Origin of the sequence: Pseudomonas sp. TWR3-1-1, from assembly GCF_049896545.1 — a bacterium.
GTDB lineage: Bacteria > Pseudomonadota > Gammaproteobacteria > Pseudomonadales > Pseudomonadaceae > Aquipseudomonas > Aquipseudomonas weihenstephanensis.
On sequence record NZ_JAFCUO010000002.1, the window covers coordinates 18,969 to 249,654 of the forward strand.

Annotated in this window: 214 protein-coding genes, 1 tRNA gene, 3 pseudogenes and 1 riboswitch (1 of these 219 running past the window's edge); of the genes and pseudogenes, 127 read left to right on the top strand and 91 right to left on the bottom strand. The window is 58.9% G+C overall.

Features of this window, described 5'->3' with window-relative positions; translation table 11 throughout:
• Positions 1-548: 548 nt before the first annotated feature.
• Positions 549-1,007: an REP-associated tyrosine transposase gene (locus tag ACP7A4_RS05605; RefSeq protein ID WP_426245928.1), complete on the top strand. Its 459-nt coding sequence runs from the start codon at positions 549-551 to the stop codon at positions 1,005-1,007.
• Here ACP7A4_RS05605 and ACP7A4_RS05610 read toward each other — a convergent pair.
• The 6 genes from ACP7A4_RS05610 to ACP7A4_RS05635 all read right to left on the bottom strand — a co-directional run bounded on the left by ACP7A4_RS05610 (position 1,004) and on the right by ACP7A4_RS05635 (position 8,711).
• Positions 1,004-1,828, bottom strand: coding sequence for an ABC transporter permease (locus ACP7A4_RS05610; RefSeq protein WP_048364247.1), 825 nt, complete (start codon positions 1,826-1,828; stop codon positions 1,004-1,006). The genes ACP7A4_RS05605 and ACP7A4_RS05610 overlap by 4 nt on opposite strands.
• Positions 1,829-1,838: 10 nt before the next feature.
• Positions 1,839-3,086: an ABC transporter permease gene (locus ACP7A4_RS05615; protein WP_203301913.1), complete on the bottom strand. Its 1,248-nt coding sequence runs from the start codon at positions 3,084-3,086 to the stop codon at positions 1,839-1,841.
• Positions 3,087-3,154: 68 nt separating this feature from the next.
• Positions 3,155-4,195 carry an ABC transporter substrate-binding protein gene (locus ACP7A4_RS05620; protein ID WP_203301914.1) on the bottom strand — a complete coding sequence of 347 codons (1,041 nt, stop codon included), beginning with the start codon at positions 4,193-4,195 and terminating at the stop codon, positions 3,155-3,157.
• 34 nt (positions 4,196-4,229) lie between these two features.
• Positions 4,230-5,354, bottom strand: coding sequence for an ABC transporter ATP-binding protein (locus ACP7A4_RS05625; RefSeq protein WP_059765246.1), 1,125 nt, complete (start codon positions 5,352-5,354; stop codon positions 4,230-4,232).
• A gap of 314 nt (positions 5,355-5,668) precedes the next feature.
• Positions 5,669-6,352 (bottom strand): response regulator, encoded by a 684-nt coding sequence (locus tag ACP7A4_RS05630; protein WP_173427009.1) that lies wholly within the window; start codon positions 6,350-6,352, stop codon positions 5,669-5,671.
• Positions 6,318-8,711 (bottom strand): PAS domain-containing sensor histidine kinase, encoded by a 2,394-nt coding sequence (locus ACP7A4_RS05635; RefSeq protein ID WP_426245932.1) that lies wholly within the window; start codon positions 8,709-8,711, stop codon positions 6,318-6,320. Before ACP7A4_RS05635 ends, ACP7A4_RS05630 begins: the two co-directional genes overlap by 35 nt.
• A 74-nt stretch (positions 8,712-8,785) precedes the next feature.
• Here ACP7A4_RS05635 and ACP7A4_RS05640 point away from each other — a divergent pair, with 74 nt between their 5' ends.
• Positions 8,786-9,784 carry an alpha/beta hydrolase family protein gene (locus ACP7A4_RS05640; RefSeq protein ID WP_059765250.1) on the top strand — a complete coding sequence of 333 codons (999 nt, stop codon included), beginning with the start codon at positions 8,786-8,788 and terminating at the stop codon, positions 9,782-9,784.
• Positions 9,785-9,787: 3 nt separating this feature from the next.
• Here the strand turns inward: ACP7A4_RS05640 and ACP7A4_RS05645 are convergent, their stop codons facing one another.
• From ACP7A4_RS05645 to ACP7A4_RS05655, 3 genes are read right to left on the bottom strand one after another with little or no spacing between them, the layout of a single operon-like run.
• Positions 9,788-10,552 carry a TerB family tellurite resistance protein gene (locus ACP7A4_RS05645; RefSeq protein ID WP_059765252.1) on the bottom strand — a complete coding sequence of 255 codons (765 nt, stop codon included), beginning with the start codon at positions 10,550-10,552 and terminating at the stop codon, positions 9,788-9,790.
• A gap of 1 nt (position 10,553) precedes the next feature.
• Positions 10,554-11,225, bottom strand: coding sequence for an N-acetylmuramate alpha-1-phosphate uridylyltransferase MurU (gene murU / locus ACP7A4_RS05650; RefSeq protein WP_203301917.1), 672 nt, complete (start codon positions 11,223-11,225; stop codon positions 10,554-10,556).
• Positions 11,222-12,247, bottom strand: coding sequence for an aminoglycoside phosphotransferase family protein (locus tag ACP7A4_RS05655; RefSeq protein ID WP_059765256.1), 1,026 nt, complete (start codon positions 12,245-12,247; stop codon positions 11,222-11,224). Before ACP7A4_RS05655 ends, murU begins: the two co-directional genes overlap by 4 nt.
• 131 nt (positions 12,248-12,378) lie before the next feature.
• On the opposite strand from ACP7A4_RS05655, the gene ACP7A4_RS05660 reads away from it, so the two are divergent.
• The 11 genes from ACP7A4_RS05660 to ACP7A4_RS05710 all read left to right on the top strand — a co-directional run bounded on the left by ACP7A4_RS05660 (position 12,379) and on the right by ACP7A4_RS05710 (position 26,431).
• On the top strand, positions 12,379-15,129 hold the full coding sequence (locus tag ACP7A4_RS05660; RefSeq protein ID WP_426245936.1) for an LPS-assembly protein LptD: 2,751 nt from the start codon (positions 12,379-12,381) through the stop codon (positions 15,127-15,129).
• On the top strand, positions 15,104-16,444 hold the full coding sequence (gene surA / locus ACP7A4_RS05665) for a peptidylprolyl isomerase SurA (protein WP_203301919.1): 1,341 nt from the start codon (positions 15,104-15,106) through the stop codon (positions 16,442-16,444). The genes ACP7A4_RS05660 and surA overlap by 26 nt, the downstream gene beginning before the upstream one ends.
• The gene (gene pdxA / locus ACP7A4_RS05670) at positions 16,441-17,430 is read left to right on the top strand and encodes a 4-hydroxythreonine-4-phosphate dehydrogenase PdxA (RefSeq protein ID WP_048364235.1); all 990 of its coding nucleotides are present in this window, start codon (positions 16,441-16,443) and stop codon (positions 17,428-17,430) included. The genes surA and pdxA overlap by 4 nt, the downstream gene beginning before the upstream one ends.
• Entirely contained in the window at positions 17,427-18,245 is an 819-nt protein-coding gene (gene rsmA / locus ACP7A4_RS05675) for a 16S rRNA (adenine(1518)-N(6)/adenine(1519)-N(6))-dimethyltransferase RsmA (RefSeq protein WP_048364234.1), read from the top strand. Before pdxA ends, rsmA begins: the two co-directional genes overlap by 4 nt.
• A gap of 115 nt (positions 18,246-18,360) precedes the next feature.
• On the top strand, positions 18,361-18,738 hold the full coding sequence (gene apaG / locus ACP7A4_RS05680) for a Co2+/Mg2+ efflux protein ApaG (protein WP_059765265.1): 378 nt from the start codon (positions 18,361-18,363) through the stop codon (positions 18,736-18,738).
• Positions 18,738-19,622: a symmetrical bis(5'-nucleosyl)-tetraphosphatase gene (locus tag ACP7A4_RS05685; protein ID WP_203301920.1), complete on the top strand. Its 885-nt coding sequence runs from the start codon at positions 18,738-18,740 to the stop codon at positions 19,620-19,622. Before apaG ends, ACP7A4_RS05685 begins: the two co-directional genes overlap by 1 nt.
• 20 nt (positions 19,623-19,642) lie before the next feature.
• A complete protein-coding gene (gene glpE, locus ACP7A4_RS05690) occupies positions 19,643-19,972 on the top strand; it encodes a thiosulfate sulfurtransferase GlpE (protein ID WP_059765269.1) in 330 nt (109 codons plus the stop codon).
• A gap of 299 nt (positions 19,973-20,271) precedes the next feature.
• Positions 20,272-22,194 carry a PrkA family serine protein kinase gene (locus ACP7A4_RS05695; protein ID WP_048364230.1) on the top strand — a complete coding sequence of 641 codons (1,923 nt, stop codon included), beginning with the start codon at positions 20,272-20,274 and terminating at the stop codon, positions 22,192-22,194.
• 113 nt (positions 22,195-22,307) lie between these two features.
• Positions 22,308-23,582: a YeaH/YhbH family protein gene (locus ACP7A4_RS05700; protein ID WP_059765271.1), complete on the top strand. Its 1,275-nt coding sequence runs from the start codon at positions 22,308-22,310 to the stop codon at positions 23,580-23,582.
• On the top strand, positions 23,579-25,141 hold the full coding sequence (locus ACP7A4_RS05705; RefSeq protein ID WP_048364228.1) for a SpoVR family protein: 1,563 nt from the start codon (positions 23,579-23,581) through the stop codon (positions 25,139-25,141). Before ACP7A4_RS05700 ends, ACP7A4_RS05705 begins: the two co-directional genes overlap by 4 nt.
• 60 nt (positions 25,142-25,201) lie before the next feature.
• Entirely contained in the window at positions 25,202-26,431 is a 1,230-nt protein-coding gene (locus ACP7A4_RS05710; protein WP_426245941.1) for a multifunctional CCA addition/repair protein, read from the top strand.
• Positions 26,432-26,542: 111 nt separating this feature from the next.
• On the opposite strand, the gene folK is transcribed toward ACP7A4_RS05710, so the two are convergent.
• Both folK and folB read right to left on the bottom strand, forming a co-directional pair.
• Positions 26,543-27,079: a 2-amino-4-hydroxy-6-hydroxymethyldihydropteridine diphosphokinase gene (folK, locus tag ACP7A4_RS05715; RefSeq protein WP_426245943.1), complete on the bottom strand. Its 537-nt coding sequence runs from the start codon at positions 27,077-27,079 to the stop codon at positions 26,543-26,545.
• Positions 27,070-27,423 (bottom strand): dihydroneopterin aldolase, encoded by a 354-nt coding sequence (folB, locus tag ACP7A4_RS05720; RefSeq protein ID WP_203301924.1) that lies wholly within the window; start codon positions 27,421-27,423, stop codon positions 27,070-27,072. The genes folK and folB overlap by 10 nt, the downstream gene beginning before the upstream one ends.
• Positions 27,424-27,497: 74 nt before the next feature.
• Here folB and plsY point away from each other — a divergent pair, with 74 nt between their 5' ends.
• A complete protein-coding gene (plsY, locus tag ACP7A4_RS05725; RefSeq protein WP_426245946.1) occupies positions 27,498-28,067 on the top strand; it encodes a glycerol-3-phosphate 1-O-acyltransferase PlsY in 570 nt (189 codons plus the stop codon).
• A gap of 52 nt (positions 28,068-28,119) precedes the next feature.
• Here the strand turns inward: plsY and tsaD are convergent, their stop codons facing one another.
• Complete coding sequence (tsaD, locus tag ACP7A4_RS05730; RefSeq protein WP_048364223.1) at positions 28,120-29,145, bottom strand: tRNA (adenosine(37)-N6)-threonylcarbamoyltransferase complex transferase subunit TsaD; 1,026 nt, start codon at positions 29,143-29,145, stop codon at positions 28,120-28,122.
• A gap of 198 nt (positions 29,146-29,343) precedes the next feature.
• On the opposite strand from tsaD, the gene rpsU reads away from it, so the two are divergent.
• The 18 genes and pseudogenes from rpsU (at position 29,344) to ACP7A4_RS05820 (ending at position 50,988) form a co-directional block, all read left to right on the top strand.
• Entirely contained in the window at positions 29,344-29,559 is a 216-nt protein-coding gene (gene rpsU / locus ACP7A4_RS05735; RefSeq protein ID WP_002551877.1) for a 30S ribosomal protein S21, read from the top strand.
• Positions 29,560-30,031: 472 nt separating this feature from the next.
• Complete coding sequence (dnaG, locus tag ACP7A4_RS05740) at positions 30,032-31,981, top strand: DNA primase (protein ID WP_059765279.1); 1,950 nt, start codon at positions 30,032-30,034, stop codon at positions 31,979-31,981.
• A gap of 67 nt (positions 31,982-32,048) precedes the next feature.
• Positions 32,049-33,896: an RNA polymerase sigma factor RpoD gene (gene rpoD / locus ACP7A4_RS05745; protein ID WP_048364221.1), complete on the top strand. Its 1,848-nt coding sequence runs from the start codon at positions 32,049-32,051 to the stop codon at positions 33,894-33,896.
• A gap of 133 nt (positions 33,897-34,029) precedes the next feature.
• Entirely contained in the window at positions 34,030-37,401 is a 3,372-nt protein-coding gene (locus ACP7A4_RS05750) for a bifunctional diguanylate cyclase/phosphodiesterase (RefSeq protein ID WP_426245949.1), read from the top strand.
• A gap of 15 nt (positions 37,402-37,416) precedes the next feature.
• Positions 37,417-37,493, top strand: a tRNA-Ile gene (locus ACP7A4_RS05755).
• 177 nt (positions 37,494-37,670) lie between these two features.
• Positions 37,671-38,586: pseudogene (locus tag ACP7A4_RS05760) on the top strand (hypothetical protein).
• 135 nt (positions 38,587-38,721) lie between these two features.
• Positions 38,722-39,273 (top strand): hypothetical protein, encoded by a 552-nt coding sequence (locus ACP7A4_RS05765; RefSeq protein ID WP_426245951.1) that lies wholly within the window; start codon positions 38,722-38,724, stop codon positions 39,271-39,273.
• Between the two features lie 3 nt (positions 39,274-39,276).
• Positions 39,277-39,717: a type II toxin-antitoxin system YafO family toxin gene (locus tag ACP7A4_RS05770; protein ID WP_059765289.1), complete on the top strand. Its 441-nt coding sequence runs from the start codon at positions 39,277-39,279 to the stop codon at positions 39,715-39,717.
• A gap of 316 nt (positions 39,718-40,033) precedes the next feature.
• Positions 40,034-40,486 carry an Lrp/AsnC family transcriptional regulator gene (locus ACP7A4_RS05775; protein WP_048364213.1) on the top strand — a complete coding sequence of 151 codons (453 nt, stop codon included), beginning with the start codon at positions 40,034-40,036 and terminating at the stop codon, positions 40,484-40,486.
• Positions 40,487-40,657: 171 nt separating this feature from the next.
• Complete coding sequence (locus ACP7A4_RS05780; RefSeq protein WP_426245954.1) at positions 40,658-42,340, top strand: flavin monoamine oxidase family protein; 1,683 nt, start codon at positions 40,658-40,660, stop codon at positions 42,338-42,340.
• A 71-nt stretch (positions 42,341-42,411) separates the two neighbouring features.
• On the top strand, positions 42,412-43,206 hold the full coding sequence (locus tag ACP7A4_RS05785) for a carbon-nitrogen hydrolase family protein (protein ID WP_059765293.1): 795 nt from the start codon (positions 42,412-42,414) through the stop codon (positions 43,204-43,206).
• A 48-nt stretch (positions 43,207-43,254) separates the two neighbouring features.
• On the top strand, positions 43,255-45,699 hold the full coding sequence (pqqF, locus tag ACP7A4_RS05790) for a pyrroloquinoline quinone biosynthesis protein PqqF (RefSeq protein ID WP_426245956.1): 2,445 nt from the start codon (positions 43,255-43,257) through the stop codon (positions 45,697-45,699).
• Between the two features lie 152 nt (positions 45,700-45,851).
• Positions 45,852-45,926: a pyrroloquinoline quinone precursor peptide PqqA gene (gene pqqA / locus ACP7A4_RS05795; protein WP_082149419.1), complete on the top strand. Its 75-nt coding sequence runs from the start codon at positions 45,852-45,854 to the stop codon at positions 45,924-45,926.
• Between the two features lie 86 nt (positions 45,927-46,012).
• The gene (gene pqqB, locus ACP7A4_RS05800; protein ID WP_048364209.1) at positions 46,013-46,924 is read left to right on the top strand and encodes a pyrroloquinoline quinone biosynthesis protein PqqB; all 912 of its coding nucleotides are present in this window, start codon (positions 46,013-46,015) and stop codon (positions 46,922-46,924) included.
• A 103-nt stretch (positions 46,925-47,027) separates the two neighbouring features.
• Positions 47,028-47,780 (top strand): pyrroloquinoline-quinone synthase PqqC, encoded by a 753-nt coding sequence (pqqC, locus tag ACP7A4_RS05805; protein ID WP_236442732.1) that lies wholly within the window; start codon positions 47,028-47,030, stop codon positions 47,778-47,780.
• The gene (gene pqqD / locus ACP7A4_RS05810) at positions 47,777-48,052 is read left to right on the top strand and encodes a pyrroloquinoline quinone biosynthesis peptide chaperone PqqD (protein WP_059765299.1); all 276 of its coding nucleotides are present in this window, start codon (positions 47,777-47,779) and stop codon (positions 48,050-48,052) included. Before pqqC ends, pqqD begins: the two co-directional genes overlap by 4 nt.
• A gap of 7 nt (positions 48,053-48,059) precedes the next feature.
• Entirely contained in the window at positions 48,060-49,190 is a 1,131-nt protein-coding gene (gene pqqE, locus ACP7A4_RS05815; RefSeq protein ID WP_238938233.1) for a pyrroloquinoline quinone biosynthesis protein PqqE, read from the top strand.
• Positions 49,156-50,988, top strand: coding sequence for a prolyl oligopeptidase family serine peptidase (locus tag ACP7A4_RS05820; protein ID WP_426245959.1), 1,833 nt, complete (start codon positions 49,156-49,158; stop codon positions 50,986-50,988). The genes pqqE and ACP7A4_RS05820 overlap by 35 nt, the downstream gene beginning before the upstream one ends.
• Before the next feature lie 64 nt (positions 50,989-51,052).
• On the opposite strand, the gene ACP7A4_RS05825 is transcribed toward ACP7A4_RS05820, so the two are convergent.
• Positions 51,053-51,211, bottom strand: a complete 159-nt coding sequence (locus ACP7A4_RS05825; protein ID WP_048364204.1) for a YqaE/Pmp3 family membrane protein — start codon at positions 51,209-51,211, stop codon at positions 51,053-51,055.
• 177 nt (positions 51,212-51,388) lie between these two features.
• Entirely contained in the window at positions 51,389-52,672 is a 1,284-nt protein-coding gene (locus ACP7A4_RS05830) for an aspartate aminotransferase family protein (RefSeq protein WP_203301934.1), read from the bottom strand.
• A gap of 229 nt (positions 52,673-52,901) precedes the next feature.
• Here ACP7A4_RS05830 and ACP7A4_RS05835 point away from each other — a divergent pair, with 229 nt between their 5' ends.
• Positions 52,902-53,801, top strand: coding sequence for a LysR family transcriptional regulator (locus ACP7A4_RS05835; RefSeq protein ID WP_059765306.1), 900 nt, complete (start codon positions 52,902-52,904; stop codon positions 53,799-53,801).
• Between the two features lie 291 nt (positions 53,802-54,092).
• On the opposite strand, the gene ACP7A4_RS05840 is transcribed toward ACP7A4_RS05835, so the two are convergent.
• The 3 genes from ACP7A4_RS05840 to ACP7A4_RS05850 all read right to left on the bottom strand — a co-directional run bounded on the left by ACP7A4_RS05840 (position 54,093) and on the right by ACP7A4_RS05850 (position 59,456).
• The gene (locus tag ACP7A4_RS05840) at positions 54,093-55,871 is read right to left on the bottom strand and encodes an acyl-CoA dehydrogenase C-terminal domain-containing protein (protein ID WP_426245962.1); all 1,779 of its coding nucleotides are present in this window, start codon (positions 55,869-55,871) and stop codon (positions 54,093-54,095) included.
• A 125-nt stretch (positions 55,872-55,996) separates the two neighbouring features.
• Positions 55,997-57,289 carry a GGDEF domain-containing protein gene (locus ACP7A4_RS05845; protein WP_203301936.1) on the bottom strand — a complete coding sequence of 431 codons (1,293 nt, stop codon included), beginning with the start codon at positions 57,287-57,289 and terminating at the stop codon, positions 55,997-55,999.
• A 361-nt stretch (positions 57,290-57,650) separates the two neighbouring features.
• Positions 57,651-59,456 (bottom strand): phenylacyl-CoA dehydrogenase, encoded by a 1,806-nt coding sequence (locus ACP7A4_RS05850; protein ID WP_048402172.1) that lies wholly within the window; start codon positions 59,454-59,456, stop codon positions 57,651-57,653.
• Between the two features lie 30 nt (positions 59,457-59,486).
• Here ACP7A4_RS05850 and ACP7A4_RS05855 point away from each other — a divergent pair, with 30 nt between their 5' ends.
• A complete protein-coding gene (locus ACP7A4_RS05855; protein WP_426245965.1) occupies positions 59,487-59,693 on the top strand; it encodes a hypothetical protein in 207 nt (68 codons plus the stop codon).
• A 27-nt stretch (positions 59,694-59,720) separates the two neighbouring features.
• Here the strand turns inward: ACP7A4_RS05855 and ACP7A4_RS05860 are convergent, their stop codons facing one another.
• The 6 genes from ACP7A4_RS05860 to bioB form a co-directional block, all read right to left on the bottom strand.
• Positions 59,721-60,017: a hypothetical protein gene (locus tag ACP7A4_RS05860; protein ID WP_048364307.1), complete on the bottom strand. Its 297-nt coding sequence runs from the start codon at positions 60,015-60,017 to the stop codon at positions 59,721-59,723.
• A gap of 120 nt (positions 60,018-60,137) precedes the next feature.
• Positions 60,138-60,818, bottom strand: a complete 681-nt coding sequence (gene bioD, locus ACP7A4_RS05865) for a dethiobiotin synthase (protein ID WP_059765313.1) — start codon at positions 60,816-60,818, stop codon at positions 60,138-60,140.
• A complete protein-coding gene (bioC, locus tag ACP7A4_RS05870) occupies positions 60,815-61,615 on the bottom strand; it encodes a malonyl-ACP O-methyltransferase BioC (RefSeq protein WP_203301937.1) in 801 nt (266 codons plus the stop codon). The genes bioD and bioC overlap by 4 nt, the downstream gene beginning before the upstream one ends.
• Positions 61,608-62,327: an alpha/beta fold hydrolase gene (locus ACP7A4_RS05875; protein ID WP_059765317.1), complete on the bottom strand. Its 720-nt coding sequence runs from the start codon at positions 62,325-62,327 to the stop codon at positions 61,608-61,610. The genes bioC and ACP7A4_RS05875 overlap by 8 nt, the downstream gene beginning before the upstream one ends.
• A complete protein-coding gene (bioF, locus tag ACP7A4_RS05880; RefSeq protein ID WP_426245968.1) occupies positions 62,320-63,492 on the bottom strand; it encodes an 8-amino-7-oxononanoate synthase in 1,173 nt (390 codons plus the stop codon). Before bioF ends, ACP7A4_RS05875 begins: the two co-directional genes overlap by 8 nt.
• 114 nt (positions 63,493-63,606) lie before the next feature.
• Positions 63,607-64,662, bottom strand: a complete 1,056-nt coding sequence (gene bioB, locus ACP7A4_RS05885; protein ID WP_426245970.1) for a biotin synthase BioB — start codon at positions 64,660-64,662, stop codon at positions 63,607-63,609.
• Between the two features lie 87 nt (positions 64,663-64,749).
• On the opposite strand from bioB, the gene ACP7A4_RS05890 reads away from it, so the two are divergent.
• The 9 genes from ACP7A4_RS05890 (at position 64,750) to ACP7A4_RS05930 (ending at position 73,950) form a co-directional block, all read left to right on the top strand.
• Positions 64,750-65,490 (top strand): ComF family protein, encoded by a 741-nt coding sequence (locus tag ACP7A4_RS05890; RefSeq protein WP_426245972.1) that lies wholly within the window; start codon positions 64,750-64,752, stop codon positions 65,488-65,490.
• Positions 65,491-65,547: 57 nt separating this feature from the next.
• Complete coding sequence (locus ACP7A4_RS05895; protein WP_426245974.1) at positions 65,548-66,309, top strand: TOBE domain-containing protein; 762 nt, start codon at positions 65,548-65,550, stop codon at positions 66,307-66,309.
• Between the two features lie 120 nt (positions 66,310-66,429).
• On the top strand, positions 66,430-66,954 hold the full coding sequence (locus tag ACP7A4_RS05900) for an RNA polymerase sigma factor (protein WP_203301940.1): 525 nt from the start codon (positions 66,430-66,432) through the stop codon (positions 66,952-66,954).
• Positions 66,951-67,928 carry a FecR domain-containing protein gene (locus ACP7A4_RS05905; RefSeq protein WP_426245976.1) on the top strand — a complete coding sequence of 326 codons (978 nt, stop codon included), beginning with the start codon at positions 66,951-66,953 and terminating at the stop codon, positions 67,926-67,928. The genes ACP7A4_RS05900 and ACP7A4_RS05905 overlap by 4 nt, the downstream gene beginning before the upstream one ends.
• Before the next feature lie 120 nt (positions 67,929-68,048).
• Positions 68,049-69,044 carry an acyltransferase domain-containing protein gene (locus tag ACP7A4_RS05910; RefSeq protein WP_203301941.1) on the top strand — a complete coding sequence of 332 codons (996 nt, stop codon included), beginning with the start codon at positions 68,049-68,051 and terminating at the stop codon, positions 69,042-69,044.
• 330 nt (positions 69,045-69,374) lie between these two features.
• Positions 69,375-71,789 carry a TonB-dependent receptor gene (locus tag ACP7A4_RS05915; RefSeq protein ID WP_059765329.1) on the top strand — a complete coding sequence of 805 codons (2,415 nt, stop codon included), beginning with the start codon at positions 69,375-69,377 and terminating at the stop codon, positions 71,787-71,789.
• A 173-nt stretch (positions 71,790-71,962) separates the two neighbouring features.
• Positions 71,963-73,075, top strand: a complete 1,113-nt coding sequence (locus tag ACP7A4_RS05920; RefSeq protein WP_426245979.1) for a PepSY-associated TM helix domain-containing protein — start codon at positions 71,963-71,965, stop codon at positions 73,073-73,075.
• Positions 73,072-73,248: a hypothetical protein gene (locus ACP7A4_RS05925; RefSeq protein WP_165599930.1), complete on the top strand. Its 177-nt coding sequence runs from the start codon at positions 73,072-73,074 to the stop codon at positions 73,246-73,248. Before ACP7A4_RS05920 ends, ACP7A4_RS05925 begins: the two co-directional genes overlap by 4 nt.
• Before the next feature lie 75 nt (positions 73,249-73,323).
• Positions 73,324-73,950 (top strand): glutathione S-transferase family protein, encoded by a 627-nt coding sequence (locus tag ACP7A4_RS05930; protein WP_426245981.1) that lies wholly within the window; start codon positions 73,324-73,326, stop codon positions 73,948-73,950.
• Here the strand turns inward: ACP7A4_RS05930 and ACP7A4_RS05935 are convergent.
• Positions 73,947-74,447 (bottom strand): ATP-dependent zinc protease family protein, encoded by a 501-nt coding sequence (locus ACP7A4_RS05935; protein ID WP_059765335.1) that lies wholly within the window; start codon positions 74,445-74,447, stop codon positions 73,947-73,949. The two genes, ACP7A4_RS05930 and ACP7A4_RS05935, sit on opposite strands and share 4 nt — an antisense overlap.
• Before the next feature lie 204 nt (positions 74,448-74,651).
• Here ACP7A4_RS05935 and ACP7A4_RS05940 point away from each other — a divergent pair, with 204 nt between their 5' ends.
• Positions 74,652-75,539: an acyltransferase gene (locus ACP7A4_RS05940; RefSeq protein WP_048364185.1), complete on the top strand. Its 888-nt coding sequence runs from the start codon at positions 74,652-74,654 to the stop codon at positions 75,537-75,539.
• Positions 75,540-75,541: 2 nt separating this feature from the next.
• Here ACP7A4_RS05940 and ACP7A4_RS05945 read toward each other — a convergent pair whose 3' ends face one another.
• Entirely contained in the window at positions 75,542-76,099 is a 558-nt protein-coding gene (locus ACP7A4_RS05945; RefSeq protein WP_426245984.1) for a DUF2780 domain-containing protein, read from the bottom strand.
• A gap of 199 nt (positions 76,100-76,298) precedes the next feature.
• Here ACP7A4_RS05945 and ACP7A4_RS05950 point away from each other — a divergent pair, with 199 nt between their 5' ends.
• From ACP7A4_RS05950 to ACP7A4_RS05960, 3 genes are all read left to right on the top strand, one after another.
• Positions 76,299-76,934, top strand: a complete 636-nt coding sequence (locus tag ACP7A4_RS05950) for a sigma-70 family RNA polymerase sigma factor (protein WP_059766187.1) — start codon at positions 76,299-76,301, stop codon at positions 76,932-76,934.
• Complete coding sequence (locus tag ACP7A4_RS05955; RefSeq protein ID WP_426245986.1) at positions 76,931-77,605, top strand: anti-sigma factor; 675 nt, start codon at positions 76,931-76,933, stop codon at positions 77,603-77,605. Before ACP7A4_RS05950 ends, ACP7A4_RS05955 begins: the two co-directional genes overlap by 4 nt.
• A gap of 94 nt (positions 77,606-77,699) precedes the next feature.
• Complete coding sequence (locus ACP7A4_RS05960; RefSeq protein ID WP_203301945.1) at positions 77,700-78,209, top strand: anti-sigma factor domain-containing protein; 510 nt, start codon at positions 77,700-77,702, stop codon at positions 78,207-78,209.
• 45 nt (positions 78,210-78,254) lie between these two features.
• On the opposite strand, the gene fdhA is transcribed toward ACP7A4_RS05960, so the two are convergent.
• The 6 genes from fdhA to ACP7A4_RS05990 form a co-directional block, all read right to left on the bottom strand.
• A complete protein-coding gene (gene fdhA, locus ACP7A4_RS05965) occupies positions 78,255-79,451 on the bottom strand; it encodes a formaldehyde dehydrogenase, glutathione-independent (RefSeq protein WP_048364180.1) in 1,197 nt (398 codons plus the stop codon).
• Between the two features lie 83 nt (positions 79,452-79,534).
• Positions 79,535-80,392: a formyltetrahydrofolate deformylase gene (gene purU, locus ACP7A4_RS05970; protein WP_048364179.1), complete on the bottom strand. Its 858-nt coding sequence runs from the start codon at positions 80,390-80,392 to the stop codon at positions 79,535-79,537.
• Positions 80,393-80,475: 83 nt separating this feature from the next.
• Entirely contained in the window at positions 80,476-81,108 is a 633-nt protein-coding gene (locus ACP7A4_RS05975; RefSeq protein WP_203301946.1) for a sarcosine oxidase subunit gamma, read from the bottom strand.
• Between the two features lie 53 nt (positions 81,109-81,161).
• Complete coding sequence (locus tag ACP7A4_RS05980; protein ID WP_426245990.1) at positions 81,162-84,179, bottom strand: sarcosine oxidase subunit alpha; 3,018 nt, start codon at positions 84,177-84,179, stop codon at positions 81,162-81,164.
• A complete protein-coding gene (locus tag ACP7A4_RS05985) occupies positions 84,176-84,508 on the bottom strand; it encodes a sarcosine oxidase subunit delta (protein ID WP_059765347.1) in 333 nt (110 codons plus the stop codon). The genes ACP7A4_RS05980 and ACP7A4_RS05985 overlap by 4 nt, the downstream gene beginning before the upstream one ends.
• A gap of 14 nt (positions 84,509-84,522) precedes the next feature.
• Positions 84,523-85,773 carry a sarcosine oxidase subunit beta family protein gene (locus ACP7A4_RS05990; protein WP_059765350.1) on the bottom strand — a complete coding sequence of 417 codons (1,251 nt, stop codon included), beginning with the start codon at positions 85,771-85,773 and terminating at the stop codon, positions 84,523-84,525.
• A gap of 233 nt (positions 85,774-86,006) precedes the next feature.
• Here ACP7A4_RS05990 and ACP7A4_RS05995 point away from each other — a divergent pair, with 233 nt between their 5' ends.
• Positions 86,007-87,047, top strand: a complete 1,041-nt coding sequence (locus ACP7A4_RS05995) for a threonine aldolase family protein (protein WP_059765352.1) — start codon at positions 86,007-86,009, stop codon at positions 87,045-87,047.
• A 53-nt stretch (positions 87,048-87,100) separates the two neighbouring features.
• Here ACP7A4_RS05995 and ACP7A4_RS06000 read toward each other — a convergent pair whose 3' ends face one another.
• Together ACP7A4_RS06000 and ACP7A4_RS06005 are read right to left on the bottom strand one after the other, a co-directional pair.
• Positions 87,101-87,403: a cell division protein ZapA gene (locus ACP7A4_RS06000; RefSeq protein ID WP_048364173.1), complete on the bottom strand. Its 303-nt coding sequence runs from the start codon at positions 87,401-87,403 to the stop codon at positions 87,101-87,103.
• Positions 87,400-87,630, bottom strand: a complete 231-nt coding sequence (locus tag ACP7A4_RS06005) for a hypothetical protein (protein WP_048364172.1) — start codon at positions 87,628-87,630, stop codon at positions 87,400-87,402. Before ACP7A4_RS06005 ends, ACP7A4_RS06000 begins: the two co-directional genes overlap by 4 nt.
• Positions 87,631-87,924: 294 nt before the next feature.
• Between ACP7A4_RS06005 and ACP7A4_RS06010 the strand changes: the two are divergent.
• A pseudogene (locus ACP7A4_RS06010) lies at positions 87,925-88,680 on the top strand (MCP four helix bundle domain-containing protein); the annotation flags it as partial.
• The gene (locus ACP7A4_RS06015) at positions 88,672-89,535 is read left to right on the top strand and encodes a methyl-accepting chemotaxis protein (RefSeq protein ID WP_426246391.1); all 864 of its coding nucleotides are present in this window, start codon (positions 88,672-88,674) and stop codon (positions 89,533-89,535) included. The pseudogene ACP7A4_RS06010 and the gene ACP7A4_RS06015, both read left to right, overlap by 9 nt.
• A gap of 65 nt (positions 89,536-89,600) precedes the next feature.
• Here ACP7A4_RS06015 and gbcB read toward each other — a convergent pair whose 3' ends face one another.
• Positions 89,601-90,701 carry a glycine-betaine demethylase subunit GbcB gene (gbcB, locus tag ACP7A4_RS06020; protein ID WP_059765356.1) on the bottom strand — a complete coding sequence of 367 codons (1,101 nt, stop codon included), beginning with the start codon at positions 90,699-90,701 and terminating at the stop codon, positions 89,601-89,603.
• Between the two features lie 269 nt (positions 90,702-90,970).
• Here gbcB and gbcA point away from each other — a divergent pair, with 269 nt between their 5' ends.
• On the top strand, positions 90,971-92,263 hold the full coding sequence (gbcA, locus tag ACP7A4_RS06025) for a glycine-betaine demethylase subunit GbcA (protein WP_203301949.1): 1,293 nt from the start codon (positions 90,971-90,973) through the stop codon (positions 92,261-92,263).
• Between the two features lie 449 nt (positions 92,264-92,712).
• Here gbcA and ACP7A4_RS06030 read toward each other — a convergent pair whose 3' ends face one another.
• From ACP7A4_RS06030 to ACP7A4_RS06055, 6 genes are all read right to left on the bottom strand, one after another.
• Complete coding sequence (locus ACP7A4_RS06030) at positions 92,713-93,483, bottom strand: electron transfer flavoprotein subunit beta (protein WP_426245994.1); 771 nt, start codon at positions 93,481-93,483, stop codon at positions 92,713-92,715.
• A gap of 73 nt (positions 93,484-93,556) precedes the next feature.
• The gene (locus ACP7A4_RS06035) at positions 93,557-94,768 is read right to left on the bottom strand and encodes an electron transfer flavoprotein subunit alpha/FixB family protein (RefSeq protein WP_426245996.1); all 1,212 of its coding nucleotides are present in this window, start codon (positions 94,766-94,768) and stop codon (positions 93,557-93,559) included.
• Positions 94,765-96,708, bottom strand: coding sequence for a dimethylglycine demethylation protein DgcB (dgcB, locus tag ACP7A4_RS06040; protein ID WP_426245998.1), 1,944 nt, complete (start codon positions 96,706-96,708; stop codon positions 94,765-94,767). Before dgcB ends, ACP7A4_RS06035 begins: the two co-directional genes overlap by 4 nt.
• A 34-nt stretch (positions 96,709-96,742) precedes the next feature.
• Positions 96,743-98,803 carry a dimethylglycine demethylation protein DgcA gene (gene dgcA, locus ACP7A4_RS06045; RefSeq protein ID WP_426246000.1) on the bottom strand — a complete coding sequence of 687 codons (2,061 nt, stop codon included), beginning with the start codon at positions 98,801-98,803 and terminating at the stop codon, positions 96,743-96,745.
• Positions 98,804-98,818: 15 nt separating this feature from the next.
• Positions 98,819-99,349, bottom strand: coding sequence for a DUF5943 domain-containing protein (locus ACP7A4_RS06050; protein WP_203301953.1), 531 nt, complete (start codon positions 99,347-99,349; stop codon positions 98,819-98,821).
• 145 nt (positions 99,350-99,494) lie between these two features.
• Positions 99,495-100,472: a dipeptidase gene (locus ACP7A4_RS06055; protein WP_059765369.1), complete on the bottom strand. Its 978-nt coding sequence runs from the start codon at positions 100,470-100,472 to the stop codon at positions 99,495-99,497.
• Positions 100,473-100,695: 223 nt separating this feature from the next.
• Here ACP7A4_RS06055 and ACP7A4_RS06060 point away from each other — a divergent pair, with 223 nt between their 5' ends.
• On the top strand, positions 100,696-101,097 hold the full coding sequence (locus ACP7A4_RS06060) for a lysozyme inhibitor LprI family protein (RefSeq protein ID WP_048364162.1): 402 nt from the start codon (positions 100,696-100,698) through the stop codon (positions 101,095-101,097).
• Between the two features lie 59 nt (positions 101,098-101,156).
• Complete coding sequence (locus ACP7A4_RS06065) at positions 101,157-101,576, top strand: DUF3010 family protein (protein WP_048402198.1); 420 nt, start codon at positions 101,157-101,159, stop codon at positions 101,574-101,576.
• Here the strand turns inward: ACP7A4_RS06065 and ACP7A4_RS06070 are convergent.
• Positions 101,562-102,569, bottom strand: a complete 1,008-nt coding sequence (locus ACP7A4_RS06070) for a hypothetical protein (RefSeq protein ID WP_426246003.1) — start codon at positions 102,567-102,569, stop codon at positions 101,562-101,564. The two genes, ACP7A4_RS06065 and ACP7A4_RS06070, sit on opposite strands and share 15 nt — an antisense overlap.
• 163 nt (positions 102,570-102,732) lie before the next feature.
• A complete protein-coding gene (locus tag ACP7A4_RS06075; RefSeq protein WP_426246005.1) occupies positions 102,733-103,836 on the bottom strand; it encodes a GlxA family transcriptional regulator in 1,104 nt (367 codons plus the stop codon).
• A 593-nt stretch (positions 103,837-104,429) separates the two neighbouring features.
• Between ACP7A4_RS06075 and ACP7A4_RS06080 the strand changes: the two genes are divergently transcribed.
• The 3 genes from ACP7A4_RS06080 to choV all read left to right on the top strand — a co-directional run bounded on the left by ACP7A4_RS06080 (position 104,430) and on the right by choV (position 107,454).
• Positions 104,430-105,377 (top strand): choline ABC transporter substrate-binding protein, encoded by a 948-nt coding sequence (locus ACP7A4_RS06080; protein WP_426246007.1) that lies wholly within the window; start codon positions 104,430-104,432, stop codon positions 105,375-105,377.
• A gap of 68 nt (positions 105,378-105,445) precedes the next feature.
• A complete protein-coding gene (choW, locus tag ACP7A4_RS06085; RefSeq protein ID WP_048364157.1) occupies positions 105,446-106,291 on the top strand; it encodes a choline ABC transporter permease subunit in 846 nt (281 codons plus the stop codon).
• The gene (choV, locus tag ACP7A4_RS06090) at positions 106,288-107,454 is read left to right on the top strand and encodes a choline ABC transporter ATP-binding protein (RefSeq protein WP_426246009.1); all 1,167 of its coding nucleotides are present in this window, start codon (positions 106,288-106,290) and stop codon (positions 107,452-107,454) included. The genes choW and choV overlap by 4 nt, the downstream gene beginning before the upstream one ends.
• A gap of 151 nt (positions 107,455-107,605) precedes the next feature.
• Here the strand turns inward: choV and ACP7A4_RS06095 are convergent, their stop codons facing one another.
• Positions 107,606-109,561, bottom strand: a complete 1,956-nt coding sequence (locus tag ACP7A4_RS06095; protein ID WP_256209831.1) for a BCCT family transporter — start codon at positions 109,559-109,561, stop codon at positions 107,606-107,608.
• Positions 109,562-110,052: 491 nt separating this feature from the next.
• Here ACP7A4_RS06095 and betI point away from each other — a divergent pair, with 491 nt between their 5' ends.
• The 10 genes from betI (at position 110,053) to yccS (ending at position 124,562) form a co-directional block, all read left to right on the top strand.
• Positions 110,053-110,646, top strand: a complete 594-nt coding sequence (betI, locus tag ACP7A4_RS06100) for a transcriptional regulator BetI (RefSeq protein ID WP_048364154.1) — start codon at positions 110,053-110,055, stop codon at positions 110,644-110,646.
• 109 nt (positions 110,647-110,755) lie between these two features.
• Positions 110,756-112,228: a betaine-aldehyde dehydrogenase gene (gene betB / locus ACP7A4_RS06105; protein ID WP_048402204.1), complete on the top strand. Its 1,473-nt coding sequence runs from the start codon at positions 110,756-110,758 to the stop codon at positions 112,226-112,228.
• A 122-nt stretch (positions 112,229-112,350) separates the two neighbouring features.
• Complete coding sequence (betA, locus tag ACP7A4_RS06110; protein WP_426246012.1) at positions 112,351-114,054, top strand: choline dehydrogenase; 1,704 nt, start codon at positions 112,351-112,353, stop codon at positions 114,052-114,054.
• Positions 114,055-114,297: 243 nt separating this feature from the next.
• On the top strand, positions 114,298-114,993 hold the full coding sequence (locus ACP7A4_RS06115) for an RraA family protein (protein WP_048364151.1): 696 nt from the start codon (positions 114,298-114,300) through the stop codon (positions 114,991-114,993).
• Positions 114,994-115,084: 91 nt separating this feature from the next.
• Entirely contained in the window at positions 115,085-116,527 is a 1,443-nt protein-coding gene (locus ACP7A4_RS06120) for a TldD/PmbA family protein (RefSeq protein ID WP_426246014.1), read from the top strand.
• Positions 116,527-117,864, top strand: a complete 1,338-nt coding sequence (locus tag ACP7A4_RS06125) for a TldD/PmbA family protein (RefSeq protein ID WP_203301957.1) — start codon at positions 116,527-116,529, stop codon at positions 117,862-117,864. The genes ACP7A4_RS06120 and ACP7A4_RS06125 overlap by 1 nt, the downstream gene beginning before the upstream one ends.
• 104 nt (positions 117,865-117,968) lie before the next feature.
• On the top strand, positions 117,969-119,399 hold the full coding sequence (gene mdtD / locus ACP7A4_RS06130; protein ID WP_426246017.1) for a multidrug transporter subunit MdtD: 1,431 nt from the start codon (positions 117,969-117,971) through the stop codon (positions 119,397-119,399).
• A gap of 171 nt (positions 119,400-119,570) precedes the next feature.
• Positions 119,571-120,908 carry an ATP-dependent RNA helicase DbpA gene (gene dbpA / locus ACP7A4_RS06135; RefSeq protein ID WP_238938234.1) on the top strand — a complete coding sequence of 446 codons (1,338 nt, stop codon included), beginning with the start codon at positions 119,571-119,573 and terminating at the stop codon, positions 120,906-120,908.
• Positions 120,909-121,053: 145 nt separating this feature from the next.
• Positions 121,054-122,232: an NAD(P)/FAD-dependent oxidoreductase gene (locus ACP7A4_RS06140; protein WP_059765391.1), complete on the top strand. Its 1,179-nt coding sequence runs from the start codon at positions 121,054-121,056 to the stop codon at positions 122,230-122,232.
• A gap of 155 nt (positions 122,233-122,387) precedes the next feature.
• Entirely contained in the window at positions 122,388-124,562 is a 2,175-nt protein-coding gene (gene yccS / locus ACP7A4_RS06145; protein WP_059765393.1) for a YccS family putative transporter, read from the top strand.
• 113 nt (positions 124,563-124,675) lie between these two features.
• On the opposite strand, the gene ACP7A4_RS06150 is transcribed toward yccS, so the two are convergent.
• Positions 124,676-125,413: a substrate-binding periplasmic protein gene (locus tag ACP7A4_RS06150; RefSeq protein ID WP_059765395.1), complete on the bottom strand. Its 738-nt coding sequence runs from the start codon at positions 125,411-125,413 to the stop codon at positions 124,676-124,678.
• 219 nt (positions 125,414-125,632) lie between these two features.
• On the opposite strand from ACP7A4_RS06150, the gene ACP7A4_RS06155 reads away from it, so the two are divergent.
• Positions 125,633-126,100 (top strand): GNAT family N-acetyltransferase, encoded by a 468-nt coding sequence (locus tag ACP7A4_RS06155; RefSeq protein ID WP_426246020.1) that lies wholly within the window; start codon positions 125,633-125,635, stop codon positions 126,098-126,100.
• Here the strand turns inward: ACP7A4_RS06155 and ACP7A4_RS06160 are convergent.
• The 3 genes and pseudogenes from ACP7A4_RS06160 to ACP7A4_RS06170 all read right to left on the bottom strand — a co-directional run.
• Entirely contained in the window at positions 126,091-126,387 is a 297-nt protein-coding gene (locus tag ACP7A4_RS06160; RefSeq protein WP_426246022.1) for a winged helix-turn-helix domain-containing protein, read from the bottom strand. The two genes, ACP7A4_RS06155 and ACP7A4_RS06160, sit on opposite strands and share 10 nt — an antisense overlap.
• A 64-nt stretch (positions 126,388-126,451) precedes the next feature.
• The gene (locus tag ACP7A4_RS06165; RefSeq protein ID WP_059765401.1) at positions 126,452-126,952 is read right to left on the bottom strand and encodes a YgjP-like metallopeptidase domain-containing protein; all 501 of its coding nucleotides are present in this window, start codon (positions 126,950-126,952) and stop codon (positions 126,452-126,454) included.
• Between the two features lie 87 nt (positions 126,953-127,039).
• A pseudogene (locus tag ACP7A4_RS06170) lies at positions 127,040-128,362 on the bottom strand (diguanylate cyclase domain-containing protein); the annotation flags it as partial.
• A 327-nt stretch (positions 128,363-128,689) separates the two neighbouring features.
• Here ACP7A4_RS06170 and ACP7A4_RS06175 point away from each other — a divergent pair.
• Positions 128,690-129,361 (top strand): polysaccharide lyase family 7 protein, encoded by a 672-nt coding sequence (locus ACP7A4_RS06175; protein WP_059765404.1) that lies wholly within the window; start codon positions 128,690-128,692, stop codon positions 129,359-129,361.
• Between the two features lie 41 nt (positions 129,362-129,402).
• Here ACP7A4_RS06175 and ACP7A4_RS06180 read toward each other — a convergent pair whose 3' ends face one another.
• Entirely contained in the window at positions 129,403-130,398 is a 996-nt protein-coding gene (locus tag ACP7A4_RS06180; RefSeq protein ID WP_305728845.1) for a cytochrome-c peroxidase, read from the bottom strand.
• Positions 130,399-130,638: 240 nt separating this feature from the next.
• On the opposite strand from ACP7A4_RS06180, the gene ACP7A4_RS06185 reads away from it, so the two are divergent.
• On the top strand, positions 130,639-130,983 hold the full coding sequence (locus ACP7A4_RS06185; protein WP_059765406.1) for a hypothetical protein: 345 nt from the start codon (positions 130,639-130,641) through the stop codon (positions 130,981-130,983).
• A gap of 128 nt (positions 130,984-131,111) precedes the next feature.
• On the opposite strand, the gene dsdC is transcribed toward ACP7A4_RS06185, so the two are convergent.
• The 10 genes from dsdC to tkt form a co-directional block, all read right to left on the bottom strand.
• On the bottom strand, positions 131,112-132,056 hold the full coding sequence (gene dsdC, locus ACP7A4_RS06190) for a DNA-binding transcriptional regulator DsdC (RefSeq protein ID WP_059765408.1): 945 nt from the start codon (positions 132,054-132,056) through the stop codon (positions 131,112-131,114).
• 92 nt (positions 132,057-132,148) lie between these two features.
• Complete coding sequence (dsdA, locus tag ACP7A4_RS06195; protein WP_426246026.1) at positions 132,149-133,501, bottom strand: D-serine ammonia-lyase; 1,353 nt, start codon at positions 133,499-133,501, stop codon at positions 132,149-132,151.
• A gap of 215 nt (positions 133,502-133,716) precedes the next feature.
• The gene (locus ACP7A4_RS06200; protein ID WP_203301964.1) at positions 133,717-136,155 is read right to left on the bottom strand and encodes a TonB-dependent siderophore receptor; all 2,439 of its coding nucleotides are present in this window, start codon (positions 136,153-136,155) and stop codon (positions 133,717-133,719) included.
• 112 nt (positions 136,156-136,267) lie between these two features.
• A complete protein-coding gene (locus tag ACP7A4_RS06205) occupies positions 136,268-137,215 on the bottom strand; it encodes a FecR domain-containing protein (RefSeq protein WP_059765414.1) in 948 nt (315 codons plus the stop codon).
• Positions 137,212-137,715: a sigma-70 family RNA polymerase sigma factor gene (locus tag ACP7A4_RS06210; protein ID WP_048402210.1), complete on the bottom strand. Its 504-nt coding sequence runs from the start codon at positions 137,713-137,715 to the stop codon at positions 137,212-137,214. Before ACP7A4_RS06210 ends, ACP7A4_RS06205 begins: the two co-directional genes overlap by 4 nt.
• Before the next feature lie 276 nt (positions 137,716-137,991).
• Complete coding sequence (fba, locus tag ACP7A4_RS06215; protein WP_047278209.1) at positions 137,992-139,056, bottom strand: class II fructose-bisphosphate aldolase; 1,065 nt, start codon at positions 139,054-139,056, stop codon at positions 137,992-137,994.
• 176 nt (positions 139,057-139,232) lie between these two features.
• Positions 139,233-139,451 carry a hypothetical protein gene (locus tag ACP7A4_RS06220; protein WP_059766193.1) on the bottom strand — a complete coding sequence of 73 codons (219 nt, stop codon included), beginning with the start codon at positions 139,449-139,451 and terminating at the stop codon, positions 139,233-139,235.
• Between the two features lie 32 nt (positions 139,452-139,483).
• Positions 139,484-140,647, bottom strand: coding sequence for a phosphoglycerate kinase (locus tag ACP7A4_RS06225; RefSeq protein ID WP_059765417.1), 1,164 nt, complete (start codon positions 140,645-140,647; stop codon positions 139,484-139,486).
• Between the two features lie 26 nt (positions 140,648-140,673).
• Positions 140,674-141,729, bottom strand: a complete 1,056-nt coding sequence (gene epd / locus ACP7A4_RS06230; protein ID WP_426246030.1) for an erythrose-4-phosphate dehydrogenase — start codon at positions 141,727-141,729, stop codon at positions 140,674-140,676.
• 148 nt (positions 141,730-141,877) lie between these two features.
• A complete protein-coding gene (tkt, locus tag ACP7A4_RS06235; protein WP_048402212.1) occupies positions 141,878-143,875 on the bottom strand; it encodes a transketolase in 1,998 nt (665 codons plus the stop codon).
• A gap of 260 nt (positions 143,876-144,135) precedes the next feature.
• Between tkt and ACP7A4_RS06240 the strand changes: the two genes are divergently transcribed.
• The 4 genes from ACP7A4_RS06240 (at position 144,136) to ACP7A4_RS06255 (ending at position 148,679) form a co-directional block, all read left to right on the top strand.
• A complete protein-coding gene (locus ACP7A4_RS06240; protein ID WP_426246032.1) occupies positions 144,136-145,131 on the top strand; it encodes an ArsR/SmtB family transcription factor in 996 nt (331 codons plus the stop codon).
• A 19-nt stretch (positions 145,132-145,150) separates the two neighbouring features.
• The gene (gene metK / locus ACP7A4_RS06245; RefSeq protein WP_048364130.1) at positions 145,151-146,341 is read left to right on the top strand and encodes a methionine adenosyltransferase; all 1,191 of its coding nucleotides are present in this window, start codon (positions 145,151-145,153) and stop codon (positions 146,339-146,341) included.
• 173 nt (positions 146,342-146,514) lie between these two features.
• A complete protein-coding gene (gene ligB / locus ACP7A4_RS06250; RefSeq protein ID WP_426246035.1) occupies positions 146,515-148,197 on the top strand; it encodes an NAD-dependent DNA ligase LigB in 1,683 nt (560 codons plus the stop codon).
• An 86-nt stretch (positions 148,198-148,283) separates the two neighbouring features.
• Positions 148,284-148,679: a DUF1090 domain-containing protein gene (locus tag ACP7A4_RS06255; RefSeq protein ID WP_426246036.1), complete on the top strand. Its 396-nt coding sequence runs from the start codon at positions 148,284-148,286 to the stop codon at positions 148,677-148,679.
• 170 nt (positions 148,680-148,849) lie between these two features.
• Here ACP7A4_RS06255 and ACP7A4_RS06260 read toward each other — a convergent pair whose 3' ends face one another.
• Positions 148,850-149,299 (bottom strand): c-type cytochrome, encoded by a 450-nt coding sequence (locus tag ACP7A4_RS06260; RefSeq protein ID WP_059765426.1) that lies wholly within the window; start codon positions 149,297-149,299, stop codon positions 148,850-148,852.
• Positions 149,300-149,427: 128 nt separating this feature from the next.
• On the opposite strand from ACP7A4_RS06260, the gene mltA reads away from it, so the two are divergent.
• Entirely contained in the window at positions 149,428-150,573 is a 1,146-nt protein-coding gene (gene mltA / locus ACP7A4_RS06265) for a murein transglycosylase A (protein ID WP_048402214.1), read from the top strand.
• 30 nt (positions 150,574-150,603) lie between these two features.
• Here mltA and ACP7A4_RS06270 read toward each other — a convergent pair whose 3' ends face one another.
• Positions 150,604-151,569, bottom strand: coding sequence for a GlxA family transcriptional regulator (locus ACP7A4_RS06270; protein WP_426246039.1), 966 nt, complete (start codon positions 151,567-151,569; stop codon positions 150,604-150,606).
• A gap of 193 nt (positions 151,570-151,762) precedes the next feature.
• On the opposite strand from ACP7A4_RS06270, the gene ACP7A4_RS06275 reads away from it, so the two are divergent.
• Positions 151,763-152,404 (top strand): HD domain-containing protein, encoded by a 642-nt coding sequence (locus ACP7A4_RS06275; protein ID WP_426246041.1) that lies wholly within the window; start codon positions 151,763-151,765, stop codon positions 152,402-152,404.
• A 159-nt stretch (positions 152,405-152,563) separates the two neighbouring features.
• On the opposite strand, the gene ACP7A4_RS06280 is transcribed toward ACP7A4_RS06275, so the two are convergent.
• A complete protein-coding gene (locus ACP7A4_RS06280; RefSeq protein WP_059765430.1) occupies positions 152,564-153,721 on the bottom strand; it encodes an MFS transporter in 1,158 nt (385 codons plus the stop codon).
• A complete protein-coding gene (locus ACP7A4_RS06285; protein ID WP_203301972.1) occupies positions 153,714-154,523 on the bottom strand; it encodes an alpha/beta fold hydrolase in 810 nt (269 codons plus the stop codon). Before ACP7A4_RS06285 ends, ACP7A4_RS06280 begins: the two co-directional genes overlap by 8 nt.
• 120 nt (positions 154,524-154,643) lie before the next feature.
• Here ACP7A4_RS06285 and ACP7A4_RS06290 point away from each other — a divergent pair, with 120 nt between their 5' ends.
• The 7 genes from ACP7A4_RS06290 to ACP7A4_RS06320 all read left to right on the top strand — a co-directional run bounded on the left by ACP7A4_RS06290 (position 154,644) and on the right by ACP7A4_RS06320 (position 160,898).
• The gene (locus ACP7A4_RS06290) at positions 154,644-155,150 is read left to right on the top strand and encodes a MarR family winged helix-turn-helix transcriptional regulator (protein WP_426246044.1); all 507 of its coding nucleotides are present in this window, start codon (positions 154,644-154,646) and stop codon (positions 155,148-155,150) included.
• A gap of 26 nt (positions 155,151-155,176) precedes the next feature.
• Positions 155,177-156,112, top strand: a complete 936-nt coding sequence (locus tag ACP7A4_RS06295) for a LysR family transcriptional regulator (RefSeq protein ID WP_048364122.1) — start codon at positions 155,177-155,179, stop codon at positions 156,110-156,112.
• A 130-nt stretch (positions 156,113-156,242) separates the two neighbouring features.
• On the top strand, positions 156,243-157,175 hold the full coding sequence (locus ACP7A4_RS06300; protein WP_059765436.1) for a TauD/TfdA family dioxygenase: 933 nt from the start codon (positions 156,243-156,245) through the stop codon (positions 157,173-157,175).
• Positions 157,172-158,653: an AMP-binding protein gene (locus ACP7A4_RS06305; protein WP_203301973.1), complete on the top strand. Its 1,482-nt coding sequence runs from the start codon at positions 157,172-157,174 to the stop codon at positions 158,651-158,653. Before ACP7A4_RS06300 ends, ACP7A4_RS06305 begins: the two co-directional genes overlap by 4 nt.
• Before the next feature lie 15 nt (positions 158,654-158,668).
• Positions 158,669-159,268, top strand: a complete 600-nt coding sequence (locus ACP7A4_RS06310) for a thermostable hemolysin (RefSeq protein WP_048364119.1) — start codon at positions 158,669-158,671, stop codon at positions 159,266-159,268.
• Between the two features lie 50 nt (positions 159,269-159,318).
• Complete coding sequence (locus ACP7A4_RS06315) at positions 159,319-160,509, top strand: multidrug effflux MFS transporter (RefSeq protein ID WP_048364118.1); 1,191 nt, start codon at positions 159,319-159,321, stop codon at positions 160,507-160,509.
• Positions 160,506-160,898 (top strand): hypothetical protein, encoded by a 393-nt coding sequence (locus ACP7A4_RS06320; RefSeq protein WP_426246048.1) that lies wholly within the window; start codon positions 160,506-160,508, stop codon positions 160,896-160,898. Before ACP7A4_RS06315 ends, ACP7A4_RS06320 begins: the two co-directional genes overlap by 4 nt.
• Before the next feature lie 97 nt (positions 160,899-160,995).
• On the opposite strand, the gene ACP7A4_RS06325 is transcribed toward ACP7A4_RS06320, so the two are convergent.
• Genes ACP7A4_RS06325 through ACP7A4_RS06335 form a run of 3 tightly spaced genes read right to left on the bottom strand, consistent with a single transcriptional unit; the run spans position 160,996 to position 163,544 of the window.
• Entirely contained in the window at positions 160,996-161,898 is a 903-nt protein-coding gene (locus tag ACP7A4_RS06325) for a transporter substrate-binding domain-containing protein (RefSeq protein WP_059765442.1), read from the bottom strand.
• A 25-nt stretch (positions 161,899-161,923) separates the two neighbouring features.
• The gene (locus ACP7A4_RS06330) at positions 161,924-162,274 is read right to left on the bottom strand and encodes a RidA family protein (protein WP_426246050.1); all 351 of its coding nucleotides are present in this window, start codon (positions 162,272-162,274) and stop codon (positions 161,924-161,926) included.
• Positions 162,275-162,302: 28 nt separating this feature from the next.
• Positions 162,303-163,544 (bottom strand): D-amino acid dehydrogenase, encoded by a 1,242-nt coding sequence (locus ACP7A4_RS06335; protein WP_426246052.1) that lies wholly within the window; start codon positions 163,542-163,544, stop codon positions 162,303-162,305.
• A 109-nt stretch (positions 163,545-163,653) separates the two neighbouring features.
• On the opposite strand from ACP7A4_RS06335, the gene ACP7A4_RS06340 reads away from it, so the two are divergent.
• Positions 163,654-164,562, top strand: a complete 909-nt coding sequence (locus ACP7A4_RS06340) for a LysR family transcriptional regulator (protein ID WP_059765446.1) — start codon at positions 163,654-163,656, stop codon at positions 164,560-164,562.
• 75 nt (positions 164,563-164,637) lie between these two features.
• Here ACP7A4_RS06340 and ACP7A4_RS06345 read toward each other — a convergent pair whose 3' ends face one another.
• The 11 genes from ACP7A4_RS06345 to sctN all read right to left on the bottom strand — a co-directional run bounded on the left by ACP7A4_RS06345 (position 164,638) and on the right by sctN (position 175,280).
• Complete coding sequence (locus tag ACP7A4_RS06345) at positions 164,638-166,626, bottom strand: pyrroloquinoline quinone-dependent dehydrogenase (protein WP_059765448.1); 1,989 nt, start codon at positions 166,624-166,626, stop codon at positions 164,638-164,640.
• Between the two features lies 1 nt (position 166,627).
• Entirely contained in the window at positions 166,628-167,008 is a 381-nt protein-coding gene (locus ACP7A4_RS06350) for a hypothetical protein (RefSeq protein WP_048364111.1), read from the bottom strand.
• A 172-nt stretch (positions 167,009-167,180) separates the two neighbouring features.
• Positions 167,181-168,446 carry a cation:proton antiporter gene (locus ACP7A4_RS06355; protein WP_059765451.1) on the bottom strand — a complete coding sequence of 422 codons (1,266 nt, stop codon included), beginning with the start codon at positions 168,444-168,446 and terminating at the stop codon, positions 167,181-167,183.
• Positions 168,447-168,555: 109 nt separating this feature from the next.
• Positions 168,556-169,605, bottom strand: a complete 1,050-nt coding sequence (sctU, locus tag ACP7A4_RS06360; RefSeq protein WP_059765454.1) for a type III secretion system export apparatus subunit SctU — start codon at positions 169,603-169,605, stop codon at positions 168,556-168,558.
• On the bottom strand, positions 169,602-170,390 hold the full coding sequence (sctT, locus tag ACP7A4_RS06365) for a type III secretion system export apparatus subunit SctT (RefSeq protein WP_048364108.1): 789 nt from the start codon (positions 170,388-170,390) through the stop codon (positions 169,602-169,604). Before sctT ends, sctU begins: the two co-directional genes overlap by 4 nt.
• A complete protein-coding gene (gene sctS, locus ACP7A4_RS06370) occupies positions 170,387-170,653 on the bottom strand; it encodes a type III secretion system export apparatus subunit SctS (RefSeq protein ID WP_048364300.1) in 267 nt (88 codons plus the stop codon). Before sctS ends, sctT begins: the two co-directional genes overlap by 4 nt.
• On the bottom strand, positions 170,650-171,309 hold the full coding sequence (gene sctR, locus ACP7A4_RS06375; RefSeq protein ID WP_048364107.1) for a type III secretion system export apparatus subunit SctR: 660 nt from the start codon (positions 171,307-171,309) through the stop codon (positions 170,650-170,652). The genes sctS and sctR overlap by 4 nt, the downstream gene beginning before the upstream one ends.
• Complete coding sequence (gene sctQ, locus ACP7A4_RS06380) at positions 171,306-172,232, bottom strand: type III secretion system cytoplasmic ring protein SctQ (RefSeq protein ID WP_120752335.1); 927 nt, start codon at positions 172,230-172,232, stop codon at positions 171,306-171,308. Before sctQ ends, sctR begins: the two co-directional genes overlap by 4 nt.
• Positions 172,229-173,497: a type III secretion system needle length determinant gene (locus tag ACP7A4_RS06385; protein WP_426246057.1), complete on the bottom strand. Its 1,269-nt coding sequence runs from the start codon at positions 173,495-173,497 to the stop codon at positions 172,229-172,231. The genes sctQ and ACP7A4_RS06385 overlap by 4 nt, the downstream gene beginning before the upstream one ends.
• Positions 173,494-173,961: a type III secretion system stalk subunit SctO gene (gene sctO / locus ACP7A4_RS06390; protein ID WP_059765458.1), complete on the bottom strand. Its 468-nt coding sequence runs from the start codon at positions 173,959-173,961 to the stop codon at positions 173,494-173,496. Before sctO ends, ACP7A4_RS06385 begins: the two co-directional genes overlap by 4 nt.
• Positions 173,958-175,280 (bottom strand): type III secretion system ATPase SctN, encoded by a 1,323-nt coding sequence (gene sctN / locus ACP7A4_RS06395; protein ID WP_048364298.1) that lies wholly within the window; start codon positions 175,278-175,280, stop codon positions 173,958-173,960. The genes sctO and sctN overlap by 4 nt, the downstream gene beginning before the upstream one ends.
• Positions 175,281-175,617: 337 nt before the next feature.
• Between sctN and sctW the strand changes: the two genes are divergently transcribed.
• The 31 genes from sctW to ACP7A4_RS06550 all read left to right on the top strand — a co-directional run bounded on the left by sctW (position 175,618) and on the right by ACP7A4_RS06550 (position 197,662).
• Positions 175,618-176,493, top strand: a complete 876-nt coding sequence (gene sctW / locus ACP7A4_RS06400) for a type III secretion system gatekeeper subunit SctW (protein ID WP_059765461.1) — start codon at positions 175,618-175,620, stop codon at positions 176,491-176,493.
• Positions 176,474-176,749, top strand: coding sequence for a TyeA family type III secretion system gatekeeper subunit (locus ACP7A4_RS06405; protein WP_426246060.1), 276 nt, complete (start codon positions 176,474-176,476; stop codon positions 176,747-176,749). Before sctW ends, ACP7A4_RS06405 begins: the two co-directional genes overlap by 20 nt.
• Positions 176,750-176,758: 9 nt before the next feature.
• On the top strand, positions 176,759-177,130 hold the full coding sequence (gene sycN / locus ACP7A4_RS06410; RefSeq protein WP_426246062.1) for a type III secretion chaperone SycN: 372 nt from the start codon (positions 176,759-176,761) through the stop codon (positions 177,128-177,130).
• The gene (locus ACP7A4_RS06415; protein WP_426246064.1) at positions 177,127-177,492 is read left to right on the top strand and encodes a YscX family type III secretion protein; all 366 of its coding nucleotides are present in this window, start codon (positions 177,127-177,129) and stop codon (positions 177,490-177,492) included. Before sycN ends, ACP7A4_RS06415 begins: the two co-directional genes overlap by 4 nt.
• Positions 177,493-177,497: 5 nt before the next feature.
• Positions 177,498-177,830, top strand: a complete 333-nt coding sequence (locus ACP7A4_RS06420; protein WP_059765466.1) for a tetratricopeptide repeat protein — start codon at positions 177,498-177,500, stop codon at positions 177,828-177,830.
• The gene (gene sctV / locus ACP7A4_RS06425) at positions 177,823-179,946 is read left to right on the top strand and encodes a type III secretion system export apparatus subunit SctV (RefSeq protein WP_426246066.1); all 2,124 of its coding nucleotides are present in this window, start codon (positions 177,823-177,825) and stop codon (positions 179,944-179,946) included. Before ACP7A4_RS06420 ends, sctV begins: the two co-directional genes overlap by 8 nt.
• Entirely contained in the window at positions 179,943-180,377 is a 435-nt protein-coding gene (locus ACP7A4_RS06430; protein ID WP_203301980.1) for an LcrR family type III secretion system chaperone, read from the top strand. Before sctV ends, ACP7A4_RS06430 begins: the two co-directional genes overlap by 4 nt.
• 36 nt (positions 180,378-180,413) lie before the next feature.
• A complete protein-coding gene (locus tag ACP7A4_RS06435; RefSeq protein WP_236442874.1) occupies positions 180,414-180,698 on the top strand; it encodes an LcrG family type III secretion system chaperone in 285 nt (94 codons plus the stop codon).
• 9 nt (positions 180,699-180,707) lie between these two features.
• A complete protein-coding gene (locus ACP7A4_RS06440; RefSeq protein WP_203301982.1) occupies positions 180,708-181,649 on the top strand; it encodes a virulence-associated V antigen in 942 nt (313 codons plus the stop codon).
• 10 nt (positions 181,650-181,659) lie between these two features.
• Positions 181,660-182,157 (top strand): SycD/LcrH family type III secretion system chaperone, encoded by a 498-nt coding sequence (locus tag ACP7A4_RS06445; RefSeq protein WP_048364095.1) that lies wholly within the window; start codon positions 181,660-181,662, stop codon positions 182,155-182,157.
• Positions 182,138-183,301, top strand: coding sequence for a type III secretion system translocon subunit SctE (sctE, locus tag ACP7A4_RS06450; RefSeq protein WP_059765476.1), 1,164 nt, complete (start codon positions 182,138-182,140; stop codon positions 183,299-183,301). Before ACP7A4_RS06445 ends, sctE begins: the two co-directional genes overlap by 20 nt.
• An 11-nt stretch (positions 183,302-183,312) precedes the next feature.
• Positions 183,313-184,203, top strand: coding sequence for a YopD family type III secretion system translocon subunit (locus ACP7A4_RS06455; RefSeq protein ID WP_203301983.1), 891 nt, complete (start codon positions 183,313-183,315; stop codon positions 184,201-184,203).
• Between the two features lie 123 nt (positions 184,204-184,326).
• Positions 184,327-184,770, top strand: a complete 444-nt coding sequence (locus ACP7A4_RS06460; RefSeq protein WP_059765481.1) for a type III secretion system chaperone — start codon at positions 184,327-184,329, stop codon at positions 184,768-184,770.
• A 7-nt stretch (positions 184,771-184,777) separates the two neighbouring features.
• A complete protein-coding gene (locus tag ACP7A4_RS06465) occupies positions 184,778-185,023 on the top strand; it encodes a T3SS regulon translocated regulator ExsE family protein (RefSeq protein WP_048364092.1) in 246 nt (81 codons plus the stop codon).
• On the top strand, positions 185,020-185,424 hold the full coding sequence (locus tag ACP7A4_RS06470) for a YscW family type III secretion system pilotin (RefSeq protein ID WP_203301985.1): 405 nt from the start codon (positions 185,020-185,022) through the stop codon (positions 185,422-185,424). Before ACP7A4_RS06465 ends, ACP7A4_RS06470 begins: the two co-directional genes overlap by 4 nt.
• 260 nt (positions 185,425-185,684) lie before the next feature.
• Positions 185,685-186,497: a helix-turn-helix transcriptional regulator gene (locus ACP7A4_RS06475; RefSeq protein ID WP_059765484.1), complete on the top strand. Its 813-nt coding sequence runs from the start codon at positions 185,685-185,687 to the stop codon at positions 186,495-186,497.
• Positions 186,498-186,682: 185 nt separating this feature from the next.
• Complete coding sequence (locus ACP7A4_RS06480) at positions 186,683-187,450, top strand: T3SS regulon anti-activator ExsD domain-containing protein (RefSeq protein WP_305728846.1); 768 nt, start codon at positions 186,683-186,685, stop codon at positions 187,448-187,450.
• 22 nt (positions 187,451-187,472) lie between these two features.
• On the top strand, positions 187,473-187,895 hold the full coding sequence (locus ACP7A4_RS06485) for a YscB family type III secretion system chaperone (protein WP_059765487.1): 423 nt from the start codon (positions 187,473-187,475) through the stop codon (positions 187,893-187,895).
• Positions 187,883-189,685: a type III secretion system outer membrane ring subunit SctC gene (sctC, locus tag ACP7A4_RS06490; RefSeq protein ID WP_082706843.1), complete on the top strand. Its 1,803-nt coding sequence runs from the start codon at positions 187,883-187,885 to the stop codon at positions 189,683-189,685. Before ACP7A4_RS06485 ends, sctC begins: the two co-directional genes overlap by 13 nt.
• Before the next feature lies 1 nt (position 189,686).
• The gene (gene sctD / locus ACP7A4_RS06495; protein WP_256209824.1) at positions 189,687-190,955 is read left to right on the top strand and encodes a type III secretion system inner membrane ring subunit SctD; all 1,269 of its coding nucleotides are present in this window, start codon (positions 189,687-189,689) and stop codon (positions 190,953-190,955) included.
• The gene (locus ACP7A4_RS06500) at positions 190,952-191,158 is read left to right on the top strand and encodes an EscE/YscE/SsaE family type III secretion system needle protein co-chaperone (RefSeq protein WP_238938223.1); all 207 of its coding nucleotides are present in this window, start codon (positions 190,952-190,954) and stop codon (positions 191,156-191,158) included. The genes sctD and ACP7A4_RS06500 overlap by 4 nt, the downstream gene beginning before the upstream one ends.
• Entirely contained in the window at positions 191,158-191,412 is a 255-nt protein-coding gene (gene sctF, locus ACP7A4_RS06505; RefSeq protein WP_203301986.1) for a type III secretion system needle filament subunit SctF, read from the top strand. The genes ACP7A4_RS06500 and sctF overlap by 1 nt, the downstream gene beginning before the upstream one ends.
• A gap of 2 nt (positions 191,413-191,414) precedes the next feature.
• Positions 191,415-191,765 carry a YscG family type III secretion system chaperone gene (locus ACP7A4_RS06510; protein WP_059765494.1) on the top strand — a complete coding sequence of 117 codons (351 nt, stop codon included), beginning with the start codon at positions 191,415-191,417 and terminating at the stop codon, positions 191,763-191,765.
• Complete coding sequence (locus ACP7A4_RS06515) at positions 191,762-192,175, top strand: YopR/YscH family type III secretion effector (RefSeq protein WP_203301987.1); 414 nt, start codon at positions 191,762-191,764, stop codon at positions 192,173-192,175. The genes ACP7A4_RS06510 and ACP7A4_RS06515 overlap by 4 nt, the downstream gene beginning before the upstream one ends.
• Positions 192,175-192,513, top strand: coding sequence for a type III secretion system inner rod subunit SctI (sctI, locus tag ACP7A4_RS06520; protein ID WP_426246074.1), 339 nt, complete (start codon positions 192,175-192,177; stop codon positions 192,511-192,513). The genes ACP7A4_RS06515 and sctI overlap by 1 nt, the downstream gene beginning before the upstream one ends.
• Positions 192,513-193,268 (top strand): type III secretion system inner membrane ring lipoprotein SctJ, encoded by a 756-nt coding sequence (gene sctJ, locus ACP7A4_RS06525; RefSeq protein ID WP_120752336.1) that lies wholly within the window; start codon positions 192,513-192,515, stop codon positions 193,266-193,268. Before sctI ends, sctJ begins: the two co-directional genes overlap by 1 nt.
• A complete protein-coding gene (locus ACP7A4_RS06530) occupies positions 193,265-193,891 on the top strand; it encodes a SctK family type III secretion system sorting platform protein (protein WP_426246076.1) in 627 nt (208 codons plus the stop codon). The genes sctJ and ACP7A4_RS06530 overlap by 4 nt, the downstream gene beginning before the upstream one ends.
• On the top strand, positions 193,870-194,481 hold the full coding sequence (locus tag ACP7A4_RS06535; RefSeq protein WP_059765506.1) for an HrpE/YscL family type III secretion apparatus protein: 612 nt from the start codon (positions 193,870-193,872) through the stop codon (positions 194,479-194,481). The genes ACP7A4_RS06530 and ACP7A4_RS06535 overlap by 22 nt, the downstream gene beginning before the upstream one ends.
• Positions 194,482-194,737: 256 nt before the next feature.
• Positions 194,738-196,783 carry a patatin-like phospholipase family protein gene (locus tag ACP7A4_RS06540; protein ID WP_082706844.1) on the top strand — a complete coding sequence of 682 codons (2,046 nt, stop codon included), beginning with the start codon at positions 194,738-194,740 and terminating at the stop codon, positions 196,781-196,783.
• 6 nt (positions 196,784-196,789) lie between these two features.
• A complete protein-coding gene (locus ACP7A4_RS06545; RefSeq protein ID WP_238938224.1) occupies positions 196,790-197,200 on the top strand; it encodes a CesT family type III secretion system chaperone in 411 nt (136 codons plus the stop codon).
• A 75-nt stretch (positions 197,201-197,275) separates the two neighbouring features.
• The gene (locus ACP7A4_RS06550) at positions 197,276-197,662 is read left to right on the top strand and encodes an MAPEG family protein (protein WP_059765509.1); all 387 of its coding nucleotides are present in this window, start codon (positions 197,276-197,278) and stop codon (positions 197,660-197,662) included.
• Between the two features lie 11 nt (positions 197,663-197,673).
• Here ACP7A4_RS06550 and ACP7A4_RS06555 read toward each other — a convergent pair whose 3' ends face one another.
• The 4 genes from ACP7A4_RS06555 to ACP7A4_RS06570 form a co-directional block, all read right to left on the bottom strand.
• Positions 197,674-198,393 carry a 16S rRNA (uracil(1498)-N(3))-methyltransferase gene (locus tag ACP7A4_RS06555; protein ID WP_048402237.1) on the bottom strand — a complete coding sequence of 240 codons (720 nt, stop codon included), beginning with the start codon at positions 198,391-198,393 and terminating at the stop codon, positions 197,674-197,676.
• Between the two features lie 61 nt (positions 198,394-198,454).
• Positions 198,455-199,861 carry an adenosylmethionine--8-amino-7-oxononanoate transaminase gene (locus ACP7A4_RS06560; RefSeq protein ID WP_059765512.1) on the bottom strand — a complete coding sequence of 469 codons (1,407 nt, stop codon included), beginning with the start codon at positions 199,859-199,861 and terminating at the stop codon, positions 198,455-198,457.
• A 134-nt stretch (positions 199,862-199,995) separates the two neighbouring features.
• Positions 199,996-201,207, bottom strand: coding sequence for a pyridoxal phosphate-dependent aminotransferase (locus ACP7A4_RS06565; RefSeq protein ID WP_426246080.1), 1,212 nt, complete (start codon positions 201,205-201,207; stop codon positions 199,996-199,998).
• Positions 201,204-202,892: a pyridoxal-dependent decarboxylase gene (locus ACP7A4_RS06570; protein ID WP_426246082.1), complete on the bottom strand. Its 1,689-nt coding sequence runs from the start codon at positions 202,890-202,892 to the stop codon at positions 201,204-201,206. The genes ACP7A4_RS06565 and ACP7A4_RS06570 overlap by 4 nt, the downstream gene beginning before the upstream one ends.
• Before the next feature lie 411 nt (positions 202,893-203,303).
• On the opposite strand from ACP7A4_RS06570, the gene ACP7A4_RS06575 reads away from it, so the two are divergent.
• A complete protein-coding gene (locus ACP7A4_RS06575; RefSeq protein ID WP_059765520.1) occupies positions 203,304-203,855 on the top strand; it encodes a cytochrome b in 552 nt (183 codons plus the stop codon).
• 32 nt (positions 203,856-203,887) lie between these two features.
• On the top strand, positions 203,888-204,463 hold the full coding sequence (locus ACP7A4_RS06580; protein WP_059765523.1) for a YceI family protein: 576 nt from the start codon (positions 203,888-203,890) through the stop codon (positions 204,461-204,463).
• A gap of 114 nt (positions 204,464-204,577) precedes the next feature.
• Here the strand turns inward: ACP7A4_RS06580 and ACP7A4_RS06585 are convergent, their stop codons facing one another.
• From ACP7A4_RS06585 to ahcY, 3 genes are all read right to left on the bottom strand, one after another.
• Positions 204,578-206,431, bottom strand: coding sequence for a DEAD/DEAH box helicase (locus ACP7A4_RS06585; RefSeq protein WP_048402240.1), 1,854 nt, complete (start codon positions 206,429-206,431; stop codon positions 204,578-204,580).
• A 370-nt stretch (positions 206,432-206,801) separates the two neighbouring features.
• Positions 206,802-207,647 (bottom strand): methylenetetrahydrofolate reductase [NAD(P)H], encoded by an 846-nt coding sequence (gene metF / locus ACP7A4_RS06590; protein ID WP_059765526.1) that lies wholly within the window; start codon positions 207,645-207,647, stop codon positions 206,802-206,804.
• 103 nt (positions 207,648-207,750) lie between these two features.
• Positions 207,751-209,160: an adenosylhomocysteinase gene (gene ahcY, locus ACP7A4_RS06595; RefSeq protein ID WP_048364071.1), complete on the bottom strand. Its 1,410-nt coding sequence runs from the start codon at positions 209,158-209,160 to the stop codon at positions 207,751-207,753.
• A gap of 22 nt (positions 209,161-209,182) precedes the next feature.
• A riboswitch (S-adenosyl-L-homocysteine riboswitch) is annotated at positions 209,183-209,289 on the bottom strand.
• A 196-nt stretch (positions 209,290-209,485) separates the two neighbouring features.
• Here ahcY and ACP7A4_RS06600 point away from each other — a divergent pair.
• The 3 genes from ACP7A4_RS06600 to ACP7A4_RS06610 all read left to right on the top strand — a co-directional run bounded on the left by ACP7A4_RS06600 (position 209,486) and on the right by ACP7A4_RS06610 (position 212,988).
• On the top strand, positions 209,486-209,893 hold the full coding sequence (locus tag ACP7A4_RS06600; RefSeq protein ID WP_059765529.1) for an acyl-CoA thioesterase: 408 nt from the start codon (positions 209,486-209,488) through the stop codon (positions 209,891-209,893).
• A 411-nt stretch (positions 209,894-210,304) separates the two neighbouring features.
• Positions 210,305-212,068, top strand: coding sequence for a patatin-like phospholipase family protein (locus ACP7A4_RS06605; protein ID WP_426246086.1), 1,764 nt, complete (start codon positions 210,305-210,307; stop codon positions 212,066-212,068).
• A gap of 74 nt (positions 212,069-212,142) precedes the next feature.
• Entirely contained in the window at positions 212,143-212,988 is an 846-nt protein-coding gene (locus tag ACP7A4_RS06610) for a formate/nitrite transporter family protein (RefSeq protein ID WP_426246088.1), read from the top strand.
• Positions 212,989-213,073: 85 nt separating this feature from the next.
• On the opposite strand, the gene trhA is transcribed toward ACP7A4_RS06610, so the two are convergent.
• The 7 genes from trhA to pilG all read right to left on the bottom strand — a co-directional run bounded on the left by trhA (position 213,074) and on the right by pilG (position 223,675).
• Positions 213,074-213,691, bottom strand: coding sequence for a PAQR family membrane homeostasis protein TrhA (trhA, locus tag ACP7A4_RS06615; RefSeq protein ID WP_059765539.1), 618 nt, complete (start codon positions 213,689-213,691; stop codon positions 213,074-213,076).
• 71 nt (positions 213,692-213,762) lie between these two features.
• On the bottom strand, positions 213,763-214,245 hold the full coding sequence (locus ACP7A4_RS06620; protein ID WP_059765542.1) for a chemotaxis protein CheW: 483 nt from the start codon (positions 214,243-214,245) through the stop codon (positions 213,763-213,765).
• A complete protein-coding gene (locus tag ACP7A4_RS06625) occupies positions 214,238-220,159 on the bottom strand; it encodes an Hpt domain-containing protein (RefSeq protein WP_426246091.1) in 5,922 nt (1,973 codons plus the stop codon). Before ACP7A4_RS06625 ends, ACP7A4_RS06620 begins: the two co-directional genes overlap by 8 nt.
• Before the next feature lie 27 nt (positions 220,160-220,186).
• Positions 220,187-222,244 (bottom strand): methyl-accepting chemotaxis protein, encoded by a 2,058-nt coding sequence (locus ACP7A4_RS06630; RefSeq protein ID WP_059765550.1) that lies wholly within the window; start codon positions 222,242-222,244, stop codon positions 220,187-220,189.
• 53 nt (positions 222,245-222,297) lie between these two features.
• The gene (locus ACP7A4_RS06635) at positions 222,298-222,837 is read right to left on the bottom strand and encodes a chemotaxis protein CheW (protein WP_203301995.1); all 540 of its coding nucleotides are present in this window, start codon (positions 222,835-222,837) and stop codon (positions 222,298-222,300) included.
• Positions 222,830-223,225, bottom strand: coding sequence for a twitching motility response regulator PilH (pilH, locus tag ACP7A4_RS06640; RefSeq protein ID WP_059765554.1), 396 nt, complete (start codon positions 223,223-223,225; stop codon positions 222,830-222,832). The genes ACP7A4_RS06635 and pilH overlap by 8 nt, the downstream gene beginning before the upstream one ends.
• Positions 223,226-223,267: 42 nt before the next feature.
• A complete protein-coding gene (gene pilG, locus ACP7A4_RS06645; RefSeq protein ID WP_059765556.1) occupies positions 223,268-223,675 on the bottom strand; it encodes a twitching motility response regulator PilG in 408 nt (135 codons plus the stop codon).
• 371 nt (positions 223,676-224,046) lie between these two features.
• On the opposite strand from pilG, the gene gshB reads away from it, so the two are divergent.
• From gshB to ACP7A4_RS06680, 7 genes are all read left to right on the top strand, one after another.
• Positions 224,047-225,000, top strand: coding sequence for a glutathione synthase (gene gshB / locus ACP7A4_RS06650; RefSeq protein ID WP_059765557.1), 954 nt, complete (start codon positions 224,047-224,049; stop codon positions 224,998-225,000).
• A gap of 76 nt (positions 225,001-225,076) precedes the next feature.
• The gene (locus ACP7A4_RS06655; RefSeq protein ID WP_059765559.1) at positions 225,077-225,976 is read left to right on the top strand and encodes an energy transducer TonB; all 900 of its coding nucleotides are present in this window, start codon (positions 225,077-225,079) and stop codon (positions 225,974-225,976) included.
• Between the two features lie 63 nt (positions 225,977-226,039).
• The gene (locus tag ACP7A4_RS06660; RefSeq protein WP_059765561.1) at positions 226,040-226,612 is read left to right on the top strand and encodes a YqgE/AlgH family protein; all 573 of its coding nucleotides are present in this window, start codon (positions 226,040-226,042) and stop codon (positions 226,610-226,612) included.
• A complete protein-coding gene (ruvX, locus tag ACP7A4_RS06665) occupies positions 226,612-227,052 on the top strand; it encodes a Holliday junction resolvase RuvX (RefSeq protein ID WP_059765563.1) in 441 nt (146 codons plus the stop codon). Before ACP7A4_RS06660 ends, ruvX begins: the two co-directional genes overlap by 1 nt.
• Before the next feature lie 82 nt (positions 227,053-227,134).
• The gene (gene pyrR / locus ACP7A4_RS06670) at positions 227,135-227,653 is read left to right on the top strand and encodes a bifunctional pyr operon transcriptional regulator/uracil phosphoribosyltransferase PyrR (RefSeq protein ID WP_059765565.1); all 519 of its coding nucleotides are present in this window, start codon (positions 227,135-227,137) and stop codon (positions 227,651-227,653) included.
• A 12-nt stretch (positions 227,654-227,665) separates the two neighbouring features.
• Positions 227,666-228,670, top strand: coding sequence for an aspartate carbamoyltransferase catalytic subunit (locus tag ACP7A4_RS06675; RefSeq protein WP_048364055.1), 1,005 nt, complete (start codon positions 227,666-227,668; stop codon positions 228,668-228,670).
• Positions 228,667-229,938: a dihydroorotase gene (locus ACP7A4_RS06680; RefSeq protein ID WP_059765567.1), complete on the top strand. Its 1,272-nt coding sequence runs from the start codon at positions 228,667-228,669 to the stop codon at positions 229,936-229,938. The genes ACP7A4_RS06675 and ACP7A4_RS06680 overlap by 4 nt, the downstream gene beginning before the upstream one ends.
• Before the next feature lie 56 nt (positions 229,939-229,994).
• Here ACP7A4_RS06680 and ACP7A4_RS06685 read toward each other — a convergent pair whose 3' ends face one another.
• Positions 229,995-230,411: an NINE protein gene (locus ACP7A4_RS06685; RefSeq protein WP_059765569.1), complete on the bottom strand. Its 417-nt coding sequence runs from the start codon at positions 230,409-230,411 to the stop codon at positions 229,995-229,997.
• A gap of 251 nt (positions 230,412-230,662) precedes the next feature.
• On the opposite strand from ACP7A4_RS06685, the gene ACP7A4_RS06690 reads away from it, so the two are divergent.
• Positions 230,663-230,686, top strand: the start of a protein-coding gene (locus ACP7A4_RS06690) for a C40 family peptidase (protein ID WP_048364052.1). It continues 624 nt past the right edge of the window; 24 of the gene's 648 nt are visible here — the first part of the coding sequence; it begins with the start codon at positions 230,663-230,665; its stop codon lies beyond the right edge, outside the window.

The window sequence follows — 230,686 nt, forward strand, 5'->3', positions numbered from 1 at the left end:
GTATACCGCGCGCCTCGACGCGCACACCGCCTTGCGGCCGCTACGCGACCGATCGCAGCCTTCGGCAGCGACTACATAGGCATACGCGACGCTGTAGTCGCTGCCGAAAATAGCGAAGGGCTGCATGACGCACCTTTTAGTGAGCTAAACACGGTGGCGCGCATGTATACCGCGCGCCTCGACGCGCACACCGCCTTGCGGCCGCTACGCGACCGATCGCAGCCTTCGGCAGCGACTACATAGGCATACGCGACGCTGTAGTCGCTGCCGAAAATAGCGAAGGGCGGCATGACGCACCTTTTAGTGAGCTAAACACGGTCGCGCGCATGTTTACCGCGCGCCCCGACGCGCACACCGCCTTGCGGCCGCTACGCGACCGATCGCAGCCTTCGGCAGCGACTACATAGGCATGCGCGACGCTGTAGTCGCTGCCGAAGGCTGCGATAAGGCCCAACAGCTTCCTGCAATATCTTGCCAATAAAGGCACAAGGCGTTGCCTGATAACCCATCTAACTTTAGAAAACATCTATCTTCACGAAGGCAAAGGAATGCCAAAATCCTACAACAGCAAACAACTACTCAAAGGCCGCTACTCCGAACCCGGCCGCATCTATATGCTCACTACCGTCACCGACCAACGACGCCCCGTATTCAGTGACTTCCATCTGGGCCGCCTGGTGGTCAACCAACTCCGACAAGCTCACGACGAAGGCATCGTCAACTCACTCGCCTGGGTCGTAATGCCTGATCACTGCCATTGGCTCGTAGAGTTACGCACAAAGTCGCTGGGTGAGTTGATGTGCCGAATAAAGTCGCGCAGCAGCGTCGCTGTCAATCTCGCCACCCAATCCACAAGCCGGCTATGGCAAAAGGGCTATCACGACCGCGCCTTACGCCGGGAAGATGACCTCAAGGCCGCCGCCCGCTACCTTATCCAAAACCCGATCCGCGCTCAGTTGACCTCGCGGATCGGCGATTACCCCCTGTGGGACGCCTGCTGGATTTAGACCTGTGCTGTACGCAGCTTCTCACTGCGCCCGCGCAACCACTCCAGCGTCAGTAGCAACACGACAGAGAACGCAATCAGCAGCGTGGCCGCTGCGGCAATAGTGGGGCTGAGGTTTTCACGGATGCCGCTGAACATCTGGCGCGGCAACGTCGCTTGCTCCGGCCCGGCCAGAAACAGCGTCACCACCACTTCATCAAACGAGGTGGCAAAGGCAAAAAGAGCACCTGAGATCACGCCCGGCGCAATCAGCGGTAAAGTCACCCGGCGAAAAGCGGTCAGCGGCGAAGCGCCCAAGCTGGCCGCCGCCCGCACCAGGTTTTGGTTGAACCCCTGCAACGTCGCCGACACGGTAATGATCACAAACGGCACGCCCAGCACCGCATGCACCACGATCAACGAGAAGTAGCTGTTACCCAGCCCCAAGGGCGCGAAAAACAGGTAGCTGGCCACACCAATAATCACCACCGGCACCACCATCGGCGAGATCACCAGCGCCATGACCAGCGCCTTGCCGGGGAAGTCACCACGGGTCAGTCCAATCGCCGCCAACGTGCCAAACACCATTGCCAATACCGTGGCCGCCGGGGCCACGATCACACTGTTTTTCAATGCGCGCATCCACTCGGCCGAGGCGAAGAAGTCCTGATACCAATGCAGCGAAAAGCCCTGCAACGGGTAAACCAGAAAACTTCCGGAGTTAAACGACAACGGGATGATCACCAGCACCGGCAAGATCAAAAACAACAGAATCAGCCCACAAAGGATGCGCAAGCTGTAGAACCACACCCGTTCAACGGGGGACATGTAAGGGCTCAGCATGGCGGCCTCCTTAATTCAGACGCAGGCGGGTGGCGCCCACCAGCCAGTTGTAAATCAGGTACAGCACCACCGTCGCCAGCAGCAGCAAACCGCCCAACGCCGTGGCCATACCCCAGTTGATGCTGGTATTGGTGTAGAACGCCACGAAATAACTGACCATTTGATCGTTAGGGCTGCCCAGCAATGCGGGGGTGATGTAGTAGCCAATTGCGATGATGAACACCAGCAGGCAACCGGCACCGACACCGGCATACGTCTGTGGGAAATAAACGCGCCAGAAGCTGGCAAATGGATGACAGCCCAGTGAGATCGCAGCCCGCATATAGGTCGGCGAAATACCCTTCATCACGCTGTAAATCGGCAAGATCATGAACGGTAATAGGATGTGCACCATCGAGATGTAGACCCCGGTGCGGTTAAACACCAACTCCAACGGTTTGTCGATGACGCCCATGCTCATCAGGGCACTGTTGATCAGCCCCCCAGATTGCAGCAAGACGATCCAGGCCGCGACGCGCACCAGCACCGAGGTCCAGAACGGCAGCAGCACCAGAATCATCAACAAGTTGCTTTGGCGCGCGGGCAAGTTGGCCAGCAGGTACGCCAAGGGGTATGCCAGCACCAGACAGATGCAGGTGATGACCAATCCCATCCAAAAGGTACGGGCAAAGATGTCCAGGTAAATCGCCTGATCCGGTGTGGCCGGAGCCACTTCGCCGAGGTCATCAATACGGTGATCGACCGCTGCCAGCAGGTAAAACGGGGTCACGCTTGAACTATTGCGCTTGATCGCCTGCCAATACGCCGGGTCACCCCAACGCTCGTCGAGGGTTTCCAGTGCGTCTTTGTAAGATGCCGGCACCGCCTTGAACGGCAGCGCTTTGGCAGTTTTCATCAACAGGCTGCGGTAGCCAGCCAACTCCATGTTCAGACGTTTGGACAAATCGCCCAATACTTGATTCTTGCGTGCCTCGGCCAAGTCCTCGCTGAGCGCCAGATACACCGGCTCAGCCGGTAAACCTTTGCCATCCCAGCCGTGCACCGCCACCACCGTGCGAGGCAAGCCTTCGACCACTTCCGGGTTGCCGACACTTTTGTACAACAGCGCAGCAATCGGCACCAAAAACACCAGCAGCAGAAAGATCACCAACGGTGCAATCAACGCCTGCGCCTTCCAGCGATTCACACGCTCAGCATGCGCCAGGCGCTTCTTCAAGCCGGGGCTGGAGACTTCGTTCAAGGGGATGGCGAGGGCCATGGCGAACTCCGCAAATCTTTAAACAAGGGCGACACGCCCTGACCGGGCGCGTCGGGTATCAGCGCGGCTTACTTGGCAGCCCACGCGTTGAAACGTTGCTCCAGTTGCTCGCCGTTATCAGCCCAGAAGCTGACGTCGATCTGCACCTGATCCTTGATGTTTTCAGGCGCAGTCGGCATGTCGGCTTGCACCTCTTTAGGCAGCAGCGGCATGGCCTCTTTATTCGCCGGGCCATACGCGATGTTTTGCGAGTACACACTCTGCTGTTGAGCTTTAAGCGTGAACTGCATGAACTTTTTCGCAGCCTCAGCTTTGGCCGGGCTCAAACCTTTAGGGATGGCCCACGCGTCGAAGTCGTAAATGCCGCCGTTCCACACGATCTTCAGGTTGCTTTCTTTTTGCACCGCAGCGATGCGGCCGTTGTACGCCGAGCTCATCACCACATCACCCGAGGCTAGGTACTGCGGCGGCTGTGCACCGGCTTCCCACCACTGGATGCTCGGTTTCAACTCGTCGAGTTTTTTGAAGGCGCGGTTCTGACCGTCCTTGCTCGCCAGCACCGTGTACACATCTTTGGGCGCAACCCCGTCTGCCATCAGTGCAAATTCCAATGTGTACTTGGCACCTTTGCGCAGCCCGCGTTTGCCGGGAAAGGTTTTGGTGTCCCAGAAATCCGCCCAACTGGTCGGCGCGGTTTTCAGCTTGTCAGCGTTGTAAGCCATGACCGTGGACCATACGAAGAAGCCTGCGCCGCATGACTGAATGGCGCCAGACACGTACTGATCGGGATTACCAAACAGTGCCGGATCCAGTTGCTCAAACATGTCTTCGTCACAACCACGGGACAGTTCGGGCGATTCAACCTCGACCAAATCCCACGAGATGCTTTTGGTGTCGACCATCGCTTTGATCTTGGCCATTTCACCGTTGTACTCACCGGCGATGATTTTGCCGTCGCCGCTGGCCTCCCAGGGCGCGTAAAACGCTTTGACCTGAGCGGCCTTGTTCGCCCCGCCAAACGAGACCACGGTCAGGTCGGTGGCCGCCAGCGCATTGGCGGCGCACAACAGGCCCATACTCAGGACCGATAATTTCAGGGATTTATGCATGGTGTTCTCCACAGGGTTGGTGAAGCCGGGGCGATTAATTCGCCTCTAAGAGAGGGTCCAGCGCACGTACGTGTTCAACCTGCCAACCGAGTGGCACCACGTCCCCGACGGCCAGCGTCGGGTCCAGTTCGGCGATCGGCTGTTTCACAAAAAAATCGTTCTTGCCGCAAACTTCCAGGCGCACCCGCACGTGGTCGCCCAGGTAGATGAACTCTTCAACTCGCCCCGAGAAACGGTTCACGCAGGACTCACTGGCGCCGTTGAGGCTGATGCGCTCCGGGCGGATCGACAGGGTCACCGGATCGCCGGTGCGCCCCACATTCACCGCCAGCGCTTGCACCTTCTCACCGCGGCTCAGTTCGACCACGCAACGCTCGCCGTCCTGACTGTGCAGGCGGCCATTGAGGCGGTTGTTTTCACCAATGAAATTGGCGACGAAGGTGTTTTTCGGCTCTTCGTAGAGGCTTCGCGGCGGGGCAATTTGCTGAATTTCACCTTGATGGAATACCGCCACCCGATCCGACATGGTCAGCGCTTCGCCCTGGTCGTGAGTCACGTAAACCACGGTCACACCGAGGCGCTGGTGCAGATGCTTGATCTCCATCTGCATGTGCTCGCGCAACTGCTTGTCCAGCGCGCCCAACGGCTCGTCCATCAGCACCAGCTGCGGTTCGAACACCAGCGCGCGCGCCAGTGCAACCCGCTGTTGCTGGCCGCCCGAAAGTTGCGCCGGGTAACGTTGGGCAAACGCATCGAGCTGCACCATGCTCAACACACGCTTGACCCGCTCACTGATATCCGTGCGATTGAGGCCGCGCACCGACAGCGGAAAGCCCAGGTTTTCAGCCACGGTCATGTGCGGGAACAGCGCGTAGTTTTGAAACACCATGCCAATGTCGCGCTTGTGCGGCGGCACGTTATTGATCGAGCGGCCCGCCAACAGGATTTCACCCGCGGTGGGCGTTTCAAAGCCTGCGAGCATCATCAGGCTAGTGGTTTTGCCCGACCCTGAAGGCCCGAGCAAGGTCAGAAACTCGCCTTTGCGAATGTCCAGATTGAGGTCTTTGACGATCAGGTTTTCGCCGTCATAGCTTTTTTGCACGCCACGAAAGCTGACCAAAATGTCATTCGACCCAGCGCTTGCACCGACCTCACTCATAGCCACACCTTTTGTTTTGGACTGCTGTAGCCCAAGACTAAAGAAGGCGCCAGCCCGCAGAAATCGGGGCGCAGGAGAGATTCACATGAGGCAGTTGGAAGATTAGGGGTAGGGCGTGCCCTACACAGATGTCGCGTTTAAGACAGTGAGACGCTTATGGCCAAGCACGATGGCAAATCAATGATACAAAACTGTCGTAATCAGACACGCCCCACTCGGTAGTCGCTGCCGAAGGCTGCGATGGGCTACGGCATTTAATGATCGTTCACTCTTATCGCAGCCTGCGCCAGCGACGACCGTTGCGGTTTCGTATTTCACACCAGCTTGTGTTCCATCGCGTACTTCACCAACTCCGCCAGCGAGGTGACGTTGAGTTTTTGCATCAAGCGCGCCTTGTGCGTACTGATGGTCTTGCTGCTCAAGGCCAGTTGCTGCGCGATGTCATTCACGTTTACGCCCTGCGCCAGTCGCTCGAATACTGAAAACTCCCGCTCCGACAACGACGCATGTAACGGCCGCGAATCAGTCAGGCCCACTTCAAACACCATGCGATCCGCCAACTCCGGGTCGATGTAACGCCCCCCTGCCGCCACTTTTCGAATCGCCGTGAGCAGCAACGCCGGATCACTGTCCTTGGTCGCATACCCCGCCGCACCAAATTTCAACGCCCGCGCCGCCATCTGCGCTTCGTCGTGCATCGACAACACCAAAATCGCGGGCGGGTTGTTCAAGGCACGTATCCGCGGGATCGCTTCCAGGCCGTTGACACCGGGCATCGAAATATCCAGCAGCACCACTTCGCACGGCACATGACGCAAGGTTTCCAGCAATTGCTCGCCATTGCTCGCCTCCCCCACGACCAGCAGGTCCTTGGCCAGGCCGATCAATTGCTTGATGCCTTCACGCACGATGGTGTGGTCTTCCGCTACCAGTACACGAATCACAGGTATTTCCTCATCAAGGTCATTTCGACGGCTGAACCAGCGGCACCCGCACATTCAGGGTGGTGCCTTCGCCCGGCACACTGTGCAACGACAGCGTACCCCCCAACATCAATACGCGTTCGCGCATGCCCACCAGCCCGAAAGAGGTTGGCCTGCCGGTGGCGGGAACAAACCCCAGGCCATCATCGCTGATGGTCAGACACAGCGATTGTTGTTCAATGCTTAAGGTCAACTCAACGGTTTGCGCCTGAGCATGGCGCATCACGTTGGTCAGCGCCTCCTGCAAAATCCGGAACAGACCTACTTCCTTGGCAGCACTCAGCGGTGGCAAATGTTCAGGCACCTGCACCAGACACGGAATTTGCGTACGTGCTTCAAAGCGCTGCGCCTGCCATTCGATGGCAGAACTGATGCCCGCGTCCAGAATGGGCGGGCGCAAGGCCGTGGCCACATCACGCACCAACTGAAACAGCTGAGCGATGAGCTTTTTCATACTGTTCAGGCGTTCGCGCAGCCCAGGGTCGAGGTCGGCATACGCCAGCTCACACATGGACGTTTCGAGTTTGAGCACGGTCAACATCTGCCCCAGCTCGTCGTGCACTTCGCGGGCGATACGTGCTTTTTCTTCTTCACGCACACTCTCAAGGTGCGCCGACAGTTCACGCAATTGACCACGCGAACTGTCGAGCTCCAGTTCAATGCGCTTGCTTTCGCTGATATCCCACACAATGCCGTCCCACACCACGGTGCCATCGCCCAGCCGCCGGGTGATGGCCTTGATCTCGGCCCAGCGCTGCTGACCATCGCGCGTAACAATGCGACCTTGCCACGCCCAGTCGCTGTCGCTGTCCAGCGCCAGGTCCTGCACGCGGTGGTAATCCGCCTTGTCGTCGGGATGTACCAGGCTGCGCAAACCGACTTCGCGTTTACGTAACGTCGCGGGCGAGAAGCCGGCCAAACTCTCACTGCCTTCACTGATGTAGGGGAAGTCCAACTCACCCGTGAGCAGTGAGCGCTCCAGACGAAACACCAGCCCCGGCACATTGGCCGCGATGCCTTGCAAGCGCGCATCACTCTCTTGCAGCGCGGCCTGCACGCGACGGCGTTCAGTGATGTCATTGAGGTACACGACCAAGTACTCCGCCGCCTGAAAACGCAGGAAGCTGAGGGTAATGTCCGCCGGAAACGTGCTGCCGTCGGCACGCACACATTGGCTTTCAAAGCGCTGCGCGCCGTCTTCACTGGCCCGTGCGCGCTTCCACAAACCGAGCCAGCGGTCCATCGTCAGCCCCGGTTCAAAATCACTCAAAGGTCGCTCAAGGACCGCACCCTGCGCACACCCGAGCATGTGTTCGGCGGCCTGATTGGCATAGCGCACGTGACTGTCCCAATTGACCCACAGAATGCCGACCGGGCTTTGGTCGATTGAAAACTGGGTCAGGCGCAACGCTTCGGCGCTCGCGACACGCAGCGCGATGTCTTCGCGCGCACTGAGCAGCGCCCGTTCCAGCGCGGTTTGCTGACGCCGCTGCCAGTACACAATCGCCATGCACGCCAACAACACTGCACCGATCAACAGGCTCAGGTTTTGCCAAAAGCCGGGCGAAGGGCCCAGGTGGGGGTATTTGGGCTGCAACCAGCGGGCATGCAGTTGCTCCATGTCGCGTGCCGGTATCGCATGCAGCCCGCGTTCGACGATCCCGGCCAGCTGCGGCCAATCGCGTCGGGTCGCCACGCGTAACAATTGCGGCAAACCGATATCGCCCACCACCGCTAACCCGGCGAACTCCGGCTCAACCGACAAGCGACTGAGTTGCGCTTCATCAATCACGGCATAGGTCGCTTGCTGGCTGAGCAACAATTGCAACGCCTGACGCTCCAGCGGCACGCCTTGCAAATTGAGTCCTGGGTAGCTGCTGCGTAAAAACTCCACCGTCGCACTGGGCATGCGCACCGCCACGCGAGTCTGGCTGTCGAGCCGCTCCAGATCGACCGCTCCGTTGCCGTTGCGCTCGCCTACCACCAACTGCGGCACCCGCATATACGGGTCGGAAAACAGCCACAGGCGCAACCCTGCCGGTGTTTGGGTCAGGCCCGGCACCAGATCAATCTCCCCGGCGCGGGCCGCTGCTTCAAGCTGCGCCAGATCCGGATAATTGCGCCAGCGCAACTCAACGTTCAACGCCTGCGCCAGCCACTTCATCAGCTCCACATTGGCCCCGGAGAGCTGTTGCAAACGCTGATCAAATTTGGCGTAAGGCGCTTGCAGCACCAGGCCGACCCGCAACTCCGGGTGCTGCGCCAGCCATTGTTGTTGCTCAACGCTCAACTGCGCCGCAGGCACGGGCGCTGCATGGCTCATCAAGGGCAGCCAGAACCAGCCGATAACCAACAGATAGCAAAAACGTGTCATCTGAACGCTCACACCCTGACAAATACTGATCAACCCTTTAGGCTGCCGGGATTACTTCTGGCCTGGAAAAACTGATGTCTTCTTACCGTCTGGCGCTGCCAGCCCTGTGCCTGTCGTTACTACTGCCCTTGGCATTACCGGTCTACGCTGCTGAGCCGCAGCCCGCTGCCGAGCCTGCACAACCTCAACCTGTTGAGCGTCAGCCCTTGCTCGAACGCAGCCAGGAAGACGCGACTGCGCTTGAACGACAGCTCCCGCAGCACGAACAGCAACAGCTGCAAGCGGGTGACGACACCTTCCTTGCGCTGTGGAAACCCGCTAACAGCAACGACCCCAGCGGTGCAGTGATTATCGTGCCCGGTGCAGGCGAAACCGCTGACTGGCCGCTGGCTATCAGCCCGCTGCGCAACAAACTGCCGGACGCCAACTGGGCCAGCCTGAGCCTGAGCTTGCCAGACCTGCAAAGCGAAGCCAGTCAGGCGCGCACCGTCGAACCCGAGAAATTACCTACGCCACAAGCGCCAGACAGTAGCAGCAAAGACGCCAGCACCACAGCCAAACCTATCGAACAGGCAGCCAGCGTCGGCACTGAAAACCCGGCGCCGGACGTCACGCCCCTCGCCACGCGTGAAGAGATGAACACCGCCGATGCCGAGCGCATCTTCGCCCGTATCGAGGCAAGCATTGCCTTCGCACAGCAGCAGAATGTGCGCAGCATCGTATTGTTGGGGCACGGCACGGGGGCGTATTGGGCAGCACGCTATGTGGCCGAAAAACAACCCGCAAATGTGTCAAAACTGGTGATGGTGGCCGCGCAGACACCGGCTCAGGCCCAGGCGGACTTGAGCCAAATGACCCCGACGCTCAAAGTCGCCTTGCTGGACGTCTTCTATAAAGACAACGCTTTGGCGCGCAAAGCGGCCCTGCAACGGCTGCAAGCCAGCAAGCGGGTGAATGGCGGAGAGTTTAAACAGGTGGCGTTAGCGGCTATTCCAGGCAACCGCGAGGCCGAGCAAGAACAGTTGTTTCGCCGAATTCGCGGCTGGCTCAGTCCGCAGCCTGTGGATAAGTAACGCTCAAAACCCGCGACGCTGGCGGATCAACGTGTAAGCGTGATGCAGCTCGCGGGTCGTCTCGGTCGCCTCAAGCACTTGAGAGGGGCTTGCACCCGAGCCTGCCACCTTGTCCGGGTGATGACGGCTGAGCAAACGTCGATAGGCGCGCTTGATCTGCGCCGGATCACTCTGGTCGGTGACGCCCAACAGCGTGAGCGACTCTTGATACGTGCCGCCACGCGTTGCCAGCGGTCTTTTTGGGGCCTCGTAATCAGCGCCCAACGCTTGAATCTGTTGCGGGGTCCAGCCCAGCCAACGCCCCCAGCGCACAATCAATTCACGCTCCCGGGTGTCGACCCGGCCATCGGCAATGATCATCCGCCAGCACGCGCGCAAAACACCTTCTGCGGCGTGGGGCTGTGACTTGAGGCGCCGCAAATAACCGCGCAATGATTCATTGCCGGACTTGCCACGATTGAAGGCGCCAATCGCCCGTTTCTGCGCAGGCGCGCTCATGTCGAGCAAACGCATCTCTTGGCGCGCCTGCTCAATGTGTTTATCCACCACTCGCCCACCGCTTTTGGCCAGACGACCGAGCAACACAAACAGCAGTTCGTCATTGCGCAGCACTGCACGTCCGCCCAGGCGTTCGCGCAGATGCGCCCAGCTGTGCAGTTGCAGACGCCGGTCCAGCGCCTGCCCCAGCAATGCACCGAGCATGGCCCCCGGAATACTGGCTATCAAAAAGCCACCTCCGGCTCCGATCAGAGTCCCTGGCCACAGCATATTAGTGAGCGCCCTTGATCAAGGTCTCAACCTCAGCCAAACGCTCATGCGTACCTACATCTACCCAATGCCCTAGCAAACGCTCTCCTGATACACGGCCGGCGGCCATGGCTGTACGTAATAACGGCGCCAACTTGAACGCGCCGCCCGTGCAGCCGCTGAACAACTGGGGGCTGAGTACGGCGATGCCGCTGTAGGTCAGCGTGGGCGCGTTCGGTTGTGCATCTTTGATCTGCGAGTCCATCAGGCAAAAATCACCTGTGGGGTGGTGCGCCGGGTTATCCACCAGCACCAAATGCGCAAGCCCGGCAAGCGGCTGGCGCAGGGCGCTAAAGTCATAGTCGGTCCAGATATCACCGTTCACCACCACAAACGGGTTATCGCCCAACAACGGCAATGCTTTAAAAATCCCGCCGCCGGTTTCCAAGGGTTCGCCTTCAGCGGAGTACTGAATGCTGACACCCAACTGTGAACCATCACCCAAGTGATCTTCTATCTGCTGACCGAGCCAGGCGTGATTGATCACGATCTCGGTAAAACCTGCGGCGGCCAGCGCACGCAGGTGGTACTCGATCAGAGGCACACCGCCCGCACGAATCAGCGGTTTTGGCGTGTGCAGGGTCAAGGGGCGTAAACGCTCGCCTTTGCCCGCAGCCAGAATCATCGCCTTCATAGGGGCGCCTCGGCGGGCTGACGCAGGCTTACAAACAGCTCACCCAATTGCGCCAGTTCAGGACGGCGCGCCAGTACCGCTTCTATATAGGAGAAGAAGCGCGGCACATCCGCCAGGTAACGCGGCTTGCCGTCGCGGTGGCAAATACGCGCGAAGATACCGATCACCTTCAAATGGCGTTGCACGCCCATCAGGTCGCTGGCACGCAAAAAGTCCTGCAAGACCGGCTGCACGGGAATCGCCAAATGACGCGCGCTCTCCCAATAGTTGCTCAGCCACTGCAATACCCGCTCCTCTGGCCAACTGAGGAATGCATCCTTGAACAAGCAGGTGATGTCATAGGTCACCGGGCCATATACCGCGTCCTGGAAATCCAGCACGCCGGGGTTGGGGATGCTCAACATCAGATTGCGCGGCATAAAGTCGCGGTGCACCAGCACTTTGGGCTGTGCCAGGGCGCTGTCGATCAACAGATCGCTGACCTGCTGCCACAGCGCCTGCTGTTGCTCATCCAGCTCAATGCCCAAGTGACGGCGCACGTACCATTCAGGGAACAACTCCAGCTCGCGGCGCAGCAAGGCCACGTCATAGCTGGGCAATGGCTCGGTCATTGGCAACTGCTGAAAGGCCAGCAGCGCTTCAATGGCGTCGTCGAACAGCTCATCGGCGTTATCTTCATTAATAACGTCAAGAAAGGTTTTATTGCCCAGGTCATTGAGCAAAAGAAACCCGCGCTCGAGGTCCTGAGCAAAAATTTTCGGCACATTTATTTCGCTTGTGCGCAGTAATTCGGCGATATCGACGAAAGGTTTGCAGTTTTCCTGGGGGGGCGGAGCGTCCATGACGATAAAACTGCGACCCTCGGCCTCCCAGCGAAAATACCGCCGAAAGCTCGCATCGCTGCTGGCCGCAGTCAACGTGGCCGGGGGGACGAGGCCCCAGCCTTGATTTAAAAACAGGGCAGATAATTGCTCATCGAGCCAAACTTTCAGGTGTTGCAGGCGTACATCTTGGTCAGGCATTGCGTGGGTCTCCGACGGCCCTAGCCGTCAAGCGGGTCATGCTTTATTATCCAGCATCTTTTCCAGACCATCGAGAGGCGTGCGGTCCCCCACCGCGGGCTGATGGCACGCAGGAAGCCCGGACTAATAAGATGGCATTGAAATCCCCCGCGTTTCGTAAAAAATTTCCGTTGCTGGTAACCGGCAGTTTGCTGGCCATGCAACCTTTAGCTGCGCCATTCGCTGTTGCCGAGGAGCAGTATGACTGTTCCGTGTCGGCTTCGGGCGGCTGGGATTGCGCACCGAAAGCGACGACGGCTCAATTGCCGCCGCGCCCGGTTCACAGCGATGCATCGGTCGGCGCCAGTGGCGAGACGATCGAGCAAGTCGCCCAGACCCCGTTGGTGACAGAAGCCAAAGGCCGTGGTCTGAAAGCGCGCAGTGCCGACTACAGTCACCTTGACTGGGTGGAGCGCGACAAGCTGACCCCTGCACAACTGGCCGAAACCGGCCCGTATTGCTCGGGCGCTTACATCGAGCCAATCCGTCCGGGCATGAATGACCCGACCAGCAAAAGCGACTCCCCGACCTTTATCGGCGCCAAGGCTTCCCGCTACCAGCAGGAAGAGCAGATCGCGACGCTGGCCGGTGACGTTGTCATGCGTCAGGGCAGCATGCAGATCGAAGCCGACGAAGCCAGCCTGTATCAGGCTGAAAACCGGGGCGAGCTGAACGGCAAGGTCCGTCTGCGTGACAACGGTGCGTTGATTGTCGGCGATCACGCCGATGTTCAGCTCGACACCGGCGCAGCCAAGGTCGACAACGCTGAATACATCCTGCACAAGTCGCGCATTCGCGGCAGTGCGCTGTACGCCAAGCGCGGCGAAAACGCCATCATCCGCCTCAAGGATGGTACGTACACCACGTGCGAACCGAACAGCAATGCCTGGCAACTCAAGGGCAACAACATCACGTTGAACCCGGCCACCGGTTTCGGTACGGCCACCAACGTGACGTTGCGGGTTAAAGACATTTCGGTCTTCTACACCCCGTACATCTATTTCCCGATCGACGACCGCCGTCAGTCCGGTTTCCTGCCGCCGTCCTTCAGCAGCAGCACCGACACCGGCTTTATGCTCGTGACCCCGTACTACTTCAACCTGGCGCCGAACTACGATGCCACGTTGTACCCGCGCTACATGACCAAACGCGGCTTGTTGATGGAAGGCGAATTCCGCTACCTGACCGAGTCGAGCGAAGGTCAGTTTGGTGCCGCTTATCTGAACGACAAGGATGACAAGCGCAAAGACCAGACCGACTACAAAGACACCCGCTACATGCTCAACTGGCAGCACAAGGGTGGCCTGGATTCGCGCGTACTGACGCAGGTCGACTACACCAAGATCAGCGACCCGTATTACTTCCAGGACCTGCAAAGCGATCAGATCGGGGTTGAAAGCCGCGAATACGTGAACCAGCAAGGTTCGGTGACCTACCGTGGCGACACCTACAACGCCACGCTGAATGCTCAGGCCTATCAAATGGCCACCGTTACCCAGATCACGCCGTACAACAAGTTGCCGCAAATCACCTTCAACGGTGCATTGCCGTACCACCCGGGCGGTCTGGACTTCAAATACGACACCGAGATTGTTCGCTTTGAGCGCAGCTTGGAAAACGGCGACTACACCAACGAAGACGGCACGGTCGCTAGCCGACTGGATACCCGTGTCGCAGGCTTGGCCCGCGCCAACGGTACGCGCCTGAACCTTGCGCCGAGCATGAGCTTGCCGATGACCGCGAGCTACGGCTACGTGACTCCATCGCTCAAGTACATGTACACCCAGTACGATCTTGATCTGGACACCAAAGGCAAACAGACCTTGCTGAAAGGGGAGCAATACAATAGCTCTCAAACCCGTAGCGTCCCGATCGCCAGTATCGACAGCGGCCTGTACTTCGACCGCAACACTCAATGGTTCGGCACAAACTATCGCCAAACCCTTGAGCCTCGTGCGTTCTACCTGTATGTGCCCGAGCGCGATCAAAGCGACATTCCAATCTTCGACACCAGCGAAAGCACGTTCAGCTACTCCTCGCTGTGGCGTGACAACCGCTTCACCGGTTCGGACCGCGTGGGTGACGAGAACAAGCTGTCGCTGGGCCTGACCAGCCGCTGGATCGAAGACAACGGCTTTGAACGCCAACGCGTCAGCGTCGGCCAGGCTTACTACTTCAAGGACCGCAAAGTTCAGTTGCCGGGCATTTCCGACGACCGTAAGGACGCGACCTCCAACGTTTCCCCGTATGCACTGGAATACGCCTATCGCTTCAACCGCGACTGGCGTGCAACCGCTGACTACAACTGGGACCCGGAAACCCGCAGCCCGCGTTCTGGCAGCGCGATGATGCACTACCAGCCTGAAGACAACCCGAACAAGGTGGTCAACGCTGGCTTCCGCTATCGCAACGACCAGGTTCGCTACGACCAGTACACCGGTAAGTGGACCGTTGGCGGAGGCGATTACCTGTCTCCAGGCCAGCCTGGCTACATCAAGGATTACTACAAGATCAAGCAGCACGATTTCTCGGTGATCTGGCCGATCGTGCCGCAGTGGAACGTGATCAGCCGCTGGCAGTACGACTACAACCGCAACCGTACACTGGAAGCCTTCGGTGGTTTCGAGTACGACAACTGCTGCTGGAAACTTCGTCTGATCAACCGTTACTGGGTCTCCAACGACGAATACACCCAAGAAGCCCCTCAAAACGAGAAGGGCGACCATGGTCTCTTCCTTCAAATTGTGCTGAAAGGTCTCGGTGGCGTTGTTGGCACCAAAGTAGAGAGCTTCCTCGACAAAGGCATCCAAGGTTATCGTGAACGTGAAGATCAAGCTTTCTGAGTGTCTGCGCCCGCTAGTGCTGGGCGCGTTGTTCCTGGGTACCGCGGCTCACGCCGCGGTTCAGCCTCTGGATAAAGTTGTGGCCATCGTCGATAACGACGTGATCATGCAGAGCCAACTGGACCAACGCGTTCAGGAAGTTCAGAAGACCATCGCCAAGCGCGGTCAGGGCGTACCGCCTGCCAGCGTTCTGGATCAGCAAGTGCTGGAGCGCCTGATCGTCGAAAACCTGCAATTGCAGATCGGCGAGCGCTCGGGCATTCGCATCACCGATGAAGAGCTGAACCAGGCTGTGGGCACGATTGCCCAGCGCAACAACATGACCATTGACCAGTTCCGTCAGGCGCTGGCTCGTGATGGCCTGTCGTATGAAGATGCCCGTGACCAGATCCGTCGCGAGATGATCATCAGCCGTGTGCGTCAACGCCGTGTGGCCGAGCGCATTCAGGTGACCGATCAGGAAGTGCAAAACTTCCTCAAGTCCGATCTGGGCAAGATGCAAATGTCCGAAGAGTTCCAACTGGCCAACATCCTGATTCCAACGCCTGAAAGCGCGAATTCGGAAGCGATCCAGAACGCCTACAAACAAGCGGTTGATATCTACAACCAGCTGAAAAAAGGCGCTGACTTCGGCCAAATGGCAATCGCACGCTCGGGCAGCGATACCGCGCTGGAAGGTGGCGACATGGGCTGGCGTAAAGCGGCTCAACTGCCACCACCGTTCGACCGACTGTTGAGTGAAATGCCGGTGGGCGACATCACTGAGCCTATTCGCACGCCAGGCGGTTTCATCATCCTCAAACTCAATGCCAAACGTGGCGGTGAGTCTGTGGTGGTGGACGAGGTGCACGTGCGCCACATCCTGCTCAAGCCAACAGAAATCCGCAATGAAGAACAGACCAAAATACTGATCAATAAAATCCACGACCGTATAGAAGCGGGCGAAGATTTTGCGACCTTGGCTAAAACCTACTCCGAAGATCCGGGTTCGGCGCTTAACGGCGGCGATCTGAACTGGGTTAACCCGGATTCGCTGGTGCCTGAGTTCCGCGCAGCCATGGCTGATACCCCGCAAGGCGTGTTGTCCAAGCCGTTTCAGACCCAATACGGCTGGCATGTACTGGAAGTGCTTGGCCGCCGCGCCACTGACAGCACGTCTCAAGCACGCGAACAACAGGCCATGAACGCCCTGCGTAACCGCAAGTACGACGAAGAGCTGCAAACCTGGCTGCGTCAGATCCGCGATGAAGCCTATGTAGAGATCAAACTGCCTGGCGCCACCTCGCAAGAGAACGCCGACCAGGCAACACAGTGAAAAACCCGCGTTTTGCACTGACACCCGGCGAACCGGCAGGCATAGGTCCAGACCTGTGCCTGCTACTCGCCTCGCAACACCAGCCACATCCCCTGATTGCCATCACCAGCTGCGACCTGCTCACTGAGCGGGCCGCGCAGCTCGGTGTGGCTGTCACCCTGCTGCCGGTCAGCCCCGGCCACTGGCCTGAGCATCCGGCGCCAGCAGGCAGTTTGTATGTTTGGGATACGCCTTTGCACGCCCCTGTCACGGCGGGCACTCTGGACCAGGCCAACGCAGCCTTTGTGCTGCACACCCTGACCCGCGCCGCCCAAGGCTGCCTCGATGGCGACTTTGCAGGCATGATCACCGCCCCGGTACACAAAGGCGTGATCAATGAGGCCGGCATTCCCTTCTGCGGCCATACCGAATTCCTCGCCGACCTGACCCGCACTGAACAAGTGGTGATGATGCTGGCCACCCGCGGACTTCGCGTGGCGCTGGTCACAACGCACTTGCCGCTGCGTCAGGTCGCCGATGCAATCACCCCCGAGCGACTGATGCGCGTTACGCGTATTTTGCACGCCGACCTGCAACACAAATTCGGCATCGCCCAACCGCGCATCCTGGTGTGCGGGCTCAACCCCCACGCTGGCGAGGGCGGACATTTGGGCCATGAAGAAATCGACATTATTGAACCCACCCTGGAGCTACTGCGCAGCGAGGGCATGGACCTGCGTGGCCCGCTGCCTGCTGACACTCTGTTTACCCCCAAATATCTGGAACACTGCGACGCAGTGCTGGCGATGTACCACGACCAAGGCCTGCCCGTGCTGAAATACAAAGGGTTTGGCGCCGCCGTCAACATCACCCTGGGCTTGCCGATTATCCGCACCTCCGTAGACCATGGCACTGCCCTGGACCTGGCGGGCAGCGGCAAGATCGACACCGGCAGCCTGCAAGTCGCCCTGGAAACCGCCTACCAGATGGCCGAGACCCGTATATGAACGAGCAATACCAACACAAGGCGCGCAAGCGTTTTGGCCAAAACTTCCTGCATGACGCCGGTGTTATCGACCGCATTCTGCGTGCCATCAATGCCAAGGCCTGCGACCGACTGCTGGAAATCGGCCCGGGCCAAGGCGCATTGACCGAAGGCATCCTCGACAGCGGCGGCCAGCTCGACGTTGTTGAACTCGACAAAGACCTGATCCCGATCCTGAACCAGCAGTTTGCCGGCATGAGCAACTTCACCCTGCACCAGGGTGACGCGCTGAAGTTCGACTTCAAAAGCCTCAACGCCGCACCGCGCACTCTGCGCGTAGTGGGCAACCTGCCGTACAACATCTCCACACCGCTGATTTTTCACCTGCTGAAAAACGCCGAGCTGATTCGCGACATGCACTTCATGCTGCAAAAAGAAGTGGTTGAGCGCATGGCCGCAGGGCCAGGCGGTGGTGACTGGGGTCGCTTGTCGATCATGGTTCAGTACCACTGCCGCGTCGAACATCTGTTCAACGTAGGGCCGGGCGCATTCAACCCGCCGCCTAAAGTTGATTCGGCGATTGTCCGCCTGGTGCCGCACGAAGTCCTTCCGCACCCGGCCAAAGACCATCGCCTGCTGGAACGCGTGGTTCGCGAAGCCTTTAATCAGCGTCGCAAAACCCTGCGCAACACCCTCAAAGCCTTGCTCAGCAACGCTGAAATCGAAGCCGCAGGCGTCGATGGCAGCAAGCGTCCTGAGCAACTCGACCTCGCCGCCTTTGTGCGCCTGGCTGACAAGCTCAGCGAACAACCGGTCGCAGCGCCCGCTGCCGACTGATTGAACGCGCAAAACGGGTACAGGCCACATCTGGCCTAGTACCCGTGTCTTGGCCTAGACTCAGGCATCAGTTTTATCCCAAGCTGTGTCTCCGCATTCAAGTAAGGCCTTCAGAATGTCTGATCCCCGCTATCAGGTCGACGTCAGCGTCGTCACCCGTTACTTGCCAGAACAATCCCAACCCGATCAGGATCGCTATGCCTTCGCCTATACCATCACGGTGAAGAACAACGGCTCTGTGCCTGCAAAATTATTGTCACGTCATTGGGTGATCACCGATGGCGATGGGCACGTCGAAGAAGTGCGTGGTGCAGGGGTCGTGGGCCTTCAACCGTTGATTCAATCCGGTGAGGAGCACACCTACAGCAGCGGTTCGGTCATCACGACCAAGGTCGGCACCATGCAAGGCAGTTACCTGATGCAGGCTGACGACTATGAGTTCAAAGCCACCATCGCGCCCTTCCGCCTCGCTGTACCCGGAGCGTTGCACTGATGACGGTGTATGCCGTTGGCGACCTGCAAGGCTGCCTGCAACCGCTTAAATGCCTGCTGGAGCGGGTTGCGTTCAACCCGACCACAGACACCCTCTGGCTGGTGGGCGACCTGGTCAATCGTGGCCCCGAGTCACTGGAGACCCTGCGCTATCTGTACCGCATGCGCGAATCGCTGGTGTGCGTGCTGGGCAACCATGACCTGCACCTGCTTGCAGTGGGCCACAATATTGAGCGCCTGAAAAAAGGCGACACGCTGCGCGAGATCCTTGACGCCCCGGATTGCGCCGAGCTGCTCAATTGGCTACGCCAACAGCCGCTCCTGCACTACGACCTGGTGCGCAATACCGCACTGGTCCATGCGGGCATTCCACCGCAGTGGAGCCTGAAAAAAGCCCTCAAGTACGCCAGCGAAGTGGAACATGCACTAAGGGATGACAACCTGCTGGGGCCTTTTCTCGACGGCATGTACGGCAACGAACCGGCCAAGTGGGACAACGACCTGACCGGCATCGCACGCCTGCGGGTGATTACCAACTACTTTACGCGCATGCGCTTTTGTACCCGCGACGGCAAACTCGACCTTAAAAGCAAAGAAGGCGTCGGCAGCGCCCCACCCGGTTACGCACCGTGGTTCAGTTACAAAGAACGTAAAACTCAAGACCTGAAGATCATCTTCGGGCATTGGGCCGCACTGGAAGGCCACTGCAAGGAGCCGGGGATTTTCGCCCTCGACACCGGTTGCGTCTGGGGCGGGGCCATGACCCTGCTCAATGTCGACACCGGCCAGCGTTTAAGCTGCGATTGCGACGACCTCCACCTTGCGGCCCCTGTCACGGCTCACCCCCCTTCCCAACCTTTGGGCGCAGCCCCCACGCGCCCGTAGTCAGGCCACAGGAATTTCCCATGACCGAATTCAAACGTATCCCGCCCCAGCAAGCCCAAACACTGCGCGAAAAGGGTGCCGTAGTGGTTGATGTCCGCGACCCGCAAGCCTTTGCCGCCCGACATATCACTGGCGCCAAACACCTGGATAACCATTCGCTGCACGACTTCATTACCAAAGCCGATCTAGACGCGCCACTGATCGTCGCCTGCTACCACGGCAACTCCAGCCAAAGTGCAGCGGCCTATCTGGTTGGCCAAGGCTTTAGCGAGGTGTACAGCCTGGACGGTGGCTTCGAACTATGGCTCACGACTTTTCCGCAAGAAACGTGCGAAGGATCTGCCGAATAATTTTTAATAAACGCCAAGCCCGCGTATTCAGTGGGCTGGCGCCCCGCCAGACCAACGGTCTAACGCAACAAATCACGCATCTCGCCTTGACCTCTCCCATAACCAACTATCCTTTAGCTCAGGCCATCCGAATCTGGGGAGAGCCGGTACACCGGCGTATGGATCATCAGTAGTAACTTCAAAGGGTTAGCCCCTTTGATGGTGTCCTGGGGGGTACACAGCGACTGCAACGTTGCTGCATGCCAGCACTCGAACTGACCGATCAATCGCCGGCTCCACGTATCGAGCGAGGTGACGTCATGAGTATTTTTAGCCACTTCCAACAACGCTTTGAATCCACACGCCAAGAAGAGCTCACGCTCCAGGAATACCTTGAGCTGTGCAAAAACGACAAAAGCGCTTACGCCTCTGCCGCCGAAAGGCTGCTGCTGGCCATCGGTGAACCGGAACTGCTGGACACCTCGACCAACTCTCGCCTGTCGCGAATCTTCTCCAACAAAGTGATTCGCCGCTATCCGGCCTTTGCTGACTTCCATGGAATGGAAGAATGCATTGAACAGATCGTCTCGTATTTCCGCCACGCCGCCCAAGGGCTGGAAGAAAAGAAACAAATCCTCTACCTGCTCGGCCCGGTGGGCGGCGGCAAGTCCTCGCTGGCCGAAAAGCTCAAACAGCTGATCGAGAAGGTGCCGTTCTATGCCATTAAAGGCTCGCCCGTATTCGAGTCGCCACTGGGGCTGTTCAACGCCACAGAAGATGGCGCCATCCTTGAAGAAGACTTCGGGATTTCCAAGCGCTACCTGAGCACCATCATGTCGCCGTGGGCCACCAAACGGCTGGCCGAGTTTGGCGGTGACATCAGCCAGTTTCGCGTGGTCAAGCTCTATCCCTCCATCCTCAACCAGATCGCGGTGGCAAAAACCGAGCCGGGGGATGAGAACAACCAGGACATTTCTGCGCTGGTGGGCAAGGTTGATATCCGCAAACTCGAAGAATTCCCACAGAACGACGCCGATGCTTACAGCTACTCGGGCGCACTGTGCCGGGCCAACCAGGGCCTGATGGAGTTCGTCGAAATGTTTAAAGCGCCGATCAAGGTGCTGCACCCGCTGCTTACCGCCACTCAAGAAGGTAACTACAACAGCACCGAAGGGCTGGGGGCGATTCCGTTTACCGGAGTCTTGCTGGCGCACTCCAACGAGTCGGAGTGGCACACCTTCCGCAACAACAAAAACAACGAAGCGTTTATCGACCGGATTTACATCGTCAAAGTGCCGTACTGCCTGCGCGTCAGCGACGAAGTCAAAATCTACGACAAATTGCTGTTCAACAGCTCGCTGGCCAAAGCCCACTGCGCCCCTGACACCCTGAAGATGCTCGCTCAGTTCACCGTACTGTCACGCCTCAAAGAGCCGGAAAACTCCAATATCTACTCCAAGATGCGCGTGTATGACGGTGAAAACCTCAAAGACACCGATCCGAAAGCCAAATCCATTCAGGAGTACCGCGACACGGCTGGCGTAGACGAAGGCATGAACGGCCTGTCGACCCGCTTTGCCTTCAAGATCCTGTCCAAGGTGTTCAACTTCGACCCGCACGAAATTGCCGCCAACCCGGTGCACCTGCTGTATGTGCTCGAACAGCAGATCGAGCAGGAACAGTTCCAGCCTGAAACCCGCGAACGTTATCTGCGGTTCCTGAAAGAGTACTTGGCACCACGCTATATCGAGTTCATCGGCAAAGAGATCCAGACCGCGTACCTGGAGTCCTACAGCGAATACGGACAGAACATCTTCGACCGCTACGTGCTTTACGCAGACTTCTGGATTCAGGATCAGGAGTACCGCGATCCCGAAACCGGCGAAATCCTCAACCGCGTGGCGCTCAACGAGGAGCTGGAAAAAATCGAAAAACCGGCCGGTATCAGCAACCCGAAAGATTTCCGCAACGAAATCGTCAACTTCGTGTTGCGCGCCCGTGCCAACAACAACGGCAAAAATCCGACCTGGCTCAGCTACGAAAAACTGCGGGTCGTGATCGAGAAGAAAATGTTCTCCAACACTGAAGACCTGCTACCGGTCATCAGCTTCAACGCCAAGGCGAGCAAAGAGGATCAACAGAAACACAACGACTTTGTGACCCGAATGGTCGAACGCGGCTACACCGACAAACAAGTACGACTGCTCTCCGAGTGGTACCTGCGGGTCAGAAAATCGCAGTGATGCAGCGCCAGGCACCCAGCAGCAGGCTGCACGTAAAAAGCGCATAAGCCCCACACCGGGAGCGCTTCAACTTGCAGCTTGCCGCTCACCCCTTGAAGCTGCCCGGAGGGCTTATGAGCTATGTGATCGATCGACGCCTCAACGGCAAGAACAAGAGCACGGTAAACCGCCAGCGTTTCCTGCGCCGCTATCGCGACCACATTAAAAAGGCCGTCGAAGAAGCGGTCGGTCGGCGCTCCATTACGGACATGGAGCATGGCGAACAAATCAGCATTCCAGGCCGCGATATCGACGAGCCTGTGCTCCATCATGGCCGTGGCGGCAAGCAAACCGTCGTCCACCCCGGCAACAAGGAGTTCACCAGCGGCGAACATATCCAGCGCCCGCAAGGCGGCTCAGGCGGTGGCGGCGGGCCTGGCAAGGCGGGCAACTCCGGTGAAGGCATGGATGAGTTCGTGTTCCAGATCACACAGGAAGAGTTCCTCGAATTCATGTTCGAAGACCTCGAACTGCCCAACCTGGTCAAACGCAACCTGACCGGCACTGACACCTTCAAAACCGTACGCGCGGGCATCAGCAATGAGGGTAACCCGTCCCGCATCAACATCATTCGCACCCTGCGCTCAGCCCACGCGCGGCGTATCGCGCTGACGGGCAGCAGCCGTAAAAAGCTTAAAGATGCCAAAGCTGAACTGGAGCGACTTAAGCGCGAAGAGCCTGACAACTTCGGCGATATCAAAGAAATAGAGAGCGAAATCGAGAAACTCAGCGCGCGGATTCATCGCGTGCCGTTCCTCGACACCTTCGACCTCAAGTACAACTTGCTGGTCAAACAACCCAACCCCAGCTCCAAAGCCGTGATGTTCTGCCTGATGGACGTTTCCGGCTCCATGACGCAGGCCACCAAAGACATCGCCAAGCGCTTCTTCATCCTGCTGTACCTGTTTCTGAAACGGAACTACGACAAGATCGACGTGGTGTTTATTCGTCACCACACCAGCGCCCGTGAAGTAGACGAAGAAGAGTTCTTCTATTCCCGGGAAACCGGCGGCACCATTGTGTCCAGCGCACTCAAACTGATGCAGGAGATCATGGCTGAGCGCTACCCCACCAACGAATGGAATATCTACGCCGCCCAAGCGTCCGACGGCGACAACTGGAACGACGATTCCCCCATTTGCCGCGACATTTTGATCAACCAGATCATGCCGTTCGTGCAGTACTACACTTACGTGGAAATTACCCCACGCGAGCATCAGGCACTCTGGTACGAGTACGAACGCATCAGCGAGGCGTTTAGCGACACCTTCGCCCAGCAGCAATTGGTCTCGGCCGGCGATATCTACCCGGTCTTCCGTGAACTCTTCCAGCGCAGGTTAGTGACATGACCGCCAAAGAGAATAAACGCCATCCCATCTCCACTGGCTCAGAGTGGACCTTTGAACTGATTCAGGCCTATGACCGTGAGATCGGACGCCTGGCCGAACGCTATGCGCTGGACACCTACCCCAACCAGATAGAAGTCATCACCGCTGAACAAATGATGGATGCCTACGCCTCCGTAGGCATGCCGCTGGGCTATCACCATTGGTCCTATGGCAAACACTTCTTGAGCACCGAGAAGTCCTACACCCGTGGGCAGATGGGGCTGGCCTACGAAATCGTCATCAACTCAGACCCGTGCATCGCTTATCTGATGGAAGAAAACACCATCTGCATGCAAGCGCTGGTGGTCGCACACGCCTGCTACGGCCACAACAGCTTCTTCAAGGGCAATTACCTGTTTCGCACCTGGACCGACGCCAGCTCGATCATCGACTACCTGGTGTTCGCCAAGCAGTACATCATGCAGTGCGAAGAACGCCACGGCATTGATGCTGTTGAAGACCTGCTCGACTCCTGCCATGCGCTGATGAATTACGGGGTCGATCGCTACAAACGGCCGTATCCGATTTCTGCCGAGGAAGAGCGCCGCCGGCAAAAAGACCGCGAAGAGCACCTGCAAAAACAGATCAACGATCTGTGGCGCACCATTCCCAAAGGCGCAGACAAGTTCAGCGAAAAAGACAACGCTCGCTTCCCCGATGAACCGCAGGAAAACATTCTGTACTTCATCGAAAAACACGCTCCGCTGCTGGAGCCTTGGCAGCGCGAGATCGTACGAATCGTTCGCAAAATCGCTCAGTATTTTTACCCGCAGCGCCAAACCCAAGTCATGAACGAAGGCTGGGCTACCTTCTGGCACTACACGCTGATGAACGACCTCTACGATGAGGGCCTGGTGACCGAAGGCTTCATGATGGAGTTCCTCACGTCCCACACCAGCGTCGTGTTTCAACCCGGCTTCGACAGCCCTTACTACAGCGGTATCAACCCCTACGCGTTAGGTTTTGCAATGTACCGCGACATCCGGCGTATCTGCGAAGCACCCACCGAGGAGGATTATCACTGGTTCCCGGACATGGCCGGCAGCGACTGGCTGTCGAGTATCAAGTTCGCCATGAGCAGCTTTAAGGACGAGAGTTTTATCCTGCAATACTTGTCCCCAAAAGTGATCCGCGACCTCAAGCTGTTCAGCATCATGGACGACGATCAGAAAGACGACTTGCTGGTCCCGGCCATTCATGACGAAAACGGCTACCGCATCATTCGCGAAACCCTGGCCGCTCAGTACAACCTGGGCAATCGCGAACCCAACGTGCAGATCTGGAGCATCGACCGGCGCGGTGACCGCTCGCTCACCCTGCGCCACCAACAACATGACCGCAAACCCCTGGGCGAGTCCACCGACGAAGTCCTCAAACACCTGCATCGTCTGTGGGGCTTTGATATCCACCTCGAAACCCTGCAAGGCGATCAGATCATGAAAGTCCATCATGTGCCGCCCAAAGGCGAGCATGGCGAGATGGACTACGCGCGACTGGATCTAAGCGCCCTCCACCTGTGACACAAGGGCCTCCGTTTGTGCGGCGCAGCGGTTATCCTGTCGCGCTAACGGAGGTTTTTTATGCAGATCTATAAAGTCGGCGGTGCAGTACGTGATCGCTTGTTGGGCAAACCGGTCACCGACATCGACTGGGTGGTGGTAGGCGCCAGTGCCGAGCAGATGCTCGCCAAAGGCTTTCGCCCTGTAGGCTCCGACTTCCCGGTGTTCCTGCACCCCAAGACGGGTGAGGAGTACGCGCTGGCCCGCACCGAGCGCAAAAGTGGTCATGGCTATGGCGGTTTTGTGTTTCATGCCAGCCCCGACGTCACCCTCGAAGAAGACCTGATTCGCCGCGACCTGACCATCAACGCGATGGCTGAAGATGACGCAGGCAATATTACCGACCCGTATCATGGCCAACAGGATCTGGAAGCCCGGTTATTGCGTCACGTTTCACCCGCATTCGCCGAAGATCCGCTGCGAGTGTTGCGCGTTGCACGCTTTGCTGCGCGCTATGCCGGGCTGGGTTTCAAGGTGGCTGCCGAAACCCTGGAACTGATGCGCCAATTGTCTGCCTCAGGCGAACTGCAAGCCCTGACACCCGAGCGCTGCTGGAAAGAAATCTCCCGCGCACTGATGGAAGACCACCCACAGGTATTTATCGAAGTGTTGCGCAGTTGCGGCGCACTGCACGTGCTGTTACCTGAGGTAAACGCACTGTTTGGCGTCCCGCAGCCCCCTGCCCACCACCCCGAAATAGACAGTGGTGTTCACACCCTCAGCGTGCTCGAACAAGCCGCGCGGCATCATCAGCCCCTGACCGTGCGTTGGGCGTGTCTGCTGCATGACGTGGGCAAAGGGCTGACCCGCGAGAGCGAATGGCCGCGGCACATCGCCCACGAGCACAAGGGACAGCGTCTGATTAAAGCCATCAATGAACGCTTTAAAGTGCCTCGGGACTGTCAGGAATTGGCCATGTTGGTCGGCGAATACCACACCCACGGCCATCGCGCGCTTGAACTCAAGGCATCGACCTTACTGGAGTTGTTGCAACGTTTTGACGTGTACCGTCGGCCGCAACGCTTTGAAGAGTTCATTGTGGCGTGCGAGATGGATGCCAAGGGACGGTTGGGGCTGGAAAATCGGCCTTATCCTCAAGCGGACTACCTGCGAGGAGCGGCACAGGCAGCCCTGAGCGTCGCCGTCCAACCCCTGCTTGAACAGGGTTTCAAAGGCCCGGACCTGGGAGAGGCTCTCAAGCGCGAGCGACTCAAGGCACTGCAAGCCTACAAAGACGCCGCCAAAAACTGACGCCGAAACAGGTTGCCACTACCTCGGACGCAAAACCTGTCGCTGACGCGTCATACGAGGCTGCTTGCGGGGGTGATGCTACCCGCGCGCAGCCTCGCGCCTCGACAGCGACTACAACAACGGACAGGGGGGCAGCATGTTTGCCGGCGTCAACGGCACACCGCGCCATTCGAATGCGGCGGGTACGAGCACTTGGTCGATTTGCGCGTCTGCCCACATTTGGCCCAGCGTTTTACCTGTACCCGGATGAACCCTTTCCGTGGCCATTAGCGACAGCGGCCATAGCACGAAGGCATTGGTGAGAACTTCAGCGCGCGGCAAGATCAACCCGTCGAAATTGCCCGTGAGGTCACCGTAAAACAACACGTCGATATCCAGGGGCAAACCTTTGCGATCCTGAGCATATCGTCCGTTATCCGCTTCGATAAGTTTCAAACGTCGACTCAGCTCAGGCAACGAAAGATCCGTTTCAGCCGACACTACAAGGTTGAAAAAGGGTCCGCTTTTGATCCCCACCGGCTGACTTTCAAACACCGGCGAGCACTTCACGCCCCGAAGAAAACCCGCTAGTGCATCAAGACCTGCGCGCAAATGCGTTTCGCGCTCGACATTGCTGCCCAGCCCGAGAAAGACCTGAGTTAGCGACATCCGCGCTCTATCTCCACACCCACCCCAGTGGCCGCCGCAACGGCACCCGGTTTGGTCAATTTGAGATGCAGCCAGGGAATATTAAATTCGTTCATCAACACCTCGGCCAAACGCTCGGCAAAGGTTTCAACCAACTGGAATTGAGCCTGGTCGGCAAATGCCTGAATACGCGCCGACACACTGGCGTAGTCCAATGCCAGTGTCAGGTCATCCCCCGCAGCAGCCGGGCGGTTGTCCCACGCAAAATTCAGATCAAGGCGCAAACACTGACGGATGCCACGCTCCCAGTCATAAGCACCGATTACGGTGTCAACTTCCAGGCCTTCGATAAACACTCTGTCCAAGCACTCTTCTCCGCAGCACGACAAGGGCGCAATGCGCCGTTAGAATCAGGGCGTCCTCGCCCGGAATAGTTAGCATGTTTTGGTTACTGGCGATTATCGCCTACCTGCTTGGCTCGCTGTCCTTCGCCATTTTGCTCAGCCGCCTGACCGGTAACCCCGATCCGCGAATGAGTGGTTCAGGCAATGCGGGCGCGACCAATATGTTGCGCCTGGCCGGTAAAAAACTGGCCATCCTCACGTTGCTCGGCGACCTGTGCAAAGGCTTGCTGCCTGTCTTGCTCGCCAACCAACTCGACCTCGCACTCCAGCAACAAGCCTGGATCGGCGTCTGCGCCGTCATCGGCCACATGTACCCGGCCTTCTTCCGCTTCAGGGGCGGAAAAGGCGTCGCTACGGCTGCTGGCATGCTGCTGGCACTGTACCCGCCCGCTGCCCTGCTGGCCGTAGCTGCGTGGCTACTGACCTTTCAACTCACTCGCACCAGCTCACTCGCCGCCCTGATTGCCACCCCTCTGACCCTGCCATTACTGGCCTGGCAAGAACCCGCCGCCCTGCTGCCCATGTGCGCACTGACCGCACTGATTGTGTGGCGCCACCGCGGCAATTTACGCGACCTGCTGGCCGGGCGCGAACGGCATTTCTGAATGAGCCAAATGAAAAAAGCTCATATTCGGCAACGGCCGGGCCCGCTCAACCTCACAGCGGACTCAGTTGCTCCATTGGCCAGCGCGCCTGCACGCTGATTGCCAGGCTTTCGTGCTGACCGGCCTGCAAACGCTGGCAACCTGCAAACGCAATCATCGCGCCGTTGTCTGTACAGAACTCAGGACGCGCATAGAACACGTTGCCATTCATCTCGCCGAGCATTTTCTCCAGCGAAGCGCGCAACGCCGTATTGGCACTCACGCCACCCGCAATCACCAGACGCTTCATGCCCGCCTGCTTGAGCGCGCGCTTGCACTTGATGGTTAAGGTTTCGACCACGGCCTGCTGGAACGCCAGCGCGATATCGCTGCGCGTTTGCTCACTGTCATCGCCCGCCGTAACGCAGCGCTGCCATGTGTTCAAGGCGAAGGTTTTCAAGCCACTGAAGCTGAATGCAAGGCCCGGACGGTCCGTCATCGGGCGCGGGAACACAAAGCGCCCCGCAACCCCGTGAGCGGCCAGACGTGCGATTTCAGGACCGCCTGGATAGTTGAGCCCCATCATCTTCGCAGTCTTGTCGAACGCCTCGCCTGCGGCGTCGTCGAGCGTCTCGCCGAGCAACTCGTATTGACCGATGCCATCCACGCGCACCAGCTGCGTGTGACCGCCCGAGACCAACAAAGCGACGAACGGGAACTCGGGGGGCTGCTCCTCCAGCATAGGGGCCAGTAAGTGGCCTTCCATGTGGTGCACGCCCAGTGCCGGAATGCCCCAGGCAAAAGCCAGTGCCTGAGCACACGAAGCCCCGACCAGCAAGGCCCCGACCAACCCCGGACCCGCCGTGTAGGCGATAGCGTCAATCTCTGTGGGCACGCAGTCTGCCTCGGCCAGCACCTGACGAATCAAGGGCAGCATGCGTTTGACGTGATCGCGTGACGCCAGCTCCGGCACCACACCGCCATAAGCGCGGTGCAGGTCGATCTGACTGAACAGCGCATCGGCTAAAAGCCCGCGTTCACTGTCGTATAGCGCGACGCCGGTTTCGTCGCAGGAAGTTTCTAATCCCAGTACTAGCATGGGTTTGCGCCTTGTAGAGGCTAAATTCGAAGGCGCGCATAATAGTCGCCACTACCGCCCCCGGCCAGCGGTTTTCGATCAGAGGCTTTGCATTCCGGGCGATGAGGGGTTAACATCCGCAACCCTTAAAAACCGACGTCTTCCAACGCGATTTTGCCTTGAGACGTTGACCCCGGTAATGAATGAAGGTAGCTCTGGATGCCAGCCGTCAAAGTAAAAGAGAACGAACCCTTCGACGTAGCTCTGCGTCGTTTCAAGCGCTCCTGCGAAAAAGCCGGTGTACTGGCTGAAGTTCGCAGCCGCGAATTTTACGAGAAGCCGACTTCTGAGCGTAAGCGTAAGGCAGCAGCTGCTGTTAAGCGTCACGCGAAGAAAGTTCAGCGCGAGCAGCGCCGCGCCGTTCGTCTGTACTAATACACAGACGTTCGTTGCACGCTTCTGCCAAGCCCGGCCTAAAGCCGGGCCGTAGGCAGTTGCAGCAAGTTACACGCACTATCGTCAAGGCCGCAGATGCGACCGCGACAAAAGCTACACACGTCAGACCTGGCCTATAAGCCAGCGGTGCACGTCTTTACTGACGAGCCTTTCAAGGCTACCGACGAGCACACACCTCTGATTTTCCTTAAAGACGATCAGCCCAAGGCATTTCTCCCCTGCCTGCTTATGAGCTATCCGAGACCAGCCATTGGTCAATGCCGGACTCAGAGCGTGACATTTTCGAACCCATTCACTCAGATTTAAACCCGAGTCTACGGAGCTTCGACAGATACACTTCCCGACATGACTGAGCAGACGCCACACGTTCGAGCAGCGCTTTCGCCTGCACGCCCTGATGACCAAGCCCATTTATTCGGCTATTTTTTTGCGCTGAGATGACGAGAACGCTATGGCAGGGTTAATCCCCCAGAGCTTTATTGACGACCTTCTGAACCGCACCGATATCGTCGATGTCGTCAGCTCACGCGTGCAAATGAAGAAAGCAGGCAAAAACTACACCGCCTGCTGCCCCTTCCACAAAGAAAAGACCCCCTCCTTCAGCGTCAGCCCGGATAAACAGTTTTATTACTGCTTTGGCTGCGGCGCAGGGGGTAACGCTCTCGGCTTCATCATGGACCACGACAACCTGGACTTCCCCCAGGCCGTCGAAGAACTGGCCAAAGCCGCAGGCATGGAAATCCCCCGGGAAGAAAGCGGTCGCCCGCACAAACCACGCCAGCCGACCGATTCCCCGCTTTACCCGTTACTGACCGCTGCCGCCGACTTTTACCGTCAAGCCCTGAAAAGCCACCCGGCGCGTAAATCGGCTGTGGAGTACCTCAAAGGTCGCGGCCTGACAGGCGAGATCGCCCGCGACTTCGGACTGGGCTTCGCCCCACCCGGCTGGGACAACCTGTTCAAGCACCTGAGCAATGACACGCTCCAGCAAAAAGCCATGATCGATGCAGGCTTGCTGGTCGAAAACGCAGAGACCGGCAAACGCTACGACCGCTTTCGCGATCGCGTGATGTTTCCGATCCGCGACAGCCGTGGCCGCATCATCGCCTTCGGTGGCCGCGTACTGGGCGACGACAAACCCAAATACCTGAACTCCCCGGAAACCCCGGTCTTTCACAAAGGCCAGGAACTGTACGGGCTGTTCGAAGCGCGAAAATTCAATCGCAGCCTCGATGAAATTATCGTGGTTGAAGGCTATATGGACGTTATTGCACTGGCCCAACAAGGGCTGCGCAATGCCGTTGCAACACTTGGCACCGCGACCAGCGAAGAGCACATGAAACGTCTGTTTCGCGTAGTGCCCAGCGTATTGTTTTGCTTTGACGGCGACCAGGCAGGCCGCAATGCCGCCTGGCGCGCGCTGGAAGCCACGCTGCCCTGCTTGCAAGACGGCCGCCGGGCACGCTTCCTGTTTTTGCCCGAAGGCGAAGACCCGGACACCCTGGTGCGATCCGAAGGCAGCGATGCATTCAAGGCGCGAATCAATCAGCACGCTCAGCCGCTGGCCGACTACTTCTTCCAGCAACTGAGGGAAGAAACCGACCCGCGCTCGCTTGAAGGCAAGGCCCACATGGCCACGCTGGCAGCGCCGCTTATCGATAAAGTGCCCGGCGCCAACCTGCGCAACTTGATGCGTCAGCACTTAAGCGAAATAACCGGTCTCAACAGCGAAGCGGTCAGCCAACTGGCGCAAAGTGCTCCTCCACCCGCGCAACCCGCCTACGACCCCGGCATTGATTACGACGCCATGCCGGATTACAGCGACTTCCAGCAGCCAGACGCCTACATCCCCCAACAGGAATGGACGCCGAAAAAAACCGGCGCTGGCGGCAAAAAGTGGGAAAACAAACCGTGGGACAAAAAGGGCAAGCGTGGCGGCGAGCGCGAACAGGCGTGGATCCCCGTGGGCGTTGAACCGCCCACCCTGACCGCCCTGCGCACACTGCTGCATCACCCTCAACTGGCTAAAAAAGTTGAGGATGCCGAGCACTTTGCAGCCGAAGATCAGACGAACAACCAGCTATTGATTGCACTGGTAGAGGCCGTACAGAAAAATCCTAAGCTAAGCTCTATCCAGTTACTGTCGCGCTGGCACGGCACTGAACAGGGTCGCTTACTGCAAAGGCTGCTGGAAAAGGAGTGGCTAATTGATGCCGATAACCTTGAACAACAGTTTTTCGACACCATAACAAGCTTGTCAGCTCGTCAACGCGAGCGAAATTTAGAGCAACTTCTTCGAAAAGCACGTCAAGGCGAGCTCAGTAGCGAGGAGAAAAATCAGTTACGCGACCTCCTAAGTCGCAATAATCCTGCATCAAACCCGACCTCAACTGGCGCGTGAGGTCATAGCTAAGGTATAATCCTCGGCTTGTTTTTTGCCCGCCAAGACCTTCAGTGGATAGGGTGTTATGTCCGGAAAAGCGCAACAGCAGTCTCGTATCAAAGAGTTGATCACCCTCGGCCGTGAGCAGAAGTATCTGACTTACGCAGAGGTCAACGACCACCTGCCCGAAGATATTTCAGATCCGGAGCAAGTGGAAGACATCATCCGCATGATTAATGACATGGGGATCCCCGTACACGAGAGTGCTCCGGATGCGGACGCCCTTATGTTGGCCGATGCTGACACCGACGAAGCCGCTGCTGAAGAAGCAGCCGCAGCGTTGGCGGCAGTAGAAACCGATATCGGTCGCACTACCGACCCTGTACGCATGTATATGCGTGAAATGGGCACGGTAGAACTGCTGACACGCGAAGGCGAAATTGAAATCGCCAAGCGTATTGAAGAAGGCATCCGTGAAGTGATGGGCGCAATCGCGCACTTCCCTGGCACGGTTGACCATATTCTCTCCGAGTACACTCGTGTCACCACCGAAGGTGGTCGCCTGTCTGACGTCCTGAGCGGTTATATCGACCCGGACGACGGTATTGCGCCGCCCGCAGCCGAGATTCCGCCTCCTGTCGACCCCAAGGTGAAAGCCGAAGGTGATGACGAAGAGGACGATAAGGAAGAGGCCAGCGAAGAAGAGGAAGAGGTCGAAAGTGGCCCCGACCCAATCATCGCGGCACAGCGCTTTGGCGCCGTTTCCGATCAGATGGAAATCACTCGCAAGGCCCTGAAAAAGCACGGTCGCGACAGCAAGCAGGCAATTGCCGAGCTGGTTGCCCTGGCTGAGCTGTTCATGCCAATCAAGCTGGTCCCGAAGCAATTCGAAGGCCTGGTTGAACGTGTTCGTAGCGCCCTGGAGCGTCTGCGTGCACAAGAGCGAGCCATCATGCAGCTGTGTGTACGTGATGCACGTATGCCGCGTACCGATTTCTTGCGCCTGTTCCCGGGCAATGAAGTCGACGAAAGCTGGAGCGACGCGCTGGCCAAAGGCAAAAGCAAATACGCTGAAGCCATTGGTCGCCTGCAACCGGACATCATCCGTTGCCAGCAAAAGCTGTCGGCCCTGGAAGCTGAAACCGGCTTGAAGATTGCCGAGATCAAGGACATCAACCGTCGCATGTCGATCGGTGAGGCCAAGGCCCGCCGCGCGAAAAAAGAGATGGTTGAAGCCAACTTGCGTCTGGTGATCTCCATCGCCAAGAAGTACACCAACCGTGGCTTGCAGTTCCTCGACTTGATCCAGGAAGGCAACATCGGCTTGATGAAAGCGGTAGACAAGTTTGAATACCGCCGCGGCTACAAATTCTCGACTTATGCAACCTGGTGGATCCGTCAGGCGATCACTCGCTCGATTGCCGACCAGGCCCGCACCATCCGTATCCCGGTGCACATGATCGAGACGATCAACAAGCTCAACCGTATTTCCCGTCAGATGTTGCAGGAAATGGGCCGTGAACCGACCCCGGAAGAGCTGGGTGAACGCATGGAAATGCCTGAGGATAAAATCCGCAAGGTATTGAAGATCGCTAAAGAGCCGATCTCCATGGAAACCCCGATCGGTGATGACGAAGACTCCCACTTGGGTGACTTCATCGAAGACTCGACTATGCAGTCGCCCATCGATGTCGCCACGGTTGAGAGCCTTAAAGAAGCGACACGCGACGTACTCGGCGGCCTCACAGCCCGTGAAGCCAAGGTACTGCGCATGCGTTTCGGTATCGACATGAATACCGATCACACCCTTGAGGAGGTTGGTAAGCAGTTCGACGTGACCCGTGAGCGGATTCGCCAGATCGAAGCCAAAGCGCTGCGCAAGCTGCGCCACCCGACGAGAAGCGAGCATTTGCGCTCCTTCCTCGACGAGTGATCCCAAAACCCCCGGCCCTGCCGGGGGTTTTGCTATGTGCCCGCCACACGCTTCGCCTTCTTTTTCCCTCTGCACATCCTCGCGCCCTGCCCCCGTCTACACTCGACTCACCCGAGCGTAGAGCGAGACGCGCATGCCCCGACTGATAGCCCCCCTCTGCTTACTGTTCATCGCCTGGACGGCAACGGCAAACGCCCTGACGCTGACCGATGAAGAACGCCAATGGCTGGATAACCACCCTGAGCTGCGCCTGGGGATCGATGCTACGTGGCCGCCTTTCGAATTCCGCGATGACAAAGGTCTCTACACCGGTCTTGCTGCGGACTACGTGCAACTGATTAAAGACCGACTCGGCGTAACGATAAAACCCGTGGAGCCGTACAGCTGGAGCAACGTGCTAACGCTGGCCAAAGAGGGCAATCTGGATTGGCTGCCCGGCATCATGTCGACCCCCGAGCGGCAAAAAAGCCTGGCCTTTACCCGCCCCTACCTCGACTTCCCGATAGTGATCCTGGCGCACAAAGGCGGGGCTTCACCAAAAACCATCAAAGACCTGTACGGTTTAAAAGTCGCAGTGGTTGAAAACTATGCCCCCCACGAGCTGCTTCAGGCCCAACACCCCGACCTGAATCTGGTGGCACTGCCCAATGTCAGCTCCGCATTGCAAGCATTGGCCACCGACCAGGTGGATGCGATGGTCGGCGATCTGGCCTCCAGTGTGTGGAGCTTGCGCCAACTCAAACTGGATGGTTTGTACGTCAGTGGCGAAACGCCCTATCGCTATCAATTGGCAATGGCCGTGCCTAAAGATCAAACCGTCTTGCTGCGCCTGCTCGATAAAGTCATGGCTGATATAAGCCCAGGCGAACTCCAGGCCATCCAGGAACGCTGGATCGGCAACACTAACGACTACGGCTCCCTGTGGCGCGGCGTGCTGCTCTATGTATTGCCGGGCATCCTGTTGTTGGTCAGCGTCTTGGTGGTGGTAATTCGGATCAACCGACGCCTGAGCTCCGAAATTTCCCGCCGTATCGCCCTTGAACAAGAACTGCGTAGCAGCGAATACCGCTACAGAGGGCTGGTCGAGAGTCTGTCGGCTATTGCATGGGAGGCGAATCTGGATGACTACACCTACACCTACGTGTCCCCTCAAGCCGAAGCGTTAATTGGTTACCCGCTGGCAGAATGGTTAGTACCAGGTTTCTGGGCCAAAATCGTTCACCCCGATGACCTGGAGCGAACCCAAGCTTTCTGCAACCAGGAGATCAGCGCGGGCCGCGACCACAGCATCGACTATCGCGTACTCACCGCTGACGGCAGAACCCTGTGGCTACGCGACATCATCAGCCTCACCCACCACAACGAAAAACCCGTTCTGCGCGGCCTCATGATCAACATCAGCGAAGCCAAACACACCGAAGAAGCCCTACGCCTGTCGGAAGAGAAGTTCGCCAAAGCCTTTCACGCCTCCCCCGATGGCTTATTGTTGAGCCGCCAAAGCGATGGCCTGCTGATCGAAATCAATGAGGGTTTCAGCCGGCTGAGCGGCTACGACACGGCCAGCGCGCTGAACCGCTCATCCCTGGACCTGAAGATTTGGGCCGACCTGCACCAGCGCAATGAATTATTGGCATTGCTGAAACAAAATGGCTTTGTCCGGGATTTCAGGTGCAACCTGCGGCACAAAAGTGGCCGCATTCGCTTGTGCGAAGTTTCCAGCCGTCCGCTGATGATAGGCCGCGAAGCGTGCATGCTGACCATCGCCCGCGACATCACCGAACGCCAACACATGCAGGAAAAACTGCAACAAACGGCCACCGTCTTTGAAAGCACGGCCGAAGGTATTTTATTCACCGACCCACAGCAAAAAATCACCGCCGTAAACCGCGCCTTTAGTGAAATCACTGGCTACAGCGAACGTGAAGCATTAGGCCATACGCCCCGGATACTTGCCTCCGGCCAGCACGACAGCGCGTTCTATGCCGCGATGTGGCACCAACTCACAAGTGAAGGCCACTGGCAGGGCGAAATTTGCAACAAACGCAAAAATGGTGAGTTTTACCCCAGTTGGATGACCATCAGCGCGGTGCGCACTACCGAAAATATCGTGACCCACTTTGTGGCCGTGTTTGCCGACATTTCCAGCCTCAAACACGCCCAGGCGCGCCTTGACTATCAAGCCCATCACGACCCGTTGACCGGTTTGCCCAACCGCTTATTGTTCGAAAACCGACTGCAACACGCCCTCAACGAGCACAGTGCACAAGGAAAATGCGGCGCCGTCCTGTTTCTGGATCTCGATCGTTTCAAAAACATCAACGACAGCCTGGGCCATCCCGTCGGCGATCTTTTGCTCAAGGGCATCGCAGCGCGCCTGAAAGAGCAATTGCGCGATATCGATACCGTCGCCCGCCTGGGCGGCGACGAATTCATCATCCTGCTGCCAGGCCTGCACCAACCCCACGATGCCGAGCTGATTGCCGACAAGCTGCTGACGTGTTTCAACGCGCCCTTCGCTGCTGGCGAACACGAACTGTTTATCAGTGCCAGCATCGGCACCAGTGTTTACCCGGAGGACGGCAGCGACGTTGCCACACTGGTTAAAAACGCCGATGCCGCCATGTACCGCTCCAAACTCAAAGGCCGCAACCGTGTCGAGCGCTACACCCACGACCTCACCTCACAAGCGCGTGAGCGCGTGGTGCTTGAGCAAGAGCTGCGGCGCGCCCTAGAACGCAATGAGCTGTCCCTGTTCTATCAACCCAAAATCAGCCTGCTTGATTTCACGCTGGTGGGCGCCGAAGCACTGATTCGCTGGACTCATCCCACGCTGGGCGTTATCCCACCCGAGCGCTTTATTCATCTGGCCGAAGAAAACGGCATGATCATCCAGGTGGGCGATTGGGTACTGGAGCACGCCTGCGCGCAACTAAACATCTGGAATCAGGGTTACGAACCTTTTGGCCCGGTGTCGGTTAACCTTGCCGGCGCCCAGTTGCACCAGCCTCGCCTTGTCGCACGCATCCGTCAGTTACTCAACAGTCACGGCTTGAAACCCGACTGCCTGCAACTGGAGATCACTGAAAACTTCATCATGAGCCAAACCGAAGAAGCGCTTAAAGTGCTGCACCAACTCAAACGCCTGGGCGTGCAACTGGCCATCGACGACTTCGGCACCGGTTACTCTTCGCTTAGTTACCTCAAGCGACTGCCGCTGGACACCCTGAAAATAGACCAATCCTTCATCCGCGGGCTGCCGGACGACCCACATGACGCAGCCATCGTGCGCGCAATCATCGCCTTGGGTCGCAGCATGCAATTCACCGTCATTGCAGAAGGCGTAGAAAACCTCGCCCAACAAGACTTCCTGGCCCAGGCAGGCTGCGAGCAAATTCAGGGCTACATCGTCAGCGTGCCTTTATCGGCAGAAGAATTCGCTGCGACATTTCTTCGTATCCCTATTTCAGACTTTTCGGATAGCACTGTAGAGAAACCATCGTTATAATCCGCGACCTACTGAGGGCCTATAGCTCAGTTGGTTAGAGCAGGGGACTCATAATCCCTTGGTCGTAGGTTCGAGTCCTACTGGGCCCACCATACTCAAAGCCGCGCACTGCGCGGCTTTCGTGTTTCTGGGGTTTGAAAAGTTGAAGCCGGAACATTGCAAAAAAGTGGTTCCGTCCAAGATTTGTCCAATTTCATTTTTGGATAGCTGGACTCACAGCCAATTTTTCGTCAGGTTCGGGTCTTCGTCCGGCTTGGTAAAGCCCGCCCCTGGTTTCGTTCTGGAGTACTTACCAGCTGGTCGCGGTGGCCGATGCCCCGAGCGGCGCAGGGATCTGCGACGACTTCCGCCCGCGCTATGCAGTCGACATCGAGGTCATGGGGCCAGACGGCGAGCCAGACACCCAACTGCCTACCTTGGCCGGAGTCCCGCTGCCGCTGCCCACAGGCGGTGAGGAAATGGGCATCTAGCCTTCCCCGAAGAAGGCACCCAAGTCGTGGTGTGCTTCGCCTACGGCCTGCCGCACAAGCCCTACATCCAAACCATTCTCCAGCACGGCCTGAGCATGCCCAAAGTCCCGAAAGGGGATCAGGTCTGGCAACACAGCGAAGCGTGCCAGCAGCGGGTCGATGCCGACGATAACTGGCTGCGCCAAACCGATGGCAAGATCCAGGACAAAGCGATCGAGCGCGAAGTCGAAGCCCTGGACTACACCGAGACCTTCCAGAACCACACCAGGACGGTAGACGACCATTCAACCGAATCAGTGGGCGGAATCAAGAAAATAGAAGCGCTGGGCGCGCTCAAGCTGCTATCGGGCAGATCTGCGAGCCTGGCGACTGTGGATGATCTGCACCAAGCGACCGGCCGGGACTTCAATATAGTGGCGGGGCGCAAGCACAACGCCACCGTGGGTGGCGACATGCAGGAACGAATCGAAGGGCTGCGTAAAAGCGTGGCGGGGGTTAGCCAACGGTTGGTAGCCCCCAAAAACTGGATCGGGTCGGAAACGTGAACCTGTTCCAGGTGGTGTGTGATTTGCTCGATCTGGTGCAACAGATGAACACGCAACTGGCCGGGCATACGCATGGGCCGACGCCATTGCCCAGCAATGCGGCAGCATTTACCGCCAACGCGGGTATGGCCACGCTCATGGAGGGGGTGTTAAAAACCATTACCTTGTGAGTCCGTGAAGCCTTTTCAATACGCAGCAAACTAACCTGCTATTACGCCCATCGGAGGGTGGTGGCAAAGCCCGATCAACAATGAAATGATTAGCGCATTCAGCTGCCATGCGACACGCAGCAAAGGACATCAAGAATGACTACGAAATTACCCCCACAAAAGCAAAATGCGTTACGGGACACTGTTTCTACAGCGTGCCTTATGCTGGCATCTGCTTGTTTCTTTACCGCAGACCTGAACGCTTCAGGGGCCCAACTACAACCGTACTCAGAAACGATCTTGTCTCAGCTTGAGTCCTCTAGCTCCAAGCGAGAGTTGTTGGACACACTTCCTCAGTTCCTCACAGCGGTGGAAGAGCTTAACGTCACTTTGGATCGCCTATACAACGGGCCGTTGCAGGTGAAGGTTCTTGATGCACTCGAGATCAAATATCGACTGTCAGAAGCTCTGCTCAGTCAGATACTGTCCCTTCTAAAACCTTACAGGGGCAATAGTGATTTAGGGGCTGACGGCGGCGACAAACTGCTGACTGCCATTGCCGAGGCTCGTTACAAGGCCGATAGAAACCTGCATCAGATCCGTCAAGCCTCGACGCCTTCTAAAACCTTTATCAGTGTTATAGACCCTAATGGTCTTGTTGCCCTGGCAAAACAGGGTCGAGCGGTCGCAACGAACTACAGTTCTTAATCTATGGAGCCAGTAGACGTCTGCTTTCATCCAGCCACCTACGATCTTTTTTTCAAGCCTCTTGAGGTCAGCCATCCAGATCTGATGAATGTACTGCTTGATGACTTCCGCCGTTATCAACAGTCCATGCGCGAAGACCTTCCCCACTATTTCGGGTATGACGCAGAGTATGGCTCGCCCCGCGAAATTGCCGGGTGTATTGAGCATATTCACCTGTGCATCCCGCCTCGCACCTTCAAGAAGCGGCAGCGACAAATGGACCGAAAGTGCCGCATGGGTGAACCTGAGAATGACGTAGCGCTGGTTTACGCACGTGGCCTAATGGAATACCACAAGTTTTGCATCATCGGGATACTCATGCCCGATGCTCACCAGCAGAGCCGAAATAATGAATTGATGTTGTACCTGGGGCGCCTCGGTCGAGAATTTCGATACGCCAACTGACCTCACTAAACCGCCTGCGTCCCTAGTCCTCAAGTAAGGGCTTTTTTACATCGGTCGAAACTTGGGTGGCTCCACCCAGTCACTCCAATGTCCGGCTGGGTCAGCGGTTAAAAAATCGCATCAGCAATAAAAAACCAAAGAAAAAGCACTTATCCCCCTCCCGCAGACGGACTTTGCCTAGATTTTTTGTGCAAACCCGAGGGCTAGTGCAATCACACCCCCAGACCGCGCCCTGTATGAGTCCTCCGCTGGACGCTCCCACCCTCAAGCGCTGTACCATGGCCGACCCATATTGCTGACGTCATTGGAGCCTCTCTTGCCAGACATTCGCCCGCCCGCACTGGATGAAATTGACCGACAGTTGATTGCCGCTTTGCAGCTCAATGCCCGTGAAAGTGTGGCAATGCTCGCCCGTCAGTTGGGCATCGCACGCACGACCGTGACCTCGCGGCTGGCACGGCTGGAAAAAAACAACGTGATTACCGGGTATGGCGTTCGGCTGGGGCAACGCCTGATTGATGGCGGACTGCAAGCGTATGTGGGGATCACTGTTCAACCGCGCTCAGGCAAGGAGGTGGTCAGGCGATTAAGTGCTATGGCGCAAGTGCAGCAACTGTGTGCGGTCAGCGGTGAGTTTGATTATGTGGCGTGGCTGCGCAGCGAATCCCCAGAGCAACTGGATCAATTGTTGGATCAGATCGGCAGCGTCGAAGGTGTCGAGAAAACCACGACCTCGATCATTCTCAGCAGCAAAGTCGATCGCGGATAAGCCTTTTTATCTGTCGCGCACTGCATTTCGCCTACAGCTTTCGTCATAACGCCTAAAAACAAAGCATAACGACGACACTTTGCGTCTTATTTATGTGTTGCGCGCTCCCTATCATGTTGCCTGTATTTTCCTATACTCAGCGTTATGCGCGGGTCGCCAGCAAGGTCAGCCATGAACAAGAATAATCGCCACCCCCATGATGGCAAAAAACCAGTCACGATTTTCGGCCCGGACTTCCCGTTTGCCTTCGATGACTGGATTGAACACCCGGCAGGTTTGGGCAGTATTCCCACGCACAAGTTGGGCGCGGAGGTGGCGATTGTCGGGGCAGGCATGGCCGGGATGGTTGCGGCGTATGAACTGATGAAGCTGGGCCTCAAACCCGTGGTGTATGAAGCCTCGAAAATGGGCGGGCGTCTGCGCTCCCAAGCCTTCGAGGGCAGCGAGGGGGTGATCGCCGAATTGGGCGGCATGCGCTTCCCGGTGTCCTCTACCGCGTTTTACCACTACGTCGATAAGCTGGGGCTTGAGACCAAACCTTTCCCCAATCCGCTGACACCCGCGTCCGGCAGCACGGTGATCGACCTCGAAGGCCAGACCTTCTACGCACAAAAACTGGCCGACTTGCCTGCGTTATTCCAAGAAGTTGCGGATGCCTGGGCGGACGCGCTGGAAGAAGGCTCGCGCTTTGGTGACATTCAACAAGCGATCCGTGATCGCGACGTCCCGCGTCTCAAAGAACTGTGGAATACCCTCGTTCCCTTGTGGGATGACCGCACGTTCTATGACTTTGTGGCCACCTCCAAAGCGTTCGCCAAACTCTCGTTCCAACACCGCGAAGTGTTTGGCCAGGTCGGTTTCGGCACCGGCGGCTGGGACTCCGACTTCCCCAACTCGATGCTCGAAATCTTCCGCGTGGTCATGACCAACTGCGATGACCATCAGCACCTGGTGGTGGGCGGCGTTGAGCAAGTACCGCTGGGCATCTGGCGCCATGCACCGCAGCGTTGCGCCCACTGGCCTGAAGGCACCAGCCTCAGTTCGCTGCACCACGGTGCTCCACGCACGGGTGTCAAAGCGATTTCGCGCACAGAGGACGGGCAGTTTTCTGTCACCGACATCCTGGGTGTAACCCGCCCTTACGAAGCGGTCCTTGTGACCTGCCAAAGTTGGCTGCTGACCACCCAGATCGAATGCGAAGAATCGCTGTTCTCGCAAAAGATGTGGATGGCTCTCGACCGTACGCGCTACATGCAATCGTCCAAAACCTTCGTCATGGTTGACCGCCCGTTCTGGAAAGACAAAGACCCTGACACCGGTCGCGACCTGATGAGCATGACCCTCACGGATCGCCTGACCCGTGGCACCTATCTGTTCGACCATGGCGACGATAAACCGGGCGTCATTTGCCTGTCGTACGCGTGGATGAGCGATGCGTTGAAAATGCTCCCCCACCCCGTTGAAAAACGCGTGAAGCTGGCACTCGATTCACTGAAAAAAATCTACCCCAAGGTCGACATTGCCAGCCGCATCATCGGCGACCCGATCACCGTGTCATGGGAGGCCGACCCGCACTTCCTGGGTGCCTTCAAAGGTGCGCTACCTGGCCACTATCGCTACAACCAGCGCATGTATGCGCACTTCATGCAGCAGGACATCCCCGACGACCAACGCGGGATCTTCATTGCAGGGGACGATGTGTCGTGGACACCGGCATGGGTTGAAGGCGCAGTACAGACGTCATTGAACGCCGTTTGGGGCATCATGACCCACTTCGGCGGTAACACCCATGCCGACAACCCTGGTCCGGGCGACGTGTTTCACGACATCGGCCCGATCGCCCTGCCGGACTAATTTGAAACACCTGTGTAGGCGCCCGCTTGCTCGCGCCTGCACACATGCACACATGCACACAGGAGAACCCCATGCGCGTCGCCCTTTACCAATGCCCACCGCTGCCGCTGGACGTTGCCGGTAACTTGCAGCGCCTGAGTCTCGTCGCGCAGCAAAACAACGGCATTGATCTGCTGGTGCTGCCCGAAATGTTCCTCACGGGTTACAACATTGGCGCAGAGGCTGTGGCCCGATTGGCACAAGCCCAAGACGGCGACGCGGCCCGGCAGATTGCAGAGTTGGCCAAAGCCTGCAACATGGCCATCGCCTATGGCTACCCCGAGCGCGACGCGCTGGGCAGCATTTATAACAGCGTGCAATTGATCGATGCCCACGGCCAGCGCGTGCTCAACTACCGCAAAACCCATTTGTTTGGCGAACTCGACACAAACATGTTCTGCCCGGGTCCCGACGCGTTTCCCGTCATCGAACTCAATGGCTGGAAGCTCGGCGTACTGATTTGCTACGACCTGGAGTTCCCGGAAAACACCCGTCGTCTGGCACTGGCGGGGGCTGAGTTGATCGTGGTGCCCACCGCCAACATGGAGCCCTACGAGTTCATCGCCACTGTCACCGTGCGCAGTCGCGCGTTCGAGAATCAGTGCTACGTCGCCTACGCCAACTACTGTGGTCACGAAGGCGATATTCGTTACTGCGGGTTGAGTAGCATCGCCGCGCCCGATGGCACGCAAATCGCCCTGGCTGAGCAGGATGAAAGCCTGATCAGCGCCACCCTTGAGCACCAGCACATGACTGCCGCCAAGGCTGGGAACAACTACCTGGCCGACCGCCGGCCTGAACTTTACCGTGCGCTGAATGCGCGCTGATTGCTCGTAATCCGCTAGCATGAGCGCTTCTCTGTTACGGAAGTGCCCATGCCTGCGCCCAACCCTCCTCACGCTTCTCGCCTGACCTGTAACAACGGTCTGGCGCTGACCGTGCGTCATGAACCCCGGCTCAAGCACAGCGCCGCCTATTTGCGGGTTGCTGCGGGCAGTCATGACGTGCCCGCAGCCTGGCCTGGGCTGGCTCATTTTCTGGAGCATTTGCTGTTCCTGGGCACGGACCGATTCCCCCCCGCGCAGGGGTTGATGGCCTATGTGCAACAGCAGGGGGGGCATATCAATGCCCGCACCAGCGAGCGCCATACCGACTTCTTTTTTGAGTTGCCACCCGCTGCGTTTGAGGGCGGACTTGAGCGTCTGTGCGACATGCTTGCTCACCCGCGCATGAATACAGCGGATCAACTGCGCGAACGCGAAGTGTTGCACGCCGAATTTATCGCATGGGTGCGTGAGCCATCGACGCAGCATGAGCGACGCTTGTTTCAACCCCTGAATCCGGCGCACCCGCTGCGCGCCTTCCACGCGGGTAACCGCTATAGCTTGCCGGTCCCGCGCGCGGCCTTTCAGCAGGCGTTGAAAGACTTCCATGAGCAGTACTACCAAACCGGGCAAATGACGTTAACCCTGGTGGGTCCACAATCCCTTGAAGAACTGATCACGCTGGCTGAACGCCACAGCGCGCCCCTCACACGTGGCGAACCCGTGCGCCAGTGTTCACCGCCCCCGTTGTTGGTGACTGGTAAACAGCGTTATCAACACGTTGACGGCCGGCGCCTGAACCTGATGTTGGCGATGGAACGCTTGCCAGTTGCGAGCGACCAAGCGCTGGCGTTTTTGTGTCACTGGATCAATGCCGACAAACCCGGCGGGCTTGCCGCACAGCTGCGTCAGCTACACCTGATCGACACCCTCAATGCCAGCGTGGTGTACCCATTCGACGGCCAGGCGCTTCTTAACATCGCGCTCACAACACCGGCTGACAGCGCGCCGCAGACCCAGCAGATAAGCGACGCCTTCGACGGCTGGCTGGCCTTTTTCAGCGCCAAGCAGCCGTGGTCTGCACTGCGTGAAGAGTACCGCTTGCTGCACCAACGTCAGCAGCAGGTCAGCAGCGCACTGGCATTGGCCCGCATTGAGGGTCAGCAATGTGCATCACACTTGTCAGACCAGGGTGTGCAAGCGCTGCGCGCGATTCTGACGCAAATACAGCCTGTGGCGCCGACAACGTGCCAGCATGACTGGCAATTGCCCACCCCCAACCCATTTTTGACATCGGAGAAAGAGCCCGTGAACGCTGGCCTTATTCGCGGACAAACCAGCGCCCACCGAGGCCTGCGCACCTTCGCCCAAGATCGCTTACGCAGCCGCCGCGACAGGTCGGCCATGACGTTCAGCGCAGCGATGCCCACTGACAGCGACGAAGCCGCCCTGCGCCTGCGCTGGCATTTCGCTACAGCCCACGAACCGGCGTTTCTGTCGCAGGTTCAGCACTCACTGCAAACCCTAAAGCAGGACGCACATCACGCGGGGGTTGAGCTATCACTCAACGCTCAGGGCAATGACTGGCTGCTCAATATGCGCGGCGTGCAAGAACCCATGCCGACCATTCTTGAACACGTGCTGCGTTCACTTGACGCGCCCGTGCAACACCAGGCTCAAGGTTCGCCTGAGGCGCCGCTGATGCCTATTCGCCACTTGCTCAAGCGCCTGCCCGAACGGTGTCAGGCACAAGCGCTGCCTGCCATCAACGACCTGCAACAAGGTTGGGCCTCGGCGCGCTGGGATGGGTTGGCTGTGGGCCTTGCTACCCGTACTCAAACCTTGATCGCGGCGATATTGAATAAGGCCCCCGGCATACCGGATACGGACCTTTCCCCCGCCGCTGCGCCCATGCGCACGCGGCAGTGGCACACCGAACCTTGTGCATCGAGTGAGCACGCCGTGTTGCTGTTTTGCCCAGCGCCCACCGCCGATATCGCTGATGAAGCCGCATGGCGCTTGCTCGCCCATCTTGCGCAACAGCCGTTCTATCAGCGCCTGCGCGTTGAGTTGCAACTGGGTTATGCCGTCTTCAGCGGCCTGCGCCAATTCAACGGGCGCACCGGCTTGCTGTTCGGCGTGCAATCCCCGTACGCAGCAACGACAGAAATCTTTGAGCAGATCAGACAGTTCATCGAACAACTGCCGACGCTTGTATCAACGCTCGATGAAACTTCCTTCATCCAGGCACGCACCAGCTTGGCCCAACAGTTTTCGACAGAGGCTCTGAGCATGGCCGATGCTCGCGATCTGCTATGGCACGCCAAACAAGCGGGCCATTCGTCGGATTACCTCAAAGCGCTCTACACCGCACTTATGGCGCTCGAACCAAGCACTACACTCAACGCAGCTCAGCGCATCAACCAGCCCAATTGCGACTGGCTGTGCCTGGCCACGTCGTCCGAAACTGAAACGTTTAATCGAGGACGAAGCTGATCGTTACCAACGGTGTAATGAGCTTTCTTCGACTTTGGTCGTTCAGCCACTGTCAAATTTAGTAACATAGCCACCTAAGCATCTGAACATCTCCTTCGGGAGCTGGACTAAGTTAAAGACACCCCACCCACCCACTGCTAAGGAGTCACCTCATGGCTTGGACTAAACCTGCTTTCACTGATCTGCGCATTGGCTTTGAAGTCACCATGTACTTCGCAAGCCGTTGATCTGCCGCTTTTACTGAGCAGAGCAACCCAACGCCTCGGTTCGCCGGGGCGTTTTTATTTTCAGATTTGCAAGAGAACAGCCGCCCATGTTCGTCCAGATTCTAGGTTCCGCCGCTGGCGGTGGATTCCCACAGTGGAACTGCAACTGCGTCAACTGCGCAGGTTTTCGTGATGGCAGCCTGCGCGCCACGGCCCGCACCCAGTCCTCGATTGCGATCTCCGATGACGGCGTGAACTGGGTGCTGTGCAACACCTCGCCCGACATTCGCGCCCAGCTGCAAAGCTTCGCCCCCCTGCAACCGGGCCGCGCCCTGCGCGACACCGGGATCAGCGCCATCATCTTGATGGACAGCCAGATCGACCACACCACCGGCCTGCTGAGCCTGCGCGAAGGGTGCCCGCATGAAGTATGGTGCACCGACATGGTGCATGAAGACCTCAGCACCGGCTTCCCGCTGTTCACCATGCTCAAACACTGGAATGGCGGTTTGAACCGCCAACGCATCGAGCTGCAAGGCTCGTTCACCATCGCCGCCTGTCCGAACCTGCGCTTCAGTCCACTGCCCTTGCGCAGCGCCGCGCCGCCGTATTCGCCGCACCGTTTCGACCCGCATCCCGGTGACAACATCGGCCTGATCGTTGAAGACCTGCGCACCGGCGGCAAGCTGTTCTATGCACCCGGCCTGGGCAAAGTCGATGCTCCGCTGCTGGAGATCATGGCCAGCAGCGATTGCTTGCTGGTCGACGGCACGATGTGGGACGACGACGAAATGCAGCGCCGTGGCGTGGGCACGCGTACCGGCCGTGAAATGGGCCACCTGGCGCAGAACGGCCCCGGCGGCATGCTCGAAGTGCTTGAGCAACTGCCCAAGCAACGCAAAGTCTTGATCCACATAAACAACACCAACCCGATCCTCGACGAAGACTCCGCCGAACGCGCCGAACTGGCCCGTCGGGGGGTTGAAGTGGCCTTTGATGGCATGAGTATCGAGTTGTAACACGCAAACCTTTGTAGCCGCTGCCCCGTTTTTTTGAAGGCCCTGCGGCCCTGATCGCAGCCTGCGGCAGCGGTTACAAAACCCATTTATTTGGAGGCACCTGATGACTCAAGCCCCACTCTCTACCGCCGAGTTCGAAGCCGCGCTGCGGGCCAAAGGCGCGTACTACCACATCTATCACCCGTATCAGGTGGCGATGTACGAAGGCCGCGCCACGCGCGAACAGATTCAGGGCTGGGTCGCCAACCGCTTCTACTATCAAGTCAATATTCCGCTCAAGGACGCTGCGATTCTGGCCAACTGCCCGGACCGCGAAGTGCGTCGCGAGTGGATTCAGCGCCTGCTCGACCACGACGGCGCCCCCGGCGAGGACGGCGGCATCGAAGCGTGGCTGCGTCTGGGGCAGGCCGTGGGCCTGGACCCCGACCAGTTGCGCTCCCAGGAGTTGGTGCTGCCCGGCGTGCGTTTCGCCGTGGATGCTTACGTCAACTTCGCCCGCCGCGCCAGTTGGGAAGAAGCCGCCAGCAGCTCGCTGACCGAAATGTTTGCCCCGCAAATCCACCAGTCCCGCCTCGACAGCTGGCCACAGCACTATCCGTGGATCGACCCGGCGGGCTATGAGTACTTCCGCACCCGCTTGGGTCAGGCCCGGCGCGATGTCGAACACGGGCTGGCCATCACCTTGCAGCACTACACGACGTGGGAAGGCCAGCAGCGCATGCTGGAAATCCTGCAATTCAAACTCGACATTCTTTGGAGCATGCTCGACGCCATGACCATGGCCTACGAGCTTGACCGCCCGCCTTACCACAGCGTGACCAACCAGCGCGTCTGGCATAAAGGAATCACCCTATGAGCTTCGACCGCAGCAAAATCCCGGCCTGGCGCCCCGGCTACCGCTTTCAATACGAGCCCGCGCAAAAAGGCCATGTGCTGCTATACCCCGAAGGCATGATCAAACTCAACGACAGCGCGGCGTTGATTGGTGGCTTGATCGATGGCGAACGCAGCGTGGCGGCCATCATTTTGAAACTGGAGGAACAGTTCCCCGGTGTTCCCGAACTGGGCGACGACATCGAGCAATTTATGGAGGTCGCTCGTGCAGAGCACTGGATCGAACTTGCCTGACAGTCTGATGCCGCCCAAACCCGAGGTGGGCCTGCCGCTCTGGCTATTGGCGGAGCTGACCTATCGCTGCCCGCTGCAATGCCCGTATTGCTCTAACCCGCTGGATTTCGCCCAGCAAGGCAAAGAGCTGAGCACCGAACAGTGGATCAAGGTGTTTCGCGAGGCGCGCGAAATGGGCGCCGCCCAACTGGGCTTCTCGGGGGGCGAGCCGTTGGTGCGTCAGGACCTGGCCGAACTGATTGGCGAGGCGCGCAAGCTTGGCTTCTATACCAACCTGATCACGTCGGGCATTGGCCTGACCGAACAAAAGATCAGCGATTTCAAAAAGGCCGGGCTGGATCACATTCAAATCAGCTTTCAGGCCAGCGACGAGCAAGTGAACAACCTGCTTGCCGGGTCGAAAAAAGCCTTCGCGCAAAAGCTGGAAATGGCCCGTGCAGTCAAGGCTCACGGCTACCCGATGGTGCTGAACTTCGTCACCCATCGGCACAACATCGACAAGATCGATCGCATCATCGAACTGTGCATCGCACTGGAAGCCGACTTCGTCGAACTCGCCACTTGCCAGTTCTACGGCTGGGCGCAGCTCAACCGCGTGGGCTTGTTGCCGACCAAAGAGCAACTGGTGCGCGCAGAACGCATCACCAACGAATACCGCGCCAAGCTGGAGGCCCAAGGCCATCCCTGCAAGCTGATTTTCGTCACCCCGGACTACTACGAAGAGCGCCCTAAAGCCTGCATGAACGGTTGGGGCAGTATCTTTTTGACCGTCACCCCTGACGGCACCGCCTTGCCGTGTCATGGTGCGCGGCAGATGCCGGTCCAGTTCCCCAACGTGCGCGACCACAGCATGCAGCACATTTGGTACGACTCGTTTGGCTTCAACCGTTTCCGCGGCTATGACTGGATGCCCGAGCCGTGCCGCTCGTGTGACGAGAAAGAAAAGGACTTCGGCGGCTGTCGTTGCCAAGCCTTTATGCTCACCGGCGATGCAAGCAATGCAGACCCGGTGTGCAGCAAGTCGCCTCACCATGACCTGATCCTCAAGGCGCGCGAAGAAGCCGAGCACGCCACCCAAACCATTGAGCAACTGGCCTTTCGAAATGACCGAAACTCACGACTCATCGCCAAAGGTTGAACCATTCAGCGCCGCCCTCGCCGTGGCCGCCGGGGTGGATTTCGCCGAACTCAAACACGGCCCGCTCGGCCTGTTCTGGAACGAATACCGCCCTCAGGATGCCGCTTGCCGAATCTGGCACTGGCGTGACGGCCAGGCACATTGCCTGACCCCCGACGGTTTCAGCGTGCGCAGCCGGGTGTACGAGTACGGCGGTGGTTCGTTTTGCCTGAGCGATGACGGCGTGGTGTTCGTCAACGAGTCTGATCAACAACTGTACTGGCAAGCACTGGACGGCACGGCGCCACGCGCCTTGACCCAAGGCACCTGCCGCTATGGTGATGTGCAATGTGCCCAGGGCCGGGTGTTGGCGGTCGAAGAAGATACCGACCAACATCGCCTGGTCAGCGTTGACCCGGCCACACTAGAGCGCTGCGTGCTGGCCCAGGGTGCAGATTTTTATGCCGCCCCCACCCTCAGCCCCAACGGCCAGCGACTGGCGTGGATTGAGTGGAGCCGCCCGCATCAGCCGTGGACATCAACCCGTTTGATGCTGGCTGAACACCACGCGGCAAGCGGCTGGCAGTTGCCCGTCTGTGTGGCGGGCAATGACCGCGAAGAGTCGTTGCAACAGCCGCGTTTTGATCAAAACAACCGCCTGTATTGCCTGACAGACCGTGGTGGTTTTTGGCAACCGTGGGCTGAATCTGCCACGGGATTAGTGGCGTTGCCGAGTGCAGCAGCCGATCACGCGCCCGCACCTTGGCAACTGGGCGCCAGCACGTGGCTGCCGCTGGGCGACGGCGCTTACCTGGCCAGCTGGACCGAGCACGGGTTTGGACGCTTGGGCATACACGCGTCTGACGCCAACATTGACGACTTTACCGGCCAATACAGCCGTTTCCGTAGCCTGGCGCTGGACGATGACGCGCTTTATTGCATCGCCGCCTCACCTGTCAGCCCCTCTGCGGTCATCCGTATCGCGCGCGATACCCGGCAGGTGAACGTGCTTGCCGGCGGCATCGCGCCCTTGCCCCAGGCACAGATCAGCCGTCCGCAAACCCTGAACTACCCGTCGGCAGGCAGCCAGGCACACGGTTTTTTCTACCCGGCCATGCACGGTGAAAGCCGACCGCCGCTGGTGGTGTTTATCCACGGCGGCCCGACTTCGGCCTGTTATCCAATGCTCGACCCGCGCATCCAGTACTGGACGCAGCGCGGCTTTGCCGTGGCCGACCTCAACTATCGCGGCAGCACCGGCTATGGCCGCGAATACCGTCAGGCGCTGCACATGAAATGGGGTGAAGTGGATGTCGAAGATGCGTGTGCGGTGGTCAGTTATCTGGCTGAAAAGGGTCTGATCAATCCCGATAACGCCTTCATTCGCGGCGGCAGCGCAGGGGGTTACACCACGTTGTGCGCCTTGGCGTTCAAACATGTGTTCCGCGCAGGGGCCAGCTTGTATGGCGTCAGCGATCCGGTTGCACTGGCGCGCGACACGCACAAGTTCGAGGGCGATTACATGGACTGGCTGATCGGCGACCCTGAGCGTGATGCCGAACGCTACGCTGCCCGTACGCCGTTACTGCACGCGGCAAACATCCAGGTGCCGGTGATTTTCTTTCAGGGCGAACTGGATGCCGTGGTGGTGCCGCAGCAGACCCGCGACATGCTGCACGCCCTGCAACAAAACGGCATCCCGGCCAAAGCGCACTACTACCCTGACGAACGCCACGGCTTTCGCAAGGCCAGTAACCAGGCGCACGCGCTGGAGCAAGAATGGCAGTTTTATCAAGACGTCATGAACCCCAGCTCGTAGGCGCTGGCGCTGGCTGCGATCCATCACACGATCGCAGCCATCGTGGTCGAAAGTCGTAGAGGGCTTAGCGCTTGGCGATGATGTACACGGCGTGAATCACGCCGGGGAAGTAACCCAACAGCGTCAGCAAAATGTTCAGCCAAAAAGCGCCCGCGAAACCGACCTGCAAAAACACGCCCAGCGGCGGCAGCAAGATGGCGATGATGATGCGAATAATGTCCATGTGTTCCGTCCCCAATCAAAGGTGGGCTCAATAAAGCCCTACGATTAATCGACTCTTAGCCACGGCGAAAGGTTCAGTTGTAGTTTTGCACAGGCAAAAAAACGCCCCGTGCCAAACGAAACAGGCACAGGGCGATGCGTTATACCGCGAGACGGTTCTTTAAATTCTGTATGACGCTTAGATCACTGCTGCACGACGGCACTGCAACTGCGCAGTGCGGACACGGGCAAACGCTCGGGCCAGACGCAACAGCATTTCATCGATGTTGCCTTTGCTGACGCACAGCGCCGGGGTGAAACGCAGGCAATTGGGCTGTGGCGCTGTAATCAACAAACCTTCATACAACGCAGCTTTTACCACCTCATTTGCCGAGTTATCCGACAGCGTCAGCCCCCACATCAGGCCCTGCCCCCGCAATTCACCCTGTGCATAACTATTGGCCAATCGGCCCAGCCCCTCGCGCAGGTGCTGCCCCGCATCGCGAACCTGCTGCAAAAAACCTTTCTCAAGCACGGCATCGAGCACAGCGCTACCTGCGCCAGTCATCAAGGCATTGCCGTGATGGGTGCCGCCCAACTCGTCGGCTTCCAGGCAACACGCTTGACCGCGCGCCAGCAGCGCCGCGAGCGGCACACCCCCACCCAAACCTTTACCCAGGGTGATGATGTCGGCACGAACGCCGTAGTGCTGCTCTGCCAACAAGGTGCCGCAACGGCCCATACCGGTTTGTACTTCATCAAGGATCAGCAAAATGCCCAACTCACGGCACAAGCGCTCAACACCCTTGAGGTAATGCTCGGTGGCCGGGATCACCCCTGCATCGCTCTGCACCGGCTCCAGCATGATGGCCACGGTTTGCGCGTCGACCGCTGCGTGCAAGGCAGGCAAGTCGTTGAACGGCACATTGATAAACCCCGGCAATTGCGGCTCGAAGCGGTTATCGAACGTAGCGCTGCCCGAGGCCGACATCGCACCGAAGCTGCGGCCATGGCAACTGTGCGTCGCGGTAATGATGCGATGCGCGCCGCCACGATGCAGTTGGCCCCATTTGCGCGCCAGCTTGATCGCGCCTTCGTTGGCCTCAGCGCCGGTGTTGAGAAAATGCACCTGATCGCTGCCCGTGCTGTGACACAACCGCTCAGCCAGGCTCAACATGCCGCGATTGAAAAAACCCGACCCCGGGTTGATCAACGATTGCGCCTGCTCAGCCAGTGCCTTGATCAACACCGCCGGGCTATGACCCAAGCTGTTTGCGGCACCGCCCTGGGTAAAATCCAGATACGCGCGGCTTTCGCTGTCCCACATCCACGACCCTTGACCGCGCACAAAAATCTGCGCCGGACGCTCGACGCTGGGCATCAGGCAATCGCGGGACACATCGTTATTCATCGTTTGAGACAGAGGCTCAATCGCCAACTCATCGAAGCTGGGGGATTGGCGCCGCAGGTTAAACAGGTTCATGCACGCTGACCTTGTGACCATAAGCCGAATCGATTTGCAACTGAGCGTCATGCTCGTGCGCGGTTAAACCCTCTGTGGGGTTTTCTGCCTTGCCTATGTAAAACAGGCCTGCACAATCGCTTTTCATGACCTTCTCTGGTGCTACGAGCCCTTTGGAATGGGCGTAGACTAGGCGCCTGCCGGCCTTTGAGCCATTTCGTTTTTTAAGCATTTTCGATAAGTAATACTTATGGATTTCAAACAACTGCGTTATTTCGTCGCGGTGTACGAAGAAGGCCATGTGGGCCGAGCTGCCGAGCGCCTTTCCATCTCCCAGCCGGCACTCTCGCAGCAGATTCGCCAGCTCGAACACAACCTGGATGTCAGCCTGTTCGAGCGCAGCAGCAAGCGCTTGCTGCCAACCCTTGCCGCGCACACGCTGTACAACCATGCGTTACCGCTCCTTGACGGTTTGCAACGCGCCAAAGAGGCGTTGCGTAACTTTCAAGGCCACGCGCTGCGGACTCTGGCCATCGGCGTGCTGCAAACCGTACATACCAGCCTGGTGCCGCAAATGCTCGAACGCGTGCGCCAGGCACAACCGCATTTGGTGGTACAGATTTACGAACTGACCGGGCTTGAGATTGAGCGGCGTTTGCTCAATGGCTCACTCGACATCGGCATCAGCTACCTGCCGCCCCGCCAGCCTGGCTTGCACGGCGTGTTGCTGTACGAAGATGAGCTGCAACTGGTCATCCCGGCAGACCATCCGCTGCGTGAATTCAAAAAAGTGTCGTTAAGCCAGGCGGCCGAATTGCCCATGCTGCTGCTCGGGGAAGAGTTTCAGGTGCGCCAGATCTGGCAGAGCCAACTGGCCAATCTGGGCCGACGGCCGCAAGTGCAGGCTGAACTCAATACGATGGCCGGGATTCTCGACAGCTTGCCGCACAGCAAGTTGGCCACGGTGCTGCCGGGGCGTTCACGTCACGAACACGATGACAAGGCGCTGCTGTGGAAGCCGCTGAGTGAGCCGAGGGTGCCGCTCAAAGTGGGGCTGGTGTGTCGCGATGTGCAGCGCCAACAAGCCACGCTGGGGTTGTTGCGCACCCTGCTTGAGGATGTGATGCAGCGTGAAGAAGCAACGCTGTAGGTCACGTTTATTGACCCGCTGCATGAGGGCGTGCGAACAAGCTCGCTCCTACAGCGCATATACATATTTCTGACGCACAAAAAGAAAACCCCGCCGAAGCGGGGTTTTGCAGACTGTTTCCCTGACATCCTTTTCACTCCGCCATCCTGGCAGAATCCTACGTGTCCCTGTTATTTCTTTGAGCTTCCTGCTCGACGTCCATGTGAAGTAGATTACCGATGGATCCAATTCTGCGATATGGACGATTGCCAGCACGTTATGTAAGCAAATGCTTACATAACGTTAAACAGCTTAAAAGTGTGCTTCATCCAGCAAATACAGCGACTCGCTACCGGACTTGACCGAAGCACTCAGCGAGTGGATACGCGGCAGCAAACGTTGGAAGTAGAAGCGCGCCGTGCCCATTTTGCTGACATAAAACGCGTCCTCGGACTCCTTGCCCTGCGCAGCCTTGGCCATCAGCGCCCACATGTAGGCATACGTTGTGTAACCAAAAACATGCAGGTACTCAACGCAAGCCGCGCCAATTTCGTTGGGATTAATTTTCGAATGTTCCAAAACCCAGGCCGTCAACTCATCAAGTGTGTCCAAAGCGCTTGCCAGCGGTGCGGTGAATTCATTCAAGTCGCCACACGACGAGGCGATGAACTGACGAATCTCATCGGCATACAAACGGTAATACGCCCCGTTGTTGCCCACGATCTTGCGCCCCACCAGGTCCAACGCCTGAATACCGTTGGTGCCTTCGTAGATCTGCGTAATACGCACATCACGTACTAACTGCTCCTGCCCCCATTCACGAATGTAACCGTGACCGCCAAACACCTGCTGACCGTGCACGGTGGTTTCAAGCCCCAAATCGGTCAAGAATGCTTTGGCGACTGGCGTCAGCAAAGCCACCAGGCCATCGGCCCGCTCACGGGCGGCCGGGTCCTGACTGAACTTGGCGATGTCCAACTGGTTGGCGACATAGGTGGAGAACGCACGCCCGCCTTCGTTGCACGCTTTCATGGTCAGCAACATACGGCGCACATCGGCGTGCACAATGATCGGATCAGCGGCTTTATCTTTGGCTTGAGCACCGGTCGCAGCGCGGCCTTGCAAGCGATCACGGGCATATTCCACTGCGTTCTGGTACGAACGCTCACCCGAAGCCAGCCCCTGAATACCGACGCCCAAACGCTCGTAGTTCATCATGGTGAACATCGCCGCCAGACCACGGTTAGGTTCGCCGACCAGATAACCCACCGCCTCGTCGAAGTTCATCACGCACGTTGCCGACGCTTGAATACCCATTTTGTGTTCAATGGAACCGCAGGTGACCGGGTTACGCTCGCCCAGGCTGCCATCGGCATTGACCCTGAATTTGGGTACCAGAAACAGCGAAATACCTTTGGGGCCAGCCGGCGCGTCCGGCAACTTGGCCAGTACCAAATGGATGATATTTTCCGTCAGGTCGTGCTCGCCACCGGTGATGAAAATCTTCGTACCGCTGAGGGTGTAGGAGCCATCGGCTTGAGGTTCGGCCTTGGTGCGGATGATCCCCAAGTCAGTGCCCGCATGGGGTTCGGTCAGGCACATGGAGCCAGCCCACACGCCCGAATACATATTGGGCAGGTACATCGCCTTCAGTTCTTCGCTGGCATGCGCATTGATCGACACGCACGCACCCGCTGTCAGCATCGGGTACAAGCCGAACGCGAGGCTAGAGGAGTTGATCATTTCTTCGACTTGCGCCGAGACCGCTTTGGGCATGCCCATGCCGCCGAACTCAGGATCGCCACCGACGCCCACCCATCCGCCTTCGGCGTAGGTTTTATAAGCATCAACGAAACCTGCGGGGGTGGTTACGACGGTATCGTGCCAGTGGCATCCTTCTTCATCGCCGCTACGGCTGAGCGGGGCGATGCTTTTAGCGGTGACTTTGCCCGCTTCTTCAAGAATCGCTTCTACCGTCTGCGCATCAACCGTGTCTGCCAAAGCAGGCAATGTCCCCCAAAGCGCTGCAACATCGAACACTTCATTAAGGACGAAGCGCATATCGCGCAGGGGCGCTTTGTAATCAGCCATGACAAACCTCGCAATTACTACCAGTTAAGCCCGAGCCGGGCCACGTTTTGCTGTGGCCAGTCTAACTTAACAACGATTGCGATACATAGGGTCCGGTAGTGACTCAGATTTAATACACGGTCACGCTACGCAGGAATTTCTGTCGTGCGCACCGCCCCCCGTCGGGTTTGCCCGTAGGCAACGACGCAGTTACGCCCGGCACTTTTCGCGCTGTAGAGCGCCTTGTCCGCCGCTTTTAGCACCTCCTCGGCCGTGCGCTGTTCTGGCATGCGTTCAGCCACACCAATACTGACCGTCACCGACACGCTGGTAGCCCGCGTACCGGCTCGGCGCTGACGACCTTGCTGGTCGTCCTGCGGGCGGTTTTCCTGGTTGCGTAAATGGATGTTGTAAACCGCAATGGCTTCACGCAACTCATCCAGATGCGGCATGCACTCATCCAGCGTTTTACCTGCAAACACCAGGGCGAATTCTTCACCGCCATAGCGATAGGCCCGACCGCCACCGCCGACTTTGGACAGTTTGCTGGCGACCAGTCGCAGCACCTGATCGCCCACATCGTGACCGTGGGTGTCGTTGAATTTTTTGAAATGGTCGACGTCACTCATCGCCAGCACGTAATTGCGCCCCAAACGCTGCAAGCGTTCATTCAGTGCGCGACGCCCCGGCAGGCCGGTCAGCTCATCGCGAAAGGCCATTTGATACGCCTCATGCGCTACCGCTGCGGCAATCATCAACATCACCTGGCTGCACATGATGTTAAGGGTGAACGGCAAGATAAACGTCTGCGGCAGCATCCAGAACAGCCCTACCAGCCCTACCAGCTGGGCGGCATGCAGGGGCCGCGGGTTGCGCCAGTATTGCCAGCCCAGCAGCACAAAACCGATGAAAAACACCGGATACGACAACTGAATCAAGCTCATCCAGCGGCCATGCAGTGCGGGCCAACGGATCTCGGCCAGCCAATTGAGCAGCGCCTGTGGGTAACTTTGCTCCAGCCCCAACGCGACACTGCCGATGGCCAACAGCACCGCAAAACGCGCCACCAGGTCCTGAAACAGATGTGTGCGCTCCTCCCAGGCCGCGTACACGCTGTACAGCAACGGCAATAACAGCGAGCACACATGAAAGATCACCGCCGCGTCCGGGCGCACAACGCCGTTATCGCGGTAGTAATCGGTCTGGGTATCGAGCAGGAAATAGGCGATATACACCGTAAGCATCAAGAACAATTCACGCTGGCGGCGGTAAACCGCGCAGTAAGCGCCTCCCAACAACAGCACCAGGGTGGGCAGCACGTTGAAGAGTGAGGTGAAGAACACATTGAGGTCTTTGACGTAGGCAGCCGCAAGCCCTGCGATAAGCAGCAGCAGAGACGGCAAAAAGTGACTGACACATGCAGCAGAAGAACGCGACAAAAGTAAAGCTCCAACCCGAACAACCAAGTAATGGCATTGTGCCTGCTTTTACCGCAGTTAAGCACACTTGGAAACGTCCCGGTCGCCTCAGCCATAGGTTTTAACGGCTGGAAAGGCAAAAGGCTTAACGCATTTGTCGGATTAAAAAAGACTCACGGAGGCGTTCTGCATTTTGTCGCTGTGGCCCAATGTGACAGGCTATTACGCCACAATCGTGCACCTTTGACCGGGCGTGATCTCAGGTTGTACGACAGCCTTGCGGCCGAACGTGGTGTTGGCTAACTGCTACGCAGAATCCGCGCATAAAAAAACCGCTTCACCCAGAGGTGAAACGGTTTTTGGGAAGGTGACGCGCTTGGGCTTAGTAGCCCAGGTCGAAGTCTTCTTCTTTCATGTCCATCAGGTTGGCAGCGCCTGACAACATGGTTGCAACGTGTGTACGGGTACGCGGCAGGATGCGCTGGAAGTAGAAACGCGCCGTCTGCAATTTAGCTTTGTAGAAGGCTTCTTCCGACGTGCCAGCAGCCAGTTTCTCTGCGGCCAAACGCGCCATGTCAGCCCAGAAGTACGCCAGGCAGGCATAACCGGAATACATCAGGTAGTCGACCGAGGCCGCGCCCACTTCTTCACGGTCTTTCATGGCCGCCATACCGACCTTCATGGTCAGCTCGCCCCATTCTTTGTTCAGTGCCGCCAGCGGTGCGACGAACTCTTGAACGCCTTCGTTGCCTTCGTTGGTCTGGCAGAATTTGTGCACGATCTTGGTGAAGCCTTTGAGCGCTTCGCCTTGAGTCATCAGCACTTTACGGCCCAGCAGGTCGAGTGCCTGGATGCCGGTGGTGCCTTCGTACAGCATCGAAATACGGCTGTCGCGAACGTTCTGCTCCATGCCCCACTCAGAGATGAAACCGTGGCCGCCGTAGATTTGAACGCCGTGGTTGGCGGATTCAAAACCCACTTCGGTCATGAAGGCTTTGGCAATCGGCGTCATGAACGCCAGCAGTGCGTCGGCTTTCTTCTTCTCTTCTTCATCAACGCCGTATTTCACGATGTCGACTTGCTTGGCTGTGAAGTAAACCATCGCACGGTTGCCTTCGGCGAATGCCTTCATGGTCAACAGCATGCGACGTACGTCCGGGTGAACGATGATCGGGTCGGCGGCTTTTTCCGGGAATTTAGGGCCGGTCAGCGAGCGCATTTGCAGGCGGTCACGGGCGTATTTCAAGCCGCCCTGGAAACCGATTTCGGCGTGGGACAGGCCTTGCAGCGCGGTGCCCAGACGTGCGGTGTTCATAAAGGTGAACATGCAGTTCAGGCCTTTGTTCGGCGGGCCGATCAGGAAACCTGTCGCGCCGTCGAAGTTCATCACACAGGTGGCGTTACCGTGGATGCCCATTTTGTGCTCAAGGGAGCCACACGATACGGCGTTACGCTCACCGAGCGTGCCGTCAGCATTGGCCATGAACTTGGGCACGATAAACAGCGAAATGCCTTTGGTGCCAGCCGGTGCATCCGGCAGGCGGGCCAGCACGATGTGGACGATGTTGTCGGCCATGTCGTGTTCACCGGCCGAGATGAAGATCTTGGTGCCGGAAACTTTGTAGGAGCCATCAGCTTGAGGTTCGGCCTTGGTGCGCAGCATGCCCAAGTCAGTACCGCAGTGCGATTCGGTCAAGCACATGGTGCCGGTCCATTCACCGGTAACCAGCTTGCTCAGGTAGGTCTCTTGCTGCTCGGGAGTGCCGTGCTCGGAGATGGTGTTCATCGCGCCATGCGACAGGCCCGGGTACATGCCCCACGACCAGTTGGCTTCACCCACCATTTCGCTGACCGCCAGGCCCAGCGACTCAGGCAGGCCCTGACCGCCGTGGGCAACGTCATGCGCCAGGCTCGGCCAGCCACCTTCAACGAATTGCTTGTAGGCTTCTTTAAAACCGGTAGGGGTTTTAACCCCGGACTCACTCCAGGTGCAGCCTTCGGTGTCACCCACACGGTTCAGAGGTGCCAGCACCTGCTCACAAAACTTGGCGCCTTCTTCAAGAATGGCGTCAACCATGTCTGGAGTAGCGTCCTGGCAAGCCGGCAGGCTCTGATAATGCGCTTCGTAACCGAGCAGTTCGTCACGAACGAAGCGAATATCACGCAAGGGGGCCTTGTAATCAGGCATAGCGATAAACCTCTGCTGATGAATCCGGGAATGAACAACCGCGTAGAATTTGTTATTGCGGTCAAACAGGTGTTTGAAACATACGTTTACGCCCATTTATTGTCAAGCAGGCGCAAGGAGCCGTTCGTCCCGAAGGGCAAACAACTGCGAATTCTCAAAAGACTGTTGAATGTCACGCCACCAGCATCGCTGCAGGCGAAAGCGAAGTGCGGCGGCGCAGCAGGCGTCAGGCAGTAACGCTGAGGCTGCGAGGGCACGCCAGGATCAGGCGTAGGTATCGATCAGCGTACCGACCATTTCGTCAGCGGTGCGTACCACTTTGGCGCCGAGTTCGACTTGCGCTTTGCCTACGCTTAAATCAGCCACATCACTGGCAATATCTGAAAGCTGACTACGGTCGACGGCGCGCATGCGGTTGACCTGTGTGTCGGAGGATTGGCTCGCGACCGAGCGTTCAACCGTGGCATTGGCGATGTGCCCGCCCGCTTGATCGACACGGTTCTGCCCCGCCTGAATGGAACTTAGACCTGCGTAGAACGCGGTGCTTCCCGAGATTTCCATGAGCGACATCTTCCCTTTCAAGGTCATCAGGCTTCATTGAAGCAGACATACTGGCAAAAGGCCCGTCAAAAAACCTGATGGTTGCGCGCCCTTCAATAGCCCTGAGCAATAGCGCCGCACTCAGTCCAGCAGGTCCAGTTGCACATGCTCGGCCACCGCCTGCGCCGTGGGTGACGTGAGCGCGGGCACCCGGCCAAGGCAGGGTGCGGGCAAGCGTTCGGCCAGGGTTGCCAGGTTTTCTTCAAGCCGTGCGGTGTGCGGGTCGATGATATTGGCCACCCAGCCCGCCAGTTGCAGACCATCTTGAGCAATCGCCTCAGCGGTCAGCAAAGCGTGGCTGATACAGCCCAACCTCACGCCTACCACCAAAATCACCGGCAGTCCCAGCCCTTGGGCCACGTCAGACAGGCTATCCTGCCCCGACAAAGGCACGCGCCAGCCACCCGCCCCCTCTATCAGGGTGAAATCGGCGTGTTGCGCCAAAATATGGCGCATCGGTGCCAGCAATGATTCAACCGTCAGCGCCACACCCGCCTCGCGTGCAGCAATATGCGGGGCGATGGCAGGCTCGAACGCCAGCGGGTTCACCTCGTCATACTTCAAGCCAATCGTGCATTGAGCCATCAACGCCAGCGCGTCAGCGTTGCGCAGCCCTTGGGCGGTTTTTTCGCACCCAGAGGCCACAGGCTTGCCCGCTGCCGTGCTTAAACCCGCCGTGCGGGCGGCGTACAACAAACCTGCTGCAACCGTGGTTTTGCCCACGTCCGTGTCCGTGCCGGTAATGAAATAGGCAAGGCTCATCGCGTTTTCTCCAAGATGCCGTAGACCACTTGATACGTCGCTGGCAGCCCCAGTGGCTGACGAAATTGTTCATAGGCCGCGATTAACCCTTGAACCCGCGCCCTGCCGGTCAAGCCTTCAGGTCGCCCCGGATTAAGGTTGTGCGCGCCCAGTGCTTTTAGCTCATGGGTCAACTGGCGCACCTGCGGGTAATGCAGCACATGGGGCTGCGTGTGCAAGCTTTTGACCTGCAAACCGCTTTCTGCACACAGCTGTTGATAAGCCGAAAACTCGCGAAACCGGTTGACGTGAACCTGCCCGTCAACCGCCTTCCAACTGTCACGCAGCTCACTCAACGTGCCCACGCACAAACTGGCGAAAGCCAGTACACCGCCCGGTTTGAGCACCCGCTGTGCCTCGCTGAGCACTGCGTCAAAGTGCGCGCACCATTGCAACGCCAGGCTGGAAAACACCACGTCGCAACTGTTGTCTTGCAGCGGCAGGCACTCGGCATCACCCGCGATGAAGTGCTGGGCCCCCCCCAATGGCCGGGCGTAAGCCAGCATGCCTTGTGCGATATCCAGCGCCAGCCCTTCGCTGTGAGGAAAGTGCTGACCCAACACGCGACTGAAGTACCCCGTGCCACAGCCCACATCCAACCAACGTTGTGGGTTTAAGCCCACAGGTAAACGGTTCATCAGTTCATGACCGACGTCGCGTTGCAGTTCAGCCACGCTGTCATAACTGGCCGCCGCGCGGGAAAACGAAACCGCCACCAGACGTTTGTCCGGCAGGCTTGCCACACTCAAATCAGTCATCACCCAACCCGGTTAAAAAGCTCTGAATCGCCGCCGCCAATTCGTGGGGTGCTTGCAGAAGAAACGCATGACAGGCCTGCTCCATCAGGCCCACTTCAACATCAGGCAATAACGCCAGCACATCACTGGCGACTGACGCCGGCACCAGCTCATCCTGCCCGGCAAACACGTGAAACTGCGGGCCATTAAAGTGTTGCAGAGCGGGTCGCGTGTCCATCTTGGCGAGCAGCTCCAGCCCTGCAAGCAGGGTGTCTGGCTCAGCCTTCGGCGCACCATTGAGGAGTAAGCTCGCCATACCCCGACCTTCACTGCACAACAAAGAAAAGCGCTTAAGCGTCGTATTGGGTGCCTTACGAAAACCGTCGATAAAATCCTCGAAGGTGGCACACGGCATTGCGTTGGGCCAATCGTCGCGGCTGACAAAACACGGGTTACTGGCCAGCGTCACCAACCCGCAACACCGCTCGCCGCGCCGCGCGGCCAATTCGCTGGCCAACATGCCACCCAGTGACCAACCCCCCAGCCAGACGTCATCCGGCAACGCCGCGTCCAACTCATCCAGCCAGTCATCCAACTGCGCCGAAGCGAGCACCGGCAAGGGTTCTATTTCCACCCGCAGGCGCGCGTCCAGGCCACGCAGTGCAACCGCCAAAGGCTCCAGCGGTGAGATACCCAACCCCCAGCCGGGGAGCAAAATCAAACGATCACGCATGCTCGGACTCCGGTTTTCGCCAACAGTCGTTTAATGCATTTAACAGTAGCTGCACCTGCGCCTCTGTGTGGGCGGCAGACAACGTCACACGTAACCGCGCGCTACCGACAGGCACCGTGGGTGGGCGGATAGCGGTGACCAGCACGCCGCGCTCGCGCAATTGCTGCGACAAGCGCATCGCCTCTGCGCTGTCGCCAATCATGATCGGCTGGATCGGCGTAAAGCTGTCCATCAGTTGCAAGCCGATCTGCTGAGCACCGGCACGGAACTGGCGGATCAAGGTATTCAAATGCTCCCGGCGCCAGTGCTCGCTGCGTAACAACTCAAGGCTTTTGAGCGTGGCGCACGCCAACGCGGGCGGCTGGCTGGTGGTGTAGATATAAGGACGGGCGAACTGGATCAGGCTTTCAATCAACGCTTCGCTGCCGGCCACAAAGGCGCCGCTGGTGCCAAAGGCTTTGCCCAGGGTGCCGACCAGCACGGGAACGTCGTGCTGGCTCAAGCCGAAATGCTCGACAATTCCACCCCCGGTGGCACCCAGCGGACCAAAACCGTGGGCATCGTCGACCATCAACCACGCGCCTTTAGCGCGAGCTTCACAGGCCAATGCGGGCAAATTGGCCACATCGCCGTCCATGCTGAACACGCCATCGGTCACCACCAGCGTATGGCCGACAGCTTTCTCCAGACGGCTGGCCAAACTTGCGGCGTCGTTGTGCAAATAACGGCTGAACCGTGCCCCGCTCAACAAGCCCGCATCCAGCAAGGAGGCGTGGTTGAGACGGTCTTCCAGCACCGTGTCGCCCTGACCTGCCAGCGCTGTGACAGCGCCCATGTTCGCCATATAACCGTTGCTGAACAGTAGCGCGCGCGGGCGAGCGGTGAACTCGGCGAGCGCTTCTTCGAGGGCGTGATGCGGGCGACTGTGGCCAATGACCAAGTGCGACGCCCCGCCGCCCACGCCCCAGCGCGACGCACCGGCTTGCCACGCTTCGATCACCTGCGGGTGATTGGCCAGGCCCAGGTAGTCGTTGCTACAAAAGGCCAATAAAGGCTGACCGTCCACCACCACCTGCGGGCCTTGCGGGCTTTCAAGCAAAGGGCGCTGGCGATACAAATTGTCGGCACGACGCGCGGCCAGACGAGCCGTTAAATCAAAAGACATGAGAAAAAGGTCCCCTGTAATCGCTGCCGCAGGCTGCGGTGGGCAGCCCCCCATAAACAAGGTGCTGCGGCCTTTATCGCAGCCTGCGGCAGCGACTACAAAAATGCAGCGCTGTTAAACCGCAGCGTTATAAAACTGCTCGCTGGATTTTTGGTCCATCAAAGCGTGCTCAATGGCCGCCTGATGCACTTCGTCGGCATGGTCTTCGTGTGCTTCAGGGAGGATGCCCAGGCGGCTGAACAGCAACATGTCCTTGTCCGCTTGCGGGTTGGCGGTGGTGAGCAATTTATCGCCGTAAAAGATCGAGTTGGCACCGGCAAAGAACGCCAGCGCCTGCATTTGCTCGTTCATCGCCTCACGCCCGGCCGACAGCCGCACATGGCTTTGCGGCATCATGATGCGTGCTACCGCCAGCATGCGGATGAAGTCAAACGGGTCGATGTCTTCGGCGTTTTCCATCGGCGTACCGGCCACCTTCACCAGCATGTTGATCGGCACCGACTCCGGATGTTCTGGCAGGTTGGCCAGCTGGATCAGCAGATTGGCGCGGTCGTCGAGTGACTCGCCCATGCCCAGAATCCCGCCGGAGCAAATCTTCATCCCGGCATCGCGCACATAGCTCAAGGTTTGCAGACGCTCGCTGTAGGTGCGCGTGGTGATGATGCTGGTGTAGAACTCTGGCGACGTGTCGAGGTTGTGATTGTAGTAATCCAGCCCCGCGTCAGCCAAGGCAGCGGTTTGCGCCTGATCGAGCTTGCCCAGGGTCATGCAGGTTTCCAGCCCCAGCGCCTTGACCCCTTCCACCATTTTCAACACGTAGGGCATGTCTTTGGCAGACGGGTGTTTCCACGCCGCCCCCATGCAGAAACGTGTCGCACCAATCGCCTTGGCGTGCGCGGCTTCGTCCAGCACCGCTTGCACCTGCATCAGCTTCTCTTTGGCCAGGCCGGTGTTGTAGTGGCCCGACTGCGGACAATATTTGCAATCTTCCGGGCAGGCGCCGGTTTTGATCGACAGCAGCGTCGAGACTTGCACCCGATTAGCGTTGAAATGCGCACGGTGAACCGTCTGCGCTTGAAATAGCAGGTCATTGAACGGTTGCGTAAACAACGCCCGCACTTGGGCTAAAGACCAATCATGACGCATGGTGTTAAAGGTGCTGGCGCTCATCGGCGTTTCTCTTGTTTATGCTGGACTTGAACCTGAAGCGATCACTTCAGGCACGGCACGGATGCCCGGCATGTTTAAGGATGCGACATGAGCTGTCAACCCAGTCTATTTAGCAAGGTTTACATCTGGCTATTTAATAACCAGCATTGTTTATTGTGTGACGGGCAGGCCGACTCCCTCCACAGCGTGTGCGTCGATTGCGAGCATGAGCTGCCCTGGCTGGGTGAAGGCTGCCAACACTGTGCGTTGCCGCTGCCAGGATCGGGCCTGATCTGCGCCGACTGCATCAAACATCCGCCCGCGTTTGAGCGTGTACACGCGGCCTGGGTGTATGACTTTCCGGTGGACAGCCTGATCGTACGCTTCAAGCACCACGCAAAATGGCCCTATGGCCGCCTGTTAGCCGAACTTCTGAGTCAATCGCTACTCAATCACTACGCACACGGCCATGCCCGGCCCGACCTCCTGCTGCCGGTCCCCCTGTCACTGCACCGCCAGCGCCAGCGTGGGTTCAACCAGGCCGCCATGCTCGGCGAATGGCTCGCTCAGCGCCTGGGCATTGCATGCCCCGCGCACTGGCTGATGCGCACCCAAGACACCCCTGCACAACAAGCGCTGGATGCCAAAACCCGTCGCCGCAACTTGCTGCATGCCTTTGCTCTTGCTCCCCAGGCACACGTTTGCGGGCGGCATCTGGCGTTGGTCGATGACGTGCTGACCACCGGCGCAACGGCTCAAAGCCTCGCCCGGCTGTTGCTCAAGGCGGGCGCCAAACGGGTTGACGTGTATTGCCTGGCGCGCACGCCCAAGCCCGACGGGCCGCCTTGACGGCAAGGCGGTGAGCGGGCACTTTGCCAGACCCTGACACCTTACGAATCCATCGCCATGCACGTGCCCGCTTTGCTTGCGCAACACATTGTTCGTCGTCCGCAGCGTATTGCCTTGTTGCAGCACATCAGCGAGCAAGGTTCGATCACCCGCGCCGCCAAAAGCGCAGGTATCAGCTACAAGGCCGCGTGGGATGCCATCGACGAACTCAACAACCTGGCGCAAACACCGCTGGTGGAGCGCAGCGTGGGCGGCAAAGGAGGGGGCGGCGCGCGGTTATCCGTCGCTGGCGAGCGTGTGCTGCGCCTGTATCAGCGTTTGCACGCGTTGCAACACCAAGTGCTGGAAGCCGCAGAAGATGCCCAAGACCTCGATTTACTGGGGCGACTGATGCTCAGAACCAGCGCCCGCAACCAGTTACACGGCACGGTCGGCGCCATCCGCAACCAGGGCCATAACGATTTGATTGCGCTTGAACTGGCAGGCGGGCTGCTGTTGCATGCGCAGATCACGCACGACAGCACGCTACGGCTGGAGCTTGAGGTCGGCACCCCAGTCGTCGCGTTGATCAAGGCAGGTTGGTTACAACTGATTGCGCCCCAGGACGTCATCGCAGATCACAACCATTTAGAGGGCCAGATTCAACAGGTCCTGCATGCCGACAATGGCCCCAGCGAAGTGCGCATCAACCTGCCCAATGGCCAAACCCTGTGTGCCCTGACCGAAGCGCAACACCTGGCAACACTTGGACTAAAGGCCGGGAGCCAGGCCCATGTGCAATTTGCGCCCTCGCTGGTGTTGCTCGGCACACCGCTCTGACTCAAGCCCGTCTGAAAGCACAGGCGTCTTGTCGGCCATCCGATGAGCGTCAATTGCGCATGGCTTTTGCCTCTGACACAATCGCGAATAATTATCGTTAGTTAAAACTTGCATTCGGTGATGCCTTTGTCGTCAGTCCAAAATCCCCACAGTGAGCTGGTTGGATCGCTTTACCGCGACCATCGCGGCTGGCTGCTGGCGTGGTTGCGGCGCAACGTGGCCTGCCCGCAACGGGCTGAAGACTTGAGCCAGGACACTTTTGTACGCCTGCTGGGCCGCACCGAACTACAAACACCGCGCGAGCCACGCGCCTTTTTGGCCGCCATCGCCAAGGGCCTGCTGTTTGATTACTTTCGCCGCGCCGCACTGGAGCAGGCTTATCTCAACGAGTTGATGCTGATCCCGGAGGCCGAGCAACCGTCGCCCGAAGAACAGCAACTGATCCTCGAAGACCTCAAAGCCATCGACCGTCTGCTGGGCAAGCTGTCGAGCAAGTCCCGCGCCGCCTTCCTTTACAGCCGCCTCGACGGCTTGACCCACGCCCAAATCGCCGAACGCCTTGGCGTGTCGGTGCCACGCGTGCGTCAGTACCTGGCCCAAGGCATTCGTCAGTGCTATATCGCGCTGTATGGCGAGCCGACATGAGCCAGGCCAACACCAAGCCGGTTTCGGCCCGTGTACTGGACGCCGCCATTGCCTGGCAATTGTGTCTGGACTGCGGCAACGGCAGTGAGGTCGAGCAAGCCGAATTCGCCAAGTGGTACGCCGCCAGCGAAGAACACGCCCGGGCCTGGCTGCAACTGGGCATGCTCGACCATCGTTTCAGCACCGCCAGCGTCCCAGCCCGCAATGCATTGCTCAAGGCCCGCAACAGTGCGCACCAGCGCATGCGCAAAATCGGTGGTGGCGTGGCGAGCCTTGCGCTCGTGATCGGGCTAACACTGTTCGCGGGTAAAAACTACTTGCCGGTTGATTACTGGATGGCCGACCAACGCACCGCCACCGGAGAACAGCGCGTACTGAGACTGGCCGACGGCACCTTGATCAACCTCAACACCCACAGCGCCGTGGATGTGCGATTCGACGACAAAACCCGCCTGATCGTGCTGCACGAAGGCGAAATCATGGTGCAGACCGGCCATAACGACGCTCGCCCGTTTATCGTACAAACCCGCGATGGCAGCCTGCGTGCGCTGGGCACACGGTTTTTGGTCAAACGCGAAGACGACGGCACACGGCTCAGCGTCCTGCAATCGCGCGTTGCTGCCCGCCCGCAAAGCAGCGCCGACGAAACCCTCTACAACGAAGGCCAACAAGTGTTGATGCACCGTGATGGCTTGGGTCAGATGTTCGCCGTCACCCCCGCAGCAGACGCCTGGACCCACGGGATGCTGGTGCTCGACAACGTGCGACTGGCCGACATGGTGCGCGAACTCAACCGCTATAAACGTGGCCACTTGGGCGTTGACGACGACGTGGCCGACCTGCGCATCACGGGCAGCTTCCCGCTGAACAACATCGAACTGGCGCTCAACGCCTTGCTGCCTACCTTGCCCGTGCAAATCAAGCAACACACACCGTGGTGGGTCACCGTCAGCGGCAAACCGCAGGTCCATTAATCGGCGCGGCACTACCAGTGATCGCTTTATCGCCCCTTGACCGGCCATGACGCAGCCTTGTGTCTATGCTCGCTTTCGCGCTGCTCAAAGCGCGAACACTCAATAGCCGAGGAAGGATCCATGCCGCTATTACCTGAGATCAACCGTCGCCCCATCGTCTTTTTATACCCCGGCCAAGGCAGCAGCCCTCAAGGCATACTGCAAGAGTTGTATCAACTGAACGCCGACATACAAAACACCATCGACGCAGTGCTCGACGCGGTCGACAGCGTGGTTCAAGAACGCCAGCAACAAGGTCATGCCATTGCCCCCGACATGCTGCGCGAGGTACTGCTAACGCCGGACACGGGGGCGTCCTTACCCTACGGTTTGAATCAGTTGGCGCTGTATACGGGTGCGGTGGCGTTATCGCACGTCTTGCGCCGCTCAGGCTTACAACCCAAGGCGGCACTCGGAGAAAGCTTTGGCGAAATCGCCGCGCGTGAATGTGCAGGCAACGTCAGCATTACCAACGGAGCGCGCATGGCCTGTGCGCTCAACGATGCTTATCGCTCAGTGCTGAACCAAGGCAGCATGCTATTGGTCAACGCCAGCGAAGAAAAAACCCGCGCCACGTTACGTAAAATCAATCACCCTGATCTGGCGCTAGCCACTGTCAATTCGCCGACCCACACGGTAGTCAGTGGCTCTCATGACGCACTTCAAGCCATGATCGATGCCACGCAACCGGGTACGCCACCTCCGCGCAAACTCAACATTGCGTATGCCTCTCACCATCCGCAACACACAGGCGTCCAGCAAGAAGCGCTTCGCACCATGCCAGGTATTCCACGGTCACCACTGACCCTGGCGCTCTATTCCACCGTGCAACAGCGGGCATATACCGTTCAGGATGATTTGATCGCAGGGTTTATCGACAACACCATCAAACCCTGCCATCTGCCCAACACGCTGAACGCATTAGTCCGTGACATAGCAAACCCGCTGTTCATAGACCTGGGCAGCAACGGCTACATGGCCCGCTGCGTCAGCAAAATATTACCCGGCGCGCAGACGTATGCGCCCTTGACCCAGAACGCCATCGACCTACGCACCCACCTCAGCGGTTTTCTGTAGTCGCTGACGAGTAATGCGAGGCTGCGTCCGGGCGCGTAGCGGTCGTAAAACCATTCACCGCAGGCAACGGATTTACGATCGCTTCGCAATCGGACGTCGCCTTCGGCAACGGCTACACCCACCCCAGCGGTTTTCTGTAGTCGCTGACGAGTAATGCGAGGCTGCGTCCGGGCGCGCAGCGGTCGTAAAACCATTCAACCGCAGCTTTAAAATCAGCAACGACGACAAGGCTCAACCTGAATACAAATAATTTTCGATCAGCCCTATCACTTTTCCAAACTCGTTCGGCATAGAGGCATTGAGAAACATTTCCATTCAGGAATTCGCCGAATGTCCCGTACCCTCGACACGTTATTGCGCCCCAGCTTGCTCGCCATTGCCATTGCCCTGAGCGCTCCGCTGACCAGTCCCGCGCTGATGGCCGCCGAACTCAGCGCAACCGCGCGCAGCTACAACCTGCCTGCCGGGCCTTTGGCGTCGACACTGAACCAGATCGCCAGCCAGGCCGGGATCACGCTGGCGATTGACGCCTCGTTATTGGCGGGCAAAACCTCAGCCCCGGTCAACGGCCAGTTCGAGCCGACCACGGCGCTGCGCGAGGCGTTGCAAGGGAGTGGGTTGCAGTTGCAGCAAAGCGCCAGCGAGTCGTACACGTTGCTGCCCATCGAGGAAGGCACCCTGACCCTGGGCGATGTGAATATCAACGCCACAGCGGTGGCCGAAGGTTCCGAAGCCGCGGGCTATGTCAGTGAAAACGTCAACAACGTCGGCGCACTGGGCGGGATGAAGCTGCAAGACACGCCGTACTCCATGAGCGTGACTTCGCAAGACTTTCTGAAAAATACGCAGGCCACTTCGCTGGATGATGTGTTTAAGCGCAACCCGTTCACCCAGGTGTTTTCCCCCACGGGGGCTGGTTACGCCAGCGCCGTGAACATCCGGGGCTTCAGCGCACCGGGTAACTTGAGCATTGCCAACGATGGCCTGCGTTTCTCAACCTTGGCCGACGCCGGTAACTTTCTCGAAGAAACCGAGCAACTGGAAGTGGTCACCGGCCTGACCGGGTTTCTGTATGGACCTGCATCGCCAGGCGGTTTGGTCAACTACGTGCTCAAACGCCCCACCTACGAAAACTATCGCAGCGTGACGCTGGGCAATGCCGGTGGCGATAACTATTACCTGCACGGTGACTTCGGCGGCAAGATCGACGACGAAGGCCAGTTTGCTTATCGCTTGAACTTGCTCACCCAAGATGGCGAAACCGCCATCGATATGCAAAAACGCCGTCGCGAGCTGATCAGCCTCGCGGTGGACTGGAACGTCAGCGACGACCTGCAAATCCAATTCGACGCCTCGCACAAAAAAACGCAAGTGCGCGGTTTGACCAGCTACTGGTACTTCAGCGATCAAGCGCTGCGACCGCGGGCCTCAGTGCTGGACAACGACAAGCTGTACAGCCAGCGCTGGTCATTCTCGGACAACGAAACCGACAAGGGCGGCGTCCGCGCCAAATGGCGCCTGAACGACACCTTTACCTTGCGCGCTGCTTTCTCTGCTCAAAAATTCACCGAAGAAAACACCTACACCGGCCCGACGGTCTCCAGCGCGGGGGTCTATACCCAGCCGCTGTATGCGTTCGCCCCCATCGAGCACCAGGAAAACTCCGGTTACCTGTTCCTGGATGCTGCGTTCAACACAGGCGCCATCGGCCACAAGATGACCTTGGGTTATCAGGGCAATAACGCGCGTATTCGCATGTACGAAGACCACATCCCTACAAACGGCACGCAGTATGGCGACGTCGGCGGTGGTGCTTTGCCTTTCGGCACGTCAGAGCAAGTGAGCAAACCCGCATACTCCGTAGGACATGGCAACCAGCGGTTGTCGAACACCTCCCAGACCAATAACTTCCTGATTGGCGACGTCATCACCTTCAACGATCAATGGTCGAGCATCCTGGGTGTGACCCGTACCCAGATCAAGTCCTATGCCAACGACTTCGTCTACTCCGCCACCGACAAGAAGACCCGTTACGACGCCAGCAAAACCTCGCCCAGCGTGTCTTTGATCTACAAACCCGTGCCGTGGCTGACCACGTACGCGACCTATATTGAAGGCTTGCAAGCAGGCGGCACCGCACCGTACAACGCCATCAATGTGGGTGAAATCTTCGCGCCACAAGTCAGCAAGCAATACGAAGTAGGCGCTAAAGCGACCGTGGGCGAAACCTTGTTCACCCTGGCGCTGTTCAACATCGAAAAGCCTAACGGCTACCTCGGTGAGTCGATGATTTACAGTGAAAGCGGCAAGCAGGTGAACAACGGTCTGGAGTTCAGTGTCACCGGCAAGGTCACGCCTGAGCTGACCGTGGTCGGTGGTTTCACCTTGCTCGACCCGAAAATAAAAGACGCCAACGTCAAAGCCAACGACGGCAATGCGCCGGTGGACGTGGCCAAGCAACTGGCCAAGGTGTACGCCGAATACGACATCAACGCGGTGCCCGGTCTGGCATTGACTGGCGGTGCGTTCTACACCGGCAAGCAATACACCGACGAAGCCAACGACTATCAGTTGCCCTCCTTCACCACCTTTGACGCCGGCGCGCGGTATCGCATGAAGGTGTCAGAAAATGACCTGACCTTGCGCATGAACGTCAGTAACCTGGCCAACAAAGATTACTGGCTCAACAGCCACTACCTGGGCGATCCACGCACCGTCCAGTTCTCGGCGCAGCTAGAGTTCTAAGCAGCCTCGCCTGAATTCCTAGCCGTTGCCTAAGGCTGCGAGCGGCTGAGTCGCCGTAAACTCAGGGGCCGCTGAGTGCCAGTTAAACCTGGCACTCAGGTTTTACGAGCGCTTCGCAATCGAACGCAGCCTTCGGCAGCGGCTACGACATGTCGCGTCATTTTTGGAATGTCATGAAAAGCAAAACCATCCGCCGCTGGTCTTTTATTCATACCTGGACCAGCCTGATTTGCACCGCGTTTTTGCTGTTGCTGGCATTGACCGGTTTGCCGTTGATTTTTCACCATGAAATCGATCACTTGCTCGGTGACAGCCCCCAGCTTCGGGAGATGCCCGCCGACACGCCACGCCTGAACCTGCAACAACTGGTCAAGGCCGCCGAGGCCCACAGGCCGGGTGAGGTGATGCAGTACTTTGGCAGTGAAGACGACGAGCCAAACGCGGTGATCGCCATCATGGCCGCCACCGCAGGCACCGAACCCAACTCGTCGCACACGTTCATGCTCGACGCCCGTACCGGCGAGGCGCTGGAGATGCCGTCGGCCAATGGCGGCATCATGATGGTGATGCTGCGCCTGCATGTGGACATGTTCGCCGGGCTGCCCGGCAAACTGCTGCTGGCGTTCATGGGTATTTTGTTCGTGCTGGCAATCATCTCGGGCGCGGTGCTGTACCTGCCCTTTATGCGCCGCCAGACCTTCGCCACGGTGCGCACCGACAAGTCCACCCGCCTGCGCTGGCTCGACCTGCATAACCTGATCGGTGTCGTTACGCTTACCTGGGCGTTGGTGGTGGGTGTCACCGGCGTCATCAGCGCCTGTGCCGATTTGATCATCGCCGCGTGGCGCACCGACAGCCTCACCGCCATGGTCGAGCCGTATCGCAACGCACCGCCGCTGACGCACCTGGCGCCTGCCAATCGCCTGCTGGACATCGCCGCCGACGCCGCCCCTGGCATGCGCCCGGACTTCATCGCATTCCCCGGTACACGTTTTTCCAGCGAGCATCATTACGCGGTGTTCATGAAGGGCAGTACGCACCTGACCTCCCATTTGCTGACGCCGGTGTTGATCGACGCCAGCACCCTTGAGGTCACGGCCGTAGGCAGCCGGCCGTGGTACATGGATGCGATGGGCATGTCGCAACCGCTGCACTTCGGCGACTACGGTGGCATGCCGATGAAAATTCTGTGGGCGGCCCTCGACCTGTTGACTATCGTCGTGCTCGGCAGCGGTCTGTACCTGTGGTGGGTACGGCGCAAAGCCGCAAAGGAGGCCACGCGATGAAACCGCGTCAATCCAATTTCTGGAAAGTGTTTTCCATCCCGCTGGCCATCGGTTTGCTCAGCGCGATGGGATTATTCAGCGCGCTGCTCGATGACGGCGCCTGGGATGTATTGAGCTGGATCGGCCTGGGAGTACCGGTGTGGATTTGCGCGCGTGGTCTGCTCAAGCGCTGAATCGCGCGCCGTTTTTTGGCGCGCCGCTCTGTCAGTGTCTAGGCTAATTCGATCCACCCTTGTCGAGTCAGCACCATGTCCCTACCGAGCATGACCCTGTTCAACAACCCGGCCTCGCCCTTTGGCCGCAAAGTCCTGGTGATGCTGCACGAGACCGGCCAGCAGAATCGCGTCACCCTGCATCCGGTCACGCTCACACCCACCGCCCCCGATGCGGCGCTCAACTGCGCCAACCCGCTGGGCAAACTGCCCGCACTGCAATTGGCAGACGGCTCGGTGATTCACGACAGCCGGGTGATCCTCGACTACCTCGATCAACAACACGTCGGGAACCCGCTGATCCCGGCCATCGGTGCGGCGCGCTGGCGGCGTTTGACGCTGGCGTCCACTGCGGACGGGATCATGGATGCGGCCGTACTGATGCGTTATGAGCACGGCTTGCGCCCCGTTGAAAAACAGTGGGACGACTGGTTCAACGCGCAGGCTGACAAAATCCATCGGGCGCTGGCAGCCCTTGAGCAGGACGCCATCGCCGAACTGGCCAGCCACTTCGATATTGCGGCCATCAGTCTGGCCTGCGCATTGGGTTATCTCGACCTGCGCCTGCCCCAATTCGACTGGCGCACGCCTAATGCGCAGTTAAGCGCGTGGTACGCCGAGGTCAGCAAGCGCCCTTCGATGCAGGCCACGCGGCCTGCTTAGCAGTCCGGTTTGTCGGCGGTATAGCGACGAGCCGGGTTGACCGCCGCTCCAAACTCTCGCAGCGCCTTGGCGCCAATCAACAGCGGGTAGTTGAAGCTGCTGCGGTCCGTCAGGTTGACCTCGACCGTGCGTTTGACATCACCCAGGCACATTTCCAGGTCGACCACCGGGCGCTTGGCGCTTACCGGTTCGTCCTTGTCTTCATCTTCGTCGGCGCGACTTTTGATTTTGCTGATGCGCGCCACTTTGTGCTCGTACACCTTGCTGCTCGCGCCTTTGGTTGCGAGCACAAAGCGCACCCACTCTTCACCGTCACGGGTGAACAACTCGATGTTTTTGGCCGACAACGAAGCAGTCAGGGCGCCGGTGTCCATTTTGGCCTGAAGGGTTTCACCGATCTCCGGCAGCTTGATGTATTCATAACGCCCGTACAGCGTCGGCTCTGCGGCCATCACCGGCAAGGCCAATACGGACAGCAAGGCAAGAACGGATTTCATGAGACAGCTTCCTTTTGAGGGGGGCAGTGTTCACGCCATCGGTGGGCGCGAGCGGGGGCATGCGCTTCAGACAGCCCGGTAGGTCATAGAGTTGCGTGGCGTCAGGTTAACCCAACCGGTGTGAAACATTTGTCAGCACACCGATTTGGCGTTATGCGGTGCGCTGCTTATCATTGGCAATCCTTAAACGTTCAAGAGTTGCTTATGCGCCGCCTGCTCACCGGCTGTTTGGTCACCTTATTGTTACTGTGCAACACCTTAATCCTGTTCGGCCCGTTGATGCTGTTTGCCGTGTTCAAACTGCTGTCATCAGGCCGCCTGCGCGACCTCAACTCGCGGGCAGTGATGTGGATCGCCGAGACGTGGTCCGAGATCGACAAACGCATTTTCGCGCTGTGCCTGCCTACGCAATGGGACATTCGCGGCGCCGAAGGCTTGAGCCGCGATACCTCGTATCTGGTGATCAGCAACCACCAGTCGTGGGTGGACATCCCGGCGCTGATGCAGGGGCTGAACCGGCGCACGCCGTTCTTCAAATTCTTCCTCAAGAAAGAGCTGATCTGGGTGCCGTTTCTGGGCCTGGCGTGGTGGGCGCTCGACTACCCCTTCATGAAGCGCTATTCCAAAGCGTTTTTGGCCAAGCACCCGGAACTCAAAGGCCAGGACCTGAAAATCACCCAGGCGGCCTGCGAGCTGTTCAAGCGCCAGCCGGTCACAGTGGTGAACTATTTGGAAGGCACCCGTTTCACCCCGGCCAAAAGCGCCCTGCAACACTCGCCCTACACCTACTTGCTCAAACCCAAGGCGGGCGGCGTGGCGTTTGTGCTGGCGGCGATGGGTGAACAACTGGATGCCGTGCTGGATGTGACCGTGGTGTATCCACAGGCCAGGATTCCGGGATTCTGGGAGTTGATCAGCGGGCAGGTGCCCAAGGTGATTGTCGACATTCAGACCCGCGAGCTGGATCCGGCGTTGTGGCAGGGTGATTACGAGAACGACCCGGTGTTTCGTGAGCAGATCCAGAGCTGGGTCAACCAGCTCTGGATCAAGAAAGACCAGCGCATCAGCACTTTGCGTGCCGAGCGCGGCTAACGTTAAACGCCCCAGGCGCTGCCCAGTTTGCTCAGCAGCGAAGTGCTGACGTTCTGACCTTTGAAGTAGTCCAGCAGCACCGGTGCAAACTTGGCCACCATGCCGTCTTGCATGCCCAGCGCAGTGAAGGCGGCATTCAATTGATCGGTGTTGGCAACGTTGCTGACGGCGCTGGTTGCTGTTTCGGATACGCCCTCAGATTTACCCAGCAAACCGCCAAGCTGGCTCAACTGACCCAGCGCGCCGGCACCGGCCAATTTGTTAACCCCCGGCACTTGCTTGGCCAGTTCGCTGTAGTCGGAGCCGCTCAGCTGGTTTTTCGCAAGGCTCAGCATTGCACCCACGCCACCGGCCGCTTGCTCTGGCTTGACGCCCAGTTCATTGACTTTGCTCAGCATCTGTACCGCTTGCACTGATTTGTCAGTGGAGGCGCCATTGCTATTTGCGCCTTGCACCTGGGCCGCGACGTTCGCCACATCACCCAGGCTGAAACCCGCAAACACAGGGCTTGCCGCCACAGTCATCAATGTTGCCAGTGCTACGCCGCTCAACTTTTTCATCAATTCAACCTCTAGAACCTAAAAAACCGCTCGCCAGCAGGGAGCAGCAAAACTGTGGTTTTGACTCAAAACAATGGCCGTTGTTCCCAAGTGCCACTATCGAATCGACCGGGCGCCAATCTTAGTGGAAAAAAAACCCGAATGTCCTGCATCCAATTGATGCGCGATGTACGTATATCAAGGCAGTGAGGACTCAGCCATGAATGGAACAACCGTACATCGTGGACTACGCTCAGGCATCAATTGGCTCAATGCCTCAGCCTCAATGGACGGGAGAACGGTTATCAGCCTCGCCGACGCCGATCATCTGCAACAGTTATTGGCCCAATGTTCGCTGGGCAACCGCCGCGCCTTTGAAAGCCTTTATCGCACTGTCGCCCCGCGCTTGCATGCGGTGGCGCTGCGTTGCATGAGCGGGCGGCATGATCTGGCCGAAGACGTGCTGCAAGAGAGCTTTGTGCGCATCTGGCATAACGCTTCACGCTACGAAGCGCACCTGTCGGCGCCGCTGACGTGGATGACCCACATCACCCGCAACCTGGCCATCGACCAACTGCGCAAACACCGTGAACTGCCGTTAAGCGACCCGCAACAGGCGGCGCTGGCCGATGACAGCCCCGACGCCCATACGCAGCTGGACAGCAACCGTGAGGCCCATGCACTCAATCACTGCATCGAGCAACTGGATGCCATGCAGCGCCAATCCATCACCATTGCTTATTTCCATGGGCTTAGTTGCAGCGAGCTGGCCGATCAGTTGCACGCGCCGCTGGGCTCGGTCAAATCCTGGATTCGCCGGGGCATGGAACGCCTGCGCAGGTGCCTCGAAGCATGAATTATCAAACGCCAAGCCTGCGCCGCGCGCTCGCAGCCGATTACGCCATCGGCTTGATGCCGCCCCTGGCGCGCAGACGCTTCGAACACTTGCTGCTGGAAGATGCGGCTCTGCGCGCTGAACTCGGCCGCTGGCACACTCACCTGATGAGCCTGAGCCAGCCACTGACCGAACACCCGGTGCCCGAGCAAGTGTGGCAGGCCATCGTGGCGCGCATCGAGCCGCAAAAGCTCCACGTTCCGCAAAAACGCCCGTTCTGGAACAGGCTGCGACTCAGCGCTGCTCTCTGTACCCTGGTCATAGCCCTGGGCGTGGGCGTGCTCTATACCCGCGACAACGTGCAGTACAACGCCACCCTGCTCAGCGGTACGGCGCAGCCGGGCCTGCGGATCGAAGCCCATGCCGATTACCTGCGGGTACAACCGCTGCAATTGGCCGCCATCGAACCTGGGCGCAGCCTGGAGCTGTGGGCGCTCCCGGTGGAGGGCAAACCGGTGTCGCTGGGGCTGATCCCGACCGGGGGCGAGGGAATGATCGGGCTGAGCGACAGTCAGCAACAATTGCTCAAGGCATCTGTGGTGCTGGCCGTCAGCCTGGAGCCACGCGCAGGGTCGCCGACCGGGCAGCCGACCGGGCCGGTGCTTTACCAAGGCCCACTGGCAGCACTCTAGTCGCCGTCGTGACCTGTCAGTTCTGACAGCTAGGCACCTGTCACAAACCGCTGGATGCTAAGCGCTCAGCCGGCTTGTTTCACAGGACTTTTACATGTCGACCGCGCCTCGCCTCACGCTGTACCACAACCCCTACTACAGCTCGTTGCGACAGGGAGCCACGCCTGCAAACGCCGCAAAAAAGACCGCATGGCGGCGTATGTCTGTCTGGGTTTATGCCAGCCTGCTGATCGGGGTGTTGGCGCTGATCGTGATCTGGCAAAACGAGCGCCTTCAACGCCAGGTCATGTTGTTGGACGCCAATGCCCGACCCGTGATCCGCGTCGACATTTACAACGACTACCTGAAGATGTATCCCCAGCAAGCCATCATGACCGCCAAAAGCAGCGATCTGGAGCTGTGGGCTTTGCAAGACAATGCCAGCCCGGTGTCTCTGGGGCTGATCTCACCCCAGACCGAGGACTGGGCAGGCATCAACTTCGTGCAGCAAAAAAGCCTCAAAGGGGCGCGCCAACTCGCTATTACCCTGGAACAACGCGGCGGCGCCAAACATGGCCAGCCGCAGGGCCCAACGTTGTACATCAGCACGCCACTGCGCGAATGAGCCGTAACAGCGAGCACGCTCACTGTTGCGACTCAGTGTTGCGCTCTAGGCGCTGAACAGGCGGTGCGGGTCAATCACAAACTTCTTCGGCACCCCGGCATCAAACTCGCCGTAGCCACGCGGCGCGTCATCCAGGCTGATGACCTCAACCCCCACAATGTCGGCAATTTTAATGCGGTCCCACATGATGGCCTGCATCAGTTGGCGGTTGTATTTCATGACCGGGGTCTGGCCGGTATGGAAGCTGTGGGATTTGGCCCAGCCCAAGCCAAAGCGAATGCTCAGGCTGCCCTTCTTCGCTGCGGCGTCTACGGCGCCCGGATCTTCAGTGACATACAGCCCCGGAATACCGATTTTGCCCGCCACCCGCACCACGCCCATCAATGAGTTGAGCACCGTGGCCGGGGCTTCGTGTTTGGCGCCGTCATGCCCGTGGCCACGGGCCTCAAAACCTACGGCGTCTACCGCGCAATCCACTTCGGGTTCGCCCAGCAGCTCAGCGATTTGCTCATGCAGCGGCGTGTCTTTGGACAGGTCGGCAATCTCAAAACCTTGCGCCTTGGCATGCGCCAGTCGAATCGGGTTCACATCCCCGACAATCACCACGGCGGCACCCAGCAAACGCGCCGACGCGGCCGCCGCCAGCCCAACTGGACCTGCGCCTGCAATGTAGACCGTGCTGCCGGGGCCAACACCCGCTGTGACAGCGCCGTGGTAACCGGTGGGCAGAATGTCCGACAGGCAAGTCAGGTCGCGGATTTTTTCCATCGCCGCGTCGCGATTTGGCAACTTGAGCAGGTTGAAATCGGCATACGGCACCAATACATATTCAGCCTGACCGCCCACCCAATCGCCCATGTCCACGTAACCATATGCGCCGCCGGGACGGGCCGGGTTGACGGTCAGGCACACACCCGTGTTCTGCTCCTTGCAACTGCGGCAACGTCCGCACGCTACGTTGAACGGCACCGAGACCAAATCACCGACCTTGAGATGTTCCACATCGCGCCCGGCTTCGATCACCTCGCCGGTGATCTCATGGCCCAGTACCAGACCGGTTTGCGCCGTGGTGCGCCCGCGCACCATGTGCTGGTCAGAGCCGCAGATATTGGTCGACACCACCCGCAGAATCACGCCGTGGTGAATCGCTTTGCCTTGAGGGTTTTGCATCTTGGGAAAAGGAATGGATTGCACCTGGACCTGTCCATTGCCCAAATACACCACGCCGCGATTGTCAGCCATCGAGTTCACCCTTGTTGTTATTGAGAGGGGTGATCGGCCAGCCGCAAGCCGATCTTCTTGCAGCTTAGTTGGCGAAGCGGCGCCTACAGCACCACCGTACGACCTCCATTTAGGAAAACGCGCCGCTCAATGTGATAGCCCACGCCCCGGGCCAGTGTTTGCGCCTCGATATCGCGACCTTTGGCGATCAGGTCTTCGGGGTAATGACTGTGGTCTACCGCTTCCACGCCTTGAGCGATGATCGGGCCTTCGTCGAGGTCGTTGTTGATGTAATGCGCGGTGGCGCCGACCAGTTTCACCCCCTTCTCATAGGCTTGGTGATAGGGCTTGGCGCCCTTGAAACCCGGCAGCAACGAGTGGTGAATATTGATCGCCTTGCCATCGAGCTTGCGGCACAGCTGGGGTGACAGCACTTGCATATAGCGGGCAAGGATCACCAGTTCGGCGCCGGTGTCCTCGATCACCTGCCAGACCCTGGCCTCTTGGGCGAGTTTGTCGTTCGGATCGAGGGCGAAATGGTGGTATGCAATGCCGTGCCAGCGCGCCAGCGGCTCCAGGTCGGGGTGATTAGAGACCACGGCCACGACGTCCATCGACAACTGGCCGATGCGCTGGCGATACAGCAAGTCGTTCAGGCAGTGGTCAGACTTGGACACCATGATCAGCACTTTGGGCCGGTAATGCGGGGGGATGAGTTCGGACACCATGTTAAACGCATGACCACGTTCGGCGAGGCCCGCACGAAAAGCGTGTTCATCGAAGCCGTCAGGTTGGCGGAATTCGACGCGGATGAAAAAACGCCCGGAGCGTTGATCGTCGAAGGAATGGTGCTCGGTGACGTAGCACTGATGCTCAAACAGGTGGCGTGTGACTGCATCGACGGTGCCGAGCCTGCTGGGGCAATCGGCAGTGAGAATCCAGGTATCCGGGGCGCGGCTCATGCAGGTTTCCTTGTGGGGGTCAGGTGAAAAAGCAAAACCCCCTCTTCCTCCGGGAGAGGGTTGGGGTGAGGGCCAGCCGTCACTCAGGTCTCAACCCTCAACCCATATTCAGCCGCCGCATCTTGCAACCATAGCCACCAATACTGCGAGAAGCTGCGCCGAATCAGCAGCTCCCACGTGTCTTGCGCGGTATGACGAATCACCAGCTGCGACTTGGCAAACACCGTGCCCACCGCCTTGCCCACCGGGAAGTTGTCGGGGTGCACGTCGTAGCTGGTCGACTTCATCAGTACCTCACGCACCTTCGGCCCGCTCAGCTCCAGCAATTGCTGGCCGCCACTGACATTCACCACGCTGATGTGCAGCCCGGCCAACGCGTGGCGCAGGGCTGTTTCAAGCGCAAATTCCTGGCCGCCCGGCACGATCAGTAGCCATTCATCCGGCCCCATCCATTGCACTGACACCTCGCCCGCCACCGCCAGCGTTAGCGCCACCGGCAACTCAAGGCCCAGCACGTGATGCACCCCTTGGCTAAACGCCGGGTCTCGGGCGTCGCCACGCAAGGTCAGATGGCCCAGCAGTTTTTTCTCGCGCACGATCACGCCGGGTTGTTGCGCGCCCTGGCCGATCAGGCTGGCCAGGGTGCTGTGATGCAGTGATGACTCGGCTTTGGCCGCCGCGTCCGGGCGCTGCTGATATACGTTGGCTGTGGTCATGAACTCACCCGTTGCAAATGTTGTGGTTGGTCGCGCCTGCACACATCACACACTCAAATATTCTGCCGTTCGCCCTTGGGATCGAAAAACACCGAAGACACAATCTCGGCTTCGATCACGCGGCCATCCGCCAACGGCGCAAATACCCGCTCGCCCATGCGTTTGAGGCCACCTTTAACCACGCCCATCGCAAATGAATACCCCAGCGAGCCGCAGGTGTAGCTGGAAGTCACGTGGCCCACCATGCTCATCGGGATCGCCTGTTTGGGGTCCAACACCAGTTGCGCGCCTTCAGGCAGCCATTGCCTCGGGTCGACCGGTTTAAGCCCCACCAGTTGTTTGCGCTGTTCACGCACGCAGTCTTGGCGGTTCATGCCTCGCCAGCCAATCCACGAAAACGGTTTGGTGCGGCCCACGCACCACCCCATGTTCAGGTCATCGGGGGTCATGGAGCCGTCCGTGTCCTGGCCGACGATGATGAAGCCCTTCTCGGCCCGCAAGACGTGCATGGTTTCAGTCCCGTAAGGGGTCAGGTTGTAGGCTTTACCCGCCTCGACGATCTTCTCCAGCACGCCCATCGCGTAATCGGCCTGAATGTTGATTTCGTACGACAACTCTCCGGTGAACGAGATGCGGAACACCCGCGCAGGCACACCCCCGACCCGACCTTCTTTCCAGCTCAAAAACGGGAAGGCTTCACGGTCAAGATCAATGTCAGTCACCTCACTGAGCAACAGGCGGCTGTTGGGGCCAGACAAGGTCAGGGTCGCGTAGTGGTCTGTGACCGAGGTGAAATACACCTTGAGGTCCGGCCATTCGGTCTGTTGATAAATCTCCAGCCATTGCAGCACGCGCGCGGCGCCACCGGTGGTGGTGGTCATCAGGAAATGGTTATCGGCCAGGCACGCGGTCACGCCGTCGTCGAAGACCATGCCGTCTTCTTTGCACATCAGCCCGTAGCGCGCTTTGCCCACGTCCAGTTTGGTCCAGGCGTTGGTGTAGATACGGTTCAAAAATTCGCGCGCATCCGGGCCCTGAATGTCGATTTTGCCCAGCGTGGAGGCATCCAGAAGGCCCACGCTGTCTCGCACCGCCTGGCACTCGCGCTTGACGGCGGCATGCAGGTCTTCGCCACCGCGCGGGAAGTACCACGGGCGTTGCCACTGGCCGACGTCTTCAAATGCCGCGCCTTGCTTGACGTGCCAGGGGTGCAGTGCGGTGTAACGCACCGGCTCGAAAAGAGGGCCGCAATGACGCCCTGCCACGGCACCAAAGGTGACCGGTGTGTAGTTGGGCCGAAACATGGTGGTGCCCATCTGCGTGATGCTCACGTTCAGCGAGCGCGCAGCGATGGCCAGCCCGTTGACGTTGCCAAGCTTGCCCTGGTCGGTGCCAAACCCCAGCGCGGTGTAACGCTTGACGTGTTCCACCGACTCAAAGCCTTCACGGGTCGCCAGTTCGATGGCTGCCGCCGTGACGTCGTTTTGCAGGTCGACAAATTGTTTGGGCGCTCGCGCGGTGCCCTTTTCATGCGGCACCTGAAACAGCGCCAGCGTCGGTTCTTCGTAGTGTTTCAGCGCTTTGGGCAGCCCCCCTTCGACGGCTTTAAACCCGGCTTCGCTGGCCGCGCGCACGCCGCCTTCAAAACCGTCAGCCAGTGTGTCGCCGAGGCTGTAGACGCCATTGATACCGCCCACGCACACGCGCTTTTGCGGCGCTTCACCGGGCACAAACCCGAGGATATCTTCACGCCAGATCGGCCTGGCGCCCAAGTGCGAGGCCAAGTGCACCACCGGGCTGTAGCCGCCCGAGGTGGCAATCAGATCGCAGTCGAGCATCTCGCCGGGGCTGGTCACGCGGTGGGCTTTGAGGTCAATTGCCGCCACCCGCCCGCCGGTTACGCGCTTGCTGCCCCGGGCTTCGATCACCGCGCTACCGGTCAAAATGCGGATGCCTTTAGCCCGCGCCTCTTCGACCAGCGCACCGCGCGGGTTGCTGCGGGCATCGGCAATCGCGACCACTGGCAAACTGGCATCGAGCCAGTCCAGCGCCACACGGTAGGCATGATCGTTATTGGTGCTCAGCAGCAACGTACGGCCCGGCGCCACGCCGTAGCGACGCACATAAGTGGACACCGCCCCGGCAAGCATGTTGCCCGGTACATCGTTGTTGCCATACACCAACGGCCGCTCACAGGCGCCGGTGGCCAGCACCACGCGCTTGGCGCGCACCCGATGGATACGTTGACGCACCTGGCCGGCCGGCGCGCGGTCGCCCATGTGGTCGGTCAATCGTTCGTGAATCGTCACAAAGTTGTGGTCGTGATAGCCGTTGACCGTGGCACGCGGCAGCAACACCACGTTGGGCAATGCGTTGAGTTCGGCCAGCACGCTGGCAACCCAGGCCATCGCCGGCTTGCCGTCCAGGCTTTCGCGACTGTCGAGCAAACTGCCGCCGAACACTTGCTGCTCATCGGCCACGATCAGCCGGGCGCCGCTGCGCGCTGCCGCCAAGGCCGCCGCCAGCCCCGCAGGCCCGGCGCCGACGATCAGCACGTCGCAGTGGTGGTTCATGTAGTCATAAGTATCCGGGTCATTTTGCGTCGGCGAACGGCCCAAACCTGCCGCCTTGCGGATGTACTTTTCATACGTCATCCAGAACGACTTCGGATACATGAACGTTTTGTAGTAAAACCCCGGTGGCATCAACGTGCCACCGACTTTGCCCAAAATGCCCATCATGTCGGTGTTCACGTTGGGCCAGCCGTTGGTGCTGGTGGCCACCAGGCCCTGATACAGCGCCTGCTGCGTGGCGCGCACGTTGGGGATTTGCGTCGCCTCGGTGGCGCCGATTTGCAGCACCGCGTTCGGCTCTTCGGCGCCCGCAGCATAAATACCCCGTGGCCGCGAATATTTGAAGCTGCGCCCAATGATGTCGACACCGTTGGCCAACAGGGCGGCGGCCAGGCTGTCGCCTTCGTAACCGGAGTAGGGTTGGCCGTTGAAGGTAAAGGTCAGCACTTTGCTGCGATCCACACGGCCGCCATTGGCCAGGCGATGGGTCTGGCTCATACCTTTTCTCCCTGCACGCGGGTGGCAGTCGCGGTCGCCGGGGACCGCTGTTCAGTGAATTGCGGCGCGGTACCTATGGGGTAGGTTTCCAGTATTTCGTAGGTCACGGTATTGCGCGTGGCGTTGAAAAACTGACGGCAACCGGCCACGTGGTTCCACAGCTCGTGGTGCAGCCCGCGGGGGTTGTCACGAAAGAACAGGTAGTCGCCCCACTGCGCGTCGGTGCAGGCATCAGGGTCAAGCGGGCGAGGAATGTGCGCCTGACCGGCCGCGTGAAACTCCTCTTCCGAGCGCAGTTCGCCGCAATGAGGACAGAAGATATGCAGCATCGGTGTTTCTCCTGTTAGTGAGCGACCGCGGCGGCGCCGTGTTCGTCGATCAACGCGCCGTTGTGGAAACGTTCGAGGCAGAACGGCACCGCCAGCGGGTGCATTTCACCGGTGGCCAAACTGGCCGCAAACACATGGCCCGAGCCAGGCGTGGCCTTGAACCCGCCCGTCCCCCAGCCGCAGTTGAAGAACAAGTTAGGCACCGGCGTTTTGGAGATGATCGGGCAGGCGTCGGGGGTGGTGTCGACGATGCCGCCCCATTGACGGTTCATGCGCACACGGGACAACACCGGGAACATCTCAACAATCGCCTGAATCGTGTGCTCGATCACCGGGTACGAGCCGCGCTGGCCATAACCGACCCAGCCATCGATGCCCGCACCGATCACCAAGTCGCCCTTGTCGGACTGGCTGATGTAGCCGTGCACCGCGTTGGACATGATCACGCTGTCGATAATCGGTTTGATCGGCTCGGACACCAGCGCTTGCAGCGGGTGCGACTCAATCGGCAAGCGAAAGCCTGCCTGGCGCGCCATGTGCCCGGAGTTACCGGCGGTGACCACGCCCACGCGTTTGGCGCCAATAAAGCCCTTGCTGGTCTCGACGCCGATGCACACGCCGTTTTCCTTGCGAAAGCCCAGCACTTCGGTTTGCTGGATCAAGTCCACCCCCAGCGCATCGGCCGCCCGGGCAAAGCCCCAGGCCACCGCATCGTGGCGGGCCACACCGCCACGCCGCTGCACGGTGGCGCCCATCACCGGGTAACGGGTGTTTTTAGAGCAATCGAGGTAGGGGATTTCGTCTGCCACTTGTTGCGCGTTGAGCAATTCGCCGTCCACGCCGTTCAGGCGATTGGCGCTGACACGTCGCTCTGAGTCGCGCATGTCTTGCAGGGTGTGGCACAGGTTGTAAACGCCGCGCTGGGAGAACATGACGTTGTAGTTGAGGTCTTGGGACAAGCCTTCCCACAGCTTCATCGCGTGTTCGTACAAGTGCGCCGACTCGTCCCACAAATAGTTGGAGCGCACGATGGTGGTGTTGCGTGCGGTGTTACCCCCGCCCAACCAGCCTTTTTCAACCACCGCCACGTTGCAGATGCCGTGGACTTTGGCCAGGTAATACGCCGTGGCCAAACCATGCCCGCCGCCGCCGACAATCACCACGTCGTAGAGCTTTTTCGGCGTGGGCGTGCGCCACATCTTTTGCCAGTTTTCGTGGTGGCTGAGGGAGTGTTTGAACAGGCCGAAGCCTGAATAGCGTTGCATAGGCTGTACTCCCGGCGCCCGCGCGCCATGGTCGGTGAGGGCTTGCCCTTTAAGACCGATGGTAGAGCTGGCGCGGGGTGACCAAATGCCCAAGGACGCCACGCAAGGGTGCATTTACGACATGCACCCTCAAACAGTTCCTTGTAGGGTATTTCCGGGTTTTAAACCGCAACTGTGCACTCGCGGGTTTCTTGGCTAAAGTGCACGACAATCTTCGACCATGGAACCGGGAAATGACTGACAAGAGCCAACAATTCGCCAGCGACAACTACTCCGGTATCTGCCCCGAAGTCTGGTCTGCCATGGAAAAAGCCAACCACGGCCACCAACGCTCTTACGGCGATGACGAATGGACGCTGCGCGCAGCAGATGACTTTCGCAAACTGTTCGAAACCGACTGCGAGGTGTACTTCGCGTTCAATGGCACTGCCGCCAACTCGCTGGCCCTGTCATCACTGTGCCAGAGCTTTCACAGCGTGATCTGCTCCGAAACCGCCCACGTTGAAACCGACGAATGCGGCGCGCCCGAGTTTTTCTCCAACGGCTCAAAACTGCTGATCGCACGCACTGAAAACGGCAAGATCACCCCCGAGTCCATCCGCGAAATCGCCCTCAAGCGCAAAGACATCCACTACCCCAAGCCACGCGTGGTGACCATTACCCAGGCCACAGAAGTGGGCAGTGTCTACCGCCCCGAAGAAATCCGCGCCATCAGCGCCACCTGTAAAGAACTGGGCTTGCTGCTGCACATGGACGGCGCGCGTTTCTCCAACGCCTGCGCGTTCCTCGGTTGCTCGCCTGCCGAGCTGTCGTGGAAAGCCGGGGTCGATGTGCTGTGCTTTGGTGGCACTAAAAACGGCATGGCGGTGGGCGAAGCGATTCTGTTCTTCGATCACAACCTGGCTGTGGACTTTGACTACCGCTGCAAACAGGCCGGGCAACTGGCGTCGAAAATGCGCTTTCTGTCAGCGCCGTGGGTCGGCCTGCTGGAAAACGACGCCTGGCTTAAACACGCGCGCCACGCCAACCACTGCGCACAGCTGCTCAGCGAGCTGGTGAGTGACATTGCAGGGGTGGAGTTGATGTTCCCGGTAGAAGCCAACGGTGTGTTTTTGCAACTGTCGGAACCGGCTGTTGCCGCGCTGACCGCCAAGGGCTGGCGTTTCTACACCTTTATTGGCAAAGGTGGCGCACGGTTCATGTGCTCGTGGGACACCGACGAAGCCCGCGTACGGGAATTGGCAGCCGATATTCGCGAAGTCATGGCAGGCTAAGCCCCCCGTAGCCGCTGCCTCCAGGCTGCGGCTACGCAGAGCGTGGCGAATTCTCAGGACTGCCCGAGCGTTCGCTCTATCACATCGACCGTGGCGCTGACTTGCTCTTGATAACGGTCGAGTTCCTGCTTGTGGCTCAGTTGCAGTTCAATCTGTTGCGAACACAGATTCAATGCTGCCAGCACCAACAGCTTGTCCCCGATCAGGCTCGGGTACTTTCTTTTCGTTTCGGCCAGGGCGGCTTTCAACATGACTGTGGCGGCCATCAGGGTCTTTTGTTCCCCCTCCGGTGCCTTGATCGTGTAGTCGTTACCCAGAATCGAGACGACATTTACACCGTCTCTGTCCACGCTCATGCGTTGACAGGGCTCACGCTTACGCGCTCAACCAATGCCTGAATGCGGGCTGCGGTGGCGCCTTGCTTCTCTTCCTGTTCCATCAGGCTCAATTGCAGGCTTTCGTTTTCGTCTTTGGCCTGGGCCAGTTCGGCGCTCAGCTGCGTGTTGGTGTCCAGCAGCTCTTGCTTTTGCTGAACCAGGTCGCTGACCAGTTGTTCCAGTTTGCTAAGGGATGACTCAATCATGGGGAAGATCTCAAGCAGTTTCAGAGGGCGCGTACGATAAAGAAAAGTCACCTTCTAAGCTAGGGTTATTCAGGCCCAAAGGCCCGATTTAGCGCGGGGCGACCTTCCTTTGCCTCTTAAAGACTGTGCTTTGTGAACTAGGTTCCCGCCCCCGGTCGCCCAAGGCCTGTGTGCGACAAAATCGCACAGAGCATTCAAGACTTTAGTCTTATGACCGATAGGTCATATACACCCCGCATTGACGCCGCACGGATCGCGCCTCTCCCCCCAGGAAACATCATGTCTTTACGCAATATGAATATCGCCCCGCGCGCCTTTTTAGGGTTTGCGTTGATCGGCACACTGATGCTGATTCTGGGTGCAGGCGCACTCCTTCAAATGAGCCAAATCCGTTCTGCCGCCGAGGAGATCAGCACCAGCAGCGTGCCGAGCATTCAAAACCTGGACGAGTTCACTCAACTGGCCCTGCGCCTGCGGGTGTTGTCGTACCGCTTGCTGATTAACCGTGAGCCGGAAGTTCAGCAAAAAACCATGGAGTTGCTGGACCAGCGCAATCAGCAAATCCGCGCGGCCCAGAATGAGTACGAAAAGTACATCAGCGGTCCTGATGAACAAGCGGTATACGATCACTACCAAACGCTGATGAGCCAGTACCGCCAACTGGAAGACCGCATGCGCAGCTTGTCGCGCAACGGCGAAGTCGACAAATTGCGTGATTTGCTCAACACCGAGCTGTTGAACAACTCCGAAGCTATCAACAAAGAACTCAACGACCTGATGCGCATCAATGGTCAGCAGATCAGCGATGCCAATCAACACGCCAGCGACATGTACGCAGCGGCCATCAAACTGGTGGTGTTCCTGCTGCTCCTGGCCACCGCTCTGACCGTTCTGTGCGCGTTGCTGCTGACCCGCAGCATCACGCAACCTATCGCCCAGGCGCTGGAAGCCGCCGAAGCCATTGCTGAAGGCAACCTCACGCGTCCGATTAAAGTGGACGGCAGCGATGAAGCCGGGCGCTTGCTGCAAGCGATGGCCAAGATGCAAAGCAAGCTGCGCGACACTTTGCAGCGTATTTCGGGCTCGGCCACTCAACTGGCCTCGGCGGCGGAAGAGCTGAACTGCGTGACCGAAGAAAGCGCCAAAGGGCTGACCCAGCAAAACAACGAAATCGAACAGGCCGCCACCGCCGTCAACGAAATGACCAGCGCCGTGGAAGAAGTCGCGCGTAATGCCGTCAGCACCTCCGAAGCCTCGAAAAGTGCAACGGCGTCGGCCGGTGATGGTCGCGACCTGGTACTGGAAACCGTCAGCGCCATCGAACGCATGAGCGGCGATGTGCAAAGCACCGCCACCTTGATTGGTAACCTGGCGGCCGAGTCGCGGGACATCGGCAAAGTGCTGGATGTGATTCGCGGCCTGGCCGACCAAACCAACCTGCTGGCCCTGAACGCCGCCATCGAAGCCGCTCGCGCCGGTGAAGCGGGCCGTGGTTTTGCCGTGGTTGCTGACGAAGTACGCGCCCTGGCCCATCGTACTCAGCAGTCGACCAGCGAGATTGAACGCATGATCGGCAGCATTCAGGGCGGCACCGAACATGCCGTGGACTCGATGCGCAACAGCACTGAGCGCGCTGAATCGACGTTGAACATCGCCAAAGGCGCCGGGTTGGCGCTGGAGACCATCAACACCGCAATTGTGGAAATCAACGAACGCAACCTGGTAATCGCCAGCGCGGCCGAAGAGCAGGCGCAAGTGGCACGCGAAGTGGACCGCAACCTGGTCAACATCCGCGACTTGTCTGTGCAATCGGCGACCGGTGCCAGCCAGACCAGCTCCGCCAGCAATGAGCTGTCGCGTTTGGCCGTTGACCTGAACAGCATGGTTTCGCGGTTCAGCGTGTAAGGCCCAGTCCCTCAACCCAACTCTCTGCCATCGTGCGGGGGTTGGGGTGAGGGCAAACAGGCGCCCTAAAACTCAATCCGCACGTCGCCCTTGGGCACGCTGCAACACGACAAAATGTAGCCCTCTGCCACGTCCTCATCGGTTATCCCGCCGTTGTGCTCCATGTCCACCTCCCCGCCCAGCTTCAACACTTTGCAGGTCCCGCAGATGCCCATGCCGCAGGCTTTGGGAATCATCAGCCCCAGTTTGGCCGCCGCGGCATGCACGGTTTCTGCTGGCCCCACGCGAATGCTTTTGCCTGACGCGGTGAACTCCACCTGGTTCAAGTCCGCCACATCCAGTTGCGGCGCATCGGCGGCTTGTTCGGCTTGCTCCACGGCATCGGCCCGCACTTCAGGGGGTGTCGCGCCAAACGATTCTTCGTGGTAGCGGCTCATGTCGAAACCATTGGCTTGGAGCAGGCGCTTGACCGCGCTCATGTACGGCGTCGGCCCGCAACAAAACACCTCGCGCTCAAGAAAGTCGGGCGCCATCAGCTCCAGCATTTTGTGATTCAAATAGCCGCGATAGCCCGCCCACGGCTCGCCCAGCCCGTGCTTTTCGCAGATCAAGTGCAGGCTGAAGTTATCGATGCGTGAAGCCATGTGCTCCAGTTCACGGTGGTAAATGATGTCTTTGGGCGAGCGGGCACTGTGGATAAACACCATGTCGACATTGGCGTTGGTGTCGTAAAACCAGCGCGCCATCGACATCACGGGGGTAATGCCCACGCCGCCGCTGAGGTACAACACTTTGGGGCTGGGGGCGTCGATGGCATTGAACAGCCCGACCGGGCCGTGCACCGCCAGCTCCTGACCTTCGGCCAGGGTGTCATGCAACCAGTTCGACACGCGCCCGCCCGGCACGCGCTTGATGGTCACCGAAAAACTGTACGGCACCGAGGGCGCGCTGGAGATGGTGTACGAGCGCATCACTTGTTCGCCGTCGATCACAAGTTCCAGGGTCACAAACTGCCCCGGCTTGAAAAAGAACAGGATCGGCTGCTCGGCCATAAAGCAGAAGGTGCGCACGTCCCAGGTTTCCTGAATCACTTTCACGCAGCGAACGGTGTGACGACCGTTGGCCCACGTCTGGGTCGTGACCGGGTTCAGAAAGCTATTGGACATGCGCTTCTCCACGGCCGACTGCCAGCCTCTTACTGGCGATTCTGCGCACGGGCCGGGGCGGGCATTTATCTATTCACGACATTCACATGCTTATCGCGACCAGCCCCTGAAAACAGGCGCTCAGGCGTCGGGAACAGATGGGGCCATGTCGCCCGCAGATATGGCCTCGCAGCACTTGGAACGCACACTCAGCGTCAATGGCTTTACCTTGCGTCGCACCCTTGATCAGCCACTTGAAGGCCGTACCCCATGGCCATGAGGACTACACGATGGACGTCACCGCAACCTTGAGCCTGGGCGATCCACTGGAACCTGCACGCAAGGCCACCGCCCAGATGTTGCAGAACCGCGAGCGCACCTTTTCGTTGCCACAGCCGTTCTACAACGACGAACGGCTGTTCGCCATCGACCTGCAGGAAATCTTCCAGAAGGAGTGGCTGATTGCAGGCATGACCTGCGAGATACCCACCAAGGGCAACTTCATGACCCTGCAAGTGGGCAACAACCCGATCATCGTGATTCGCGGGGCAGAGGGGCAGGTGCATGCGTTTCATAACGTATGTCGCCATCGCGGCTCGCGGCTGTGCACCACGGCCAAAGGCAAAGTCGCCAAACTGGTGTGCCATTACCACCAGTGGACCTATGAACTGGACGGGCGACTGTTGTTCGCGGGCACTGAAATGGGTGCTGGTTTCGACATGACGCAGTACGGCCTCAAACCGGTGAACGTTAAAACCGCCGGCGGCTACGTGTTTATCAGCTTGGCCGAGCACCCACCGGCCATCGACGAGTTCCTCGCCACGCTGAACCACTACATGGAACCCTACGACATGGAAAACACCAAGGTGGCGATCCAGACCACCCTGGTGGAGAAAGCCAATTGGAAACTGGTGCTGGAAAACAACCGCGAGTGCTACCACTGCAACGCCTCGCACCCCGAGCTGTTGAAAACGTTGCTGGAGTGGGATGACGTCACCGACCCGCGTGCCGATCAGGGGTTCAAGGACCACGTTGCCGCCAGCGCGGCGGCGTGGGACGCCGAAAAAATCCCTTACGCGCACGCCAGTTTCGGCCTGCGCAACCGCATCGTGCGCATGCCGCTGCTCAAGGGCACCGTGTCGATGACCCTGGATGGCAAACAGGGCTGTGCAAAACTCATGGGGCGGATCAAAAACCCGGACCTGGGTTCGATGCGCATCCTGCACCTGCCGCACTCGTGGAACCACTGCATGGGCGACCACATCATCGTCTTCACGGTGTGGCCGATCAGCGCGCAAGAAACGCTGGTGAGCACCAAATGGCTGGTGCACAAAGACGCGGTAGAAGGCGTGGATTACGACGTGGAGCGCATGCGCAAGGTATGGGACGCCACCAACGATCAAGACCGTCGACTGGCCGAAGAAAACCAGCGCGGCATCAACTCCAGCGCCTACCAGCCGGGTCCGTACTCCACCACCTATGAATTCGGCGTGGTCAATTTTGTGGATTGGTACAGCGAAAGGTTGCTCAACAATTTGGGGGCAGCGCCTGCGCCCTACCTCAAAGGGGTGGTCGCGCAGTAGTGCGGACCTCGCCCTGACCGCCCCTGATCATTTTTTAACCAAAACCGTACAGAGCACGCAGTGAGTGGCTCGCAGCCACTCACGAACACGTTATCCACAGGCACACCCACAGCAATTGTGGGGAAGTGGATAATTCATCCCTGAAACGTCAATTGGTTGTTTTTCATACAATCAAGCCAAAGCCACGTTCTACGTGGCCTACAGCTAACCGCGAACATGTTATCCACATATCCGCCAACAGAGAATGTGTGCAACTTATGCACTGGCCCTTCGTGCTGTGGAAAAGCGGCGCAAAGCACTGGGTTTCAAGGCTTTAGTGACGCATCAGTGGATAACCACAGCATTTGATCGTTTTTTAGCCAAAAGCTTGAAAGGCCCGTTTTATATGGCGCTCAGCCGACAACGAACATGTTATCCACATAAGCGCTAACAGACTTTGTGGGCAACTCTCAGCGCAGCACACCCTCTTCAATCAGCAGGTTCAAAATAGCCTGTGCACTGTCCTCGGCGCTGATCCCTTGCAGCACCTGCCCTTGCCCGCCTGCCGCCTTGGCGGTAGCAGCTTTCATGCGCTCGGCGCCGCTTTTGGCTTTGATCACCTTAAGGCGCTTGGGCCTGGGTTTTGCCGGTTGCAAAACGGGCAATGTGGATAAGTCACCGTCCATTTCGTCAACCGCCTGAACGTCGACCGATCCGCGAGTGGCCGGGCCATACGCGCTTTGCCGTGCCTTGGGGGCCGCGTTATCCACCGTGGCCATGAACGGCAGGCGCACACTCAGCCGACGACGCTGGCCACGGGGTAACGCTTGCAGCACATGGGCCATGCCGTTGTGCACAGATTCAATTTGCGCCACGCCCACCAGGAGCGGCCAGCCCAGTTGCTCGGCCAACAGATACGGGAGCATGCCCGAGCCTTCACCGGTTTCGGCCTGGCTACCGGTCAGCACCAGTTGCACGCCAGCTGCGCGCAGGTACTCGCGCAAAACCGGCAACGCATCGGCGCCAGCGGGCTGTTCAAGGACGTGAAGCTCGTGCAGGCCCATGCCCAGATAGGCGCGCAAAGCCGGTTCCTGCGGGTCGCCTGCATGCAGCACATGCAGGTTGTCCCCAGCCAGTTGCAGGCCCATTTCGACCGCCCGGGCATCTTGTTCAGCCCGCCGGGGGCGACCCGAGGCAGGGTGGACACCGATTGAAACCAATACCACGGTGGGAATGCTCATCCACTCTTCTCCCAATCAAAAGCCCCTCACCCCAACCCTCTCCCACCGGGATGGCGTTGGGGTGAGGGCGTCATTAAGCTGCATCACGTTTAACACCCCGGCGCCACTTATCCACAGCCGCAATCAAGGCTTCAAGAACCGCCGCACTGTCACCCACCACCGACAAGTCCGCACGCTTAACCATGTCGCAGGCCGGGTCGAGGTTGATCGCCACCACCTTGTCGCACGCAGCAATCCCTTGCAGGTGCTGGATCGCGCCACTGATACCGACCGCCACGTAAACCCGCGCCGTGACCCACGTACCACTGGCGCCCACCTGCCGCTCACGGCCCATAAAACCGTCGTCCACCGCCACACGCGAGGCGCCTTCTGTTGCGCCCAACGCGAGCGCCGCCCTGTGGAAAAGCCCCCAGTCTTTCACCCCGTTGCCGCCGCTGAGGATAAAAGGCGCCTCGGCCATCACAATCGCGGACGGGTCGACCTCGACAGCGCCCATGTCTTCAATCCGCGCCAGGCACGCGGTAACGGCTGTGGATAACTCAACCGCTTGCACCTCATGCCGGGTTTCGCTCACAGGCTCGGCGCATTCGGCAGCGGCCAGAATCAGCCGGGGAAGGGCTTGCTCCACGTCGTGCAAGCCCGCACCCGCGCGCCCGATGCAGCGACCCTCGCGGATTTGCCACACCCGCGTGGCAGGCCGCTCGCCGACACGGGCGGCAAAACGCCGACCGCGCTCGGCACCCGCGTCCCGGCTGTCGGGGAACAACCAATGGCGCGGAGCAAATTGGTTATCCACAGCCCGTAGGGCCAGCATCTGGCGCTCCGGTGCATAACCGTGGTTGTCGAGCACCAACACGCGGTCAACCCCCGCCGTACTCAGCGTCGTGTCTTTGTGTTCACCCAACACCACCGCCAACACCGCGCCCTCGCTGCCTGCCAACTGGTGCGCCAACCCGAGCACATCACGGTCATGGCTGCTCAAACGACCGCCCACCATGTCCGGCACCACAGCGATGTAGAACGCAGGCGACGCCACCTGATGCAGCGGCAATTGCACCTCAGCGCAGGCTGTGCGCCCACGGGCGCCCCCTTGCTGCGCACCGCTGCGATCAATGCGTTTAAGGCCATTGGGGCCAATGAAACCGACACCGTGCACGTTTTTACGCAGGACACCGCTCGGCCCCATCCAACGCTGCAAAACGGGCTGCGAAGCACCATGCAGTGGGTGCAGGCGGTTGCGGGCAATCCACTCGGCACGCGGATCGCGGCGGATCAAGTCACTCATGCGATCACCTCAGGCGCTGCTCTTTTCAACGGTTTGAGACGGTTGGGTGCGTCAATCAAGGCATCCGCCACCAGCTCCGCGAGGTCTTTGACCAACGGCCGGGGTTCAACCACACCTTCAAGCATGGCGGTGCATTGCGGGCATCCGACAGCCACCCGCTCAGCGCCGGTTTCGCAGATGTCAGCCATGCGCATGTCAGGGATACGTTGCTTGCCGGGGATGTCGGTAATCGGCGCACCGCCACCGCCACCGCAACAACGGGAGCGCAACCCCGAGCGCTGCATCTCGATGACCTCAAGCCCCAGGGCGCGCAGCACCGACCGCGGCGCTTCATATTCGCCGTTGTAACGGCCCAGATAACACGGGTCGTGGTAGGTGACGCGGCCCCCGCTATCGGGCGCGAGGGTGAGTAATCCGGCCTCAATCAACTCGGCCATACAGGTGCTGTGATGCTGCACCCGGTAGTCACCACCAAAGGCTGGGTATTCGTTTTTCAACACATGCAAGCTGTGCGGGTCGCAGGTGACGATGCGTGTAAAGGTGTACTGCGCCAGCGTCTGAATGTTGCGCCTGGCCAGGGCCTGGAACGTTGCTTCATCACCCAGGCGGCGGGCCACATCGCCCGTGTCGCGCTCCTCCAGCCCCAACACGGCAAAATCGACCCCGGCCGCTTGCAGCACTTTGACAAAGGCGCGCAGGGTGCGTTGGTTGCGCATATCGAACGCGCCATCGCCGACCCAAAACAACACGTCCACCGACGGCTTGTCGCGCATCAGGTCCAGGTTCAGGTCGGCCGCCCAGTGCATGCGTCCACCGGGGGCGAAACCGCCGGGGTTGTCGGTGGCGATCAGGTTGTCCAGCACCTGCGCGCCGGTATTGGGCGTCGCGCCTTTTTCCAACGTGAGGAAGCGGCGCATGTCGACGATGGCGTCAACGTGTTCAATCATCATCGGGCATTCTTCGACACAGGCACGGCAGGTGGTACAGGCCCATAACGTATCAGCGTCAACCAGGCCATTGACGATGGGTTGATGCGCGTTGCCACCATGTTCGCCAAGCGGTTTGCCGGGGTAAGGGCTGCCAGCGAAGTGCGCATCGGTACCGCCTGCAAGCCCGACCACCATGTCCTGAATCAGTTTTTTCGGGTTTAACGGCTGGCCCGCCGCAAAGGCCGGGCACGCGGCTTCGCACTTGCCGCATTGCACGCAGGCGTCAAAGCCCAGCAGTTGGTTCCAGGTGAAGTCTTTGGGTTTTTCTACCCCCAGTGGCGCGCTGCGATCGCTCAGGTCCAGCGCTTTCAGACCGGTGCAACGCCCGCCGCCAAAGCGTTCGGGGCGGCGGTGCCAGGCCAGATGCAGCGCCCCTGCAAACGCATGTTTCATGGGGCCGCCCCACGTCATGCCGAAAAACAACTCAGCCACCCCCCAGGCCACGCCAACGCTTAACAGCGTGGCCAGCAGCCAGCCGCCAGTACCTTGCGGTAGCAGGCCTGCCACGGGCAGGGTCAGCATGAAAAAACTGGCGGCAAACACCAACAGGCTTTTGGGCAGGCGCATCCACGGGCCTTTTGACAGGCGACTGGGCGGGTTCACACGGCGCATGAACACACACACGGCGCCGATAAACATCAGCAGCGTGGCGCACAGCAAGGCATAGCCAAGGAGGCGCTGATGCACCCCCAGCCCGTGAACCAGAATCGCCAACAGCGCGGCCAGGACAAAGCCGCCAGCGGTAGCGACATGGGTGTTGGCCATGTATTTATCGCGCGCGACGACGTGGTGCAGGTCGACCATGTAGCGGCGGGGCATGGCCAGCAGGCCGCCGAGCAGGTCAACCTTGGCAGGGCGGCCCTGGCGCCACAGGCGCAGGCGGCGAAAGGCGCCGATGAGGGCCAGCCCCAGCGCGGCGAAGATCAGGACGGGAAGCAGAACGTTCAGCATGGATGGCTCCTGGCAACAATGGTTATGTGTGACCTCAAAAGTCCTTGCACAGCCGCAGCGCGTCATAGATCGCCGCGTGCACGTTGCGTTGCGCCACACAGTCACCGATGCGGAACAATAAATACCCATCCCCCGCCCCACTCAGGCATGGCTGCGGCTGGATCGCGAACAACGCTTCAACGTCGATCTGCCCTTTGTTGCGCGCGTCAGGCTTGAGCGCGTAATACAAGGCTTCGTCCGGGCGCACGCCGTTTTCCACCACCACCTGGTCCACCACGCGTTCTTCCTTGGCCCCGGTGTATTCGTTCTCCAACACCGCAATCAGCTTGTCGCCCTCGCGGTAGACCTTCTCCAGCATCATGTCGCCGGTCATGATCACGTCTTTGGGGTACAGGCTGCGGTAGTACGTGGGGAAAGACGTGCCGCCAATTGCCACGCCCGGCTTGGTGTCGTCGGTGACAATTTCGACCTGCGCGCCTTTGTCGGCCATGAAGTCCGCCACCGACATGCCGGTAAACTCGCAAATGGTGTCGTACACCAGCACGTTTTTACCGGGCGCAACCTTGCCGTCGAGCACGTCCCAACTGCTGACCACCAACCCCTGCGCTGCGCCCCAGTGTTCGTTTTGTTCGATATAGGCATGCCCGCCCACCGCCAGCACCACGATGTCAGGCCGCAAGTCGAGAATCGTGGCCGTATCGGCCGCCACGCCCACACGTAAATCAACCTTCAGGCGCGCCAGCTCCAACTGAAACCAGCGGGTGATACCGGCCATCTGGTCACGCTGCGGGGCTTTGGCTGCCAGGCTGATTTGCCCGCCAATGGCCTCACGCTTCTCGAACAGGGTCACGTCATGCCCGCGCTCGGCCGCCACTCGCGCCGCTTCCATGCCTGCCGGGCCTGCGCCCACGACCACCACTTTGCGCGTTGGCCCAATGGACTTCTGAATCAGGTGCGGCACCCCCATGTATTCGCGCGAGGTGGCAGCGTTTTGGATGCACAACACGTCCAGCCCCTGATATTGACGGTCGATGCAGTAATTGGCGCCCACGCATTGTTTGATCTGATCGACCTGGCCCATTTTGATTTTCGCGATCAAATGCGGGTCGGCAATGTGCGCGCGGGTCATGCCCACCATGTCCACGTACCCGCCCTCAAGAATGCGCGTGGCTTGCGTCGGGTCTTTGATGTTTTGCGCGTGCAACACCGGCGCCTTGACCACTTCTTTAATACCGGCTGCCAAGTGCAGAAACGGCTCCGGCGGGTAGCTCATGTTCGGGATCACGTTGGCCAGTGTGTTATGCGTGTCGCACCCCGAGCCAACCACGCCAATGAAGTCGAGCATGCCGGTGTCGTCGTAGTACTTGGCAATCTGCTTCATGTCTTCGTGGCTCAAGCCATCGGGGTGAAATTCGTCACCACACAGGCGAATGCCCACGCAGAAGTCCGGGCCGACCTGCGCGCGCACCGCTTTAAGCACTTCGAGGCCAAAACGCATGCGGTTTTCAAAACTGCCGCCCCACTCATCCGTGCGCTTGTTAACCCGTGGGCTCCAGAACTGGTCGATCATGTGCTGATGCACTGCCGACAGTTCCACCCCGTCCAGCCCCCCCGCCTTGGCCCGGCCTGCGGCACTGGCGTAGTTGCCGATGATGCGCCAGATATCTTCAGGCTCGATGGTTTTGCAGGTGGCGCGGTGCACCGGCTCGCGTACGCCCGAGGGCGACATCAAGGTGGGCCAGTTGAACCCGTCCCAACGTGAGCGACGCCCCATGTGGGTAATTTGGATCATGATTTTGGCGCCGTGCTTGTGCATCGCATCGGCCAGGTTCTGAAAGTGCGGGATGATGCGGTCGGTGCTGAGGTTGACCGAACTCCACCACTCTTGCGGGCTGTCGATGGCCACCACTGATGAGCCGCCACAGATGGCCAGGCCAATGCCGCCTTTGGCCTTTTCTTCGTAATACCGCACGTAGCGCTCGGTGGTCATGCCACCGTCGGTGGCGTACACCTCGGCGTGGGCCGTGCTGAGCACACGGTTGCGGATGGTCAACTTGCCGATTTGAATCGGCTCAAACATCGCTTCGAACGCCATATCCCGCTCCTCGTTTTACAACGGCTTGACGCTAAACAGGCCGTGCTCGTGGCCCTCTTCCGATGCGCTGTACACCTGCTGCGCCACGGTGCGGATTTGACTGCCGCGCGCGCTCAAAATCTGATCGATGGCCCCCGCGAACCAGCCCGTGAACATGTAGTCGACCTTGCGCCCGACCTTGCCGTACACGTAGACAAAACAGGAGTGTTCGAGCTTGACCGTGGCCGTACCGGCGTCCAGGTCAATGTCCTGAATGTGAAACAGGCCCCAGCCACGTTGCGACAGGCGTTTCATGTAGTGCTCAAACACCGCGACCCCTTCAAGACCGTGGCACTCGGCTTCTTTTTCGCACCAGTGCCAGGCCGATTTGTAGCCCGCTTTGTAGAGGATGTCGGCGTAGGCCTGCGCGCCGATTACGGCTTCAATGCCCATGTGGTTATTGACGAAAAAATGCCGCGGCACATACAGCATCGGCAACGCGTCAGAGGTCCAGACGCCGGTTTCACTGTCGACTTCGATGGGCAATTGCGGGGCGATTTTTGCCATTGGGCATACCTCTGAAAAATGAGTCACTGCGTAATCGCTGCCGAAGGCTGCGAAGGTCTGAGAAACGCTCGCTTGCTCGAAGGCCATCCGATCCCTGTCGCAGCCTTCGCCAGCGACTACAAGCTCAATGCTGCGGGCCGTGCCGCTACTCGCCCCACACCTCTTTGAGCACGTTGACCCAGTTTTCACCCATGATTTTGCGCACCACGCGTTCGCTGTGGCCGCGTTTGAGCAGCGTTTCAGTGAGGTTGGGGAACTCACCCACGGTGCGAATGCCCAGCGGGTTGATGATCGTGCCGAAGCGGGTCAGACGCCGGGCATAGCCTTTGTCGTGGGTCAGCATGTCGAAAAACGCCTGATCGTGGCCCTGGGTGAAGTCGGTGCCAATGCCGATGGCGTCTTCGCCCACCAGGTTCATGGTGTATTCGATGGCCTCGGCGTAGTCGTCAATGGTGGCGTCAATGCCTTTGGCCAGAAACGGCGCGAACATGGTCACGCCCACAAAGCCGCCATGCTCGGCGATGAATCTAAGCTCGGCGTCGGATTTATTGCGCGGGTGCTCTTTGAGGCCCGAGGGCAAACAGTGCGAATAACAGACCGGTTTTTTCGACGTCAAAATGACTTCTTCGGAGGTTTTAGCGCCTACGTGCGACAGGTCGCACATGATCCCCACACGGTTCATTTCAGCCACTACTTCGTGGCCAAACCCCGACAACCCGCCATCACGCTCGTAACAGCCGGTGCCCACCAGGTTTTGCGTGTTGTAGCACAGCTGCACCACCCCCACGCCAAGCTGCTTGAAGATGTCGATGTAGCCCAACTGGTCCTCGAATGCATGGGCATTTTGAAAGCCCAGGATGATCCCCGTCTTGCCCTGCTCCTTGGCGCGGCGAATGTCTGCCGTGGTCTTGACCGGGAGCACCAGGTCACTGTTTTCACGCATCAGGGTTTGGCTGGCGACGATGTTATTGATGGTGGCCTGGAACCCCTCCCACACCGACACTGTGCAGTTGGCCGCCGTGAGGCCGCCCTTGCGCATGTCTTCGAACAGTTCACGGTTCCATTTGGCAATGATCAGCCCGTCGATAACGATGCTGTCGGCGTGCAACTCGGCTGGGCTCATCAGGCGTCCCCTTATGGCGAATGCTGCGCCGAATCGTCTGCCGGCGCTTTGGGCCAGCATAGGCTTGGGGTTAAAAGCAGCCGGGTGCAAAAGCGACAGCGCGATTGCAGAAAGCGTCAAGCACGGTCAAAGCGCTCAGCAGGTAGGAAATTGGCCGATGTTGCGTGGCTTTTGATGCACGCTTAAGCCAGAATCCGTCCCAACTCTGGATTAGGAAGCCGCAATGAAATCGATTCTCCTGGCCTTGGCGTTGATCACAAGCGGCGCATACGCGGCCGATGATGCCGACTTCAACCCGTGTGATGCCGTCGAAAACGACCAGCAAACCCTCGCGTGTTCGGTGTACAGCCGCAACGCTGCCGAGCAGTTGTTGACTGAAAACTACGAAGCCTTGCAAGCGCGCATGACCTCGCTGTACGGCAGCAACGCGACCCAGCTCAACAACATCACCAGCAAAATCAAAACCGCCCAGTCGCTGTGGTTGCACCAGCGGGATGCCGATTGCTCGGTGGTGGTCTTCCCGGCCACGGCGGGGACAGAGGCGTTCAACATTGCGCAAAACGACTGCATTGCTGCCGTGAGCGATGACCGGTCGGAGTTTTTAGAGTCGATCGGCCAGCAATAAGGTTCGCAGGCGCACTTCATTTACGCAGCATCAGCGCACTAATGACGGATTGGGGATTTATGACTATTTGCGGTATCGACATTAAAGGCAGCGAAGCCATCTTCGCCTTGGCCCGTCAAGGCCAGGCCGGCCTTGAGCACGTCACCATCAGCACCAAAAAAATCGCCCTCGACGACGATGAAGACGCCGCGAACGTCAAAGCCTTCGCCGCTCAGGTGGCAGCATTTGTCGCGGCCAATGGCATTACCCGCATCGCCATTAAAAAGCGCAGCAAAAAAGGCGAGTTCGCCGGTGGCCCCACCACCTTCAAGATCGAGGGCATCCTGCAACTGCTCGATGAATGCGAGGTGCAGTTGCTGTCACCGCAAACCCTGACTGCGCAATTCAAGAAACATGCATTCGAGCTGCCGGCGTCGCTGAACAAGTATCAACATGACGCTTATAAAGCCGCGTGTGCGGCCTTGCTAAAGAAGGGCTGAAGGTGCCGAGGGCAATGCGCACGCCTGGCGCTCGAACGCTGGGGGAATAGTCAGGTCTTGTTCAAAGAACGCCTGCACGCTGTCGATGCTCACCGGGTGAGGATCAATCAACACAACATTCTGGCTGGAGCCAATAAAGACCACCGCATCGGCAGACGGAATGTTGGCGCACAGATGCCGGTTATTAAAGTCCAGAATATTCGCCAATTTGTACGCGACTTCTGGCAAGCGCTCGTCACTCAGACGAGTGCCTCCCCATCCCCAATAAAACCCCATGACCAAAATCGAAAAAATAAAAAAGACTGCCGAACTCACCAAAGGCCCGGTCGGGATATCTCCTTTGGCGAACGCCTTGAGCCACACCGCGATGATGAGGACGTGGACCAACGCCAGCAAACCAATCAAGAAAACGAACGGAGACAGGTATTTGAAAAATATAAACCCGGTCATGAACGTCAAACTCAGCGGTAATGCGGTTGAATCAACCCCGAAAACGCCATTGATAACCCCGGCGGCCTTGCCTGTAGAAAAAACCAGCAACGCTGAGGCACCGATAGACACTATGAGTTTGGTGAAGCCATACCCCCATAGCACTTTGAAAAAGGCCATTCGCTCGATCTGAATCATTAGAAAAATGAATGCCAGCAGGGTGCCCGTCAATTTGAAAGAAAAGCGTTTTTTATCCAGCCAAGCCCAGCCGCCGGCCTCTTGATTACCGAGAACAATCAGGGCTAAAGCAGCAACCCCCAATAGAACCAGCGCCCGCCAAAACTCCACCTCTTTTTCCTCTACCTCATCCCGTGTCTTGTTCTTGGCGCCTCGCAGGTGCTCGACGATTTCAAGGACATAGGCTTTAAGGGTTTTTTGCATGACGGCAGAATCTTTCTCAGCGCCGCTGGCTAGCTCTTCATACAACGCCTCGACATGCTCCTTGGTATCGCCCGGTTTTTTGAACTGGTACTTGCGCTCGTGGCCTGATTTTTCTGAGAACACACTAATATCCTTATTTGGCGGACCCGATGTTTAGCATCCATCGACACATCACCGCTAGCCACCGCCGTGTAGGCGCGAGCTGGACTGCGATGGCTTTATACGAGGGTCGGATGCTACAGGTGCCTGCACGCGAACAGGCTCGCGCCCACACAATCGTGCCGAGTCACACCCTCACGCTGGCAAACGTTGACTCGTTGCGTGCCTGGTTCAACGCTGACATCGGCCCCGCAAGCGGACTTAACAGCACTGATTGCGCGATTGGCGCCAGGCGGGTGTGTTGCGCAGTGTTGGAACCCACGCGTTCGTCGCGTGGCGGTATGCCGAAATACTCGCGGTAGCATTTTGAGAAGTGGGGGGTGGACACGAACCCGCACACCGCCGCCACTTCTATAATCGACATCGGCGTTTGCTTGAGCAGTTGCCGCGCTCGCACCAGCCGCAGCTTGAGGTAGTAGCGCGACGGCGAACAGTGCAGGTATTTCTGGAACAGCCGCTCCAACTGACGGCGCGACACGGTGACGTACACCGCCAGCTCATCGAGGTCGATGGGTTCCTCGAGGTTGGCCTCCATCAGCGCCACGATTTCCTGCAACTTGGGCTGGTTGGTGCCGAGCATGTGCTTAAGCGGCACGCGCTGATGGTCTTGCTCGTTACGAATGCGCTCGTACACAAACATTTCTGAAATGGCTGCCGACAACTCGCGGCCATGATCACGGCTGATCAGGTGCAGCATCATGTCCAGCGGGGCTGTGCCGCCCGAGCTGGTGAAACGGCAGCGATCAAGGGTGAATAAACGCGTGCTCATCGACACCCGCGGAAAGGCTTCCTGCATCGACGCCAGGCACTCCCAGTGCACGCTGCAATCAAAGCCGTCGAGCAAACCTGCGTATGCCAGCGCCCAACTGCCGGTGCATACCGCGCCCAAATGCCGGGATTGGCGCGCCTGCGTTTGCAGCCACGACACATGCTCGCGGGTGACGGTGCGTTGAATGCCGATGCCGCCACACACCATCACCATGTCCAGCGCCGGGGCCTTATGCATGCTGGCGTCGGGGGTCACTTGCAAGCCGTCACTGGCCCACACCTGGCTGCCATCTGCACTGAGGGTGCTCCAGCGGTACAACTCGCGGCCGGACAATTGATTGGCCATGCGCAAGGGTTCTATCGCGGAAGCCAGGGAAATGAGCGTGAAATTATCCAGCAGCAAAAAGCCGATGGATTGAGGCGCACGGTTCTGGGGTTGGGCCCCGGAGTTGAACGACGTCATCGCGGTATCTCCTCATACAATGCTGAGAATGGCCCAGGCGCAGGCTCTTGTTATTGCCCGCTTGGCTGGGGGCTTTAAGATCACAACGCAAATGCCATGCCCAAACTTGAATGGCCATTCAATAAATCCTGAAAACGACGTCGCAAAGTGTCTGGGCGGGTCATGGCAAAACCCTGTTCAAAGACCCTTTAAACAGGCCGTTGGCGAGTCGCCAGGCACTGTTGAGCAAATAGGTAGCACTTGTGGGAAGCGTGTAGGAGCGAAGGCAAGATGAAGTGTCACGAAAGGCACAAATGCGCCAAACAGGGTCGGCGTGCGCTTAAAAAGTGCTGGGGTTAAAGACGGTTCAGACCCATCAAAAACCGGCTATCGACCCAGAAAATCTCCAGATACGACCTCTCCGGTATCAGATACGACCCTCCCTGTACTGGATGCGACGCCCCCTGTAGGCGTTTGATTTTGACTGTTACATGATCGGTCTCGACTCGATTGCAAGATGCTCGGTCAGCCCGTCGGCCCGGCATCGTCCAACCGCCACTGATACGTACGGTTTTACCCGCCAAAACCGCCCACCGAACTCCAGGAGTCGCCCCATGAGACATTCCCGATCAGTGTTGTTGGCTACCCTGCTGAGTCTGCCGGTCATCACCCAGGCAGCCGAACCCGCGCAATGCGCCACGGTTAATTTTTCGGATGTCGGCTGGACCGACATCACCGTGACCACCGCCGTGGCCAGCACCCTGCTGGACGCCCTGGGTTACAAAACCAAAACCACGATGATTTCCGTACCGGTCACCTACAAGTCGCTGGCCGATGGCAAGAACATGGACGTGTTTCTGGGCAACTGGATGCCGACCATGGAAAACGACATCAAGCCTTACCGTGACGCTGGCACCGTCGACACCGTGCGCGCGAATCTGGAGAACGCCAAATACACCCTCGCCGTGCCCGAAGCCCTCTATAACAAGGGTTTGAAAGACTTTGCCGACCTGCCCAAATTCAAACAGGAACTGGACGGCAAAATCTACGGCATTGAGCCGGGCAACGATGGCAATCGCATGATCCAGACCATGATCGACAAGAACGCATTCGGCTTGAAAGACGCGGGCTTCAAAGTGGTGGAGTCCAGTGAGGCCGGGATGCTGTCGCAGGTGGAGCGCGCCCAGCGGCGTGGCACTGACGTGGTGTTTCTGGGCTGGGAGCCACACCCGATGAACACGCGTTTCAAGATGAAATACCTCACCGGCGGCGATGACTTCTTTGGTCCCAACTACGGGCAAGCCACCATCTACACCAACACCCGCAAAGGCTACGTCGAGCAATGCAGCAACGTGGGCCAGCTCCTGAAAAACCTGGTGTTCAGCCTGGACATGGAAAGCAGCCTGATGGGCGAGGTGCTGGACAAAAAAATCAAACCCGACGTTGCGGCCAAAGCCTGGCTTAAACAACACCCGCAGGTACTCGACACCTGGCTGGCTGGCGTGACGACGATTGACGGCAAACCGGGTCTGGAGGCCGTGAAAGCCAGCCTCGCGCAGTAATTGCGGGCGCCGTACGGCCCCCCCGTGCGGCTCCGTTTCACTCCCCCTGCATGCGGATGTTCACTACCATGCTGATTGATCAAAAAATCCCTTTAGGCCAGTACATTGCAGGCTTCGTTGAATGGCTGACGCAACACGGCGCCAGCACGTTCGATGCCATTGCAATGACGCTGGAAACGATGATCCACGGCGTGACGTTTGCGCTGACCTGGTTCAACCCCTTTGTGTTTATCGGCTTGATCGCCCTGCTCGCCCACGCCATTCAACGCAAATGGGGGCTGACGGTGTTTGTGGCGTTTTCTTTTCTGCTGATTTTGAACCTGGGTTATTGGCAAGAAACCATGGAGACCCTGGCTCAGGTGCTGTTTGCCACCTTTGTGTGCGTGATCATTGGCGTGCCGCTGGGGATACTCGCGGCGCACAAACCGATGTTCTACACCTTCATGCGCCCGGTGCTGGACCTGATGCAGACCGTGCCAACCTTCGTTTACCTGATCCCCACCTTGACCCTGTTCGGGCTGGGGGTGGTACCGGGGCTTATTTCAACCGTGGTGTTCGCCATTGCGGCGCCCATTCGTCTGACGTATTTGGGCATCCGTGACGTACCGCACGAGCTGCTCGACGCAGGCAAAGCCTTTGGCTGCTCGCGGCGTCAGTTGCTCACGCGCATCGAACTGCCCCACGCCATGCCCAGCATCGCGGCGGGCATCACGCAGTGCATCATGTTGTCGTTGTCGATGGTGGTGATCGCCGCTCTGGTCGGCGCCGATGGCCTGGGCAAACCGGTGGTCAACGCGCTCAACACCGCCGACATCGCCCTGGGCTTTGAAGCCGGGCTGGCGATTGTGTTGTTGGCCATCATGCTCGACCGGATCTGCAAGCAGCCGGACGCCAAGAAAGGAGCTGACGCATGAGCATTATCCGTTTCGATAACGTCGACGTGATTTTTGCCAAAGACCCGCGCGCAGCCCTTGGCCTGTTGGACCAAGGCATGAGCCGCGATCAGATCCTGAAAAAAACCGGGCAGATAGTGGGCGTTGAAAAGGCCAGCCTGGACATCGACAAAGGCGAAATCTGCGTATTGATGGGGTTGTCCGGCTCGGGCAAGTCCAGTTTGCTGCGCTGCATCAACGGCCTGAACACGGTGAGCCGTGGCCATCTGTACGTGGAGCATGAAGGCAAGCAGATCGACATCGCTGCGTGCACGGCGGCCGAGCTGAAAATGATGCGCACCCGGCGCATCGCTATGGTGTTTCAAAAATTCGCCTTGATGCCGTGGCTGACCGTGCGCGAAAACATCAGCTTCGGCCTCGAGATGCAGGGCCGCCCCGAAAAGGAGCGGCGTACGCTGGTGGACGAAAAACTGGAACTGGTGGGGCTGACCCAATGGCGCAACAAAAAGCCCGATGAGCTGAGCGGTGGCATGCAGCAGCGTGTTGGGCTGGCGCGGGCATTGGCGATGGACGCCGATATTTTGCTGATGGATGAACCGTTCTCGGCCCTCGACCCGCTGATCCGTCAGGGCTTGCAGGACGAACTGCTGGCGCTGCAACGCAAGCTGAACAAGACCATTGTGTTCGTCAGCCATGACCTGGATGAAGCGCTGAAACTGGGCAGCCGCATCGCGATCATGAAGGACGGGCGCATCATTCAATACAGCAAGCCGGAAGACATCGTGCTCAACCCGGCCGATGACTATGTGCGCACCTTCGTCGCGCACACCAACCCGCTGAACGTGCTGTGCGGGCGCAGCCTGATGCGTCCGTTAGGCAACTGCAAACGGGTGAGTGGTTCGGTGTGCATTGATCCTGGGGATGACTCCTGGATTGATCTGGCAGAAGGCAACACCGTGCACGCGGCACAACAGACTGACTTGCAGAGCTGGACGCCGGGTCAAGCGGTAGAAAGCCTGGGCCGCAGGCCTACGTTGGTGGATGCAGGGATCGGGATGCGCGATGCGTTGCAGATTCGCTACCAGACCGGCAACAAACTGGTGCTGCACGACAATCAACAGGTGGTAGGCATTTTGGGAGATACAGAGCTGTATCACGCGTTATTGGGCAAAAATCTGGGTTGAAGCTGTCGCTGACGGGGCACGAAAGCTGCGGTTGAGGGCGCGGCCCCGTAGACCTGCCCCCCTGATTCACGACGGCTATGCCGTCGATCGCAGTCCTCGCTCCTCGTCAGCGACATGAGCAGGGCTTGCATCACCCTGCTCTGAGCGTGCCTCAGCTATAAACCCGGCCAAGGAGTTGGCGATGGCTTTCAAACTGATCGAGCACGTCACGGGTGATTTGCTCATCCGTGAAGCCCATCAAGTCGTACTCTTGGCTGCCGTTGTGCAAGTACACTTCGGCACGGTAGTAACGACTGCGCACTTCTTCATCCGTCGCGGCGTCTTGCGTCGACTCGCTTGGCGCGGCCAGGTAACCGTCCAGGCTGACTTCGTAAACGAACGGGTTGCCCTCGTCCATTTCCACCCGCACACCCATGCAACGTTTGGCCTTGCCCAGCAGGGTCTGCACGCTCATGCCCTGGCTGCGCAGTTGCACGGCCGCTTCTTCCAGTGCAGGTGTGACGTGTTTGTCCATGAAGCGCTGCACCACCGCCTGGGTCGGTTGCAACTCCTGGGCGGTCAAACGCTCGCTGAAGAAACCACGACGACCACGCGCCGCCAACTCCGCTTGCTCCAGCTCCATTTGGGTGTCCTGACGCATTGCTTTGTGCAGGCCAAACATAAACAGAACCAGCACCACCGAGAACGGCAGCCCCGCCAACACCACCATGGTTTGCATCGCCGCAAAGTTACCGGCAAACAGCAGACCAATGGTCACCAGCGTGATCACGACCGACCAGAAGATACGCAACCAGTGCGGGGCATCTTCGTCCACATCACCGCCCTTGCACGACAGGTTGGCCATCATCACCGCGCCAGAATCCGCAGGGGTCAGGAACAACACAAAACCGACAAAGATCGACACGCCAATCACGATTTTCGACGCCGGGTAATGCTCAAGCAGTTGGTAGATCGCCATCGACGGCTGTTCCAGCGCCGTCTTGCCCAGTTCTACCGCACCGTGGTTAACCACCAGATCCAGTGCCGAGTTACCGAAGATCGACAACCAGGCCAAGGTAAAGCCCAGCGGGATCAGCAACACCCCAGCCACCAGCTCACGCACGGTACGGCCACGGGAAATACGCGCAATGAACATGCCTACGAATGGGGCCCAGGAAATCCACCACGCCCAGTAGAACAGGGTCCACAGGCCCAACCAGCCTTCGGTTTTTTTGGTGTCGCCTTCGTACACGTACAGGTCGAAGGTTTTCATGACGATACCGTTGAGGTAATCGCCGGTGTTCTGCACAAAGCCGTTGAGCAGGTGCAAGGTGGGGCCAAACAACAACACGAAAATCAGCAAGCCACTGAACAGCACGATGTTCAGGTTGGACAGGCGACGGATGCCGTTTTCAACGCCCGAAACGGCAGCGATGGTGGCCACGGTGCTCATCACGATGATGACGATCAGCAAATTGGTATTGCTGTGTTCCATACCGAACAGGTTTTCCAGCCCGGACGACACTTGCATCGAGCCAATCCCCAGGTTGGTCACCAGGCCGAGCAGGGTCACGAACATGCCGAAACCATCCACCGCATGGCCCGCAGCACCTTTCACCCAACGCTCGCCCATCAAGGGGTACAACGCCGAACGCAGCGCCAGCGGCTGGTTATGACGGTAGGCAAAATAGGCCACGGCCAAACCGACCAGTGCGTAAATCGCCCAGCCGTGCAGGCCCCAATGCAGGAACGTCAGTTGCAGCGCCTGACGCGCGGCTTCATGGCTGCCCGACACGCCTTCTGGCGGGTTGAAGTAGTGGTCCAGCGGCTCGGACGCGCCGAAGTACAGCAACGAGATGCCGATACCCGACGAGAACAGCATCCCGGCCCACGCGCCATAGCTGAAGTCCGGGGTGTCTTGCTTGGTCCCCAGTTTCAGTTTGCCGTACGAAGAAAACGCCAGACCGACCACAAAGATCAGGTAAGCGGCAATCACCACCATGTAGTACCAGCCGAAGGAACGCGACAGCCACTCTTGGGCAATGCCCAGCAGGCGGCCGGCTTCTTCTGGCGCGGCAATCAAAATGGCAGTCAACAACAAGATCAAGGCAGTGGAGGTGTAAAACACCCAACCGTTGACCGTCACCTTTTGCGGTGGGGTCTTTATAAGAGAAGCAGAACTCATTGCACGGATGCTCCAGGCAGCGCGAGAGAAGAACTTGATGCAAAGCAACACCCGACCAAACGCTTAGATAGCGACCAACGGTCGAGTGATATAAAGGCACCGCAAAAAAACTGGACCCGTTCATGTGCTCAGCCAACGCACCGTGTGCAGGCGTGAGCGTGGTCGCGATCGTCTCAACAGCACCGTGCCTGCTCGGCTACCGCGCGTATCGGTAAAGACCTTCGCGACCCCGTTCGCTCCTACAGACGTAAGGGATTCAGAAGAAATTACAGTGTCGTTTGGCGCCATTCATGCGTAGGGAAACGGCATCAATCGCGACGAATTGTCGCAGATAGTATTCTTTGTTGATTGAACGTTCAATCAAAACAAAATAGACTGGCCGCCGTTCAGTGATCTTTCCTGCACTGTCCGCCGGCCCAAGGAGATGAGCAAAAATGCCCAAGGTCGGTATGCAACCCATACGCCGTCAACAGTTGATCGAAGCCACATTGCAGGCCGTCGATCAGGTTGGCATGGCGGATGCCAGCATTGCGCTGATTGCCCGTTTGGCCGGTGTGTCGAACGGCATCATCAGCCACTATTTTCGAGACAAGAACGGTCTGATTGCCGCCACCATGCGGTACTTGATGAACGTCTTGATCGACAACGTCACCGAGCGCCGCCAAGCGCTGGACGACGACAGCCCGAGGGCGCACTTGCAGGTCATCGTTGAAGGCAACTTTGACGCCAGCCAAGTCAGTGGCCCGGCAATGAAAACCTGGCTCGCCTTCTGGGCTGCCAGCATGCACCAACCGTCGTTGCACAGATTGCAGCGGATCAACGATCACCGCCTGTATTCCAATCTGTGCTGCCAGTTTCGTCGTGTGTTGCCGCAGGCCGAAGCCCGCTCGGCAGCGCGCGGCCTGGCGGCCCTCATCGATGGACTATGGTTGCGTGGCGCCCTGTCGGGAGATGCTTTCGACACAGAACAGGCGCAACGCATCTGCTACGAATACATGGATCTACAACTGGCGAAACAGGTGAGTTAAGCCTCAATTAACGCTTAACCCCTGAACTGTCGTGAATCTGAGTTGCCCCAGTTAGATGGCATCCCGCTCCACGATCAACGCCAACCACTTATGCACTTGCGAGGATTTTATGGCCCGTTTCGAACTGCAAAAACTTTACATCGACGGCGGCTACACAGACGCCAGCAGCGATGCAACCTTCGATGCCATCAACCCGGCTAACGGCGAAGTCCTCGCACAAGTGCAACGTGCGACCAAGGAAGACGTTGAGCGCGCAGTTGTCAGCGCTGAAAAAGGCCAGAAAATCTGGGCTGCCATGACCTCCATGGAGCGCTCGCGCATCCTGCGCCGCGCGGTGGACATCCTGCGCGAGCGCAACGATGAACTGGCCGCGCTGGAAACCCTGGACACCGGCAAGTCGTACTCCGAAACCCGCTACGTTGACATCGTCACCGGTGCTGACGTGCTGGAGTACTACGCTGGCCTGGCGCCTGCGATTGAAGGCGAGCAAATCCCGCTGCGCGACACCTCGTTCGTCTACACCCGTCGCGAGCCGCTGGGCGTTGTGGCCGGTATCGGCGCGTGGAACTACCCGATCCAGATCGCCCTGTGGAAATCCGCACCGGCGCTGGCAGCGGGCAACGCAATGATCTTCAAGCCAAGCGAAGTCACCTCGCTGACCACCTTGAAACTGGCTGAAATCTTCACGGCTGCGGGCCTGCCAGACGGCGTGTTCAACGTACTGACCGGCAGCGGCCGTGAAGTCGGCACCTGGCTGACCGAACACCCGCGCATCGAAAAAATCTCGTTCACCGGCGGCACCGACACCGGCAAAAAAGTCACCGCCAGCGCCACCAGTTCTTCCTTGAAGGACGTGACGATGGAATTGGGCGGCAAATCGCCACTGATCATTTTTGACGACGCCGACCTGGACCGCGCGGCTGACACCGCGATGATGGCCAACTTCTACAGCTCGGGCCAGGTGTGCACCAACGGCACCCGCGTGTTCGTGCCGACTGCACTCAAAGCCGCATTCGAAGCCAAGATTCTGGAGCGCGTTGCGCGCATCCGCATCGGCAACCCGGAAGACGAAAACACCAACTTCGGCCCGTTGGTCAGCTTTGCCCACATGGAAAGCGTGCTTGGCTACATTGCCAAGGGTAAAGAGCAAGGCGCCCGCGTACTGTGCGGCGGCGAACGCCTGACCGAAGGCGACCTGGCCAAAGGCGCATTCGTGGCACCGACCGTGTTCACCGACTGCACCGACGACATGACCATTGTTAAAGAAGAAATCTTCGGCCCGGTGATGAGCATCCTCACCTATGACACCGAAGAAGAAGTGATCCGCCGCGCCAATGACACCGAGTTCGGTCTGGCTGCGGGCCTGGTGACCAAAGACCTGAACCGCGCTCACCGCGTGATTCATCAATTGGAAGCGGGTATTTGCTGGATCAACGCCTGGGGCGAGTCCGACGCAAAAATGCCGGTGGGCGGCTATAAGCAGTCGGGCATTGGCCGTGAAAACGGTATCAGCTCGCTGGCTCAGTACACCCAGATCAAATCGGTACAGGTAGAGCTGGGCGATTACGTCTCGGTGTTCTAAACCTACCTGACAGCCGATTACTTGTCGTCGTTGCCGCAGGCTGCGAAGGGTTGCACAGCAATCCTTCGCACCAGCCCTGGGCAGCGACTACAGCGTTCTTTATTTATACGAGGGTGCATTTTATGTCCCAAGAATTCGACTACATCATCATTGGTGCCGGTTCTGCCGGTAACACCCTGGCGACCCGTCTGACTGAAGACCAAGGCGTCACCGTGCTGCTGCTTGAAGCTGGCGGCCCGGACTACCGTTTCGACTTCCGCACGCAAATGCCTGCGGCACTGGCATTCCCGCTGCAAGGCCGCCGCTACAACTGGGCCTTCGAAACCGATCCAGAGCCACACATGGATAACCGCCGCATGGAATGTGGCCGTGGCAAAGGTCTGGGCGGCTCGTCCCTGATCAACGGCATGTGCTACATCCGCGGTAACGCAATGGACTACGACGGCTGGGCGAAAAACCCGGGCCTCGAAGACTGGACGTACCTGGACTGCCTGCCGTACTTCCGCAAGGCTGAAACCCGTGACATCGGCCCGAACGACTACCACGGTGGCGACGGTCCGGTCAGCGTGACCACGCCTAAAGCCGGGAACAACGTGCTGTTCCACGCCATGGTTGAAGCCGGTGTACAAGCGGGCTACCCGCGCACCGAAGACTTGAACGGCTACCAACAGGAAGGTTTCGGCCCGATGGACCGTACCGTGACGCCGAACGGCCGTCGCGCCAGCACCGCCCGCGGTTACCTGGACACGGCCAAGCAGCGTTCGACGTTGAAAATCGTCACCCACGCCTTGACCGACAAAATCCTGTTTGAAGGCAAGCGTGCCGTTGGCGTGTCCTACATGGTCGGCGACAGCGACACCCGCATTCAGGCCAAGGCCCGTAAAGAAGTGCTGCTGTGCAGCGGCGCCATCGGTTCGCCGACCGTGCTGCAACGCTCCGGCGTCGGCCCGGCCGAGTTGCTTAACAGCCTCGACATCCCGGTGGTTCATGACCTGCCAGGCGTGGGCCAGAACCTGCAAGACCACCTTGAGTTGTACCTGCAATACGCCTGCACCCAGCCGGTGTCGCTGTACCCGTCACTGTTGTGGTGGAACCAGCCGGCAATTGGCGCTGAGTGGATGTTCCTGGGCAAAGGCATTGGCGCGAGCAACCAGTTCGAAGCCGGTGGTTTTATCCGCACCCGCGAAGAGTTCGAGTGGCCAAACATTCAGTATCACTTCCTGCCGGTCGCGATTAACTACAACGGCAGCAACGGCGTGAAAGAACACGGCTTCCAGGCACACATGGGTTCCATGCGTTCGCCGAGCCGTGGCCGGATCAACGTGAAGTCCAAAGACCCGCGTGAATACCCAAGCATCTTGTTTAACTACATGGCCGCCGAGCAAGACTGGCAAGAGTTCCGTGACGGCATCCGCCTGACCCGTGAAATCATGCAGCAGCCTGCGCTGGACGCTTACCGTGGCCGTGAAATCAGCCCCGGTATCGACAAGCAGACGGACGAAGAGCTGGACACGTTTATCCGCGAACATGCCGAGACCGCGTTCCACCCCTCTTGCTCGTGCAAAATGGGCACCGACGAGATGGCCGTGGTAGACGGCGAAGGCCGTGTGCATGGCATGCAGGGTCTGCGTGTGGTCGATGCCTCGATCATGCCGCTGATCACCACCGGTAACCTGAACGCCCCAACGATCATGATCGCCGAGAAAATCGCCGACAAGATCCGTGGTCGCCAGCCGTTGCCGCGCAGCACCGCTGACTACTACGTGGCAGGTGATGCACCGGTACGCGGCAAGCCGCTGCGTGACGTGAGCCGTACCGCGCAGTAACAGCGATCAATCGGTAGTCGCTGCCGCAGGCTGCGAAGGGGGGGGTTGTCCCCCCGTATTCTTGAACCCGCCACACCCCTCATCGCAGCCTTCGGCAGCGACTACGGGGTGGGTGTCGTTCATTGTTTCATCTTCCCCCCGCTTGCCCCGGCCTCAACGCAGGCCTAATCTAGTGCCTCGTTTCGCGCCTCACCCCCCCGCCCCACCCGACACGCCAGCACCTGCCTGGCCAAGAGGTTTTCTATGTTTGATGTTGTCTCTTCGAGCAAATGGCCAACCGGCTTCCTGATTAATCCAAACGCAGAACCTCTCGATCCAAAATGGCTGACCGAGTTCAGCAAGATCCCTGCCGCCGCTGTCAGCGACTGCCTGGGCCGCAACGTTGGCGGCCTGGGTCTCAAGTCGTTCCACGGCAACCGCCCGATGCTCGGCAGCGCACTGACCGTGCGCGTGCGTCCCGGCGACAACCTGATGATTCTCAAAGCCATGCAAATGGCCCGCCCCGGCGATGTGCTGGTGATCGACGGCAGCGCCGACCTGACCCGCGCTGTATTTGGCGGCATCATGCGCGCCATGGCCCTTAAAGCCGGCATCGTCGGCGTAGTGATCAACGGTGCCCTGCGCGACCTTGACGAGTGGCAAACAGGCGAGCTGCCGGCTTACGCCATCGGCGGCGTACACCGTGGCCCGAGCACAGACGGTGGCGGCGAAATCAACGTGCCGATCTCGTGCGCGGGCATGTTGGTCATGCCTGGCGACCTGATGATTGGCGATGGCGATGGCGTGGTTGCCGCATCACGCACTGAGCTGCCAGAGTTGCTGATCCGCTGCCACGATCTGTTGGCGCGTGAACAAGCGACCCTCAAGGCCATTGAAGAAGGCACGCTGGACCCGGACCGTTTTGACGCCATCCTGCGCGCCAAGGGTTGCCCGGTTTAAATCGCTGCCCTGAGTCCCCCTCACCCTGTCCCACGCCTGCGGGAGTAGGTTCGGGTGAGGGCGCTTTCGCTCTCAACAAGGAGGTCTGTGCATGTTTGATTTCTACCCTCAGCTCAAGCAGCGCTTCGACGCGCTGCGCACCCGGGCCGAGTTCTTTTCGTTACGTTATGTGCGCGAGTCCGGGCAATACCTGTCGGTACGCAAGCATGTCGCAGAACCGCCTTCTTTCAATCACGACCAAGGCGCAATGCTGACCGTGCGCATCAACGGTGTCGAGGCTTATGCCGCCACCAATGATCTGTCGCAAGCCGGTTTGCAAGCCGCGCTGGAACGGGCCGAAGCGCAGGCCAGCCTGATCGCCCCCCACACGCTGCTCGACCTGAGCCAAGAGCCGGTGTCGGGCGAACGCGCCGATTACTGTTCGCCCAACCTCGACCAACCTTTCCCCTCGCTCAGCGAGTGCTTTGAGCTGCTGAGCGCCGAATCTGCCGCCGTGCCCAACGATGAGCGGCTGGTGAGCTGGGATGTGGGCCTGGGCCTGAATCTCGTCGAGCAGATTTACCTCAACAGCGCAGGCGCCGAGTTACGTCAAGCACAGCGCTTTGTCTATCCGGGTATGTCAGTCACCGCGTACGACGGCCACGACAGCCAGACCCGCAGTTTGGGCCGCGACAATTTTGGCCAGCAAGGCGGTGCCGATGTCATCAGCCGCTGTGGGCTGATCGGCGCAGCCCCGCAAGTCGCCGACCAAGCCTTGCAATTACTGCTGGCGGCCAACGCACCACAAGGCAAACGCGACCTGTTGCTGATGCCGGACCAGATGATTCTGCAAATCCACGAGTCCATCGGCCACCCGCTGGAACTGGACCGCATTCTGGGTGATGAGCGTAATTACGCGGGCACCAGCTTCGTTAAAACCAGCGACTTCGGGCACCTGCAATACGGTTCGAAATTGCTCAATGTGACGTTCGACCCTACCCTCCCTGAAGAGCTTGCCAGCTACAGCCATGACGATGACGGTACGCCCGCGCGTAAGGAATACCTGATCCGCGAAGGCTTGCTGTTGCGTCCATTGGGCGGTGCCTTGTCGCAATTTCGCTCCGGCCTCGAGGGCGTGGCCAACAGCCGGGCCTGTGGCTGGAATCGTCCGCCGATTGATCGCATGGCTAACCTCAACGTCGAGCCAGGCGAGCAATCGATGCAACAACTGATTGGCGGTATCGAAAGCGGCATCCTGATGGCGACCAACCGTTCGTGGTCGATTGATGATGCGCGCAATAAATTCCAGTTCGGCTGCGAATGGGGTCAATTGATCGAGAATGGCGAACTCAAGGGCGTGGTGAAAAACCCCAACTACCGGGGCATTTCCGAACAGTTTTGGCGCAGCCTGAGCGCCGTGGGCGACGCCAGCACCTTTAAAGTGCTGGGCACGCCGAACTGCGGCAAGGGCGAGCCCAACCAAGTGATTCGCGTGGGGCATGCCTCGCCCGCGTGCGTGTTCCGTGACATTGATGTGTTTGGAGGTGACGCCTGATGAGCACCCGACTGAGTCAGGCCGAGCAGTTCCAAGCGCTGGTTGCGTGGCTGCGCACAGCGATCAACAGCCCTGAGCAATTCACCGTGAGCTATGACGCTGAAGCCTCGCAGTTCATTCGTTTCAATAAGGGCCGGGTACGTCAGGCCGGGCAGGTACAGCAGGCGAGTCTGAGCCTGAAACTGATCCACGAAGGGCGTCACGCCGATGTCAGCATGACGCTTGCCGGGGCCACCGAAGAGGATCAACGCCGGTTGGCCAGCGCCTTGCAGCAACTGCGCGACACCCTGCCCTTGCTGGCGCCAGACCCCTATTTGCTGCTCAACCCGCAGCCGTGGCACAGCCATAATGTGCAAGACCCGCCGCTGCCCGACACGGCGCAGGTGCTGGCAGACATTCGCCGTGCCAGCGAGGGCGTCGACTTGGTGGGCTTTTATGCCTGTGGGCCCATCAGTGTGGGCTACGCCAGTTCTGAAGGTGCGTTTGGCTGGCATCAGGCCAACAGTTTCAACTTCGACTGGAGCCTGTTCCACAGCAACGGCCAAGCGGTAAAAGCCAGCTACGCGGGCGCCGACTGGAACAGCCAGCGCTTCGCCCACCGCATGCAGCAGGCCCGCGAGCAGCTTGCGTTTCTGGGGCGCCCGGTGCAGGTGCTGGCACCCGGTGAATACCGCGCCTATCTGGCCCCGGCGGCCCTGGAAGAAGTCATGAGCATGCTGACCTGGGGCGGGTTCTCGGCGCAGGCGCTGGCCAGCAAATCCAGCCCGCTGCAAAAGCTCTACGCAGGCGACGCCCACTTAAGCCCGCTGGTGTCGCTGGATGAACACGTCAGCCAATCGTTAAGCCCTGCGTTTTCGGGTGAAGGCTACCCGCGTCAGGACTTGTCGCTGGTCAAACACGGCAAGGCCAATCAGCAACTGGTGGGTTCACGCAGTGCCGCCGAATATGGCCTTGAAGTCAACGGCGCGCCGTGGGGCGAGTCCCCGAGCGCACTGGCGATGGCGCCCGGTACGCTGGCGCAGGCCGACATTCTCAAGCAACTGGGCACCGGGCTGTACATCAGCAACCTGTGGTATTTGAACTACTCTGACCAACCGGCAGCCCGCCTGACCGGCATGACGCGTTTTGCGACGTTCTGGGTGGAAAACGGCGAGATCAAGGCGCCGGTCAATACCATGCGCTTTGATGACAGCGTCTACAGTTTGCTGGGTTCACAGCTAGAAGCACTGACCGTAGAGCGCGAGCTGCTGCTGTCGGCCAGCACCTATGACCAACGGCAAACGGCGTCGAATTTATTGCCGGGGGCACTGGTCAAAAAACTTACGCTGACGTTGTAACCGACCTGTAGTCGCTGCCGAAGGCTGCGAAGGTTGCTCGCAAAGGACCTCATCGCACCCTGCGGCAGCGACTACACAGAGTTTTGATCAGAAAAAGAGGTCCTATGCCCGCACGCCCGGTTCTGAGTCCTGAAACGCTGCGCTGGTTGCCGTGGGTGGTGGCCATCGCGTTTTTCATGCAATCGCTCGACGGCACCATCCTCAACACCGCGCTGCCCGACATGGCCAGCGACCTGAAAGAAAACCCGCTGCGCATGCAAGGCGTGATCGTCGCCTACATGCTCACGGTCGCGCTGCTGATACCGGCTTCGGGCTGGATCGCTGACCGCTTCGGCACTAAAAAAATCTTCTTTACCGCCATTCTGTTGTTCAGCTTCGGATCGTTGCTGTGCGCGCTATCAGGCACCCTCAACCAGTTGATCGGCGCCCGTATCATTCAGGGCCTTGGCGGTGCGCTGATGCTGCCCATCGGGCGGCTGGTGGTGCTCAAGGCCTACCCGCGCTCGGAGCTGGTACGCATCATGGGGTTTATCACCATCCCCGGCCTGCTCGGGCCGTTGATCGGTCCCACTATGGGCGGCTGGATGGTGCAGTACCTGAGCTGGCACTGGATCTTTTTGATCAACTTGCCCGTGGGCGCATTTGGCTGCTGGGCGGTGTGGCACTTCATCCCGGACCTGCGCGGCGATGAGCGCACACGATTCGACGGCCTGGGCTTTGTGCTGTTTGGCGCAGCGATGGTGTTTATCACCATTGCGATGGAAGGCTTGGGCGAGTTGCACATGCCGCACCTGCGGGTCATGTTGCTGCTGTTTGCGGGCATGGCGTGCCTGGCGGCGTACTGGCTGCGCGCCGGTAACATCGCCAACCCGCTGTTTTCGCCCAAGCTGTTCAAGACCAAAACGTTTGCCGTGGGCATCCTGGGTAATCTGTTCGCCCGCCTGGGCAGCGGCGCACTGCCTTTTTTGGTACCGCTGCTGCTGCAAGTGGCGCTGGGCTACTCACCGTCCCAGGCCGGGATGAGCATGCTGCCGCTGGCCGCCGCGGCCATGTTGGCCAAGTGGATGGCACGGCCGCTGATCGAGCGTCTGGGCTACCGCAAAGTGCTGACGATCAACACCTTTGCGCTGGGCATCATGCTGGCCAGCATGGGGCTGGTGACGGCGCACACGCCGTACCCGCTGCTGCTCGCGATGCTGGCCGTGCTCGGTGCGATCAACTCGCTGCAATTCACGGCGATGAACACCGTCACCCTGATCGACCTCGATGACGCCAGCGCCAGCAGCGGCAACAGTTTGCTGTCGGTGGTGGCGCAACTGTCGCTGAGTCTGGGCGTGGCCTGTGCGGGCGCCTTGCTTGGCGGGTTCACCGGGGATGGCGGCAGCGACGGGGTCGACACCGTGCTCGGCGCGTTCCAGCTGACCTTCCTCACAGTGGGCATCATGGCCATGTTGGCAGCGGCGATCTTCCTGCAACTGTCGCCTCAGGACGGGCGCAAACCCAAAGCCAACTCGGAGCATGAGCTGGAGCATTGATCCCGACTGTAGGCGCCAGCGAGCTGGCGCCTACAGGTTCTGCACCGCAACTCGTCCAGAATCTTCAGGCAAAGGGCGCTGGGCTGTTACACTGCGCGACATTTTGTTTTGCAGGCCAGTCCCGTGACCACCATTGCCACCGCTTTTAACACTCTGCCTCTGTCCGCCGCCATGTTGGCTAACCTCGACTCACTCGGTTATGCCCAGATGACGCCGATTCAGGCGCAGAGCTTGCCGGTGATCCTCAAGGGTATGGACCTGATCGCTCAGGCCAAGACCGGCAGCGGCAAGACCGCCGCCTTCGGTATCGGCCTGTTGAACCCGATCAATCCGCGCTTCTTCGGCTGCCAGGCGCTGGTGATTTGCCCAACCCGCGAACTGGCTGACCAGGTGGCTAAAGAAATCCGCCGTCTGGCCCGCGCCGAAGACAACATCAAAGTGCTGACCCTGTGTGGCGGCGTGTCGTTCGGCCCGCAGATCGGCTCGCTGGAGCATGGCGCGCACATCATCGTTGGCACGCCAGGCCGCATTCAGCAGCACTTGCGCAAAGGCTCGCTGGTACTCGACGGTTTGAACACGCTGGTGCTCGACGAAGCTGACCGCATGCTGGACATGGGCTTTTACGACGCCATCGAAGACATCATTGTCAAAACCCCGGAACGTCGCCAGACCCTGCTGTTCTCGGCCACCTACCCGGCGGGCATCAAGCAGTTGTCGTCCAAGTTCATGCGTAACCCGCAGCAGGTCAAGGCCGAAGCCCTGCACACCGACAGCCAGATCGAGCAGCGTTTCTACGAGATCTCCCCTGAAGAGCGCATGAGCGCCGTGACCAAGGTGCTGGGCCATTTCCGTCCACAATCCTGCGTGGCGTTCTGCTTCACCAAGCAGCAGGTTCAGGAAACCGTAGATCACCTGACCTCCAAAGGTATTTCGGCCGTTGGCCTGCACGGCGATCTGGAACAGCGCGACCGTGATCAAGTCCTGGCGATGTTTGCCAACCGCTCTACCTCGGTACTGGTGGCCACTGACGTGGCAGCCCGTGGTCTGGACATCGACGCACTGGACATGGTGCTCAACGTTGAGTTGGCCCGCGACTGCGAGATCCACATTCACCGTGTAGGCCGTACCGGTCGTGCGGGTGAGAAAGGTATCGCCATCAGCCTGGTTGCCCCGTCTGAAGCGCACCGCGCCCAAGCCATCGAGCAACTGCAAAAAGCCCCGCTGAACTGGGAAAATCTGGACAGCCTGACCTCGCAGGGTGGCGCTCCGTTGCTGCCCTCCATGAGCACGCTGGTGATCGGTGCCGGTCGTAAAGACAAAGTGCGTCCGGGTGACATTTTGGGCGCACTGACTGGCGATGCCGGTATTCCGGGCGCTCAGGTGGGCAAGATTGCCATCTTCGACTTCCAGGCCTATGTCGCCGTCGACCGCACCATCGCCAAGCAAGCGGCACAGCGTTTGAGCGAAGGCAAAATCAAAGGCCGCGTGTTGCGCGTGCGCGTGTTGTAACACCGCTGTAACGGCTCCCTCACCCCAACCCTCTGCCTGAGGGAGAGGGGGCTGATCTGTACAGCATTCAAGATCACCTCAATCAAGCGCCCTCTGCCTTCGGGCGAGGGTTGGGGTGAGGGCCGCTTTTAATGAGGATTCAGTTTTGCGCTCTACCGACGTTGTAATTATTGGCGCTGGCGCCGCAGGTTTGATGTGCGCGCTGACCGCTGCCGGACGTGGGCGCAAGGTGATGCTGATTGACCACGCCAACAAGGCGGGCAAAAAAATCCTCATGTCCGGCGGTGGCCGCTGCAACTTCACCAATATGTACGCCGAACCCAACAACTTCCTGTCGCAGAACCCGCACTTCTGCAAGTCGGCACTGGCCCGTTACACCCAATGGGATTTCATCGCGATGGTGGCCAAACATGGCGTGCCGTATCACGAGAAAAAACTCGGCCAGCTGTTCTGCGATAACAAATCCAGCGACATCCTCGACATGCTCCTCGACGAGTGCAAACAGGCGGGCGTGAGCCTGCACCTAGACACCTCGGTGGAGCAGATCGAAAAAACCGACACCGGTTACAGCCTCAACACCACGCTGGGCCCGATCAACTGCCCGTCGTTGGTGATTGCCACCGGCGGGCTGTCGATTCCGACCCTCGGCGCGACCGGTTTCGGTTATCAAGTGGCCAAGCAATTGGGCCATACGCTGCTGCCGACCCGCGCCGGCCTGGTGCCGTTTACCATCACCGACCAGCTCAAAGAACTGTGCACGGAGCTGTCGGGGACTTCGGTGGACTGCCTGGTGAGCTGCAATGATCAAAGCTTTCGCGAAAACATCCTGTTCACTCACCGGGGGCTGAGCGGGCCGGCGATCTTGCAGATTTCATCGTTCTGGCTCCCTGGTGACACGGTTGAGATCAACCTGCTGCCCGACGTCGACGCGCTGGACTGGCTGCACACCCAACAAGCCGAACGCCCCAACAGTGAGCTGAAAACCCTGCTTGGCGAAATCTTCACCAAGAAGATGGCCAATCTGTTGGCCGAGCACTGGTTTGTGTCCAAGCCGATGAAGCAGTACACCCCGAATGAACTGGCAGAGGTGGCCGACAAACTGGCGTGCTGGAAGGTTGTACCGGCAGGCACCGAAGGTTATCGCACGGCGGAAGTGACACTGGGCGGGGTGGATACCCGCGAGGTGTCGTCCAAAACCATGGAGTCGCTGAAAAGCCCCGGCCTGTACTTTGTCGGCGAAGTGCTGGATGTGAGCGGCCATCTGGGTGGGTTCAACTTCCAGTGGGCGTGGGCATCGGGTTACGCGGCCGCGCAGTACGTCTAACCCTCGCCTGAAGCGGCGAGCGTTTAATCATCAACGCTCGCCGCCTTCGCGTTCATGGGCGCAAAAATAATTTGAGCGCGATGTGAACAGTGTCATTGCACTGTCGTCTTAACTGGCTCAATTTAGCGAAACGACTCGCAAGGCCACGCCACTTCATGTCATCGAAAACTTTTCAGCAGTCTTTGCGCCGCCTGTGGGCGCGGGACAAGTTCAGTTACAGCGTTCGGGTGTTTATCGCCCTGACCGGCAGCATGGCTTTTTGCTGGTATCAAGATGAGATGAAGCTGCTGATCCCGCTGTTTCTGGGGATCATCGCCAGCGCCCTTTCCGAAACCGATGACAGCTGGCAAGGCCGTCTCAACGCCTTGCTGGTGACATTGGTGTGCTTCACCGCCGCCGCGACCACCGTCGAGCTGTTGTTCCCCTATCCGTTGCTCATGGTCTGCGCACTGGCGCTGGCCGCGTTTGGCCTGACCATGCTCGGTGCGTTGGGCGAACGCTATGGCGCCATTGCCTCTGCCACGCTGATCCTGGCGGTGTACACCATGATCGGCGTCGATCAGCGCGGCGGCGAAGTCACCGATTTCTGGCACGAGCCTCTGCTACTGGTGGCCGGCGCGGCCTGGTACGGGTTGCTGTCGGTGCTGTGGCAAGCGCTGTTTTCCCATCAGCCGGTGCAGCAAAGCCTGGCCCGGCTGTTCTGGGAGTTGGGGCTGTACCTCAAGCTCAAGTCCTCATTGTTCGAACCGATCCGCACGCTGGATGTAGAAGCCGGGCGTCTGGACCTTGCGCGGCAAAATGGCAAGGTGGTCGCCGCACTGAACACGGCCAAAGAAATCATCCTGCACCGCGTCGGCAACTCGCGGCCCGGGTCCAAACTCAGCCGATACCTGAAGCTGTATTTCCTCGCCCAAGATATCCACGAGCGCGCCAGTTCTTCGCACTACCCGTACAACGCTTTGGCCGACGCCTTCTTTCACAGCGATGTGATGTTCCGCTGCCAGCGCCTGTTGCGCCAACAAGGCGTGGCCTGTCAGCGCCTGTCGGACTCGATCAAACTGCGCCAACCGTTTGTCTACGACGACAGTTTTGCCGAAGCCCTGAGCGACTTGCACGCCTCTCTCGAACATCTGCGCATTCAGAGCAACCCGGCCTGGCGCGGCTTGCTGCGCTCGCTGCGCGCGCTGGCTGCCAACCTCGGTACGCTCGACCGGTTGTTGAGTGACGCCAGCAACCCCGATACCCTGGCAGACGCCACCGACAGCAGCTTGCTGGATCGCTCGCCGCGCAACCTCAAAGACGTCTGGTCGCGGCTGCGCCAGCACCTGACGCCGACCTCGCTGATCTTCCGCCACGCCCTGCGCTTGCCTTTGGCCTTGTGTATCGGTTTTGCGATGGTGCACTGGATTCACCCGACGCAAGGTTACTGGATCATCCTCACCACGCTGTTTGTCTGTTCGCCCAGCTATGGCGCCACACGGCGCAAGTTCAGTCAGCGCATTATCGGCACGGCGATTGGTTTGGCCGTGGGTTGGGCGCTGTTCGACCTGTTCCCCAACCCGCTGATTCAATCCATGTTCGCGGTGGCCGCAGGCGTGGTGTTCTTTATCAACCGCACCACGCGCTACACCTTGAGCACCGCCGCGATCACCCTGATGGTGCTGTTCTGCTTCAATCAAGTGGGCGATGGCTACGGGCTGTTCCTGCCGCGCCTGTTCGACACACTGGTGGGCAGTGTGATTGCAGCGGCGGCGGTGTTCCTGTTCTTGCCCGACTGGCAAGGCCGCCGTTTGAACAAGGTGCTGGCCAATACCTTGAGCTGTAACAGCCAATACTTGCGGCAGATTTTGCAGCAGTACGCGCAAGGTAAAACGGATGATCTGGCGTACCGGCTGGCGCGACGCAATGCGCACAACGCGGATGCGGCGCTGTCGACCACACTGGCCAACATGCTGATGGAACCGGGGCATTTCCGTAAGGATGCCGACATGGGTTTCCGCTTTTTGGTGCTGTCGCACACCCTGCTCAGCTACTTGTCAGGCTTGGGCGCGCACCGCGACACCCCTCTGCCGGGGGACGTACGTGAGCAGTTGATTGAGGGCGCGGGGCGGCGGATTGCCGACAGCATCGACCTGATCGCCCAAGGGTTGGCCGCCAAACAGCCGGTGGCGGTGCAAAGTGATGAAGAAGAAGCGCTGGCCAATGAACTGGAGCAGATGCCGGACGAACTGGACGAAAGCCAGCGACTGGTGCAAACCCAACTGGCACTGATTTGCCGCCAGCTTGGGCCGTTGCGCACGCTGGCGGCGCATTTGATCAAGACTGCGTAGCGCTGCTCGTCAGCGACCGCTGCGTATATTCATGCACGGTAGTCGCTGGTCAGGCACGAGGCTGCGATCGAGCGCAACGCACGCCTGAACCCAGGCACCTCGGTGAGGATGGATCACATCCCATGCGCTTTGAGCAACCGATCAAAGCTGCCGTCGGCTTTCATGGCGATGATTTCGCGGTCAAAGTCCGAGACGATTTTGGCGTGGTCCGGGTTCTGTAGGCTGACCAGAATATGCAGCTGGTTTTCGCTCAACACCTTGGGCATAAACTCCACCGCATTGCGTACCCGCGCCGACTCACGCGCCAACCGATACCGCGCCACGTACTCGTCTTCCAGGGTCAGGCTGACACGTCCGGCCACCAGCATGCGCACGGCCATCGCAAAGTTATGCACAGGTATTTTTTTGAGTTGGGTGTGGGTGTCAAATTCTGCCGTGTAGGCGTAACCCGGCACATAGGCAATGCCATAGCCGGATAACTGCGCGAGCGTGGTGAAGTCCACCGGGGAATCTTTGCGCCGAATAAAACGCAGACGATTTTGCAGGTAGGGGGCCGAAAACTCGCCAATTTTCATGCGGTCCTCGTCGTACCAGGCATTGACCAGAATGTCGTAGCGCCCGTTGCGCAAGCCCATCATGGCCCTGGCCCACGGCACCTGCTCGAAACCGCTGCTATAACCCGCGCGAGCCAGGGCCGTACTGACCAGATCGGTGGCCAGCCCGCCATTGACCAGCGTGCCATCCGTAAAGGGAGGCCACAGGTCCCCCACCAGACGCAGCGGTTCAGCACGCGCGTGCTGTGCCAATAAGGTCAATCCCGACACAATCAAAGCCCGACGCAAGCGAGACATGCAAGATCCTTAATGGGTAGCTGCTTATTGTTATTTAGCTAGCATTTAGCCTGGGGCATCCTGATCGCGGTCAAGGCACGCATTCGCGGCCTGATCAAAGATAACCGGCAACGGCCTGAAGTTGATATCAAAAAGCCGCATCCGTTGACACTTTTACGCTTGGCGCCCATCGGTATCACGCCTAGTATCTGGCCATCGTCTCTCTCTCAGGACAACACCGTGACCACCGACTGGATCTGTAAACACCACAGCGACTTGGGCAAAGAACAGCTGTACGCCCTGTTGAAACTGCGTTGCGACGTCTTCATTGTTGAGCAGAAATGCGCCTACCCCGACATCGACGGTCAGGACCTGGAGGGCGATACCCTGCATGTAATGGGTTGGCAAAACGATGAACTGGTGGCCTATGCGCGATTACTGGATCCGGCTTCACACGCGGGGGATGTGATCATCGGCCGCGTAATCGTTGCCCAACAGGCCCGAGGAAAAAGCCTGGGCCACGATTTGATGGATTACGTACTGAAGAACATTAAAGAGAACTGGCCGGATGAGCCCATTTTTTTGTCGGCGCAAACGGAAGTCCAATCGCTTTACGCCAACCACGGCTTTGTCGCCGAGGGCCAGGAGTACCTGGAAGACAACATCCCCCATATCGGCATGCGCCTGACCCCAGGCGATCAGGGATAACCCAGCACCCGCTTGATCTGTTCCACATGCTGGCCAACCCACGCACTGTCGATCGGGCCCCAGCTGTGGATCTGATAACGCCCCGCATGGTTGCGGGCGCCGTCCTGTTGCTCGAACTCACACACGATGTCCAGATCGGCCAGCGCGGCAATGGTGTCCTGCGCGGTACGGCGCGGCATGCCCGTGATTTCGGTCAAGGCCGGGACGCTACTGGCCAGCTGGCTGTCAATCAGCCAGGCCACATACAGACGCCGATAAAAACTGCTTTTGGTTTTGCTGACTTCCATTCAACACTCCTGCTACAGGTTAGATTGCCGCGCTGGCGAGCACACTCGCAGCGTCTACGGCCCGTCAGGTTTTACCCTGCAAATCGCGCCACGTCAGGTACACCCGCAAGTCGAACTCCAACTGGTGGTAACCCGGCTGCATGTACTCGCACAACTTGTAAAACGCCTTGTTGTGATCGGACTCTTTGAGGTGCGCCAGTTCATGCACCACGATCATGTTCAGAAACTCGGGGGCGGCATCCTTGAACAGCGAAGCCACACGCAATTCTTTCTTGGACTTGAGCTTGGCACCCTGCACCCGTGAAATCGTGGTGTGCAAACCCAATGCGCGGTGGGTCAAATCCAGTCGGTTATCAAACAGCACTTTGTCAAAAGACGGTGCGTTGCGCAGGAACTCCTGTTTGAGTTCCAGCGCATAGGCATACAGCGCTTTGTCGCTTTGTACCGCATGTTTGGCGGGGTAGCGATCACTCAGGTAAGCACCCAGTTGATCGCGCTCGATCAGGTGGCGCACTTGATCCTGCAACGTCTGGGGGTAAGCCTGAAGGTATTTGAGAACGGTCATAGGGGCCAACGCACAGCGTAAAAGTGCGCCAGTGTAGCGGCGCCACGGCGATTACTTCCAGTGAAGGGGGTTCTGGAGCGTGTCGGCACTCAGTTGCGCCTCATAAAAACGGTACTGTTGACGTCCGGCGCGCTTGGCCTCGTACATCGCCGCGTCGGCTGAACGCAGCAACGTTTCGAGATGGGCATCACCGCCCAGGCAGACCGCAATTCCGATGCTGACACCCAGGCTGACGTCCAGCCCCTGGAGGTGCTGGCGTACCGCAATCTTGTCGATCAGTTGCTCCGCGAGCTGCGCGGCCTCACGGGGATCATCCACATTCAAAAGCAGGGTGAATTCATCCCCGCCGATACGCCCCAGAATGTCGCCAGGCCGGGCGCAGTGCGCCAATTGGTCAGCGACCCAACTCAACGCCCGGTCTCCCACTTCATGCCCCAGCGAATCATTAATACGCTTGAAACCATCCAGGTCCAGGTACAACAGCGCCCGCAACTGGGTACTCGCCTCATCCCGTGACAGCACCTGTTCAACGGCTCGCTGAAAGCCCCGGCGGTTGAGTAATCCCGTCAACGGGTCAGTCACGGCTTGCAGCTCAAGCTGATGGTGCAGCAGGCAGACTTCAGACATGTCCAGCACCGTGACGACCATCGCCTGTTGCTGGCCGCTCAAGGGCGCGCAGGATAGCGTCACAGGCAACAATTGAGCGTCAACGCAGCGCAAAATGGCGTCGTGAACGCGATAGGTTTCCCCTCTTTGGTACCCGTGATAAATGGCTGACTCAAACCAGTCAGGTACATGGGGCTTTTGCAGAAAGTCCAGTAGCGGCACCCCCTTCAGCGCTGCCACCGGCACTTTGAGCAACCGCGAAATAGCAGGATTGGCAAAGCGGATACGGCCGTCTTCATTGACCACCAAAATCCCCTCTGCGGCGTTCTCCAAAACCGAGGCGTTGAACGCTTGGGCAATCTCCAGATCGTGGCTCAAGCGACGCAATGCGCGGGTATTACTCTGCTGCTCAAGCAGTGCCTGCACTTTGGGTTTGAGGATCTGCTCGTCAAACGGCTTGAGCAGGTAGTCCACCGCGCCACAGGCGTAGCCCTCCAGCACGGCATCACGCGATTGCGCATTGGCCGTCAAAAAAATAATGGGGGTAAAGCGAGTGCGCTGGCTGCCACGCATCAGTCGGGCGACTTCGAACCCGTCCATGCCTGGCATGTGCACGTCCAGCAGCACCAGGTCGACCTCATTGCGCAACAACATATCCAGCGCGGCCACACCGGAGGCAGCGGTGAGAATTTGCCAATCTTCACGCTGCAACAACGCCTGCATGCTGATCAGATTTTCGGGGTAATCATCCACTACCAAAAGAACTGAGCCGGTGTTGACTGGCTTCATGTGCACGCATTCCATGCTGCTTCTCTATTTGACTGTCCTGAACTCAGGTGAAAACCGGACAAAACTGAGGGTTAACTCTAAACCCGAGCCTCACAAAGCAGAAGTGACACGCAGCTACACATGTGGACATAAATGGATCCAACCGACTAACGGTATCGCTGTTTATCCCTTCTTGTAATGCGGGCTTTACGCTTGCGTGACCATTCGTTGACGCCAATAAAAAAGTGCCATCACTTTAACTGGCCATACCGTTCGTCCTATAAAGACCGCCCTTCAAAGCCATGGACCAATCGCCTCAACCGCGTTTGATGCCTGTAAGTGCCGCTGCCCAAGGCCTGAAACATGATCGATCTGGCAACTTGGAACCTGAGTGTTCCTGTCGGCACTACGCCGACGACCATCGACACCCCTCGCCTGCTTAAAGGTTTCAAGAATGTGTATTTTCACGCCGACACCGGCACCCTGTTTTTTTGGGTACCCGTCACCGGGAGTACCACCGTCAACGCCATCTACCCTCGCAGCGAACTGCGCGAGACCCGTGCCGATGGCTCCCTGCGCAACTGGCTATACCCCAGCGCCAACCATTTTTTGAATGCCACCCTCGCGGTCAATCAAGTGCCGTCATCGGGCAAGATCGTGATCGGGCAGATCCATGCATTTCAAAGCCAACAGCCCATGCTCAAGCTTGAGTACCAGTACAAAACCAGCAAGCTCAGTGGCAACCTGGTGGCCAAGGTGCGCATACGGCCCAATGACACCACGATAAAAACCGTCATCGTGGCCGAAAATGTGCCGCTGGCAAAAAGCTTCACCTATGTGATCAACCTGACACCCGACGGTACGCTGAACATCAAGGGCGCCAATAAGGAGTGGCACAGCCCCATCAGCGCCACCTGGCGCGACAAACCGCTGTATTTCAAGGCGGGCGCCTACGTGCAGGACAACACCGGCAATAGCAAGGAAGGCGCTCAGGTCACGTTCAGCAAGCTGGACATCGACCACGACGCGCCCTGAGTCAAACGCAGAGCCGCACCGGCGGCTCTGCGATCAGCGCATCACTGACCGAATGGCACGGGATGCGGGGTTTGCGGGGAGGAAGGTGGCAGCTGCGGCAACTTGAAATCCGGCTGATCGCCGGTCAGGGTTTTAAGAAAGGCCACGATCTGGCCGACTTCTTCCTGGCTCAACTTGCGACCTAATTGCAGACGGGCCATCACATCCACTGCCTCGTCCAGATTCCAGTACGCGCCGTCATGGAAGTAGGGGTAGGTCAGTTCCACGTTACGCAAGGTCGGGACCTTGAACAGCATGCGGTCGGTGTCTTTACCCGTCAGACCTGCCACACCCTGCGAGGGGTTTTGGGTGACATACGGTTCGATCATGCCCATCTTCTGCATCGACGCACCGCCCACCGCTTCGCCGTTATGGCACGCAATGCAGCCCGTGCTTTTGAACAGCTCATAACCTTTGAGTGCGGTAGGGCTGATGGCGTCTTTCTCACCCTTCAACCAGCGATCGAACGGCGCATTGGGCGTGACCAGGGTTTCTTCAAACGCCGCCAGCGCATCGGTGATGTGGTCGATGCTGACCGTGTCGTCGCCATACACCGCCTTGAAAGAGTCGCGATATTGCGGGATCGAACGCACCACATCGGACGCCAGGTTATGGGTAAAACCCATCTCACCAGGGTTGGCGATAGGCCCACCGGCCTGTTCCTTGAGCGTCTTGGCGCGCCCGTCCCAAAACTGCACCACGTTCAGGCTGGAATTGAGCACGGTCGGCGAGTTGATCGGCCCTTGATGCCAGTTGTGCCCGATTGAGGTGGGCAAGTTATCGCTGCCGCCCATGCTCAGGTTGTGGCACGAGTTACAGGAAATAAACCCGGACCTGGACAAGCGCGGGTCAAACCACAACTGCTTACCCAGCTCCACCTTCGCCGGGTCGGTTATGTTCGCCGGTTGGATCGGCTGTATCGGTTCATTCATGGGCGCAGCGGCCCACGCCTGCGCCCCCAGCATCAAACTACAGAGTGCGACCCACGGTTTAATCACGGTTGTTCTCCATCACGTTATGGTTTTTTGATCACTATGGGTCAGTTGGCGTGATGGCCAGATGATGCGGGTCAAGGGATGCGGACCCGGCAAAAAGTCGGATGTTTCCACATGTAAATGAAGGGCGTTTCCGAGAAGGTGTTTTCACCTCAGCCACTGCTTGCGGGCCGGAAAGTCAGCGGACTATCTTCTTGAGTCGCCGAGTGCCTTGGCTCAATTGATGATCCCAGTGGAACAACCATGAAAAAAAAGCGCGACGATCACCAGCATGACGAAGCGACCCGGCGCATTGTGGATGAGCTTGATGCCGAGCCTGCGCCGCTCGACAGCCTGAACCCGACCCGCAACGATGACGTTTCCCCGGCCTCGCCTTTCGCCGTGCGGGGCAACGTACGGGCGCTGGAGGCGTTGAAGCATGTGTCGATGCTGCTCAAAAGCGCCGAAGAAGTCTCGGATGAAATCACCGAGCGGGCCAGTGGCATTGAGCGCGGTTTGGTGTGGTCGCTGGTGCACTCGGTCGAAATGTCACGCTCGCTGGTGGATGCGCTGCTCAAAGGCAACGGCGTCGACCCCGAGTCGCTGTAGGCACAAAACCTGTAGCCGATGACGCGTAATGCGAGATTGGATACCTCAGATACAGACCCACCAGCGCAACGCGCCCGATCGCAGCCTCGTTCCTCGACAGCGACTACAAAACGCGAATACACCTCTCCTTACGTGACCGTCTGCTGCGCGCATTCGTGCAGCCAGTCGATAAATACCTGCACGCGTTTTGGCAGGGCGCTGAGCGGTGAATGCACCAGGTAATAGTCGTAGTGCCCGCACACACTGAAGTCGGCAAAAGGCAGGATCAATTCGCCGCTATCCACGCGCTTTTGCACCAGTTGCTCACGACCCATGGCAATACCCGCGTGGTGCATGGCGGCTGTCACGCTCAAGTCTGAGCGATCAAAGGTCAATGTGCGTTTGGGCAGGGCATCGAGCAGGTTGTGCTGCTGCGCCCATAGCGTCCACTCGGCATCGAACGCCGCATGGTCCCAGGCCAGAGAGTCGTGCAACGTGGTGCACAACTTCAAGTTTTGCGGGTTATTGAGCAAGTCGTGACGCTGCGCATACGCAGGGCTGCACACCGGGGCCAGACGTTCTTGCATCAAACGCTGGCTGGCCAGGCCCGGAAACTCGCCATTGGCGTAATACAAGGCCAAATCGAATTTGCGGGTGCGAAAGTCGACGTTGTCATTGCCCACGCGCAGGTCCAGTGAGACCGAAGGGTATCGCTCTAGAAAGTCGGCCAGCCGGGGGACGAGCCAGCATTGCGCGACCGAGGGCCTGACATACAGCGCAATCGAGCCAGCAATGTCGGCCTGTGACGAGTGCTCAAGGGCCTCGGACAACTCGCCCATCGCCTGCTGCAAAATGTCAAAAATGCGTTCGCCTTCATCGGTCAGGTTGACCTGACGGGTCAGACGCTGGAACAACTTCATCTCCAGTGCCGTTTCAAGCCGACTGATCCGGTGGCTGACCGCACTGGCGGTCAAGCACAGTTCTTGCGCAGCCCGCGCGAAACTCAAATGCCGGGCAGCCACCAGAAACGTATGCAGGTTGGCAAACTGGCTACTGTTGAGCCTGGCACTGATGCGCGGGGGAAGGTTGAGCATGGGGATGTGAGTGAGCCAAAAGGGTGATCAGGCCGGATATGGCCGGGTTGCATAGTGCCATATCCGGTGTGATGCCTGAATCGTGTATCGGCTCAACCTTGGGCCAGCAACGCGCGGCCCTTGCTGATGTAAGCATCCATCTCGTCTGCGGGCACCCGATTGCCGCCCGTGGCCCAGATCAGGTGGGTGGCATTTAGCATGTGTTGCGCATCCAGCCCCACGCGGGCCAGATAGCCTTGCCGGTCGGCCTGCACCCTGGCAATACCGGGTACGCCCGCCAGCGCAGAGGGTTCAAGGCGCAGGCCTTGATTGCGCTCCATCAGGGCCAGCAGGCTGTACATTTCTTCGTCGCTGACGGTGTAAAAACCATCGAGCAGACGCTGCATGGCCTTGCCCACAAACCCGGAAGCACGGCCCACGGCCAGCCCGTCGGCGGCCGTCACGTTATCAATCCCGAAATCCTGAACACTGACCTGATCATGCAGCCCGGTGTACACGCCCAGCAGCATGCAGGGCGAATGGGTAGGTTCGGCGAAGATGCAATGCACGGCATCGCCAAAGGCCAGCTTGAGGCCGAACGCCACCCCGCCAGGGGCGCCACCCACGCCACACGGCAAGTACACAAACAACGGATGTTGCGCGTCGACGGTGATGTGCTCATCCGCCAATTGTTGTTTCAGGCGCTCGCCGGCCACGGCATAGCCAAGGAACAAATTGACCGAGTTTTCATCGTCGACAAAATGGCAGCCCGGATCGGCTTCAGCCTGTTGTCGCCCTTGGGCAACAGCCACGCTGTAATCACTGGCGTACTCAATCACACTCACCCCATGGGCGCGCAAAGTGTCCTTTTTCCACTGCCGCGCATCGGCTGACATGTGCACCGTCACCTCAAAGCCCAAGGCAGCGCCCATGATGCCAATCGACATGCCAAGGTTGCCGGTGGAGCCGACGGCGATTTTGTATTGACCAAAAAACGCCCGCGCCTGATCGCTGTGCAGCACGGCGTAATCATCATCGAGGCTCATCAATTTAGCGCCCAGCGCGAGGTCTTCGGCATGCTTGAGCACTTCATAAATCCCCCCTCGCGCCTTGATCGACCCCGAGATGGGCAAGTGGCTGTCGCGCTTGAGCCACAGCGCGCCTGACAAAGCCTGCCCATAGCGCTCTGCGAGCACGGTTTGCAATTGCGCGACCGGCACCACATCCGATTCAACAATGCCGTTGCTGGCCGCGGTTTCAGGAAATGCACGACGCAGGTAGGGAGCAAACCGTGCGAGCCGGGCACTGGCATCGGCCACGTCCGCAGCACCCAGCCCTACATCGCCAAGCGCCTGCGCTGCGGGTGCCAGGCCGGGGTTGAACCAGGTGGTCTCGTGCAGGGCGACCAGATCGCTAATCAGTGGATAGCTGGCGCACCAGCTTTCAAGTGTTCTGCCCAAAATCATGATGGGGTCCCTTAAACAGTCAGACTAAAAAGACGGATTGGATCGGTCGCCGAAGCACTCTTTGCTTCGCGCAATTAAACGTGACTGCCGGGAGGCTGACAAAGGATGGATGTTCAGGGGACAGGTGATAAGGGGTCATGTGTCGTGACTGACTTGACCCCTTTTTTATAGGCACCGACTGCTCAGGCAGAACAGTCAGGCGTTTGCAGGCAGGTTCAGAAGTCCCAGCGCGTGGTCACCATCACGTTACGCGGCTCACCATAGATGGCCGAGTTATAGAAGCCGATGTTGGTGTAGTAATACTTGTCGAACACGTTATTGACGTTAACGGTGGTCGACAGGTTTTCCGTGAATTGATAACGGGTCATCAAATCGACTACCCAGTACGGCTTTTGCGAGAAGTCTTCGTAGCGGTCTTTGGGGCCGTTATACATCTCTTGCCAGGCCGTGCTCTGCCAGCGCGCGCCACCGCCCACAGAAACTTTGTCGAGGGCGCCCTTTAGTTTGTAAATGGTGTAGAAACTGAGCTGGTCTTCAGGCTCAAACGTCGAAATCTTCTTACCCGTGTCATCGCGCACCACCTTGTGCGTATACCCGCCCTGCACGCTCCAGCCCGGGCTGAGCTCACCGGATATTTCCAGTTCATAGCCCTTGGTGCGCGCGGCCGTGCCCTTGAAGGCATAGTTGGGCGGGGTGGGCACCAGGTTGTTCCAGGCATCGTCCGGGATAGGGCGATTGCTTTCCTTGACTTCAAAATACGCGAGGCTGGCGTTCAGGCGACCGTCGAACATTTCGCTCTTGAGGCCGATCTCATAGTTTTCACCCTGGTCCGGGTCAAGCATCTTGCTGTGGCGATCCAGGTTGTAGAACTCCTGCGGCATGAACACATCGGTGTAGCTGGCATAGGCCGTCAGGTAATCGGTCAGGTCATAGGTGATGCCCGCGTAGGGAATCACCCGTCCCGATTCACGATACGTATTGGTGGTGCCGGTCAGGGTGTAATCGACGACCCGGGCGCCCAGGAATACGTTCAGCTCATCGGTGACATTGAGCCGCGTCGTGGCGTACAAACCGGTCTGGCGCACCGTGTCATCGCTGATTTGCGACGCTTTGCCCCAATCAGGTTTGGCCAGGTGGCCCTTCCAGTTGAAGTAATCGACCAGATTGGGCGTGCCAAACGTGACATCCCAATAGCCTTTGCCTTTCCAGTTGGCTTTGCTGATCGAGCCGCCCAGTACCAGTTCGTGTTCACGACCCAAAAAATTGTAGGGGCCGCTGACATAGATGTCGGCTGCATCGCTGGTGGTTTCGCCTTTGTAGCGCTGTGCGTTGATGGTGGCAGTGCCGTCCATCGCCGGCTGGTTGAACTGGATGGCCCCCAACTGGGCATCGTAGCCATTGAGCTTGTGATCCAGTTGCAGTTTGCCGACCCAACCGCCACCCAGATCCTGTTCCAGCGTTGCAAACACGGTGCGGGTGTATTGCTGCCAACTGCTCCAGTCGGTGGCGTTGCTGAATGAGCGCTTGGCGCTGTTGATCTCGCCTGCATAGTTGTAAAGCGGAAAGCTCCCCGACCAGGTTGAGCCTTGGGGCTTGTTGTCCTGATAGTCGGCGCCCACGGTCAGCAACGTGTCCGGCGTGAGGTCGGCTTCGAGGATGCCGTAGAACACCGAACTCTGGTTGGAGTAGCGGTCGATGTACGACTGGCGGTCCTGATAGGCCGCCACGGCACGCCCCCGCACATTACCGCTTTCGGTCAACGGGCCGCTGACATCAGCTTCCGTGCGGTAGTTGTCCCAAGAACCCGCGCCGGTGGTGATATGGCCATGAAACTCGCGGGTAGGTTTTTTACGCACCAGGTTGATGGTGCCGCCCAGCGAACCGGCGCCGCTGAGCAGCCCCGACGCCCCCTTGAGCACCTCGATCCGGTCATAGATCGCCATGTCACTCAGCGTATTGCCCGCCGAATAGGCCACATTGCGCACCGCCGAGGGAATACCGTCGTACTGGAAGTTGTTGATCGAAAAACCGCGCGAGTAATAGTTGGTGCGATCTGTGTCATACGCCGACACAGTGATGCCCGGTGTATGGCGCATCACGTCATCAACGTTATCGAGCGCGAAGTCATCCATGTGCTGACGGGTGATGACACTGATCGATTGCGGTGTCTCGCGGGGTTTGAGCACCATGCGCGTGGCGGTGGCGATATAGCCGGGCGTGTACGAGCCAGTGCCCTCGGTCACCGTGCCCAACTGGTTGGTCACAACCTCGGTGGCGCCCAACTCCAGAGCGGACTGAATACGGCTGGCGACCAACACATAGCCCCCATTGTGTTGACGCTCGGCTTGCAGCCCGCTGTTGGCCAGCAAGCGGTCCAGCCCTTCCTCAATGCTGTAGGAACCTTCAAGCCCGCCTGTGGTGAGATCACGCGCCTGTTGGGTATCGAACGAAATCGTCACCCCCGCTTGCACGCCAAATTGAGTCAGGGCGCTGCCCAGCGGGCCGGGGGCTATCTGGTACACCGCCTGGCTTTGGGCATACGCCACAGCCGGCGTCAACGCCAATGCAGACAGGCTGGCGAGGGACGCGCCCAATACCGTCAGGCGCACAGCGCGGGTTATTTTATGAGTGGCACTGAGGGGGAGCGGGAGCATTCGGAGATCCTTGCGTTGTCATGGCACAAACTCGCTACGAGCGTGGCTTATGTCATTGACGGATGAGAATCGAAATCAGCAAGGTTAAAACTCAAACCTTTTGCATCGGCGCTCAGGCCGGTTCGATGCTGGCCCAATAGCGGGTCATGAAACGAACCTTTACCGGCAGGGTTTTGCTGAGATTCTCCAGCACTGTTTCTGTGTCATCGATACGAAACGCCCCTGAAATGCGTAAGTCTTGAACTGCTGCCGCACAGTGCAGAACCCCCGGACGATAGCGACTCAACTCATCCACAAAGTCGCCCAGCCGCCAGTCGTCCACACTCAACATGCCGTGTACCCAAGCCGTCGAGCCTGCGGATAAAGGGCGAATGGCATCGACACCCTCGCGGTCGAACGTGACTTGCTGCCCCGCCTCCAGTCGCACGGGCTGACCGGCAAAGCGGTAGGCCGACACTTCGACAGCGGCCTGCAGCACCCCGACCCGAGTGTGCCCGGACAGTTGACGCACGCTGAACTGCGTACCCAGTGCGCGAACGCGACCTTGGGCGGTGTCCACGATAAAGGGACGTTGGGCCGGGTCCTTGGCGGTCTGAATCAAAATTTCACCCCGGTACAGCTGGATCAGCCGTTGGTGTGAGTCAAAACGCACATCCAGCGCCGTGTCGGCATTGAGTTCCAGCTGCGACCCATCCGCAAGCGCAAGCGTGCGCCGTTCGCGGCTGCCCGTGCGTTGCCGGGCCAGCATCGAGCGGTACGGCACCTCTTCAACCGCCAGCCAGCCACACGCGCCTGCGGCCAGCAGCACACTGAGTATTTTCAACACTTCACGGCGCTGTGCCTTGGCGGCACTGAGGCTGGACAAAGCCGACTGCCGGGGCACCCTGGCCCATTGTTGCTGAAGTTTCTCGACACGCGACCACGCAGCCGCATGCTGGGGACTGGCGTCCAGCCAGGTTTGCCACGCACGGGATATGGCCTCGCACTGCGCGCCGTCATTCAATTGCACGAACCACGTCGCCGCGGCCTCAAGCGTCTTGAGATCAGGCGCGCGGCTCATTCGTCCTCCATCAGCAACAAGCAGCGGGTCATGGCGCGAATCAAATGGTTTTTCACGGTGGTGACGGACACACCGAACCGTTCGGCTGCCGCCACGTAACTCAGCCCTTCAAGCTGCACGGCGAGGAAGATCTCGCGGGTGCGGCTGCCCAATTCATCGAGCAGCGTATCGATCGAGACCAGCATTTCGATGATCGACAGACGCGTCTCGGGCGACACATCCACCGGTTCTGGACGTAGCGACAGCGTGTGCAGATAGGCTTGCTCAATGGTGCGGCGGCGCGATTTATCGATCAACAGCGAACGCGCAATCGCGCTGAGATAGCCGCGTGGTTCGCGGATCGGCGTGTCGATACGCGCCGTCATGACGCGCACAAACGTATCCTGGGCCAAGTCCGATGCATCGGCCGCATTGCCCAATCGCACCCGCAACCAGCCCTTCAGCCAACTGTTGTGGTCGCTGTACAACTGATGAAGAGCTGAACGTTCAAGCGCCGACATGAGCATGCCACCAATGCGTAAATGGTAATCGCTCGCATTGTCGTGATGGCACGCTGATTATGCAAGGGGGATTCGACAGCAGGGGTTGGCCGGGCAACAGGCATAAAAAAATCCGCAGTCCCTGAAGACTCCGGATTTTCGGGTTGCGTGCGGCGGGTCGCTCAAGATTGAGCTATTTACCGGGCAACACTTACTGCCTTTTTGCAGGAACCAGCGAGGGCTGCGAGCTTTTGATCTTGAAAGCCCACAGCCTTCGCCAGCGCCTAAAAACAGGCCTTAGTTGACCTTGGCGTTCAGTTCACCCTTGAGGTAACGCTGGTACATGGCTTCCAGGGAGATCGGCTTGATCTTCGAAGCGTTGCCAGCGGTACCGAAGGCTTCGTAACGGGCGATGCACACGTCACGCATGGCCGTCACGGTCGCGCCGAAGAACTTGCGCGGGTCAAACTCGCTTGGGTTGGTCGCCATCAGGCGACGCATGGCGCCCGTCGATGCCAGACGCAAGTCGGTGTCGATGTTGACCTTGCGCACGCCGTGCTTGATGCCTTCAACGATTTCTTCAACCGGCACACCGTAGGTTTCCTTGATGTCGCCGCCGTACTCGTTGATGATTTTCAGCCACTCTTGCGGCACCGAAGACGAACCGTGCATCACCAGGTGAGTGTTCGGAATGCGTTTGTGGATTTCTTTGATGCGGTCAATCGCCAACACGTCGCCGGTCGGTGGCTTGGTGAACTTGTACGCGCCGTGGGACGTACCAATGGCAATGGCCAGGGCGTCCACTTGGGTGCGCTTCACAAAGTCAGCCGCTTCTTCGGGATCGGTCAGCATTTGGCTGTGATCCAGAACGCCTTCAGCGCCGATACCGTCTTCTTCACCGGCCATACCGGTTTCCAGCGAACCCAGGCAGCCCAGCTCGCCTTCTACCGACACACCGCACGCATGGGCCAGCGCAACTGTCTGCTGGGTGACACGCACGTTGTAATCGTAGTCAGTCGGGGTCTTGCCGTCTTCGCCGAGCGAGCCGTCCATCATCACCGAGCTGAAACCCAGCTGGATCGAACGTTGGCACACGTCAGGGCTGGTGCCGTGGTCCTGGTGCATGCACACCGGGATATGCGGGAACTCTTCGATTGCAGCCAGAATCAGGTGACGCAGGAACGGAGCACCTGCGTACTTGCGCGCACCGGCCGAAGCCTGAACGATCACCGGGGAGTCAGTCTTGTCAGCGGCTTCCATAATGGCGCGCATCTGCTCAAGGTTGTTGACGTTAAAAGCTGGAACGCCGTAGCCGAATTCGGCGGCGTGGTCCAGCATCTGACGCATGCTGATAAGTGCCATTGTGTGTCTCTCTCCCGGACGAGGGTCGTTAATCGTGCAAGCCTGCCGTAGCGGCAGCTGCTATTCAAGTTTTTGCAGATCGGGGGTTTGGCCCTTTACTGCGAATTCGTTTTGGCTGAAACGTTACAGCTCCAGCCATAGCTACACGGCGCTCTGTAGGAGCTGGCGTGTTCAAATCATGGGCACCCGCGCACATTTGAAGGCGTGGGTGACTCGTATTTTTCCAGCGCTTGCGGCCCTGATCGTTTATTGACCAATGGCACGCTCTGCGCCTGCCAGTCGGCCTGATAGCAGCCGCTCTCTTCAGGCGTAGCCGCTTCAGGTGCCGGCTCGCTTGAACCGGCGCAACCGGCCAACAAGCCCGCGATCATCAACAGCGGTAACAACTTGACCATGTCCATGCTTCCTTTCAGGGCCTGAATCATTTTCAGGCTTTGGCGCGGCTTTCCAGCACTTCTACAGCAGGCAGCACTTTGCCTTCAACGAACTCAAGGAATGCACCGCCACCGGTGGAGATGTAGGAAATTTGATCGGCCACACCGTACTTGTCGATTGCCGCCAATGTGTCGCCGCCGCCTGCAATAGAAAATGCAGCGCTGTCAGCGATGGCCTTGGCCAGCACTTTGGTACCGTTGCCGAACTGATCGAACTCGAACACGCCGACAGGTCCGTTCCACAGGATAGTCTTCGAGGTCTTCAACAACTGCGCGAAGTGCTCGGCTGTTTGTGGGCCGATATCCAGAATCATGTCGTCTGCTGCCACATCAGCAATCAGCTTGACGGTGGCTTCGGCGCTTTCAGCAAATTCCTTGGCCACGACCACATCGGTAGGCAACGGCACGTTGACCTTGGCGGCGATGGCACGCGCGGTGTCCAGCAAATCAGGCTCGTACAGCGATTTGCCCACTGGATGACCGGCCGCCGCGAGGAACGTGTTGGCAATGCCACCGCCAACGATCAGCAGGTCGCAGATCTGGCTCAGGCTGTTGAGTACGTCAAGTTTGGTCGACACCTTGGAGCCTGCAACAATCGCAGCCATTGGCTTGGCCGGAGCACCCAGGGCTTTGCCCAGTGCGTCCAGTTCCGCCGCCAGCAACGGGCCCGCGGCCGCCACTTTGGCGAACTTGGCCACGCCGTGGGTCGAGCCTTCGGCGCGGTGTGCAGTGCCAAAGGCATCCATCACAAACACGTCGCACAGGGCCGCGTATTGCTTGGCCAATTCGTCGGCGTTTTTCTTTTCGCCTTTGTTGAAGCGCACGTTTTCGAACAGCACGATGTCGCCGGCTTTAACGTCCACGCCATCGAGGTAGTCGCTCACCAGCGGCACTTCACGGCCCAGCGCTTTGCTCAAGTAATCAGCAACAGGCTTGAGGCTGTTTTCAGCTGAAAACTCGCCTTCAGTCGGACGGCCCAGGTGCGAGCAGACCATGACTGCCGCGCCTTTTTCCAACGCCAGCTTGATGGTCGGCAGCGAAGCAAGGATGCGCGCATCGCTGGTGACAACACCGTCCTTGACTGGGACGTTGAGGTCTTCGCGGATCAGCACGCGCTTACCTTGCAGATCGAGGTCGGTCATCTTCAACACGGTCATGGGTCGCAGTTCCTGAGTTTCTAATGTTAGAGAGCGGATTTTGGGTGAGTTACGTGCAGATAGTGCTCAGCCACATCGATCATTCGATTGGCAAACCCCCATTCGTTGTCGAACCACGCCAGCAGGTTGACCAGCCGGGGGCCGGAAACGCGGGTCTGGCTGGCGTCAACAATCGCCGAATGCGGGTCATGGTTGAAATCACAGCTGGCGTGCGGCAACTCGGTGTATGCCAACAAGCCTTTGAGCGGGCCGCTGGTGGCAGCCTCGCGCAGCATGTCGTTCACTTCCTGCGCGGTTGTGTCGCGCGCAGTAGTCAACGTGATATCCAGGCACGACACATTCAAGGTCGGCACCCGTACGGCTTTGGCTTGAATTCGGCCAGCAAGTTCCGGCAACAAACGTTCGATGCCTTTAGCCAGACCGGTGGACACCGGAATCACGGACTGAAACGCCGAACGTGTACGACGAAGGTCTTCGTCGTGGTAAGCGTCAATCACCGGCTGATCGTTCATCGCCGAGTGAATGGTGGTGATCGACACGTATTCCAGACCAAACGCTTTATCCAGCAAGCGCAGCAGCGGCACGCCGCAGTTGGTGGTGCAAGAAGCGTTGGAAATCAGGCGTTCGGTGCCGCTCAGGCTGTGCTGGTTCACGCCGTACACGATGGTGGCGTCAGCATCTGCCTCGCTGGCCATCGGTTGCGAAAACAGCACCGCCGGTGCGCCGGCATCCAGAAAACGTTGGCCGTCAGCGCGCGTGTTGTAGGCACCGGAGCATTCCAGCACCAAATCTACGCCCAATGCGGCCCAGTCGATGCCTTCGGGGGTGGCACTGCGGAACACTTTCACGCAGTCGCCATTGATATGCAGGCAGTCGCCTTCGATCCGTATCTCGCCGGGAAACCGGCCATGTGTGGAGTCGAAGCGCGTCAAATATTCGAGACTGGCCATGTCGGCCAAATCATTAAGTGCAACAATTTCAAACCCGGCAGCCGCGCCCCGTTCAAACAACGCACGCAAGACGCAACGACCAATGCGGCCGTAGCCGTTGAGTGCAACTTTGTAAGGACGCAGTTCAGGCATGGGGTTCTCTTATTCAAAACCTGTAGTCGCTGCCAAAGGCTGCGAGAAGGACCGCAGGGCCTTCAAGAAACGGGTTGCAGAACAACCCTTCGCAGCCTGCGGCAGCGACTACGGGGAGCGCGGCAGCCAAGGGCCACCGCGTTGTGATTTAGTCTTCCAGCAGCTCTTGAGCCTGATCCAGGATGTTTTCCAGGGTGAAACCGAACTCCTCGAACAAGGCAGGCGCAGGCGCCGACTCGCCGTAGGTGGTCATGCCGATGACGCGACCTTCCAGACCCACGTACTTGTACCAGTAGTCCGCGTGGGATGCTTCGATGGCAATACGCGCGCTGACTTGCAACGGCAAAACCGACTGCTTGTAGCCTGCGTCCTGAGCTTCATACACGCTGGTGCACGGCATCGACACCACACGGACCTTGCGGCCTTGCTCGGTCAGCTTCTCGTACGCCTGAACGGTCAGGCCAATTTCAGAACCGGCGGAGATCAGGATCAGCTCAGGCTCGCCTGCGCAGTCTTTGAGCACGTAACCGCCCCGGTTGATGTCGGCAATTTGCGCGGCATCACGGGTTTGGTGGTTCAGGTTCTGACGCGAGAAGATCAGCGCCGACGGGCCGTCTTTACGCTCAAGGGCGAATTTCCAGGCCGCTGCGGATTCAACCGCGTCGGCAGGGCGCCAGGTGTCCAGGTTCGGCGTGGTACGCAGGCTGGTCAGTTGCTCGACCGGCTGGTGCGTCGGGCCGTCTTCGCCCAGACCGATGGAGTCGTGGGTGAACACGTAGATCACACGCTGCTTCATCAAAGCCGACATGCGGATCGCGTTACGGGCGTATTCCATGAACATCAGGAAGGTCGCGCCGTAAGGCACCAGGCCGCCATGCACGGCAACGCCGTTCATGATCGCGCTCATGCCGAACTCACGCACACCGTAGTACATGTAGTTACCGCTGGCGTCTTCAGCCGACACACCTTTGCAACCTTTCCACAGGGTCAGGTTGGAACCGGCCAGGTCAGCCGAACCGCCGAGCAGTTCCGGCAACAGCGGGCCGAAAGCGTTCAGGGTGTTCTGGCTGGCTTTACGGCTGGCGATGGTCTCGCCTTTGGCGGCCACTTCATTGATGTAGGCCGTCGCCTTGGCATCGAAGTCGGCCGGCAGGTCGCCCTTAAGACGACGAGACAGCTCAGACGCCAGTTCCGGGAATGCGGCGGCATAGGCTGCGAAGCGCTTGTCCCACTCGGATTCAACTGCGGCACCGGCCTGCTTGGCATCCCATTCGGCGTAGATATCGGCCGGGATTTCAAACGGCGCGTAGTTCCAGTTCAGCGCAGTGCGGGTCAAGGCGATTTCGTCGTTACCCAGTGGGGCACCGTGGCAATCTTCCTTGCCCTGCTTGTTTGGCGAGCCAAAACCGATGGTGGTTTTGCAGCAGATCAGGGTTGGCTGATCGCTTTTGCGCGCGGTTTCGATCGCGGTTTTGATTTCTTCCGGGTCGTGACCGTCAACGTTGCGGATCACTTGCCAGTTGTAGGCTTCGAAACGCTTTGGCGTGTCGTCGGTGAACCAGCCTTCAACTTCGCCATCGATGGAGATGCCGTTGTCGTCGTAGAAGGCGATCAGTTTGCCCAGGCCCAATGTACCGGCCAGCGAGCCAACTTCGTGGGAAATGCCTTCCATCATGCAGCCATCACCCAGGAACACGTAGGTGTGGTGATCAACAATGTCGTGGCCAGGACGGTTGAACTGCGCGCCCATGACTTTTTCTGCCAGGGCAAAACCCACGGCGTTGGCCAAACCCTGACCCAATGGGCCGGTCGTGGTTTCAACGCCCGGCGTGTAGCCCAGCTCCGGGTGACCGGGGGTGCGGCTGTGCAACTGGCGGAAGTTTTTCAGGTCATCGATCGACAGGTCGTAACCGGTCAGGTGCAGCAACGAGTAGATCAGCATCGAACCGTGGCCGTTGGACAGCACGAAGCGGTCACGGTCAGCGAACGACGGGTTGCTCGGGTTGTGCTTCAGATAATCGCGCCACAGAACTTCGGCGATATCCGCCATGCCCATAGGGGCACCTGGATGGCCGCTGTTGGCTTTTTGCACGGCATCCATGCTGAGTGCACGAATGGCGTTGGCACGCTCACGACGGCTGGGCATCGCTGTTCTCCTGGGTATTGATAAATAAAACGAAACGGAAAAAAGGCGAGCATTTTCCCTCAGGCAGCGCCCTCGGGCAATGACAGATAGTCACTTGAGCGGTTTTTCCTGCGCTTAACCGTTCAATCTGCTGAGGATTGGCCCGCTTCGCTCGTCCATTCACAGAACCCGTCCGACAAACGCACCACTTATCGACCAATATCAAAAAGTTTTGATATTGAACTTGCGACGACACAAACGGGTAACTAGACTGCCACCCCATGAACTTACGCGTGCCTTCAATTCGCCATGACGATTGCGACGAGCTCTCCGCCCTGTGCAAGGCTGGAGGTGATCCGCTGCGACTCAATGTGCTGCGCGCGTTGGCCAATGATTCATTTGGCGTGCTGGAACTGACACAGATTTTTGCAACCGGCCAGTCGGGCATGAGCCATCACCTCAAGGTGCTGTCCCAGGCCAGGCTGGTGGCCACCCGCCGCGAAGGCAATGCGATCTTTTATCGCCGCGCCCTGCCCCACACCGAGCAATTGGGCGGCACGCTACACGCCGCGTTGCTGGGAGAGGTCGACAACCTGACCTTGCCCGCAGAGGTACAAGCGCGCATCAGCGCCGTACACGGGCAGCGCGCTGCCGCTAGCCAAGATTTTTTCTCACGCATTGCCGAGAAGTTTCGCGCCCAGCAAGACCTGATTGCAGGCTTGCCGCAGTACCGTGACAGCGTACTGGCACTGCTCGACAAACTGAGTTTTAGCCCTGCGGCCACGGCCCTTGAAGTCGGCCCCGGCGACGGCAGCTTTTTGCCTGATCTGGCCCGCCGCTTTCATCAGGTCACGGCCCTGGACAACAGCCCGGCGATGCTCGAACTGGCGCGCCAGGTGTGTGAGCGAGAAGCGCTGAGCAACGTCAGCCTGACCTTGGCAGACGCGCTCAACGGTTCGCAGATCCTGGTCGATTGCGTGGTGGTGAACATGGTCTTGCACCATTTCGCCGCACCGGCCGACGCATTAAAGCAACTGGCGACCCTGCTGCAACCTGGCGGTAGCCTGCTGGTAACAGAGTTGTGTAGCCATAATCAGGCGTGGGCCCGCGAGGCGTGCGGTGATTTATGGTTAGGTTTTGAACAAGATGATCTGGCCCGTTGGGCCACCGCTGCGGGACTGGTTCCCGGGGAAAGCCTCTATGTAGGCTTACGTAATGGTTTCCAGATTCAGGTCCGCCACTTTCAGCGACCCTCTGGCAACACTCACCATCGGTAAATATTAGGAAACCGTCGAGATGAGCGAATACTCCCTTTTCACCTCCGAGTCCGTGTCTGAAGGGCATCCGGACAAAATCGCCGACCAGATTTCTGACGCGGTGCTGGACGCCATCATTGCTGAAGACAAGTTCGCCCGTGTGGCGTGCGAGACTCTGGTGAAAACCGGCGTAGCGATCATCGCAGGCGAAGTCACCACCTCGGCCTGGGTTGACCTGGAGCAGATCGTTCGTGACGTGATCACCGACATCGGTTACACCAGCTCCGACGTCGGTTTCGACGGCGCGACCTGCGGCGTGATGAACATCATCGGCAAGCAGTCCCCTGACATCAACCAGGGCGTTGACCGCGCCAAGCCTGAAGATCAGGGCGCTGGCGACCAGGGCCTGATGTTCGGCTACGCCAGCAACGAAACCGAGGTGCTGATGCCAGCACCGATCACCTTCTCGCACCAGTTGGTACAGCGCCAGGCTGAAGCCCGCAAGTCCGGCCTGCTGCCGTGGCTGCGCCCGGATGCCAAATCTCAGGTTACGTGCCGTTACGACAACGGCAAAGTGGTAGGCATCGACGCCATCGTGCTGTCGACCCAGCACAGCCCGGACGTCAGCGCTGCTGACCTGCGCGAAGGCGTGATGGAGCTGATCGTCAAGCACGTGTTGCCTGCCGAACTGCTGCACAAAGACACCCAGTTCCACATCAACCCGACTGGCCAGTTCATCATCGGTGGCCCGGTGGGCGACTGCGGCCTGACCGGTCGCAAGATCATCGTTGACACCTACGGCGGCATGGCGCGCCACGGCGGCGGCGCGTTTTCGGGTAAAGATCCGTCCAAAGTAGACCGTTCGGCTGCTTACGCGGGCCGTTATGTGGCTAAAAACATTGTGGCTGCCGGCCTGGCTGAGCGTTGCGAAATTCAGGTTTCCTACGCAATTGGCGTCGCTCAACCGACTTCGATTTCGTTGAACACCTTCGGCACCGGCAAAATCTCCGACGAGAAAATCATCAAGCTGGTGCGTGACGTGTTCGACCTGCGTCCTTACGCGATCACCAAGATGCTCGACCTGCTGCACCCGATGTACCAGGAAACCGCAGCCTACGGCCACTTCGGCCGCACGCCGCAGACCAAAACAGTGGGCGACGATACCTTCACCACGTTCACGTGGGAGCGTACCGACCGCGCTGAAGAGCTGCGCGCTGCTGCTGGCATTTAACGACGCCCGCTGCACCCAAAAGCCCCGGACAGGTGACTGCCCGGGGCTTTTTTTCGGCAAAAGAAACTGCGGCCGCAGATTGGCTAGGCCGCAACACCCTGTAAACGTCCTGATGCGCCTGCAAAAAAACCTGCGCTAGCCTTAAGCATTCATTCCGGGCAAGGACGCTCATGATGCTGGCCACACTCCGTTTTATCGGCGCTTTTATAGTCGTACTGCTCACGCTCAACGCGCACGCGGACACTTGCCCTGACTGGTCGTCAATACGCGCGCAGCAGCACCTCGCCACGCTGAGCCAGCAATTGAAAACCTGGGACGACAGCTACCACCGCCGCGCAGTCTCACTCGTCACTGACGCGGTTTACGATAAGTCGCGCGCTCGCCTGGAGCACTGGCGACGCTGCTTTGACGCCACATCTGTGGATAACCCGCTGCACACAGCCCGCGGCAAGGTCTGGCACCCGATAGCCCAGACCGGACTGCAAAAGCTGCCCGACGAACAGGCCGTCAACCATTGGCTAAAAAACCGTCAGGGGGTGTGGATACAACCCAAAGTCGATGGCGTCGCAGTAACCCTGGTTTATGAGCAAGGCCATTTGCAGCAGGTCATCAGTCGCGGTGACGGTGAGAAAGGGCAAGACTGGACACCCGGCGCACGCTTGATCAGCGCCATTCCAAAACAACTGCCCCTGGCGATAAATGCCGTGCTGCAAGGTGAGTTGTACTGGCGCATGTCCGGGCACGTGCAAGCCACGTCCGGCAGCCTCAATGCGCGCAGCACCGTGGCGGGGTTAATGGCCCGTCATGACCTGCCAGCGGAACACGCCCATGACATTGGCTTGTTTGTATGGGACTGGCCCGATGGCCCGGACACCCAATCCGAGCGGTTGCAGCAACTGAGCGCGCTGGGCTTTATTGACAGCCTGACCTACAGCCACCCCGTCGAGCAGCTTGAGCACGCGCAACACTGGCGCCAGCACTGGCATAACAGCCCCCTGCCCTTTGCCACAGACGGCGTGGTCTTGCGCCAAAGCCAGCGCCCTGCCGCGAAGCGCTGGCAAGCCAAACCGCCGAACTGGGCCGCCGCCTGGAAATACCCCCATGCGCAGGCCATCAGCGAGGTGCGCAAGGTAACGTTCAAGATTGGCCGCACCGGGCGTATCACACCCATGCTGGAACTCACCCCGGTTCGGCTCGACGACCGGCAAATCCAGCGCATCAGCCTTGGCTCGCTACAACGCTGGCAAACACTCGACATTCGCCCCGGCGATCACGTAGCCATCAGCCTGGCGGGCATGACGATCCCACGCTTTGATCACGTCGTTCTTCGCGCTACCGAGCGTATTGAAGTACAGGCACCTGACCCCCATGACTTCCACGCATTGAGTTGTTGGCAAGCGAAACCGGGCTGCGAAAGCCAGTTTTTGGCGCGTTTGAACTGGCTGAGTGGCAAAAAAGGTCTGGACCTACCGTTTGTCGGCCCAGGCACTTGGGAGAAGTTGATCCAGGCCGGCAAAATCAGCCGCTTGCTGGATTGGTTGACCCTCAACCCTGCTCAGCTTGCTAGTATTACGGGCTTGGGCGAACGCAGCAGCGCACGTTTATTGAAGAGTTTGCACAACGCTCGGCAACAATCATTCGAACGCTGGGTCAAAGCGCTCGGGTTGCCGCCCACCGGTGACAGCGCCTTGGGGCAGTCCTGGCAGGCGTTGGTTGCACGCGACACCAAGGACTGGATAGCGGAACCGGGCATTGGCCCGCGTCGCGCCGAACAGCTGAGTGCGTTCCTGCGCGACCCTGACGTAAGGGCCTTGAGCCAAGAATTACAAGCTGTCGGGATTGCCGGTTTCGACTGATTCCGCCAGCGTTTACCCAAGCGCATGCTGCGCCTGGGGTCTACCGCACTGTGTGTATTGTTACTTTTTGTTATGGAGCCTTTTTTATGAAACTTCTTTCACCGCTCGCCCTGTTCACTGTTTGCGGCCTGCTGGCTGCCCCACTGATGGCTGCGCAACAAGCGCCTGAATTGACCGGTTGCGCTGCCAAAGTCAAAAATATCGAAACTCAACTTGAGTACGCACGCGCCCACAACAACCCCTTCCAGGTGGCGGGTCTGGAAAAAGCACTGAGCGAAGTCAAAGCCAATTGCTCAGAGGCTGGCCTGAAAAAAGAACGCGAAAAAAAGGTACTCGACGCCAAGCACGAGGTCAGCCAGCGTCAGGCGGATCTGGACAAAGCCATGAAGAAAGGCGACCCGGAGAAAATCGACAAGCGTAAAAACAAACTGGCTGAATCGCGCAAAGAATTGCAGGAAGCGCTGGATCAGTTGGACAAGTAAGCCCACAACACCTTCAACCCCACCCTCTGCCGCAAGATGAGGGCGCCGATGCGCGGCGTAACGGGGATTGCATGCATTCAGTCCATCAGGCGAGTGAAGCGCTCAGGCTGTAGGCATTCAGTCCCCTCTCCCTCAGGGAGAGGGTGAGGGTCTGTTGATTCAACACTGACTCAGTGGTTGCGAAATTCCTTGTGGCACGCGCTGCACGTGTCTTCAACTTTCTGCACCGCAGGCGTCAGGTTGCTGGCTTTATACGGCTGCACCTGGCTGGCAATCACCAGCTCACCGGTCGCTGCTTCCAATTGACGCGCCAAGTCCTGAAAACGGGCCTGTTTTTGCCAGACATCATCAGTCGCGCTGGTTTGATCAGACTCTTTAACTTGTGGGAAATGCTTCCACGGCTCGTGAGCCAATGCATCAAGTTTGACCGCACCTTCAGTAAAACGCGGGCCATCGAACGGAATTCGACCACGCAGCATGCCGCCCAGGTCTTCACTGGTCTTGAGCATCTGCTTGAAAATCGCTTTACGCTGACCCAATGGCGAGTTGGGATCAACCCCACCACACGCCGACAGCGTCAGGCAGGCCAGCAGTACAACAGTCAATCGTTTCAAAGTCATGGTCGCTTCACATCACGAAAATCGGTCGCCAGTATCCTCGTGTCACCTGCAAAGACCAATACCCCTATTGAATATAAGGATTGCCTTGACGGTCATCAGACCTCGGCAACCGCAAAGGAACATCGCAGATGAGTCGTTTTTTAAAGCCTCTGGCTTGGGCGCTGCCCGTCGTCATGTTGCTGGCAGGGTGCAATGGCACCGACAACGAAGCCAAACAGCCTGAACCCCCTCACACCACTTACAGCAAAGCCGACTGGAGTGCGCTGCCCGAGGTCACAGGTGCGGATTTGCAAGGCGGTTTCACGTCATGGCGCAGCGCCTGTACCCGGCTCAAAGCCGACCCTAACTGGGGCAACCTGTGCAGCGAAGCCGCCAAACTGCCTGCTAACCCCGATGTGGCCCAGATCAGCAGCTTTCTACAAACCCATCTCGACGTGTACAGCCTGCGTTCCGCCGAAGGCAGCAGTGACGGCCTGATCACCGGCTATTACGAACCGGTCTACCCCGGCAGCCTCACCGCCACCGACGTGGCCCACGTTCCGGTTTACGGGGTGCCAGCAGATTTGATCGTGGTCAATCTGGACAGCCTCTACCCCGAACTCAAGGGCAAGCGTTTACGCGGACGCCTTGAAGGCCGTGTGATCAAACCCTACGACACGGCTGCCACCATCAACGCCCAGGGCCTGAACGCCCCGGTGATCGCCTGGCTGACCGATCCGATGGACCTGCAATTTCTGCAAATTCAGGGATCGGGCCGCGTGCAACTCGATAACGGCCGCCAACTGCGTATTGGCTACGCCGACCAGAATGGCCACCCGTACAAACCAATAGGCCGCTGGCTGGTTGAACAAGGCGAGTTGAAAAAAGAAGACGTGACCATGGGCACCATTCACGCATGGGCGATGGCGCACCCGCAGCGGGTCAATGAACTGTTGGCCAGCAACCCCAGCTATGTGTTTTTCACCCAGAACCCCGACAGCAACGAAGGCCCTCGCGGCTCGTTGAATGTGCCACTGACCGCAGGCTATAGCGTGGCGGTGGATCGCAAGGTGATTCCATTGGGCAGCCTGCTGTGGTTGTCGACCACGCACGCTGACGGGCAACCCATCGTGCGTCCGGTGGCGGCACAAGACACCGGCGGCGCGATTGCGGGTGAAGTGCGCGCCGACTTCTTTGTCGGTACCGGCCCCGAAGCCGGCGCGCTGGCGGGCGACATGAAGCAAAAGGGCAATATCTGGTTGCTGTGGCCTAAAGGGATGCCGTTACCGCAATAAAGCCGATCAGCCGCTACGCGAGGCAAAGGTTCAGGTCATCGCCGCAAAATGCAGCCGAAACTGCTGCGGCGAAACCCCGAGCCTACGCATGAATACGCTGCGCATATGGTGCGCATCGCGAAAGCCGCAGGCGTAAGCCACGGTTTTAAGCGCAAGGCCGGGGGTTTGCAGCATGGCCCGTGCAGCGTCCACCCTGGCGCCTTCGACGAATTGCGCGGGGGTGGTCTGTGTGTCACGGGCAAACACCCGCGAAAAATTGCGCGCACTCATGTTGGCCGCCTGTGCCAACTGGCTGATGGTCAGATCGTCCCGCAAATGCTCCATCACAAAATGCTGCACCGCTGCGATCGGTGAAGTGGCCGGGGTCACGGGCATCAAAAAAGGACTGAACTGCGATTGCCCGCCCGTGCGCTGGGTGAACACCACCAAACGCTTTGCCACACTCAACGCCACCTGCGGGCCGTGGTCCTGGCTCAACACATACAACGACAAATCAATCCCCGCCGTGACCCCGGCCGAAGTGTACAGATTGTCATCCTGCACGTAGAGGCGGTCTGCTTCCAACCGTGCACCGGGACATAAACGCGCAAGAGAGGCCACATCATTCCAGTGCGTGGTCACGCGTCGCCCGTCGAGTAACCCGGCGCGAGCGAGCAGGGTTGCGCCATTACAGATAGACCCAAAACGCCGTGAGCGTCGGCAAACACCGTGTAACCACTGATAGAAATCCGCGCCGAAATCCTCATCTGGCAGCGCCGGTCCCCCTGCACACAGCACCATGTCGTAGTGGCTGCGAGCCTGGCTAAACGGGCGATGTGCCTGTATCAGCAAGCCGTTGGAACACGTCAACAAACCCGCCTCCAACCCCACCACATCCAGCGCATACCGCTGCTCGGCGGGAAGGAAACCATTGGCTTCGGCAAACACATCCATCGGCCCGGTCACGTCCAGCGCTTGCACACCGGGGAAAACAATCAATGCGATATTCAGCGTCATCTCGGGAGTGGCCATCAAGGAGTTGAGTGATGAAATACCTCACCCGCCGCCTGTCAGCAAGCCGGCCAAAAGCGCTGGCCGGCATCGCCACCTGATTGGCACGAATCGTCCTTATTGGCCGATTGTTGCCATTGTTGCCTGCGCTCAAACTGAACCCGACAGCGCCACTGTGGCGCTGATTGAGGAATTTGCCATGACTCAGACCATCGCCGGCGTCGCCATCCCGGATAGCGCTTTGGCCAAGGCCACCACCGAATACATTCGCGACGTTGAATCAGACCTGCTCTACAACCACTCTCGCCGCGTATTTTTATTTGGTGCCTTGAGCGGCGAACGCCGGCAACTGGCTTATGACCCGGAGTTGCTCTACGTGGGCGCAATGTTCCACGACGTGGGCCTGGTTGAAGGTCACCGCACGAACACTGAGCGTTTCGAAGTGGACAGTGCCAACAACGCCACAGCTTTTATGAAGCCTTTTGGCCTGAGCGACGACGATGTCGAGCAAGTGTGGTTGTCCATCGCCCTGCACACCACACCGGGTGTGCCGCACCACCTGCGGCCGAACGTGGCGCTGGTGACCGCCGGGGTAGAAATGGACGTGCTGGGCATCGACTACGCGGCCTTCAGCGCTGAACAGCGCAACGCCGTGGTGCATGCACACCCGCGTGGCGAAGGGTTCAAGGAGTGCATCTTGTGTGCGTTCGCCAACGGTTTCAAACACCGCCCGGCAACCACCTTTGGCACCGTCAATGCCGACGTGCTGGTGGACAAAGACCCGAATTTCAAACCGCTGAATTTCGTGGACATCATCCGCACGTCGCCATGGGCGTCCTGAGGTCAATCACCTGTAGTCACTGGCGAGCTACGCGCGGATGCGATAGGGCGCCAGGCAATCGTAAAACGCTCACCTCGCGGCATCTGGTGCACCACCGTGTTTAAGCTTACGGCCGCTTCGCGCCCGATCGCAGCCTCGTTCCTCGACAGCGACTACGCGCTAGGCAGGTGAAACCGGTCGTAGCGGAGCGAAGTGCCTGCACAGGATCAGGAGTATGGCCACGGCGATGGCCATACCCACCCACGCCAGTCGAAGCGAGGCCAGTTCATCACGCAAAACGCCCGCCAAAAAAGGCATGGTTCCGGCGATTAAATAACCGCCCCCCTGGACAAACGCCAGCAACGACCCCGCTTCGGCGGGTGAACTGGCATGATCCAGGGTCACGATCAACGACAGCGGGAAAAGAGCCCCGATGCCCAGCCCAAGCAAAATCGTCGCTGGCACGACCAGTGCGAGCGGCGCCGCAATCAGACAGCCCAGCCCGGCAATGACCAGGATAATCACCAGCGCGAGCGGACCCCTTCGGTCCGGGAACCGATGAATGATTGCTGATACAAAAAGCCCGGCCAGCACCTCTGTGAGCGTGAGTGCTCCCAACAGATATCCGGCATTGGACGCTGGCCAACCCAGCTCGATGTAATACGGCGGCAACCAGGCCAACACCAAGGTGTAGGCGCCGGTGCCTATCCCGAAAAACGCCATAAGCAGCCATGCACGGCTGCTTTTGATGGGCAAGCGGGCCTTATTGGCTTGGGGACGATGGTCATTGACGCTCATCACCCATACACCGAAGGCGATGATTGCCGGGAATGCAGCCATCCCCAGCGTCATTCGCCAGCCAAGCACATCGGCACTGGGCGCCGCTGACGCGGAAGCGATGGCCGCCCCGGCCATGATCCCGGTCGTAAACAAGCCCATCAAGGTGCCTGCACTCTGGGGATAATTGCGCTTGAGGAAGGCAGGCATCAGCGCCTGGGTCACCGCGATCCCGATACCGCCCAGGGCCGCCGTGGCGATCAAACTGGACGAGCCGTCAATGTACGCACGCGCGCCACTGGCCACGGCAATGAGCAACAGGCCCAGGGCAATCCCTTTGTTTTCACCGATCCAACCCTGTAGCCAAGGCCCGGCCAGCGCAAACAGGCCCATCATCATGACCGGCAGCGTGGTGAGCAGGCTTGCCTGAGCGCTGCTCAGTGCCAAGTCAGTTTGCAGGACGCCCAGCAAAGGCCCGATTGCAGCCATGATGGGCCGCAAGTTGATGCCAACCAGCACAGCCAGAATGCCAATCATTGTTTTTGAGAGGCGACTATCCATGCCGATGTCCTTGCAAAAAATCAGTCACCAGACGGTTGAATTCAGCAGCACAAGGGACATTGAAAACGTGCCCTTCACCCGCCACCACTTCAACTTTGGCCGACGGGATCAGGTCGCCAATTGCCTGAGCTTCCGCAACAGAACTCATAGGATCGGCCTCACCGGCCAGAACCAGGGTCGGAGCGGTTATCAGCCCCAACCGGGGGCCGACATCGTAACGCTTCATCCCCTCACACCAGTTAACAGGGTTACGTGCATCTTGCGCCGCCGCCTGTGCATGCCAGGCCTGATAACACATCATCCCGGCCGAGGTGTCGGCAAAGGCCTGACCCACCAGGTCAGTCCAGCTCGATTTAAACCGCTTCAGGCAGCCGTCGGGCTGCGTCAGCGCCTCTATCCAGCTATCGAGCATCTGTTGTCGATGCGGCGTGGCCATTGTTTTAAACGTCCCGGCGACCACCAGTTTGTCGACCGCGTCGGGATACTGCGCTGCCACTTCCAGAGCGACCATACCGCCGAGCGATAAACCGATAAAAAAGGCACTTTCCAAGCCAAGAAACTCAAGCAGGGCCACTATCGCCTGTGCTTGCTCATGCGCGGTGAACACCCGACCGACATTTGCGGATGCACCATGCCCCAGTAAATCAGGGATAATCACCCGGTGGCCTAAACGCAGCATGTCCACGACCTGCGGTGCCCAGACCCTTCCTGTGTTCCCCAGCCCATGCAGAAGCACTATTGGAGTCCCGGCCCCTGCATCGAAATAGTAATAGCGGTCTTCACTGTGATCGAAAAATGCCATACGTCCTCCCTCGTAAACTGCGTTCGATGACAAAGATATCTTAACGTTAAGACATCTGGAAGCCGATAATGTTCGTTATCCTGCCAACGCCGATGCGTTTACGAATAAAAAGGAGCAGCTTTGAAAGACCATGTAGATTTTGTGGTGGCCCAGTGGGCTGAAGCAATGCCCGGTATAGACGCCTCCTCGATGGAGATTTTTGGCCGAATGGCCCGCATCCAAAAACACCTGGATCGCCTTCGTGCTGAAGCCCTGGCTCAATATGGATTTAAAGAAGGTGAGTTCGACGTCCTGGCCACTCTTCGTCGCTCAGGGGCACCCTATTGCCTCACGCCAACCGAACTTTATCGCTCACTGTTGATAACTTCGGGGGCCATGACCAACCGTTTGACCCGACTGGAAAGCGCCGGGATGATCGAGCGCATAGTGGATGAGCAAGACAGACGCAGCGTGCAGGTGTGTCTGTCTGAACGGGGCAAGGCCTTGATTGAACAGGCGGTGAACACACATACAGAAATCCAGAATTGCGTACTTGCACCGCTCAAGGCCGAGCAGCGGCAAACCCTGGCCGGGATGCTGAAAAGCGTACTGACACACCTGCCCGGCGAGTCCGCTCCCACCGAGTGATCAGCATAATTTAGAGGGAACTTTCTATGCTACACAGCAACTATCTCAAGCAACTGGATCTGCAAGACATCGTCGTGTTTTTGAACTTGCTTGAGCAACGCAGCGCCAAGCGCACTGCCGAGCTGATGAGCATCAGTCAGCCAACCGTCAGTTACTGCTTGAAAAGGCTGCGCGGGTGTTTCGACGACACGCTGTTCGCCTCATCACAGGGCGCATTACTCCCCACAACGAAAGCAGAAAAAATCGCGCCGTATCTGCGCGTGGTCGTGGAATCAGTCAACCGCTGTGCAGAGGAGGAAGCCGGTTGGCCCTCGGCTGCCGTGACCAAAGTCTGGCAAATATGTGCACCCGAGCATTTCGAGTTGTCTGTCTTGCCGCAGGCCCTGCAGTCGTTGGCCAAAGAGCAGACCGCTGTCTCGTTGCATCTGGAACGCCTGAGCCGTGACCTGCCCATTGACCGGCTCATTTCCGGGGACGTCGACATTGCTATCGGGTTTGGACCGGGTTATCACCAACTTCACCCGGAACTGGAATGGCAATCGATCTTGAATGATCAATTTGTGTGCCTCACCAGTTATCTAAGACAGGACGCTGGCAAGACCATGAGCCTGGACGAGTTTTGTGCATCGCCGCACGTATACCCCACGCCCTGGCTCTCTGAAAAAAACATGGTCGACAGTTGGCTCGATAAAATAGGCCGTGCGCGCAAAGTATTAGTCAAAGCAAACGGGTACCAGGCGTGCGTCAATATTATTGCCGCCGTACCCGCCACCTTGGCACTTCCCGCAAAACTGCTACCGTTACTTCGTATTCCTGAAAGTGTGGTCATCTGTGAACCGCCGATGGGGTTCCCACAATTCACGCTGGACATGATCTGGTCAAAAGACCGCAGTCGCAGCCTTGATATAGGCAACCTTAGAAGACTGATCCACAGTGCCTCCGAAGAAATTATGAACAAGTAAGATAAGTAAAATTTAAATTTTCCGAGCGCATTTCTAATTCTTAAAACCCGCACCCATCAAGTTTCTCTTACTGTGTGTTCACCGGTAGCAGCAATGGCTACCAGAGCTCACCCTCCAGGAGGAACGTTCGATGCTGGCTCAAGCGCAGTCGTTAGATTTCCCGTTTTATCGCCAACCTACACCAGGCTTTGGATTTGAGTGCCTTTATGCAGTAGAGCCTGACGTCAAGGCACTCACGTCGGTCAGCACTGAGGAGTTGTACGGTGACCTCGCCCACAGCGGCGTCGTGATTTACCGCGATTTTAGCGACACACTTCAAGATTTTAACGATTTTGTCAGCGCTCACTCGTCGAGAGTCACGTTCGATCCTGCGCGCACCACATCGACTGCCAACACCGCCGAGATTATTGCCGGCTTGCATGAAATGGGCCTGCATCGGGAAAACGGCAACCTGCCGTTCAACCCTGATATCCAATGGTTCTTCTGCCTTGAAGCCGCTTCGGTGGGCTCTGAAACAACAATGTGTGACGGCCAGAAGGTGCTCTTTGACCTGTCTTCCAAAACACGCAAATTGTTCGAAAACACACCGATAAAATATTCGCGCCGTATTCCATGGAATAACGTTAAGCGTTTTCTGAGTGTTGAACTTGAGCGGCCTCTCGAAGACATCACCGATGAGCACCTGGAACTCGTTAACCAAAAAGTGACCGGCCAAACTTATCGCCGAATTGACCAGAACTTAATCCACTCGCAATTAATCATTTCAGCCGTGGAAACAAGCTGCTTTGGTGGTAAACAAGCCTTCTGCAACTCCATGCTTGGCCCAAGTGTTAACTATGAGCCACCCCGCATTACATGGGAAAACGGCGACGATATATCCCTCGATATATGGGATGAGTTGAAAGACGTTACCGCGCGCAACACCTACAGCCACTTCTGGAAGAAAGGCGATATCGTCGTGATTGATAACACCCGCGTCATGCACGGCCGTCGCCGCCTCGACGATCAGTCCCGCCGTATTTTTGGTGCCCAAAGTTATCGTGTAGGAGGGATTGATCAATGATCACTAAAAAAATGCAGGACTATTTGACCGGCACCCCTGACCGGGTCGTTATCAAAGAAATGAACGGCCGCAGCTATACCCTGTATGAACTGCGCAACGATGTGAACCGTCTGGCCAGCGCCCTTGAAGAACGCGTGGGTCGCTGCGAGCGCAAGGTGTTCGGCATTGCCATGCGCTCTTGCTACGAATGGGTCTATACGCTGCTGGCGATCCAGAAAGTGGGCGGTGTTCTGCTGCCCGTGCCTATCGAGTTCTCCGACGATCAAATCGAGAGCCTGCTGGGCAAAGCCAGCGCTGTATTTGTCAGCGATGAAAAGACCAAAAGCCGGATGGCTCACATCCTGCCGTCCAAGCCATGTTTCATACCTGCCCAATTGGTGACAGGCCAGACGCACGAAGCCTGGAGCCACGAGGATGAGCGCCTGGCTGAAGGTATCGTGTCGGTTATCCACACCTCGGGCACTACTTCTAAGCCAAAAGGGGTCTTGATCCGGGACGAGGCCGTAGGGCTGCTCGTTGACAATGTAATGAAGCGACTGCCGCAGCAGCCCCTCCATTACTTCTCCATTGTTCCCATGAGCCTGCTCATCGAACAGGTGCTCGGCGTGTTCATCCCGATCCTCTCGGGCGGCACCTTGACGCTGATGCCAAAAGGCATCGCAGAGTACGGTTCGGCGAGCGGCAATGCGCGGCATTACCTGGAATTGATCGCGCCAAACGAGCCGAACTTCCTGTACCTCCCGCCAAAATTGCTGGAAGAAGCCAACCTGCTTCTGGAAACCCACACCCGCGAGCAGTTGTTCGGCAATAACCAGCCGCACATCATTACCGGTGGCGCCAAAATACCGGCCAGCGTGCTCCACGAACTGGACGCCAAAGGCGTGCAGGTATTCGAAGCCTATGGCCTGAGCGAAAACTCATCGATCATTTCCCTGAACTCACCCGCTGAACGCCAACTGGGTTCTGCCGGCAAGCTGCTGGACGGGATCGAGCCCAAGTTCGTGAACGGTGAATTGCTGGTCAAAACACCCACCCTGTGTGCCGGTTACTACAACTCGGATGACACCTCCTGCGATCTGTCCGATGGCTATCTGCACACCGGCGACATTGCCGATTTGCGCGACGGGTTTTTGTATATCACCGGACGAAAAAAGCACGTCATCATCCTGTCCACCGCACGCAACATCTCGCCCGAGTGGGTTGAAAACGTCTACAAAGAAAGCCCGCTGATCGACGACATGATCGTGATGGGTGAGGGCAAGGATGAACCTTGTGCACTGGTGCTCTCGTCCGCAGACGCGCCAACCGTGCGGGCCGAAATGGCCAAACTGGAACATCGCCTGGCGGACTTTGCGCGGATTGACCGGATCCAAGTGATCAATGACATTTCCGGTTTCAGAGAGCAGTTCTACACCGTCACCGGGCGTCCACGTCGCGCTGAAATTGAAGCTCGCTTCCTTGACTCGTTGTACGCATAAGCGAAAGGAAGCCTTATGTACTTAGTACGCAATTTCTACCGCGACCGACCGGGCTATCGCTGCGTTCAGGAGGCCGTGCGCGATAACTACTTGAAGCATTACGGCGCGACGCCTGAGCCAAAACCGGACCTGTTCGTCTGCCTGACCCAAGCCGATGGCGCAGCACCAGGGTTTGCCTGCCTGGGCATCACCTATGGTGATTCCGGCACGCTGTTCAGCGAGCAATACCTGGATGAATCGCTCGACACCTCCTATGCCATTGGCCGTGCGCGCATTGCAGAAATCGGGGCGTTTGCTTCTTTTCAAAGCGGCAGCGGTGCTGGCAGATACCTGCTCAACACGGTCCTCAAAACGCTGGCCCTGCATAACTACGGCCTCGTCGTGCTGACAGCCACTGAACAGGTTCGACAGATTCTGGGCCAGATCGACGTCAGCCTGGACGATCTGGGGCAGGCCGACCATAGCCGCGTGAAAGATCAGCAGGTCAACTGGGGCACCTACTACAGCCAGGCCCCCCGCGTAGTTGCTTCACGACTCAGCCCGCCGATGTCGTGGGAGCACAAGCCGCTGGGCTTGGTGCGACCTCAAAACTATGCCCTTGCGGCATCCGCTTAACGTATCCCGGCCCGGGTGACGCTCGTCACCCGGGCCTTTGAGGCTTATCTATGGTTACTAATAAGCGTTACGAAAACTTCATCGTCTTTCTGGCCCCGCTGATCAACAGCGTCGGCGGCATCGCCATTGACCTCTACGCGCCAAGCATCCCCTCCATTGGGCGGGAACTGGACGCCAGCCCGTCGCTCATGCAGAACACCATCACCATCACCCTGCTGTGCTACGCCATCGGGCAACTGTTCTTCGGCATTCTGGCGGATGCGTGGGGACGCAGACCGGCCGTGTTGCTGGGGCTTGGCCTGTTCCTGGCCGGGAGCGTCATGGCGGCCACATCGTCCTCCATTGAAATGCTACTCGTCGCCAGGGCTTTACAAGGCTTTGCCATTGGCGCGTGTCAGGTCGTAGCGCGAGCGGTACTGGTCGATACGGTCAAAGGTCCTCGATTTACGGTGGCGATTATTTACCTGAGCCTGGCTTTCGGCTTGGGCCCCGTGATCGCGCCCTATATTGGGGGCGCCATTGAGGTACATTTTGGCTGGAGATATAACTTCGTTCTCTACGCCGTCTATGGCCTCGTGGTGTTGGCGTTCGTCATGGCGGGCCTGAAAGAATCGCTGCCCGTTGAGCGCAGAAGAAGCCCGCTTCAGACAGTGGCTGGCTATGGCGCAATTCTGGCCGATAGCAATTTCCGCGCGTCAGTGATTATTCTGGGCGCCAGTTTTTCTGCCTTTTTGTTGTGGAACGTTATCGGCCCCTACATCGTGCAGGACCGCCTGGGGTACAGCGCCCAATTCTTCGGGACCACGGCATTAGGCGTAGGCGCGTGCTACCTGACAGGCACGTTGATCAACCGCTTTTTAATCAAGTTCATCGCCCCCGCAAAATTAATGTGGGCGGGCGCCGCACTCTTCGTGACGGGCGCAGCCGTTATCGCCTCAACCCCCAACGAACTGCGCCTGGCGACTGCGCTGGCTGGCATCATGCTGATTGCATTTGGGCAGGGGTTCATTTTCTCCAATGCGCTGGCCCGCTCCATGTCGCTGTTCCCTGACCGGGCAGGTGTTGCTGCCAGCCTGCAAGGGTGCCTGATGCTTGCGTTTGGTTCTGCGGCTTGCGCGGCGGCCAGCGCCTTGCCGTTGCAGACTAACGTCGCTATCGCGGGTCTGTTCTTCGCCTTGTTTGTGGTCACCCTGATCGGGATGCTGTCGCTGGGCCTGTCCCGCAGAACGGCCATCGCATGACGCCGCTCATCTGGGGCTTTCGCGCTGTACTGGGCGGGTTCTGGCTATGGGCCGGGCTGAGTAAGTGGCTCTACGGGTTCGATGCCACCGCATTTTTGCAGGGTGCGCTGGGCAATCCCGCTGTCCAGGCCGCGCCTTACGCAGGGCTTACTGTTGCGGTGATTGAGTGGCTGGTTAAAACGGGAATGCCCGTCGTCAACGCTGTCATCCCGCTGCTGGAGGTGGCCCTGGGGGTCTGGTTTGTGTCTGGCAAAGTGCTGCGCGGCGCAGCCCTCGGGCAGGCCGGTATGAGCCTGATGTTTGTGGTGTGCGGCGCTATCAGCTGGAACCCGCTGCTGTTGGCGAGTTCATGCGTGTTGCTGGCGCTGCCACTGCCTAAAAAACCGTAGCCACTGCCGCAGGCTGCGTCAGGTCACTCGCCCCGAATGGCCTGACGCAGCTTCGCGGTGCTCGGCTGCTACAGGCCCTCAACAGGTCAGTGGCGGTTTACTCCACGGGATCGCTCACGGGCTTGGCAATGATTTGCTTGAGTTCGGCCGTCATCGGGAACTCCAGATTCAAGCCATTGGGCGGGATCGGCTGTTCGAACCAGCGCTGGTAAATACCCGTGATTTCACCTGAGCGGTACAGGTCGGCCAGGGTCTGGTTCACCACCGCCAAGAACTGCGGATCGTCTTTGCGCACCATGCAGCTGTAGATTTCACGCGATTGTTCATCCCCCACCACCACCCAGTTATGCGGGTCACGGGCCTTGGCGCGTTCGCCATAGAGCAGCGCGTCATCCATGTAAAACGCCACTGCGCGCCCGGTTTCGAGCATTTTGAACGCCTCACCGTGGTCTTTGGCGCTGATCACATTCATGCCCATTTTGTGATCGGCACTGTAGCTTTTGATGAAACGCTCATTGGTGGTACCCGCCGTGGTCACGACGTTTTTCTCGCGCAGATCATCAAAGCCTTTGATGCCGCTGTCCTTGGCGGTCAACAACTGGCCTTTGACGTAAATAAAACCATAAGAGAACGCCACCTGCTTTTGCCGTTCCGCCGTCACACCCGTGGAACCGCATTCCAGATCCACCGTGCCGTTTTGCACCAGAGGAATACGGGTTTGCGACGTCACCAGGTTGTATTTGATTTTCAGCGGTTTATCGCCCAGCTTCTTTTGCACGTTTTCGACGATTTTATTCGCCAGATCGACGGAGTAACCCATCGGTTTGCCCGTGTTATCGCCCACATAGGAAAACGGCACCGAAGCATCGCGGTAGCCCAGCGTGATGCTGCCCGAGTCGGCAATTTTCTTCAGTGCGCCCTGCAATGGCGCCTCTGTGGCGGATGCTGCCTGACTGATCAACAGGCCCAACGTGCAACTGATCAAGGTGAGTTTTTTCATCTTCTTATTTCCCCTTTAAAACAGATTAACGACGTGCAGCAATCACGCTGATTTCAACCAGCACCTGGGGCCGCGCCAGTTCGGCTTGCAGCGTGGTGCGGGTCGGCGCCTTACCGGCTGACAACCAGGCAGACCACACCGTGTTCATGGCGGCGAAGTCGCGCTGGATGTCTTGCAGGTAAATCGTGGCATTGAGAATGTGGTCCTTGTCACTGCCGGTCTCGGCCAATAAGGCGTCGATTTTGCCAAGGACTTCCGCGGTTTGCGCAGCAATATCCACGGTTTGAGTCGGCACCTGACCGGACAAAAACACCAGCGCCTCAAACGTCACGGCAGCGCTCAATCGCTCATTGCTGTTAATGCGGTGAAGGGTCATCGGGCTTTCCTTGTTGTGAACTACAGATTCATGCGGCATGCGGCGCAAGGCCGTGCATGTGGATGGACGTTTGACGTTGCGCGATCAACTCGGCCAGTAAACGGCCGCTGCCACAGGCCAGGGTGAAACCCAGTGCGCCATGACCCAGATTGAGCCACAGGTTGCGATAACCACTGGCGCCCAGAATCGGCACACCGGTGGGTGTTGCAGGGCGCATGCCAGCCCACTCAGTGGCCTGGGCATAGTCGCCCGCCTCAGGGAAGGTGCTGCGCGCCAGTTGGCGCATTTGTGCGAGGCGTTTGGGGTCCGGGGCCGGGTCAAAACCCACGATGTCGACCATTGCCGCGATACGCAGTTGCTCGCCAATCCTTGCGTAAACAATTTTGCGGTCGTAGTCGGTGATGCTCACGTGCGGGGCTTTTTCCACGTCGGCCAGCGGCAAACTCAGGCTGTAGCCTTTAAGCGGATACAACGGCAGGTTCAGACCGGGCAAGCTCAGCGCCGGGCTGTTGTGGCCCGCCGCGAGGACCAGTTGATCGACCTGCAAACGCTCATCGCCCATGTCCACGGCCGACACGGCACCGTGACTGTGCACCACACCCGTTACGGGCTTGCCAAGCACAAAGGTGCAACGGCCAGAAGCCTGTAAGCGCGCGACCAACTGCTGGCAAAACGCGTGGCAATCACCCACTTCTTCATCCGGCGTGTAAATGCCACCCACAAAACTTGACCCTTGTAGACCCGGCGTAAGCGTTGCGCATTCACTGGCCGACAGCGCGTGCTGGAAAGGGCTGTGGCTAACGTTTTGCCGGGCTTTATCGAAATGGCCCTGCTCACGAAAAGCCACGAGCTTGCCGTTTCGTCGCCAGCCAAACCCGCTCAGTTGGTCTTCTTCGCGCCACTGTTGCAACGTTGCCTGGCTCAATAGCGCCAAACGCAGCAAATGTGCACCGTTACGCTGATTCACCGAACCACGGCAGGCGCCGACAAACGCGGCCAGCCAGCGCCATTGGGCCGGGTCCATGCGCGGGCGCAGCTTGAGCGGTGAGTCGGCGCGCAACAGCCAGCCCATGGCCTGCCACGGCACGCCAGCATCTGCCAACGGTGCCACGTAGCGATAGGACAATTGGCCGCCATTGGCAAAGCTGGTCTGGCTGCCCAGCGTGGGCTGGGCTTCGATCAGCGTCACTACAAAGCCGTCACGCACCAGCGCATACGCCGTTGCCAGCCCAATGACGCCACCGCCGATGATGCAAACCCGCTGTGCCATGTCAGTCCTTAACCCAAAGTTATGCGAACCTCAGATTAGGGGCAGGTGACAGGCGCCGAACAATGAATAAAGATGCTTAACCCATAAACAAAGGTTATGGACTACAGCCATGCGCTTGCGACATATCGAAGTTTTCCAGGCTATTCGTCAAACCGGCTCGGTGAGCGCGGCGGCGCAGTTACTGCACGTTTCGCAACCGGCGGTGAGCAAGGTGTTGCAGCACGCCGAGTTGCAGTTGGGGTTTGCGCTGTTTTTACGGGTACGCGGCAAACTCCAGCCCACGCCCGAAGCCTTGCTGCTGGAGCGCGAAGTCGACAAGGTCACTGAAAGCCTGCAAGGGGTACAGCGGCTGGCTGAAAGCTTGCGCCGCCAACCCGGGCACCGGTTGCGCATTGGCAGCACGCCAGCCCTGGCCTTGTCACTGATGCCGCCGGTGATCAGCGAATGGACGCGCCGTTATCCCGATACCCAGTGCGAGCTGGCCAGCGCGCATACCCGGGAACTGGTGCAAAACCTGTTGATGCGCGAACTGGACGTGGCCCTCACTTTCAAGCAACCCGAACACCCAGGGCTCAAGGCACAGGCGTTGGCTCACGGGGTTTTAGTGGCGCTGGCACCCAGGGACTACTGGGCCGAAAAAGACCTCGGTGTACCCTTGGCACTGGATGAACTGGCCAACGCACCGTTAATTGGTCTGAGCAGTGCCGATCCGCTGTTTGCGCGGTTTGAAAGTTACCTGAACACCGTCGAACCACCGCCGCGCATCAACATCGCGGTGCAAACCTATTCGCTGGCCAGAGCCATGGTGGAGTCAGGTGCCGGATTGGCAGTGATTGATCCGTTTACCGCGCTGGGTGCCTCATGTGAGAGCACGCGGATACGGCCTTTGACACCGGCATTGCCGATCACGCTGTACGCCTTGACCCGTGCCGACGAACCGGGCCCGCATACACTCGACGGGCTGCTGCAACTGTTTGCCCAACGCGCCAGCGAACAGTTGCAGCGGTTGTCCTCCTAACCGTAGTCGATGCCGCAGGCTGCGAGCTTTTAAAATCAAAGGCTCGCAGCCTGCGGGCGGTTCAGGTGCCACGCATTATTTGGGCAATGCGTAGACCACCACCTGATCACCCACCTGGTCTTTCATGATCGAGTTACCGCCCGCCACAAACGCTACGTATTGCCGCCCCTTGTACTCATACACCGCAGGGTTGGCCACGGCAGGCGCCATGACGATGTCCGACCACAACTCTTTGCCGTCCTCCAGTGCGTAAGCACGCACCTTGGCGTCCATCGAAGCACCGATGAAAATCACCCCGCCCGCAGTCACGGCCGGGCCACCAATGGTCGGCGAGCCCATGTCTTCAGGCATGTACCAGCCCCACTGTTGCACGGCACCCATCGGACGACGCCATTTCACGTCACCGGTGCGCATGTCCAGGGCCACGATTTCACCGAACGGCGGCGCCCAGCACGGCATGCCGGCCCAGTTCTGCGCGTTCAGCAACGACATGCCATACGGCGCGCCGATTTGCGGGTAGAAGCCGTTTTCGTTACCTGCCTCTTTCGGTTGCTTGTCATACGAGGCGCGGTCCCACAGCTTGATCATCTGCACGATGTGCGATGTGTTGACGATTGCCACCTGGCTCACCGGATCGAACGCAACGCCGCCCCACTGCACGCCGCCCGCACTGTCCGGGTACGCCAGCACGCCGTTACCTTTGGTGGAAGGTGGCGAGTACATGCCGTTGTATTCCAGGCCGTCCCACATCTTCGAGCACTGCCCCAGGCCCACAATGTCGGCGACTTTCCAGATCGCCGGTTTTTTCGACTGATCCATCAACGGCGCAGGTTTGGTCGGGAACGGTTGCGTCGGCGAATACACCTCGCCCTCAGCATCACCTTGCGGCACCGCACGCTCTTCAATCGGCCACACGTCCTCACCCGTGCGGCGGTCAACGGTAAACAGGAAGCCCATTTTAGTCGCCTGTACCAGCGCGGCTACCGGCTTGCCATTGACCGTGATGTCCATCAACGTCGGGGCCGAGTTGATGTCGTAGTCCCAAATGTCATGGTGAACCCACTGCCGCGACCAGACCACCTTGCCGGTGTTGATGTCCAGTGCGGTGGTTGAAGTGCCGAGCGGAATCGGCTTGGTGCGGTTGCCACCCCAGTAATTGGGCGATGGCGAAGAGACCGGGATGTACAGCAAGCCCAGCGCCGGGTCATAGGACATGGCGGTCCAGATGTTGGCGGTGCCGGTTTTACCTGCCTCTTCTTCCGGGATCGGCTTGAACTCCCACTCCAGCTCACCGGTGCGTGCGTTGAGTGCGAACAATGAACCTGGCGATTCAACTTCGTACTCCCAGTCCTTACCGGCCCAACCGACGATCAGTTTGTCGCCGATGACCGTAGGCGGTTGCAGCACCGACAGCGGCCATTTGGCGTTAACGGTGTTCCATTGGTTGACGTCCACCACACCGTTTTTACCGAACTTCTCGCACGGTTTGCCGGTGTCCGCATCGACGGCGTACAGCTGGGCGGTCATGTTGCCCAGATACACGACTTTTTGGCAGGCAACACCCGCTTGCGGGGTTTTCTCCTGCCAATAGGCCACGCCACGCGACTTCAACGCAGGCTGGGTTTCGGCCACCAAGGGCGACTTGGTATCAAAGACCCACTTCTCTTTGCCGGTCTCGGGTTCGAGGGCAATGATGCGATAAAAAGGCGTGCCGACGTACAGCGTGTCATTGGCAAAAATCGGCGTGGCCGACCAGACCGACGGCGGAATCTTGCCGGTGCCGGTGGACATGTCGCCGGTGAAATATTGCCAGACCTTGGTCAGCTGGCCGACGTTGTCTTTATTGATTTGCGTGAGAGGCGAGTATTTCTGCGAACTCAACTGGCCGTGAAAGCTGTCCCATTCTTTGCCGTCAGGTATCGCCAGCCTGGCGCTTTCGGCCGACACGCTGGAAGGTGCCAGCAACGGCGGCGGTACGGTATAGGTCTGGGCGTGAGCGGTGCTAATGCCCGCAAGAATGCACAGGGCCGGTGCACCCAACAGGTGCTTTTTCAGTCCATTCATGTCACGCGCTCCTGGCCGGTTGAGTGAAGGTTTCGATCACAACGCCTATCGCGCCCACAGCCAGCACCGCCGCGGTCAACCAACCGTGCAAAAACAGTGCAGCGACAAAGGTCCCGACGATCCCGACCCAGCTCAAAAACAGCAGAAAACCGCGCAGCCCGCCTGTGTGACTTTTAACCAGTAACAGGCCCAGAACCACCATCACCACTTCAGCGAACATCGCTGTCATCGCCCCGCCGGAGCCATCAATACCGGACAACGGCGTAAAGAATCGCCAGGCCGTGATGGCCAGGGCCACCAAGGCCGCAATGATCAAAATATAGGCACCGGTATGGCGCCTGGGCGCTCCCGATGGCGGTGCGTAAGTCGCAGATGTACTCATCCCTTTCCCCTTTTTCGTTATAGGCACACTCAGCCCATCGCTGAAAGCACCTTCAGCCAAACGAATTCAGTGTAGTCAAGGTAAGACGAGTCGCACTCCAGCGTAGGAGTAGGCGCAGGCTGCGGTCTTTTGATCGTTCAATCCAAAAGCTCGCAGCCTGCCGGGAGGGGGATTAATGCGCGTTATCGGCCTCAGCCGAAACAGGGGTGTCTTTGGTCACATGCTTGACCAGTTTGCCGATGGTCAGGCCCTGGAACAGGATCGACGACAACACCACGATGTAGGTGATACTCAGGATCAAGTCACGCTCCGGCCCCAGCGGCAAGGCCAGTGCCAGCGCGACCGAAACCCCGCCGCGCAAGCCACCCCACGTCAGGATGCGAATGGTGCCACGCGGCACCGCACGCCAGCGGCGCAGCAGCACAATGGCCGGGGCCACGGTCAGCAAACGCGACAACAGGATCGCCACTGCCAACGCACTGGCGGCCAGCAAATGCAGCCACGAGAACGGCAGCAGCAACAGCTCCATGCCGATCAACGCAAACAGCAATGCGTTGAGCATGTCATCCAGCAGCTCCCAAAAGCCGTCCAGGTAGCGACGGGTCATCTCGTTCATCGCCTTGTTGCGGCCCAGGTTGCCAATGATCAAACCGGCCACCACCATCGCAATCGGTGCCGAGACGTGCAGCTCACTGGCCATCGCCGAGCCGCCAATCACCAGCGCCAAGGTGAGCATCACTTCGATCTGATACTGCTCGATGCTCTTGATCATCCGGTACACCAGATAACCGATCAGCCCGCCAAACACCACGCCGCCAATGGCTTCGTGGGCAAACATCATGGCCGTGGCGCTGACGCTGGGGGTTTCACCCAGTTGCACGATACCCAGCAACACGGTGAACACCACCACAGCGGTGCCGTCGTTGAACAGCGACTCGCCCACGATGGTGGTTTTCAGCGGTTTGGACGCGTTGGCGGTCCGCAACACGCCGAGCACGGCAATCGGGTCGGTGGGCGAAATCAATGCACCAAACAACAAGCAGTACAAAAAGCTGATGTGCCAGCCGAACAGGCCGAAAATCCAGTACGCCAGACTGCCAATCACCGTGGTGGCGATCAGCACACCCACCGTGGCGAGCAGCCCAATCGGCCAACGGTAACTGCGCACGTCATTGAAGTTAACGTGCAAGGCACCTGCAAACAGCAGAAAGCCCAGCATCCAGTTCATCAACAGATCGCCAAAATCAATTTGGCCGATCAACTGTTGCACGCGGTCTTCGAGGCCCGGATAACCGAGCACGCTCAAGCCTTGCAACAGCAGGGAAAACACAAGGGCTGTGACCATTACGCCAATCGTGGGCGGCAGGCCGATAAAACGGTAATTCACGTACGTCAGCAGTGACGTCAGGCAGATAAACGCAGCAACAAGCTCAAGCATCCGAGTTCCTGTGGTGGCGAGAGTGGGGGGAATGCCCGATCAGGCCGGGCAATGGTTTGATGCAAAAAACCACATCAGCGACACATTGCCAGATGTTACAAAGCCGAGGTCAGGTGGCCTCTTTGTGCAGGTCCGCCAACCAGCGCAACACCTCTGCCGTGGGTTCAATCAAGTCGGCGGGGATGTATTGATCCACGTGTCCGCCCTGATACAACGCGCGGGCCAACGGGATGCGTTGCAGCACCGGGATGCCCTCTTCTTCGGCCATGCGCCGCACCCGTAATGCCTGCGCGTCGGTGTATTTGAGGGTGATCAGCGGCAGCGGCGTTTCACCGCGCACATAACGAATACCAATGGCGATATGCGTCGGGTTGGCGACGATCACCGAGGAGCGTTTCACATCGGCCCGCAGGTTGCTGGTTTGCAACTCCTGATGAAACTGACGGCGCTTGCTCTTGATCTCGGGGCTGCCTTCCATCTCCTTGTACTCGCGCTTGATCTCATCCTTGCTCATGCGCAGTTGCTTGTTGTGCTGGTAACGCTCGAAGGCATAGTCGGCCGCCGAAATCAGCACAAACCCGACCCCGCACACCAGCATCAGCTGTTCGAGCATCAGCCCGACAATCGGCGCAATGCAGCCCAAACCACACGCGGGCAGACGAATCAGCGCATTGAGGTTGCCTTCCAGCGTGACCCATACCAGCAACGACAGCAGGGCAACCTTGAGCGCAGACTTGAGAAACTCCACCAGGCTGCGGATCGAGAATATTTTCTTCGCGCCTTCCACCGGGTTGATCTTTTTCAGGTCCGGCATGATCGACTCGCCACTGAGCAAAAAACCGTACTGCGCCAAGTGCGACACGATCACCACCAGGGCGGCGACCACCAAGATGGGCAGGCACAGGTACACCAACTCCTGCATCAGGTTTTCCAGCACCAGCTCAAAGGCCTGACCGAACGGCAGGTTCAGGTAGTTGGCGGGCATCAGCATCAAGCCGCCCAGATGCTCCATGTAGTATTCCGAGCAGGTCATGAACAGCGTGACCAAGGCCAGAATCAACGCCGTGGACACCACCTCCTTGCTTTTGACCACCTGGCCTTTGTCCCGCGCATCGCGCAGTTTTTTGGCCGTGGGCTGCTCGGTTTTTTCGCCGCTCATTGGCCACCCAGAATCGGCGTCAACAGGGCCACCGGGTCCAGCGCCAGCAAGAGGCTGTCATAGGCGTGTGTCATCAGCACGTTGAGGTAAATCACCAGCAGGAAGCTGGCGATGATGCTTTTGATCGGCATCGCCAAAATGAACACGTTCAAGGACGGCGCAAAACGACTGATGAGCGCCAGCCCGAACTCTGCCAGAAACATGGCAATCAGCAACGGCGCAGCCAGCAATACGCAAAGGCTCAGCAACTGGCTGAACTGGCTGTAGAAAAAAACCACCCATTGCTCACCCACCTGCGGAAAGAATGTCGCCACCGGCCAACTCACGTAACTCTGGAACAGCGCCCCGAGCAGCATCAAAAAGGCCCCGCCGCTGAAGAACAGCGTGATCAGCGTTTGCGTCAGCAACAGCCCGGTGGGGCTGGTCTGGCTGCCCAGCGTCGGGTTCAGGGTGGAGGCAATCGAAGCACCGCGCTGGTTGTCGATGATAAAACCGGTGGCCTCAATCGCCCAAAACGGAATGGTCGCGACAAAGCCGATCAACAGGCCGAGGAGGATTTCCTTGCCGATCATCAGCGCCAGGTCCAGCCCGGTGATGGTCAGCGGCAACGTGCCCGCCACCGCCGGGTAGATAAACAGCGCCAGCGAACAGGCCACGCCGTTGCGCACCAGCCCGCCACCCAGCATCTGTTTGCTCAGGATCGGCATCACCACAAAACAGCAGAGGATGCGCGGCAACAACAGCGTGTAGGCCAACAACAACTGTTGCAGGTCCTGAATGCTCATCGAACCAGCGCGACTTTGTGCAAGGTCATGTCTGCGAAGGTAAACAGCTCATTGCCCATCCAGCCGGCCGTGGCAAACAACGTCACCACCACCGCCACCAACTTGGCGACGAAGCCCAGCGTCTGCTCCTGAATTTGCGTCAGCGCTTGCAGCAGCGACACCAGGGTGCCGACCGCCGCCGCAATCAGCACCGTGGGCATAGACAGCACCAGCACCAGCCACAGGCTCTGGCTGGTGAAGTGCAGAATGTCGGCGTTGTTCACGGCCACACCCCGTAACTGATCACCAGCCCGTGGGTGAGGCGCGCCCAGCCGTCAAGCAGCACAAACAGCAGCAACTTGAAGGGCAGGGAGATGGTCATCGGCGAGACCATCATCATGCCCATCGCCAGCAGGATGTTGGAAATGATCAAGTCGATGGCAATGAACGGCAGGTAGATCAGAAACCCGATTTCAAAGGCCCGTGTCAGCTCGCTGACCGTAAACGCGGGCAACAGAATCAGCAGGCTGTCAGGTTCCAGGCGATCGGCGTATTCGGCGGGCCAGATCTGGCGCGTGCTGTCGACAAAAAACGCGTGCTCGCGCGCCTGGATCTGGCGTTTAAGAAAGTCACGATACGGCTGCATGCCTTCATCGAGAAACAACTCCACCGACTCGGTTTTGCTCAGGCTCACGTCATGGGTTTTCAGGTAGTCGCGGGTAGCAAAACCCACGGGCGCCATCACGTACACGCTCAAAATGATCGCCAACCCGTACATCGCCATGTTTGGCGGAATTTGCTGCACGCCCAGCGCGTTGCGCAGCAGTGAAAACACCACGGTCATTTTGATAAACGAAGTCGCCATCACCGCGATAAACGGCAACAGGGCCAACAATGCCAACCCCATGATCAGACTGAGTTCGTCTGGCAGTTGAATCATGTTGCGCTGCTCGCCAGCAAGCGGGTGACGCGTACACCCAAACGGTCCTGGATACGCACCAGTTCCCCCGTGCCCACGTAGCGCTGATTGGCCAGAATCCGCACTTCACCTTCCAGCCCGCACGCCAGGTCGATCAACGACCCCGGCTCCAGTGCTGCCAGGCTTTGCAGGTCGAGGGTCTGGCGGCCCACCTCGAAACTGACCTGCACTTGCAGTTGTTCAAGGCCGGCCAGCGCGTGCTCGGGCTCAGTGGGGGCTGGGGTGTGCATGGCAAGTACCTTAAGGTGGTTTTCTTCGGGGAGAACGTGCGCCCACGGGCGACCTTCGACATAGACCAACAGCGGGCTTTGCACCTGTTGGCGGGACGGCAACAGCAACAGGTCGCCGGTGCAGACTGAGTTGAGCAGCGCCGGAGTCAGTTGCACCGGGCCCCATTGCAACGACAACAGCAGCGCAATCGGGCGCATTTCGCGCAGCGGGCGGGCGGGCAACAACGCCAGCAAGGCCCGGGGATCACCCTCGATCCAGAACACCAGTTGCTCGCCGCCGCGTGACAGGCTGAGGCTCAAACACACCGCTGCGGCGCTGGCGCAATAAGGTTCGATGGCGTCCCACACCAACCCGGTGAACGGCGCGCCTTCGACTTCCAGCAGGGCCAGTTGCAATGCGGCCGGCAAGCGTGCAAAAGCGGCCTCCTGCAAACGTGGCGCCAGCCATTGCGCCAGGCAGGCGCGATGACACAACAAACGCAACGGCACGCCGCGCCAATGCACATGCAACGCCAGGTCCAACCCCGCAGGTGGCTGGCTCACCCCCAACTGCGCATGCCCGTCATTGACCGGGAAGCGACTGCGGCAAGACGCCAGGCGTTGTTGCAACGCCCATTCCTGCGGCTCGACGGTATTTAAGGGCAACGCCTTCACGGCTGCGCCTCCCACTCGTCATAGACACTGCGGCGTTGGCGCGAACGCTGGTCGCTGTCTTGCGAGTTGCTGAATGACAGTTGCACCGGTTGTTCGGGATTAAGCCGTTGCAGGCGCTCCAGCAGATCCTGGCGGGCCAGTTGCAACTGCAACAGGCTGCCGGGACTGGCCTGGATGTCGACTTGCAACTGACCATGAACCGTCACCAACTGCACCTCAACGTGGCCCAGGTGCGGCAAGTGCACCTGCACCACACTGGCGCTGCCCAGGTGCGTGGCGGCGGACTGAATGTGTGGCTGCAAGGCACTAAGCAACTGCTGTAGATCGCGGGTCAAGAGCGGCGCTTCACGGCTCGGCTGCAAGCGGGCGAGCAGCTTGTCGCCGGGGGTCATCAACGGGGCAATGGCCTCAGGCAGATCATCCACGGGGGCCATAAACCGTGCAGGTTCATCGTGGGGTTGATCGTCGTGGCTGGCGCTGTCACCGGTGCAGGGCGCAGGCGCAGTTCGCGGGGCCTCGACGGCGGGTATTTCAGGGGCCGGGCGCTGCGCCGAGGGGGCAAGGGGCCGCGCGCTGTCTTGTGCTTTGCAGGCCACCCAAGGCGCTTCGCCCCTTTCGGCGCCGACAGCAGGCGCGATGGCAGGCGGCAATGCACTGCCTTCAGGTTTGGTGGGCACTTGCGGTTTTTCAACGCTGTCGCTAACCACAACCGGAGCGCAGGCAGGTGGCGGGTGCAGTGGCTGCGCGCTGGCTACGTGTGGCGGCGCACCGTCTTCTGGCTTAAAAGGGGCCTGCGATTTTTCACCGCTTTGGCTCGCGACTACAGGGGCCTGAGGCCGCAGCGCAGGGGCTGCGTGGTTAAAAGGCGGCGTCAGGTTTTGGCGAGGCACAGAGGCGTGTTGAAGTCCTTGCGCGGTGTCGAGCGGCGCCGTCTCACTCTTGGCGTGAGCGTGCTCGCGAGGCGGCGTTTCAGGCGGATGCATTGACCCCAGCGGCGCCGTTTGCTCATCGCCCTTTGGTGCCACTTCACGCGGCTCCAACGCCGGGTTATTGCCCTCTGCGCCCCTGATCAATTCGGCAAAGGCGGCATGGGCTTTTTGAAACGAAGCGCCCAACGCCGACAATGTCGGGCGCAGCGGTTTCACATCCTGCGTCATGGGCACCTGCATCACCTGTTCGAAGTGGTGTTGCAAGGCTTTGTCCGGGATGTTCGGCCCGCTCCGCTCAGCAGGTACTGCGGGTTCAACCGGCGTGATGCGGGTCATAGCGCGATGTCCGGGCGACGGAATTCATCGAGTTCCATTTCTTCTTTCAACTCATTCATAAGGCGCTCTTCATCTAACGCGTGACGGCTCAACTCGGTGAATTTTTCGACTTGCTGCTGCGCGGCCACCAATTTGCGCTGGCTCAAGCGCCACAGTTCGCGCTCTTGCACCAGCACCTGCGCGCGCTCAGCAATGGCCTGTTCGAGACGGGCTTCTTCTTCGCGCAGCAGGGCCACTTGCTGTTGCCACTGCTCCAGTTTTTGACGGTTGAGCGGTTGCTCTTTGCACTGCTCAAAGAGCCGCGCTTCTTCTGCCTGACGCCACTGCTGATACTGCTGATGTTCAGTCACGCTCAACGCTTGCGCACTGCGACTGGCCAGCACCCGCAGTTGATGGCGATGTTGTTCCTGCTCGGCACGCTGAGCGCGCAAAGACTTAATGCTTAACAAGGTGTGCAAGGTCACAGGGCAAGGGCCTCCAATTGGGCAAGGCTTTGCGCCAAGTGGCTGAGTTCGTGGGTGCCCTGACGCAACCAGTCACGAATCGCGGGCATCTTGTCGATGGCGCGGTCGGCAACCGGGTCCTGGCCCTTCTGGTACTCACCGATCTTGAGCAGCAATTCCACTTCTTCGTATTTGGCCATCCATTCGCGCACCTGGCTGGCCGCATGCCGGTGGCCGGGCGCAACAATCTGGTTCATCACCCGGCTCACTGAACGCAGCACGTCAATGGCCGGGTAATGATTGGCCGCGGCCAACTTGCGCGACAGGATGATGTGCCCGTCGAGGATGGAGCGGGTTTCGTCCGCCACCGGCTCGGTCATGTCGTCGCCTTCCACCAGCACCGTGTACAGCGCGGTGATCGAGCCTTTATCCGACTGCCCCGCGCGCTCCATCAGGCGCGGCAAGGCGGCAAAGACCGACGGCGGATAACCGCGACGGGTGGGCGGTTCACCGGCGGCCAGGCCGATTTCGCGTTGGGCGCGGGCAAAGCGGGTGACCGAATCCATCAGCAGCAACACCCGCTTGCCCTGGTCGCGGAAATACTCGGCAATGCTGGTGGCGACAAACCCGGCCTTGGCCCGCTCCATCGCCGGACGGTCAGAGGTGGCGACCACCAATACCGAACGGCGCAACCCTTCCTCGCCCAGATCGGACTCAATAAATTCGCGCACCTCACGCCCACGCTCACCGACCAGCGCCAGCACAATCACATCGACGTCGGCATTGCGCATCAGCGTGGCCAGCAACGTACTTTTACCGCCACCCGCTGCGGCAAAAATCCCCATGCGCTGGCCTTCGCCGCAACACAGCAAGCCATCGAGCGTACGCACACCCAGCGAAATGGGTTGGCTGATCAGTTTGCGGCTCATGGGCGGCGGCGCATCGCGATACACCGGGTACCACGCAGCGGGTTCGCCCAACGGCGGGCCTTGCAAAGGTTGGCCCAGGCCGTCGAGCACCTGCCCGAGCAAGTGATCGCCCACGCCCACCTGATGCATGGTGCCGGTGGGGCTAACCTCCGTATTAGAGGAAATACCGTGCATTTCACCCAACGGCGTCAGCAGTGCTTGATGTTGCTGAAAGCCAATGACTTCGGCCATCAACGACAACGAGTGATCCGGATTACGCAAATGGCACAACTCACCAATCCGCACGCCGGGCACCACGGCTTTGAGCAATGTGCCGGTGACCTGAGTCACACGGCCACGAATTTGAATCAGCCGACATTGCTCGATGACGTGCTGCATCTGATCGGTGACGTGTTCGAGGGAGAGGTGCATGGTCGGCTTGGGTCTGGGGCTGACCATCATTCTAAAGAGAAGCACCTGTAGGAAATTTCAACCTTGGTCGCGAGTTTTTATAAATTGGTTGGGGTTTAAGCCCGCTCGCCGACCGTGGCAAACGTGGCCCCCTCTCGATTGCCCCCTACACACACAACGCGCTGCCTGCCTGCAACCCAAAGCCTGCAGTCTGCAGCCTGCGCCAACCTCTGCGCGGGGCGTGGTGGTGTATTGGGGTGGTTGCCTAAAAAAATGCGACGGATTTTGGCAGCCGCCCCACCCCGCACATTTTTACAATGGCGCTCTTCTTCAAAGCTGCACGAGAGTGAGTACCTCTATGGCCAACATCCAGAACCTGCTGGCGCCGACCGCACAGCCGGATCGCGAGGTCGAGCCATCGCGCAACCCCGATCCACGCCTGAGCGGCAGCTTTCAAGGCGAACGCGTGCAGTACATTTCCACCAGCCAATCAATGGCCGATGCCGCAGAAGAACTGACCTTTGCGTTTTCCGAACGTGTGGAAAAATCACTCGCAAAACGCAAGATCAGCGACGGCCAGGCCCGCCTGAGCGAAGTGCAGGAAATGCTCGAAGAGTATCTGCACAAGGTGCCCGACCTCGAACGCCAACAAAAACTTGAAACCTTGGTGGCGCAGCTGGCCAGCGGGCAATTGACCAACATGGCGCAGCTCAAGGCGTACCTCAAAGGCTTTTCAGGCGAGGTGAGCCATCAGTTCGTGGCGCTGTCGTTTGCACGCCAGACCCTGGCCACTAAAACCGATGCCCGTGCTCTGCTGGCGCTGATCGATCAAGCCTTGTTGCAGATGGCGGACGAGCATGGCGCAGCCATTGAAACCGGCCTGAGTATCGGCCCGCTGGCGCTGCACGCCGAACAGCTTGGCGTGGGCGATGTGCAAGCGTTGCGCGACACCTACCGTGATGCGGTGCTCGATTACAAAGGCCTGTCGGCCGCCTGGAATGACATTCAGGCCCGCTTCGCCAGCTCGGCCATCGAAGGGGTGACCGCCTTCATGATGAAAGCGTTGAGTGCCGACCTGGACAGCCAGCAAACGCGCCTCGACCCGATCAAGCTGGAGCGCGTGATGAGCGACATGTCCAAGCTCAGAATCCTGGCCGGTTTATCCGATCAGGTTCACGCGCTCTGGAAAGCACTGGTCACAGGAGAACAAGGGCATGGCATACGGGCCTTCTGACTTGATGGGCGACCTGGTGGCCGTGGTAGATAAACGCTGGGTCACCGTGCAAGACATTCAGCGCATGGGCCAGTCAATGGCGTTCAACAACGTGGCCGAAGTGATCACCTTTTATCGCGAAATAAAGCGCTTGCTGCGCCTGTTGCCGATCGAAATCTTTGCCGATGAGGAGCAGCGGCACAATCTGCTCAATGCCTGTCAGTTGGCCATGGATTTGGCCATCGACCAGGAAGAGGACGAATGGCAAGCCCAATGAGTAAACAGCATGCAGTGGATTGATCAGGCGCTGGCCCAGTTCTGTCAGGACATGGGCGTGGCGCTGCCCTCGCCCTTGAGTGATTTGATCCAGCTGGAATTCGAGCACATGGGCACCCTGCAACTGGAGCGACACGCCAACGGCCTGACCGTGTGGCTGGCGCTGGAGTTGCCGTGGCATCAGGCGCACCAAGGGATGCTGCGTGCCATGTCGCGCAGTTACAGCCGCGCAGCCCCCGAGTTGCCACTGCGCTGTGGCTGGTCGGGTGACACACGCTTGCTGTTACTCATCACCCTGGATGCACGCCGTGTCACGGCGCCGGTGTTGCATCAGGCGCTGCGGACCCTGATCAGCGTGCGCGACGAAGTCATCGCACCGTGAGTCGCATCAGCGGCCTGCATATCGGGATCGAACAGCTCAGCGAAATCGGCAGCGAACACGAACTGGCCGGGCTGCCCGAACGCTATGTGTTACCGCCGGACGGCCACAGTGTCGAGGCACATTTCGATGCCTTGTACCCGGCCCGTCGCGCCGAGCAGCAATGGCTCAACCTGGCGCGCCCCACCGGCCAATTCCATGAGCTGCTGCGCCCGCAGGCGTTTCGCCAGGCACTCAACGGGTTACGCCACACACTCCAGGCCTCGGACAGCGCACCGTTACAGGCCGCTGCGGGGTTAATCGCGCAACGCAGTGACGATGAACATCTGCTGCGCATGGCCCTGAATTTGTTGCACAAGGTATGAGTGACATGACGTTAAAACCAGTTGAGCAAAAGCTGCTGTTGCTACTCGGATGGGTGCAACTGCAATGCGCTCAACCGGCACACGCACGCACTTTTTTTGAAGCCGTGCTGAGTGCCGAGCCGCAGCAACATGCCGCGCGCAAGGCGTTGGTGGTGGCATTACTGCAATTGGAACTGGGCGCACAGGCCGAGCAACACTGCGAGCATTTGCTCGCGCAGGGCGAAAACGACCCCGCCTTGTGGGCGTGCCTGAGCCGGGCGCAACAGGTGCAAGGCCAGCTTGAGCGGGCGCGTAGCACTTACGATCATTTCCTTGGCCTGCGGGACACCCATGCCTGAAGTCACGGAGTTTCTGACCCGCCTGGGCGCGCGCAAAGACATCATGCTGGCAGTCATGCTGCTAGCCGTGGTGTTCATGATGGTGCTGCCGCTGCCGCCCTTTCTGCTGGACATCCTGATTGCGATCAACATCACCATTTCAGTGGTGCTGATGATGATGTCGGTCTATATCAACTCGCCGCTGCAATTTTCGGTGTTTCCGGCGGTACTGCTGATTACCACCCTGTTTCGCCTGGCGCTGTCGGTCAGCACCACACGCATGATTCTGCTCGAAGCCGACGCGGGCAAAATCGTCGAAACCTTCGGTAATTTTGTGGTCGGCGGCAATCTGGTCGTAGGCTGCATTTTGTTTTTGATCATCACCATCGTGCAGTTTTTGGTAATCACCAAAGGGGCCGAACGGGTTGCGGAGGTCAGTGCGCGGTTCTCGCTGGACGCCATGCCCGGCAAGCAGATGAGCATCGACGGCGACATGCGCGCAGGCGTGATTGACGTCAACGAAGCGCGTGATCGGCGCTCGATGATCGAGAAAGAAAGCCAGATGTTCGGCTCGATGGACGGCGCGATGAAGTTCGTCAAAGGCGACGCTATCGCCGGGCTGATCATCATCTTCGTGAACATTCTGGCGGGCATCACCATCGGCGTGACGCAAAAAGGCATGAGCGCCGCCGACGCCTTGCAGCTCTATTCGGTGCTGACGGTGGGCGACGGCATGGTCACGCAAATACCGGCGCTGCTGATCGCGATCACTGCGGGCATCATCGTGACCCGCGACTCTTCGGACAGCTCTACTGATCTGGGCAGCGACATCGGCGACCAGGTGGTGGCTCAACCCAAAGCGCTGATGATTGGCGGCGTATTGCTGGTGCTGTTCGGCCTGATTCCGGGCTTCCCGACCGTGACCTTTTTTGCCCTCGCGCTGTTGGTCGGTGGCGGCGGTTACTGGATGGTACTGCGCCAGCACGGCGTGGCGGCCGCCGACGAGTCGCACGACTTGCCCACCTTGCTGGCGCAGGGCGCAGGCGCGCCGTCCGTCAAACCCCGCAGCAAACCGTCCTCGGGCAAGACCAAGGGCGGGCGCCTGAGCGACAAGGAAGAGTTCGCCATGACCGTGCCGCTGCTGATCGACGTCGATGCGAGCATGCAGCAAAGTCTTGAGGGATTCTCGCTGAACGAGGAACTGATACGGGTGCGGCGCGCCCTGTACCTGGATTTCGGCGTGCCGTTTCCGGGGATTCACCTGCGATTCAATGAAGGACTAAAGGAAGGCGAATACCTGATCCAGTTGCAGGAAGTGCCCGTGGCGCGAGGGCGCTTGCGAGCGGCGCAATTGCTGGTGCAAGAGCGCAGCAGCCAGCTGGAGTTGCTCGGCGTGCCCTTCGAAGAAGGCGACCCGGTGCTGCCGGGGCAGCCCGCGTTGTGGGTCAGCGAGGAACACAAGCCGCGACTGGAGCGCTCGGGGTGCAGCGTATTGAGCATGGATCAGGTACTGACCTGGCACTTGTCGCATGTGCTGCGCGAGTACGCCGAAGACTTTATCGGCATCCAGGAAACCCGCTACCTGCTGGAGCAGATGGAAAACAGCTACGCCGAGCTGGTGAAAGAAGCGCTGCGCATTATCCCCCTGCAACGCATGACCGAAATCCTTCAGCGGCTGGTAGGCGAAGACATTTCCATCCGTAACCTGCGGGCCATTCTGGAAGCGATGGTGGAATGGGGCCAGAAGGAAAAGGACGTGGTGCAACTCACCGAATACATCCGCAGCAGCCTCAAACGCTATATCTGCCACAAGTATTCGAGTGGCAATAACATCCTGCCCGCGTATTTGCTCGATCAGCAGGTTGAAGAGCAGATTCGCGGCGGCATCCGCCAGACCAGCGCAGGCAGTTATCTAGCGCTGGACCCCAGCGTGACGCAGGCGTTTTTACAGCAAGTGCGCCACACCGTAGGCGACCTGTCACAGATGCAAAGCAAGCCGGTGCTGATCGTCTCGATGGACATTCGCCGCTACGTGCGCAAGTTGATTGAAAGCGATTACTACGGCCTGCCGGTGCTGTCATATCAGGAGCTGACGCAGCAAATCAACATCCAGCCACTGGGACGCATTGCCCTGTGAAACGAGACCCGCTAAGCGAGTGGTTTGAGCAGCACGGTTACGGGGTGCGCGCGCATTTTTTGCGTAAAACGGGCATTCAACTGGGCTGGCGATTTGTCGACAGCGGCTGCGAAGTGGCGTGGCGCTGCGAAGGCCAGCGGGTATGGATTGTGATGTTTCGCAGGCTCGATGAACGCCTCGGGCTGGCCAACCCGTTTGCTGCGCTGTACGTGTTGGCCGAAGCGGCGCGCAGCGTGCTGCCAGCGCCTGCCTGGTTGTACGGCAATGTCCAAGTGCTGGCCGACAGCCCGTTGGCCGGTGCGCGCCTGGGCCGTTTCTATCAACGCTGGGCCGGTGCTCGCGAGCCACAACCCGGCTGGTTCGAGCTGGACGCCAACCGCGTGTGCTCATTACAAGACATGCGAAAACGACAAAAACTCGACCGTGCCTGACAGGAAGGCCCGTGCGCTATCCCTACTATAGAGCGCATGAACAAAGACCCTTGCACCCATGCACATACCGTCCAGGCGGCAAAACTGGCCATTGAAAACAATGCACAGCGCAGCCGTTTGCTCTCGGAAATGTGGGAGGGCCTGGGGCTCTCTCCCGAGGTGCGCGACCGGGTGTTTCGCCCAGGTCCGAGTCGTTTGATTGAAGCCGCCGAGCAAGAATTGCTCAAGGAAGTCGAGCGCATGCGCGCCGCCCAACGTCCCGCCGCCGAAGAAGGTAGCCGCATGCGGCGCCCTGCCCGGATGCGCGGCCTTATGGTTTAAGGACTCAGCATGAGCATCAGCCACTACACCCACACCACTCAATTTCTCAGCGATGTGACCAGCACTGCGCTGGACCAACTGCGCGGTCACGATGCGGCGGCGCTGACCGAGCTTCAAAGCCTGCTCGCAACGCTCAAGATCCGCGTGTCCCACGAAGGCACCGAGTTGACGTCGGCACAGATGAACAAAGTGTTGGCCTTTTTGCTGCCGCCCGACGCCAAGCTTGCCAATGGCGGGTATGCAAGCCAGCTGCAAAACGGCCTTAACGGCGTGAAAAAAACCCTCACCGAGTATGCCAACGCCCACCCCCACACCGCGTGGCCACTGAGCGACTTTTTAGCGCTCAACCATTTTGGCCTCACGGCGGATCGACTCGACGATGACGTGATCGATGTGTATGTCGGGGTGCTGGAGAAGCAAGATGCCAAGCGCCTCAAGCTGCGCGATGAGCTGAAAGAGCTGACCGGTGAGCTGTCGATTTACAGCGTGGTGCAGGCGCAAATCAATGCCAAGTTATCGTCCAAATCCGATATCGACATCAGCAAGACCGACGCGGGCGGCCTCAACTTGCTCGACAAAGGGCTGTATGGCTACAGCGAAGAGCAACCCTGGCTAAAGAGCGCGGAGTACGCCCTGCTGACCCGGCTGGACACCGCCAAGAACAAGACGCAGATCAGCATCAAGGACTTTTTGAGCGGCGTGCCCAAGGAAAGCGGCGCAATCAAGGCCGCTGATTTGAAAAACAGTTACGCCTTCGAAAAAGACAACAACCCGGTCGCCAATCTGGCCACCACCGTGGGGGATCGCTCGCGCCCGCTCAATGACAAAGTGAGCGAGAAAACCACCCTGCTCAACGATGTCAGCTCGCGTTACAACGCGGCCATCGAAGCACTCAATCGCTTTGTGCAAAAACACGACAGCCTGCTGCGCGACATTCTCAATGCCATTTAAGGAACGCCCCATGACCCAACCCACTCAAGACGCCTGCGAGCAGGAAATGGAAGCGTTTTTGCGCGACGGCGGCACGCTCGCCATGCTGCGCGATGTGTCTGCCGACAGCCTGGAACAGCTGTATTCACTGGCCTTCAATGATTATCAAGCGGGCAAATGGGAGACCGCGCACAAGGTGTTTCAGGCGCTGTGCATGCTTGACCATTATGACGTGCGCTTCTTCCTGGGGTTGGGCGCTTGCCGCCAGTCCATGGGGCAATTTGAGCAAGCGGTACAGAGCTACAGCTACGGCGCGGTGATTGATGTCAACGAGCCGCGCTTCCCGTTTCACGCTGCTGAATGTCACCTGCAATTGGGTGATCTCGACGGTGCCGAAAGTGGCTTCTATTCGGCCCGGGCCTTGGCCACAGCGCACCCTGAACACGCGGCGTTAGCCGAGCGTGCAGGCGCTTTATTGGAAGCCGTACTCATCAGAAAGGATCAACAACATGATTCCAACAGCGATTGATCGCGTTGGGCTCAATCCGGCGGCAGTGTCATCTGCCGAACCGGTTGCGCCCAAACGTACAGCGCGTGAGCAGGATGTCACCGTCAGTCGGGTTCAGGCTAACGCGTCATCTGCCGTGGCGTCACAAGGGGTGCAGTTACCTGCCCCGGCGCCCGGCGTTGCCCACAGTTTGAAACCTCAGACCCTGGCCAACATCAACCAATTGGTCAGCTCGGTGATTCAGAGCACCGGCATCACGCAACAGCTGATCACTGAAGTCCCGCGCCTGGCCTTGGCGCGCTTGAGTTCACCGCAAGCGTTCGAGATTGAATTGGCGCGCATTACGGGCGAGCTGGAAAGCGCGCAAAAAGCCAACAAGCTGGAAGACATCAAGCGGGCGCGCGAGCAAAACCTGCAAAAGATGGATGAAAACCAGAAGAAGATTCAAGAGTCGCAAGACGCTGCCAAGGAGGCCCAGAAGTCGGGTCTTGCAGCCAAAATTTTCGGTTGGATCAGTGCTGTGGCCTCGATCATCGTGGGCGCAATCATGGTCGCCACCGGCGCGGGCGCAGTCGCCGGTGCCTTGATGATCGCCGGCGGCGTGATGGGCATCGTGTCCCAGTCCGTACAGGCAGCTGCGGCTGCGGGCTTGATCAGTAAAGAGGTGATGGAAAAGCTCGGCCCGGCATTGATGGGCATTGAAATCGCTGTCGCCTTGCTCGCCGCAGTCGTCAGCTTCGGCGGCTCTGCAGCCGCGGGCATTGCCAAGCTCGGGGCGAAGATGGGCACCAAAGTGGCTGACCTGACCGCCAGCCTGGCCAGCAAAGTTGCAGACCTGGGCAGCAAGTTCGGCACCGCGGCCAGCATGTCCATGTCCCATGGCGCCAAGCTGGGTGTGCAAGTGGCCGACGTGACGCTGGACGTTGCCAATGGCGCGTCCCAGGCGGTGAATAACGGTTATCAGGCCCATGCCGCACTGCGCCAGGCCGACGTGCTGGAAAACCGTGCCGAGTTGACCGCGTTCCAGACCGTCATGGACACACTCAGGGAAGAACTGAGCCGGATGGTCGAGGCATTTACCCACGTCATGGAACAGATCTTCCAGATGATCAATGCCAAAGGCGACCTGCTGCATAACCTGTCCAGCCGTCCTGCGGCGATTTGAGGAGCCACAACATGATGATTGATATGAGTGTCAGCCCTCGGGCGCTGGGCGAAGTCGGCGCAGCCGCTGCTGTTGAAAAAAGCCAGGCACCGGTCAGCCGTGAAACAGCCCACGGCGCAGCCGCTTTGGCGGCACCTGCCACCAGCCCGGCCGGTAGCATCGAACTGGTGAAACCGACGCAAAACTTCAACCCCGTCAGCCTGGGCAAAGTCACCAGTGAGCTGGACACCACGGTTGAGCTGATGGTGCTGTTGTTTCGCATCGCACAAAAAGCCCGCGAGATGGGCGTGCTGCAACGTGACAGCGAAAACACCGCGATTATCGACGCGCAAAAATCCCAGGTGGCTGAAATGCGCTCGGGCGCCAACCTGATGATTGCGATGGCGGTCATCTCCGGGATCATGGCGGTGGGTACGGCGATTATTGGCGCGGTGGGCGCCAGCAAAAATGGCAAAGCCATCAAGCAGGAAGGCCAACTGGAAAAGTCCATTGCCGGACGCAATGAATTAATCGACGCCAAGATGCAATCGTTGGGTAAAACCACTGACGCAGAGCGCAAAACTGTCGCGGCACCGTGGGCACAAGCGCAAGAATTTGATAGCAGCCTACTTAATAGGACAGGAAAGAAGATAGACACGCGCAATACCACTTTCCAGGCCATCAATGGTGTTAACCAATCACTGGGGCAAATGGCCAATACTTCGGTGCAAGTGCGCCAAGGTGAAGTTCAGGCCAACGCCAAAGAAGATGAAGTGGATGCGTCAATTGCACAAAGCCGCAAACAGATAGTTGATGAACAACTGAGTTATAACTCTAATTCCATGAAAGAGCTGATCCAGACACTTCATGAACTCTCACAAAACTACGTGGCCGCGTGGAGAGCCGCTGCTGCAGTTGTTTGATTCAGCGTCATAAGTAAGAAAAGAGCCACAGAGATGTGGCTTTTTTCTTAAAAGATAAGTCTACCAGTGACAAAATCAGGTTGTGACCTGGTGCTAGCATTCGCCTAGTCCGAGGAGACAAGCATGGATTTAACGATCAGGGTTAATCGGCTGCTGGCCGAATTTGCCAATCGCAGTGGGTTGCCCACCTTGTCGCTCGACGCTGACGGGGTCGCGACGTTGCTGTTTGATGAGCAGTTACACGTGACGCTGGTGCTTTTGGGTGGCCGTCACCGGCTGGTCATGGAAGCCAATGTGGCCGGTCTGGAGGCATTGGGTGAAGGTATTTTTCGCCAGTTGGCGAGCTTCAACCGTCGCTGGTATCGCTTCGATCTGCATTTCGGTTTTGATGAAACCACCGGCCAGGTGCAGCTGTATGCCCAGTTGCCGGCCGCAGAATTGACGCTGGAAAACTTCGAGAAAACGCTGGCCAATTTGCTGGACCATGCCGAGTTCTGGCAGCAGTTATTGCCTGAACAAGCGTGTGTCACACCGCAGGCCGCCAAGCCTGCGGGCATGAGGGTGTGAACCTGTCATGAAGATCGAAAGCGCGGGGGTTTCACCTTTATCCGTGAGTGAAGCCCCGACAGAGGCGGGGACATTCCACGGGCGTACGCTGAACGCGGGGGCCAACCCCTCAGCTGCACCCGTCACGCTGGCCGAACTGCTGGACTGGCTGGGCACTGAGTTGCCCACCAGCCCCAAGAGCGAACAGCACTTGCAGCGATTGCTGGACGGCGATATCACGCCTTTGTATGAACGCCGGGTTCGGCGGCCATGAGGCGCGCGGCGACCTGCGCATTGGTCGCCAGTGCGCTGCTGGGCTGTGTCAGCCAACCCGCCGCCCCCGAACACACGCTTGACCTCACAGGGACAGTGAGCAGCCGCCTGGTCTTGACCCAGGCGGCCTATGTGCGTGTTCGCGTGTATGAAGTCAGTCAAGGGCAACCTCGCAAGGTCGCGACGTCCGACTATCGGGTGTCAGCCTTACCGCTGGGTGTGCAGTTCAAAGTGCCTGCGACGAAGGATCGTCAGTGGCTGATTAAAAGTGAACTGGCGTGGTCACAGGCAGGTTCGGTTCAAGCACGCGGGTGGCAACAGGTGGTACCGGGCCAAGCGGTGCACCTGCAACTGAGCCCTTTAACGTGTTACCCCAATTGCCGTATTAACCGCCCGCAGTAATACCGTGTTGCACGTCTGGTTATAAATAATTAAACGATTTCGGATTGCAGCCGAAACACCGAACAGTTCGACTCATATTGAGCGGTTCATTGAATAAGAGTAATTATTCTAAATTTGAATAATTACTCTTATTCATGACCTGGCTTGCTTTCTAGAATCAGCAATATGCGAATTTACGCATGTGCATGGAGATAGAGTGTGCTCATACGTCTGTCAGTAATGACGCGTCGATACGCCGCACACGTTCAGGATCACTACCTATGCAAGGTGCCAGTTTACGTGGCCAACGAATAACGCAGTGCCGATGGTGTATACCCGCCTTCGAGTTCATGTCCAACACCGAAGAAGGAATTGTTGTACTCATTGAAGGCAGCCTGACGGTTCAAGATGTCAATACAACGCTTAGTTTGGCGCCGGGTGAATTGATCTTTGCCCGACGTGGTAATTACGTGGTAAGTACGGGCGGGCAAGAAACGCGCGTACTTTGGATCCCTTTATCGGTCACGCGTTTGCAAAGTTTTGTACAGCGCTTTGGCGCGTTGCTCAGCGAAGTGGAGCGCTGTGAAGAACCGGGGAGCGGGATGATTGCATTTGCCAGCACACCGTTGCTGGCCGACTGCATAAAAGGGCTCAAAGGCTTGCTGGTGCATGAGCACCCGCCCGCGCTGGCGGTGTTGCGCACGGAAGAGTTGCTTATGTTGCTGGCATTCAGCCCGCAAGGACCGGCGTTGATGGCGGTGTTGCGCCAGCAGGGCAATCGCCATGTGGAGCGCCTGCAAGCGTTTATGGAAACCCATTACCTGCAAGAGTGGCGTTTGAGTGAGTTCGCACGCGAGTTTGGGATGGGCCTGACCACGTTCAAAGAGTTGTTCGGCTCGGTCTACGGCGTATCACCCAGGGCCTGGATCAGCGAACGGCGGATTTTGTATGCGCATCATCTGCTGCTCAACAGCGAAATGAGCATTGTCGACATCGCGATGGAAAGCGGTTTTTCCAGCCAGTCGTATTTCACCCAGAGTTACCGCCGCCGGTTTGCCTGCACACCCAGCCGTTCGCGGCAGGGCAAAGAATAGCCCCGGACTAAAAAAAACGGACGTTTATTGCAAGTCACTCGCGCCCCTCATCAGTAAGATTGCCACGCAACGCAAGACCCTGATGTGCGTGTCACGTAACAAAACAGTCAAGGCAGAGAATGAGCCAGGAAGACCCAAATCAAAGTCCCCGCCAAGGGATGTTCGCCGGCCGGCGCGTCTCTGTCGTGAGCCAGGAGGCGCGCGCGCGGGGAAATGTCGCCGGTTGTATTTCGGGCAAGGTGTACCGCGACGGCGACATCATCAGCGCCCGGCAGCTGATGCTCATGCAGCGCCTGTTACCCCGCGAGCAACTGGAGCAGCTGTTTCAGTCCAATTGGTTGCAACAGCGTCTGGCACGCGGCATGGCGCTGGAGCGCGGTGACGTGCAATTGGTGCTGAGCAAGGCCCGCGAGCAAGGGGCTAACTGGTGTGAATGGTTGGGCGACCGAATCAATCTGGCCAGCCCGCAAACCTTGATTGACTGGGTACTGTTGCCGGTCTACAGCTGGTGGGAAAGCCTGTTTGACGAGGCGATCCCGAGCTGGCGAGCGTCGTTGATCGAGTTCGAAACGCAGGCCCGGCAGTTGCGCATCAAGGCGCAGTTCTGGCGCCAGGCCAACGATGCCGATCCGCAATTGGTCGCACATGAACTGGCAGAAGTGGCACGCCGTCAGGTCGACACTGAAATCGCAATGGCCGAGCTGGCGCGCAAACTGGGCGTTATCTCCGAGCAGGCCCGACACGCGTGGCCCAACTGGCATCAAGGCGTGGCGGTACTGTTGGCCGATGGCAAGCTGGATGGTTTTTCACCGGTGCCACTGGCGCTTATCTCCTTGTGGGAGCCGCTGATCAAACTGGACGAAGACGCGAGCGCTGCCGACGCCGTTCAGCACTGGCTGCACGAACGCAGCCTGTGTCAGGCCCAGGATCACTTTTACTGGCAAGGCTCCTGACCGCCCGCTGCACTGAGGACTCATGGAACGTTTATTGACTGGATTGGCCGCACGTACCGGCCAAGGGCCTTTTGTTGCCGATCGAACGGGGGTGTATCACCTGCGTATTGATGGCCACAGCCTGTTTCTTGCGCGCCAGGGTGGCGATCTGATCGTTCACAGCCCTCTGAATTGGCAGGCCCGCGCCGACGCCGCCAACCAGCGTGACGTGCTGCGTTCGCTGCTGGAACACGTCACACGCTGGAGCCGCCGCTACCCCCAGGCGCTGGTGCTGGATGACAAGGGCCATTTGCTGCTTGAAGCCCGCCTTGAATTGGCTGCCCTTGAGCTGGATGAACTTGAACGGGTGGTGGCCGCGCAAGTAGGCATTGTGGAGTCGATCACACCCGATTTGCAGCAGGCTGCACTGGCCCCTCAATGGACCCAAACCTTATGGCGTCCCTGAACTGGCTGCGCGCTGCGGCATGGCTGCTGATGGGCGCGGCGCTCCCGGCCGCCGCGCAAGAGCTGGACTGGGCACCGTTGCCTTACCACTACGTCGCCCAGGGTGAAAACCTGCGCGATGTGTTGATCAACTTTGGCGCCAACTACGACAGCCCGGTCATTGTCAGTGACAAGGTCAACGATCAGGTCAGCGGCCGTTTCGACCTGCCCACGCCGCAAGACTTCCTGCAACAAATGACCTCGCTGTACAACCTGATCTGGTACTACGACGGTGCCGTGCTGTACGTGTTCAAAAGCACCGAGATGCAGTCGCGACTGATCAAGCTCGAACAAGTCACCGAGTCTGACCTGCAACAGGCTTTGCAGGCCGCAGGCGTATGGGAGCCGAGTTTTGGTTGGCGTTCAGGCGGCGACGGGCGGCTGGTGTATGTCTCTGGCCCGGCGCGTTATCTGGATGTGATCGAACAAACCGCACAGGCCCTTGAACAGCAATCCACCCTGCGCAGCGAAAAGACGGGCGACTTGTCGGTGGAAATTTTCCCGCTCAAATACGCCTCGGCCGAAGACCGTCAAATCAAATACCGCGAAGACGATATTCAAGCACCGGGTGTCGCCACGATCCTGGCCAAAGTGCTGGGCGATGCCAATGTGGTGTCGGTTGACGGTCAAACCAGCGGCGCCCGCCCGCCTGCCCGCTCCGGGCGCGCGGTGATTCAGGCAGAGCCTTCGCTCAACGCGATTGTGGTGCGTGACAGCGCTGAACGCATGCCGATGTACAAACGCTTGATCGAGGCACTCGACCGGCCTTCGGCGCGCATCGAAGTGGCGCTGTCAATTGTGGACATCAACGCCGAAAACCTCGCCGAACTGGGCGTGGACTGGCATGTGGGCATCGGTCTGGGGCCAAAAAAACTGATTGATATTCGCACCAGCGGCTCTGGCGCCCAAGGGCAGCAAGCCCCCGGCGCCAGCCTGGTCGACAGCCGTGGCCTGGACTTTTTGATGGCTCGCGTCACCTTGCTCGAAAGCCAGGGCCGCGCGCAGGTGGGGTCGAGACCGACTCTGCTAACCCAGGAAAACACCTTGGCGGTGATTGATCACAGCGAAACCTATTACGTGAAAGTGACCGGTGAACGGGTCGCGGAACTGAAGTCCATCACCTACGGCACCATGCTGAAAATGACCCCGCGGGTGATTCAGCTTGGCGACAAACCTGAAATCAGCTTGAGCCTGCACATCGAAGACGGCAGCCAAAAACCCAACAGCTCCGGCCCCGAGGGCATCCCGACCATCAACCGCACCGTGGTCGACACCGTGGCCCGCGTCGGGCACGGCCAAAGCCTGTTGATTGGCGGTATCCACCGCGACGAACTGAGCGAAGGTGTGCGCAAAGTGCCGCTGCTCGGTGACATCCCTTATGTGGGTGCGCTGTTTCGTTTCAAGTCCAACTCGGTTCGACGCTCGGTGCGTTTGTTTTTGATCGAACCGCGCCTGATTGACGATGGGCTGGCGCATTACGCCGCGCTGGGCAGCCAGCGGGGCTATCTCGATGACTTGCTTAATGTCGACCAACTGTCCAATCAGAGCCTGGACCTGGCCAGCGCCCTTGGCGCGACCCAATGTCAGGCACTCAGCAGCGCCCGGTTGCTGCAACAAAAACTGCAACAGGCGGCTAAAAGCTCGCACTTGTCGGCCTGCCGCATGGACGGCGAAAGCCGTGGCTGGCGTGTGATTGAAGGCGCCTGTGATGACTCGGTGGCGCACTGCGTTCGCCCGCTGAAGCAGCCCTGACATGAGCTGGAAGATCCGCTTCTACAGCGGCCTGAATCAGGGGGTCGACGTCCCGCTGAGCACCGGTCGGCTGGTGATCGGTTCAGACCCGCTGAACGCCGATCTGGTGCTGGTGGATGACGGTATCGCAGCTCGGCATCTGGTGCTTGAGGTCGACCCTCAAGGCATACGCCTACTGGAATGGGAGGCCACACACGAACCGACCCAGGACGGCGAACCCGTGCAGCCCGGCACCGTGCTGCAAGCGTTGGCCGCGCAACAATGCGGGCCTTTGAGCTGGGCTTACTGCGCTCAAGAGCGCACCTTTGCCCCGCTGCAACCGATCGCCAGCCGTGCGCAAGAGCGGCGTACCGTGCGCCGCAGCGCGCATTGGGGCGGGCGTTTGATGGCCGGTTTCAGTGTGCTGTTGCTGCTGCTTTTGATTGGTTTGCTGAGCGATCCGTGGTCCAGCGTCAAGAGCGGCATGGCCAATGAAGACCGGCTGCTGGGCGTACAGATGTTCCTGGCTGACAAACCCTACCAACACCTACAGATCGACACCACGCAAGCCGATGGCACTGTGGTATTGAGCGGTTATCTGGACGATAACCGCAGCCGTTTGCTGCTGACCCAATACCTGGAAAAAACCGGCCTGAATTATCGACTGGACGTGCGCAGCATGGAAGAAGTGCGCCAGGGCGTGGACTTCATCCTGCAAAAGTTTGGTTACTTGCGGGTACGCAGCACACCCTCGCCCAACGCCGGCTGGATCATGCTCGAAGGTGAACTGGCGCAGCAAGACGAGCACTGGCTCAACATCGAGGCGCTGCTGATGGCCGACGTGCCCGGTTTGCTGGGCGTGGACAATCGCGTGCGCCTGGCCGGCTCCCACATCAAGCGACTCGAACAATTGCTCAGTGACGCGCAGTTGACCTCGGCCCTGAGTTACACCGATCAAGGCGAGCGCATCGAACTGCGCGGCCAGCTCGACGAACGTCAACTGGGCGAGTTCACCCACTTGCAGCGCGAGTTCAGCCGTGAGTTTGGCACCCGCCCAACCCTGGAGCTGGTCAACCGTTCACGCCGGGGCAACGTCGAAGAACTCGCGTTCGTGGTACGCGGCGTGTCGCTGGGCAAGGTGCCCTATGTCGTCCTCAACGACAGCCAGAAATACCCGGTCAACGCCTCAACCGCTAACGGCGTGCGCGTGCTGTCGATCACAGACGAGGCAATTGTGGTCAGTCGCGGCAAACAGCAATTCATCATCCACCTCAAAGGACAAACACCATGATGACCGCATTGGAGCAACGCCTGAGCCGCGAAGGCGCGGGTTATCACACGCAGCTGTGCAACCGGCTGGAGCAGGCACAGAACGACTGCAAACGGCGCTTGCAGCAAGGCGCCAACCCGACGCAATACCAACAATGGCAACAGGAGGCGCAAGCAATTGATGCTGCCCTCAGCATCCTCAACACCCTTAAAGGAGCTTTGTGATGGCCGCTATTTTCACCAACAGCACCACCAACACCCTCGATCAGGTCGCCGAACAGCTCAAGGCCCAGGCCAATACCGCCAACACCGATGTAACGGCCGCGATTACCGCCCTCAATACCAATAACGGGGACAACCCGGCGGTGCTGGCAGACCTGCAACACAAGCTCAACAAATGGTCGGTGATCTACAACATCAACTCCACGGTGACCCGCTCCATGAGAGATCTCATGCAGAGCATTTTGCAGAAGATCTGAGCATGGACAGTTCATTGAAAGGGCTTTTGGCCGAAGTGGCGCTGGCTGGCACGGGGCATCATTGTCACGCCTACGCCGAACAAATCGCCGACTGGCTGGAGCAGGTTGAACACCAGGACGAAGCCGCGTGCCTGATTCGTCTCTCCAGCCTGATGAATCGCGGCGACTATCAACAGGCGCTGATTGCAGCACAAGGCAAAGAGTGGCCGTCGCTGTCACCCTGGCTGGCCTTGTGCGAGTGGCGGCTGGGGATGGGGGCTGCGCTGGACCGGCGTTTGGCACAGTTGGCGCAGAGCGACGACCCGCGACTGGTGCAGTTTGCCGAAGGCATGCGCCACCCGGAGGGGCCATGAACCCGGTGGACCCGCTGGCGTTCAACCGTGAGCGGGTGCCAGGCTCGCTGAACCCCACCGCACCCGCCAGACCGGCCGACACCCACGCCTTTGAACAGGCGATGCAAACGCCTGTCGAGGCCACCAAACCGGTGAGCGCCGTCACCTTGCAGGTGCTCCAAACCTTGCAAGCCAACGCGGGTAATGATGAACAGGCACGCCTGGCGCTCAAACACCTGATCAAGCAAGACGCGCCTTTTGCCAAGCAGCAGCAAGACGCGCTGCTGCGCGTGCTGGGCGAGATAAAACCCTTGCCGGACACCACCGGCGCGAGCCGCGTGATCAACACCGAACTCAGGCACCTGATCCCCCTGGCCGGGATGATCGACCACCTGATGCGCCATACCCACAAACCCGACCTGGAGTCGTAATGGACATCAGCCAGATCAGTCAATCGGTGGTCACCAGCCTTGAAGAACTCAAACCGAGCGGTGCCAGCGCACAGCACGTGGCCGATTTCGATCACGCAATGGGCAACGGTTCCAGCAGTTTGGGCGGTAGCTTCTTGAGCGAAATCGGGCAGATCAAAGAGAACTTCACCCAAGCCAAAAACGAGCTGAAAGTGCAGTTGTCGACCCCCGGTGACGACCCCAACAGCCTGATGCAAATGCAGTGGTCGCTGATGCGCATCAGCATGCAGGAAGAGCTGATCGCCAAGACCGTCGGCCGCATGAGCCAAAACGTCGAAACCTTGATGAAGACCCAATGATGCGTGGCGTTAAACCGAGGGTGAAATACCTGCACCGTACCCTGTTGCTGGCAGCCTTGTTGGCACTTGCCGGGTGCAAGATCGAACTGTACGCCGGAGTCAGCCAGAAGGAAGGTAACGAGATGCTCGCCCTGCTGCGTTCCGAAGGTATTTCGGCCGATAAACAGCCGGACAAGGAAGGCAAAATCAAGTTGTTGGTGGAGGAGTCGGACATCGCCCAAGCGGTGGACGCACTTAAGCGCAAAGGTTACCCGCGCGAGAGCTTTTCAACGCTCAAAGATGTGTTCCCCAAGGACGGATTGATCTCTTCGCCGGTTGAAGAGCGGGCACGGCTGAACTACGCCAAGGCTCAGGAAATTTCTCGCACCCTGTCTGAAATCGACGGCGTGCTGGTGGCGCGGGTGCATGTGGTACTGCCTGAAGAACGCGACGGGCTGGGCAAAAAATCCTCCCCCGCATCAGCCTCGGTGTTTATCAAACATGCGGCGGATATCCAGCTCGACGCCTACATCCCGCAGATCAAACAACTGGTCAACAACGGCATTGAGGGTTTGAATTACGACCGCATCAGCGTGGTGCTGGTGCCCTCGGCCGATGTGCGTCAGGTGCCCTTGGCGCCGCACTATGAAACCTTCTTCTCGATTCAGGTCACAGAGGATTCACGCGGGCGTTTGATCGGTTTGTTTGGCGTGCTCATCACGTTGCTGCTGGTGAGCAATGCCGCGCAGTTTATGTGGCACCGGACCAAGGCATGATCCGCAGTTTGACTCCTTACCAGCTCAGGTTTTGCCCGGCGCGCTACATCGACGACGCGCACCTGCCGCACGCCTTGCTCGCCGTGTGCGACGCCCTGCCCGACTGGCGTCAACGCAGTGCGATCAATGCCTGGCTGCTCGATGAGCTGGCGTTGACCATTGACTACCCACTCGCCCCCCAGCTCGGCGGGCTGGCGTTGTTTGGCCACGCTGCGTTGCAACACACCCTGCGGTGCCTGGGGGGCTTGCTGCATGGGCATGCATTGCGTCATGCACTGACGGCGCGTGAATCGCAACGCGTGCAGGCCGCGCTGGGCGACGCCGGGCATCGCTACTGCCTGCAACAGGTGGACATGATCATCGGCCTGTGGCCTGCGGGGTGGCAAAGCGCCTTGCCCGACGGCGATTTGAGCGTGTACCTGCAAACCAGCGGCCTGGAGTTTTGGTTGAGCGCCGCCGGTGAAGCGGACGGCGGATTTGCCCGCCGCTTGCGCCTGCGCCTGCCACCCGGCCCACCTTCTCGCTCAGCCGCATTACCGGCTGAAAACCCCGCATTGGCACGGGCGCTATGCCTCAAAGTTGCCCGACAGGTGAGTCCCGAATGTTGCCATTTATTGAAATAAAAAGTGATCAGGTGCTGCTCGCCCCCGATCAAGTGCTGCTGCGCAGCGCGGACTATCAGGGCTACCTGACAGCCAACCAACTGGTGGAGCTGGCACGCGAGCGCGCGCAAGCCATCGAGCAAGGCGCGCATGATGTCTACCAACAGCAGAAGGCACTCGGCTGGCAGGCGGGCGTCGAACAAGCGCGCATCCAGCAAGCCACGTTGATCCAGGAAACCCTGGTGCAATGCAACCAGTATTACCGCCAGGTTGAGCAGCAGATGAGCGAGGTGGTGCTGCAAGCCGTGCGTAAAATCCTCAAGCAATACGACAACACTGAACTGGCGCTGAGCGTGACCCGCGAAGCGTTGTCGCTGGTGAGCAATCAAAAGCACGTAATCCTGCACGTTCAGCCTGAGCAAGTCGTGGCCATGCGCGAGCAAGTGTCGCAAGTGCTCAAGGACTTCCCCGAAGTGGGGTACGTCGAAGTGGTGGCCGATGCACGCCTGGACCAGGGCGGCTGCATTCTGGAAACTGAAATCGGCATCATTGATGCCAGTGTCGACGGTCAATTGGCAGCCCTGGGCCTGGCCCTGAAAAAGCCGCTTTAAGTTGACCGTGTAGTCGCTGTCGAGGTACGAGGCTGCGATCAATCAACCCGGGGGGTCAGGCACACCGTACTCATCGCGTGTACGACCGCTTCACGCCCGGGCCCAGCCTCGTAATACTCGACAGTGGCAACAGGTATCGCTGGGTTATCGCGATTCTCGCAAAGTGACAAAAATGCGCCTGATACTAAAAAAGCCGTTGAAACGATTCCCTTAAGCTTTGCGCCATCAAGGACCTCAGGTTCTCCAAGGAGCGCATATGAAAATTCAGTCCACCCCGCCCGCCGGTCTCAATCCGGCTATCGCCGATACCCCGCCGCCTGCCGCGCAAACCCCGAAAGCCAAGTTATCCACAGACCCGATCGGCCAAAGCCTGAGCAGCGCGCTGAAAAGCGCCTCGGCGATTGTGATCAAAGATCAACTGCCCGACGTGGGCCGTATCAAGCTGGTGACGCCACAGCCACAAGGGGCCGCACACACCGTGGCCGAGCAGGCGGGCCAGCGCCAACTGACCTTGCGCCGTTTCGACAACGGCGTGGCGCAACTGGAACTCAGCCGCCCGCCTTTGACCAGCCTGGTGTTGAGCGGTGGTGGTGCCAAAGGTGCCGCTTACCCTGGGGCGATCAAGGCTCTGGAAGACAACGGCGCACTGGACGGTATCCGCAGCATGTCGGGGTCTTCCGCTGGCGGCATCACTGCTGCACTGCTGGCATCGGGCATGGGCGCGTCCGAATTCAAAACCCTGTCCGATGGCATGGACCTGATCGGCTTGCTCGATAGCACCCACAAAAAACACAAGTTGTTCCAGCGCATTTGCACCGAGATCGGCAATCTGGCGCAAAAGTATTTGCCCAAAATCGGCAGCTTCACGCAGTTGATTCTCAACGTGTTGCCGCGGGTTCAGTCCGAAGCCATGCCGCTGGAAAAAGTGCTGCGCGACGAATCGTCCAAAGCCGTGCTGGGGCAGATCAACGCTCACCCGCAGTTGGCCAATCAACCCGCGATTGCCGCCATCGCCCGCAAGCTGGAACAAGGCGGGGTTGTCACGTTCGGGGATCTGGCGCTGCTGAGCAGGCACATCCCGCAGATCAAGGAGCTGAACATCACCGGCACCGCGATGTTCGAAGGTCGCCCGCAGATGGTGATGTTTAACGCCAGCCTCACGCCGGACATGAGCATTGCCCGGGCGGCGCATATTTCGGGTTCGTTCCCGGTCGTGTTCAAACCGGTGGATGAACAGGCACAGCCGTTTCAGGCCGAAGGCGAACACACTCAATTCAAGGACGGCGGCGTGATGCTCAACGTGCCCGTGCCGCAGATGGTCGACAAGTCGTTCAACACCAGCCCGCTGCGTCAGTCGGACAATCTGATCCTCAAGTTCGAGGAGGAAGAAGGCGTGGCGCCTGACCGTGGCGGCCGTATCGGCGGCGCCTTCACTGACTGGTTGGTGGGCGCGCCTGTGGCCGCGCGGGTGATCCTGCAAAACGAAGCGCTGAGCGGACATGACGACCAAACCGTGACCGTGCCGCTGAAAACCGAGAAGGGCGATTTCAGTACCACGTTTGGCGGCACGCTGAATTTCAGCATGCCGGACGACATCAAGAACCATCTGCAAGAACGCCTCGATCAGGCCGTCAGCGGCCACCTTGAAAACCGCAGCCAGTCTCGTGAGCAATACACCTTTGCCTCGATGGAAGAGGCGCTGATGGCACTGGATGACGAGATGCTCACCAGCTTGAGTGCACAAGACCCGGCCAGCGCCGGTGAAGTGTTGCAGTTCCGCCAGCAGGCACGCGATGCGTTCAGCCAATTGACCGTGGCGATTGTGGCGCAAAACGAGACCCCGGCCGGTCTGAAGCTCAACGACGTCATGCGCGGCGCGTTCACCCAACTGGACGCATTGGCCTCCACGCCCGAACGCAAGGAGTGGCTGGCCAAGGAACTCAATCACGCCGATAACGCCGATCACCAGCAATTGCTCAGTGCTGTGCGTGGTCAGGCCATTGAGTCGCCGGTGCTCAAAGCAGCGGTCGCCGAGATGCAACTGCGCACCGTCGCCGTGGTGGCCGACAACATCCGCAAGGAAGTCATCTTCCCGTCGCTGTACCGTGCCGGTCAGCCTGACGCCAACGTCGCCCTGTTGCGTCGCGCCGAACACAGTCTGGCCCGTGCCACGACGCCTGCGCAGGTGAACCAGGCGCTTGACGACATTATTGAGAACTATGGCGCGCGCAATAAACCGTGGAGCAAGCCCATCAGTTCCACCACGATTGACATGGCCAAGGCCTGGCGGATGGCGGGGTAAGCACACATGATCCTAGAGAAATGGTTAGACCAATGGGGCATCAGCCTGCCCGCTCACGACGCCGAGACCTGCCGCCTGCAAGTGGCCGATGACCCGGAGTTGGTGCTGGAAAAGATCCAGGGCGGCTGGCTGATGGCGATGCGCCTGGGCAGCGTCCCCAGCCCGATGCTTTTAGGGGTGCAGTTACAACTGCTGCAAGCCAATGGCCCGTTTTGTGCCTTGGCACCGGTGCATCTGGCGGCCGACAGTGCAGGGGACCTGGTGCTGTGGGTGGAGGTGCAGGAAGGGGCGGTGGACGTGCCAACCTTGAACCAGTGGTACGCCAAGCTGTGTCAGGGCCACGCGCACTTCAGCCCGCTGCTTGAAGCCGTGGTGGATCGACCACAGCCGGTGTCAGGCGCGCGTTTGTTCGTTTGACCGCACAAACAGTACCCGCCCAGAGGGCTGTTTGACGTATAAACAGCCGTCATCCCCTAAAAAAAGGAAGTTCCAATGACGGTTGCCTTCTGGTGTGTGCTGATTGCCTTGTGTTTGCCGTACGTGTGTACCGCGGTTGCCAAGTTCAGTGGCGGTCGATTCGGGCCTCGGCAAAACCATGATCCTCGGGCGTTTCTGGACACCCTCGACGGTTTTGCCAAACGCGCCCACAGCGCGCAACTCAACAGCTTCGAAGTGACACCGGCGTTTGCCGCAGCGGTGATCATTGCCGACATCGTTGGCAACGCCCAGCCCGTCACCCTTGATGTGCTGGCAGTGCTGTTTATCACCAGCCGCCTGCTTTACATCATTTGCTACCTGGCCGACTGGGCTCTGTTGCGTTCACTGGTGTGGTTCATCGGCATGGGGCTGATTGTCAGCTTCTTTTTCGTGTCGATGTAAGCCCCCCGCGCTTAGAAATCGCCCCACAGCTGTTGCGCCACGGCCAGCGCGACGACGGGGGCGGTTTCTGTGCGCAGCACCCGAGGCCCGAGACGTGCCGGTTGATAACCGGCGGCTTGGGCCTGCTCGATTTCGGGGTCGGTCAAACCGCCCTCAGGGCCGATCAGGAACGCCAGCCGTGAAGGTTTGGCGTGACTGACCAATGGCTCGGCCACCGGATGCAGCACCAGCTTGAGATCCGCCTCGGTGGTTTTGATCCAGTCGTTGAGCACTACCGGCGGATGAATCACCGGCACTCGCGAACGGCCACATTGCTCGCAAGCGCTGATCGCCACTTGTCGCCAATGCGCCAGGCGCTTGTCGGCACGTTCGTCCTTGAGCCGCACTTCGCAACGTTCGCTCATGATCGGCGTGATTTCATTGACCCCAAGCTCGGTGGCCTTCTGAATCGCCCAGTCCATACGTTCACCGCGGGACAAACCCTGGCCGAGGTGGATGAACAGCGGGGACTCGATCTGCCCGGCGAAGGTTTCGTCCAACAGCACGCGCACGCGCTTTTTGCCGACCTCCAGCAAACGCCCCAAAAATTCGTGGCCCGAGCCATCGAACACTTGCAAGGCGTCACCTTCAGCCATGCGCAGTACGCGGCCAATGTAATGCGCCTGTGCTTCAGGCAACTCATGCTCACCGAGGCTCAAGGGCGCATCAATGAAGAAACGGGACAATCTCATGTCAATACTCTGGAAAAAATGCGCTTTGTAGGGGCGAACTCGCCCCTACGCAAAATAGGTGTTAGCCCGGATCACGAAAATCCGGGTGAAAGTTCGACGGGACCGCCACGCGGATGTCGCTGCGGGTCGCAATGTCGATGCCTTCAGTGGCCACCTCAGCCAAAAAATCGATCTGTTCTGGCGTGATCACGTAGGGCGGCAAGAAATACACCACGCTGCCCAAGGGACGCAACAGCGCGCCGCGCTCCAGGGCATGCTGAAAAACCTTAAGCCCACGGCGCTCTTGCCACGGATACGCCGTTTTAGTGGCTTTGTCCTGCACCATTTCAATGGCCAGCACCATCCCGGTCTGGCGCACTTCTGACACATGCGGGTGATCCACCAGATGCGCGGTCGAGCTGGCCATGCGCTGCGCGAGGGCCTGGTTGTTCTCAATCACGTTGTCTTGTTCGAAGATGTCCAGCGTCGCCAGCGCCGCCGCACACGCCAGCGGGTTGCCGGTGTAGCTGTGGGAATGGAGGAAGGCGCGCAAGGTCGGGTAGTCGTCGTAGAACGCGCTGTACACCTCATCAGTGGTCACACACGCGGCCAGCGGCAAATAACCGCCGGTCAACGCTTTGGACAGGCACAGGAAGTCCGGGGTGATACCGGCCTGCTCACAGGCGAACATGGTGCCGGTGCGGCCGAAGCCCACGGCGATTTCGTCATGGATCAGGTGTACGCCATACCGGTCGCAGGCTTCGCGCAGCAGCTTGAGGTACACCGGGTGATACATGCGCATGCCGCCCGCGCCTTGTATCAGTGGCTCGACAATCACCGCGGCCACCGTGTCGTGGTGTTCGGCCAGGGTCTGTTCCATCGCCATGAACATGTTGCGCGAATGCTCTTCCCAGCCCATGCCTTGAGGGCGCAAGTAGCAATCGGGGCTGGGCACCTTGATGGTGTCGAGCAGCAGCGCCTTGTAGGTTTCGGTGAACAAAGGCACATCGCCCACCGACATCGCTGCCATCGTCTCGCCGTGATAGCTATTGGTCAGCGTGACGAAACGCTTTTTGTTTGGCTGGCCGCGGTTGAGCCAATAGTGAAAGCTCATCTTCAGTGCAACTTCGATGCACGACGAACCGTTGTCGGCGTAAAAGCAGCGGGTCAGACCCTCGGGGGTCATCTTGACCAGGCGCTCGGACAACTCAATCACCGGTTGATGACTGAAGCCCGCCAGAATCACGTGCTCCAGTTGATCGACCTGATCTTTGATGCGCTGGTTGATGCGCGGGTTGGCATGGCCAAACACGTTGACCCACCAGGAACTCACGGCATCCAGATAACGCTTGCCCTCGAAGTCTTCCAACCACACGCCTTCACCGCGCTTGATCGGGATAAGCGGCAATTGCTCGTGATCTTTCATTTGGGTGCAGGGGTGCCACAAAACGGCTAAGTCGCGCTGCATCCACTGATTATTCAGGCCCATTTCCACTCTCCTGGCGCTGGCTCCCGGCGTGTGCGGGCAAACAATCGCGCAAGCCTATGCAATGCGCGAGCGTGTCACAAGCCATTGCGCACCCGCTGTGCGCCTCAACCACTCGAAGGCAAACCCTGGCTGCGCTATCGCGTATTGAGAAACCAGATACGTAAACGCTCAAACACACAGGCCAGCACGCCATCGTTGTGCACCAAGGCAATGCGCACATAGCCTTTGCCAGCAGGGCCGAAGGCACTCCCCGGCGTGACGAGCAGCCCTGTTTCGTCGAGAAGTGATTGAGTAAACGCCACATCACACGCGGGCACCACATGCCCAGGCAACTGAGCCCACAAAAAGAACCCGCCCTCTGGGGCTTCAACCTTCCAGCCCAAGGCGTTAAACGCTTCAACGGCAAGGGTTATCCGGTGTACATAACGTTCGCGGATAGGGCCTGACACAGATTCGAGCTGAGTCAGTATTTCGGTAGCCACGCGCTGAAAAGGCAAAAACATCCCAAAGTCGCTATTGAATTTAAGACGCTTCATCGCCTCAATCATTGACGGCGCCCCCAGTGCGAACCCCATACGCCAACCCGCCAGCCCGCATGACTTGCTCATGCTGTGAAGTTCAATCATGCAGGCCATGGCACCCTCCAGGTGTAAACCGGCGCCACGCAACATGCCCTCATCCGGGGCAACCTGCAATTCCGCATAGGCCCTGTCCAAGATCACGAGAAGCGAGTGCTGCCGGGCAAATGCCACGGTGCGTTGCAGAGTCTGTTGCGTGAGTATTGTTCCGGTCGGATTATTGGGCGAACACAGCACCACTAACCGTGCACGCGTCAGTTGCTGCGGCGTAATCAGACAGACATCCGGCTGGCCGTGTTCGTCGCACGGAAAGTACGCCACACGCGCACCGATCTGCTCTGCACAGGCGTGATAAACGCTGTATGAAGGCGCAGGCAGCAATACGGTGTCACCGGGTTTCAAGAAGGCGAACAGGGCGTAAAAGATGCCCTCTTTGCTGCCCAGCAGATCCAGTACGTGATGCCCGGCTTCCAGCGGTACAGCGCTTGCACCTTCAAACCGGCGCTGATAGTAAGCAATCACTTGTTGACGCAATGCTTGATTGATATCAGGCCTGAACTCAGCGTAACCATGCAGTTGCGGGTCTTTTATGTGATGAATCAAGCGCTCTTGCCAATACCCGGCAGGCAGCACATCGGGGTTACCCACAGACAGGTCTATCAATTCAGGTAAAGCCCCGCCACTGCTTAACTGACGCTGTCGATACTGCTGAGTCATGGTTTTGAGCAGGACAAAGCCCTCGGCGGGAGGGCGTTGGAAGCGAGTCATCTGATGGGCTTTTCAAAATCACACATCGACTCACCCTCCAGGCGTTGGCGATACGCTGTTTCGAACACCTCTTTTTGCTGTGCAATTTGCGCCAACACCCAGTCCCAATCGTCGGAGGTCATCTCGGTGTTGCAAGGCGTCAGCAGAAAGGCGGTCGTGATGCGAGCCGGATCATTATTGATTCTGTAGTGAGGCACGATGCTGAACAACGGGAACATCTCACCGGCATTGGTGATGTCCCAGCAATGCTGCATGAACTGTTTGGCCACAGACTCATGGCTGTCACTGTCGCGCAGTAAGTCAGGCGCGAAAGGAATCAAAAAAACAACTTCATGCCCCAACGTCAGGTCATTGACCTGAGTAAACAGCCCCTGCCTTTTAATGGCCTCAGTCAGCGCATCGCGCGCGTGTTGCAGCTGTAATGCATACCCCGACACACCTAACCGACCATACTTTTTTAATACCACCCAACTGGCAAGAATCGCACCCGCAGAGCGGGAGTTTTCAAACGTATAGCGATACGCTCGAAACTGTCCTTTGTCGAAGTCCTTGTCACTGAACTTATAGTGACCATCGCCCAACTCATCCATAAAACGACGGTCTTGGCTGATGAAGTAACTGTTGTTATAGGGGCACATACCGGTCTTATGAAAATCAACACCGAAGGAATCAAAGTGTCCAATACCTGCAAAACGCTCACAGAGGGTCTTGAGACGATGCATCGCTGGCGCGCCAATAGCGCACACTGCCGCCAGCCGCTCCAGGCCTCCCTTCAATAAAGTGAAGTAAACCCAGCCAATGACGCTGTCCAGGTGCAGATACGGTCGGTAGCTCAAGCCTTGCATGGCAACAAAATGGTCCACCACTGCCTTGACCTCACGCGGGTCATCACAGTTGAAATTGATCGTTGTACCGCCGCAACAAATGACCGCCGCTACTTTTTTACCCTGCTCATGCGCTTTGTTCATCGCTTGTAACAAGGCCTGTGGACACATTTGTCCCTGTGCATTAGTCGATACACGCCAGCAGTTGGCGGAGCCCAAACCTAATTGGCTGGCAATATGTTCTACGCAGTAATGCCCGCCTTCACTGCACAAAATGACCGTGTCGCCTGGCAGGCCGTTAATCAGAGAGTGCGGCGTTATTCGACTCAGGGCCGCGCGGATAGCGTACATGAGGGTGATTTTTCCACCGCTGCATGCGATCCCCATTGCACTGTCCCAGCCCACCCATTTACCCACGGTGCGCGCCACCTGTTGCTCGACCAACAAGCTCTCGCCTGCGAACCCTTCCATCAAACAGTTGATGTTGTAAGCCGTGGCTAAATTCGCCGCCGCCGTGGCGTCAACATCCGGCTCTGCAATGATATTGAACAGGGCATATTTAGAGTGTGGGCGGATAGCTCCATTAAAAAAACGCGCCACTTCTTTCAACAAATCAGGTGCTGAAAGTGCGAAATCCTGCGTATCCGCCACGGCGTCCAGAAAGTTGAAGTGGCGTTGCGCAAAACGAGGGGGCGGCGTTATCGAGGGGGCTGATCGTTTATCCACCCACGCGCCGGACGACGTTAAACCCTGCACATACTCATCAAATTCCAGCAGGCGTTCAGTCATCGCCAGCGCGCTGCTCGACGGTCGGCTTTTTACCCCAACAGGCGGGTTATTACGTTTTAGAACCACCGACATAAAAAGACCTTTTAGTTCAGCCAAAGCGATTAAAACGGCTGGCGTTTTCGAGGCAAAATCTGTCGGTCATACGTGTTCATATCAAGCGCTAGTATGTAACTTGCTTTTGGACATAAAACGATACGCCCAGCCCAAGCCCATGCCTGCGGGAGTACACGGGCAAGGTGTGGCGTACAAGCCACATCATTGCTGATTGTTTATCGCGAGCTGACGCGCGTGGGGTCTGACTGTTTTGCTCTGCCACCTCCCGAATGGGCAGCTCCACCTCGGTTACATCCGGTTTAATATTCCCTTAACCTCTTTGGGTAAGGTTACAGATCGTATTTATCGATACCTTACAGCGAAAAAATGCGCTTTCATTCGATAGGTAAACCATTAGTCTTAGGCCCAAGTTCCTACAGGATGTCGGCAATGCAGCTACGTAACTCTTCTTCTCGCTATGGCGCTGTCAGCGTTTTCTTGCATTGGTCTGTTGCGTTGGCGGTATTTGGATTATTCGCGCTGGGCTTGTGGATGGTCGGTCTCGACTACTACAGTCCTTGGCGTAAGGAAGCACCTGACCTGCATAAAAGCATTGGTCTCACGCTACTGGCGGTGATGGTCATACGTGTGGTGTGGCGCTGGATCAGCCCGGCACCGCCCGCTTTGGCCAGTTACAGCCGTGCTACCCGCATCGGTGCCACACTCGGCCACGGTTTTTTGTATCTAAGTTTGTTCGCGGTAATGATTGCCGGCTACCTTATTTCCACCGCTGAAGGCGTGGGTATACCGGTTTTCGGGCTGTTTGAAGTGCCTGCACTGGTTTCCAGTCTGCCCGACCAGGCGGATGTGGCAGGTGTCGTGCACTTGTACCTGGCCTGGACCGTGGTGATTTTCGCCGGTTTGCATGGTCTAGTCGCACTCAAGCACCACTTTATTGATCGTGATGCGACCCTGACTCGTATGCTGGGGCGTAAAGCCTGATATTCAACCTCAACTCAAAAGGAATAGAACGCATGTTGAAAAAAACACTCGCCGCTTTGGCACTGGGTACTGCACTGCTGTCGGCCGGCCAGGTCATGGCTGCTGACTACACCATCGACAAAGAAGGCCAACACGCCTTTATCGACTGGAAAGTCAGCCACCTGGGCTTCAGCTTCATTCACGGTACGTTCAAGGACTGGAGCGGCACATTCTCGTGGGACGCTGCCAAGCCTGCTGACAGCAAAATCGACGTCACCCTGAAAACTGCCAGCCTGTTCTCGAACCACGCTGAACGTGACAAGCACATCGCCAGCAAAGATTTCCTGGACGTGAGCAAGTACCCGCAAGCCACCTTCAAGTCGACCAAAGTGGTGCCGACTGGCGAGAAAACAGCTGACGTGACGGGCGACCTGACCTTGCACGGCGTGACTAAGCCAGTAACGTTCAAAGCGACGTTCAACGGCGAAGGCAAAGATCCATGGGGTGGCGAACGCGCAGGCTTCAACGCGACCACGTCTGTCAACCTGAACGACTTCGGCATCAAGTCCCCAGGTACAGACCAGACGCTGACCCTGGATATTTCGCTGGAAGGTGTGAAAGCCAAGTAATAGCGCTTTCGTACAGATGAAAAACGCCCTGACTCGTGAGAGTCGGGGTTTTTTTATACCCAAAAAAAACGCCCCCGATCGTGCGATCGAGGGCGTTTTTTATCAGCCGTTCACTCAGCGGTTGCGGGTCAGCAACGCTGGTTTTTCACCGCGAGGGCGGTTCGGCAGTTGATCAAGCTGCTCAGGCGTCGGGAAGCGGTCGCTTTTCGACTCTTTGTGCATGATCTTTGGCTGGCTCTCGCGAGGACCTTTAACGGCTGGCTCTTGACGGGCATCGTCACGGACCGGGCGATTCTCGCGGCGGGCCTGACCGTCTCGCGGTGCGCCGCTGCGTGGGCCATTGCGCTTGGCTGGCGGTGTGCCAGTGGTCGCGCCACTGCCTGTGCGCGGGCCACTTGGACGAGCGCCGTTACGCGCAGCGGGAGCAGCCCCTGTACCCTGCGCCGGAGCGCCTGGACGGCGACCGCGGCTCTGGTTGTTTTTGTTCTGGTAGGGGCTGACGTAATCAGCGCGGTTACCAAAGTTATCCACATCGTCATCACGGAACTCGTCCGGGGCGCGGTTTGCGTCCTGACGCGGTGCCGATGGCGCTGACTGCTGACGTGGCTCACGGGCGGGCGTGCCTTCACGTGGCTTTTGCTCACGGGCCGGACGCTCACCGCGTGCGGCGGCAGGCTTTTCTTTACCCTTGTCCTTACCTTTGTCCTTACGACCACCGCCGCCGCCATTAGGACCGTCACCGCGTGGGCCGCGTGGTGGGTTGCGCGGGTTACGCACATCCGGACGCTCGCGCACTTCAGGCTTTTCAGCTTCGATGGTGCTGGAGTCAAAACCCATCAGGTCGCCATCGGCGATTTTCTGCTTGGTCATGCGCTCGATGCTTTTCAGCAGTTTTTCTTCATCCGGGGCAACCAGCGAGATCGCTTCGCCCGAACGACCGGCACGGCCTGTACGGCCAATACGGTGAACGTAATCTTCATCGACGTTAGGCAACTCGAAGTTGACGACGTGCGGCAGTTGGTCGATGTCCAGACCACGCGCGGCGATGTCGGTCGCTACCAGAATGCGCACACTGCCGGCTTTGAAATCAGCCAGCGCTTTGGTGCGCGCGTTTTGGCTCTTGTTACCGTGGATGGCCACAGCGCTAAGGCCGTGCTTGTCCAGGTATTCGGCCAAACGGTTGGCGCCGTGCTTGGTACGGGTAAATACCAGAACCTGTTCCCATGCACCGGCCGTGATCAAGTGCGCCAGCAAGGCACGCTTATGACTGGCAGGCAGGCGGAATACGCGTTGCTCAATACGCTCGACCGTGGTGTTGGGCGGCGTGACTTCGATGCGCTCAGGGTTGCGCAACAACTTGCCGGCCAGGTCGGTGATGTCCTTGGAGAACGTCGCCGAAAACAGCAGGTTCTGACGCTTGGACGGCAGACGGGCGAGAACTTTTTTCACGTCATGGACGAAGCCCATGTCGAGCATCCGGTCTGCTTCGTCGAGTACCAGGATTTCAACGTGGGACAGGTCAACGCTGCCTTGGCCGGCCAGGTCGAGCAAACGACCCGGGCATGCCACCAGCACGTCAACACCACGGGCCAGCGCCTGAACCTGAGGGTTGGTGCCGACACCCCCAAACACGCAAGCACTGACGAACTTCAAGTCGCGGGCATAGAGCTTGAAGCTCTCGTGCACCTGGGCGGCGAGTTCGCGAGTCGGGGTCAGGACCAGTACGCGCGGTTGACGCGGACCGTGACGCTGTGATTTGTCTGGGTGACCGTTGGGGAACAGCTTTTCCAGGATCGGAAGAGCGAAACCGCCGGTTTTACCAGTACCTGTCTGAGCCGCAACCATCAAATCGCGACCTTGCAACACGGCGGGAATGGCCCGCTGTTGCACCGGAGTAGGCTCGGTATAGCCCGCTGCTTCAATGGCGCGGACTAAAGCCTCGGAGAGACCGAGGGAAGCAAAGGACATGAGTAATCCTGTTCTAGTTAGGGCTTGGCCCAAAGGGATAGTCTTGCCTGGCGTGAATGGCGTTTATAGGAGACGCAATCCCGTCCGGTCCTGCTTCGGTCCTGAAGGTCCATTCGCACCGCTCGCGCTGGCAAGTGCTGCGCAGTAGCGGGGTTGAATGCCTTGTACAAGGACGAGCGGCCGGGCGTAAGCCTGGCGGAAAGCCCGCAGTATAACAGAGCATTCACGGCGCGCCGATTTCATGCTGCTCAACGGCTTGTTGCGCTAAATAACCCCGGAGCGCTGCCTGCGATAAGGCTCGAAGAGTCCTCAGGCAAACGGGTTGCTTCACAACCCTTCGCAGCCTTGGGCAGCGACTACAGGGTACGGATTAGCGCGGAAGGTTCAGGTTGTTCCAGATCGCCAGGCTCGGCTCGGACTGGTTCAAGGTGTAGAAGTGCAGCCCCGGTGCGCCACCGTCGAGCAGGCGTGCGCACATGTCACTGATGACTTCTTCGCCAAACGCCTGAATGCTCTGCACGTCATCGCCATAGGCTTCGAGCTGCTTGCGAATCCAGCGTGGGATTTCAGCGCCACAGGCGTCAGAGAAACGCGCAAGTTTGCTGTAGTTGGTGATCGGCATGATGCCCGGCACGATCGGAATCGTGACGCCCGCCTCTTGAACGCGCTCAACAAAACGGAAATAGCTGTCAGCGTTGAAGAAGTATTGGGTGATCGCGCTGTCAGCACCGGCATGGGCCTTACGCACGAAGTTGGTGATATCGTCTTCGAAATTACGCGCTTGTGGGTGCATTTCCGGGTACGCGGCGACTTCAATGTGGAAGTGGCTGCCGCTCTCTTCACGAATGAAGCTCACCAGATCATTGGCATAACGTAGCTCGCCGCTGGCCATGCCCATACCCGAAGGCAGGTCGCCACGCAGCGCAACAATACGCTTGATGCCTGCGGCCTTGTACTGTGCCAACAGGCTGCGCAAATCGTCCTTGCTGTCGCCAACGCAGGACAAATGCGGGGCCGCAGGTACGTTTACTTCGCTCTCCAGTTGCAGCACGGTGTTGATCGTGCGGTCACGGGTAGAGCCACCGGCACCGTAGGTGCAGGAGAAAAAATCCGGGTTGTAGGTCGCCAATTGGCGAGCCGTGTTCATCAGTTTTTCATGTCCAGCATCGGTCTTGGTCGGGAAGAACTCGAAGCTGAAACGACGGTCTTGAGACATGGGAATACCCTTGCATACGCGCAGGCGGTTGATGACAACCCCTGACGCTGAACTCACACATAAAAAAAAGGCGGTCAGTACAAGCCTGACCGCCTTTTTCTAATCAGTAACGGTAAGCGTCTGGCTTGAACGGGCCTTCGACGGTAACGCCGATGTAGTCAGCCTGTTGTTTAGTCAGTTGCGTAACCACGCCACCAAAACCACGCACCATTTCCAGTGCGACTTCTTCGTCGAGCTTCTTGGGCAGCACTTCGACGGTCAGACGCTCGGCTTGCAGCTCGGCCGGCAGGTCAGCGTACTTCTGTGCGAACAGGAAGATCTGCGCCAGTACCTGGTTGGCGAACGAGCCGTCCATGATGCGGCTTGGGTGACCTGTGGCGTTGCCCAGGTTAACCAGACGGCCTTCGGCCAGCAGGATCAGGTAGTCATCGTTCTGCGGATCGAAATCGTTAGGGCCGGTACGGTGAACCTTGTGCACCTGTGGCTTAACTTCTTCCCATGCCCAATTTTTGCGCATGAAAGCGGTGTCGATTTCGTTGTCGAAGTGACCGATGTTGCACACCACAGCGCGTTTTTTCAGCGCAGCCAGCATGTTTTTGTCGCACACGTTGACGTTGCCGGTAGTGGTCACGATCAGGTCGATCTTGCCCAGCAGTGCAGCGTCGATGCTGGCGGCAGTGCCGTCGTTCTGGCCGTTGATGAACGGCGAAACCACTTCGTAGCCGTCCATGCACGCTTGCATGGCGCAGATCGGGTCAACTTCGGACACTTTAACGATCATGCCTTCCTGACGCAGGGACTGAGCCGAGCCCTTGCCCACGTCACCGTAGCCGATGACCAGTGCTTGCTTGCCGGACAGCAGGTGGTCGGTGCCACGCTTGATTGCATCGTTCAGGCTGTGACGGCAGCCGTACTTGTTGTCGTTTTTGCTTTTGGTCACCGAGTCGTTCACGTTGATCGCCGGGATCATCAGCTCGCCTTTGGCCAGCATGTCCAGCAGACGGTGTACGCCAGTGGTGGTTTCTTCCGTCACGCCGTGGATCTTTTTCAGCATGTCCGGGTATTTTTTGTGCAGCAGCTCAGTCAGGTCGCCGCCATCGTCCAGGATCATGTTGGCATCCCAAGGCTGGCCATCTTTGAGGATGGTTTGCTCAAGGCACCACTCGTACTCTTGCTCGGTCTCACCTTTCCAGGCGAACACCGGGATGCCGGCAGCAGCGATAGCGGCAGCGGCCTGATCCTGAGTCGAGAAGATGTTGCACGACGACCAACGCACTTCGGCGCCCAATGCAACCAGGGTTTCGATCAGTACGGCAGTCTGGATAGTCATGTGGATGCAGCCCAGAATCTTCGCGCCCTTGAGCGGTTGTTCTGCGGCATAGCGGCGGCGCAGACCCATCAGGGCCGGCATTTCGGATTCGGCGATGAAGGTTTCGCGACGGCCCCATTGGGCGAGGGACATATCAGCGACTTTATAGTCGGTAAAACCTGCAGGCGTGTTTACAGCGCTCATTAAGAGCCTCCATTCGTTTGATCGCGAATGGGCGCCGTTGTGCGTTTAGTGCCTGCCCAGGGAGCCCTGAACAAACAACGCCCCATCCGAGCCTGACAGGTTTTACCTGCTGCAGCGCCCCTCGGACAGGTGGCGGGAACGGTACTGGATGAAAATGACCGTTTTGAAGCGGAGGTGATTATAGCCATCAAGGCAGATGTTCCCAAGGCTTAATCCACGCCTTTTTCTATTTGCTTAATCGAGACCATAGTCGAAGCTTAATAGAGCGCAGCGCCAGGGTCTGACATGATGGCCCGCATCTAACGGCAGACGGTCAGGAGCGAACATGAACTTTCACACCCGCAAATGGGTAAAACCCGAAGACCTCAACCCCAATGGCACGTTGTTCGGTGGCAGCTTGCTGCGCTGGATCGACGAAGAAGCCGCTATCTACGCCATTGTTCAGTTGGGCAACCAGCGCGTGGTGACCAAATACATCTCGGAAATCAACTTTGTCAGCGCCTCACGTCAGGGCGACATCATCGAGTTGGGCATCACCGCCACCGAATTCGGCCGTACCTCGATCACCCTCACCTGTGAAGTGCGCAACAAGATCACCCGCAAGAGCATCCTCACCGTCGACAAAATGGTGTTCGTTAACTTGGGTGAGGACGGCCTGCCTGCTCCGCACGGACGCACAGAAATCAAATACGTCAAAGACCAGTTTCAGGACGATGCAAACAGCGAAACATAAACTGTCGACATAGGTATTTTTCAACGCAAGTGGCTGGATACTTTTCCTCAGGCGCCTAAAAACCTGCAGGAAGTTGCCAGAAAGGCGATTCCACAGCCTTTCTGGCGCCATCGTGAGCCTTCCAGATGCTCATAGGGCATGCCTGATTTTTGTGTGGCCTTATCGTTCAGCGCACAGACAACCCACACGGCTTTTTGTACCTTGCTCTTTCTTCAGCAAAGCGCCTGATCTTGAGAGAGCCCAAGCTGCATGAAAACTGTCGCGCCGCGTCTATTTCCCTCGACCTTACCGCTCACCGACCGGACGCCAGGCACACGGACCGACGCCCAGGCGGCTCGAACACTCTTAACCGAAAATGCAGGTGCTCGCAGAGTCACCTTTCACCTCAACAGCAACGCCAGCGTTGATCTGATGCTCTCCCCCCCGCCTGTGACTCAACTCATCCTCAGCGGCGGCGGCGCCAAAGGCATCGCCTTTCCAGGCGTCATACAGGCGCTTGAGGACAAAAATCTGCTCAAAGGTGTGGTAACCATTTGCGGCTCGTCAGCGGGCGGTATTTCAGCCGCACTGCTGGCCAGCGGAGTGAGTGCCACCGCGTTCAGCGCATTGACCAATAGCATCAGCTTCCCGCAGCTGTTGAACAGCACGAGCAGCACCTTGGCAAGCCTGCAAAATGCCAGCACCGCGCTGGGGAAAATGCTCAGCCATTTACCGGGAAAAACAGGCACCTTTTCGCAGTTGTTACTGACCGTGCTGCCGCGCCTTCAATCCAAAGCAGAACCGCTTGAAGAACTGATACGCACCGAATCGCGCAAAGTCATTCTTGCCCACATTGCAAACATGACACGCGAGACACGCACCGCGTCCATCATGGCCATTGCTGACAAATTGCACGCGGGAGGTGCAACCACCTTCGCCGACCTCGATGTACTGAGCCGACACATTCCTGAAATCAAACAACTCAATATCACCGGTGTGGGCATCTTCGGGGGCCGCCAGCAACTAGTGCTGTTCAATGCCAGCTTAACCCCGGACATGGATATCGCCCGCGCGGCGCACATTTCAGGGGCGTTGCCGATTCTATTCAAGCAGCCTTCTGAACAACGCCTGGCGTTTCAACAAGACGGTCAAAAAAACGCATTTCAGGACGGCGGCTTGCTACTCAACACCCCTGATATTGATGTCTACGAACCCCCCGCCCACAGTAGCCCTTTCAGCGCGGCCGAAAAACTGATCGTACGCTTTGAGCCCGGGGCGGCGAAAACCGCAAACCCCAAGGGTAGTTTTATCAGCCATGCCATCAATCAACTCACAGGACTGCCTCCTGACGGAGCCAAAAACTTTGCAAAAAACCGAAGCGAGACGTTTTCCGAGCAGCGTGTCGCGCTGCCCTTAAATACCGCTCTGGGCGATTTTCGCGGCACGTTCAATGGCACGGTCAACTTCACAATGAACCTGAGCGTCAAACATCATCTCCAGGGGCTCTCTCGCCAAGCCGTCATTGAACACTTGGACAAGCGCGCGGCCATACGCGATCAGCATCACTTTGCTTCGGTGCAAGATGCCGTTCTGGCCATGGACGATGAGATGTTCAGCAGCGTAGCGCCCGCCCTGGAGAAGCTGGGCGGGCACGCTGATATTTTGCATTTTCGTCAGCAGGCACAGACCTCGTTGGGGTCACTTGACGCTGCGATCAGCGAAGCTAACACGGCACCCTCGCTGAAATTAACGCAAAAGCTGGGTGCGGCATTACGTAACCTCGACGCGCTGGCCCGTCGCCCGGAACAGATCGAATGGCTAGGTAAACAGCTCAATGTGGCCGGGAACTGCAACTTCCAGCAATTACTGCAAAGCGACTTGAGTAAGCACGCCAACCTGTCGAAAGTCCTGACCAGCGCCCACGCTGAAGCCAAAAAACGGAATGTGGCCGTGATCGCCGAGAATTTCACGCGTGAAGTGATCTACCCGGCATTGTTTCTGCCTGGCCAGCCCGAGACCAACCTGAATCTGTTGCGCCAGGTCGAGCAAACGCTCAAACACGCAACAACTGCCACTGAGGTTAACCAGGCGCTGGACGACATCGTTAATAAGTACGTCGCACGTAACAAGCCCTGGAAGCATCCGCAGGGGGCCACCACCGTTGGTCTGGCCAAGGCGTGGCGCATGCAGACCTGACCCCTGCGCCATTGAACAGCCCTGAGTCCTGTGTGTCGTACCTACACAGCCCACCTCGGATTCAGGTACCCATCATGGCCACTCAACACGGCAGTAAAACTCCCAATCTGTCGGCTGAAGAAGAGCACGACGTCACCAAAAACCAGCCACCACGCGCCGCCGTGCTGCACGAGATTATTCGTTTACAGGGCGACCAGGAGCTGGAACGCAGCGTCGCTGCACTGTTCTGGTCAGCACTGGCCGCCGGGCTGACGATGGGTCTTTCGCTGATGGCGATGGGCTTGCTCAACTCACGCCTGCCCAGCGGCGAAGCGTTTAAAGTGATTGCCAGCTTTGGCTACTGCGCAGGTTTTTTAGCGGTGATTCTGGCGCGCCAGCAGTTGTTCACTGAAAACACCCTGACGGCCGTGTTGCCCATCATGAGCAAACCGACGTTAAGCAATTTCGGGCGTTTGTTCAGGTTATGGGGCGTGGTACTGGTCGGTAATCTGCTCGGTACGCTACTGGTGGCCTACGTCATGCTGCACTTGCCGATTTTTGACACCCAGACCGACAAGGCCTTTCTTGAAATCGGCCGCAAGGTCATGGAAAACGACACTTCGCAAATGTTTGCCAAAGGCATTATCTCGGGCTGGATGATCGCAACCATGGTGTGGATGATCCCCTCCATGGAAAGCGCCAAGATGTGGATCATCATCCTCATCACCTACCTTATGGCGTTGGGCGACTTCACGCACATTGTGGTCGGCACCGCAGAGGTCTCGTACCTGGTGTTTGCGGGTGAGTTGCCATGGAAAGACTTCTGGCTGGTGTTTGCCGGCCCGACCCTGGCGGGCAACATCATTGGCGGCAGTTTTATCTTCGCCCTGATCAGCCACGCGCAAATCCGCAGCGACAACAAAAAGCCGCAAAAGACTTAAGCGCCCTTTAATACGCGCTGACGAGAGCCGGGGCGCGAACCCGCCGTCATCCTGATGACGCCGGGTTCGCGGACACACAGGGGCTTTAAATCACGTAATGCGCGATGGCCACAAAGTGCAACAGGCTGCCCGCAATCACAAACAAATGCCAAATACCGTGGGCATGGCGCAGGCGGTGATCGAGGGCAAAAAAGATAATGCCCACGGTGTACATCACGCCGCCCGTGGCCAGCCAAATGAAGCCTGCCGTGCCCAGCGCCGCCAGCAAGGGCTTGACTGCCACCAGGACAATCCAGCCCATCACCGCGTAAATCACAATGGACAAGATACGCGCCTCAGAGCGCGGCTTGATCTCTTGCAACATGCCAATCACGGCCATGCCCCACACAATCCCAAACAGCGACCAGCCCCACGGCCCATGCAAGGTCACGAGGCAAAAAGGCGTGTAGCTGCCTGCAATCAACAGGTAAATCGACAAGTGATCGAACTTCTGCATGATCACCTTGGGCCGCCCGCGCACGCTGTGGTACACGGTCGACACGCTGTACAACAACACCAGCGTGACGCCGTAAATCGCGGTGCTGACTATTTTTTGCGGGCTGCCATCAAGGCACGCCATGACCAACAACCACACGCTGCCAACTGCGGCGGCCACCGCCCCCAACAGGTGAGTCCAGGCGTTGAGCTTTTCTCCGTGATACATCTGCAACATCCTCAAGAGCCGATAGTGCGACTGCCTCACTTTGATACGAGATAAGGGTCAAGGTTGCGAACTTAAAGGGCAATGCGGCGTTCGTCGAGGGGACTTGGGGGCAACCCCGACACCAACCGCTCCAAGCCCCACAAATCAGGGATTTTCGCCACATGCTCGCCCACTTGCACGGCGGCACGTTCCAGCGGGCAAAGGGGCACGTCGACAAAGCTCAGTTGGCTGTCGAGTTTGTAGGAGCGCGGAATGCCCTGAACCACCATCGCGATGTATTTCAACGCCGGGTTGGCACTCAAGGTATTGAGGATGACGATGCGCGCCCGCTCGCCAATCAGCAGCGGGCTGCCGCATGCGGCCTCAAAGCTGATGAGTGGCAATGGGTGGTCGCGCCAGGTGATCTGGCGCAGATGCCACGGCGGGGAGTCGCTGCTGGGTTCGCCGCGTTGGTAGTCGATCAACTCGGCAATCGCGACGTTGGGCAACAGCAAGTAGCGGTCAGCCAGCGGCAAGAGCAGGCAGGTGAGGCTGCCAACACGGTGGTCAAGCATGGAAGCGGCTCCAGTAGGCGATGCGTTCCAGCAACACAGACTCTTGATACGGTTTGCCCAAGTAGTCGTTGACGCCAATGGCCATGGCGCGGTTCTGGTGCTTTTGCCCGGTACGCGAGGTGATCATGATGATGGGCATGTCTTTGAGACGCGGGTCGTTGCGCACATGGGTGGCCACTTCAAAGCCGTCCATTCGCGGCATTTCGATATCCAGCAGCATCAAGTCCGGGGTGTGCTCTTCGAGCACGCTCATGGCGTCAACCCCGTCTTTGGCGGTGATGACGTTCATGCCGTTACGTTCCAGCAAGCGGCTGGTGACTTTGCGCACGGTGACGGAGTCGTCCACCACCAACACCAACGGCGGACGCACCGCCGGGATGAATTCAAGGCTGCCGCTGACTTCATGATGGGCGCGCTGCAAGGGTTGACGCACTTGATGGGCACGAATGTAGGCGAGCAAATCAAGGATCAACACCACGCGCCCATCGCCCAAAATCGTGGCCCCCGACAACCCTTGTACAGCGGCAAATTGCGGCCCCAGGCTCTTGACCACGATTTCGCGCGAGCCGGCCAGCGCATCCACTTGCAGCGCCACGCGCATGTCTTGGCAATGCACCAGCAACACCGGCAATGAATGCTGCTCACCGGCCAGTTTAGGCTTGACCACGGTTTGCAATAACTCGCCCAAATAACGCAATTCGTAGGTCTGGCCGCCGTAGTGATACAGCGGCGGGTTGAGCTGGTAATAGCCTTCCAGTTCGTTGGGCATGACGCGCACGATGCCTTCGACGGTATTGATCGCAATGGCGTATTGCTCATCCGCGCACTGCACCATCAGTGCGCGGTTGAGCGACACGCTAAACGGCAACCGGATCTGAAAATGCACACCCTGCCCTGCCACCGAATCGAGCGTCATGCTGCCGCCCAACTGCCGTACTTCTTCATGGACTACGTCCATGCCCACGCCACGCCCGGAAATCTGGGTGATTTTTTCAGCAGTAGAAAACCCCGGCTGCAAGATGAACTGCAACACGTCGCGGTCGCTGACACTGTTGTGCGGGTCCAGCAAACCGCGATGAATCGCCTTGCGCCGCACCGCTTCAAGCGGAACACCCGCGCCGTCATCGCGGATATCAAACACCACGTCGCCGCCTTCGTTAGACAACTCCAGCGTGATCAGCCCTTGCTCGGGCTTGCCGCTGGCATGGCGCACATCGCTCGGTTCCAGGCCATGATCGACCGCGTTACGCAGCATGTGCTCCAACGGGGCAACCATGCGCTCCAGGACGTTACGGTCGATTTCAGCTTCAGCATTGATCACGCTGAACTCGACCTGTTTGCCCAGCTCGCTGGCCACTTGGCGCACCACGCGTTTGAGGCGCGGCAACACCCGTTCAAACGGCACCATTCGCGTGCCCATCAGGCCCTCTTGCAGTTGCGTGTTTATCCGCGCCTGCTTTTGCAGCAAGTTGTGAGCGTCTTGGTTACGGGCGGCCAGCGTGGCTTTGAGGTCGAGCAAGTCGGACGCAGATTCAAATAACGCCCGAGACAACTGTTGCAGCTGGGAGTGACGGTCCATTTCCAACGGGTCAAATTCGTCGTATGCCAGACCATCGCTCTCAGTGTGCCCACGACTGTGGCGCTGGCCCTGGGTTTCAGTGTCCAGACGCCGCAGTTGGTCGCGCATGCGCTCAAGGGTGGTCTGCATTTCGTTGAGCGCAACCTGACCATCATTGATTTGCTGCTCAAGGCGACCCCGGATAATCGAGGTTTCACCTGACAGGTTGACCATGTCTTCCAGCAACTCGGCAGGCACCTTGACCATGTCCAGGCCCGTGCGCTCCCCTTCGGTCATGGTGGCGCCCGGGGGTTCAGCCTTCGTCGAGGCAGGCGCTTGAACCGCCTGCCGGGCATTGCGTTCGGTGTCACGAATGCGTTCGATCAAATCCTGGGGCGACTGCACAGGCTGACCGCTGCGCAGCGCATCCAGCATTTGTGCAGCCCGGTCATGACAGTTCTGCAACAAGGCGAACAAATCGGCACCGGGAGGCAGCACGCCCGCTGACACATCTTCGAGCAGGGTTTCCAGCTCGTGGGCAAAATCACCAATGGCGGCGATTTCAACCATCCGCGCCCCGCCCTTGAGGGTGTGCAAGTCTCGCAGCAGGTTTTCGACCTCCACCGTACCTTGAGGCTCAGCTTGCCAGCGCGTCAGGGCAGCGCCGGAGCTTTCGAGAATGTCGAAGGCTTCTTCGAGAAAGATGTCCAGCAGTTCAGTGTCGCTGCCTGAGGCCCCATCAGGCGGTGCGACGGGCAGTTCGGCAGCCGGGTGGGGGTGATGCCGAAACCCGCGAATGGCGTCGATCAATTGGTTGGGTTCGCGCAACGGTTGCTGCTGTTGCAAGTGTTCGAGCATCAGCGCCAACTGCGCATGGCTGCGTTGCAGCAAGTCGGCCAGCGCCGGGCTTTCGCTGGCGCGCCGATCCAGCAGGCCTTCGTACAAATGCTCAAGTTCTTGGGCCAGGTCGCCCACCGGACCAATGCCCGCCATGCGCGCCCCGCCTTTGAGGGTGTGCATGTCACGCTGCAACGAAGACAGCGGTGCCAGACTCTCCGGCTCACTCAGCCAGCGCTGCAAGGCCTGGTCCGCGCTGTCAAGGATGTCGACCGCCTCTTCCAGAAAGATGGCGACGATTTCGTCATCCATCGACTCGCCTTCGCCCGCCAATGTGCCTGCCTGTAAATGAGCCGTGGCAGCCCCCAACTCGGTGATGTCGAGGGTTTGGCTGCCCTCACGTCGAATCAGGCCCGTGGCGTCGGGCGCCAGCCCCTCGTGCAGCAACCGGTGCAGCGCGTCAATGCGGATCGGTTGCGGGGTAATGTCCTGGCCCGCAGCCAGTTGGTCGAGCATGTTGATCAACGCTTCGTGAGCCTGTTCGGCTTCGTCAAAAAAACGCGCACTGGCGGCCAGGCTGCTTTCTTCCACTGCGCCGTACAGGTCAAGCAAGGCTTCGCACAGGGCATCGAAGGGCTGTAAATCCAGCAGGTGCGCTGACTCGCCCAACGCCGTCAATTGGTCCAGCAACGTGTCGAGACCTGCGCGCTCGTGCGGCTGTTGCCGCCAATGGCGCAGCACGTCTTCGGCCTCAAACAGGGTGTCCATGCCCTGCTCCAGAAATGCACCGATACGCTGCGGGTCACGGGTGGGCTTCGCTGCATTGCCGGGCGTATTGAGCAGCACGTCCAGGCGGTCGGCAATCAGGTGCTCAGTGCGCTCAATCAGCGAGCGGGCACCGTGAATCTCGGCCAGCGGATCACTGTCCAATTGTTTCAGGCCGCGGTGCAGCAGGCCGTCGGCCTCAAGCAGCAACTCGATTTCGTCCAGGTCCAGCGCCAGATGGTGTGCTTTGTATTCACGCACCAAATGGTCCAGCGGCGCGGCCAGCTCAGCCATGCGCAAGACACCCGCCATGTGCGCGCTGCCTTTGAGGGTGTGCACGGCACGCTGCAATTCGTCGCTGGCATACAGCGGCAGTTGCTCGCTGGCGTGATCGAGAAAACGCTTAAGTGTGTCGAGGTGGCTTTGCGCTTCTTGACGGAAAATATCGAGCAATTGCGGGTCGAAACCGAGGGACTCTTGCTCAATCAACAGCGGCAGTGGATGACCTTTGGACAGGTGATGGGCTTGGGCGGCCAGTGTGTCGACGTCATCACGCTGACGTTGACGGCCCTCGGCAAACGCTTGAATCAAACCGGGCAACACGCGCAGTACATCTTCGAGTAACTGATAGATCGCCGGGACCGGCGCAACCTTGCGTTCAATCACACGATTGAGCAGGTTTTCGACCGCCCATGCCAACTCGCCCAGTACCAGCGCGCGCACCATGCGTCCGCTGCCTTTGAGCGTATGGAAACCGCGCCGCAGTTCAGCCAGCGCAGCGCTGTCCGCCGGGTTGGCAACCCACTGCGGCAAGGCCTGGTGCAGCATGCTCAGCACTTCATCGGTTTCTTCGAGAAAAACGTCTAACAGCTCTTCGTCTACCCGCGCTTCATCCGCGGGGGGCGGCAGCAAGCTGGCGGGAATGTGTTGCGCGGGCGGGTTGAGCGCCGACACCGGGTTTGCCAGCACCTCGGCCAGGCTCTGCATGACCTCGGGGTCCTGCAGCTCCTGCAAATCCTGCATCACCAGCACCTCGGTGGGGCTGAGGATGTCTTCGAGCAGCGGCACATGGCGTTCGGTCGGCGCATAGCCCAGCGCGATGAGGCTGCTTTCGGCCCGGTCCAGCACCTGCTCGCCCGCCGCGCCGGGGTCTTGGGCCAGGCGCTCCAAGTAGTATTCGATGCTCACCAGCGCGTCAGCCAGGCGGTCGATGTGCTGCGCGGTTACAGGCTCAGTGCCCAGCAACCAATGCTCACACAGGTAATCGTCGCAGGCTTGCAGCAAGTCGGCGGCGCGGTTGAGCGGAATCATCGCCAGTGCCCCGCGAATTTGCGTGAGCAGTGCAGGTACGGGCTGCAAATGTTGACGATCAAAACCGCCCGCCAGAGAGTCGCTGATCAAGTCTTTGGCTTCATCGAAGACGATGCGCGCTTCTTTGATCACCAATTGGTGAATCTGCATCAAGTCGGTGGTCGGCAAACGGCTTTCTTCACGCTGCGAAGGCTCGACAGTACCGACCATGCCCGCCAGCGTGGCTTCGACGTACAACAGCGCCGCTGCCACATCCATCAACACGGCATCAGTGGGTTCGCGCTGACCCTGGGCCAAGCTCTGGACCACGGCCAACTGGTCGATGATGACCTTGCGTGGCTGGCCGAAACCCAGCACGGCCAGGGTGTCGGCGATTTGGCGCAAAGGCGCCATCAAACTGTTGAGTTCGGACACATGCGTGCGGTCACTGCGCACAAACAGGTCAAGACGCTCTTTGACCCGCACCAGCTCTTCGCACAAGGCGGCCACCACCGAGCGCATGGCGTCCCGGTCGGGACCGGCGAGGCGAGCACGCTCTTCGTCGACCATTGCCGCGTCGGGCATGGCTTCATCCAGCTCGTAATGGTTTTTCAAACTGAGCATTTTCGGCGTCGGGCGCTCGGCCTTGGCGATGTAAAACAGCAGGCTGGTGAGCAACACATCAGAGGCTGGCTGGTTAAGCGCCTCAATCCCCTGGGTGTGCAAACGCTGGAGTTCTTTGTCAGTGTCTCTGAGCAAGCTGCGCAAGGCCGGGCTGTTGCCCACTTTGCCCTTGAGCATGCCTTCGACCAGCGCCGTGGCGATGTTCCACAGCGCATTGAGCGGCGCACCCTGACACAGCGCTTCGAGTTGCGTAAACACACTGGCCAGTTGCTCCAGTTGGCGCTGCACATCGTCTTCGCGCAGCAACCCCAACAGCGACGTTTGCAGGGTTTGGCGCCAGGCGCGCACCTGCTCAGGCAGGTCGGCCGGGGAGCGTTGCGCCAAGGACGCGTGATCAAGCGGCGCCAGCACCTGCAACGGTGGGCTGAACAAACTGGTTTCTGACAACAGCGACTCGCCCCTGGCAGTGCGCAAGTCGTTGATCAATGGCAACACCACCAACGGCCAGTCGCGCCGGGCGCTGTGGACGCGCTCCAGGTACAACGGCAATTGGTTGAAGGCCTGTTGCAGCACACGTACCGCTTCGTCGAGTTGGCTGACGCGGCGCTGTTGCAACGCGATCACCAGTTGCTCCATCTCTTCTGCCAGCAGGGCTGCGCCGTAAAACTCGACCATCAACAAGCTGCCATGCACCTGATGCACGCACGCCAGACACTGCGCCAGCGCTTCGGGCGTCGTTTGCCGGCCGTCGCTGTCCAGTGCCACGCGGGCCTGCTTCAAGGTTTCGGCAATTTCGCCTTTGACCCACTCAAGGGCCACATAGTCGTGCCGGTCAACCATAACGACTCCCCTCAAACGTACGCCGCACTAGTGAGGCCCTGGTGTTTTTTGCGTGTCCGGCAAGGTAAAACCGGACACCGAGCGCCGCAATTGGCTGGCCATTTTGGCCAGGTTGCCAATGCTGTCGGCGGTAGCGGTTGACCCGGATGAAGTTTGGCTGGTGATTTGCTGAATGACGCTCATGGTCAAGGAAATCTGGCCCGCCGAGGTGGTTTGCTGCTGCGCGGCATTGGAGATGCTTTGAATCAGCTCGGCCAGGTTTTGCGACACGCCTTCGATCTCTTCCAGCGCCACGCCCGCGTCTTGCGCCAAACGGGCGCCGCGCACCACCTCAGTGGTGGTTTGCTCCATTGAGATCACAGCCTCATTGGTGTCGGCCTGAATGGCCCGCACCAGTGTTTCGATCTGACGCGTGGCCGCCGACGAGCGCTCGGCCAAACGTTGTACCTCGTCCGCCACCACGGCAAAGCCACGCCCCGCATCGCCAGCCATCGAGGCCTGAATCGCGGCGTTCAAGGCAAGAATGTTGGTTTGATCCGCAATGTCATCAATCAGGCTGACGATGTCGCCGATTTCCTGAGACGACTCGCCCAAGCGTTTGATGCGCTTGGCGGTGTCCTGAATTTGATCGCGGATGTTGTCCATGCCGTGAATGGTGTTGTGCACCACTTCGTTGCCTTTGTTGGCAATCGCCACCGAGCGCTCGGCCACCGCAGAGGACTCGGACGCGTTGGCCGACACTTCATCAATCGATTGCGCCATTTGCGCAATGGCGCCCGACGCTTCGGCGATCTGTTGCGCCTGATGCTCGGAAGCCTCGGCCAGCTGCATCGCGGTGGCTTGCGTGTCTTGCACGGCCGCAGCCACTTGCCCGGCTGTCAGGTTGATGGTGGCCACCAGGTCGCGCAATTGATCGACCGAGTAATTGATCGAGTCGGCAATGGTGCCGGTGAAGTCTTCGGTCACAGAAGCGGTGACGGTCAGGTCGCCGTCGGCCAAATCGGCAATTTCATCCAGCAGACGCATGATGGCGTTTTGGTTACGGTCATTCTTCTCAGCGGTTTCATGCAGTTGGCGATTGGTTTCACGCACCATCACCAACCCGATCAGGATGATCGAACCCAGCGCCAGCAGGCCCAACACATAGCCACCGATAATATCCAGCGAGCGACCGCTGGCCAGGTTTTCAAAACCGTTGGCCAACATTGACGCTTCATCGAGCAGGGTTTGCGACAGGCTGAAAATGTTGCTCGCCGCCTCACGCACCTGGAACAGCTGTGGCGAGGTTTCGAGGATTTCATCCACCGAACCGGACACAAACTGGAACAGCTCCGAGATCTCCAGCAGGCGGGCGCGGGCATCTTTATCTTCGACCTGTGAAATGCGCAGCCCCGCATTGCCTTCGAGCATGCCGTTAAGCACCTGGCCAAAACGGTTGGCGTCGCGGCCAAACGCATCGGCGGCTTGCGCGGCGGTTTCATCACCGGCCAGCACCGTGTTGACCGCCCCCAGAATGCGTTCGGCCAGCAGTGACTGGCGCTGGGCCAACGCCACCTGACTGGCGGGAGCGCCACGTTGCAACAGAATCTCGACCACTTTTTCGTATTCGACCTGCAACTGCGGCACGGTCTCGGCCAGCGTCGCGGCCACCTGGTGCAGCGACAGCACCGTTTGCTCACTGGCCAAAATGGCGTTGGTATTGCTCAGCAACTGCTCCCAGTCGCGCTGAACGGCCTGCATTTCTTTGTGCACGGCGGGCGGTGCGGCAGGAAGGCCGGTGACCGGGTCGCCTTTTTTCAGGTAGCCCCAACGCTGGCTGAAGTCGTTACGTGCATCGCTCAGCAGACGGAAAGCAGCAGCCTTACCGGCCGCCGCTTCGGTGGCATTTTTGGCGATGCGTTGGGACAGCACCCGCAATTCACCCGCGTGGCTGATGTATTGCTTGTCGTAGTTGGACTGGGTATTGAGGTAAGCAAAGTTGGCGAACAACAGCATGATGAACACGATCAGGGCGATAAAAAGCACGATGATCTGCGAACGACTGCGCGACCCTTCCATTGGTTTAACGGTTTTTGCTGTGATCATCGATCAGGCCCTGAGATGCTGTTTTAACGCTTGAAGTGACAGACGCTGCCCACTCACACAGCGACCGCCCAAAATTCAGGCGACTGGGCCAGCGCAAACGGGCTAAAGACCCACCATTCATGCTCGCCAGCGAAGCGCCCTTGCACATAGGGCACGAATGGCAGGCCGGGGGACGCGGGTTCACAGGCGTTTAAATCGCTCTGGGCAAAATGCTGCATACCCAGCACTTCATCGACCTGAAGGCCCACAAAGATGTCTTCGAACTCCAGCACCAGTACCCGGCGCTGTTTGCGCAAAGGCGATAATTCAACGCCGAAAAAACCGCACAGATCCATGATCGGCAGTAATTGCCCCCGCAGATTGGCCACTCCCCTGACCCAAGACTTGACGCCCGGCAACAAGGTAAACCGCGGTTCATGGAGGATTTCGGCAATTTCACCCATCGGCGCCACGAAACACTGCTCGCCGATGCGAAAACCGATGCCGCTCCAGGCCTGGGCCTTGACTGGATCCGCTACCAGGCCTGCGGCCAGTGAACGACAGCGCTGGTCGATCTCAAGCAGCAGCTCGAAGGCAGTCTGTGAGTCAGGCATCGGGCTGGCGCGGCGACGCAGGCTTTGTTGCCAATGCCTTTTTAAGCGTCTGGAACAGGAGTACTTCATCGACGGGCTTGGTGATGTAATCCACTGCGCCCTGGCGTTTGGCCCACACCCTATCGGTCTCCTGATCCTTGGTGGTGACCACGATCACAGGAATGGCGCTGGTTTCAGGGTCTTTCATCAACTGGCGCGTCGCCTGAAAACCATTAAGCCCCGGCATCACGATGTCCATCAGCACGGCATCGGGTTTTTCCTGACGCGCCAATGCGACGCCATCTGCGCCGTTGGTCGCCTGAAGCACTTCATGACCGCTTTTTTCCAACATTTTAGCCATTTTGGACATTTCAGTCGGCGAATCATCGACGATCAGAATGCGAGCCATGGTGTTCCCCATCTATAAGGTAATTGGCCTGCGGGCCGGGAATCATTGAGCGGTTTGCACAAATGTGAACCCTGGCACATGGGCCTTGATCGCACTCAGCAGTTCATCCCGGCTAAAGGGTTTGGTCAAAAATTGATCAGAGCCCACAATCCGTCCCTTGGCCTTGTCAAACAGACCGTCTTTGGATGACAGCATAATCACCGGCGTCGACTTGAACGATCGGTGGTTTTTGATCAGCGCACAGGTTTGATAGCCATCAAGGCGCGGCATCATGATGTCGACAAAGATGATGTGCGGATGATGATCGACAATCTTGGCCAATGCATCGAAGCCATCGAGCGCGGTAATCACTTCGCAGCCTACGTTTTTCAGCAGCGTTTCGGCAGTGCGGCGAATGGTTTTTGAATCATCAATCACCATCACCTTCAAGGTGCTGGAATGCGTGTCCATATGTGCTCTACCATCGCCACGGCGACCCGTTTTGTTACAACTTTGCCAAATTTCAGCTCAAATCCTTAAGGGACAAGGGCTGCAAGTGCTGTGCGAGCCTTTTTAGCACAGTCTCTACATGCAATCTATCGGACGGGCCGCGCCATGCCGGGCGAGGCGGTTTTTCCTTGACCGAGACCCCACTCAGCGCCACTCTGGCGCCACTTTTTGAAGACCTGCTTATCGTGCAGGCGCTGACGAGGTAGCAAGCGGGCGCAACAGGATGAGTGCGGTGTCGCTCACGCTTGGGGTTGCCTGGTTTTGCGACGACCTTGTTATTGATCGTCAGGGCCTACAGTTGATATTTGCCTACTACTTTTGAGGAATTTGCCATGAGCGTTCGAGTCGGGATTGTCATGGACCCCATTGCGAGCATCTCCTATAAAAAGGACAGCTCGCTGGCCATGTTGCTGGCGGCACAGGACCGCGGCTGGACCTTGTTCTACATGGAACAGCAAGACCTGTACCTGACTGAAGGCAAGGCGCGGGCGCGCATGAAGCCGCTCACCGTGTTCGCCAACCCTGAAAAATGGTTTGAGCTGGACGCCGAGACAGACACAGCCCTGAGCGATCTGGATGTGATCCTGATGCGTAAAGACCCGCCGTTCGACATGGAGTTTGTGTACACCACCTACTTGCTCGAACAAGCCGAGCGCGACGGGGTGCTGATCGTCAACAAACCGCAGAGCCTGCGTGACTGCAACGAAAAACTGTTCGCCACTCAATTCACCCAGTGCACCCCGCCGACCGTGGTCAGCCGCCGGGCAGATGTGTTACGCGAATTTGCAGCGCTGCACGGCGATGTGATCCTCAAGCCGCTGGACGGCATGGGCGGCACGTCGATTTTCCGTCACCGCGCGGGTGATCCGAACCTGTCAGTGATTCTCGAAACCCTGACCGCCAACGGCACGCAGCAAATCATGGCGCAAGGTTACTTGCCAGCGATCAAGGACGGCGACAAACGCATCCTGATGATCGACGGCGAACCCGTGCCCTATTGCCTGGCGCGTATCCCGGCGCACGGCGAAACCCGTGGCAACCTGGCCGCTGGTGGCCGTGGTGAAGCGCGCCCATTGAGCGAAAAAGACCGTTGGATTGCTGAGCAAGTTGGACCCACATTGCGTGAAAAGGGCTTGTTGTTTGTAGGCCTGGACGTAATCGGTGAACACCTGACTGAGATCAACGTCACCAGCCCGACCTGCATCCGCGAGATTGATAACGCCTTTGGCACCCGCATCGGCGCCCTGCTGATGGACGCCATCGAACGCAAGCTGGCGGCGCGCTGATCGCTAACCGCCTGAAACAGACCAACATTGCGCTATCATGCGCAGCCTGTGAAACCCGCGATGTTGGTCTTTTGCCATGACACTCCCCAGCGACCTGCCCCCCGAACTGAGCCACAGCGGCGTACGCGCGGCTGATCGCCTGGGTTTTACTCTATTCGTCGCGGCCCTGATTCACCTCGCGGTGATCCTGGGTGTCGGGTTCAGCATGAGCGAGCCCAAGCAAATCAGCAAAACCCTGGAAATCACGCTGTCGACCTTCAAAAGCGCCACCGCGCCCAAGAAAGCGGATTTTCTGGCGCAGGACAATCAGGAAGGCAGCGGCACGCTGGACAAGAAAGCCGTGCCCACCACCACCCAGGTGGCACCGTTCCAGGACACCGAAGTCAAAAAAGTCACGCCGCCGCCCGCCGCCAAACCTGAACAGACCCAGGCGGCCCCCAAAGCGGCCGTGACCACCGTGGCCCCAAAACTCAAAAAAGCCACGAGCGAACCGCAAAAGGTCAAAACCGAAGCGGCGCCCAAGGCCAGCATTCCAACGTTTGACAGCTCCCAACTGTCGAGCGAGATTTCCAGCCTCGAAGCCGAACTGGCCAACGAGCAGCAACAGTACGCCAAACGCCCCAAAATCTACCGCATGAGCGCGGCCTCGACCATGCGCGACAAAGGTGCCTGGTACAAAGAAGACTGGCGCAAAAAGATCGAACGCATCGGCAACCTCAACTACCCCGAGCAAGCGCGCCGCGAAAAAATCTACGGCAGATTGCGTTTGCTGGTGTCGATCAACCGCGACGGCTCGCTGCATGAAGTGCTGGTGCTTGAATCTTCGGGCCAGCCATTGCTGGATCAAGCCGCGCAGCGCATCGTGCGGCTCGCCGCGCCGTTTGCCCCCTTCAGCGGCGACCTGGCCGACATCGACCGCCTGGAAATCATCCGCACCTGGAAATTCGCCCAGGGTGATCGGTTGTCCAGTAATTAACCCAAACGCGTAGTCGCTGCCGCCAACTTGTCAGTTTCGCTTGCCAGCGCCACACTAAGGCTCATGAAAAACCACGCACCGACCTACCTCAAGCATCAATTGCTGATCGCCATGCCGCATATGGCCGACCCCAATTTTGCTCATACCTTGACCTACATCGTCGAGCATACGGCCAATGGTGCGATGGGCCTGACCATCAACCGGCCGTTGGATCTGAGCCTGGGGGATATCCTGGAGCAGTTGCGGCCCGACCGTAAAATGTCTGAACTGTGCAAGCACGTACCGATTTATGCCGGCGGCCCGGTCATGACCGACCGCGGTTTTGTCCTGCACCCCGCCAGCATGAATTTCGATGCCACGGTTGAACTTGAAGACGGACTGGCCCTGAGCACGTCGCTGGATGTGCTGGACAGCATCGCTGACGGCAACGGCCCGCAGCGCAGCCTGATCTGCCTGGGTTATGCCGGGTGGGAGGCGGGCCAACTGGAAGCCGAACTGGCCGACAACGCGTGGCTGACCTGCCCCTACTCAGCCGATATTTTGTTTCAAACCTCTAGCGAGTTGCGCCTTGACGCCGCCGCCAATCACCTGGGAGTGAACCTCAACTTGTTAAGCACTCAAGCAGGTCACGCCTGATGGCCAGCCTTCGTTTACTGCTGGGCTTTGACTACGGCACCCGCTCGATCGGCGTCGCCGTCGGCCAGATGATCACTGGCCAAGCCCGCGAGCTGTGTAATTTGAAAGCCGAGAACGGCATCCCGAAGTGGGAAGACATCGAAAAACTCATCAAAGAATGGCAACCCGACGCCCTGGTGGTCGGCATGCCCCTGCACATGGACGGCACCCCGAGCGAGTTCTGCGCAAGGGCGCAAAAATTTGCCAACCGCCTGAATGGCCGGTTCAATCTGCCCGTTTTCACCCACGACGAGCGCCTGACCACCTTTGAGGCCAAAGGCGAACGCAAGGCTCAGGGCGGCCAGCGTGGCAGTTACCGCGACAACCCGGTGGATGCCATCGCCGCCAAACTGGTCTTGCAAGGCTGGCTTGACGACAACCCGGCTCAACCTCAAGCCTGACATTGCGCTCAATTGTTTGACGCACCTCATTGTTTGCGCCCGTCGCAGCACGCATCCTGCGCGGGCCTTTTAAGGAGCCACCATGATCCTGCCTGTTCCCGCTGAACTGATCTCTCAGATGGCGCTTGATCTCAAGGCCCATCTGGCCCGTCGTAACATCACTGAGCCGCGCTACATCGGCATTCGCACCGGTGGCATCTGGGTGGCCCAGGCACTGTTGCGCGCAATGAACAGTGAGGCCCCGCTGGGCACCCTGGACGTATCGTTCTACCGCGACGACTTCAGCCAAAATGGCCTGCACCCCCAAGTGCGTCCCTCGGAGCTGCCGTTCGAGATCGAAGGCCAGCACCTGGTGCTGATCGACGACGTGCTGATGAGCGGTCGTACCATTCGCGCCGCGCTCAACGAATTGTTCGACTATGGTCGTCCGGCCAGCGTGACGCTGGTCAGCCTGCTCGACCTGGACGCCGCCGAGCTGCCGATCCGGCCCAACGTGGTAGGGGCGACCTTGGCCCTCAAGCCGACCGAGCGGGTGAAATTATCCGGCCCGGCGCCACTGACACTTGAACTTCAAGACTTATCTCAAGATCCAGCCCTTTAAGAGACCACTGCGATGACGCCTACCGACGCCAAGCGCCCGCTGCAGCTCAATGATCAGGGCCAGCTGCGCCACTTTTTGTCGCTCGACGGCCTGCCCCGCGAGTTGCTGACAGAGATCCTCGACACCGCCGACTCGTTCCTTGAAGTCGGCGCCCGGGCGGTGAAGAAAGTCCCGTTGCTGCGCGGCAAGACCGTCTGCAACGTGTTCTTCGAAAACTCCACCCGCACCCGCACCACATTCGAAATGGCGGCCCAGCGCCTGTCTGCGGACGTGATCACCCTCAACGTGTCCACTTCCTCGGCGAGCAAGGGCGAAACCCTGCTCGACACCCTGCGCAACCTTGAAGCCATGGCCGCCGACATGTTCGTGGTACGCCACGGCGACTCCGGCGCCGCGCACTTCATTGCCGAGCACGTGTGTCCGCAGGTGGCGATCATCAATGGCGGCGACGGCCGTCACGCGCACCCCACGCAGGGCATGCTCGACATGTTGACCATTCGTCGGCACAAAGGCGGGTTTGAAAACCTGTCGGTAGCCATCGTCGGCGACATTTTGCACTCGCGGGTGGCGCGCTCGAACATGATCGCGCTCAAGACCCTGGGCTGCCAGGACATCCGCGTGATTGCCCCCAAAACCCTGCTGCCCATCGGCATCGAGCAATACGGGGTCAAGGTCTACACCGACATGACCGAGGGCCTGAAAGACGTCGACGTGGTGATCATGTTGCGCCTGCAACGCGAACGCATGTCCGGCGGCCTGCTGCCGAGCGAAGGCGAGTTCTACCGTCTGTTCGGCCTGACCACCGCCCGTCTGGCCGGTGCCAAACCTGATTGCATCGTGATGCACCCCGGCCCGATCAACCGGGGCGTGGAGATTGAGTCTGCCGTGGCCGATGGCCCGCACTCGGTCATTCTCAACCAAGTGACTTACGGCATCGCTGTGCGCATGGCGGTGCTGTCCATGACCATGAGCGGGCAAACGGCCCAGCGCCAATACGAACAGGAGAACGCCCAGTGAAACTCAGCATTCTCGGCGCCCGCGTGATTGATTCCGCCAGCCAGCTGGACACCGTCACCGATTTGCATCTGGAAGCCGGCAAAATTATTGCCATCGGCGCAGCCCCGGCCGGTTTTACCCCAACCCAAACCCTGGACGCCAAAGGCCTCGTTGCCGCGCCGGGGCTGGTTGACTTGAACGTCGCTCTGCGCGAGCCGGGCTACAGCCGCAAAGGCACCATCGCCAGTGAAACCCGCGCCGCAGCGGCCGGTGGTGTGACCAGCCTGTGTTGCCCGCCGCACACAAAGCCTGTGCTCGATACCTCGGCCGTGGCCGAGCTGATCCTTGACCGCGCACGCGAAGCCGGCAACTGCAAAGTGTTCCCCATCGGTGCGCTGAGCAAAGGGCTGGATGGCGAGCAACTGGCGGAGCTGATCGCCTTGCGTGATGCCGGGTGTGTCGCGTTCGGCAACGGTCTGAACAGCTTCACCAATACCCGCACCCTGTGCCGGGCACTGGAATACGCGGCCACTTTCGACCTGACAGTAATTTTCCACTCGCAGGACCGTGACCTGGCAGAAGGCGGTATCGCCCACGACGGCGCGATGGCAGCGTTTCGTGGCTTGCCGGGCATCCCTGAAACCGCTGAGACCGTGGCCCTGGCCCGCGACCTGTTGCTGGTCGAGCAAAGCGGGGTGCGCGCGCACTTCAGCCAGTTGACCAGCGCCCGCGGCGTGGCCCTGATCGCTCAGGCACAGGCACGCGGCCTGAAAGTCACGGCGGATGTGGCGCTGTATCAATTGATACTGACCGATGAAGCGCTGGTGGATTTTTCCAGCGTGTACCACGTGCAACCGCCCCTGCGCACCCGCGCTGACCGTGACGGCCTGCGTGAAGCGGTGAAATCGGGGGTGGTGCAAGCCATTTCCAGCCATCACCAACCCCACGAACGCGATGCCAAACTGGCCCCCTTCGGCGCCACTGAACCGGGCATGAGCAGCGTAGAGCTGTTGCTGCCGTTAGCGATGACCTTGGTAGAAGACGGCTTGCTCGACTTGCCGACCCTGTTGGCCCGCCTGAGCACAGGCCCGGCAGACGCCTTACGCCTGCCAGCAGGGCGCTTGGCGGTGGGTTCGGCGGCAGATCTGGTGCTGTTTGATCCAACGGCTTCAACGGTGGCCGGTGAGACGTGGTACTCCAAAGGCGACAATTGCCCGTTCCTGGGCCATTGCCTGCCGGGAGCCGTGCGTTACACGCTGGTGGATGGGCGGATCAGCTACGAAGGCTGACGCGCTGCGCTCACCCCAACCCTCTCCCTGCGGGAGAGGGCCAGGGGCTGTGGCGCTTAACGACGCTCTGCGTTCTTGATTGATATCTGGGTATTGAGCGTCCAGAAGTCATACAGAATGCCGACCAGGAACAAACCGCCGGTAAACAGGTAAATGATCCCTGTGATCCACTTGCCCATGTACATGCGGTGCACACCTAACACGCCCAGGAACGTCAGCAGAATCCACGCCACGCTGTAGTCGGTATCACCCGATGTAAAGCGCAGGTCCGCTTCGCGGTCCATGCTCGGGATCAGGAACAAGTCGATCAGCCAGCCGATGCCCAGCAAGCCCAGCGTAAAAAACCAGATCGTCCCGGTCACCGGCTTGCCGTAATAGAAGCGATGCGCTCCCAAAAAGCCAAAAATCCACAGCAAGTAACCCAGCACTTTGCTGTGGGTATCGCGTTGTAGATCGTCTCGATAGCCGCTCATTGATGCCCCCTTAGGTGTCGATAGAAAAAATTGTAAAGTTTTTTGTGACTTTTTTACTGTCGTGCAAAAGGTAAAAGTGTCTTACAAGATTTGGCGCAAACCCTTGTACTGCCTGACCTGCGCTCCAACCATGTGACAATTTGCCACCCCGCTTGCGGTTTTTGACCTCCAGGTCCAATCGACAAACGGCCTGAGAAAGGACAAAAAAGCTGTTATAAAGTTGCGCGCTTACCTACATAGAGCCCTGCCGAATGCGTCCTTTATTCAAGACATGG

Coding starts and splice junctions, on each gene's coding strand:
- ACP7A4_RS05605 (WP_426245928.1), top strand. CDS start 549: ATGCCAAAATCCTACAACAGCAAACAACTACTCAAAGGCCGCTACTCC.
- ACP7A4_RS05610 (WP_048364247.1), bottom strand. CDS start 1,828: ATGCTGAGCCCTTACATGTCCCCCGTTGAACGGGTGTGGTTCTACAGC.
- ACP7A4_RS05615 (WP_203301913.1), bottom strand. CDS start 3,086: ATGGCCCTCGCCATCCCCTTGAACGAAGTCTCCAGCCCCGGCTTGAAG.
- ACP7A4_RS05620 (WP_203301914.1), bottom strand. CDS start 4,195: ATGCATAAATCCCTGAAATTATCGGTCCTGAGTATGGGCCTGTTGTGC.
- ACP7A4_RS05625 (WP_059765246.1), bottom strand. CDS start 5,354: ATGAGTGAGGTCGGTGCAAGCGCTGGGTCGAATGACATTTTGGTCAGC.
- ACP7A4_RS05630 (WP_173427009.1), bottom strand. CDS start 6,352: ATGTGCGGGTGCCGCTGGTTCAGCCGTCGAAATGACCTTGATGAGGAA.
- ACP7A4_RS05635 (WP_426245932.1), bottom strand. CDS start 8,711: ATGACACGTTTTTGCTATCTGTTGGTTATCGGCTGGTTCTGGCTGCCC.
- ACP7A4_RS05640 (WP_059765250.1), top strand. CDS start 8,786: ATGTCTTCTTACCGTCTGGCGCTGCCAGCCCTGTGCCTGTCGTTACTA.
- ACP7A4_RS05645 (WP_059765252.1), bottom strand. CDS start 10,552: ATGCTGTGGCCAGGGACTCTGATCGGAGCCGGAGGTGGCTTTTTGATA.
- murU (WP_203301917.1), bottom strand. CDS start 11,225: ATGAAGGCGATGATTCTGGCTGCGGGCAAAGGCGAGCGTTTACGCCCC.
- ACP7A4_RS05655 (WP_059765256.1), bottom strand. CDS start 12,247: ATGCCTGACCAAGATGTACGCCTGCAACACCTGAAAGTTTGGCTCGAT.
- ACP7A4_RS05660 (WP_426245936.1), top strand. CDS start 12,379: ATGGCATTGAAATCCCCCGCGTTTCGTAAAAAATTTCCGTTGCTGGTA.
- rsmA (WP_048364234.1), top strand. CDS start 17,427: ATGAACGAGCAATACCAACACAAGGCGCGCAAGCGTTTTGGCCAAAAC.
- apaG (WP_059765265.1), top strand. CDS start 18,361: ATGTCTGATCCCCGCTATCAGGTCGACGTCAGCGTCGTCACCCGTTAC.
- ACP7A4_RS05685 (WP_203301920.1), top strand. CDS start 18,738: ATGACGGTGTATGCCGTTGGCGACCTGCAAGGCTGCCTGCAACCGCTT.
- glpE (WP_059765269.1), top strand. CDS start 19,643: ATGACCGAATTCAAACGTATCCCGCCCCAGCAAGCCCAAACACTGCGC.
- ACP7A4_RS05695 (WP_048364230.1), top strand. CDS start 20,272: ATGAGTATTTTTAGCCACTTCCAACAACGCTTTGAATCCACACGCCAA.
- ACP7A4_RS05700 (WP_059765271.1), top strand. CDS start 22,308: ATGAGCTATGTGATCGATCGACGCCTCAACGGCAAGAACAAGAGCACG.
- ACP7A4_RS05705 (WP_048364228.1), top strand. CDS start 23,579: ATGACCGCCAAAGAGAATAAACGCCATCCCATCTCCACTGGCTCAGAG.
- ACP7A4_RS05710 (WP_426245941.1), top strand. CDS start 25,202: ATGCAGATCTATAAAGTCGGCGGTGCAGTACGTGATCGCTTGTTGGGC.
- folK (WP_426245943.1), bottom strand. CDS start 27,079: ATGTCGCTAACTCAGGTCTTTCTCGGGCTGGGCAGCAATGTCGAGCGC.
- plsY (WP_426245946.1), top strand. CDS start 27,498: ATGTTTTGGTTACTGGCGATTATCGCCTACCTGCTTGGCTCGCTGTCC.
- tsaD (WP_048364223.1), bottom strand. CDS start 29,145: ATGCTAGTACTGGGATTAGAAACTTCCTGCGACGAAACCGGCGTCGCG.
- rpsU (WP_002551877.1), top strand. CDS start 29,344: ATGCCAGCCGTCAAAGTAAAAGAGAACGAACCCTTCGACGTAGCTCTG.
- dnaG (WP_059765279.1), top strand. CDS start 30,032: ATGGCAGGGTTAATCCCCCAGAGCTTTATTGACGACCTTCTGAACCGC.
- rpoD (WP_048364221.1), top strand. CDS start 32,049: ATGTCCGGAAAAGCGCAACAGCAGTCTCGTATCAAAGAGTTGATCACC.
- ACP7A4_RS05750 (WP_426245949.1), top strand. CDS start 34,030: ATGCCCCGACTGATAGCCCCCCTCTGCTTACTGTTCATCGCCTGGACG.
- ACP7A4_RS05765 (WP_426245951.1), top strand. CDS start 38,722: ATGACTACGAAATTACCCCCACAAAAGCAAAATGCGTTACGGGACACT.
- ACP7A4_RS05770 (WP_059765289.1), top strand. CDS start 39,277: ATGGAGCCAGTAGACGTCTGCTTTCATCCAGCCACCTACGATCTTTTT.
- ACP7A4_RS05780 (WP_426245954.1), top strand. CDS start 40,658: ATGAACAAGAATAATCGCCACCCCCATGATGGCAAAAAACCAGTCACG.
- ACP7A4_RS05785 (WP_059765293.1), top strand. CDS start 42,412: ATGCGCGTCGCCCTTTACCAATGCCCACCGCTGCCGCTGGACGTTGCC.
- pqqF (WP_426245956.1), top strand. CDS start 43,255: ATGCCTGCGCCCAACCCTCCTCACGCTTCTCGCCTGACCTGTAACAAC.
- pqqB (WP_048364209.1), top strand. CDS start 46,013: ATGTTCGTCCAGATTCTAGGTTCCGCCGCTGGCGGTGGATTCCCACAG.
- pqqC (WP_236442732.1), top strand. CDS start 47,028: ATGACTCAAGCCCCACTCTCTACCGCCGAGTTCGAAGCCGCGCTGCGG.
- pqqD (WP_059765299.1), top strand. CDS start 47,777: ATGAGCTTCGACCGCAGCAAAATCCCGGCCTGGCGCCCCGGCTACCGC.
- pqqE (WP_238938233.1), top strand. CDS start 48,060: ATGCCGCCCAAACCCGAGGTGGGCCTGCCGCTCTGGCTATTGGCGGAG.
- ACP7A4_RS05820 (WP_426245959.1), top strand. CDS start 49,156: ATGACCGAAACTCACGACTCATCGCCAAAGGTTGAACCATTCAGCGCC.
- ACP7A4_RS05825 (WP_048364204.1), bottom strand. CDS start 51,211: ATGGACATTATTCGCATCATCATCGCCATCTTGCTGCCGCCGCTGGGC.
- ACP7A4_RS05830 (WP_203301934.1), bottom strand. CDS start 52,672: ATGAACCTGTTTAACCTGCGGCGCCAATCCCCCAGCTTCGATGAGTTG.
- ACP7A4_RS05835 (WP_059765306.1), top strand. CDS start 52,902: ATGGATTTCAAACAACTGCGTTATTTCGTCGCGGTGTACGAAGAAGGC.
- ACP7A4_RS05840 (WP_426245962.1), bottom strand. CDS start 55,871: ATGGCTGATTACAAAGCGCCCCTGCGCGATATGCGCTTCGTCCTTAAT.
- ACP7A4_RS05850 (WP_048402172.1), bottom strand. CDS start 59,456: ATGCCTGATTACAAGGCCCCCTTGCGTGATATTCGCTTCGTTCGTGAC.
- ACP7A4_RS05855 (WP_426245965.1), top strand. CDS start 59,487: ATGAACAACCGCGTAGAATTTGTTATTGCGGTCAAACAGGTGTTTGAA.
- ACP7A4_RS05860 (WP_048364307.1), bottom strand. CDS start 60,017: ATGGAAATCTCGGGAAGCACCGCGTTCTACGCAGGTCTAAGTTCCATT.
- bioD (WP_059765313.1), bottom strand. CDS start 60,818: ATGAGCCTTGCCTATTTCATTACCGGCACGGACACGGACGTGGGCAAA.
- bioC (WP_203301937.1), bottom strand. CDS start 61,615: ATGACTGATTTGAGTGTGGCAAGCCTGCCGGACAAACGTCTGGTGGCG.
- ACP7A4_RS05875 (WP_059765317.1), bottom strand. CDS start 62,327: ATGCGTGATCGTTTGATTTTGCTCCCCGGCTGGGGGTTGGGTATCTCA.
- bioF (WP_426245968.1), bottom strand. CDS start 63,492: ATGTCTTTTGATTTAACGGCTCGTCTGGCCGCGCGTCGTGCCGACAAT.
- bioB (WP_426245970.1), bottom strand. CDS start 64,662: ATGAGCGCCAGCACCTTTAACACCATGCGTCATGATTGGTCTTTAGCC.
- ACP7A4_RS05890 (WP_426245972.1), top strand. CDS start 64,750: ATGAGCTGTCAACCCAGTCTATTTAGCAAGGTTTACATCTGGCTATTT.
- ACP7A4_RS05895 (WP_426245974.1), top strand. CDS start 65,548: ATGCACGTGCCCGCTTTGCTTGCGCAACACATTGTTCGTCGTCCGCAG.
- ACP7A4_RS05900 (WP_203301940.1), top strand. CDS start 66,430: ATGCCTTTGTCGTCAGTCCAAAATCCCCACAGTGAGCTGGTTGGATCG.
- ACP7A4_RS05905 (WP_426245976.1), top strand. CDS start 66,951: ATGAGCCAGGCCAACACCAAGCCGGTTTCGGCCCGTGTACTGGACGCC.
- ACP7A4_RS05910 (WP_203301941.1), top strand. CDS start 68,049: ATGCCGCTATTACCTGAGATCAACCGTCGCCCCATCGTCTTTTTATAC.
- ACP7A4_RS05915 (WP_059765329.1), top strand. CDS start 69,375: ATGTCCCGTACCCTCGACACGTTATTGCGCCCCAGCTTGCTCGCCATT.
- ACP7A4_RS05920 (WP_426245979.1), top strand. CDS start 71,963: ATGAAAAGCAAAACCATCCGCCGCTGGTCTTTTATTCATACCTGGACC.
- ACP7A4_RS05925 (WP_165599930.1), top strand. CDS start 73,072: ATGAAACCGCGTCAATCCAATTTCTGGAAAGTGTTTTCCATCCCGCTG.
- ACP7A4_RS05930 (WP_426245981.1), top strand. CDS start 73,324: ATGTCCCTACCGAGCATGACCCTGTTCAACAACCCGGCCTCGCCCTTT.
- ACP7A4_RS05935 (WP_059765335.1), bottom strand. CDS start 74,447: ATGAAATCCGTTCTTGCCTTGCTGTCCGTATTGGCCTTGCCGGTGATG.
- ACP7A4_RS05940 (WP_048364185.1), top strand. CDS start 74,652: ATGCGCCGCCTGCTCACCGGCTGTTTGGTCACCTTATTGTTACTGTGC.
- ACP7A4_RS05945 (WP_426245984.1), bottom strand. CDS start 76,099: ATGAAAAAGTTGAGCGGCGTAGCACTGGCAACATTGATGACTGTGGCG.
- ACP7A4_RS05950 (WP_059766187.1), top strand. CDS start 76,299: ATGAATGGAACAACCGTACATCGTGGACTACGCTCAGGCATCAATTGG.
- ACP7A4_RS05955 (WP_426245986.1), top strand. CDS start 76,931: ATGAATTATCAAACGCCAAGCCTGCGCCGCGCGCTCGCAGCCGATTAC.
- ACP7A4_RS05960 (WP_203301945.1), top strand. CDS start 77,700: ATGTCGACCGCGCCTCGCCTCACGCTGTACCACAACCCCTACTACAGC.
- fdhA (WP_048364180.1), bottom strand. CDS start 79,451: ATGGCTGACAATCGCGGCGTGGTGTATTTGGGCAATGGACAGGTCCAG.
- purU (WP_048364179.1), bottom strand. CDS start 80,392: ATGAGCCGCGCCCCGGATACCTGGATTCTCACTGCCGATTGCCCCAGC.
- ACP7A4_RS05975 (WP_203301946.1), bottom strand. CDS start 81,108: ATGACCACAGCCAACGTATATCAGCAGCGCCCGGACGCGGCGGCCAAA.
- ACP7A4_RS05980 (WP_426245990.1), bottom strand. CDS start 84,179: ATGAGCCAGACCCATCGCCTGGCCAATGGCGGCCGTGTGGATCGCAGC.
- ACP7A4_RS05985 (WP_059765347.1), bottom strand. CDS start 84,508: ATGCTGCATATCTTCTGTCCTCATTGCGGCGAACTGCGCTCGGAAGAG.
- ACP7A4_RS05990 (WP_059765350.1), bottom strand. CDS start 85,773: ATGCAACGCTATTCAGGCTTCGGCCTGTTCAAACACTCCCTCAGCCAC.
- ACP7A4_RS05995 (WP_059765352.1), top strand. CDS start 86,007: ATGACTGACAAGAGCCAACAATTCGCCAGCGACAACTACTCCGGTATC.
- ACP7A4_RS06000 (WP_048364173.1), bottom strand. CDS start 87,403: ATGAGCGTGGACAGAGACGGTGTAAATGTCGTCTCGATTCTGGGTAAC.
- ACP7A4_RS06005 (WP_048364172.1), bottom strand. CDS start 87,630: ATGATTGAGTCATCCCTTAGCAAACTGGAACAACTGGTCAGCGACCTG.
- ACP7A4_RS06015 (WP_426246391.1), top strand. CDS start 88,672: ATGCAAAGCAAGCTGCGCGACACTTTGCAGCGTATTTCGGGCTCGGCC.
- gbcB (WP_059765356.1), bottom strand. CDS start 90,701: ATGTCCAATAGCTTTCTGAACCCGGTCACGACCCAGACGTGGGCCAAC.
- gbcA (WP_203301949.1), top strand. CDS start 90,971: ATGGACGTCACCGCAACCTTGAGCCTGGGCGATCCACTGGAACCTGCA.
- ACP7A4_RS06030 (WP_426245994.1), bottom strand. CDS start 93,483: ATGAGCATTCCCACCGTGGTATTGGTTTCAATCGGTGTCCACCCTGCC.
- ACP7A4_RS06035 (WP_426245996.1), bottom strand. CDS start 94,768: ATGAGTGACTTGATCCGCCGCGATCCGCGTGCCGAGTGGATTGCCCGC.
- dgcB (WP_426245998.1), bottom strand. CDS start 96,708: ATGCTGAACGTTCTGCTTCCCGTCCTGATCTTCGCCGCGCTGGGGCTG.
- dgcA (WP_426246000.1), bottom strand. CDS start 98,803: ATGGCGTTCGAAGCGATGTTTGAGCCGATTCAAATCGGCAAGTTGACC.
- ACP7A4_RS06050 (WP_203301953.1), bottom strand. CDS start 99,349: ATGGCAAAAATCGCCCCGCAATTGCCCATCGAAGTCGACAGTGAAACC.
- ACP7A4_RS06055 (WP_059765369.1), bottom strand. CDS start 100,472: ATGAGCCCAGCCGAGTTGCACGCCGACAGCATCGTTATCGACGGGCTG.
- ACP7A4_RS06060 (WP_048364162.1), top strand. CDS start 100,696: ATGAAATCGATTCTCCTGGCCTTGGCGTTGATCACAAGCGGCGCATAC.
- ACP7A4_RS06065 (WP_048402198.1), top strand. CDS start 101,157: ATGACTATTTGCGGTATCGACATTAAAGGCAGCGAAGCCATCTTCGCC.
- ACP7A4_RS06075 (WP_426246005.1), bottom strand. CDS start 103,836: ATGACGTCGTTCAACTCCGGGGCCCAACCCCAGAACCGTGCGCCTCAA.
- ACP7A4_RS06080 (WP_426246007.1), top strand. CDS start 104,430: ATGAGACATTCCCGATCAGTGTTGTTGGCTACCCTGCTGAGTCTGCCG.
- choW (WP_048364157.1), top strand. CDS start 105,446: ATGCTGATTGATCAAAAAATCCCTTTAGGCCAGTACATTGCAGGCTTC.
- choV (WP_426246009.1), top strand. CDS start 106,288: ATGAGCATTATCCGTTTCGATAACGTCGACGTGATTTTTGCCAAAGAC.
- betI (WP_048364154.1), top strand. CDS start 110,053: ATGCCCAAGGTCGGTATGCAACCCATACGCCGTCAACAGTTGATCGAA.
- betB (WP_048402204.1), top strand. CDS start 110,756: ATGGCCCGTTTCGAACTGCAAAAACTTTACATCGACGGCGGCTACACA.
- betA (WP_426246012.1), top strand. CDS start 112,351: ATGTCCCAAGAATTCGACTACATCATCATTGGTGCCGGTTCTGCCGGT.
- ACP7A4_RS06115 (WP_048364151.1), top strand. CDS start 114,298: ATGTTTGATGTTGTCTCTTCGAGCAAATGGCCAACCGGCTTCCTGATT.
- ACP7A4_RS06120 (WP_426246014.1), top strand. CDS start 115,085: ATGTTTGATTTCTACCCTCAGCTCAAGCAGCGCTTCGACGCGCTGCGC.
- ACP7A4_RS06125 (WP_203301957.1), top strand. CDS start 116,527: ATGAGCACCCGACTGAGTCAGGCCGAGCAGTTCCAAGCGCTGGTTGCG.
- mdtD (WP_426246017.1), top strand. CDS start 117,969: ATGCCCGCACGCCCGGTTCTGAGTCCTGAAACGCTGCGCTGGTTGCCG.
- dbpA (WP_238938234.1), top strand. CDS start 119,571: ATGTTGGCTAACCTCGACTCACTCGGTTATGCCCAGATGACGCCGATT.
- yccS (WP_059765393.1), top strand. CDS start 122,388: ATGTCATCGAAAACTTTTCAGCAGTCTTTGCGCCGCCTGTGGGCGCGG.
- ACP7A4_RS06150 (WP_059765395.1), bottom strand. CDS start 125,413: ATGTCTCGCTTGCGTCGGGCTTTGATTGTGTCGGGATTGACCTTATTG.
- ACP7A4_RS06160 (WP_426246022.1), bottom strand. CDS start 126,387: ATGGAAGTCAGCAAAACCAAAAGCAGTTTTTATCGGCGTCTGTATGTG.
- ACP7A4_RS06165 (WP_059765401.1), bottom strand. CDS start 126,952: ATGACCGTTCTCAAATACCTTCAGGCTTACCCCCAGACGTTGCAGGAT.
- ACP7A4_RS06175 (WP_059765404.1), top strand. CDS start 128,690: ATGATCGATCTGGCAACTTGGAACCTGAGTGTTCCTGTCGGCACTACG.
- ACP7A4_RS06185 (WP_059765406.1), top strand. CDS start 130,639: ATGAAAAAAAAGCGCGACGATCACCAGCATGACGAAGCGACCCGGCGC.
- dsdC (WP_059765408.1), bottom strand. CDS start 132,056: ATGCTCAACCTTCCCCCGCGCATCAGTGCCAGGCTCAACAGTAGCCAG.
- dsdA (WP_426246026.1), bottom strand. CDS start 133,501: ATGATTTTGGGCAGAACACTTGAAAGCTGGTGCGCCAGCTATCCACTG.
- ACP7A4_RS06200 (WP_203301964.1), bottom strand. CDS start 136,155: ATGCTCCCGCTCCCCCTCAGTGCCACTCATAAAATAACCCGCGCTGTG.
- ACP7A4_RS06205 (WP_059765414.1), bottom strand. CDS start 137,215: ATGAGCCGCGCGCCTGATCTCAAGACGCTTGAGGCCGCGGCGACGTGG.
- ACP7A4_RS06210 (WP_048402210.1), bottom strand. CDS start 137,715: ATGTCGGCGCTTGAACGTTCAGCTCTTCATCAGTTGTACAGCGACCAC.
- fba (WP_047278209.1), bottom strand. CDS start 139,056: ATGGCACTTATCAGCATGCGTCAGATGCTGGACCACGCCGCCGAATTC.
- ACP7A4_RS06220 (WP_059766193.1), bottom strand. CDS start 139,451: ATGGTCAAGTTGTTACCGCTGTTGATGATCGCGGGCTTGTTGGCCGGT.
- ACP7A4_RS06225 (WP_059765417.1), bottom strand. CDS start 140,647: ATGACCGTGTTGAAGATGACCGACCTCGATCTGCAAGGTAAGCGCGTG.
- epd (WP_426246030.1), bottom strand. CDS start 141,729: ATGCCTGAACTGCGTCCTTACAAAGTTGCACTCAACGGCTACGGCCGC.
- tkt (WP_048402212.1), bottom strand. CDS start 143,875: ATGCCCAGCCGTCGTGAGCGTGCCAACGCCATTCGTGCACTCAGCATG.
- ACP7A4_RS06240 (WP_426246032.1), top strand. CDS start 144,136: ATGAACTTACGCGTGCCTTCAATTCGCCATGACGATTGCGACGAGCTC.
- metK (WP_048364130.1), top strand. CDS start 145,151: ATGAGCGAATACTCCCTTTTCACCTCCGAGTCCGTGTCTGAAGGGCAT.
- ligB (WP_426246035.1), top strand. CDS start 146,515: ATGCTGGCCACACTCCGTTTTATCGGCGCTTTTATAGTCGTACTGCTC.
- ACP7A4_RS06255 (WP_426246036.1), top strand. CDS start 148,284: ATGAAACTTCTTTCACCGCTCGCCCTGTTCACTGTTTGCGGCCTGCTG.
- ACP7A4_RS06260 (WP_059765426.1), bottom strand. CDS start 149,299: ATGACTTTGAAACGATTGACTGTTGTACTGCTGGCCTGCCTGACGCTG.
- mltA (WP_048402214.1), top strand. CDS start 149,428: ATGAGTCGTTTTTTAAAGCCTCTGGCTTGGGCGCTGCCCGTCGTCATG.
- ACP7A4_RS06270 (WP_426246039.1), bottom strand. CDS start 151,569: ATGACGCTGAATATCGCATTGATTGTTTTCCCCGGTGTGCAAGCGCTG.
- ACP7A4_RS06275 (WP_426246041.1), top strand. CDS start 151,763: ATGACTCAGACCATCGCCGGCGTCGCCATCCCGGATAGCGCTTTGGCC.
- ACP7A4_RS06280 (WP_059765430.1), bottom strand. CDS start 153,721: ATGGATAGTCGCCTCTCAAAAACAATGATTGGCATTCTGGCTGTGCTG.
- ACP7A4_RS06285 (WP_203301972.1), bottom strand. CDS start 154,523: ATGGCATTTTTCGATCACAGTGAAGACCGCTATTACTATTTCGATGCA.
- ACP7A4_RS06295 (WP_048364122.1), top strand. CDS start 155,177: ATGCTACACAGCAACTATCTCAAGCAACTGGATCTGCAAGACATCGTC.
- ACP7A4_RS06300 (WP_059765436.1), top strand. CDS start 156,243: ATGCTGGCTCAAGCGCAGTCGTTAGATTTCCCGTTTTATCGCCAACCT.
- ACP7A4_RS06305 (WP_203301973.1), top strand. CDS start 157,172: ATGATCACTAAAAAAATGCAGGACTATTTGACCGGCACCCCTGACCGG.
- ACP7A4_RS06310 (WP_048364119.1), top strand. CDS start 158,669: ATGTACTTAGTACGCAATTTCTACCGCGACCGACCGGGCTATCGCTGC.
- ACP7A4_RS06315 (WP_048364118.1), top strand. CDS start 159,319: ATGGTTACTAATAAGCGTTACGAAAACTTCATCGTCTTTCTGGCCCCG.
- ACP7A4_RS06320 (WP_426246048.1), top strand. CDS start 160,506: ATGACGCCGCTCATCTGGGGCTTTCGCGCTGTACTGGGCGGGTTCTGG.
- ACP7A4_RS06325 (WP_059765442.1), bottom strand. CDS start 161,898: ATGAAAAAACTCACCTTGATCAGTTGCACGTTGGGCCTGTTGATCAGT.
- ACP7A4_RS06330 (WP_426246050.1), bottom strand. CDS start 162,274: ATGACCCTTCACCGCATTAACAGCAATGAGCGATTGAGCGCTGCCGTG.
- ACP7A4_RS06335 (WP_426246052.1), bottom strand. CDS start 163,544: ATGGCACAGCGGGTTTGCATCATCGGCGGTGGCGTCATTGGGCTGGCA.
- ACP7A4_RS06340 (WP_059765446.1), top strand. CDS start 163,654: ATGCGCTTGCGACATATCGAAGTTTTCCAGGCTATTCGTCAAACCGGC.
- ACP7A4_RS06345 (WP_059765448.1), bottom strand. CDS start 166,626: ATGAATGGACTGAAAAAGCACCTGTTGGGTGCACCGGCCCTGTGCATT.
- ACP7A4_RS06350 (WP_048364111.1), bottom strand. CDS start 167,008: ATGAGTACATCTGCGACTTACGCACCGCCATCGGGAGCGCCCAGGCGC.
- ACP7A4_RS06355 (WP_059765451.1), bottom strand. CDS start 168,446: ATGCTTGAGCTTGTTGCTGCGTTTATCTGCCTGACGTCACTGCTGACG.
- sctU (WP_059765454.1), bottom strand. CDS start 169,605: ATGAGCGGCGAAAAAACCGAGCAGCCCACGGCCAAAAAACTGCGCGAT.
- sctT (WP_048364108.1), bottom strand. CDS start 170,390: ATGAGCATTCAGGACCTGCAACAGTTGTTGTTGGCCTACACGCTGTTG.
- sctR (WP_048364107.1), bottom strand. CDS start 171,309: ATGATTCAACTGCCAGACGAACTCAGTCTGATCATGGGGTTGGCATTG.
- ACP7A4_RS06385 (WP_426246057.1), bottom strand. CDS start 173,497: ATGACCCGCATCACGCCGGTTGAACCCGCAGTACCTGCTGAGCGGAGC.
- sctN (WP_048364298.1), bottom strand. CDS start 175,280: ATGCACCTCTCCCTCGAACACGTCACCGATCAGATGCAGCACGTCATC.
- sctW (WP_059765461.1), top strand. CDS start 175,618: ATGGCCAACATCCAGAACCTGCTGGCGCCGACCGCACAGCCGGATCGC.
- ACP7A4_RS06405 (WP_426246060.1), top strand. CDS start 176,474: ATGGCATACGGGCCTTCTGACTTGATGGGCGACCTGGTGGCCGTGGTA.
- sycN (WP_426246062.1), top strand. CDS start 176,759: ATGCAGTGGATTGATCAGGCGCTGGCCCAGTTCTGTCAGGACATGGGC.
- ACP7A4_RS06420 (WP_059765466.1), top strand. CDS start 177,498: ATGACGTTAAAACCAGTTGAGCAAAAGCTGCTGTTGCTACTCGGATGG.
- sctV (WP_426246066.1), top strand. CDS start 177,823: ATGCCTGAAGTCACGGAGTTTCTGACCCGCCTGGGCGCGCGCAAAGAC.
- ACP7A4_RS06435 (WP_236442874.1), top strand. CDS start 180,414: ATGAACAAAGACCCTTGCACCCATGCACATACCGTCCAGGCGGCAAAA.
- ACP7A4_RS06440 (WP_203301982.1), top strand. CDS start 180,708: ATGAGCATCAGCCACTACACCCACACCACTCAATTTCTCAGCGATGTG.
- ACP7A4_RS06445 (WP_048364095.1), top strand. CDS start 181,660: ATGACCCAACCCACTCAAGACGCCTGCGAGCAGGAAATGGAAGCGTTT.
- sctE (WP_059765476.1), top strand. CDS start 182,138: ATGATTCCAACAGCGATTGATCGCGTTGGGCTCAATCCGGCGGCAGTG.
- ACP7A4_RS06455 (WP_203301983.1), top strand. CDS start 183,313: ATGATGATTGATATGAGTGTCAGCCCTCGGGCGCTGGGCGAAGTCGGC.
- ACP7A4_RS06460 (WP_059765481.1), top strand. CDS start 184,327: ATGGATTTAACGATCAGGGTTAATCGGCTGCTGGCCGAATTTGCCAAT.
- ACP7A4_RS06465 (WP_048364092.1), top strand. CDS start 184,778: ATGAAGATCGAAAGCGCGGGGGTTTCACCTTTATCCGTGAGTGAAGCC.
- ACP7A4_RS06470 (WP_203301985.1), top strand. CDS start 185,020: ATGAGGCGCGCGGCGACCTGCGCATTGGTCGCCAGTGCGCTGCTGGGC.
- ACP7A4_RS06475 (WP_059765484.1), top strand. CDS start 185,685: ATGCAAGGTGCCAGTTTACGTGGCCAACGAATAACGCAGTGCCGATGG.
- ACP7A4_RS06485 (WP_059765487.1), top strand. CDS start 187,473: ATGGAACGTTTATTGACTGGATTGGCCGCACGTACCGGCCAAGGGCCT.
- sctC (WP_082706843.1), top strand. CDS start 187,883: ATGGCGTCCCTGAACTGGCTGCGCGCTGCGGCATGGCTGCTGATGGGC.
- sctD (WP_256209824.1), top strand. CDS start 189,687: ATGAGCTGGAAGATCCGCTTCTACAGCGGCCTGAATCAGGGGGTCGAC.
- ACP7A4_RS06500 (WP_238938223.1), top strand. CDS start 190,952: ATGATGACCGCATTGGAGCAACGCCTGAGCCGCGAAGGCGCGGGTTAT.
- sctF (WP_203301986.1), top strand. CDS start 191,158: ATGGCCGCTATTTTCACCAACAGCACCACCAACACCCTCGATCAGGTC.
- ACP7A4_RS06510 (WP_059765494.1), top strand. CDS start 191,415: ATGGACAGTTCATTGAAAGGGCTTTTGGCCGAAGTGGCGCTGGCTGGC.
- ACP7A4_RS06515 (WP_203301987.1), top strand. CDS start 191,762: ATGAACCCGGTGGACCCGCTGGCGTTCAACCGTGAGCGGGTGCCAGGC.
- sctI (WP_426246074.1), top strand. CDS start 192,175: ATGGACATCAGCCAGATCAGTCAATCGGTGGTCACCAGCCTTGAAGAA.
- sctJ (WP_120752336.1), top strand. CDS start 192,513: ATGCGTGGCGTTAAACCGAGGGTGAAATACCTGCACCGTACCCTGTTG.
- ACP7A4_RS06530 (WP_426246076.1), top strand. CDS start 193,265: ATGATCCGCAGTTTGACTCCTTACCAGCTCAGGTTTTGCCCGGCGCGC.
- ACP7A4_RS06535 (WP_059765506.1), top strand. CDS start 193,870: ATGTTGCCATTTATTGAAATAAAAAGTGATCAGGTGCTGCTCGCCCCC.
- ACP7A4_RS06540 (WP_082706844.1), top strand. CDS start 194,738: ATGAAAATTCAGTCCACCCCGCCCGCCGGTCTCAATCCGGCTATCGCC.
- ACP7A4_RS06545 (WP_238938224.1), top strand. CDS start 196,790: ATGATCCTAGAGAAATGGTTAGACCAATGGGGCATCAGCCTGCCCGCT.
- ACP7A4_RS06550 (WP_059765509.1), top strand. CDS start 197,276: ATGACGGTTGCCTTCTGGTGTGTGCTGATTGCCTTGTGTTTGCCGTAC.
- ACP7A4_RS06555 (WP_048402237.1), bottom strand. CDS start 198,393: ATGAGATTGTCCCGTTTCTTCATTGATGCGCCCTTGAGCCTCGGTGAG.
- ACP7A4_RS06560 (WP_059765512.1), bottom strand. CDS start 199,861: ATGGGCCTGAATAATCAGTGGATGCAGCGCGACTTAGCCGTTTTGTGG.
- ACP7A4_RS06565 (WP_426246080.1), bottom strand. CDS start 201,207: ATGACTCGCTTCCAACGCCCTCCCGCCGAGGGCTTTGTCCTGCTCAAA.
- ACP7A4_RS06570 (WP_426246082.1), bottom strand. CDS start 202,892: ATGTCGGTGGTTCTAAAACGTAATAACCCGCCTGTTGGGGTAAAAAGC.
- ACP7A4_RS06575 (WP_059765520.1), top strand. CDS start 203,304: ATGCAGCTACGTAACTCTTCTTCTCGCTATGGCGCTGTCAGCGTTTTC.
- ACP7A4_RS06580 (WP_059765523.1), top strand. CDS start 203,888: ATGTTGAAAAAAACACTCGCCGCTTTGGCACTGGGTACTGCACTGCTG.
- ACP7A4_RS06585 (WP_048402240.1), bottom strand. CDS start 206,431: ATGTCCTTTGCTTCCCTCGGTCTCTCCGAGGCTTTAGTCCGCGCCATT.
- metF (WP_059765526.1), bottom strand. CDS start 207,647: ATGTCTCAAGACCGTCGTTTCAGCTTCGAGTTCTTCCCGACCAAGACC.
- ahcY (WP_048364071.1), bottom strand. CDS start 209,160: ATGAGCGCTGTAAACACGCCTGCAGGTTTTACCGACTATAAAGTCGCT.
- ACP7A4_RS06600 (WP_059765529.1), top strand. CDS start 209,486: ATGAACTTTCACACCCGCAAATGGGTAAAACCCGAAGACCTCAACCCC.
- ACP7A4_RS06605 (WP_426246086.1), top strand. CDS start 210,305: ATGCTCTCCCCCCCGCCTGTGACTCAACTCATCCTCAGCGGCGGCGGC.
- ACP7A4_RS06610 (WP_426246088.1), top strand. CDS start 212,143: ATGGCCACTCAACACGGCAGTAAAACTCCCAATCTGTCGGCTGAAGAA.
- trhA (WP_059765539.1), bottom strand. CDS start 213,691: ATGTATCACGGAGAAAAGCTCAACGCCTGGACTCACCTGTTGGGGGCG.
- ACP7A4_RS06620 (WP_059765542.1), bottom strand. CDS start 214,245: ATGCTTGACCACCGTGTTGGCAGCCTCACCTGCCTGCTCTTGCCGCTG.
- ACP7A4_RS06625 (WP_426246091.1), bottom strand. CDS start 220,159: ATGGTTGACCGGCACGACTATGTGGCCCTTGAGTGGGTCAAAGGCGAA.
- ACP7A4_RS06630 (WP_059765550.1), bottom strand. CDS start 222,244: ATGATCACAGCAAAAACCGTTAAACCAATGGAAGGGTCGCGCAGTCGT.
- ACP7A4_RS06635 (WP_203301995.1), bottom strand. CDS start 222,837: ATGCCTGACTCACAGACTGCCTTCGAGCTGCTGCTTGAGATCGACCAG.
- pilH (WP_059765554.1), bottom strand. CDS start 223,225: ATGGCTCGCATTCTGATCGTCGATGATTCGCCGACTGAAATGTCCAAA.
- pilG (WP_059765556.1), bottom strand. CDS start 223,675: ATGGACACGCATTCCAGCACCTTGAAGGTGATGGTGATTGATGATTCA.
- gshB (WP_059765557.1), top strand. CDS start 224,047: ATGAGCGTTCGAGTCGGGATTGTCATGGACCCCATTGCGAGCATCTCC.
- ACP7A4_RS06655 (WP_059765559.1), top strand. CDS start 225,077: ATGACACTCCCCAGCGACCTGCCCCCCGAACTGAGCCACAGCGGCGTA.
- ACP7A4_RS06660 (WP_059765561.1), top strand. CDS start 226,040: ATGAAAAACCACGCACCGACCTACCTCAAGCATCAATTGCTGATCGCC.
- ruvX (WP_059765563.1), top strand. CDS start 226,612: ATGGCCAGCCTTCGTTTACTGCTGGGCTTTGACTACGGCACCCGCTCG.
- pyrR (WP_059765565.1), top strand. CDS start 227,135: ATGATCCTGCCTGTTCCCGCTGAACTGATCTCTCAGATGGCGCTTGAT.
- ACP7A4_RS06675 (WP_048364055.1), top strand. CDS start 227,666: ATGACGCCTACCGACGCCAAGCGCCCGCTGCAGCTCAATGATCAGGGC.
- ACP7A4_RS06685 (WP_059765569.1), bottom strand. CDS start 230,411: ATGAGCGGCTATCGAGACGATCTACAACGCGATACCCACAGCAAAGTG.